Here is a 190,677-nt window from a genome sequence, read left to right as displayed (position 1 = left end):
ACGGCAGACGACTGAAAGCCACACCCAGCGCCCCTGGGTGAACCAACCCTACGAATGGCTCGCTCATCCCGATCAACAAGGTAGGGACGACTGAGGAAATGCTGCCGTACAAATTGAGCGGGCTCCGAGCGGGCGACAACTTCCCTGCCCGGAGCCCGAGTTCACCCGGGTGTTGCTGAAACGGCAACAGACATCGCGTGGACCGGGTCGACCCCTGCATGCTCGTCGTCCATGCCCCCGCTCCGGGAAGGGCCCATGCCGCAGACCCCTGTCGCCACCCCCACCCACCGCCTGGTCCCCTCACCGGCCGGTCGCACCCACCTCGTCGAGCAGGGCAGCGGGCCCCTCGTGCTGCTCCTGCACGGCTTCCCTGAGTCCTGGTACTCCTGGCGCCACCAACTGCCCGCGCTGGCCGCCTCCGGTCACCGCGCCGTGGCCGTCGACGTCCGCGGCTACGGCCGCTCCTCGAAACCCGGGGACGTGGCCGCGTACCGCATGCTCGAACTCGTCGAGGACAACCTCGCCGTGGTGGACGCACTCGGCGAGCGTTCGGCGGTGATCGTCGGGCACGACTGGGGCGCGACCATCGCGGCAACTTCCGCCTTGCTGAGGCCGGATGTGTTCCGCGCGGTCGGGCTGCTGAGCGTGCCCTACACCCCGCCCGGCGGCCCCCGGCCCAGCGAGGTCTTCGCACAGATGAGTGGCGAGGAGGAGTTCTACGTCTCCTACTTCCAGCAACCCGGCCGCGCCGAGGCGGAGATCGAACCCGATGTGCGCGGCTGGCTCGCGGGCTTCTACGCTGCCCTGTCGGCCGAGACCATGCCCCGACCCGGCGCTCCCACCCCGCACTTCGTCGCCCGGGGCGGGAGGATGCGTGACCGATTCCCGGCGGGACGTCTGCCGTCCTGGCTCGGCGAGCACGAACTCGACGTCTACGCCGGGGAGTTCGAGCGCACCGGCATGACAGGTGCCCTCAACCGGTACCGCAGCATGGACCGGGACTGGGCGGACCTGGCCGACCACCATGGCGCCCCGATCCGCCGGCCGTCATTCTTCGCCGGTGGAGCCCTCGACCCCTCAACCGTCTGGCTGGCCGACGCCATCGAGGCCTACCCCACCACGCTTCCCGGCCTGACCTCCTCCCACGTCCTCGACGGCTGCGGCCACTGGATCCAGCAGGAACGCCCCGAGGAGGTCAACCGGCTCCTGATCGACTGGCTCGCCTCCCTCGATCTCTGAGCCCGGCGCGTCTCAGCGCGCCCCGGTCCAGTTGTGGGCCACGTCCACGACCACGTGGCCGTCCACCCGCAGGACCCGGAACGGCAGCCGGGCCCGGACGCCGAGCCCGAGCTGGGTGTCGCCTTCGAAACTGCCGGCGAACCGGGTGTCCCGGAAGGTGCGGTACCCGGTGAGGTCGACGCCCGGCAGCGGGCGGCCGGCCCGTGCGCGATAAGACGGTGCCCCGGTCTCGGGGTCGTAGCTCGGTGCCGTCACCCGCACCTCGAGGACGGCTCCGCCGCCGACGGGTATGAGGCGACCGGATCCGTCCTGGTAGAGGTGTTTGACGTACCTGACGGAGTAGCCGAGGTGGCTCTTGCCCGCGCCGGGGATGTCGACGACCATCCGGTCGTAGCAGGCGTGTCGGCCGGTCCTGACATTCGTCACCGGCGTCGTCGTACTGGCTGTGTAGGTCTTGGTGAGGCTGCCCCAGCCGGTGGGGCAGGCGGTGGTTTGCGTTGCTGCTACCGGCGCGGCGTCGGCCGGGAGTGCGGTCACTCCCAGTGCGGTTGCCATGACCGTGAGCGCTGCCCATAGTGTTCTGCTTCGTCTCATCACGTCCCCCGAAGCGTGTTTGGTGCTGATATTGGATGAGACATGGGAGATGGCTGAAAGGTTGCGGTTTCTGGCCGAATATCTCCAGGGTGCGCTCACGCGGCATCCGCCGGCTACCAGGTCGGAATGAATCCGCCGTCGACCCGCACGTCGGTACCGACCGTGTTCGCGGCACGGGCACCGGCGAGGAACAGGACGGCCTCCGCGACCTCGGCGGGCTGCGAGAACCGGCCGGTGACCATCGCCTTCGCGGCGCCCGCCTTCACCGTCGAAGGATCGGCGCCGGTCGCCCGGCTCACCGTGGCCGCCACGCCGTCGTCGGCCAGCCACAGATCGGTGGCGACCGGACCGGGGCTGACCGTGTTGACGCGGATCCCGCGGGCGCCCACCTCCTTCGACAGGCCCTTGGAGAAGGCGAGGAGCGCTGCCTTGGCCGCGCTGTAGTCGAGCACCAGGGGATCGGGCAGCGCGGCGTTCACCGAGGCGATGTTCACGATGCTGCCGCGGCCCTGCGCGAGCATGACGGGCAGCGCCGCGCGGGTCGTCCGGATCGCCGCCAGCAGGTTGAGGGTGAGCGAGGTCAGCCAGTCCTCGTCGGTGATGCTCAGAAACCCTTCGGGCCGGACAGGGGCGGCACCGACGTTGTTGACCAGGATGTCGACGCGATCGCCCGCCCGCTCGACCAGGCGGGCCGGACCCGACTCCGTGGCGAGGTCGACCTCGACGACCTCGACGGCACCGCTCTTGGCCAACTCGTCCAGCTCGCCCGACGAGTGACGGGCACCCGCGACCACCCGAGCCCCCTCACCCGCCAGCGCCTGTACGACGGCGAGGCCGATGCCGCGGCTTGCTCCGGTGACGACGGCGACCTGACCGTCGAGTTCATGGTCCATGACCTGCTCCTTGACGTGTCCGCGAGGGATCCTGGGCGCTCGCCGCCCACCGAGCCGACCGTACGGGAAGGCCGAGGAGTGGGCTTGGGTCATGCGACTGTTCGGTCGATGCGCCCACCTGTTTTCCGCCGATGCACGCACCAGCCGGCACTCCCTCGCCGTGCGGCACACGTACCGCACGAACCGGGTGCCACAGGATGTGCGGAAAGTTCACGACCTGAGACGCGCAACTCCGAACTCTCGCCGAGCTGATCGAACGGCTCCCCGAGGGCGGCGGCGCGCTGGTCATCGCGGGTGAGGCGGGCATCGGCAAGTCGTTGCTGCTGTGTGCCGCGGGGCTGCACCAGCTTCTACGGCCCCTCGTCGACGCCGCCGAGGCGCGCTGCAAGGTCACGCTCAAGCAGCACCGGCACTCGACGGCGGTCACCGATCTACCGAGGCCACACCTACGACACCCTGAGCACGACCTTCCCCCGGCGGTGCTCCCGCTCCAGGGCCGCATAGGCCGCCGCAGCGTCCGACAGCGGCACCACCCGGTCGATGCGCGGCGTCAGCCTGCCGGACTCGAACAGCCGGGCCAGCTCGGTGAGCCCGGCTCGGTCCGGTTCGACCACGAAGAACACGCCACGCGCCTCGCCCGCCCGGCTGGTGTCGGGCGGGGCGACGATGCTGACGAGCACACCCCCGGGCCGCAGCACCCGCCAGGAGCGGGTCTGGCTGTCTCCGCCGACCGTGTCGAAGACCAGGTCGACATCCTTGACCTGGTCCTCGAACCGCTCGCTCGCGTAGTCGACGACGTGCTCCGCGCCCAGCTCACGCACGAATTCCGCGTCTTCGGCCGAAGCCGTGGCGGTGACCGAGGCTTCCAGGGCCGCGGCGATCTGCACCACGAAGGAACCCACCCCGCCCGCCCCGCCGTGCACCAGAACCCGCCCGCCCGCGGTGAGGCCGCCGTGGCGAACAAGGCCCTGCCAGGCCGTCAGCCCGGCCAGCGTCAACGCGGCCGCGCCGTCGTGGGACAGCGCCGGGGGTTTGACGGCGAGCACCTGTGCCGGGACGGCGGTGAACTCGGCCGCCGCACCGTCCCGCGTGAAGGGGATCAGCCCGAACACCTCGTCACCGACCGACAACTCCGAGACCTGCGCGCCCAGTTCGGCGACCTGCCCCGAGACCTCCTTGGCGGGGACGATCGGCACGCGGGAGCTGCCGGTGCCGTCGAGACTGTCCGTCCAGGTCGCGTCCCAGGTCAGTTCCCCCGAAGTGATCGAGGCCGACCGCACGGCGACGAGCACCTCGTCCGGCCCGGGCACCGGCCGGGGCGCCACCTCGTAGACGAGCTGTTCCGGCCCGCCGCGCCGGTGGCCGCGGACTGCGTGCATGGTGGCCGTGGTGTTCATGAGAGGTCCCTTCGCCGGGCGCATGCCGATGGGGCGCACACGCGACCATGCCGATCGCCGTACCTGACCATGGTGATCCTCGCGCCTCGGCCCGGCTTGAGTCGGATGACTGAGCCAGTTGCCCGACACCTGCTGATCAGGCTGGATTGCAAGAGCCCAAAAAAATCCGACGGCGATGTCGAGAACCCGTGCCCGGCTCCGTCCCCGAGGTGAACGCGACCACAATGGGTCGCACCACCACCGAGGAGAAGCCCGATGGCCAAGTACCTGCTGCTGAAGCACTACCGCGGCGCTCCGGCTGCCGTCAACGACGTGCCCATGGACCAGTGGACGCCGGAGGAGATCTCGGCGCACATCCAGTACATGAACGACTTCGCCGCCCGGCTCGAGAAGACCGGCGAGTTCGTCGACAGCCAGGCACTCGCGCCCGAGGGGAAGTGGGTCCGCTACGACGGTGAGGGGCGCCCGCCGGTCACCGACGGCCCGTTCGCCGAGACCAAGGACGTCATCGCCGGCTGGATGATCATCGACGTCGACAGCTACGAGCGCGCCGTCGAGCTGGCCGGTGAGCTGTCGGCCGCCCCCGGGGCGGGCGGAAAGCCGATCCACGAGTGGCTGGAACTGCGCCCGTTCCTGCACGCGGCACCCACCATCACGGAGTGCCTCGTCCATGGATGAGGCCCTGCTCAGGAGCCTCACACCGAACGTGCTCGCCGTCCTCGTCCGCCGCGGAGCCGACTTCGCGGCGGCCGAGGACGCCGTGCAGGACGCGCTCATCGAGGCACTGCGCGTCTGGCCGGCCGACCCTCCGCGGGATGCGAAGGGCTGGCTGGTCACCGTGGCCTGGCGCAAGTTCCTCGACGCGACCAGGTCGGACGCCGCTCGCCGCCGGCGTGAGGACCGCGTGGAGGAGGAGCCGGGGCCCGGCCCCGCGCCCGCCGTGGACGACACGCTTCAGCTCTACTTCCTCTGCGCCCATCCGTCGCTGACCCCGTCGTCCGCGGTCGCGCTCACGCTGCGCGCCGTCGGCGGGCTCACCACCCGGCAGATCGCCCAGGCCTATCTGGTGCCCGAGGCGACCATGGCACAGCGGATCAGCCGGGCCAAGCGCACCGTCTCCGACGTGCGGCTCGACCAGCCCGGCGACGTCGCCACCGTGCTGCGCGTCCTCTACCTGGTCTTCAACGAGGGCTACTCCGGCGACGTCGACCTCGCCGCCGAGGCGATCCGCCTCACCCGGCAGCTCGCTGCCGTGATCGATCACCCCGAGGTGTCGGGACTGCTCGCCCTCATGCTGCTCCACCACGCCCGGCGCGCCGCCCGGACCGCGCCCGACGGGAGCCTGGTGCCGCTCGCCGAGCAGGACCGCGGGCGGTGGGACACCGTGTCGATCGCCGAGGGCGTCGAGATCCTGCAGTCGGCCCTCGCCCGTGACCGGCTGGGCGAGTTCCAGGCCCAGGCCGCCATCGCGGCCCTCCACGCCGACGCACCCACCGTCGAGGAGACCGACTGGGTGCAGATCGTCGAGTGGTACGACGAGCTCGCGCGACTGACCGACAGCCCGGTCGTCCGGCTCAACCGCGCGGTCGCGGTCGGCGAGGCCGACGGACCACGCGCCGGCCTGGCGGAACTCGCGAAGCTGGACGACTCACTGCCCCGCCACACCGCGGTGGCGGCCTACCTCCACGAACGCGACGGCGACCTGGCGACAGCGGCACAGCTGTACGCCGAGGCGGCCCAAAAGGCACCCAACCTCGCCGAACGCGACCACTTGACCCGCCAGGCCGCCCGTCTCAACGCCCGCCGTCGTCGTTGATCTGCGGCAGAGTCCTGGGCCCGTCACGGACCGGGCACCAACTAGGTCCCGGCGGATGGCGTCCGTCTGACTACTCAGACGGCCCGGGCGAACGCGGTTCACCCGCCGGATCCCCTCATCGACGCTCTCCGACTCGACCCGGTAGCGCGACTCCTCGGGCGGGCAAGTCTGCCGTAGGGGGTGAGGCCTCTTGTGCCAAGATCGCGCCGACCTGTAGGAGTGTCGCGTACAGGACATGAAGAAACGGGGCATGATGAGGCGCGCCATACTGCGAACTGCAGTTCCTCTCAAGACGTCACTGTGTCTTGCGGCCGCGGTGATGCTCACCGGGGCGTGCAGTTCAGGTGGGTCGGCGCTCGATCGCCGCGTCCAGGTGCCGTGGATAGAGGGCCGCCTGCACCCGCACATCCAGTGGTGAACTCGCCCCGCGGCGGCTCCAGTCGGCGACGTTGTCCGAGAAGTGGAAGTCGATGACAAGGACGGCGACTCACACCCACGCGTCACCGGCCGTCATCAGCACCCCGGCCCGTGCGTACAGCCGGAGGATGACCACTTGGTCGCGGCCCAACTCCCGCAACCTGCGGTCCAGTCGGGTCCGGGCGAGCGCGCTGTACGTCCGTTGTCACCTTGGTTGACCGGGAGCGCCGTTCGCCGTCAATAGGGACCGTGCGTCCACCGCCCGCCCAGCATCGTGGCGTGCACCGCCATCTCCCGCAGCGTGGGCGCGTCGGCCTCCAGCGGATCGAAGTCCACCACCACCAGGTCGGCCGCGTCACCGACCCGGATCTCCGCACGCCCCCGTGCCGACGCCGCGAGCGCCGCGCGTACCGGGACGCGCTGTTCGGGATGCCAGGCCGGCCGCTCGTCGCCCGTCCGGTGCACGGCGGCGGCGATGCCCAGCCACGGGTCGAGCGGCGAGACCGGGGCATCCGAACCGAACTCCAGCCGGGCACCGGCCGCCAGCAGCTCGGCGTAGGCGAAGGCGCGCCCGGTGCGCCCGGCCCAGTGCCGGTCTGCCACATCGCGGTCGTCGGTGGCGTGCGCGGGCTGCACACTCGCCGTGACCTCCAACTCCGCGAATCGCCCGATGTCGGCGGCCGTCAGCAACTGCGCGTGCTCGATGCGGCCCGGGCGGCCGACGGCCGCGAACGCGTCGAGGGCAAGCGTGTTGGCCCGGTCGCCGATGGCGTGCACCGCGGGTTCGATGCCGTGCACGACGGCGCGCCGCATCAGCCGTACGAGCTCCTCGTACGGCGTCTCCTCGATGCCGTACGCCTCCTGCGTGCCCTCCAGGCCGGGATACGGGTCGCAGCACAGCGCGGTCCGTGTGTTGAGGGAGCCGTCCGTGAAAAGCTTGAGCGGGCCGACCTGCAGCAGGCCGCCGGTTCCGGGCAGGACGTCACCCGTCCGGAGCCCGCGCTCGATCGCCGCGTCCAGGTGCCGTGGATAGAGGGCCGCCTGCACCCGCACATCCAGTGGTGAACTCGCCCCGCGGCGGCTCCAGTCGGCGATGTTGTCCGAGAAGTGGAAGTCGATGACGCCCGTGACTCCGCGCGCGGCCGCGTCCCGGCAGGCCTCCGCCACCCACCGGTCCAGGACCTCGGCCGGAACCTCGGGCAGTGCCTGGAGTGCCTCGAAGGCCTCGTGCTCGCGCAGGAGGCCCGTCGCGTGGTCGCCCCGGCCGACCAGCTTCAGACACGCCGAGTTCAGCCACGCGGCGTGCAGATCGGCGCTGATCAGCGCGACCGGCCGGTCCGGGCACACCCGGTCGAGCAGCGCCTTGTGCGGAACGTCGGGCCACAGTCCGTCACGGAACCCCTGCCCCATGAGCACCTCGCCCGCGGGCAGGCCCACCGAGTGCAGCCGTACTGCCTCGGCGACCTCCCGCGCGGAGTCCATGCCGGCCAGATCCACCCGGTGACGGTTGCCGGCCCACTGCGCGGCGTGCACATGCGCGTCCCACAGACCCGGCAGTACGGTGCGACCGTCCAGGTCGAGCACCGGGCCCTCGAGCTCAACCTCCGCGGCGACGGCGACGACCTTGCCCTCGGCGATGCGCACACTGCCCAGCGGCCCACCCGCACCCAGCCGCACCCGGGAGAGCGTCAGCGCGGACGGCGTGTCGAGTTCGTCCGCGGAGGGGCCGGGTATGCCGTCGAGGCTCGTCATCAGGGCTCCAGTGATGAGGTCACGTGCGGTCGGGCGGGACAGCTGGTCGCTGTCCCGCCCACTGGATGATCTGCTGCTGAGGCTACGCGGCGACCGAGTGGCGCACGCGCGTCGAGCTGCGATAGGTGGAGATTCCCACGGCCAGCAGCCAGTAGCTGAGGATCGCCCCCATCGAGGCGGTCGTGCCCCAGCCGTTCGCCGCGTAGAAGTGCGCGGGCGTGTTGCCGAAGAACAGGGACGGCACGAAGGCCAGGTTGATCGCGGCGAGGACGTAGGCCGAGCGGCTGATCCAGCGTGGCAGCACGTCGGTGCGCGAGACGATGTAGCCGACCGCGGTCAGGAACAGCGCCAGCATCAGCCGGGAGATCGACCCGTAGAGGATGTATGTGCCGTTGACTGTGATGGTCGGATCGATCGGATGGTCGGTGGCGATCACCGCGCCTGCCTCCAGCCCCATGGAGACCAGGGTGATGGTCGCGTAGACCAGCCCTGTGGCGAAGGCAAGCGAACCCGCCCACTCGTAGTCCGGACGCGTGCGCTTGACCAGTTCGCGGAAGGCCGTCACGAACACGACCAGGCAGGCGAGGGCGACGATTCCGAGAAGCAGCCTCGTGAGCACGTTCGCGTCCGGCGGCGGGCCCGAGTAGACGAAGTACAGGGGCACTTCGACGATGAGCGCGGCCGCGGCAGCGATGCCGGCGACGCCCGTCAGGCGCCGGGCGAAGGTTTCGTTCATGGGTGTTCCCCCGAGTCCGTGAGATGGATTCCGAGTCGGTCCGTTTGCCGACGTCATGAATCCTTCCGGCCGCGGGGCCCCTCGTCCCTGGGCCTGGGCGGCGGATGCGGGGTGGATCTACCGACACCCGTGTCGGTGGACCCAGTTGTCAGCCGAGGGCCTTGTCCAGGTTGAAGGCCGCGCTGATGAGCGCGAGATGGGTGAACGCCTGGGGGAAATTGCCCTGTTGCTCGCCGGTGTGGCTGATCTCCTCGGCGTACAGGCCGAGATGGTTGGCGTAGGTGAGCATCTTCTCGAAGGCGAGGCGGGCCTCGTCGATGCGGCCGGCGTGGACCATGGCCTCGACGTACCAGAACGAGCAGATGGAGAAGGTGCCTTCGTCGCCGCGCAGCCCGTCGGGGCTGGCCATCGGGTCGTAGCGGTAGACGAGGGAGTCGGACACCAGGTCGTGGGTGAGCGCGTCCAGCGTGGACAGCCACTTGGGGTCGGTGGGCGCGATGAACTTCGTCAGCGGCATCATCAGGACGGCCGCGTCCAGCACGTCGCCGTCCTCGTGCTGGACGAACGCCTGACGGGTCTCCGACCAGCCCCGCTTCATGATCCGCCGGTAGATCGTGTCGCGGCACTCGCGCCAGTGCAGCAGGTCGCCGGGCAGACCGCGCCGCGTGGCCATGCGGATGGCCCGTTCGATCGCCACCCAGCACATCAGGCGGGAGTAGAGGAAGTTCTTGCGGCCGCCGCGGGTCTCCCAGATGCCCTCGTCGGGCTGGTCCCAGTTCTCGCAGACCCACTCCACCAGCGCGCACACGTCGTCCCACTGGTCGCTGGAGATGGGCTTGGCCCACTTGTCGTAGAGGTAGATCGAGTCGATCAGCGCGCCGTAGATGTCGAGTTGGAGCTGTTCGGCGGCGGCGTTGCCGACCCGCACCGGCGCGGAGCCCTGATGTCCTTCCAGGTGGTCGAGTTCGGCCTCGGTGAGGTCGGTGCGGCCGTCGATGCCGTACATGATCTGCAGGGGACCGGAGGGTTTGCCGTCGCCCGGACTGACGTGCCGGGTCACGAATTTCATGAACGCCTCGGCCTCTTCGGTGAAGCCGAGCCGCAGCAGCGCGTACACGCAGAAGGCGGCGTCGCGCACCCACACGTACCGGTAGTCCCAGTTGCGCTCGCCGCCCAGTTGCTCGGGCAGGCTCGTGGTCGGCGCGGCCACGATCGCTCCGGTGGGCGCGTAGGTGAGCAGCTTCAGGGTGAGGGCGGAGCGGTGCACCATCTCCCGCCAGCGGCCTCGGTACTTGGAGGCGGACAGCCAGCGCCGCCAGTACGCCACCGTGGTGGCGAACTGCTCCTCCGCCTCGACCCGCGCGCAACGGCGCGGCTCCACGTCGCCGCCGACCTGGTCCAGCGCGAACACCGCCGACTCGCCCTCGGACAGCTTGAACTCGGCCCGCGCGTCCAGCCCTTGGGCCTCCAGCGGCACCGTCGCCGTCAGTGCCAGCGACAGCCCGTCGGACTCGAAGACCGCCACCTCACCGGCCAGACGCACGGTGTGCGGGCGAGCGCCGTAGTCGAACCGCGGGGCGACCCGCGTACGGAACGGGATCGAGCCGCGCACGCACACCACCCGCCGGATCAGCCGGTGCCGTTCGGCCTCCACCGCGCCGCCGTTGACCGGCATGAAGTCCTGCACCTCACCGACGCCGTCCTCGGTGAAGAAGCGGGTGATCAGTACGTTGGTGTCGGGGAAGTAGAACTGCTTCGTCTTCGCCGGCACGGACGCCGCCAGCTCGAAGGCCCCGCCGCGCTCCGCGTCCAGGATCGCCGCGAAGACACTCGGCGCGTCGAAGGCCGGGCAGCAGTACCAGTCGATGGTGCCGTCGGTCCCGACCAGGGCCACGCTGCGCAGATCACCGATCAGCCCGTGCTCGGCGATCGGCAGATAACGAGGCCCCGCCCCCGGGACGTCCTCGTCGCTCGCCACTGAGCCCATCGCAGCCTCCCTGCCCCGATACGCATCCCGCACCCCAGCCTAGGCCGGATGGGGCCTGCGAGCGCGAGGATCGCAGTGGTCGGAGGGTGCCGTCCCGGATCAGACCGCGACCACCGTGATGCCCGCCTCCTCGAAGCGACGCACCGCCTCCGCGCTCGCCGCCGTGTCCGTGACCAGGGTGTCCACGACCTCGGCCGCGCAGATCCGGGCGAACGCCCGCTGCCCCAGCTTGCTGGAGTCGGCGGCGACGATCACCCGCTCGGCACGCTCGCACAGCAGCCGGTTGATCGCGGCCTCCGCCTCGTCGTGCGCGGCGGCGCCGTGCGTGACGTCGAAGGCGACCACGCCGAGCACCGCCACATCGATCGTGATCTGACCGAGCACACCGTCCGCGAGCGGCCCGATGAGCTCGTACGACTGCGGGCGGGCGACCCCGCCGGTCACCACGATCTTGAACTGGGGGCGCACGGCAAGCTCGTTGGCGATGTTGAGCGCGTTGGTGACGACGGTGAGCGCGGGCGTGCCGGAGGTGAGATCGCTGCGTACGGCGAGGGCGCGGGCCACCTCGGTGGTGGTCGTGCCGCCCGTCAGACCGACCGCCTCGCCGGGCGCGATCAGATCCGCCACCGCCTTCGCGATCCGCTGCTTCTCGGAGGCGTGCCGGGCCGTCTTGTAGCGCAGCGGCAGCTCGTACGACACCCCGTGCACGACCGCGCCGCCCCGGGTGCGCACCAGCATCTGCTGCTCGGCGAGCTGGTCGAAGTCGCGCCGGATCGTCGCGGCCGACACCTCCAGCTCGACGGCCGCCTCCTCGACGTCCAGCCGGCCGCGCTCGACGAGCAGCTCCAACAGCGCCTTCCAGCGGGCGTCCCGCGACATGCCCCGCCTCCGTTCCTCGATCTCCCGGCGACCCTAGCGCACCCCACATCCAGCGGCATGCTTGATTGTGCTCGAAAGTTGGCTATATCTTGCAAGAACATGCAAGCGGGAGAGGGGTACGTCATGACCCACGTCGAGGACGAGCTGACCAGCCAGCCCGAGTGCTGGACACGCGCCGCCGCCGAGGCGGAGCGGCACCGCGGGACGCTCCCGGCGCCGGGGGAGCGGGTCGCGATCGTCGGCTGCGGCACCTCGTACTTCATGGCACAGGCGGTGGCGGCGCTGCGCGAGGGCGCCGGCCTCGGCGAGACGGACGCCTACGCCGCCTCCGAATTCCCGCACGGCCGCTCCTACGACCGGGTCCTCGCCCTCACCCGCTCCGGCACCACCACCGAAGTCCTCGAACTCCTCGGCGAGTTGAAGGGGCGCACGCGCACGACCGCGATCACCGCCGACCCGCACACCCCCGTGATGCAGGCGGCCGATGACGTCGTCGTACTGGACTTCGCGGACGAACGGTCCGTCGTGCAGACGCGGTTCGCGACCACCGCGCTGACCCTGCTCCGGGCGCACCTGGGCCTGCACACGGACGCCGTCGTGGCCGACGCCCGCGCCGCGCTCTCGACCCCGCTGCCCGAAGGCCTCGTCGCCTGCACGCAGTTCACCTTCCTCGGCCGTGGCTGGACGGTCGGCCTGGCCAACGAGGCCGGGCTGAAGATGCGCGAGGCCTCGCTCGCCTGGACCGAGGCCTACCCGGCGATGGAGTACCGGCACGGCCCCATCAGCATCACCACCCGCGGCACGGCGACCTGGATGCTCGGCGACGCCCCCGACGGCCTGGCCGAACAGGTGCGCGCCACCGGCGGGTTGTGGATCGCCGGCGACCTCGACCCGCTCGCCGAACTGGTCCGCGCCCAGCGCCTCGCGGTCGCCGTCGCCGCGGCCCGCGACCTCGACCCGGACCGCCCCCGCCACCTCACCCGCTCGGTGATCCTCACGCCCTGACGCGTCCGCCGAAGTCCTCCGACACATCCGTCGAAGATCTCCGACGCGCCCCTTCGAAGGGAGAAGCCGTGCCCCTCGTCACCACCGGCGAACTCGTCACCCGCGCCGCCGCCGAGCACTCCGCCGTCGCCGCCTTCAACATCATCACCCTCGAACACGTCGAGGCCGTCATCGCCGGCGCCGAGTCGGCCGACGCACCCGTCGTCCTCCAAGTCAGCGAGAACGCCGTCAAGTTCCGCTACGGCCGCCTCCTCCCGCTCGCCCGCGCCGCCGTCACCGCCGCCGAACGCGCCGCCGTACCCGTGGCGTTGCACCTCGACCACATCCAGAGCGACGACCTGCTGCGGCAGGCGGCGGACGCCGGATTCAGCTCCGTGATGTACGACGCGGCCCGCCTGCCCTACGAGCAGAACCTCGCCGCGACCCGGGCCGCCGTCGACTGGGCGCACGCCCAAGGGCTGTGGATCGAGGCCGAGTTGGGGCAGGTCGGGGGCAAGGCGGGCGAGCCGCCGCTGGACGCCCATGCGCCCGGCGCGCGCACCGATCCCGCCGAGGCGCGTGCCTTCGTCGCCGACTCCGGCGTGGACGCCCTCGCCGTCGCCATCGGCAGCGTGCACGCCATGACGACCCGCACCGCCACCCTCGATCACGACCTGCTCAAACGGCTGTCCGCAGCCCTGGACGTGCCGCTCGTCCTGCATGGCTCCTCCGGCGTCCCGGACGACGAACTGGCCGCGGCGGTCGCGGGCGGCATCGCCAAGGTGAACGTCGGCACCGCCCTCAACATGGCGATGACGGGCGCGATCCGCGAGTTCCTCGCCACCCACCCCGAGGCGGTCGACTCGCGCAAGTACCTGAGTGTGGGCAGGGAGGCGATGGTGCGGGCGGTGACCGGGATCATCCGGACGCTCGCCCGGTCGTGACTATCTCTTGACGGCCTTCAAAACCACGAACTTCGGGTCGCTGGCCACCAGTTGACTGTTGCCGAACACCTTGCGCAGCCTCACGTGGTAGCCCAGGTGCCGGTTTCCGATCACCCACAGCTCGCCGCCGGGCCGCAGCACGCGCCGCGCCCCGGTGAACATCCGCCACGCCGCGGTGTCGGTCGTCGCCTGGTGCGAGTGGAACGGCGGATTGTTGAGCACCAGGTCCACACTGTCGGCCGGCAGCCCCGCCAGCCCGTCCCCGACCCGGAACTCGGCGTGCCCCGGCACCCCGTTCGCCTTGTACGTCGCCTCCGCCGAGGCCACGGCCTGGAACGACTCGTCCACGAACAGCACCTCGGCCGCCGGATCGGCGACCGCCACCGCCGTACCGACAACTCCGTTGCCACACCCGAGATCCACGACCCTCCGGGCCCCGGGCCCGCTCGGCAGATGCTGCAGGAAGAACCGGGTGCCGATGTCGAGCCGGTCGGCGCAGAACACCCCCGCGTGGTTGACGACGGTCCGCCCCGACACCGCACCGACCCCCTCGGGCAGCGCGTAGCTGTACGGCCACGGGTTGGCGGGCCGCTCCAGCGCCGGATCCGGCGTGCAGAAGATCAGCCGGGCCTTCTTCTCGGCGAGCGAGGTGCGGGTCGGCCCGAGGATGCGCTCGAACAACTGCAGCGTGGAGGTGTGAATCTCCTTGACCATCCCCGTCCCGACGACGACCGTCCCCTCGTGCACCGAGGGCGCCAGCCGCGACAACTGGTCTTCCAGCAGCGCGAGACTCTTCGGCACCCTGACCAGTAGAACGTCGATACGCTCCGGCGGCGCATCCTGGCTGGTCAGCAGCCCTACGGCACCGGTCTCGACGCCCGCCCGGGCCAGGTTCGCCCGGGTCGCCTCCTGCGTGAGGAAGGAGTCGGTGATCTGCACGGGCCGGTGCTCCGCGAGCGCGGTGACCAGGGCACCCCAGCGGTCCCCGAGGACCACGACCGTGCCGGACAGCGGGACCTTCTCACCGGCGAGATGCCTGAGCAGATACTCGTCGGAGGCGTCCCAGGCACGCAGCCTGTCGCGCGGATCCTCGGGAAAACGGGCCAGCTCGAGCTCGCCCCACGGCGTCGTCATACGGTCGTTCATCGTGCGTCAAGGCTAGCCGAGCCCCAGCTCAGCCCCGGTCGGGCGGCCCCGTCGGGCAGGATGGGGAGCATGGATGCCGAGCTGTTCCCCAGGGCTCGCACGGAGGTCGCACCGGGCGCGGTGCACGTGCCGGACTGGCTGGACGCGGGACGGCAGCGGGAGCTGCTGGAGGCGTGCCGGGAATGGGCCCGACCCCCGGCCGGCCTGCGCACCGTCCGCACACCCGGTGGCGGCACGATGACCTCCCGCCAGGTCTGCCTGGGCTGGCACTGGCACCCGTACGCCTATGCGCGAACGGTCGTGGACGGTGACGGCGCTCCCGTGAAACCGTTTCCCACGTGGCTGGACGAGCTGGGGCGGCGAGCGGTCGTGGATGCCCTGGGGACGGGGCCAGTGGCGTGTGACATGGCACCGAGCAAGGTGCCGTATGACATAGCACTGATCAATTTCTACGACGCCGACGCCCGCATGGGCATGCACCGCGACAGCGACGAGAAGGCGGACGCACCAGTGGTGTCGCTGAGCCTCGGCGACACGTGCGTCTTCCGCTTCGGGAACACCGAGACCCGGGCCAAGCCGTACACGGACGTCGAGCTGCGCAGCGGGGACCTCTTCGTGTTCGGCGGGCCGTCGCGGCTCGCGTATCACGGGGTGCCCCGGGTGTACGCGGGCACCGGGCCGCCGGAGTTGGGGCTGTCCGGACGTCTGAACATCACGCTTCGGGTCAGTGGCCTGTAGGCCGACACAACTGCGGATCATGGGAGACTCGCCCTCATGAGCGGCAACGCGGACCCCCGGCCGGCGGGGGAAGGGACCACCTCGAGGGCGCGGTTGGACCGGGGGCGCGGTGCGCTCGGGCCCGCGTTGGAGCTCGTGCACACCGGACGTGCGCCGACCCGCGCCGTGCTCACCGCCGAGCTCGGGGTGACGCGGGCGACGGCCGGCGCGGTCGCCGCCGAACTGGAGGCCCTCGGGCTGATCCGGGTCGACGCCCGGCCCGGCGCGGCGGCCGGCTCGCAGGGCAGGCCCTCGCACCGGCTCGCGGTCGCCGAGGACGGCCCGGTCGTGCTTGCCGCGCAGGTGCACGCCGACGGGTTCCGGGCCGCGCTGGTCGGCCTGGGCGGCCGCATCGTCGCCACCGCACCCGGCTGCGAGACCGTCGACGCCGACCCGGCGAAGGTCCTCGGCTCGGTCGTCGAGGCGGGCGCCGAGCTGCTGCGTTCGACGGGGCGGCGCTGCGTCGGCGCCGGCCTCGCCGTACCGTCCGCGGTCGCCGAGCCCGACGGCCTGGCCCTCAACCCCCTGCACCTGGCATGGCCGGCGGGCGCACCCGTCCGCCGTATCTTCGCGGAGTGTGTACGCGCGGCCGGCCTCACCGGCCCGGCGTTCACGGGCAACGACGTCAACCTCGCCGCCCTCGCCGAGCACCGGCACGGTGCGGGCCGCGGCTCCCGGGACCTGCTGTGCGTGGCCACCGGCCACCGGGGCGTGGGCGGCGCGCTGGTCCTCGACGGCCGCCTGCACACCGGGAGTTCGGGCCTCGCCCTGGAGGTCGGCCACCTCACCGTCAACCCCGAGGGCCGTCCCTGCCACTGCGGCAGCCGCGGCTGCCTCGACGTCGAGGCCGACCCGCTGGCCCTGCTCACGGCGGCCAGCCGCGACCCCGGCCCCGAGGTCTCCCTCCTCCAACAGGCCATCGACCTGATCCGCAACCACTACGACGATCCGTCCATCCGTACGGCCACCGAGGCCCTCATCGACCGCCTCGGCCTCGGCCTCGCGGGCCTGGTCAACATCCTCAACCCCGACCGCATCATCCTCGGCGGCCTGCACCGCACCCTCCTCGACGCCGACCCCGACCGCCTGCGCGCCGTCGTCGCCGACCGCAGCCTGTGGGGCCAGAGCGGCGGCGTCCCCATCCTCGCCTGCACCCTCGACCACAACAGCCTTGTCGGAGCGGCGGAGTTGGCGTGGCAGCCGGTGCTGGACGATCCGCTGGGAGCGCTCGCCTGACGGTCACCCCTCCTCGGCGGTCTCCAGAATCCGCGTCCGCGGCGTGCCGGCCAGGGCGGGCGCGTTCTCGGCCGAGGACCACACCCGCGCCCTGAGGAAACCCAGGAACCGCTCGGCCCCGGCCACATCGTCAAAATCCAGATCCACGACGACGTACGCGGCATCGTCGACCGGCCGCTGGACCCTATGGCGCCGCACGCCCGCACCCGCGCGCGCCTCGGCGAAGCGGTCGAATGCGGCCTTCCAGGCGGCGAAGTCCGTGATCGGATGCTCGATGTGCAGGGTCGGCATGACTCCTCCTCGGGCCGTTTTCGCCGGTCACCTTCATGCTGGGCGGCAGGCCGGGCCGCCGTACATCCCAGACATGTGGGGGGAGTCGCGGCACGGTCCCGGAACACCCGGAGATCCGGGGCCGCGGCGTACGCTCGGATCATGGCCGACCAGGACCGGCTCGCGGCCCGCTACGACCGCATCGTCCGGCTGTGCGAGGCCGGTGGCGATGCCCGGGAGCTGCGTCTGCGGCTCCTCGACGAGGTGCGGGCCGCCGTCGGGTTCGACGCATACGCGTTCCTGCTGACCGACCCGGAGACGGCGGTCGGCTGCGCGCCCGTCGCCGATGTGCCGTGTCTGCCGGAGCTGCCCCGGCTGATCCGCCTCAAGTACCTGACCCGGGCCAACCGTTGGACCGCGGTGCGCGATGTCGCCCTGCTGAGCGACCGTCCTGAGGGCGACCGTGGGCCCCTGTGGCGCGACCTGCTGCAGGCCCACCGCATCCGGGACGTCGCCTCCATGGCCTTCCGGGACCGCCACGGCAGCTGGGGCTTCCTCGACCTCTGGCGGGCCGGCCGCGACTTCAGCCCTGCCGAGGCCGCCCACCTGGCCCGCCTCACCGCACCGATCACCGCCGCGCTGCGCCGCAGCCAGGCCGCCACCTTCGTCGTACGGCAGCGGGAGGCGCCCCGGCCCGGGCCACTGGTGCTGCTGCTCTCGCCCGAGCTCCAGGTCCTCGGGCAGACCCCCGACACGCATGCCTACCTGCGCGTACTCGTCCCGCCGGAGCAGGGGCGTCCGCCCGTGCCGGCCGGCGCGTACAACGTGGCCGCGCAGCTTCTGGCGGTGGAGGCGGGCGTGGACCCGCATCCGCCACGCGCGCGCGTGCACCTCACCGACGGGCTGTGGCTGACACTGCGCGCGGCCAGGCTGGGGGAGGAGGGGCCGACGGAGCGGCGCACCATCGCCGTCACCATCGAGGAGACCTCACCGGGCGAGCGGCTCGCCGTCTACGCCCGCGCCTTCGCCCTCACCCCACGGGAGAGCGAACTGCTCGGCCTGCTCGCCACGGGAGCCGACAGCCATACCGTGGCCGGCAGCATGTACGTCTCGGAGCACACCGTGCAGGACCACCTGAAGTCGGTGTTCGCGAAGACCGGCACCCACAACCGCCGCGACCTGCTCGCCCGCGCGCTGGGAGGCTAGGCTCCGAGCATGCGGATCTCGGTCTCCTCGGACATGGACGAACCCGTGGCGCGCACGCTCGTCACGGAGCTGCGGCGACGCGGCCACGACGTAGTGACCCACGGGGCGCTCAGCCCCGGCGACGACCCGCAATGGGCCGCCTGCTCGGAGGCCGCCGCGCGCGAGGTCGCCGAGGGGGCCTCGGACCAGGCGGTCGTGTGCTGCTGGACCGGCACCGGCGCGTCCATCGCCGCGAACAAGGTGCCGGGCGTACGGGCCGCCCTGTGCACCGACGCCTACACGGCGGACGGCGCCCGCCGCTGGAACGACGCCAACGTACTTGCGCTCAGCCTCCGCCTGACCTCCGAGCCACTGCTGAAGGAGATCCTCGACGCCTGGTTCGCGGGCGAGGCCAGCGAGGACGCCGAGGACCGGGGGAACGTGGAGCGCATCGAGCGGCTCGACCTCGGCATGACTGCTTCCTGACCGCCCGAGCTCCGACCCGCCACGTCCCGAGCCACCCGTCGTGATGCACAGGCCGACTCACTGACACAGGCTCCACAGCGCCGCCACCAACGGCCGCCGCAGATCGGCCCGCCGTACGCACAACCCGATCTCGAACCGCTCCGGCGCCGGATCGGCCGGAATCACCGCCAGCCGGTCGCGCACCGCGCTGTGCTCCAGCACGAGGCGGGGGACCACGCCCGTGCCGCAGCCCAGGGCGACCAGCGTCAGCAGCCCTTCGTGGCCGTCCGGCTCGCAGGCCACCTCGGGTGTCGTGCCCCGGGTACGGAACCAGCGGTCGGCGGCCTCGCGCACCAGCCCGCGGTGGGGGAGGACGAAGGGTCCGTCGAGACCGGGGTCCGGGCGATCCCGTGCCGTGACCAGGACCAGCTCGGTAACCGCCACCGTGCGGCCGACCAGCCCCTCCGGCAGCCGCGCCGGGATCCCCGCGACGGCCACGTCCACCTCCCCCTCGTCCAGCCGGGCCAGCGCGGCCGCCGCGTCACCGGTGCGCAGGTCGAGGAGGACCTGGGGATGGGCGGTGCGGAAGGGAGCCAACAGGTCGGGCAGCAGCGCCTGGCAGGCGGTTACGGTGGCGAACAGCGCCAGACGGCCGGTGAGTTGGGCCGGATCGGGATGCTCCTCGCGGTAGGAGCGCCACAACTCCAGCGCCTGGACGGCGTATTCACGAAACCGGTGCCCCTCCGCAGTCAGCGACACCCCGCGCGGCCCGCGCTCGAACAGCAGATGCCCGAGATCCGTCTCCAGCCGCTGCACCGTACGCGTGAGTGTCGCCGGGCTGACATGGCAGTCGAGGCTCGTCCGCCCGAAGTTCAGCGTCTGCGCCAGATGCAGAAAGAGCCGCAGCTCCCGATGGTCGTCGCGCATCCGCTCACCTGGCCCTTTCGCTTCCCGCAACACTCCGCTGCAGATGTTGCGCTTGCTGCAATGCTCTGCCGGAGCCTACAACTCGACCATGACCTCGACCACGACGTACTCCTCCCGCGTCTTCCCCCTCGAAACCATGGCCGTGCCCGGCGGCACCGAGACCATCCTCCGCGGCGGCCGGCACCTCTTCCCGCTGCTGCCGCAGGCCTTCGCCGGCGTGCAGCGCATCGGCGTGCTCGGCTGGGGCCCCCAGGGCCGCGCCCAGGCCCTCAACCTGCGGGACTCGCTGGCCGGCACGGACATCCACGTGGCCGTCGGTCTGCGCCCGAACTCCGCCTCGGCCGCCGACGCCCGCGCCCACGGCTTCACCGAGGAGGACGGCACGCTCGGCGACTGGCTCGCCGTCACCGCCGACAGCGACCTGGTGATCCTCCTGATCGCGGACGCCGCACTCGCCACCCACCACCAGGAGATCTTCGCGGCTCTCGAGCCGGGCGCGGTCATCGGCCTCTCGCACGGCTTCCTGCTCGGCCATCTCCGGGAAACCGGCGGGGAGTTCCCGCCCGGGCACGGGGTGATCGCCGTGTGCCCCAAGGGCATGGGTGACTCCGTGCGCCGCCTCTACCAGCAGGGCGAGGAGATCAACGGCGCCGGAATCAACAGCAGTTACGCCGTCCACGCCGACCCCGACGGCCGGGCCACCGACCTCGCACTCGGCTGGTCGGTCGCGCTCGGATCGCCGTACACCTTCCGCACCACGCTCGACAGCGAGTACCTCTCCGACATCGTCGGCGAACGCGCCATCCTGCTCGGGGCGGTCCACGGCATCGTCGAGAGCCTCCACACCCGTTTTCGCCTCGCCGGGGCCGACGAGGTGACCGCCTACGAGCGGTCCTGCGAGAACATCACCGGCCCGATCGCCCGCACCATCTCGCACACCGGCCTGCGCGCCGTGCGCGAGGGCCTCGACCCGGCCGGCCGGGAGGTCTTCGACCGCGCGTACACGGCCACGTACGGACCGGCCCGCGAGATCGTCGCCGAGATCTACGACGAGGTCGTCGACGGCACCGAACTGCGTAGCGTGATCCTCGCCGAACGGCGCCTGGGCAACCGGCCGATGAGCGAGATCGGTGGCTCCCCGATGTGGGCGGTCAGCGACGAGGTGCACGCCCGCCGCGGTGAACACGCCCTGCCCGTCGACCCGTTCACCGCCGGCGTGTTCGTCGCCACCATGACCGCCCAGATCGACGAGTTCGCCGAACGCGGCCACCCTTGGTCGGAGATCGTCAACGAGTCCGTGATCGAGGCGGTCGACTCCCTGCTGCCGTACATGCACGCGCGGAACGTGGCGTACATGGTCGACAACTGCTCCCGCACGGCCCGCCTCGGCGCCCGCCGCTGGGGCCCGCGCTTCCAGGCGGCGTACGAGCAGATCGCCTACCCGGCCGCCGAACACCCGGCGGACGAGGCCCTGTTGGCGGTCTTCGACAGCCACCCGGTGCACGAGGCGCTGGCCGCGGCGGCGAAGCTGCGGCCGTCGGTGGACATCTCGGTGGCGTAGGGCCGTTGTCAGTGGCAGCGGCTAGCCTGCGTGCATGATCGAGACGAGACACGACGACCGCAGCTTTCCGCCTGCCCTCGTCGACGTGGCCCGGGTGGAGTTCGACTACGACGAGGGCGAGGGCGTCGACTTCGAGCCGTACGACGCCTTCGACTCCGCCGAGGAGACCACCGACTGGCTGCGCCACTGGACCGGCAACCACGAGCTGGTCGGCGACGCCTACCGGGTCTTCGGCCAGGACGGCACGGGCGGTCTGGCTGCCCTGTGGTGCGTGCGGCCGGGGCGGCCCCTCGCCGACCAGCCCGTGGTGTTCCTGGGTTCGGAGGGCGAGCGCGGAGTGGTGGCGGCGAACCTGTCCGACTTCCTGTGGGTCCTGGCCGACGGCCTGGGCCCGATGGAGATCGTGGAGTACGAACAGTACGAGGCACGCCCCAATACCGCACTGACCGAGCTCGCCGAGCGGCATGCGACCACCCCGCGCCGAACCACCCGCGAGATCGTCACCGCCGCCCGGGCCGAGTTCCCGACCTTCTCCGACGACATCGACGAACTCTGCCGGTGAGCCGGCTCAGCCAGACCGGTCCTCGACGTCCTGCTCCTGGCGGACCGTGGGGCGCAGCAGGACAGAGCCCCGTTCCGCTCAGCGCCACTCCACGGCGAACGCCCGGCCGGGGTTCGCCGTGAGGACGCGGTCCGTAAGCTCCGCACCCAGCTCCCGCGCCAGCCGCGGCCGCACCCTGCGCAGCAGATTCGGCATCCCGGGCCCGCCGTCGACCGACCGCGCCCCGGCGACCACGGTGTCCCCGCCGAGCAGCAGCCGATGCCCGAAACCGGCCTCGGCCAGGGCCCGTACGGCGTCCGGCATTCGCCAGTCGGTGGCGTGATGGGCGCGGGAGGGGCCGTCGAACGCCAGCCAGCAGCCCGACTCGGCCGCCTGCCGCTGGACCACGAAGTCGGGGGAGCGGTTCAGATGACCGAGGATCACCCGGCGCGGCGGCACCCCCAACTCCCCGCACAGCACGTCCAGTACGTCCAGCGCTCCCGTACCCAGCTCCAGGTGGACGGCGATCGGCGCGCCCGTCGCGTGATGCGCCTCGGCCGCTGCGGTCATACTCCAGCGTGCATGCGCGTCCAGGGCGTGGAAGCCGCCCGCGACCTTGATGAGCCCGGCCCGGACGCCCGACGTGCCGATGCCCTCGGTCAGTTCGCCGACGAAGACCTCGGCGAGCTTGCCGCGCAGCTCTTCGAGTAACTCCGGTGCGTAGTGCGCCGCTTGGTGCAGTCCCGTCGCGCAGACCACGTGCACACCGGCCGCCCGGGACAGCAACGGCAGGTCGGCGGCGCGCCGCCCCATCCCGTACGGGGTCCACTGGACGACGCTCGCCCCGCCGGCCGCTCGGAACGCCTCCAGTTCGGCCCGCGCGGCGGTGGCGTCGTTGAGTTCCCGGCCGGGCAGTTGCGGGCTGCGGATGAAGAGATGGTCGTGCGCGTCGCACACGCCCAGGTCCTCGGGCCGCACATCCCCCAGCACCGTACGGACGCTGCTCACCACTGCCGACCCCGCGGCAACCGCCCCCGCCCCGGCGTCGACAGATGCAGCACCTGGAACATGTCGCCGTCGGCCTTCGGCGCGTCGTGCTCCCAGAGCGAGAAGTGGACCAGCTCCCAGCGGCTCGCATCCACGGCGGCCGCGGCCAGCACCGCACCGTCGGCACCGGCCAGCCGCTGCGTCTCGCTCACCGCGTCCGCCATCACCTCCGCCAACTCAACGCCCTCCGGCATGAGTTGGCGCCTGCGCACCGCGAACCGCGCCGCAGAGCCGACGCTGCCGCCGTCCTCGTACGCCAGTCCGGACCACTGACGGACCGACGGCCGCCCGAAGTCATTGCTGAGCCCCTGAAAAGCCCCGCCCCACAGGAACGCGTTCATGCCCTCCACGGTGTTCCACAGGTAGAACGGCGCGTACTGGTTGACCGGCGAGCCGTGCTGCCCGCGCTCGCGCAGCAGATACGCCTTGAAACCGAGGCCGTCCCACTCGTCCAGCAGATGCCCGATGCGGGCGACGCGGGCGCGGATGACGGCGGTGTCGTAGTCGGCGGGCAGGGTCAGCTCGTACTGCATGGCGTGCATCGGATGCCTCCTCAGGCCGAGTTGTGCCGGGAATCGCCAACTGGGTAGTCCGCCGGACCGACATGCACGTCCCACTCCGTGGTCGTGCCGTCCTCCGCGGCCTCTACGACGGCGAGATGGGTCATGAAGGTGCGCGGCCCGGCACCGTGCCAGTGCCACTCGCCCGGCTCGATCCACACCGTGTCGCCCGCGCGGATCGCTTCCACGTCACCACCCTTGCGCTGCACCAGCCCCTCGCCCTCCAGGACGTGCAGGACCTGACCGTGCGGATGGCGGTGCCAGGCGGTGTGCGCGCCGGGCGTGAAATGGACGTTGAACATGCGCAGTCGGGACGGCGCCGCGGGCGTGGCTATCTCGTCGAGCCAGACTGAGCCGGTGAAGTTCTCTGCCGGGCCCTGCTGGGTGTCGGGGCGCTTCCTGGTGATGTGCACGTACGGGTACTCCTATCGCTGGGCGAGCAAGGAGAGCAGACCTCGGACACCGGCATCGAAGGCGGCGGAGGAGCCGGAGGCACGCGCCAGGACATACCCGCCCTGCACCGTCGCCAGGACGGTCGCGGCGATCTCCTCACCGTCCAGCGACGGCGCGAACTGCCCCTGCTCCTTGCCCTCTTCGACGATCCCGGCGATCAACTCGCGAATCGCGTCGAGGGTTTCGTCGACCGGCGCACGCAATTCGTCGCTGGCAATGACGTCCGGATCCATGGTCAGCCGCCCGACGGGACAGCCGCGCAACACGTCACGCTCGCGCCGCAGATACGCCTCGATGCGCTCGTACGGCGTCCCCGGCCCGCGGAGTACTCCCTCGGCGGTAGCCCGCAACTCCTCGGCGGTCCGCCGGATCGCCGCCAGCGCGAGATCCGGCTTCCCCTTGAAGTGGTGGTACATGCTGCCCTGTCCGGCGCCCGCGCGCTCCAGGATCGCCCTGGGGCTGGTGCCCACGTATCCGCGCTCCCACAGCAGCTCACGGGTGGACTCGATCAGTCGGTCCGAGGTGCTCATACTCTCACTGTACATACTAGTAGTTACAGAGGTCGAGGTCGTTTCACCCGGCTCCGAGCCCCCGGCGGAGCAGCGGGAACAAGCCCGCGTACTCCCCGGGAGGTACACACACTGCCGCTGGCCGTACGACGACCCGGACCCCTCCCCGGCGCGAGTCTCAAGGCATCAACCACAAGACCCACCCGGGAGATGACTCGAGATGCAGACCCTTGCGAACTGGGACGGCGGCCCCGGCCCGTGGATCCTGTTCTTCCCGCTGATCTGGGCGGCCGTCGTGATCGGCGTCGTCACCCTGCTGCGCCGCACCGTCTGGCGCGGCCGGCGCGGACCCTGGCGCGCGATGGACGACCCCCGCCCGTCCGGCGACTCGCCCCTCGCAGTGCTCGGCCGCCGCTTCGCCTCCGGCGAGATCGACGAGGACGAGTACTGGCGCCGGCTGTCCGTGCTGGACGAGCAGTTCGGCCGCACGAAGGGCGGTGCGGCGTGACCACCACGACCGCCATGCGCACGGCCGCCCGGGTCGTCGACGCCGTCAAGGTGTACGGCCGCGGCGACACCGAGGTGAGGGCCCTGGACGGGGTGAGCGTCGACTTCCCGGTCGGCCGTTTCACCGCGATCATGGGGCCCTCGGGCTCCGGCAAGTCCACCCTGATGCACTGCGCGGCCGGCCTCGACACGCTCAGCTCAGGCACCGCCTACATCGGCGACACGGACCTGGGCGGCCTCGACGACCGCCGTCTGACCCTCCTGCGCCGCGACCGCGTCGGCTTCGTCTTCCAGGCGTTCAACCTGGTCCCGACGCTGACCGTCGCCGAGAACATCACGCTGCCGCTGGACCTCGCGGGCGGCAATGGCGACCCGGAGTGGATCGACGCGCTGATCGATGTCGTAGGCCTGCGCGACCGCCTCCACCACCGGCCCTCCGAACTCTCCGGCGGCCAGCAGCAACGCGTCGCCGTGGCAAGGGCGTTCGCCGGACAGCCGGACGTCGTCTTCGCCGACGAGCCCACCGGCAACCTCGACTCCCGCTCCGGCGAGGAGGTCCTCGGCCTGCTCGGCCGCGCCGCGCGCCAGACCTCCCGCACGGTCGTCATGGTCACTCACGACCCGGTGGCCGCAGCCCACGCCGACGAGGTCGTCTTCCTCGCCGACGGCCGCCTGGTCGACCGCATGGAATCCCCGACCCCCGACAAGGTCCTGGACCGCATGAAAGCCTTCGAGGTGCCGTCATGAACGCCGCCGTACGCCTGAGCGTGTCCTCCCTGCGCGCCCACAAGCGGCGCTTCGCCGGCACCTTCCTCGCCGTGTTCCTCGGCGTCGCCTTCCTCGCCGGCACCCTCGTCATGGGCGACACGCTGCGCGCCAGTTTCGACACCATGTTCGGCAACGCGACCAGCGGCACGGACGCCGTCGTCCGCAGCGCCGACGCCATCACCACACCCGGCGAGAGCCAGGGCGTCCGCCAGCCCGTCGACACCGCGCTGGTGAGCACTCTCGAGAGGGTGCCGGGCGTCGCGGCCGCCGCGCCCGACATCGAGGGCGCCGGCCAACTGGTCGGCAAGAACGGCAAGCCCATCGGCGGCCAGGGACCGCCCACCCTCGCCGGCAACTGGATCACCGACCCGAAGCTCAACCCGTACCAACTCGCCGAAGGCCGCGCCCCGCAGAAGTCCGGCGAGGTCGTCGTCAACCGCGGCGCCGCCAAGAAGGGCGACCTCGAGATCGGCGACACCACCACCCTCCGCACCCCGGACCCGGTCAAGGTGACGATCGTCGGCCTCGCGACCTTCGGCGGCGAGGACGGCATGGCACAGGTGACCTTCACCGGCATGACCCGCGCCGACGCCGAGAAGTACCTGACGGCCCGCCCCGGCGAAGCGGCGAGCATCAAGGTGCGAGCTGGCCCCGGCGTCAGCGAGAAGGGACTCGTGGACCGCCTGACTCCCGCCCTTCCCAAGGGAGTTGAGGCCATCACGGGTCAGGAGTCGGCCCAGGAGAACACGGACATGATCTCCAGCCAGTTCCTGACCATCTTCACGACCTTCCTCCTTGTCTTCTCCGGCATCGCCCTGCTCGTCGCCACCTTCTCCATCCACAACACCTTCGCGATCGTCGTGGCCCAACGCACCCGCGAGAACGCCCTGTTGCGTGCCCTCGGCGCCTCCCGCCGCCAGGTCACCGCGACCACCCTCGTAGAGGCCACCGTCGTCGCCGTCACCGCCTCGGTCGCCGGCCTCGCAGGCGGCATCGGCATCGCAGCCGGCCTCCAAGCGCTCTTCCCGGCGATCGGATTCCCCTTCCCCGACGGCAACCTGGTCATCAGTGCCCTGTCCATGACCCTCCCGCTGGCGGTCGGCATCGTGGTCTGCCTGGGCTCCGCCCTCCTGCCCGCGGCCCGCGCCGGCCGCACCGCCCCGCTGGCGGCCCTGCGCGAGACGGCCGTCGACGCCTCCGGCGCCTCCCGCACCCGCGCAGTCACCGGCATGGGCCTCGCCGCCCTCGCCGTGGCCGCCACGCTCAGTGGCGTCCTGGTCTCGCCGTCCCTGTGGATGGCAGGACTTGGCGCCGTACTCGCCCTGGCCGCATTCGTCGTCCTCGGACCGGTCGCCTCGACGACGGCCGTACGAATTCTCGGCGGCCCCCTCGACAAACTCCGCGGCGTCACCGGCGGCCTCGCCCGCCGCAACGCCCTGCGCAGCCCCAAGCGCACGGCCGCCACCGCCAGCGCCCTGATGATCGGCGTCGCCGTGGTCTCCCTCTTCACCGTCTTCGGCGCCTCGCTCAAGGCGACCATGGACCAGACCGTCTCCCGCTCCTTCGCGGGCGACGTCGCCGTGAGCACTCCGTCCTTCGGCGCCGGCGGCAGCGGCCTGAGCCCCCGCCTCGCGGGCGCGATCCAGCAACTGCCCGAGGTCGACACGGCCGTAGGACTGGGCCGCGGAGTCGCCCAGGTCGACGGCAAGGGACGGGCACTGACCGTCACCGACCCCCTCGCCCTGGAGCGCACCTTCGACCTCGGCAAGGTGGAAGGCTCCCTGCGCGCCCTCGGCACCGACGGCATCGCCATCACCCGCACCGAGGCGGACAAACAACACCTCACCACCGGCGACCAGGCCCAACTCACCTTCACCGACGGCAAGAAGCAGACCTTCACGGTCCGCGCCGTCTACGGCCAGTCCGAACTCGCCGGCGACTACGTCATCACCCGCGCCGCCTGGGCCCCGCACCGCACCCAGGACTCCGACACCCTCGTCGCCGTCTCCTTCAAGGACGGCGTGAGCACGGCCGCGGGCAAGACCGCAGTCGAGAAGGCCGCCGCCCAGTACGGCAACCCCGAGGTGCAGACCCGCGACGAGTACGCACAGTCCTCGGCAGGCGGTATCGACATGATGCTCACGCTCGTGTACGCGCTGCTGGCCCTCGCGGTTCTGATCGCACTCCTCGGCATCGCCAACACCCTCACCCTGGCCATCCACGAACGCACCCGCGAACTGGGCCTGCTGAGGGCCGTCGGCCAGACCCGCCCCCAGCTACGCGCCATGGTCCGCTGGGAGTCGATCCTGGTAGCAGCCTTCGGCACGGTCGGCGGCCTCGGCCTCGGCGCCTTCCTCGGCTGGGTCCTGGTAAAGGCCTCGGACGGCGCGAGCGACAGCGCCTTCGCCTTCGCGGTCCCACCGGTACAACTGCTCGTCGTGGCCCTGGTCGGCCTGACCGCCGGCGCCCTGGCAGGCCTGCGCCCGGCCCGACGCGCGGCGCGCCTGGACGTACTGCGCGCCATCGCCACCGAGTGATCTCGGGCCCACCTCAACGGCTACAACCAATCACCGCCCGATCAACCGGCAACGGTCGACCGGGCGGGAGCATGTCCGGCCCTGTGGCCGTCGACCGCGTGCTCGACCTCCGCGAACCGGTGGGCGGGCTTGTCCGCCGTACGCCGCGGACGGCGCGCCGGCGCGGTGACCGGGGCCGGCGCGGTGGGCAGCGTGAACCACACGACCTTGCCCGACTCGCCGTCGGGGCGCACGCCCCAGCTCTCGCTGACGGCGGCCACCATGGCGAGCCCGCGCCCGCTGGTGGCGGAGGGTTCCACGTCCCGTACCTCGGGCAGGCGGGGGTCGTGGTCGTGCACGGAGACCGTGAGCCGGTCCAGCAGCAGCTCTATCTCCACGGTGCACAGCTTGTCGGGCTGGGCATGACGGTGGACGTTGGTCAACAGCTCCGTCACACCGAGCGCGGCCCGGTCGATGAGTGGGTCCAGATGCCAGTAGCGCAACTGCGCAGAGACGATTCTGCGGACCTGGCCGATCCGCGACGGCAGGGCTTGGAGCTCCACCGTGCAGTGCCTGCTTGGGTGACTGATCACGGCTGCGACTCCCCGACTGAGAGGTCCGGAAGAACACGGAAGACGGATCCAGCAGAGTGCCTGAGGGAGCCACCACCTGCTGTCGTGCCCGGCGGGCTGGTTCGCAGCGTTATCGCCGGTAAACCCAGAGTGACGTGAGACCAGCGTGGCCCAGGGTGTGCGGGACCGCAACTCGCGGCCCGCCGCCGCCCTCTGGTTGCTGCCTGTCAGCCGCCGCGCCCGGCGGCCTTCCGTACAGCCTCGATGAACCGGCGGGCCGCGGGCGGCCCCGGCTCGCCCGGTGCGGGATCGTGATCGCCCAGGGTCAGCAGGTACCGCTTGCCGTTGAGGTCCGCCAGCGCCCGGTCCTCCGCGGCGAACCAGGGCTTGGACGCGCGCACCGCCTGCACCGGCGCGCTGTCGATCTCGGTGCCGTAACTGGTGAGCAACGCAAGCCTGCCCTCGCTGATCCGGACCTGCCCGGCCCGGGTGAGCGAACGCAGCCGTTTCCCGATCCGCACGCCCGTCGCCGTGAACTCCGGCTCCGCCATGCCGCCCGCCCCCTCGTACGCGTCCGGTGCGCCGGCCCGTACTCCCGCGTGGGTCCTGGTCCGGCGCGTGTCGTGATCCAGTGTGCGTCCCCGTTTGGTGCAGTCTGCCCGCACCCGGCGTCGAGCACCAGTACGCACGGGTCCCGCGCACCGAGTGCCCGGAGCACTCGCCGAATGCGCCCCCACACCCCGGCGCACCTCTGCCCCAGGCCGTTCTTTGAGCAGCTCAAAGTGGTGTTTATGCAGGTGAGAAGCGTGCGGAAGGTGCTTATGATCGGTGCGTCGGCAGCGCGACATGCCGTCGGCGAAAAGCCCTAAGGAGCACCGCCGTGAGTACGACCCAGCCCGCCCGGACCGGCGAAACCCTCGACGTCGACCACAGCGACGCTGCCTACCGCGCCTGGCTGAAAGAAGCCGTCCGCAAGGTCCAGGCCGACGCCAACCGCTCGGCCGACACGCACCTGCTGCGCTTCCCGCTGCCCGAGAAGTGGGGCATCGACCTGTACCTGAAGGACGAGTCGACCCACCCGACCGGCAGCCTCAAGCACCGGCTCGCCCGCTCCCTCTTCCTCTACGGCCTGTGCAACGGCTGGATCCGGCCGGGCCGCCCGGTGATCGAGGCGTCCAGCGGCTCGACGGCCGTCTCCGAGGCGTACTTCGCGAAGCTGATCGGCGTGCCCTTCATCGCCGTCATGCCACGCACGACGAGCGCCGAGAAGGTCCGCCTGATCGAGTTCCACGGCGCGCAGTGCCACTTCGTGGACGACTCCCGCAAGATGTACGAGGAGTCGGCCCGCCTCGCGGTGGAGACCGGCGGCCACTACATGGACCAGTTCACCTACGCGGAACGGGCCACGGACTGGCGCGGGAACAACAACATCGCCGAATCCATCTTCCGCCAGCTGGAGTTGGAGCGGTTCCCGGAGCCCGCGTGGATCGTCGCCACGGCCGGCACCGGCGGCACCTCCGCGACCCTCGCGCGCTACGTCCACTACACCCAGCGCGACGCCCGTATCTGCGTCGCCGACCCCGAGAATTCCTGTTTCTTCGAGGGCTGGACCACCGGCGATCCGGACGTCGCCTGCGATCGCGGTTCCCGTATCGAGGGGATCGGCCGCCCCCGGATGGAGCCGAGCTTCGTGCCAGGGGCGATCGACCGGATGATGAAGGTGCCCGACGCGGCCAGCGTCGCCGCCGTACGGGCCCTGGAGCGGGCCATCGGCCGCAGAGCGGGCGGCTCGACCGGCACCGGGCTGTGGAGCGCGCTGAAGATCGTCGCCGAGATGGTGGCCGAGGGACGGCAGGGGAGCGTGGTGACGCTGCTGTGCGACCCGGGCGACCGCTACCTGGACAAGTACTACTCGAACGCGTGGCTGGCCGAGCAGGGACTGGACATCGAGCCGTACACGGCGGCGATCGACACGCTGCTGGAGACGGGCGTCTGGCCCTGCTGAGCCCTAACCCTGGCGCGTGAGCCGCCGGTCCAGCGAGACCACCGCGTCCCGGAAAGCCCGCCCGAGCCCCGCCCGCGCCGCCTTCACCACCAGCCGGAAGGCTGCCGTCCCGTCCGCGGCGAAGGTCCACTGCACGCGCGTGCCGGTCCCGGTCGGAATGAGCCGCCACTCCTCGGCGAGGGCCCGGGCGCCCGGCGCGTTGGTGACGTCGACCCGGTATGCGTACACCTCGGCCTCCTTCGCCGCGATGACCGTCTCCCGGAAGCGCCCGCCGCCCTTCAGCCGGATGTCACGCCCCGCACCGTCGTCGACCGACCGCGCATGTGTCACGGCTGCGAACCACTCCGCCCACCCCGGCACGTCGTCGTTGAGGGCATGGAAGACCGCCTCCGGCGTCGCGGAGATCTCCTGGGCGAAGACCAGACGTACGGGGGCGGTCTCGACGAACTCGAGCCCGACGGGGCGCAGACGGTGGGCCATGGACGCGAACCTCCTTGGCGGAGAAGGTTGGTTGACCGGGGCAACGTCACGATAGCTGGCGGCCCGTCAGATGTCAGCACCGCCTCCTGAAGGGGGTCAGGCCTCCGCCTTGCCCGCCACCAACAGCTGCCGCAGATGCTCGGAGATCTCCTCGCGCGCCTCGCCCGGCAGCCCGGCGTCCGTCACCAGCGTGTCGACCTGCTCCAGCGCCGCGAACGAACTCAGGCCCACCACGCCCCACTTGGTGTGGTCGGCGACGACCACGACGCGCCGCGCCGACTGCACCAGGCGCCGGTTGGTCTCGGCCTCGGCGAGGTTCGGCGTCGACAGGCCGGCCTCGACCGATATGCCGTGCACCCCGAGGAACAGCATGTCGAAGTGGAGCGCCGCGATCGCCTGGTCGGCCACGGGGCCCACCAGCGAGTCGGACGGGGTGCGCACCCCGCCGGTCAGCACCACGGTGGCCGCGCCCTGCCGGGGGCCCGTGGTCCGCTGTGCCGCGTGGAAGACGTCGGCCACCCGCACCGAGTTCGTCACGACCGTCAGATCGGGCACGTCGATCAGCTGGTGGGCCAGCGCGTACGTCGTCGTACCGCCCGACAGCGCGATCGCGGTGCCCGGCGCGACCAGCTGGGCCGCCGAGCGCGCGATGTCCTCCTTGGCCGTCAGCTCCAGGCCCGACTTGGCCTCGAAGCCCGGCTCGTGCGTACTCGCCTCGACCACCGGCACCGCACCGCCGTGCACCTTCTCCAGCACGCCCTGCCGGGCCAGCGCGTCCAGATCGCGGCGCACGGTCATGTCCGACACGCCGAGCTTGCGCGTCAGCTCATTGACACGTACCCCGCCCCGGCGCCGCACCTCGTCCAGGATCAGGGCGCGCCGCTGCTCCGCGAGGAGGTTCTGATTCTCACTCACGTACGCTCCGGTCCTTTCGCCTACAGCCGTCCGACACGCCCTGCGCACCTGCTCCGACAAGGACATTCTCCCCGCTCCGGTGCGCGGACCTCCCATACTCTACGGGTCGGCGTCCGCGGCGCCAGCGACCACCCGACGCGCACATGTCACCAACGCCTCATCTTTTCGCCGCATGTCACCCGGATCGGGGAGATTCCGTGGCTTGAGGTGTGCGCCCCAGGCCGAGCGGAGATCCTGTTGCCCGCACGGACACAAGCCGACGGCGCGTCACGGGGGAAGGGCGAACAGTGGAGCGTGCGCAGGAACGTGCCTCGACCGAAGGCGCCGCCCAGGGGCCCGAGGAATCAGCGACCGCCCTGGAACTCCTGGTCCACGGGGTGGGCGGCACCACACCGCAGGAGATGCTCGATGATCCGCGCACGGTGCGGATCACCGGCGACGACACCGCGGCCGTCTTCCGGCGCGCCGAGGACGCCGACGCGGAGCGCAGACCCGAGGACTACCGCGACAGACCGGTCCCGGAGGCCTACGTCTGGTGCAACCTCACCTCCGGCAACAGCGCCCGCGCCCTGTGGCTCCTGCTGCTGCCGTTCATGGTCGTCAACCTCGCCCACTGGATGCGCCCGACCGCCCGGGGTCGCAGACGGACGGTCCGTTTCTACGGGCTGCTGGTGCGGCTGGCGGGCCTGACCCTGACGGTGCTGCTGGTCGCGGCCGCCTGCGAGGTCGCCCTGGACCTGGCGGCCTGGCAGTGCGCGGGCACACGCGCGTGCGCGGAGCGTCACTCCTGGCTGGGCTTCCTGTCACCGGACGTGTCGGACGACGGCTGGTGGAGCAGGCCCGGACGGCGCCTGGCCGTCGCCGCCCTGGTGCCCGCCTTACTCACCGGCCTGCTCTGGTACCTGTCCCACCGCACCTGGAGCGCGTACGAGTCCCAGCAGCCGATCTCCCGCAGCCCCGAACCCGACGAGGACACCGGCCGCACCGCCCTGGGCCGCCCCGGCTTCTGGTACGGCCGCCGCCTGGTCGCCCGGCTGCGCGCCGCGCACACCGCGGCGGGCCTGGTGACCGTCGCCGCCGCGCTGGCCTCTGCCGCGGCCCGCTTCGACCGCGGGCCGGGCGGCCCCGCCCTGCTCGATTCCGTGGGCCTGCTCCTCGACGCGGCGCTCGTGATCACCGCCGCCGTCGTGGTCTGGGTGGTCTGCCGCCGGGGACGCAGCGAGAACCGCCTCGACGAGGAGCTCGACGAGCATCTGGTACGACGTCTGCCACTGGCCGCCCTGGCCCTGCTGCTGTGCGCCGCGGTGTACGCCGGATGGGAGCGCCCCGGCTGGCACTCCACCGGCCGGCTGCTCGGCGGCGGCACCACCTTCGGCGGCCTCGCCCTGGCCCAGGGCGCCCTCGTGATCGCCCTCGCCGTCGTCGCCCGCCTGCTCCATCGCACCCATCCCGACCCGCGCGCCGCGATGCACGGCCTGGCCGGACCCGCCGTGGCGATGCTGGCCTGCGCCCTGGGCGGAGTGATGTCCGGCGGCGTCTCCCAGCGGGTGTCGGACTGGCTGGACGGCACCGGAACCTCCATCGACGGCCCGCCGGTCCTGCTGACCTGGCAGGCGTCCGTGATCCCCGTACTGCTCCTGGTGCTGCTCGTGCTCTGCGGCTGGCTCGGCCGGCGCGCCTGGCAGCTGCGCCGCACCGAACTGGGCGAGGTCGAGCTCGACTACCCCGGCGAACCCAAGGACACCGCGCGAACCCGCCGTATTGCCACCACGCGTGCCCTGGCCACGCTCACCGACCGCGGCCCGCTCATCGTCGCCGTCACCTCCACCACAACCCTGATCCTCGGCGCCGGAGCCCTTCTCGGCGCGTGGGCCACCGACAAGGCGCCCGGCCAGGCTGCTCAGCACGCCTATGCCTTCGTACAGGGCGCCGCGGAGACCGCCCAGGCCCTGGGCTCCTGGCTGATCGGATTCGGCTTCATACTCTTCGTCACCTGGGGCCGGCGCGCCTACAAGGACGCCTCTGCCCGGCGCACCATCGGCATCCTGTGGGACGTCGGCACCTTCTGGCCGCGCGCCGCCCACCCCTTCGCCCCGCCCTGCTACGCCGAGCGCGCGGTGCCCGACCTGACGTGGCGGATGGCGACCTGGACCCGCGCCACGGGCGGCCGACTGGTGCTCTCCGGCCACTCCCAGGGCAGCGTGCTCGCCGCGGCGGCGGCCTGGCAACTCAAGCCCTCCGTCCGCAAACGGGTCGCCCTGCTGACCTACGGCTCCCCGCTCGAGCGCCTCTACGGCCGCTGGTTCCCGGCCCACTTCGGACCGGCCGCGCTGACCGCGCTGCACCACGAGGTCGACTGCTGGCGCAACCTCCACCGCCTCACCGACCCCATCGGCGGCCCGGTCCGGCTGCCCGGCGACTGCGGGCCCGAGGTGGACCGGGCCCCGCTGAAGGACCCGCTCGCTTACGGCCGCACCGCCCAACACCCGCTGCCCGCCCAGATCCTGGGCCACAGCGACTACCAGGCGGACCCGGCCTTCGCACACGAGCGCAAGCGGCTGTTGGCCCGGCTCAAGCCGGACCTGCCGGGACAGCGCCCTCAGGCGGAGTCGGGCAGGTCCTCGGCGTAGAGCAGGGTCAGGTCGTCCGTGCTCGGTTCCGCGAGCTGGGCGACCCGGCCGGCGTGCCGCTCCACCATCGCCTCGAAGGTCTGCCGGGCGGTGCGGCCGTTGCCGAACGCCGGGCCCTTCGGGATCGCCGTGAAGTACTTCAGCAGCGCCTCCGCGGTCCCCTCCGCCAGCCGGTACTCGTGCTCGTCGGCCTGCTGCTCGACGATCCGCAGGAGTTCGTCGGGGTTGTAGTCGCTGAAGGTGATGGTGCGTGAGAAACGGGATGCCACACCAGGGTTGATGGAAAGGAAGCGTTCCATCTCGGCCGTGTACCCGGCGACGATCACCACCACAGCGTCCCGGTGGTCCTCCATCAGCTTCACCAGCGTGTCGATGGCCTCCTTGCCGAAGTCGCGGCCCGAGTCCTCCGGCGACAGCGCGTACGCCTCGTCGATGAACAGGACACCGCCACGCGCCCGGTCGAAGGCCTCCTGGGTGCGGATCGCCGTCGAGCCGATGTGCTCGCCGACCAGGTCCACCCGGGACACCTCGACGAGATGACCCTTCTCCAGCACCCCGAGGGAGGCGAGGATCTCGCCGTACAGGCGCGCGACCGTCGTCTTGCCGGTGCCGGGGGAGCCGGTGAAGACCAGATGGCGCTTGACCGAGGCAGCCTTCAGGCCCGCCTGCTGCCGGCGCCGGCCCACCTCGATCATGTCGGTCAGCGCCCGCACCTCGCGCTTGACGCTCTCCAGGCCCACCAGCGCGTCGAGTTCACCGAGCATGGCCTTCGACGTCCGCGTCGGCTTCTGTGGCTGCGTGACGGCGACCAAGGGCTCCTGCTCGGTGCTGCGCTGCCCGGGGATGGCGCCCAGCAGGCCGGGGGAATGGCCCGCCGTCTGTACGGCGGTCTCGCGGGCCGTCGGCGGCTTGGGGCCGGCGCTCTCGTCGCTGGTGCAGTCCTCGACGACGGGGCCCGTGCCGGAGGCTGCGTCGGCGCCCTCGGCGAACTCGTACCCACCGCGCGCGCACCGCTCCGTACGGCACTTCGTCAGCGTCGTACGGCAGCCGTCGATCACATGGAAGCCGTAGCCGCCGCTGCCGGTCACCCGGCAGTTGAGGAAGCTGCCGCGGCCGCCCGCCGAGACATAGAAGCCGGCTTCGGCGGGGGAGTCGACGGTGCAGCGCTCGATGGTGGGATCGGCGCCCTTGGTGACGATCACGCCGGTCTGGGTGGCGTCGATGGTGCAGTTGTTGAGGGTGCCGCCGCTGCCGTGGTCGCGGAACCAGGCGCCGGTCGCGGCGTCCCGGATACGGCAGTCGTCGAGCTGCGCGGTGGCGCCGTCGCTCACCGACACGGCCGTGTTGCGCACCTGAGACAGGTCGCTGTCGACCACGTCCGCGCGCGAACCACGGTCGAGCACGAACAAGGCGTCCGGCACATCGTGCACCCGGCATGAATCGAGCACGGCGGTGGCGCCGTCGCTGACCCACACGGCCGGGTAGTCGCCCGTGCTGTCGAAGATCTCGCACTGGTTGGCGTCCACGCGCGTACCCGGATCCCACACCGACAGGCCGTTGCGCCCGAACTGACGCACCGTCGTCCGCGTCAGCGTGAGCACCGAGCGCGAGCGCAGGTCGACCGCGTTCTCCGGGATGTCATGGATACGGCAGTCGGCCAGGGTGAGCACCGCGTCGGTGTCGAGCGTGACACCGTCCGCCGTGGTGCGGTGCACATCGCAGTCGGTGAGGTGGGCGGTGGCGCGGGCGGTGACCTGGACGCCGCTGCCGCGGACCTCGTAGACCTCGCAACCCACCGCCTCCAGCGCGGAGTTCTCCCCGGTCGCCGACAGACCGGAGCCCGAGGCGTGATGGATGCGGCAGCGCTCCAGACGCGGGTGCGCCCCGCCGCGCACCGAGACCCCGGCCTGGCCGGCCGCCACGACCTCGCACTCCTCGAACACCCCGCCCGCGCCGTCGACCACGGCCAGACCGATCCCGGCCGGATTGTCGACGGTGCACCGCCGCACGGTCGGACGCGCACCGCCGCGCACCTCGATGCCGGCCGCGGACCGCGTGACGATCCTGAGGTCCAGCAGCTCCGGCGTGCCCTCCTCGACGAGCAGCGCGGGCGCCGCCGCGTCCTGGCCCTCCACATGCAGGTCCTGCACCACCGCCGAGGCCCGCACGGTGAGCGGCACCCCGTCCGTGGGCGCGATCCGCACCGAACCGGGGGAGCCCTCCGGGCCACGCAGCGTCACCGACCGCTGGACGACGAGGTTTTCCCGGTAGGTGCCGGGCGCGACGGTGAGGACGTCCCCGTCCGCGGCGGCCTCCAGGGCGGCGGCGAGCGATGCGTACTCACCCGTGCGGCGCCGCCACCTCGATGTGCCGGTGTGCGTCACCTGGACCGTGCCCTGTGCCATGGCGTTGCTGTGCCCCCACCTCGTAGTACGCGGGTTTGTGCTGCCGAAGAACCTCGGCCGGTCCACCGTAGCGTGCGCGCGGGTGGTGGGTTGACCAGAGCCGGAAGGCCGTCAGCTGCCGGTGCCGGTCCTGCCCCAGTCCGGGCCCGCCCGGTCCCAGGCCTGGTCCCAACGGGCGTACCGGCGACGGACCATGCGCCACAGGATCAGCCGCCGTCCGCCCTCGACGGCGCCCGCGGTGAGCATGGCGGCACCGAACCCGGCGAGCACCGCGTGCGTCGTCGCCGTCGCGGGGTCCAGCGGCTGGGCCACGATGCTGCCGTGGGCGTCCGTCCATATCTTGAAGTGGTCCCCGTGGTGGGGGGACTTGAGGCCGGCAAGCGCCGTGCCGTGGTGGCCGGTGCCGTCCGGTGCGGTCCAGTCGGCGACGACCCGGCTGCGCAGGTCCCGCGACGTGGACGTTTCTGGATCCGTGTCCAGCGGGGAGCGGTCCAGCTTGCGCACCACGGTGGCGGTCACCAGATGGCGGGAGGCGTGCTGGTCGCGGACCGACTGCTGCAGGGCGTCCTGCGCGATGCCGCCGACGAGGGAACCGATCACGGGCGCGACGACCAGGATCAGCAGCAGCGCCACCAGGGCCAGCCAGGCCTCGACCAGATCGCTCGTGCGCCGCAGCGGATTGTGCCGCCAGCGCCAGAGTCCTCCGATTGCTCGCAACGTCCCGCACCCCCTTCCCGCTCCGTGATAACCCCTGCCGGAGCCGTTCACGCGCGGGCCCGGTCGAAGAGAGAGCGAAATCACCTGCGACCGGGGCCTCTCATGAACTTCTCACGAATACTCAACGCCCGGGCCCCCGGCCGGGGTTCCCGACCAGCGGATCTTGTCCGGATCCTTCTCCGAAGGCCCCGGCGGAGGTCTACTCGAGGACGGTCACTGCGTCGCCGACCCGGATCGTGCCGGGGGACACGGGCACCAGGTTCTGCCCGAAAGCCAGCTTGCCGTCGAGGCGGCGGTGGCGCCCCAGTGTGTGCAGAGGCTCCTTGCCCCGCACGGCGGTGCCCTGGTCGGTGGTGGTCACGACACAGCGCCCGCACACCTTGGCGACGCGGAAGGTGACCTCGCCGATTCTCAGGGCGGACCAGTCGTCCTCGGCCCAGGCGGTCGTGCCGGACACGACCACGTTCGGCCGGAACCGGTTCATCGGCAGCGGTCCCTCGGCCCCGTGGTTGCCCTGTGCGATCAGGGAGTTGAGGGCGTCGAGGGAGGCGGTCGTGGTGAGCAGCAGCGGGTAGCCGTCGGCGAAGGACACCGTCTCGCCGGGCCGCGCGTACTCCGGATCGACGGGCCGGCGCGTGGCCGGATCGTCCATGTGCACCAGGCGCACTTCGGCGCCGAGATAGTCGCTGCACCAGGCGTGCGCGGTCTCGTCCTCGGCGAGGACCCCCTCGACCTTGTCGCGGAAGATCTCCACCGGGACCGTGCCCACCGGCCGTGGCACCGGCACCGTCAGCGGGGTTTTGCCGGGTGCCGACAGACGCACACCGCCGCCGGGCAGGAGCTCGGCGGCGGCCAGCGCGAGGCGCGGCTGCTGACGTTGCGTGACGACCTTTCCCCCGTCGTCGATCAGCACCCAGCGCCGGTCTCCGGACAGCCCCCAGGGCTCCACGACGGCTTCCCGGGGCGCGAGACCCCGGAACGCCTTGACCGGATGGACGTGAATCGAGTGCAGCAGCGCGTTCCCCATGCAGCCATCGTGCCAGGTGGCACAGACAACCGGGGACGGCGGCTCAGTAGCCGCGGTACTGCTGCTGGTTGTTGTACGGATCCTGGTAGGGGGCCGCCGGGGCGGGCCGGGGAGCCGCGGGGCGCATCGCCTCGTAGCCCGTGCCGGACGCCATCGGCCGCTGCGGCTGCTGTTGCGGACCGGGGTACCCGCGCGGCGCGGTGGCCTGTTGCGGGATGTATGCCGCGGGCGCCTGCTGCAGCGGAGCCGGCTGCTGCGCCTGCGGGTAGCCGTAGGAGGGCTGGGACGGACCCGCCGGAAGGGCGGGCAGGGCCGACGGCAGCGCCGGCAGGTAGCTGCCCGGCGCGTCGTACGCGGCGGGGACCCGGATCGGAGCGATCTGCGGGGTGCCCCGCTCGGCGACGAGCCTGTCGTAGATCGGGGTGTCCGGGAAGGCGGAGTAGTAGCCGCCGCCGAAGGTGGAGCGGGGGGAGGTCATGGCACATAAGTTAAGCCCACGATGTGCTGGTTGGGGAGACCGATAAGAGGGTTGTTTTCTGCGTCGGCAGTGACGCGGGATCCCCAATGCGAGCGAACTTGCCAAAATAGGGCGGCGATCAGGGGGCGGATCCTGTAAATGCCGAGTTCCGGGAGGGTTACCGGCGGGTTGGACACCGGTCCGTCCGTGCTCCTCATGGGAGTTCTCTGTCGGGGGGAATAGGTTGTGCGTGTAGACAACCCGAAGGGCTGCCGGGACGCGGCACGGTGACACGTGATGGGGGCGGACATGTCAATGCCGAAAGGATCGAATACGCCGGTGCCGACTACGGCACTGCGGGTGGAATTGGGCTGGCGATCCGGACCGGGCGTACCCGACGCGGACGCCTCGGCCCTTCTGCTCGTGGGCGGCAAGGTCCGCTCCGACGGCGACTTCGTCTTCTACAACCAGCCGGTGCACTCGTCCGGCGCGGTCCGCCACGAGGGCAAGCGGGACGTCGGCGGCCGTACCGTCGACACACTTCTGGTCGACCTCGCGCGCGTGGAGCCCGCGATCGAGACCGTCGTCCTGGTCGCCTCCGCGGACGGCGGCACGTTCGGACAGGTTCCGGACCTCTACATCGAGGTCCGGGACGCGGCCCAGGGCGGCGTGGTCGCCCGCTTCGACAGCACGGGCGCGAGTGTCGAAACCGCTTTCGTCCTCGGCGAGTTCTACCGCCGCCAGGGTGCGTGGAAGTTCCGCGCCGTCGGCCAGGGCTACGACAGCGGACTCGAGGGCCTGGCCACCGACTTCGGCATCACGGTGGACGAACCACAACACACTCCACCACCCGCCGCCCCCGCACCCCCGCCGCCCACGATGACCATGCCCCCGCCCCCCGCACCGCCCGTGACCATGCCGCCACCCGTCGCACCCCCGGTGACCATGCCCCCGCCGGTCGCGCCGCCGGCCGCCGTCCAGCCGCCCCCGCCGCCGGCGCCTCCCACGCAGCCGGTGCGCCTGAGCAAGGTGACGCTGACCAAGGCCGCTCCCGCGGTCTCGCTGGCCAAGCAGGGCGGCACGTCGGGCGCCATGCGCGTGAACCTCAACTGGGAGGTGCGCAAGCAGTTCTCGGGCTGGGGCAGCAAGCGCGGCCGTGCGGTCGCCATGCACGCCGATCTCGACCTCGACCTGTGCGCCCTGTACGAACTCACCGACGGCCGCAAGGGCGTCGTCCAAGCCCTCGGCAACGCCTTCGGAGCCCTGCACCAGCCGCCGTACATCCACCTCGACGGCGACGACCGCACCGGCGCCGTCGCGAGCGGCGAGAACCTCACCGTCAACCTCGACCACAAGCAGGACTTCCGGCGGATCCTCGTCTTCGTGACCATCTACGAAGGCGCGCGGTCCTTCGCCGACCTGCACGCCACGGTCACCCTCCAGCCGCAGTACGGCGCCCAGATCGACTTCTCGCTCGACGAGTGCACGGTCCCCTCAACGGTCTGCGCCCTTGCGCTGATCACCAACACCGGCAATGACCTGGTCGTCCAGCGCGAGGCCCGCTACCTGGTACCCGAGCGTGGGGTGAGTCCCCAGCGGACCGTCGACTACGCCTACGGATGGGGCATGAACTGGACGCCCGGCAGGAAGTGAGGCGTCCTACAGCGGGTGCTCGTCCGTGACGGCGTCCGGGCGCGCGTAGGTGCGGCCCTTCCAGGCCGCACCGCGCCCCCGGTAGTGCTGCACCGCGGAATCGACCGTCATCAGGAGATAGAGGAACGCGGTGAACGGCAGCAGAGGCGCGAGCCACAGCGGCTGGCGGTAGTAGCGCAGCATCGGCGCGTACGTCCCCGTCATCACCAGCCACGCGAGCCCGCCGCCGACCGTGGCCGCCGTATCCGCACCGGCCAGCCCCCAGACCAGGGCCACGGGCGGCACCAGATAGACGAGCGCCAGCCCCAGGACCGTCCCGAGCAGCAGCAGCGGATGGTGCCGCAACTGGGCGTACGCACTGCGCGACACCATCCGCCACAGATCGTGCAGTCGCGGATACGGGCGCACGCTGTCCACTCGCTCGGCCAGCCCCAGCCAGATGTGCCCGCCGCTGCCTTTGACCGCCCGGGCGAGGGCCACGTCGTCGATGACCGCGTGCCGGATGGCGTCCGGGATCCGGGCATGCTCAGCCGTCTCGGTGCGCAGCAGCACGCAGCCGCCCGCCGCGGCTGCCGTCCGCGTCCCCTTCCTGCCGATGCGGCGGAACGGATACAGCTGCGCGAAGAAATAGACGAAGGCCGGCACGACGAGCCGCTCCCACAGGCTCTCCACCCGCAGCCGGGCCATCTGCGAGACGACGTCGAAACCGCCGGTGCGTGCCGCCGCGACCAACTCCCGCAGACTGTCGGGCGCATGCGCGATGTCGGCGTCCGTCAGCAACAGATACTCGGGCCCACGCGCGCGTGCCAGCCCGATGCCGTGCCGCACGGCCCACAGCTTGCCCGTCCAGCCGGCCGGCGGTTCACCGGGGGAGGCGACGGTCAGCGGCAGTCCGCCGTGGCTGTGTGCCAGTTCGCGGGCCAGCTCCCCGGTGCCGTCCGAGCTGCCGTCGTCGACGAGGAAGATCTCCGCCCGCCCCGGATAGTCCTGCGCGAGCAGCGAGGGCAGGCTCGCGGGCAGTACGGCGGCCTCGTCACGCGCGGGGACGACCACGCAGACCGGTGGCCAGTCGCCGGGGTCCGCGCGGCGCGGCAGTCTGATGTCCGTGCGCCAGAAGAAGCCCTGGCAGAGCAGCAGCCACAGCCATGCGGCGAGGGACAGGGCGGCAATCCACGCGATGGCGCTCACTCGCGCAGTGTGCCCCACCCGGGCGGCCCGCAGGGGCCCATCGTCTATCGTGGCCGGGTGAAGATCGCGCTCATGGACTCCGGAATCGGTCTGCTCCCCGCCGCTGCCGCAGTACGGCGCCTGCGGCCCGACGCCGATCTCGTACTCTCCTGGGACCCCGACGGGATGCCCTGGGGGCCGCGGACTCCCGAGGACATCACCCAGCGCGCTCTGGACGTGGCCGGGGCTGCCGCCGCGCACGGCCCCGACGTGTTGATCGTCGCCTGCAACACCGCGTCCGTGCACTCGCTGCCCCAGCTGCGGGCCCGCTTCGAGCCGGACCTGCCCATCATCGGCACGGTCCCGGCCATCAAGCCGGCCGCGGCGGGCGGCGGCCCGGTGGCCATCTGGGCGACGCCCGCCACCACCGGGAGCCCCTACCAGCGGAATCTGATCGCGGAGTTCGCCGACGGCGTGGCCGTCACCGAGGTGCCGTGCCCCGGCCTCGCCGACGCGGTGCACCACGCCGACGAGGCCGCGATCAAGGCCGCCATCGCCGCGGCGGCCGCGCTCACCCCGGACGACGTGTCGACCGTCGTGCTCGGCTGCACCAACTACGAGCTGGTCGCCGAGCCCATCAGGGCGGCGCTGCAGAAGCCGGGCCGTCCGCCGCTCATCCTGCACGGATCCGCGGGAGCGGTCGCCGCCCAGTCGCTGCGCAGGATCGGCGCGCAGCCGGCCCCGGAGGCCCGGGCCGACACCACGCTCACGGTGCTGCTCAGCGGACGCCAGGCCGAGCTGCCCGCGACCGCCCTCTCCTACGCGGAGGGCCGCCTTCTCCAGGCGGTCAGCCCCGCCCGCTGACCGAAGGCCACCACCCGGACCGGGCTCCGTACGGCCCGGTCGGTGCAGTCACGCTGTGCGACTCGGTACCACCGCAGCGAAACATGAGTAATCTCATTGGTATGAGGGACCACCCCCACGGCGAGAGCGCCAAGCATCCCGATGTCTGGACCGGACGCGCCACCAACCGGGTCCAGTGGCTGCTGGCGCTCGGCGGCGCGGCCTTCATGGCGCTCGGTATCGAGCTGGCCGTCGACTCCGCCTGGACGTCCGGCACCGCCCCGCTCGTCATGTCCGTCGTCGGCTGCATCGCCGCCGGACTGCTGGTCCTCTTCGGCACGCTCGCCTTCGTGCACGTCGATCTGAAGCTCGACAAGGAGTCCCTCGAGGTGCGCTGCGGCCACATCGGACTGCCGCGCCGCCGCATCCCCCTCTCGCACGTCGCCGGCGCCGAGTTCGACCCGCACGTCACGCCCCGCCACTGGGGCGGCTGGGGCTACCGCTGGCGGCCCGAGAAGGGCACCGCGGTCGTCGTACGCCGCGGCGAGGGCGTCGTTCTGCAGCTGTGGGACGGCCATACGTTCACGATCACCGTGGACAACGCCGAGACCGCCGTACGGGTCATCAGGGCCCGGCTGCGGTCGGCCGCGCCCGGCGCCACCCACTGAGCACCGGCGTCACGGCGTCAGCCGGTCGCGCGAACGCGCGCCCATCTCGGGCTGCGGTGACTCGTCCACCAGCGGCCTGGCCGTGGCCAGACCCGCCAGCAGCCCCGCGCCGACCGACACCGCGGTGAAACTCAGCGCGTTGCCGACCGCGGCGATCGCAGCCAGCGCCGTGAGGGCCGCCCCGGCGGTGAGCACCACCGGCGTGGGCCGCGTGGAGCGCCACAGCGCGTACAGCATCCAGCCGAACGACGCGGCCAGCAGCACGACCCCGACCACGCCCTGTTCCGCCGCCTGCTGCAGCAGCGCCGAATGTGGCTTGCCGTCCGAAAGCAACGTCCGGGTCGCCGTCGTGCTCAGCTCCCCGAACCTTTCCGGGCCCACGCCCAGGGCGGCGTTGTGGTGCGCCAGGTGCAGGGCGTCCTGCCACAGCTGGATCCGGTGCTCGGTGAACTGTCCTTCCAGGGAGGCGGTGAGCCCGTCCGGCAGGGCGTTGGCGGCGACCGCCCAGGTCAGGCCCGTCGCCAGGGTCGCGGCCAGCGCGAGCCCGGCGATGCCCAGGCCGCGGCGCTGCATCCGGCCGGCGGCGAGCGAGCACAGCAGTACGGCGGTGCAGGTTACGAAGCCGCTGGTCGAGCCCAAGACGGCGGCGGTCACCGTGATGCCGGCCGCCAGCGCCCCCAGGGCCAGCCGCAGGGCCGGTGCCTCGGTGGCCCAGGCGGCGCAGCACGCGGCGCCGGCGCACAGCGTCAGCAGGGCGGCGGTGGCACCTGCATGGCCGAGCGGCGCGACGGCCTGGGGCCCGGGCGCGAGATGCGGCACGGCCACCGCCAGCCCGAGTCCGGCCAGTGCCCCGGCACACGGAGCGGCCACCGGTAGCAGCGCCCCGCAGATCCGGCCCGCGGCATAGCCCGCGGCCACCGCCAGCACCGCCAGCAGCACACCCTCCGGGCGACCCTCCTGCACGGTCGCCGTGATCAGCGCCCAGGTGGCGCAGGCCCCGAGCACCACCACGCCCGCTCCGTCAGAAACGTTTCGTCTCTCGCCGTCCTCCCCAGGACCGGCCAGAGACGTCATCCCCGTGGAACCCACCCCGCCCCCCGAACCCGACCGAGGCCCCCCGACCTCGCATGACCCTCGCTGTCGAGGCCGTGACCGGCCCGACGACTGACGCTGGGCACACCGTAACTGCTGATGGGCGTTTTGTGGATGAGTTGGACCGAGTTACGCAGGAACGCTGCGGCGACTGCGGCGACTGCGGCGACTGCTGCGGGCTGCGCCCCGTGCTGCCATGCGGACCGCGCTGTCCGCGTCAAGGTCACCCGCCGTACACTCCCGGAGTGACCGTCACCGCAACCTCCGTGGACGAGTCGGACCAGTTGCAGCCGCAGGTCGCGCCCGCATCGCGCGCGGCGCGCCTCGTGCGCCTGGTACCGGCCCTCGCCGCGGCGCTCTCCGGAGTGCTGCTCTACGTCAGTTTCCCGCCGCGCACCCTGTGGTGGCTGGCCCTGCCGGCCTTCGCCGGCTTCGGCTGGGTGTTGCGCGGGCGCAGCTGGAAGGCGGGCCTCGGCCTCGGCTACCTCTTCGGCCTTGGCTTCCTGCTGCCGCTGCTGGTGTGGACCGGCGTGGAGGTCGGCTCCGGACCCTGGCTCGCCCTGGTGGCGATCGAGGCGATCTTCATCGCGCTGGTCGGCGCGGGCGTCGCCGCAGTGTCGAAGCTGCCCGCCTGGCCGGTATGGGCGGCCGCGGTGTGGATCGCGGGCGAGGCGGCACGCGCGCGTGTGCCGTTCCACGGCTTCCCCTGGGGCAAGGTCGCCTTCGGCCAGGCCGACGGCGTCTTCCTGCCGCTGGCCGCGGTGGGCGGCACCCCGGTGCTCGGCTTCGCGGTCGTCCTGTGCGGATTCGGCCTCTACGAGGTCGTACGTCTGGCCCTGGATGCGCGGCGCACCCGCGAGATACGACGATCGGCCGCGGCCGTGGCCCTGCTCAGCGTGACCGTCCCGGTGGCGGGCGCGGTGGCCGCCAATTCGCTGGTCAGCGACAAGGCGGAGGACGGCTACGCGACCGTCGCGGTCATCCAGGGCAACGTGCCCCGCTCCGGGCTGGAGTTCAACGAGCAGCGGCGCGCCGTCCTCGACTACCACGCGCGGGAGACCAAGCGCCTGGCCGCCGAGGTCAAGGCCGGCAAGACCCCCAAGCCCGACTTCGTGCTGTGGCCGGAGAACTCCTCCGACGTCGACCCCTTCGCCAACGCCGACGCGTACGCAGTCATCGACAGCGCGGCCAAGGCGATCGGCGTGCCCATCTCGGTCGGCGGTGTCGTCGAGCGGGACGGCAAGCTGTGGAACGAGCAGATCCTGTGGGACCCCAAGAAGGGCCCCACGGACACCTACGACAAGCGGCAGATCCAGCCGTTCGGCGAATACCTTCCGCTGCGTTCGCTCATCGGCGCGATCAACAGCAACTGGACCTCGATGGTCCGACAGGACTTCAGTCGGGGCACCAAGCCGGGCGTGTTCACCATGGACCACGCCAAGGTCGGCCTGGTCACCTGCTACGAGGCCGCCTTCGACTGGGCCGTGCGCTCCGAGGTCACCGACGGCGCGCAGATGATCTCCGTGCCGAGCAACAACGCGACCTTCGACCGCAGCGAGATGACCTACCAGCAGCTCGCCATGTCCCGCGTGCGCGCCGTCGAGCACAGCCGGACCGTCACCGTGCCGGTCACCAGTGGCGTCAGCGCGATCATCATGCCGGACGGGAAGATCACGCAGAAGACCGGCATGTTCGTCCCGGCTCACCTGGTGCAGAAGGTGCCGCTGCGCTCCTCCGAGACACCGGCCACCCGGCTCGGCATCCTGCCCGAGATCGCCCTGGTACTGGTCGCCGCGGGCGGGCTGGGCTGGGCGATCGGCGCCGGACTACGCGGGCGGCGCGCCGGTGACGTGTAGTCGTACGCCGGGCGTGCGACTCGGGGAGTGCGCCGGTGGGAGGGCGTGGGCGTCGTAGGGTCGGGATCATGCCAACTCCTGACTTCATCCACGAGATCCGGGCCGCCGCCGGCCACCAACTGCTCTGGCTGCCCGGCGTCAGCGCCGTCGTTTTCGACGACGAGGGCAGAGTCTTGCTGGGGCAGCGCGCGGACAACCACAAGTGGGCGTTGATCTCCGGCATCCCGGACCCGGGCGAGCAGCCCGCCGTCGCCATCGCGCGCGAGGTGGAGGAGGAGACGGGCGTCCGGGTCGCCGTCGAGCGGCTCGTCGCGGTGCGCTCCGGACGGCAGGTCACGTATCCCAACGGGGACGTGTGCCAGTTCATGGACATCTGCTTCCGCTGCCGCGCGCTCGGTGGCGAGGCCCGGGTGAACGACGACGAGTCCTTGGCCGTCGGCTGGTTCGCGCTGGACGAGCTGCCCGAGATGACCGACTACCACCACTTCCGGATCAAGCAGGCCCTGTCCGACGAACCCACGTGGTTCGAGCCCATGAGTTCTGACTGAAGTATGGGCGGTGACCATATGTGGGCGGGTGCGGGTGCTGCCTAGGGTCGTTGTATGACCCCGCCCAGCAGCGCTCCGGCCCCCCACCCCGCCTCCCTCGACCTCGGCGGCCGCACCGCCCTCGTCACCGGCGCCGCCGGTGGCATCGGCCGCGCCTGTGCGCTGCGGCTCGCGGCCGCCGGGGCCAAGGTGAGAGCGGTGGACCGGGACGCCGTGGGACTGGAGGCCCTCACCGAGCACGCCCGGGGCCTGGCCGGCACCGTCGAATCGCACGTCCTCGACCTCACCGACCTCGACGCCGCCGAGCTCGTCGCCGCGGGCACCGACGTCCTCGTCAACAACGCCGGACTGCAACTGGTGCGTCCCATCGAGGAGTTCCCGCCCGAGGTCTTCCACACCGTGCTCACCGTGATGCTGGAGGCACCGTTCCGGCTCATTCGCGGCGCCCTGCCGCACATGTACGGCCAGGGGTGGGGCCGCATCGTCAACATCTCCTCCGTCCACGGCCTGCGTGCCTCGGCCTACAAGTCGGCCTATGTGGCCGCCAAACACGGTCTGGAGGGCCTGTCCAAGACCGCTGCCCTCGAAGGCGCCCCCCACGGCGTCACCTCCAACTGTGTGAACCCCGCCTATGTGCGCACCCCCCTGGTCGAGAAGCAGCTCGCCGATCAGGCACAGGCGCACGGCATCCCCGAAGAGCACGTCCTGGCGGACGTGCTGCTGCAGGACAGCGCCGTCAAGCGGCTCATCGAACCGGAGGAGGTCGCCGAGGCCGTGGCCTATCTGTGCAGCCCGCAGGCCTCCTTCGTGACCGGCACATCGCTCGTCCTCGACGGCGGCTGGACCGCCCACTGACCAGGCCGGTACCCGTGTCACGACGAGTTGTCCACAGGGCTGACGGGGCGGCCGTGGGATGGGGAATCCTGTGAGCATGTCCCGCGATCACGTGCAGTCCGCCGAGCGCCACGACGCTGCAGCCCCTGCGCTCACCGGCGCAGAGTCGCCGTTTCTGGAGCTGCTGGCCAGGGGCGCGTCCGTCGACGCCTACGAGCAGCCGGTGCTGCTGGCCCGCGCCGAGGGACGGCCGGCCGAGACGATCGCCGCGCTCGAGCACGCCAAGCTGCTCGCCCTGCGGGTGCGCGCGGAGCTGGAGGGCCGGCGCCGGCGGGAAGCCGAGCTGTCCGCACTGTTCGAGACCGCCCACGACCTGGCGGGCCTGCGGGACCTGGACGCCGTACTGCAGGCGATCGTGCAGCGCGCCCGCTCCCTGCTCGGCACCGACGTCGCCTACCTCAGCCTGAACGACCCGGTCCGCGGCGATACCTACATGCGGGTGACCGAGGGCTCGGTCGCCGCCCGCTTCCAGCAACTGCGACTCGGTATGGGAGAGGGACTCGGCGGTCTCGTCGCCCAGACGGCCCGCCCCTATGTCACCGACGACTACTTCAAGGACGACCGCTTCCAGCACACCCACGCCATCGACGCGGGCGTGCACGACGAAGGACTGGTAGCCATCCTCGGCGTGCCCCTGATGCTGGGCCACCACGTCATCGGGGTCCTCTTCGCGGCCGACCGGCGCGCCCGGGTCTTCGAGCGGGAACAGATCGCGCTGCTCGGCTCGTTCGCCGCGCTGGCCGCGGCCGCCATCGACACCGCGAACCTGCTCACCGAGACCCGCTCGGCCCTCGCCGGCCTGGAGCGGGCCAACGAGATCATCCAGGACCGCAGCGGCGTCATCGAACGTGCCTCCGACGTCCACGACCGGCTCGCCGAACTCGTCCTGCGCGGCGGCGGAGTCCACGACGTGGCCGCCGCCGTATCCCAAGTCCTCGACCACACCGTCGAGTTCACCGAGGCCGCCGGCACGCCGACGGCGGCCCTTGAGGCGTCCCGCGCCGAAGGACACGCCGTACGGCACGAGGACGACTGGATCGCCGCCGTGGCCGCCGGCGGCGAACTGCTCGGCGCGCTCGTCCTGCGCGGCCACCCCGGCCTCGACCCCGTCGACCAGCGCACTCTGGAGCGCGCGGCGATGGTCACCTCGCTGCTCCTGCTCGCCAGACGCTCCGCCGCCGAGGCCGAACAGCGCGTCCGCGGCGAGCTCCTGGACGACCTCCTCGACGTACGTAACCGCGACTCGCGCCTGCTGCGCGAGCGGGCCTCCCGGCTGCACGCCGACCTCGACGCCACCCACGTGGTGCTCGCCGCCCGCCTGGACGGCGCCGCCGCGGATGCGGACCAGGAGGCGGCCGCCCGCCGTCGCCTGTGGTCCGCGGCCTCCCACCTCGCCGCGACCCGGCACGGCCTGGCCGCCGCGCGCGACGGCGGCACCGTCCTGCTGCTGCCGCTGGCTTCCGGCGACACCGCGACCGAGGTGGCCCGCCGCACCGCCCGCCACCTCGGCACGGCGGTGCACGAGGCAGTGACCGTCGGCGCCTCCGCCCCCGTCCAGGACCTGGCCGCCCACCCCGACGCGGTGGCCGCCGCCTACGCCGAGGGCCGCCGCTGCCTGGACGCCCTGCGTCTGCTCGGCCGCTCCGGCGACGGCGCCGCCGCCGAGGACTTCGGCTTCCTCGGCCTGCTGCTCGCCGGGGACCGGGACATCGCCGGCTTCGTCGACCGCACCATCGGCCAGGTCGTCGCCTACGACGAACGCCGGGGCACCGACCTCGTGCGCACCCTCGACGCCTACTTCACCTGCGGCATGAGCCCGGCCCGCACCAAGGACGAGCTGCACGTCCACGTCAACACCGTCGCCCAGCGCCTGGAACGCGTCGGCCGCCTCCTCGGCGACGACTGGCAGGAGCCCGCCCGCGCCCTGGAGATCCAACTCGCCCTGCGGCTGCACCGGTTGTCGGCACCCGCACAGCACTGACCCCCGCACGCGAGGCGTACGGGGGCCGGCTCCCACAGGTCACACAGTGCGCGCGTCCGCCTTCGGGGCCGTCGCACGGTCCGCCTCGCCGGACGGATCGACCTCGGCCAGGTCCCGGTGGCGCGTCTCCTTTGCCACGCCCACGGCCAGGACGGTCAGGACGGCCGCGGCGATGACGTACAGGGCGATCGGGGTGGAGCTGTCGTAGTCGGCCAGCAGCGCCGTGGCGATCAGCGGCGCCGGAGCACCCGCGGCGACCGAGGCGAACTGGGCGCCGATGGAGGCACCGGAGTAGCGCATCCGGGTCGCGAACATCTCGGAGAAGAAGGCGGCCTGGGGCGCGTACATCGCTCCGTGCAGCACCAGGCCCACGGTCACGGCGAGGATCAGGTTGCCGAAGCCGCCGGTGTCGATGAGGGAGAAGAACGGGAACATCCACAGCCCGACCCCGACCGCGCCGAGCAGATACACCGGACGGCGCCCGATACGGTCCGACAGCGCGCCCCAGGCCGGGATGACGGCGAAGTGCACGGCCGACGCGATCAGTACGGCGTTGAGGGCGGTCTGCTTGGAGACGCCCGCCGAGGTGGTCGCGTAGACGAGGATGAACGCGGTGATGACGTAGTAGCTGATGTTCTCGGCCATGCGTGCACCCATCGCGACCAGCACGTCCCGCCAGTGATGCCGCAGCACGGAGACGAGCGGCGTCTTCTCGGCGTCCGCGGTCCGGTCGGCCTTGCGGGCCTCGGCCTGAGCCAACGCCTGCTGGAAGACCGGCGATTCATCGACAGACAGACGAATCCACAAACCGACGATCACCAGCACACCCGACAGCAGGAACGGGATGCGCCAACCCCACGACCCGAAGGCGTCGTCGGACAGGACCGCGGTCAGCAGGGACAGCACGCCGGTCGCGAGCAACTGCCCCGCGGGCGCCCCGGTCTGCGGCCACGAGGCCCAGAAGCCGCGCCGCCGAGCGTCCCCGTGCTCGGACACCAGCAACACGGCCCCGCCCCACTCGCCGCCGAGCGCAAAGCCCTGGACCAGCCGCAGCGTGGTGAGCAGCACCGGAGCGGCGGATCCGACCGTCGCGTGCGTGGGCAGCAAGCCGATCGCGAACGTCGCCCCGCCCATCAGCAGCAGGCTCAGCACCAGCAGCTTCTTGCGCCCGATCCGGTCGCCGTAGTGCCCGAAGACCAGGGCGCCCAGCGGACGGGCGGCGAATCCGACGGCGTACGTCAGGAACGACAGCAGCGTGCCGACCAGCGGGTCCGAGTCCGGGAAGAACAGCTTGTTGAAGACGAGCGCGGCGGCGGAACCGTACAGGAAGAAGTCGTACCACTCGATGGTGGTGCCGATGAGGCTGGCGGCGACTATGCGCTTCAGGTTGGTCGGCGTCGGTGGAGCGGTTGCTGCGGAGGCCATGATCGCCACTTCCTCGTGTGCGGTGGGGACGGGTACGTGTCGGCACACCGTAGGAAGAGGCAGGTCAGGCGGACATGTGGTGGGACTACATAGTTCGGGGGTGGAGTGTGCGTGCGCCCCCTATGTGGCCGGCCTTTGTTCAGGCGTCGTACGTGTAGAAGCCTCGGCCGTTCTTGCGGCCGAGGTGGCCTGCGGCGACCATGCGGCGCAGTAGTGCCGGCGGGGCGTACAGCGGTTCCTTGAACTCCTCGTACATCGACTCGGCGACGGCTTGGGCGGTGTCCAGGCCGATGAGGTCGAGCAGGCGTAGCGGGCCCATGGGGTGGGCGCAGCCGAGTTCCATGCCCTGGTCGATGTCCTCGGGGCGGGCGCCGCCGGACTCCACCATCCGGACCGCGCTGAGCAGGTAGGGCACGAGGAGGGCGTTGACGACGAAGCCGGAGCGGTCGGGCGCCTGGATGGGCTGCTTGCCGAGTTGCGTGGCCAGGTCGCGGGTGCGCTGCACGGTGTCCGCGCTGGTGGTGAGGGCGGGAACGAGCTCGACCAACTTCTGTACCGGAACGGGGTTGAAGAAGTGCATGCCGATGACCTGGCCGGGACGGTCGGTGACGACGGCGAGATCCACGATGGGGATGGAGGAGGTGTTGGTGGCCAGGATCGCCGCGGGGTCTTCGACCGCCTTGTCCAGCGTGCGCAGGACGTCGGTCTTGATCTCGCGGTTCTCGGCGACGGCCTCGACGACGAACTGACGGTCGGCCAGATCGCTGAGGTCGTGGGTGAACGAGAGCCGGGCGAGGGCCTGGTCGCGCTGTTGCTCGGTGAGCTTGCCGCGCTTCACGCCTCGGTCGAGGGAGGCGGTGAGCCGGCGGCGGCCGGCCTCGAGTGCGTCGGGGGTGGCTTCGGCGACACGGACGTCGAGGCCGTTGCGGGCGGCGACTTCGGCGATGCCGGAGCCCATGAGGCCGCAGCCGACGACGCCGAGACGGGTGACGGAGTCCATGTGATGTCCCATCCGGTCAGTGGTTGTGGTCAGACGTTGCGGCGGTATTGGCCGCCGACCTCGAAGAAGGCGTCGGTGATCTGCTGCAGCGAGCAGACCCGGGCGGCATCCATGAGGACGGCGAACACGTTGCTGCCCTCCACCGCCGACTCTTTGAGGGCGGCCAGGGCGGCGTGGGCCTGCTCCTGGTGGCGGGCCTGGAAGTCCTGCACGCGCGCCAGTTGGGAGTGCTTCTCCTCCTCGGTGGCGCGGGCAAGTTCGATGACGCCGGGCTCGGCGATGTCCGCGTGGGGGATGCGGAAGGTGTTGACGCCGATGAGGGGCAGGGTGCCGTCGTGCTTGCGCTGTTCGTAGAGCATCGACTCGTCCTGGATACGGCCGCGCTGGTAGCCGGTCTCCATCGCGCCGAGCACACCGCCGCGTTCGCTGATCCGCTCGAACTCCTTCAGGACGGCCTCCTCGACCAGGTCGGTGAGTTCGTCGATGATGAACGACCCCTGCAGGGGGTTCTCGTTCATCGCCAGGCCCCACTCCCGGTTGATGATCAGCTGGATGGCCAGGGCGCGGCGGACGGACTCCTCGGTGGGGGTGGTGACGGCCTCGTCGTAGGCGTTGGTGTGCAGGCTGTTGCAGTTGTCGTAGATCGCGATGAGCGCCTGCAGGGTGGTGCGGATGTCGTTGAAGTCCATCTCCTGGGCGTGCAGGGAACGTCCGGAGGTCTGGACGTGGTACTTCAGCTTCTGGCTGCGCTCGCCCGCGCCGTACTTCTCCTTCATCGCGACGGCCCAGATACGGCGGGCCACGCGGCCGAGCACGGAGTACTCGGGGTCCATGCCGTTGGAGAAGAAGAACGACAGGTTCGGGGCGAAGTCGTCGATGTGCATGCCCCGGGCGAGATAGGCCTCGACGTAGGTGAAGCCGTTGGCGAGAGTGAAGGCGAGCTGGCTGATGGGGTTCGCGCCGGCCTCGGCGATGTGGTAGCCGGAGATGGACACCGAGTAGAAGTTGCGGACCTGCTGCTCGATGAACCACTCCTGGATGTCGGCCATCATCCGCAAGGAGAACTCGGTGGAGAACAGGCAGGTGTTCTGGCCCTGGTCCTCCTTGAGGATGTCGGCCTGCACCGTGCCGCGCACGTTCGCCAGCGCGTGCGCCCGCAGCTCGGCCGCCTCCTCGGGCGACGGGTCGCGGCCCTCGGTGGCCCGGAAGCGGTCGAGTTGCTGGTCGACGGCGGTGTTGAGGAAGAACGCCAGGATGGTCGGCGCGGGCCCGTTGATCGTCATCGACACCGACGTCGTCGGCGCGACCAGGTCGAAGCCGTCGTAGAGCGCCTTCATGTCCTCCAGCGTGGCCACCGAGACGCCGGAGGTGCCGACCTTGCCGTAGATGTCGGGGCGTTCGTCCGGGTCGCGGCCGTAGAGGGTGACCGAGTCGAAGGCGGTGGACAGGCGGGTGGCGGGCTGGCCCTCGGAGAGCAGCTTGAAGCGCCGGTTGGTACGGAACGGGTCGCCCTCGCCGGCGAACATCCGCGCAGGGTCCTCACCGTCACGCTTGAAGGGGAACACCCCGGCGGTGAACGGGAACTGGCCGGGCAGGTTCTCCCCGCGCCAGAACCGCACCAGCTCGCCGTGGTCGGTGAAGCGGGGCAGGGCGACGCGGGGGATGCTGTTGCCGGACAGCGACTCGCGGGTCAGCTTGGTGCGGATCTCCTTGTCGCGGATCTTCACGACCTGCTCGTCGCCGGAGTAGGCGGCGATGACGGCGGGCCAGTTCTCGATCTGCTCGCTGATGCCGTGCGGGAGCCGCTTGCGGGCCTCGTCGAGCAGCGACTGCACGTTCTCGGCGTCGGAGCCGGCCTCGACGAGCTCGCCCCGGACCGCGTCCAGGCGCTGCACCCGCCGTGCCGCCTCGGCCAGTTGGGCGGTCTCGCCGTGGTAGCCGCGGACGATGTCGGTGATCTCGGCGAGGTAGCGCACCCGGTCCGCGGGAACCACCTGCCGGATGCCGGAGGAGTGGCGAATGCCGACCGGCGCCAACGCGCCCTCCGACAGCGGCAGTCCCTTCTCGGCCAGGGCGGCCTTCAGGTGCTGGTGCAGTGCGGTGACGCCGTCGTCGTTGAACGTGGCCGCCGAGGTGCCGTACACCGGCATGTCCTCGGGCCGCATCCCGAACGCCTCGCGGTTGCGGACGAGTTGGCGGCCCACGTCGCGCAGTGCGTCCTTGGCACCGCGCCGCTCGAACTTGTTGATCGCCACCACGTCGGCGAAGTCGAGCATGTCGATCTTCTCGAGCTGCGAGGCGGCGCCGAACTCCGGCGTCATCACATACATCGAGGTGTCGACGAACGGCACGATCGCCGCGTCTCCCTGGCCGATGCCCGGTGTCTCCACGATCACCAGGTCGAAGCCGGCGGCCTTGACGACGTCGATCACGTCGGACAGATGCTCGGGCAGCTCGCGGCTGCCGCGGGTGGCCAGGCTGCGGAAGAAGACCCGGCTGCCGTCCAGGGAGTTCATCCGGATCCGGTCACCGAGCAGGGCGCCACCGCCGCGGCGACGGGTCGGGTCGACCGCGATCACCGCGATCCGCAGCTTGTCCTGCTGGTCGACCCGGAACCGGCGCACCAACTCGTCGGTCAGCGACGACTTCCCCGAACCACCGGTGCCGGTGATGCCGAGCACCGGAACCGACCCGGCGGCAGCCGTGGCACGCAGTTGTGCGAGGAACTCCGGGGGCAGTTTGCCGAGTTCCGCACCGGTGATGGCACGGGCGATCGCGAACCGGTCACCGGCCAGTACGGCGGCCGCGTCGGCCGGCTTGCCGTCCCAGAGGTCGAAGTCGCAGTCCCGCACCACCGAGTTGACCATCCCGGCCAGGCCCATTCGCTGGCCGTCCTCCGGGGAGAAGATGGTCACCCCGCTGTTGCGCAGCCGGGCTATCTCGTCGGGCACGATGACGCCCCCTCCGCCGCCCACCACGCGGATGTGGTCGGCGCCCTGCGCACGCAGCGACTCGACCAGGTACTCGAAGTACTCGACGTGCCCGCCCTGGTAGGAGGAGACGGCCACGCCGTGTGCGTCCTCCTCCAGCGCGGCGTCCACGACCTCCCGCACCGAGCGGTTGTGCCCCAGGTGGATCACCTCCGCCCCCTGGGACTGGAAGATCCGCCGCATGATGTTGATCGACGCGTCGTGCCCGTCGAACAGAGCTGAAGCGGTGACCAGGCGAACAGGGTGCACGGGCCGGTGCAGATCGCTCATGAGGGCCTTCCCGGACGGAGCGGGGTACTGCTGACTCCAAAGATACTAGGACGTCCTAGTAAATTGCTGGGGGTGATCGCCGTCACAGGTCGAGGACCAGGCGCGGCCCGCACGAGCGGGAGACGCAGATGAGCATGGTGTCGCCGGCGGCCCGCTCGTCTTCGGTCAGCAGCGAGTCGCGATGGTCGGGCTTGCCGTCCAGTACGTCCGTCTCACAGGTGCCGCACGTGCCTTCCCGGCACGAGAAGTCCACCGCGACCCCGGCCTCCTCGACCGTTTCGAGTACCGAGCGGTTCGGCGGCACGGTGAGGGTGAGCCCGGAACGAGCGAGCTCCAGCTCGAAGGCCTCGGTCGGGCCCGACTCCGTTGTCTGCGCCGGGGCGAACCGCTCCACGCCCAGCGTGCCGGGGGGCCAGCCCGCGCATTGCTCCTGCACCGCCCGCAGCAGGGGTTCGGGCCCGCAGGCGTGCACCAGGGTGCCCTCTTCGGGTACGCCGAGGTGGTCGGCGAGGTCCAGCAGGCCGTACTCGTCCTGCGGACGGACGAGGACGCGGTCCCCGTGCGGGGCGAGGCGGTCGAGGAACGCCATGGAGGCGCGGGTGCGGCCGCCGTACAGCAGAAGCCAGTCGGCTCCCGCGGCCTCGGCGGCCTCCACCATGGGAAGGATGGGCGTGATACCGACGCCGCCGGCGATGAACAGATGGCGTGCGGCGGGCCGCAACGGGAAGGTGTTCCGCGGTCCGCGGACCCGCACGGTGGAGCCTTCGCGCAGATGGTCGTGAACGTATGCGGAGCCGCCGCGGCCCCGCGGCTCGCGCAGCACGGCGATCTGCCAGGCCGCACGGTCGCCCGGGTGCCCGCACAGGGAGTACTGACGGATCAGGTCACCGTCGTCGCCGTCCAGGAGTACGTCGATGTGGGCGCCCGGCGTCCAGGCGGGGAGCGCACCGCCGTCGGGGCGGCGCAGGGTGAGGGAGACGACGCCGTCGGCGGCGGGAGCGCGGGTCTCCACGGTGAGGGTCGTCCAGGCGGGCAGTTGGTCGTTCATGGTGGGTCAGCTCCGGGGTTCAGGCCAGCGTGGGCACATGAAGCAGCAGCGCGTCGCCCTGGCCGCCGCCCCCGCACAGGGCCGCCGCTCCGCTGCCGCCTCCGCGCCGTCGCAGTTCGGTCGCGAGGGCCAGCACCAGCCGGGCTCCGGTCATGCCGACCGGGTGCCCGAGCGCGATCGCGCCGCCGTTGACGTTCACCTTGTCCAGAGGGATGTCCAGCTCCCGTACGGAAGCCAGGGCCACTGAGGCGAACGCCTCGTTGATCTCGAACAGGTCCAGATCGGCGCACTTCAGCCGGCCGTCCCGGGACAGGGCGTCGCGGACCGCGCCGGCCGGCTGGACGAGCAGTGAGGGGTCGGGGCCCGCGACCGTGCCGTAGGTGCCGATCTCGGCGAGCGGGGTCAGGCCCTCCCGCCGGGCGCGCTCCGCGCTCATCACGACGACGGCCGCGGCGCCGTCGGAGAGCTGTGACGAGTTGCCCGCGGTGATGGTGCCCGCGCCGGAGAAGGCCAGCTTCAGCCGCCCCAGGCTGTCTGCGGTGCTCCCCGGCCGTACGCCCTCGTCGGTGTCGACCGCCGTCTCGCCCCGGCGTCCGGTCACGGTGACGGGGACGATCTCCTCGCGCAGCGCACCCGACTCCTGCGCCTGGGCAGCCCGTTGATGGGACAGCGCGCTGTATGCGTCCTGCTCCTCGCGCGTCATGGCGTACGGCTGCTGGTACCGCTCGGTGGCCGCTCCCATGGACACGCCGTCGAAGGCGCAGACGAGGGCGTCACGGTCGAGGGCGTCCTCCACCGCGGTCGAGCCGTACTTCCAGCCGGTGCGTGATCCGCGCAGCAGGTGCGGGGTGCCCGACATGGACTCCATGCCGCCGGCGACGACCACCTCGTGACGGCCGGAGGCGATCATGAGGTCGGCCAGGGCGATGGCGTGCAGACCGGATAGACAGAGCTTGTTGACGGTGCTCGCGGGGACGGAGAACGGAATGCCGGCGCGGATCGCGGCCTGCCGTGCCGAGTTGGGGCCGGTCCCGGCCTGCACGACGTGACCCATGACGACGGCTTCCACGGCTGCCGGGTCCAGGTGCACGGCGGCCAGCGCCGCGCCGATGGCGTGAGCGCCGAGGTCGACCGCGGGCACCGTGCTCAGGGCGCCCATGAGTCTGCCGATGGGCGTCCTTGCTCCGGCGACGATGACGGATCCGGGCATGGCCGGGACCTCCTGGGGTGTGGGGCGGGGTCAGGCGGCCGCGTCGACGGCACGTCGGGCGATCATGTGGGCCGTCTCGTTCACCGAGTGCAGAACGATCCGGCCGCCGGGCATGCGCCGCACCCGGCTGACGGACGTGTAGCCGGGATGGAACCAGAACATCGTGGGCAGGCCGAGCACCGTCGCCAGGTAGGTGTTGGTGATCCCGCCGTGGCACACGACCGCGACCCGCCCGCCGGGATGGGCGTCGAAGATGGTGTCCATGGCCCGTACGGCACGCGCACGGAAGGCATCCCAGTCCAGGTCGGGCACGAAGTCCTCGTAGCGTCCCTCGGCGAGCGCCGCCGCGCGGGGATCCTCCGCGCCAATCTGCTCCGGTGGCATGTAGGGGTGGGAGACGTCGGTGTCCCACTCGCGCAGGTCGTCGAGGACGGTGGCGGTCATGCCGGTGAGGCGTTCCAGGGGAGCCACCGTCTCGCGGGCACGCTGGAACGGGCTGGTGTACAGGGCGTCGACGTCCTCGTGCACGAGCCAGGCGGCGAGACGCTCCGCCTGGGCGCTGCCCTCCGGCGACAGCCCCGGGTCGAACACGCCCGCCAGGGGGAGGCCGTGCCGGACGAGGAGGAGTTCGGTCATGGGTGATCCTTCGTACGGGTGAGGGGTGGGCGGGTCGGCTCAGCCGGCGATGGTCCGTTCCGAGCGCCAATAGGGGCGGCGCATCGCACGCTTGTCGAGCTTGCCCATCGCGTTGCGCAGCAGCTCGGGGACGAACTCGTACGACTTCGGGCACTTGTAGGCGGCAAGGCGGTCGTGGCAGAACCGGTCCAGCTCATCGGCCGGCGGCGCGTCCGCCGCGGCCACGACCAGCGCCCGCAGCGACTCGCCGAAGTCCGGGTCGGGCACGCCGATGACCGCGATCTCGGCGACCGCCGGGTGCTGCCGCAGGACCGCCTCGCTCTCGGCCGGGTACAGGTTCACGCCGCCGGAGACCACGACGTCCGCGGCCCGGTCGGTGATGAAGATGTAGCCGTTCGCGTCGACGTAGCCGATGTCGCCGAGCGTGAAGACGCCGGGGGAGAGATAGGCGGACCTGGTCTTGTCCGGGTCCGCGTGGTAGCGGACGCCCTGGTCCTCCGGAGCTCGGAAGGCCAGCAGTCCGCGTTCGCCGGGCGGCAGTTGCCGGCCGTCGTCGTCGGTGACCAGTACCTCGAACGGGGGCCGGACACGCCCGACCGAGCCCGGGTGCGCCAGCCACTCGGCGCTGCTGATGCGGGCGACGGTTCCCGCTTCGCTGGCGCCGTACGACTCGGTCAGCACCGGGCCGAACCAGTCGATCATGGCTCGCTTCACGTCCGGCGGACACGCGGAGCCGGTGTGCGAGACCTGCCGCAGGCTGGAGACGTCGTAGCGGGCGCGGACCTCTTCCGGGAGGGCGAGCAGCCGTTGGAAGTGGGTGGGCACCATCACGGTCGAGGAGACCCGCCACTTCTGTACACGGCTGAGGAACGTCTTCGCGTCGTACCTGCCGAGGACGACCACCGGCTGACCGGCCGCCAGGTGCCGAAGTGAGGTCAGCGGCGCGTTGTGCTGCAGCGGGCCGCACACCAGGTGCGGCCCTGGCGGGAACCCGGGCCGGGCGGCCATCGCCGCGAGGTAGGCGGAGCTGTCGGAGACCGGGCCGCTCACCCAGCGCACCTCGGTGCCGCGCGCCCGTCCGGTGGTTCCCGAGGTGTAGACGAGCGGAGGCCGGGCGGGCCGGTCCGTAGGGTCGGTGCGCCCGGCGGGGGCGGCTGCGAGCCACGGGTCCCAGTCGAAGGCGTGCCCCACCGCCGGGGTTCCGTGCATCACGACCGGCAGGCCCAGTTCCCGGGCCGCGTCGAGGGCGGCACCCGCGCCGACCGGTCCGGTGATGATTCCGGTCACGCCCGCGTCGATGATCTGGTCGACGAGTTCGCCCGACGTGAGATTCCGGGACGTGGCCACGGTCCCCACTCCGGCGCGCAGGCCTGCCAGATGGGCCACCAGCGTCGGGATCGCGTTGTCGCCGAGGACGGCGATCCGGTCGTCGGGGCCGGGCGCGAGCTCCAGCAGCCGTGCCGTCGCCCGTGCCACCTGGTCGGCGAGGCCCGACCAGGACAGCACGCCCAGGTCGTCCGCCAGGGCGGGCTCGTCGGGTGTCTCCTGGGCGCGACGGTCGAGTGGCAGCAGCGACATGGCTCCTCCGGCGGCTCCTGGGCCTCTCCCGATTCGAGGGGAGAGGGGATGCGGAGACTGTAGCGTTTATCAAGAAAGTGCGGAACACTCTGGTCCCAGACGGAGTCATTCCCCCAAGGTTCGGCGGTCTGGGTGGTGCACTCCCGATCATCGTTACTGAAACTGTCGTCTGGTAAGTACCCGAGGAGGAGCCATGTCCCAGCCCGGTCCGGACGCATGGCGCACACAGGTCCGGCAGTGGCTGGCCGGCGTGCTCGAACCGGCGAGGGCGCCGCAGTCCACCGAAGGGGCAGCCGACCTCGCCGTGTTCCACAACCTCCCGGAGGACGAGGAGCGCCTGCTGCTGGAGCGCTGCCGCGTCTACCAGCGGGCCCGCTTCGACGCCGGCTACCAGGCGCTGACCCTCCCCGAGGACAAGGGCGGCGCGGGCCTGACCGCCGCCCACGCGGCGGCCTTCGCCGAGGAGGAGTCCGCCTTCGAGGTGCCGCCGTCCACCGAGCTGATCAGCGTCACCGTGCGCCTGGTCGCGATGGCCGTCTCCCTGTTCGGGACGGCCGAGCAGCGTGACACGTACGCGCGCGCTTTCCTGCGCACCGACCTGCTGGCCTGCCAGCTCTTCAGCGAACCCGGTGCCGGATCCGACCTCGCGGCCCTGCGCACGCGTGCCCGCCAAGAAGGCGACGAGTGGGTGATCGACGGTCAGAAGGTGTGGACCTCGGGCGCCCAGTTCGCCGACTACGGTCTGCTGCTCGCCCGCACCGACCCGGACGTGGTCAAACAGGCCGGCATCACCGCCTTCCTGGTCCCGATGGACGCCACCGGCGTGGAGGTGCGACCCATCCGTCAGATGAGCGGCGGCGCCTCCTTCAACGAGGTCTTCCTCAGTGGCGTCCGTGTTCCGGACCGGCTGCGGATCGGGCGACCGGGCCAGGGATGGGAGGTCGCCACCACCACCCTCGCCTTCGAGCGGACCGCCTCCGGCGGCGGCAACCGTCGCAAGGGCGGCACGTTCGCGGACGTTCTCGCACTCGCCCGCTCCCTCGGCCGCTCCGGAGATCCGCTGGTCCGCCAGCGCCTCGCCGACCTGTACGTACGCGCCGCCCTGCGTGCGGCCACCGTGGACCGCGTCGCCAGGACGAGCGCCGCCGGCGGCCGGCCGGGCCCGGAGGCGTCGCTGACCAAACTCATGGCCTCCGACCTGCTCACCCGCACGGGACAGGTCGCCGCCAAGCTGATGGGCGCGCGGATCAGCGCAGACACCGGGGAGGCGGGCACCTTCGCCTGGGCGCAGCACCTGCTCGGCGCCCCCGGCTACCGGCTGGCCGGGGGCACCGACCAGATCCAGCGCAACCTGATCGGCGAACGGGTGCTGAAGCTGCCGCCGGAGCCGCGGGTGGACCGCATGCCGTTCTCGCAGCTTCCCGGCAACTGAGGCACCGGGGGACCTTCTCGGCAGTCGCAATTCGGCAGTCGCATTCGGCAATCACAAGGGAGTGACATCGATGGATCTGGGACTGACAGGCGCGAAGGCGCTGGTGACCGGCGCGAGCCGGGGCATCGGGCGGGCGATCGCCACCACCCTGGCGGCCGAGGGCTGCGCGCTGGCGTTGTGCGCCCGCGGCGAGGAAGGCTTGGCCAAGACCGCAGCCGAACTGCGCGGCGAGGGGGCCACGGTGTTCGCGGAACCGGTCGACGTCACCGACCCGGCCGCGCTCGCGGGCTTCGTGGAGCGCGCGGCCGGTGAACTCGGCGGCCTGGACCTGCTGGTGTCCAACGTGTCGGCGGGCAATGTGAAGGGCCCCGAGTCCTGGGAGGCCAGCCTGCGGGGCGACCTGATCCCGTTCGCGGGACTCGTCGAGGCGGCCCTTCCGTACCTGGAGGCCTCCGACCGGGCCGCCGTCGTCGCCATCGGCACCACCAACGCCTCCGACACCGCGCGCCCGGCCGGAGCGAACTCGTACTCCGCGCTCAAGGCAGCCGTGGTCCAGCACGCCTCGGCGCTCGCGCACGCCCTCGCGCCGAAGGGCATCCGCGTCAACACCGTCTCGCCCGGCCCGATCGACTTCCCCGGCGGCGCCTGGGAGACCATCCGCACCAGCCGCCCGGAGGTGTACGAGGAGGTGCTCGCCAAGCTCCCGATCGGCCGTTACGGCACCGCGGAGGACGTGGCCGCGGCGGTGGCGTTCCTGCTCGGGCGGACCGGCTCCTTCTGCGTCGGGGTCAACCTCGTGGTGGACGGCGGGCTGCTCACCCGCGTCCAGTACTGAGCCGTGGCAGGCCCGGCCGGCCGCCTGGACGCCGTACTGGTCTGCGGCGGCCGCTGGCACGACTTCGACCACGCGCGGCTTCGGCTGCTGGAGCTGCTCGGTGAACATCCACGGGTGCGCACCACCGTGTATCAGGACTACGACTGCGTGGCCGCGCTCGAGAAGGCCGACCTGCTGGTCACCTACACCTGTGACGTCCGGCCCCGCCCGGCACAGCGGGCCGCGCTGTCCCGGTTCGTCGAGCGGGGCGGGCGCTGGCTCGCCCTGCACGGCACCAACTCGGTGATCGAGCCGTCGGCGAGTGATGGACCGCGGGTGTTCACGACCCCGCGGCTCCTGGGGGAACTGGCGCCGGTGCTCGGCAGCCAGTTCCTGGCCCATCCGCCGATCGAGCCGTACGAGGTGCGGGTGACCCGGCCCGAGCATCCGCTGGTCGCCGGGGTCGGCCCGTTCACGGTCACCGACGAGCTGTACGTGTGCGAGCTGCACGGGGAGTTGGAGGTGCTGCTGCATGCCGAGTACACGGGGCCGTGCCGCGGTTTCGCCGAAGGGGACACGGCGGCCCTCGACGCCGCGCCCCGACCGGTGCTGTATCTCAAGCGGCACGGTCTCGGCGAGGTCTGCTACTTCACTCTCGGGCACTGCAGGGGCCGTTACGACGTACAGGACCTGGGCGTTGACGACACCGGCCGGGTGGACCGGGGGCCGTGGGAAACGCCGGAGTTCATGACGGTGCTGCGGCGGTGCGTGGAGCGGACGGTGAGTGGGCGAAACCCGGCAGAGGAGCGGGCCGGCACCTGAGCGAGGCTCGGGCGCCGGCCCTGCACGGGTCGCGGCTCAACCGTGCGGCAGTACCACCGCACGGCCGTTGATGTCGCCGGCGTGCAGACGCTCGTAGGCCGTCGGCGCCTCGTCGAGGGTGAATGTCTCGACGTGGGAGGAGACCAGCCCCTGTCGCGCCAGCTCGACGACCTCCATGAGTTCCGGGCGAGTGCCCCAGTAGGGGAACGAGGCGGAGACCTCGAACGGCAGCCCGCCGCCGAAGCCGACCGCCAGGGTGCCGCCGCCGATGCCGACGATCGTCACGTCGCCCGCCACCGCCACCGACGCCGCGGCCACCGCGAGCGTCGCCTCGGCTCCCACGAAGTCCAGCACCACCTCCGCTCCCGTCCCGCCGGTGAGCTCCCGCACCCCTGCGGCCGCCGCGCCGTCGGAGAGGAGCGTCTCGTGGGCGCCGACGGTGTGTGCCAGCTCGAGTTTTTCCTTGCTCACGTCGAGGGCGACCACCCTGGCCGGTGTCAGGGCGCGGAGCAGCTGTACGGCGAGGTGACCCAGGCCGCCCACCCCGATCACCACCGCCGTGCTGCCCGGGACCAGCTTGGGCAGTGACTTCCTGATCGCGTGATAGGGCGTCAGCCCCGCGTCGGTGAGCGGGGCGGCCTGCACCGGGTCCAGTCCGTTCAGCGGCACCAGGTGGCGGGGCGAGTCCACCAGCATGTACTCGGCGAGCGCACCGGGGGAGCCGAGTCCCGGCGGCAGGATCCCGAGCCCGGCGGCGCGCGGGCAGCAGTTCTCCTTGCCCTGGGCGCAGTTGTGGCAGTGCCCGCAGCCCCACGGGCCGTACACCGCCACGTCGTCGCCTTCCGCCACTGCCGTGACACCGCTGCCCACGGCCGCGACCGTGCCGACACCCTCGTGGCCGAGCGTCATCGGCAGCGGGTAGGGGAACTGCTCTTCGGGCCAGCCCATGACCGCCAGGTCGGAGTGGCACAGCCCCGCCGCCGTCACCTTCAACAGGACCTGGCCCGGGCCCGGTTCGGGCACGGGAACCTCGACGATCTCGGGGGTGTGTCCCACCCTTCGGTACTGCACAGCCTTCATTGTCAGGTCTCCTTGCTGGTGGCAGGCAGGGTGCCGCTCTCCGTGGGAGTCTCGGCGCCGGCACTCGAGGGGATTCCCTTCCTACGGCGCAGCACGGCAGGCAGGGCGATCCGGCCACCCGTGAGGACCAGCGCCACGATGAGGACCGAACCGGTGAACAGGCTCGCGGCCCACTGCGCGCTGGTGGCGAGCCCGAGTCCGGTGATGCCCGTGCCGAGCAGCAGGACCGCGAGCACCGTGCCCCATGCGTTGAAGCGGCCCGCGCGCAGCTGGGTCGCCCCGACGAAGGCGGCGGCGTACGCCGACAGCAGATACGGGGTGCCCGCGGTCGGCGAGCCGGATCCGACCGAGGACGCGAAGACGATGCCGGCGAAACCGGAGAGCAGCGCGGAGGTCACCAGGGTCAGAAAGCGCAGCCGGTCGGTACGCACGCCCTGCAGCCGGGCCGCGTCGGCGTTGAAGCCGGTCGCGTACAACCGGCGCCCGGTGGCGGTGTGTTCCAGCAGGAACCAGATGGCGAGCGCGGCGATCAGCAGATACAGCACCGGCAGGGTGATGCCGCCCGCGTCCAGCTGGGCGATGCTCGCGAACGGCTTGGCGAGGAGCTGCACACCGGTGATGGAGCTGTCGTTGGTGACCATGGTGATCAGTGACTGGATCAGCGCGCCGGTGGCCAGCGTGGCGATGAACGAGTCGACGCGCAGGACCACCACCACGATCCCGTTGACGACTCCGATCAGCAGCGCGGCGGTCATCGCCAGGGTGATCGCCGCGCCGGGACCGAGTCCGGCGGAGACCAGGAAGCGGGCGGTCAGCACGCTGGTGAGCGACATGGTGTAGGCGACCGAGAGGTCGAAGACACGTGCGGCCAGTGGCGGTACGACGCTGAGGGCCACCAGGCCGGCCACGGCGTTGCCGTTCAGTACCTGCTTGACCGTGGTGGTGGTCGGGAACGTGTCCGGCGCCCATACGGAGAAGAGCACGACGATGACCAGCCACACGTATACGGCGCCGATGTTCCGGAACGACAGGGCGGTCACCGCCCGTCGGCCAAGCGCCCCGGGGACGAACACCGCGGATCTTTGCGGTGCGGACGGCGGTAGCTCCGCCGCCCGGGTCGGTGTGGATGTCATGACAGAGGGTCCCTTCCAAGGCACATGTCACTCGGTTCCTTCCATGGCCTGCACGAGCGCGGACTCGGTGACGTCCCGGCCGCTGATCTCCCGTGCGATCCGGCCGTCGCGCACCACCAGGACGCGGGTGCACAGCGCGAGCAGGTCCTGCGTGTCGGAGGAGCACACGATGACGCCCATGCCCTCGTCGGCCTGACGCTCTATCAGGTCGTACAGCTGCAGGCGGGTGGCGACGTCCACGCCCGCCGTGGGTTCGCACAGCGCCAGCACGGGCGGGCGCTGTGCCAGGCAGCGGGCCATGACGACCTTCTGCTGGTTGCCGCCGCTCAGGGTGGTGATCCGGGCCCCGGGTCCGGCCGTGCGCACCCCGACCCGCCTGATCCAGTCCTCCGCCAGGGCGGACTCGCCGCGCCGGTGCAGCCGCCCGGCCCGGGCGCGCAGTCGGTGCAGGAGCGGGAGGGTGAGGTTCTCGCCGACCGAGAAGTCGCCGATCACTCCCTCGCCCGCCCGGTCCGCCGGGACCAGGGGAAGGCCCAGGGCGCCTGCGTCACGCGCCTCGGTCCACCGCTCGGAGCGTTCCGGCAGCCGCAGCCTGCCGCTCACCGGTCCGGCATGGGCCCCGCACACCGCGTACGGCACGATCTCGTGGCCGGAGCCGACCAGACCGGTGATGCCCAGACGCTCACCCCTGGCCAGGTCGAGGTCGACCCCCCGCAGGGGCCCGGCCCACAGGTCACGGACCTCCAGCACGGGGTCGGCGGGACCGGCGGAGGGCGCCGGGCGGTGGTCGGTCTCCGTCTCCTCGCCCGCCATGAGTTCCGCCAGCGAGCGCGGAGTGAGCTCGGCGACCCGGCGTGTGGCGATCCGGCGTCCGCCGCGGATGACGGTGACCCGGTCGGCGAGCGCGAAGATCTCGTCCATCCGGTGCGAGACGTACAGGACACCGGCGCCGGCGTCGCGGACCTCCCGCACGATGTCGAAAAGGCGGGCCACCTCGCCGGGCGGCAGCACGGCGGTGGGCTCGTCGAGCACCAGGACACCGCGGCCGCCCTCCCAGCCCTGCAGCGCGGCGGCGATGGCCACCACCACGCGCTGCACCGGGGTCGCCGTCACCAGGGGACGGCGTACGTCGATGCCGAGACCGAACCGTTCGACCAGGGCGGTCGTCCGTCTCTCCATCTCCGGCCAGCGGATGTTGCCGAACGCCGTGCGGGCGAAGCCGTGGCTGAGCGCCAGGTTGTCGATGGCGCTCAGCTCGCCCACCAGCCCCAGCTCCTGGTGGACGAAGCGGAGCCGGTCGTGGCGGGAGGCCGTGACATGGCCGAGGTCGAAGGGCTCGCCGTCGAGTTCGGCCACCGCACCCGGCTCCGCATGGTGGAAGCCGGCGAGGATCTTGATGAGGGTGGACTTGCCGGAGCCGTTGGGCCCGATGAGGGCGTGGATCTCGCCGGGCGCGACCTCGAGATCCACGTCCCTCAGTGCCTGGGTGGCGCCGAATCTCTTCGACAGGGCGGCCACCCGCAGTACCGGCCCGGTCAACTCAGGCCCCAGAGCGCCTTGAACTGCTTCTGGTAGCTCTCGACGATCGGGAAGTCGCCGTCGGCGGAAGGCAGGTTGTCCTTGGTGACGAGCATGTTGGGCAGCGCCGCCTTCTGGTCCACAGCCATGGACTGGCCGGTGAAGTGCCGGGCCAGCGCGTCGACCTGGAGCCAGGCCGTCTCATGGGAGTTCAGCGCCATCGCGCCGTCGGTGAGACCGCTCTGGATGTACTGGTAGTTCTGCGCGTCACCGACGTTGACCACGATGTGCTTGCCGGTGAGGCCGGCGGTCTTCAGCGCGGCCGGTACGCCCACGTTGAGCAGGCCCAGGGAGAAGACGACATGGGTCACCTTCGGGTGTGAGCGGAGATACGACACCACGCGGTCCGGCATGTCCTTGCCCACCGCGGTGATCGGCACGTCGACGTTGTCCAGCGCACAACCGGCGCACCATTCCTTGTAGTTGGCCGCGAAGGAGTCCTTGACGGGCTTGAGGATCGTGTACGCCGGCAGATCGAAGTACACGGTGTTCGCCTGGGCGCCGCTGTTCGACACCACCCACGAGGCGAGCATCCGGCCCTGGACGCCGACGTCCTTCGGCCCGTTCTTCAGCAGGGAGATGCCGTCGCCCACCACGTCGTCGGCGTTCGACTGGATGACGGGGATACCGGCCGCCTTCAGCTGTGCCAGCTGCTTGGCGTAGACGGCACGTGGGAAACCGGAGGCGACGACGGCGTCCGGCTTGTCGCGTACGGCCTGTTCGTAGGCGGCCTGGACGGACTCCGGCGTGCCCTGGGTGGCGATCTGCTTGACCTTCCAGCCGAGTTGCCCCGCGGCGCCGGTGAAGAAGTCGGCGAGGTCCTTGCAGGACTGGACGCCGCACAGGATGAAGTCGATCTTCTTGCCCTTGGGAATCTTCTTGCCGACCGGCTGGGTGACGGAGATCGCGGCCGGGCGCTGCGCATACGTCTTCAGAGCCGCACGGGCCGCCGTCAGGCCGGGCGATCCGGGCGCCGCCGCCTGCGAGGAGTCGGCGGCCGGGGTCGTGCCGCTGCCGCACGCCGTCAGGGTGAGCAGGGCAGTGACGGGGACGATCGCGGTGAGGGCGCGGCGGACCGCGCGACCGGGTCTGGAACTCATCGTTGAGAACTCCCGTGGTGTGGCGCACGCAAGAGGTGCTGGGGAAGGCAGGGCTGCGTGGATCGCCGGCGTGGGGTACGGCGCGGGCCACCGGGGTGAGAGCCCGGGGCGCTGGGGCCGGGACGGGCAGAAGACCGTTCCGGAACGGAGAAACTTATGAGGCACTACAGCCTCAAGTGGGTCGGAGTGTGACATGCCCCGGCGTGCTTGGGGAGAGGGTCGCCGCAAGAAATTCCAGGATCTCAGGCTCATTTCGCGATGACCTCGGCAGATGCGGGCTCGTTCACCGTCGCGAGTGTTGCTCCCGACCGCAACCGGTAACTACACTCACTCTAAAGTTTCTGCTGGAGGAGAGATGATGGACGAAACATCGGAGCTGGGCACGGCGCGGTGCCCCGGGCCCAGCGTCCAGGACTACCTCGACCAGGACAGCCGCCCTGTTCCCCCCGCGCTGAGGTACGAGCGGAACGACCACCTCGGCAGCGAGGACATCGACACCGCCCGCTTCACCTCCCGCGAATGGGCCGAACGCGAGATGCGGCAGGTGTGGCGCCGCGTCTGGCAGTTCGCCTGCCTGGAGAGCGAGATTCCCGAGGTCGGCGACCACGAGGTCTACGAGATCGGCGACGACTCGCTCATCGTCGTGCGCACGGCCCCCGACGAGATCCGCGCCTTCGTCAACGTCTGCCTGCACCGCGGACGCAAACTGCGCACCGGCGGCGGCAACGTCAGCGAGTTCCGCTGCTCCTTCCACGGCTTCGCCTGGAACCTCGACGGCACGATGCAGACCCCGCCCTGCGCCTGGGACTTCCCGCACGTCACTCCGGAGAAGTTCGCTCTTCCCGAGGCTCAGGTGGCCACCTGGCGCGGCTTCGTCTTCATCAACATGGACCCGTACGCGGAGTCCTTCGACTCCTACCGCGGCACCTTCGACGACTACTACATCTGGCCACTGGAGAAGCGCTACAAGTCGCTGCACATCGCCAAGGTGCTGCCCTGCAACTGGAAGATCGCGCAGGACGCCTTCATCGAGTCCTTCCACGTGATCGCCACCCACCCGCAGATGCTGCCGTGGCTCGCCGACGCCAACTCCCAGTACGACGTCATGGCGGACCAGCCGAACTGGAACCGGATGATCAACATCCAGGGCGCGCCCAGCCCGCACGTGGCGGAGTCCGTCACGGAGGAGGACGTCCTCGAGACGTTCTACGACTCGCGCTCGTTCTACGCCGCGGCCCAGGGCCGTGACCTGGTGATGCAGGAGGGCGACGAAATGCCGGCGATCCCACCGGGCGGCACCGCCCGCCAGGTCCTCGCCGAGCGGATGCGCGCGCAACTGGCGGCCACCTCGCAGCAGGACTTCTCGCAGACCGCCGACACCGAACTGCTGGACGCCATCAACTACTTGCTGTTCCCCAACTTCAACCCCTGGGGCGGCGCCAAGTCCAACATCATCTACCGGTTCCGGCCCAACGGCCTCGACCCGGACTCCTGCACCGCGGAGATCATCTTCATGTCCTCCCCGAAGCAGCCCGGCGAGATGCCGCCCCCGGTGAAGATCCGCTGGGTGCCGGAGGACATGCTCTTCGCCGACATCCCCGAACTCGGCGTGCTCGGCCCCGTCTTCGACCAGGACTGCGAAAACCTCCCCTACGTCCAGCAGGGCCTCAAGGCGATGCGCAAGCCGGGCATCACCCTGGCCAACTACCAGGAGAGCCGCATCCGCCACTTCAACCGGACGCTCGACCAGTGGATGGACCAGTGACCCACCGCGTGGCGGTCAGACCCCTGGGCGTCGAGCTCGAAGTCCTCGACGGCGAGGACCTGTTCACCGCCGCCCAGCGGCTCGGCTACCGCTGGCCCACCGTCTGCGGCGGCAAGGGCACCTGCCGTACCTGCTTCGTCCAGGTGGAGGACGGCGCCGAGAACTGTTCCCCCGTGGGCCCGTTGGAGCGCGAGGGCATCGAGGCCCTGCGCAGGCCGGTGGACGGCCTGACCCGGCTCGCCTGCCGGCTCCGGGTCGAGGGCCCGGTGACCGTGACCAAGCGCGGCGTGCGCCGCCGAGTGCAGTAGTGAGGCCCCATGTCCAAGCAAGTGATCCACCCGCTGACCGGGCATGTGTACCGGCTCACCGAGGACGGACTCGTCGAGGTGACCGACCCCAGGACCGGGGCACAGGGCGTCTTCGACTTCCAGGCCCGGTGGCAGTCGGGCGAACTGCGCCACGCCGACCTCCAGATGGCCGGCTGGGTCGGCCGCCTCGCACAGCGGCGCATCGCGCCCCAGCCGGAGGGATGACCCCGTGTCCCCGCGCACCACCCGGGTGGTCTGTCTGGTACGCCGCCCCGAAAGAGAGCCGGCCCCCGGTGACTTCGCCGTCGAGGAACGCCCCCTGCCGCCCCTCGGTGAGGGCCAACTCCTGGTCCGCAACCTCTACATGAGCGTCGACCCGTCCATGCGCGGGCGGCTGGAGAGCACCGAGAAGCACTACACGCACAACTTCACCCCCGGATCACCGCTCGACGGCCGGGCCCTGGGTGTCGTGGAGGAGAGCCGCTGTCCCGGCGTGCCGCCCGGTGCCTACGTCCGCCACCAACTCGGCTGGCGGGAGCGGGCCGTGCTGGACGCGGCGGACACCGACGGAGCGGATCGCATCGACCCGCAACTCGCCCCGCTGCCCACCTGGTTGGGTCTGCTCGGCCAGACCGGATTCACCGCGTACGTGGGCCTGACCCGGATCGCGGAGCTGCGCCCCGGCGACACCGTCTTCGTGTCGGCCGCGGCCGGGGCCGTCGGCACCGCCGCCGGCCAGTTCGCGCGCCTGCTGGGCGCGGACCGAGTCGTCGGTACCGCAGGCGGACCGGACAAGTGCGCCCTGCTGGTCAAGGAGTTCGGTTACGGCGACGCCGCGGACTACCGTGCCGAGCCGGTGCGCGACGCCCTGGCCCGGATGGCACCCGACGGCATCGACGTGTACTTCGACAACGTCGGCGGAGAGCAGCTCGCCGCCGCCCTGCACGCGCTGCGGACCGGTGGCCGGGTCGCTCTGTGCGGCATGATGTCGCAGTTCGGCGGCGCCCGACGGACCGTGGACATCAACCATTTGATCCAGGCGGTCCTCAAACGGCTGACGCTGTGCGGTTTCATCGTCCGCGACCACGACGACCTGCGGCCGGAGTTCGAGCAGCGGGTCGCGGGGTGGCTCGCCGAGGGCCGGATCACCGCGCGCGAGACGGTCGTGGACGGCCTGGAGAACGCCGCGGGGGCGCTGCTGTCCCTGCTCGGCGGCGGAAACGTCGGCAAGATGCTGGTTCGCCTGGGCGATTCCGGCTGAAACGGCCCCGTCCGGCAGGCCGAAACGGCGCCCCCGCCCGGGGGCGCCGTTTCAGCGCATGGGGTGTGACGCGGCGACGGTGTGGGCCGTCAGGGAGACCCCGACTCGGGTCAGCCCCGCCACGGCCGCCCGGAAGTCCTTGATGTGCGCGGTGGAGAAGTGCTCGTCGAGGGCCTGCCGGGAGGTCCAGTGCTCGTACACCCGGATACGCCGCTCGTCGACGGGATCGGCGGTCATGGCGTAGTCCAGACAGCCGGGTTCCTGCTCGCGGGTATGCCGGCCCAGCTCGACGAGGGCTCTCAGCATGGCGTCGCGGTCGGCGGGCTCGTAGTCCATCCAGCCGGCGACGATGATTTCCTCGGCCACGGGATTCCTTTCGCGGTCGTGCCCGCGGGCCCGTCGCCCCGGTGCAGGGGAGCGACGGGCCCGCGGTGCTTCAGATGCCGAGCGGCGCCGGGACGCTGTCCACGGTGACGGTGCCCTGGTCACCGTCGACCGTGATCACCATCCCGTCCCGAAGGCGCTGTGTCCCGCCCTCGACGGAGATGACGGCCGGGATGCCCAGTTCGCGGCAGACCACCACGGCGTGGCTGTTGAGCGCGCCCACGTCCACCACGGCCGCTCCGGCGACCAGGAACAGCGGTGTCCAGGCGGCGTCCGTGATCGGCGCGACCAGCACCTCCCCGGGCTCCAGCGCCTCGCACGAGGCCGGGTCGGTGACCACCCGGACCCGGCCCGTGTAGGTGCCGTGGCTGCCGCCGACACCGCCGAGGACATCACCCTCGACGGCCGCCTGCGTCCGCTCCTCGGCGCGCCGCGGCCAGGTGCCGATGTCGGTCTGCGCGTCCTCCGCGACGAAGAATGGCGGTTCCAGTTCGTGCAGGGCGGCGTACTCCTCGAGCCGCCGCGCGATGACGGGGCCGAAGGACTCCGGGGCTGCGACGTAGTCGTCGAGCTCGGTGTCCAGCAGCATCATCACGTCCTCGGGCCGGGCGAAGAGCCCTGCCTCGACGCCGCGCCGACCGAGCTCCCGTACGGCCATGCGGATCTCGTTGACGACGGTGACGCAGTTCGCCTTGGTGCGCTCGCGGGCCGGGATCCACACCTGCGAGGCGTGCGTGCCGGCGTCGAACATGGGCTGTGTCTCCTCGGGCAGCGCGGCCCGGATCTCCTGCGCCGTCCGCTCGCGCCGTTCGGTCAGCCGTGTCCGGCGGGCGGCGGGGGAGTCGTCGTCGGGACTGTGGCGGATCCGGTCGACCAGGGCCAGCGCCTGGACGGGCGCCGCCTCCCAGGACAGTGCGTGGATGTCCCACTCGTTGGGGCCGCGGTCGCCGGACTCGGCCAGGAACTCCTCGAAGGCGTCGCGGAACGTCTTCACGTCGCCGGTCGCCCCGTCGAGGGCCTGCTCCACGGCGGCCGGACCCTGGTCGAACAGCGCGCTCAGCTCGGCCGAGGCCGCCACCTGGCGGGACAGTGCCCACAGCCCGGTCGAGGGGGAGGCGGAGTCGACGTCGCCGAGACCGCCGATGAGATCGAGCATGGCGCCGGGGCGGTCCACGCTCGCGCACAGCGGGCCGAGGATCGCCGGTCCGACGGACGCGGGCAGCGAGGACTCGACGTGCCGCTGGAAGGTCGTCTCCACCTCGTCCAGCAACGACCGTGCGTACGCGACCAGTTCGGCCTCGGACAGCCGCGTCAGGTCGGGCCGGGAGCGGCGCAGTACGCGCAAGCGCTGCCGGTCGGCGTCGGCCTCCGGGAAGCCGCTCTGGCCGAGCATCCGCTGAAGCGTCCCGCCCGCCTTGGCGGTCAGCTCCTCGTCCTGGTCGTCCGGGTGCGCCAGGTACACCGGAGTGTCGGAACGCTGTCCGACGAAGGCCGCGTCGATCTGGTCCGCCGTCTGGCCCATACGGATGCCGAACAGCCGCATGTGGGACAGGTTCAGGTAGAAGTGGCCGCCGAACATGCCGACGAACGGCGGTCGGGGGCCGGCCACCTCCTCCTCGCGGTAGATGCCGAACCCGACGAAGCCGCGACGCCAGCCCTGCAGGCCCTGCCCCCACACCAGGGTCCAGCCCAGCGGGCTGGCGGGTTCCGGCAGGGTCTCGCCCGCGTTGGCGCGGGTGTAGTGCGGCAGCCGCTCACTGCGCTGCCAGTCCGTGATCCAGCTCTTCATGACCGAGGTCTCCCGCTGTCCGTACCCGCGCCTACCACTGCGCCGTTCCGCCGTCGACACTGATCAGTGCGCCGGTGATTCCTGTGCCGGCCTCGCTCGCGAGCAGCGAGGCGACGGCCGCGATCTGCTCCACCGTGGTGATCTTCTTGGTGGCGGCGTGCTCGGCGAAGCGGCTCAGCCACTCCTCGTAGCTGATGCCTTCGGCCTCGGCCGCGGCCGGCCCCGCGGCGCGCATCAGGTCGGTGTCGACGGCGCCGGGGCAGATGGCGTTGCAGGTGATGCCCTGGGTGCCGTACTCGAAGGCGGTCGCCTTGGTGAGGCCGTGGATCGCGTGCTTGTTGGTGATGTAGTGGCTGATGCCCGGCTTGTTGGCCTGCTTGCCCTCGACGGAGGAGATGTTGATGATGCGGCCCCAGCCGTGCTCCAGCATCTTCGGCAGCGCCCGGCGGGTGCCGTAGAAGTAGCCGTTGACGTTCAGCTTGAGGGCGTCGTGCCACGCCTCGTCGCTGAGCTGGTGGATGGGCGCGAAGCCGGAGCTGCCGCCGACGTTGTTGACCCAGATGTCGAGCCGGCCGAAGCGCTCGGCGGCGAAGTCGGCGAGGCCCTCGATGTCCTCCTGGCTGTTGGCGTCGCAGGGGTGGAAGACGGCCCGGTCCCCCGCGCCCATCTCCTCCAGGGCCTGCTTGCCCTTGATCTCGGAACGGCCGCTGATGACGACCGTGGCGCCGTCGGCCACGAAGGCCTCGGCGATGGCGCGGCCGATGCTGCGCGTGCTGCCCGTGATCACCGCGACACGTCCGTCGAGGCTGCCCGTAGCCACCATGCTGTTCTCCCGCGAGTGTTGTTGGTTCGTCACCTGGTGGCTCTGGCGGCCTGGGCGCCGTCTTCCAGGTGTTGGTAGATCGTGCGGTGGAGGTGCTGGAGTCCGGGCTCGTTGCGTCCGAAGACGAAATCGGTCCCGTCGAGGGCCTTGAGACCCTGCTGGACTCCGTAGGTGGTCGCGTAGTCCTCGTCGCGGACCACCTCGTGGAACCACTCGCCGAATTGGTCGGCGGCCTGGCGCTCCTCCTCGGTGACCGCCGGTTCCCGCAGCAGGATGATCTGCTGGGTCACCGACTCGGTGGCCGTCCGCGGCAGTACCAGGGAGACGGCGATCTTCTGGCGCCATCCGCCGGCGATCGCGAGGCCCGGGAAGAGCCAGTAGATGGGCCCGACGCAGTCGCCGGGATCGCGCTGGTCCGGGGGCAGTTCGACCGCCTGCGCGATGGGGCGCAGGGCCGGTGCGATGCGCTGGTGGGGGCCCCAGGTGTCGTGGGCCATCATGTTGGAGAGGTTCGTCTCGAACACCGTCTTCGGGTGCAGCGAGGCGAAGTGGTACGTCTCCAGATATCCGTCGAGGGTGACCTTCCAGTTGGGACTGGTCAGCTCGCTGGTGGCGTAGTGGTGGCACTCCGCCAGCCGCATACCCTCGAGGAGCGGCTGCAGATCGCCCAGCCAGGCGTCCAGGTCGGGCTCGGCCGCCGGGTCCAGCGAGACGAAGACGATCCCCGCCCGCTCCCCGGCCGGAAGCCTGACCAGGCTGCGGCCCTCGCGCGGAACGTCGCCGAAGGTCTTCTCGGCGTAGACACCCCGCAGTTCGCCGGACAGGTCGTACGACCACGAGTGGTACGGGCAGGTGAGCCGCCTCGACACCCCGCAGCCGGGTTCGAGGAGCTTGGCCCCCCGGTGCCGGCACGCGTTGATCATCGCGTGTACGGCGCCCTGGCGGTCCCGGGTGATCAGCACGGGGATGCCGAGCACGTCGATCGCCTTGTAGGTGTTCGGACCGGGCAGCTCGCAGGACATGGCGAGCGGCAGCGGGACGCTCCGGTGGACGGCGTCCGTCTCGCGTTGCCAGCGGTCGGCGTCGAGGTAGTTGGCGACGGGTTCAGTCCACTGGCCGTCCGCCTCGTGCGTCGTGTTGGCGCGGTAGTGCGCCATCACGCGCTCGACGAGTTCGGCGGCCTCCCGCCGCATCGTCAGGGATGCGGCGTCGGTGGACCGGTCCTGGCTGATCCACGAGGAGTATTCGGGGGCCGAGGGCGGGTTGCGGTCGGCGTCTGTCTCCCGGATCTCCGGCGAACTGGTCTGGACCACGATGTCCTCACAATCCTCCCAGCCGCGAGCCGGTGACCGGCTTCGGAATGCGACAGCTGGGCTGTGTCCGAAACTGCAACAGGACTTAGTGTGGTCTGTCAATAGAAAGTGGCGAAGTTGCGGCTCGGTCTCCCGTAGGGGTGGGTGCGATGGTCATGGTCCGACCGTTCGAGGTGGGCCTGGTGGTACGGGACTTGGGGCGGATGGAGCGCTTCTACCGCGACGTGATCGGCTGTCGCGCCGTGCACCACTCGCGCGTACCGGTGGCCGTCGGCGGCCCGGCCGGACTGGGCGCCGAGCTGGTCGTCGTCTGGCTGCAGGTGCCCTCCGGGGGATGCGTCAAGCTGATTCTTCCCTCGTCGCCCGCGGTGCCGGCCCGCGCGGCGCATCCATTGGCCGGACGTCAGGGGCTGTCGTATCTCACCTTCTACGTCGACGACGTGGACCCCGTGGTGGCCGCGCTGAGGGCCGCGGGCGCCAAGCCCCTGTCGGACCCGGTCGTCGTCCGCGCGCACGGTCGGCGGATCACCTTCTGGACGGATCCGGAGGGCAACGCTGTGGAGCTGGTGGACGACCGGGGCGAGGAGTCGGGTCCGGGGCGTAGTAATTAGAGAACCTGTTCAGTAAGGTGCGTGGTGCTGGTTACTGTAGACAGACACTAGAAAGTCCACTTCCGTGGCACACCTCCCTCGGGCGAAGGGGCGGACGATGGCTCAGAAGAAGTCGGCCGATACGGCCGCGCACCAGACATCCGCGCAGGTCATCAGGGATCTGCACGAGCGCATGGTGCGCATCCGGCTGTTCGAGACCGAGGCGGGCAAACTCATGGAGGCCGGCAAACTGCCCGGCTTCCTGCATCTGTATGTCGGCCAGGAAGCAGTGGCCGCCGGCGTCATGGCGGCCCTGCGCGACGACGACCAGATCACCTCCACCCACCGGGGCCACGGGCACGCCGTGGCCAAGGGCGTCGGCCTCCGCGAGATGTACGCCGAGCTGTACGGGCGCGTCACCGGCGCCTGCCTCGGCCGCGGCGGCAGCATGCACATCAACGACCTCACCCGCGGCATGCTCGGCGCCAACGGCATCGTCGGGGCGGGCGTCCCGATCGCCGTGGGTGCCGCCTTCGCCGCCCGGTACAAGGGCGAGGACAGCGTCGCCGTCACCTTCTTCGGCGACGGCGCCACCAACATCGGCGCCTTCCACGAGGGCGCCAACATGGCTGCGATCCTCGGCCTGCCCGTCGTCTTCGTCTGCGAGAACAACGGCTACGCCGAATTCACGCCACAGTCCGGGCACATGCTGCTCACCGACGTGGCCGACCGGGCCGCCGCCTACGGCATGCCCAGCGTGATCGTCGACGGCATGGACGCGCTCGCCGTCCACCGCGCCGCCGCCGACGCCGTCGAACGGGCCCGGTCGGGCGGGGGCCCGATGATGATCGAGGCCAAGACCTACCGCTTCTTCGACCACCAGGGCGTCAAGGGCCTGCGGCACCCCTACCGCTCGGACGAGGAGGTCGCCGAGTGGAAGGCCCGCGACCCCATCGACCTGCTGGAGACCCGGGCCGTCGCCGACGGCGCCGCGACCCGCGCGGACCTGGACGACGTATGGCAGCGCACCCGCGACGAGATCGCCGAGGCCATCGCGTACGCCGAGACGAGCCCGCTGCCCGACCCCGCCGATCTGCTGCTCAACGTCTACTCAGGGTGACCGCCATGACCACCACCACCGAAGCACCGGCCGTCGTCCCGAACGCCGCGGCCCGCAAACTGACCTACGTCAAGGCCTTCAACGAAGGACTCGCCCAGGCCATGCGCGAGGACGAGAACGTCTTCGTCGCCGGCGAGGACGTGGCCGGATACGGCGGCGTCTTCCGCATGTTCGACAACCTGCTCGACGAGTTCGGCCCCCGCCGCATGATCGACACCCCGATCTCCGAAGCCGCCCTCGTCGGCCTCGGGGTGGGCGCCGCCGCCCGGGGCCTGCGTCCCGTCGTCGATCTCATGTTCATGGATTTCATCGGCGTCTGTCTCGACCAGATCGTCAACCAGGCAGCCAAGATGAAGTACATGTTCGGCGGCGCGCTGTCCGTGCCGCTCACCATCACCACCGCCTCCGGAGCCGGCCTCGGCGCCGCGGCCCAGCACAGCCAGAGCCTGGAGGCCTGGCTGGCCCACGTGCCCGGCCTCAAGGTCGTCATGCCGTGCGACGCGTACACCGCCAAGGGCCTGACCGTCTCGGCCATCCGGGACGACAACCCGGTCGTCGTCATGCTCAACAAGGTCCTGCTCGGCAGCACCAGCGAGGTGCCCGAGGAGATCTACGGCATCCCGCTGGGCCAGGCGCACACCGCGCGCCAGGGCAGCGACGTCACCGTGATCGCCCTGGGCCGCATGGTGGGGGAGGCCCTCGCGGCGGCCGACGAACTCGCGGCCGAGGGCGTCGAGATCGAGGTGATCGACCCACGCACCGTGCAACCCCTGGACACCGAGACGATGTTCGCCTCCGTCCGCCGCACCAACCGGGCACTCGTGGTGCACGAGGCCGTCACGTTCGGCGGGCTCGGCGCGGAGATCGCCGCCCAGATCCAGGACGCTGCCTTCGACCACCTGGACGCACCGGTCCTGCGCATCGGCGCCCCCTTCTCACCTGTCCCCTTCTCCCCGGTCCTGGAGAAGGCCTACGTGCCCGATCGCACCCGGATCGCCCAGGGCTGCCGGCGTCTCCTCGAAAGGTCGTGACCGACGTGGCGGTCGAGGTTCTGCTGCCGAAGATCGGCCTGACCATGCAGGAAGGCACGATCGACGAATGGCTCGTGCCCACCGGCGCCGCCGTCGCGGAGGGCGACGCCCTGCTGCGGCTGGCCACCGACAAGGTCGACGTGGACGTCGAGGCGGAGGCCGGGGGACTGTTCCACCCGGTGGTCGCGGCGGGGGCCACCGTCCCGGCCGGGGCCCTCATCGGCTGGCTGCTGGCCGAGGGCGAACAGCCACCGGAGTCGGCGGGCACGCACACGCCGGTCGGGTCCGGGACCACTGCGCCTGTTCCTGACCCCGGCGCGGCGCCTGCTGTGAACGGCACGGGTGAGAGGGGCATCGGGGACCGGCTTCTGTCGTCACCGAACGCCCGGAGGGTCGCCGCGGCCGCCGACGTCGACCTCACCGCCGTACGCGGCACCGGGCCCGGCGGACGGATAGTCTCCGAGGACGTGGAGGAGTTCCTCGCGGCTCTCCCCGGCGACCGTGTCACGCCCGTCCCAGCGGGCGGTACCCCCGCCTCACCGCTGGTCCGCAAGCTGGCGAAGGAGCGGGGCATCGATCTCTCCGAGGTGAACGGCACCGGGCCCGGCGGCCGCATCCGCAGGGCGGATCTGGATGGCGTCACTCCGGCACCCGAAGCCACTCCCGCTCGTCCCAGTGAGGTCATCCCGCTCACCGGGATGCGCGGCACCATCGCCCGCAGGATGCACGCCAGCCTCCAGGAGATGGCGCAGCTGACGCACGGCTACGAGGTGCGGATGGACGCCGTGGTGTCCCTGCGGGACCGGCTCAAGGAGGAGTGGGCCGGCAGCGATCTGCCGGTGCCCAGCATCAACGACTTCCTGCTGAAGGCCGCGGCCCTGGCGCTGCGCGAGCACCCGCTGCTCAACGCGACGGTGCGGGAGGACGGCATCCATCTGCTCGACGAGGTTCACCTGGGCTTCGCGGTGGCCGTTCCGGGCGGCCTGATGGTCCCCGTGATCGAGGACGCCGTGGCGCTGCCGCTGCCCGAGGTCGCCCGCCGGTCGAGATCCCTGGCCCAGGCCGCACGCGAAGGGCGGATATCCCCCGCGCAGCTGGAAGGGGCCACCTTCACGGTCACTTCGCTCGGCGGATACGGCGTCGACTTCTTCACCCCCGTGATCAACCCCGGCAACGTCGCGATCCTCGGTGTGGGCCGGCTCAGGGACGGCGTCGAGTGGGTGGACGACCGACCGCTGCGCACGCGGGTGCTCACCCTCAGCCTCACCTTCGACCACCGTGCCGTCGACGGGGCACCCGCGGCCGAATATCTGCGCTCCGTAGGTGAGTTGCTGAGCAAGCCCCTTCGCCTGCTGGTGTGATCCGAGGCCTATGTGGCCGGGTCGGCGATCCGCTCCGCGAGGTTGCCGACCTCGCGGACGAAGGAGCGGTGCCCCAGCGACCGGTAGACGTCGTCACCCCGGACCTGCGAGATCGCCGCGGTCTCCAGCAGTGCCAGCAGGCCCAGGCCGATCACCGCCGCCTCGGCGTCGGAGACCGGACTGCGGGCTTTGCGGATCAGCCGCACCAGTTCGTCGAGCAGTTCGGTACGGCTCTCCTGGCGCAGTGCCTCCGCGTCCTGGCTCATGCCGGCCGACGACACGAAGAAGACGGTGGCGGCGGACCGGTGTTCGCCCAGCCAGGCCAGCAGCGAGGTGATCGCCGTGCCGATGTCCGAGCCGGGTTCGTGAGCCTGAGTGAGTGCCTGCAACTGCTCGCGCAGCGCGGCGGCGAACACCCGCATACCCTCCGCCAGGACCTGGTCCTTGGAGGAGAAGTGGTAGTACACCGCTGCCGAGGTCATCTCCGCACGCGCGGCGATGTCGGCCACCGTCACCTCGTCCGGCGGCTGGGTGGCGAACAGCTCCGTGGCTGCGTCGATGACCCACTGCTTGCGCGACGGACGATGAGCGGCGCGGGTTCCGGATGTCGTCATGGTGTCAAGTATGCCGGGAGCCCGGTGCTCCGGAGGTGCTTGTGTAGCAGGAATTATGCCGTCGGGCGGGAGTAGTAACTGGATACAATGGTCAGTACGCAGGGCCCACGGACGCGGGTTCACGGCAGTCGGCAGGGAGCATGATGGCCACCACGAAGAACGGCAAGCAGCCCGCCCACCGGCCCTCGCGGCGGCAGCACATCATCTCCGCCGCCGTGCGGGTGTTCGGCCGCAACGGATTCGCGGAGACCAGCATCCAGGACATCGCGGACGAGGCACAGGTGGTGCCCACCGCCGTCTACTACCACTTCGACGGCAAAGAGGAGTTGCTCGAACTCGCGATGCGACGGGTCTTCGACCAGCTGAACGCGGTCGTGGAGGCGGCGCGTCCGGAGTCCGAGCCGGGTGATGCGGAAAGCCTGGTCCGCGTCATCGACGCGGTGTGGGACTGGGTGGAGCAGAACCCGGACGAGGCCCGTCTCTACCAGGTCCAGGTCGCCTCCGCCAACGGCAGTGTCAAGGTGCTGCGGGACGAGTTCGAGCAGCGGCACATCCAGCGTGGCTACGACTATCTGCCCGAGGGCACGACTCGCAGCCCCCGGGCGGCGAAGGCCCGGCACGCGGGGCAGGCGCTCGCGGTCCGCACACTGATCAGCACGACCATGCTCGTCACGGCGCTGCGGGCGGAGGGCGGACCGCTGTCCCAGCTGCCCTCCCGGTCCGTGCTGGAAGCGGTCAGGGCGCTGGCGCTGCGCATCGTCGGCGCCGAGGAGAAGCCGGCCCCGTCCCGGACCTGAGGCGGTTCACCAGGGCAGCGGCCTGCGGTCGGCGAACAGCCCGCCCGTCGTCTCGTCACCTTCGGGAAGGGTCGCCAGCCAGACCGGCGTGTCCGCCCCTTCCGCCGGACCGCGCGGAGCGGACGGCCCGCCCATGCCGCTGCGGGTCCAGCCGGGGTCGGCGGCGTTGACCAGGACGCCCGTGCCGGACAGCTCGGCGGCGAGCATACGGGTCAGGGCGTTGAGCGCCGTCTTGGAGATCCGGTAGGCGGGGTGCCTGCCGGAGTCCATCAGCGCCAGCGAGCCGTAGGAGCTGGTGACGTTCACGACCCGTCCGTAGCCGGCTTCCACCATGCCCGGGACGACGGCCTCCGCCACCCGCCAGGCGCCGGTGAGGTTCGTGTCCAGGGTCGCCCGCAGAATGTCCTCATCGAAGTACGGGGGCCGCAGTTCCCGGTCCAGGGACACGCCCGCGTTGTTCACCAGCACGTCGATCCCACCGGTCAGCTCCGTTGCCTCCCGCACCGCTTCCCTGACGCTCTTCGCGGACGTCACGTCCAGGGCCAGCGGCAGTGCCGCCGGGCCGATGGCGCGGCACGCCTCCTCGGCGGCCTCCCGTCCTCGCGCCCCGACCAGGACCCGCAGCCCCTGGTCCGCGAGCTGTCGGCACATCTCCAGGCCGATCCCGCGTGCCCCGCCGGTCACCAGTGCCGTCTTCTCTCCGTGCCGCATGGGTCGCTCGCCGCCTTTCACACCGTCAGAACCGAGCACGCGCTGATCCCGGGCGCTCCGTATACATGGGTGAAGCCCACCCGGGGAGCGCCCGGCACCTGCACACCGGGCGCCCGGCCCTGCAACTGCCGTACGACTTCGTGGAACTGCCGCAGCCCGGAGGCGCCGACGGGCTCTCCGCCGGCCAGGCAGCCGCCGTCGGTGTTGACCGGTATCCGGCCCGTCGGATCGGTCTCCCCGGCGGACAGCAGCTCCTCCTGCCCGCCGTGACCGCACAGCCCGGTCTCCGCCAGGTGGATCAGCTCCGAGCCGCTGTCGGTGTCCTGCAACTGGGCGACCTGTACGTCCGCGGGCCGCACCCCTGCCGCGCGGAAGGCCGCCTCCGCGGCGTCGACGCTGGGGCTGTGGTGCGGTCCTGGCGGCAGCCAGGGCGAGAACACCTCGAAAGAACCGAACCGCCGGGTGCGGAAGGCCAACGACGCCAGCCTGACCGGTTGTTCACACAGGTCGAAGGCGCGATCGCCGCGCGCCAGCACCAGCGCCGCCGCCCCCTGACCGGGGGAACAGAACATGTACTGGGTGAGCGGGGGACTGACCTCGGCCGAGTCCAGGATCTCCTGCTCCGTCAGCGGCTTGCGTCGCCACGCCAGCGGGTGGTGCGAGCCGTTGCGGAAGGCCCGCGCGGCGACCATCGCCAGCGCCCGCTCCGAGATCCCGTGCTCGTACAGATACCGCCGGGTCTTGAGGGCGAAGAACTGGGTCGTGAGCATCATGCCGGTCTCGGCGTACCAGTCGCCCAGACCGTAGCGCGCCGCGGAGACGTGGAACGCGCCCCGCTCGTGCTTGTCGAACCCGACCGCCAGTCCAAGGGAGGCCTCGCCCGCGCGCAGCGCGTTGGCCACCGCGAGCACGGTGGAGGCACCGGTCGCGCAGCCGTTCTGCACATTGACGAAGGGCACACCGGTCAGGCCAAGACGGCCCACCAGCGTGTCGGGCTTGCCGGACACGTCGGAGCCGCCGGCCGCGTAGCCGATGTCCTCCCAGGCGACACCGGCGTCGGCCAGCGCGTCGCGTATCGCACGTTCGGCCATGTCCATGCCGGTGACGCTCTCGTCGCGGCCGAAGGGATGCATCCCGCACCCGACCACGTACACGTCGTCGGTCCGGCTCATCGCTCCCCGTCCGGGTCCGGACGGAACGCGAAGGTCACAACCTCGGTTCCGTCCTCGTCCTGGTACGTGGGCACCATGGTGAGCCGGACCGGCAGACCGATCCGTATCTCCGCGCGGGGAACCGCCAGCAGCGCCTCGACCAGCACCTCACCGAGATCCACATAGCCCAGGTGGTAGGGCCGGTGGCCGCCGGACGGCGGGCGGTACGGCGGCTTCGGCGCAAAGGCCTGGAGCGTCCACGACCACACGCGCCCGCTCACCGGCAGGACATGCGTGGACATGGCCCCGTCCGCGCACTTGGGGCACGAGTCCTGTCGGGGGAAGACCACGGTGGTACACGCGGAGCAGCGCGCGCCCGCGAGACGAGGTGGGTCTCCGTCGTCGAACAACGCCTCGTCGATGAGTCTGGTGGTCATGCCGTTCCGCCTTCCACGTCACCAGCCCAGCAGTCCGGCCAGCCGTTCCCGATGGTGTGCGGCGCCGCCCAGCAGGACGGCGTCGGACTGGGCGCGCCGGAAGTACAGGTGTGCGTCGTGCTCCCAGGTGAAGCCCATGCCGCCGTGCAGCTGCACGCACTCGGCGGCGACGGACACGAACGCCTCCCCGCACCACGCCTGTGCCACCGCCGCCGCCTCGGCCAGCGCCTCGGGCGAGCCGGCCGCCCGCACCGCCCGCACCACGGCCGACCGTGCGGCCTCGACCTGGAGCAGCATGTCGGCACAGGTGTGCTTGACCGCCTGGAATCCGCCGATCGCCCTGCCGAACTGGGTACGGTCGCGCACATGGGCCACCGTCATGTCCAACGCGGCCTGTGCTCCGCCCAGTTGCTCCGCGGCCAGAGCCACCAGCGCCACGTCCAGGGCGCGGGAGACGACGTCCGCCCCCTCGCCGCCGGCGGTCAGTGCCCGGACCCGGGCACCGGAGAAGGTGACCACCGCCTGGCCCCGGCTGAGGTCCAGGGTCGGCACCCGGCGCACCGTGACCCCCGGCTCGCGCGGGTCGGCGAGGAACAGGTCCACGCCGTCGGCACCGGCCGCGGCCACCACCAGCGTTTCGGCGTCGGCGCCGTCGAGGACGAACGGCGCGGTGCCGTCGAGCAACGGCACGCTGCCCTGCCAGGAGACGGCCACCGGCACGGCGTCGGAACGCCACGCTCCGTCGGGGGCCGCCACCGCCAGGGCGTGCACCGTGCCCTCGGCCAATTCGGCCAGTGCCCTGTCGGCGGTGCCGCAGCCGGCCAGCACCTGGCCGGCCAGCACGGTCGAGGACAGCAGCGGTACCGGCGCCAGCGTCCTGCCCAACTCCTCGCAGACCACGGCGATCTCGGCGAGCCCGCCCATGCCGCCGGCCGGCTCGGGCAGACCGAGGGACGCGAGTCCGACCTGCCGGCCGAGGGTGTCCCACAACCCGGCGTCGACGCCGGGGGAGTGCTCGGACATGCGGCGTACCGCGGCGGTCCCGCCGGCGTCCGCGCACACCGACCGAACGGTCTCGCGCAGGTCGTCCAGTTCGGTCTCCGACAGGGCGGCGCCGTCCGTCACGGTGCTCGTCATCGTGTGCTCCCGCTCTCGTCGCACCGCTCCCGCAGGGCACTGTGCGCGGCTGCCATCCGGGCCACCGGCACGCGGTGCGCGGAACACGAGACGTAGTCGAGGCCCAGGTCGTCGCAGAACGCGATCGACTCCGCGTCACCGCCGTGCTCGCCGCACACGCCCAGCTTGATGGCGGGCCGTACGCTCCGTGCCCGCTGTGCCGCCAGGTCGATCAGGGCGCCCACTCCGTGCCGGTCGAGCCGGGCGAACGGGCTGGCGGTCAGGAAGCCGCGCTCCTGGTAGTTGGCGAGCACCTGGCGCTCGACGTCGTCCCGGGAGAATCCGTAGGTGAGCTGAGTGAGGTCGTTGGTGCCGAAGGAGAAGAACTCGGCGTGCTCGGCCAGTTCGCCGGCCAGCAGCGCGGCCCGCGGGGTCTCGATCATCGTGCCCAGCCGGTACGGGACCTCCACTCCGGTCCGGGCGGCGACCGCGTCGGCGGCACCGCGTACGTACGCGGCCGCGGCGGCCAGTTCCTCCGGCAGGCTGACGAGCGGGATCATCACCTCGAGCTCCGGGCGGACTCCGGTGGCGGCGACATCGGCCCAGGCGGTGAAGAGCGCCTCGGCCTGCGCCGGGTAGAGCCGCTCGTGCAGCAGCGCCAGCCGCACTCCGCGCAGTCCGAGCATCGGGTTGGCCTCGCGCAGCGCGGCGGCCCGCTGCTCCTCGGCCGCGTCCAGGGCCTGTCCGGGGGCGGGCAGGAACTCGTGCAGCGGGGCGTCCAGCAGGCGCACGGTCACCGGGCGGTTTCCGACCGCCGCCAGTAGGGCCCTGAAGTCCTCGTGCTGGGCGTGCTCCAGCGCCAGCAGCGCCTCGTCGCGGGCCGTCGGGTCGGCGGCCAGGATCACCCGGCGGATCAGCGGCAGGCGCTCGCCGAGGAACTGATGCTCCGTACGGCACAGGCCGACACCCTCCGCGCCCAGGGCGACGGCGGTGCTCACCTCCGCGGCCGTGTCGGCGTTGACCCGCACGCCCAGCCGGCGCATGCCGTCCGCCCACTCCAGCAGGGTGGACAGTTCGGGCGGCGGTCCGGCGACACTGACGCTCAGCGTCCCCGCGTAGACGGCGCCGGTGCGGCCGTCCAGAGAGACGGGGTCTCCCTCGCTCAGCACCCGGTCCCCGATCCGCACCGTCCCGGCGGCCCGGTCCACGCGCAGCCCTTCGGCGCCGCACACCGCGGGCTTTCCGGCGCCCCGCGCCACCACGGCGGCGTGCGAGGCGATGCCGCCGCTGCCGGTCAGCACGGCGACGGAGGCGAGCATCCCGGGGACGTCCGCCGGGTTCGTCTCGGCAGCCACGAGCACGACCCGAGTGCCGTCCGCGGCCAGTTCGAGGGCACGCTCGCTGGACAGCGCGACCGCTCCGGTCGCCGCCCCCGGGGATGCGGGCAGCCCCCTCACCAGGAGTTCCTCCCCGCCGGTCAGCCGGAGCTGGGGGTGCAGCAGTTCCTGCACCTGCGCGGGGGTGATGCGCCGTACAGCCTCCTCGCGGCCGAGCGCCCCGTCCCGGGCCAGGTCCGCGGCCAGACACACCGACGCCCGAAGCGGCGGGCGCAGTTGCGCCGAGGCGGCGAGCAGAGAGATCTCGTCGTCGCGTACCTCGAAGTCGACGGACACCGGCGCGTGCAGATGACGTTCCAGGGTGAGCAGGGAGTGCTCCAGCAGGGCGGTTCCCCCCGCGAGCCGCTCCAGCGGTTCACCGGTGTGGGGCGGCGGGGCGCTGCGGCGCACCCCACGGAAGAAGGAGCCCTGGGGGGAGAGGCGCCCGGTCTCGGGGTGGCGGCTGACCGCCGTGCCGTGGCCCGAGTGGTCCGCCGGTCCGATGCGCAGGGCCTGCACGTGCAGGGCGACGGGGAGATCGGCGGGGAGTCGCTGGGCCCGGCGGGACCTTCTCGCACGTGGCGAGTCCCATCGGCCGAGGAGGGCGCGGGCGGCCAGTGCGAGTTGCTCTGCCGGGTCGTCGGGGAAGGGCGCGGAGCCGTGCTGCGCCACCAGCGACAGCAGTGCTTCGACCCGTGCCCGCGGCTCGGGCGTGTCGAGGAGGGCGTCATCGAGCACCGCACCCGGGACGTCGAGGGCGTACTCGGCGATCATCCGCACGGTGGCGGCCCACACCTCGTGCAGCGCCTCCGCGCGTCCGATGACGGCGCACAGGTCGCCCGCATTTCCGGGAGTCACGCCGAGACAGGCCAGGTCGGGCGGCAGTCCGGCGATCTCGGTCGGCGCGCTCGCCGACAGGCGCAGCAGCAGCGGCCGGGTCGCGTCTCCGATCCGCCGTCCCGAGAGCTGTTCGACCAGATCGACGGCGGACCGTGCGGTGTCGGGGTCGCACAGCGACGCGGAGGCGCCGGCCGGCACGGTGAGGCCCGGCACCACCGGCAGCCCGAGGGCCACCAGCCGGTCCATCGCCGCACCGTGCGCGCCCAGTTCAGCGGCGTCGAGGCCTCGGATCCGTCCCTGCCCGTACGGCACCAGGCTCCGGCCGGGGGTCTCGGAAGGTGTGCGAGAGGCCTCGGACTGTGCGGGCGGGCCCGCCTCGCGGTCGGTGACGCTCAACCCCGGCTCCTTGTGACCAGCTCTTCTTCGAGGGCCTCGTCCTGGGCCCTGCTGATGCCGAGCACCAGCAGTAGTTCCTGGTGCAGCCGCATCCACACGGTGTGGTACGAGTCGCACAGCGGCGAGGCCAGCCACGCCGGCTCGCCCTCGTCGAAGTGGTCGAGGGCTTCCTCGAGGGCCGTGAGGTAGCGTCCGCTGCCCGTGAGCACCCGCTCCAGCCTGCGCAGCACGGGCTGGATGGCCTCGTGCACGTCTTCCAGCGATTCGCGCACCTCGGCGTCGTAGCCGCTGTCGGAGTGGTCGTTGGCGGTGCCGTCGGGGCGGCACTGCCATGCCGTGCACACGTCGCGGATCTTCCGGTTGACCGGCAGGAAGGCCTCGTACGCCGCGGTGATCCGCTCCTCCTGCTCGGATCCCGCGGCAACCCGCAGGATCCGCGAGGCGGCGGCCTTGGCACGCTCGGTCGGCAGCACCACCGGACCCTTCACCATCGCCAGCCCCGCCTCGACCAGGGCGCGGTGCTCGGACTCGGGCCGGCCGCGCCACATGCCACGCAGAACGAGGTCGACGACGGCTTCGGTGAGGGTCTCGTCGGGAGCGTCCGGAAGGTCCACGGCAGCAGATTGCATCGCCACACCTTTTCCCCGGTTCAGTGGTGACCGGTTCCTCGGTTCTGTGTTGCCCGGAGGTTACGCTCCGGGCGGGGTGTTAGTGAAGAGGGATTCAAGAAACACTTTCGGGTTCCCTGGCCCCGGTCCCGCTGTCGCCCGCCTTCGATCGGCCCCGGGCGGCGAGGAACGACGCCATGCGGTCCTGTGCCTCCCCGCCGTCCGCCAGCAAGGCGATCAGCCGCGCCTCTTCGGCGAGGTGACGGCGCAGCTCCTCCCCGGCTCCGGCGCGCAGCAGACCCTTCGCGGCGCGCAGCGCATCACCGGCGCCGGCGGCCAGACCGGCGGCGGTCCGGTACGCAGCGTCTTCCAGTTCCTCGTCGTCCACGGACCGGGAGGCCAGGCCGCACCGTTCGGCGTCGTCGCCGGTCAGGACCCGGTTGGTGAGGATCAGGTCCGCTGCCATACGGGGGCCCACCAGGCGCGGCAGGAACCATGAGGCCCCGCAGTCCGGGGTGAGCCCGATCGCCGTGTACGCGAGCCGGAAGCGCGCGGACCGCGCCGCCAGGACGATGTCACCCACGAGGGCGAGACCGATCCCGCCGCCCGCGGCCGCGCCGCGCACGGCGGTCACCACGGGCACCGGCAGGTCGTGCAGAGCCTGTATCGCGGCGTGCGCGGCGGTCGCCACGGCGTGCACATAGGCGCCGGTCTCCGTGTCGCGACCGGCGAAAGCGCGCAGGTCACCGCCCACGCAGAAGCTGCCGCCCGCCGAGCGCAGCAAGACTGCGCCCCCCGGGTCCGCCGCCACCTCGGCGGTCGAATCCCGCAGTGCCTCCGCGGTCCTGAGGTCCAGGGCGTTGCCCCGCCCGGGATCGTCCAGCCTCACCTCGACGACACCGTCGGGGTGGCGCACGATCCGGACCGGCTCGGCGCTCGCGGGGAGGCTCATGGCTTTCTCCTGTCGTCTTCCCGTCGCCGGGTGCCTCCCGGCAAGATACTGAAGACGCTGTACAGTTTCTAGGACGCGACGGGCGCCGATGCCCGTACGCCCGTCGGCGGGAGGTCCCGTGCCCATCCAGTTCGATGTCGATCCGCCTGTTGCCCAACTCGCCGCGTCCACCGCCGAGTTCGTACGCGAGGTGGTGATCCCGGCCGAGCGCGAGTGCGGCGGGTCCGTGCACGATGCTCCCGAGGCCCTGCGGGAAGCCCTGCAGAAAGGTGCGCGTGAGGCGGGTGTGTTCGCTCCCCATGTGCCGACGCGGTGGGGCGGCCACGGGCTCGACGTGCGCGGACAGGCGGTGGTGTTCGAAGCCGCGGGCTACTCGCTGCTCGGACCACTGGCGCTGAACTGCGCGGCCCCGGACGAGGGCAACATGCACCTGCTGGAGAAGGTGGCCACCGAAGAGCAGAAGCAGAAGTACCTGCGTCCGCTCGCCGCGGGCGAGACAAGGTCCTGCTTCGCCATGACCGAACCGGCTCCCGGGGCGGGCGCCGATCCCCGCTCCCTGCGGACCACCGCGACCCGGGTTCCCGGTGGCTGGCGCATCGACGGGCGCAAGTGGTTCATCACCGGGGCCGACGGGGCCGGCTTCGCCATCGTCATGGCCCGTACCTCCGGCAGTCCCGGCGACCCGGGTGGCGCCACCATGTTCCTGGTCGACGCCGGCACCCCCGGCATGCGCATCGTCCGGACCATCGAGACGCTGGACGAGTCGCTCTTCGCGGGGCACAGCGAGATCGTCTTCGAGGAGTGCGTGGTGGGGGAGGAGCAGGTGCTCGGCGCGGTGGACCGCGGTTTCGACGGCGCCCAGGTCCGGCTCGGTCCCGCCCGGCTGACCCACTGCATGCGCTGGCTGGGAGCCGCCCGCCGCGCCCAGGACGTCGCATTGGAGAGGGCGGGCAGCCGGACGGCGTTCGGCTCGGTGCTGGGAGACCTCGGCATGGTCCAGCAGATGCTGGCCGACTCGGAGATCGACATCGAGGCGAGCCGCGCGCTGATCCTGCGTACCGCCTGGGAGTTGGACACCGGCTCCGCCGCCGCCTCGCAACTCACCTCCGTGTCCAAGACCTTCGTGGCGGAGGCGGTGAACCGGGTGGTCGACCGGGCGGTGCAGATCTGCGGAGCGCTCGGCATCTCGGCCGCCGACGCCCCGCTGGCCCGTCTGCTCAGGGAGGTACGGCCGTTCCGGATCTACGACGGCCCTTCTGAGACGCACCGTTTCGCCATTGCACGCCGAGCGGTGCGGCCCTACCGACAGCCGCGAACAGGTGCCGCCGACGGCTCATGACGGCATCGCTGTCGGCGGCGTTCCGGGCCCGTCTCGCCCGAGATCCCCGGATCAGGCGATGTCCCGCTATGACTGCCCTGCGCGACGTGATCCAAGGGACGCCCCGTCAGCCGAGACTCAGAAGGTCGGCTTTGACGACGGCGCGGCCGAAGGCGCTCGCGAGTTCGGCGAGACGCTCACAGCCGGCGTCACCCAGGGCGGCGTAGGCGGGAAGGGCCAGGCGGTCCGTGCGGTCCTCGATGTGCCGGCGCAGGACCATGCCTTCCGGGCTGAGGGAGTCGCCGTCGAGGAGACCTCGCTTGCGTAGGCGCTCTTGGGTGCCGTCCCAGTCCTCCTCGGGCCATGCGCGGCTGGCCTTGAGGAAGTCGACGGGAACCTCGCCGGTCGCAGCGTGCAGAATCAGGGCCTCCAAGCCTCCGACGCCCTCGCTCAGCAGGCACGCGACATGGCCGTCTCCGCGGAACTCCCGGAGCAGCGTCTGGGCATGCCACAGTTGCAATACCGGCTCCTCCGGCCAAGGCAGTGCGACATGCGCGGCGAACAGGGGGCGGCCCTGCGCGTGTTCGCAGGCCGCCTCGGCGGCCCGGCGAGTCAGCGCCAGCACCTCGTCCAAGTCGGGCAACTCGTGGATTCCCGCCCGTCGCAGGGCTTCGCCCGCCGCGGCGTACCGCGCGTCCAACACCTGCTGCGGCGTCGTTGCGTCCCAGACCCCGTCGACCGCCTGCCGTACGACATCGGGGTTGAAGTTGTAGAAGGTCGAGATGACCAGCTCGGCGGATGCTCGGCCGAACGCGGCGCTTCGCGAGGTGAAGTACCCGGCGCGTCGGCTCAGGCCGAGGTCCGCGTACCGCCGCCTTGCCTCGGGGACGAAGTAGATCATGCCGTGTACCGGCTCGAGGCCGCGCCAGGCACCGCGCGCGCTGTCTTCATGGAGGACACCTCTTCGGAGAGTCGACGAACGGGGTACTCGCTGCCGGTTCAGTACTCGCCGTGCACTCGCAGATGTTCGAGCAGTAGGCGGCTCAGCGTTTCCGGCGCCTCCTCGGGCACCCAGTGGCTGACGCCCTGGAGGGTCTCGAACCGGTACGGTCCGTTGACCCACCGCGCGGTTTCCTGTGCGGCTGCCGGGCCGAACGCGCTGTCCCGCGTGCTCCAGACGTACAGCGTGGGCACGTCGATGACACCGATCGCGCCGTCGGGGCGGCCCGCCCGGTACCAGTTCAGCGCCGCGGTGAGAGCGCCCGGCTGGGACAGGTGGCGCACGTAGGCGTCCGCACTGGCCTGCGGGACCTTTCCGGCGTAGACATCGCGAAGCTCTTGGGCATCGTGGGCGAGCATGCGCTCCTCGGTCGCGGGGGTCTCGCGCCAGTCGATCATGTATTGGGAGCGATTGCGCTGATCCTGGTCGGTGCGCAGGGCGGTGGCCAGAGCGCCCGGGTGCGGGGTCGAAACAACCGTCAGGGTGCGTACGCGGCCGGGATGGGCATGAGCGGTCCACCAGGCCACCGCGCCTCCCCAGTCGTGGCCGACCAGGTCGAATGCGGCCCAGCCGAGTTCCTCACTGATCGCGACCACGTCGTCGACGAGGATGCCGATGCGATAGTCCTCGGGCCGCCGGGGGCGTGCGCCGGGGGAGTACCCACGCTGGTCGGGTGCCACCACCCGGTAGCCGTGCGCGGCCAGCGTCTCCATCTGCCGTTGCCACACCAGTCCCGTCTGCGGGAAGCCGTGCAGCAGCAGCACCGGGCGGCCCTCGGGCGGACCTGCCACGATCGCGTCGAACACGCCCCCACCCGTGGAGATGCTCAGCTCGGTCACGATCCACTCCCTCGTACCAACTGGTCGGTACGATTCAGGGGTGGGGGCGGGCTGTCAAGACCCTGCGGCTGGTTGAACCTGACGCCGAATTCAACTATAACCGGTCGGAAGGCAGACTCCCGTCGCCCTGCGGCCGTGACACGTCATCGGTCACCCGAGGGCGCCGTCAATGAGCCCTCTCCGCGCCGCAGTTGGCGTTCGGCACCCCCCTACCGGCATTCGAGCTCGGCTCGCGGCGTCCGGAGTCCCGCCCGATGCGGCCCCCGGACGAACCGGACCAACAGGAAACAGTGAGGCGACATGAGGGAAGCAGTCATCGTTTCGACGGCACGGACGCCGATCGGAAAGGCTTACCGCGGCGCGTTCAACGACACCCAGGCGCAGGAACTCGCCGCCCATGCCCTTTCGCACGCGGTGCGACGCGCCGGGCTCGAAGGAGGTGAGGTCGAGGACGTGATCTTCGGCTGCGCCGTGCAGCAGGGGTCCGCGGGTTTCAACATCGCGCGTCAGGCCGTGCTCCGCGCCGGACTTCCAGACACCGTGTCGGGAATGACGATCGACCGGCAGTGCTCCTCGGGCCTGATGGCCATTACGACGGCCGCCAAGCAGATAGTCGCGGACGGAATGCAGGTCGCTGTCGGCGGCGGTGTCGAGTCGATCTCCTTGGTGCAGAACGACCACATGAACACCCACCGCATGGCTGATCCCTGGCTGGTCGAGCACAAGCCGAGCATCTACCTGCCGATGCTGCACACGGCGGAGATCGTCGCCGAACGCTACGGCGTGAGCCGGGAACGTCAGGACGAGTTCGCGCTGGTGTCGCAGCAGCGCACCGCTGCGGCGCAGGAGGCCGGCCGGTTCGACCAGGAGATCGTCGCGCTCGACAGCGTCAGGAAGGTCCTGGACAAGCAGTCCGGGGAGGTTCGGGACGAGACCGTGACCCTGACCCGGGACGAGGGCAACCGCGCGTCGACGACGCTCGAGGGCCTGGCCGGGTTGGCGCCGGTGCTGCCGGACGGTCAGGCGAGTGCGCATTCCAGCGTCACGGCGGGCAACTCCTCGCAGTTGTCGGACGGGGCTTCGGCGTCGGTCTTGATGGAGTCGAAGGAGGCCGAGCGCCGCGGCCTGGAACCGCTGGGTGTCTACCGGGGTATGACCGTTGCCGGTTGCGGGCCGGACGAGATGGGCATCGGCCCGGTGTTCGCCATTCCGAAACTGCTGAAGCAGCACGACCTCACCATTGACGACATCGGCCTGTGGGAACTCAACGAGGCGTTCGCTTCCCAGGCGCTGTACTGCCGGGACGAACTGCACATCGACCCGGAGCGGTTCAACGTCAATGGCGGCGCCATCTCGGTCGGCCATCCGTACGGAATGACCGGTGCCCGGCTGGTAGGGCATGCCCTCATCGAGGGCAGGCGCCGGGGTGTCCGGTACGTGGTGATCTCGATGTGCGTCGGGGGCGGCATGGGCGCAGCCGGACTGTTCGAGGTCGTCTGAGTATGGACACCTTGTCGAACGGGGTGGAAAAGACCCGAACCACGGTCCTGGTGGACTTCGGCGGTGTCATCACCTCAAGTGTGTTGCGGGCTTTCACCGACTTCGGCGCCTCGCTCGGCGGCGACCCACGCCTGCCGCTGGACCTCCTCGGCCGGGACGAGGCATCACGCACCCTCCTGGCCGATCATGAGTGCGGCCGTATCGACGCCGAAGCCTTCGAGCGCGGATTCGCCGAACGGCTCCGCGCCCACGGCGCTGACGTATCGGCCGAGGGGCTCACGGCCCGGATGCAGGCGGGAATGTCGATCGACCACGAAATGCTCGCGCTGCTCGGTGATCTCCGGGCCGCCGGCCGTTCCGTTGCGCTCGTATCCAATTCGTTCGGTACCGGAACCTACGACGGCGTCGAACTCGCCGATGTCGCCGATGCGATCGTCATCTCCTCCGAGGTTGGCATCCGCAAGCCCTCCCGGCGGATCTACGCGATCGCATGTGAACGCCTCGGTATCGACCCCGAGGAAGCAGTCATGATCGACGATCTGCAGCAGAACCTCGACGGAGCGGCACGGATCGGAATCGCGGGCGTACTGCACACCAGCGCCGCCGACACCCGCCGCCAACTCGCCGAACGCTTCGGGATCACCACCTGACGATCCACCGACCGGGCGCAGTGAGCATCCAGCCCTGACCAAGAGTGAGCATGGTGTCGGATTCAAGTAGAGTTTGCGGGATGGACACCACTGCGCCCGAGGAGTTGGACGGCGACAAGGCACCGCCCATGGCGCCTCTGTCGCACCTTCGCGAGCCACCTGCGACGAAGCGCGGAGCGCGGACACGGGCCGCTTTGGTGAAAGCCGCACGGAAGGTGTTCGAACGGGACGGCTACCTCGACACCCGCCTGACCGACATCACCAAAGAGGCGCAGTGCGCGGCGGGCTCCTTCTACACCTACTTCGCCGGCAAGGAAGAGGTGCTTGCCGCCGTCCTCCTGGAGGCGCAGGAGGACATGTTGCACCCTGGTATGGGCCGGGTGCAGGACGCCGACGATCCCTATGCGGTGCTCGAAGCGAGCAATCGCGCGTATCTCGAGGCGTACAAACGGAATGCGAAGCTGATGGCCCTGCTCGAGCAGGTCGCACAAGTGGAGCCGGAGTTCCGTGAGTTCCGAAGCCGGCGTGGCGATGCGTTCATCCGCCGCAATGCCCGCGGCATCGCCGACCTTCAGGCGCGGGGTGTCGCAGACCGTGAGGTCGATCCGATGATGGCCTCGCGTGCGCTGTCGGGCATGGTCAGCTTCATGGCCTACAACGCCTTCGTGCTCGGCGAAGGGCAAGAAGAAGGTACGGCTGTGGACTTCGAGGAGCTCGTGTCCACGGTCACCCGGCTCTGGGCGAACGCCCTGCGGTTCCCCGGCCACAGCTGAGCGGCAGCCTGACCGCCTGCTTCATCACACCCGGTATCGCCGGGTGCTTCTCTCCTTCTGGTCCCCTCCACGGACGTGACGATCACGCCAGATGCATGGCTGTTTCCCGGGGCTGACTTGCGGGGTGCCGTGCACCCCTTGACATGAAGTTGACGTCAGATTCATATTCAAATGTACAGGTCGGCAAGAACACGGTCACACCATCTCCGGGAGAAGGTTCGCTGTGAACGTTGCAGGAAGGGTCGCCGTCGTCACTGGTGGTGGCGGAGGCATCGGCGGCGCGCTCGTCGCACGGCTCGCTCGCGAGGGCGCCCGCGTCGTCGTCGCGGATCTCGACGCGGACAGCGCGCGGGAGGTGTCGGAGCGAGTCAACGCCGGTCTTCCGGGAAGCACCGTCAGCGCCGGCGCGGACGTGTCGGACACCGGCCAGATCCAGCAGTTGGTCGCCCTGGCGGAGAGCGCCTTCGGCCCGGTCGATCTCTACTTCGCGAACGCGGGCATCGCCGGGGCCCCCGGCCTCGACGCGAGCGAGCAGGACTGGGACCTCTCGATCGACGTCAACCTACGAGCCCACATCCGTGCGGCAAGGCTGCTGGTACCGCGGTGGCTCGAGCGCGGTGAGGGCTACTTCGTCAGCACGGCCTCGGCGGCCGGGCTGCTCACTCAGATCGGCTCCGCCACGTACGCCGTCACCAAGCACGCGGCCGTCGCCTTCTCCGAATGGCTGAGTGTCACTTACGGCGATCGCGGGGTCCGAGTCAGCTGTCTGTGCCCGATGGGGGTGAACACCAAGCTGCTGTCCTCCGGGGAGGACTCCGGGGACGCGCTGGGAAGAGCCGCGACGCGGGCTGTCACGTCCGCGGGTGACGTCCTGGAGCCGGCCGAAGTCGCCGACGCCGTCCTGGCCGCCATCGAGGACGAGCGCTTCCTCGTCCTGCCGCACGAAGACGTCATTGAGATGTACCGGCAGAAGGGCTCGGACTACGACCGGTGGCTGCGCGGGATGCGCCGGTACCAGCGCTCTCTGCTGACGCAGCCATGACGTCGAAAGCACCTGTACGTCCCTCACTACCTGTCAGGAGTTCAGATGTCCCTTTTCGAGATGTCGGAGCGCGCCAAGAAATACCAGGCGGATCTGCTCGAGTTCATGGAGTCGCACGTCTACCCCGCTGAGGCGGTGTACCACGAACAGATGCGCGCGTCGGGTGACCCGCACTTCCACCCGCCGATCATCGAGGAACTCAAGGCGGAAGCGCGGCGGCGCGGACTGTGGAACCTGTTCCACCCGCACCCGGAGTGGGGCCCCGGGCTGACGAACCTCGAGTACGCGCCGATGGCGGAGATCATGGGGCGCAGTCACATCGCGTCCGAAGCGTGCAACTGCAACGCTCCCGACACCGGCAACATGGAGGTGCTCACGCTGTTCGGCAGCGATGAGCACAAGGAGAAGTACCTCAAGCCCCTGCTCGACGGGACGATGGCCTCGGCCTTCGCGATGACCGAGCCGCGTGTCGCCAGCTCCGACGCCACCAACATCGAGTTGAGGATGGAGCGCGACGGCGACGAGTACGTGCTGAACGGCCGCAAGTGGTTCGCCTCCAACGCCCTGCACCGCAACTGCAAGGTGCTCATCGTCATGGGGAAGACGGACCCCACCGCTGCTCCACACCGGCAGCAATCGATGATGGTCGTCCCGATCGACGCCCCCGGTGTCACGGTGATGCGCGGCCTGCCGGTGTTCGGCTACCAGGACCGTGAGGGTCACGCCGAGATCGACTTCACCGACGTACGGGTGCCTGCCAAGGACGTGCTCAAGGGTGAGGGAGAGGGCTTCGCGATCAGCCAGGCCCGGCTCGGGCCCGGTCGTATCCACCACTGCATGCGGGCCATCGGCGCGGCCGAACGGGCGCTGGAGCTGATGTGCCGACGCGCGCAGTCACGCGTGACATTCGGTAGTCCGGTCGCCGAACGGTCCAACATCCAGGACTGGATCGCGGAGGCGCGTATCGACATCGAGATGATCCGCCTGCTCACGCTCAAGGCCGCGTATCTGATGGACACGGTCGGGAACAAGGAAGCGCGCACCGAGATCGCGGCCATCAAGGTGGCCGCCCCGAACATCGCGTTGAAGATCGTCGACCGCGCGATCCAGGTGCACGGAGGAGCAGGAGTCACCGACGACTTCCCGTTGGCGATGATGTACGCGCAGCTGCGGACGCTGCGGCTGGCGGACGGTCCCGACGAGGTCCACAAGAGGGCCATCGCCAAACAGGAACTGCGGCAGTACCGCGACGTGGCGACGGCGGCGGTGCGCTGAGATGGCAGGAGTGGATCTCACCGGACGCACCGCCGTCGTCACGGGCGCCTCGCGCGGTATCGGGCTGGCGATCGCCCAGGCCATCGCCGCCGCCGGCGGAAACGTCGTCCTCACATCCCGGTCCCAGGAGGCGGCGGACGCCGCGGCGGCCCAGGTCGGGGGCACGGCCGTCGGCGTCGGTGCGCACGCGATCGTCGAAGAAGCGGCCCAGCGCTGTGTCGATCTGACCCTTGAGCGCTTCGGAAGTCTGGACATCCTCGTCAACAACGCGGGGACCAACCCGGCCTTCGGGCCCGTGATCGACCAGGACCACGGCCGGTTCGCCAAGACGTTCGACGTGAACCTGTGGGCTCCTGTCCTGTGGACGTCTCTGGCCACACGAGCCTGGATGGGCGAGCACGGCGGCGCCGTCGTCAACACCGCGTCGGTCGGGAGCATGGCCTTCGAGGCGAACATCGGGTTGTACAACGCATCGAAGGCCGCACTGATCCACCTCACGAAGCAACTGGCCCTGGAACTCTCGCCCAAGGTCCGCGTCAACGCGGTGGCACCGGGTGTGGTGCGCACAAAGCTGGCCGAGGCTCTGTGGAAGGACCACGAGCAGGCCGTGTCCGCCGCGACGGCACTCGGGCGCATCGGGGAGCCCGCCGACATCGCCTCGGCGGTCGCCTTTCTCGTCTCGGACGCCGCGAGTTGGATCACCGGCGAGACGATGGTGATCGACGGCGGCCAGCTTCTCGGTGACGCGCTCTCCTTCAGGCGAGGAGCCGGCGTCGGTGTCTAGTGCGGTGTCGTCGGGCTGTGGCCGGGTCCTCAACGCCCCGCCACGCGCCGGGCGTTCAGCTGGGAGGTGCCGTCAGATGGATCAGGATGCCGCACACCTCGTCCACGATCTCCAGGGCTTCCGTCTCGTCCCCGCAGTCGCCGAGCTCGCGTGCCGCTCCGCCGATCACGGTGGTGAGCACTCTCACCCGAACCCGGCCGGCACGTTGCTTCTCGTCCACCTCCAGGAGCCGGGCGTTGCGCCGTACCCAGGCACGGTCCCACTGGCGGCGCAGCGCGTCGAAGCCCGCGGGGCCGTCATCCTCCGCGAGGAGTCTGCCGAGGTGCCGGTTGTCCCAGGCGCCCTCCAGGTAGGCCCTGGCTCCCGCCACGAAGAGGGCGATGGGGTCGTCCACGCCACGGTTGCGCTCGGCGGTCACCGTGGCCGCGGTCCGGCGCTCCTGTTCCTCCCGGAACTCCTCCCAAAGCGCGAGGTAGAGCCCCCGCTTTCCGCCGTAGTGCTGGAAGAGGCTGCCCACCGGGATGCCTGAGCGTGCCGCGATCTCGGTGAGGCCGGCGTCGGTGTAACCGCGCTCGGTGAACACTTCCAGCGCGGCGTCCAGAAACGCATTCCGGACCGTTCGGTTCTGCCCGGTGGGTGCTTCCGGAAGAGCCATGCCCTCCTGCTCGTCCGGCAGTTGGCGTGCCGCCCCGGCCCCGGCAGACTCCATGGTGCCGCTCACTGGTGATCCCCACCTTCCCCGGCCCCGTCGCGTATGGCGAGGGCGACCAGCAGTTCCAGGAGGTCGGCGATCCGGCGCGGATTGCGCCCGGTGCGTTCCTCGATCCGGCGCAACCGGTAGTGCGCTGTGTTGTGGTGCACCCGCAGCCGGTCGGCGGCCAGGCGCAGGTTGAGGTCGGCCTCCGCGAAGGCCCGTATGGTGGCCGCCAGCGTGTCGCCACGTCTGCGGTCCTCCTCCAGCAGCGCACGCACGCGGGGATCGACCAGTTGGCGGGCCAGGTCGTCGGCGCGCAGCGCCAGGTAGTCGAAGGGGGAAAGGCGCGGCAGTGCCGCCACCCCGCCCCCGCTCGGCACGAGGTCGAGGGCGGCCCGTGCCCCCTCGTAGGCGCGCGGCAGCTCGCCGGCGCCCCCGGCGACCGTGCTGATGCCCATGGAGAGCATGGTTCCCTCTCGCGCGAGCCGTTGCTGCACCGCCTCGAAGTGGGCACAGATGTCCTCCGCGTCCATGCCGGTGCGAACCACGGGCACGGCCACCACCTCGCCGTGGCGTACGACGACCAGGGTTCGGCCGGCCCAGGGCCCGGCGATGCCGATGGACGCGCTGGTCGCGTAGCCGTGCTCGGCCGAGGTGAGGTCGCCGGTGCGGGTGTCGCCGACGCACACCGCCACGACCGCCATCATCGGCGAGCGCGGTCCGATGCCGTACGCCTGCGCCGCGGCGAGCAGCGGACCGCGCGTCGGCGCCACGCCGGCCAGGAGCTGGTCCAGGAGATCCCGGCGCTCCCGGTCCGCGTCGGCGACCACGTGCTGCTCGTACTCGACATAGGCCTGCGCGGCATGGGTGCTGGCGTAGTCGACGTACCGCATCAACGGTGTGACGAGGGACAGCGCGGCCTGCTGTGCCTCGGCGGACGTGCCCGCGCAGTCCAACAGTTCGTCCCACAACACCTGCCGGCCCACCCGGAAGGCACTGATCCAGTCCTCGAGGGCGAACCCCGCGCGTGCTCTGCGCATGGCCGCCGCGCGGCTGAAGACCAGGTCTTCGGGGGCCATGTCCCGGTCGCCGGCCAGCGCCGCCAGTTGCATCCGGTAGTGCGTGAGGACCTGGTCCCGTACGTCGTCGAAGAACCGTTCGTCCTGCAGTGCATACGACGGGATCTCCGTGCGCATCACCGCGACGGCGGTCGTCGCCACGTCCTCGAGCCGGTCCTGGACGGAGTGCAGGATCCGGTGCCGCTCCCGGTTGATCGGGTCGGAGCGTGTGGGGACGCCCAGGGCGGGTCCGCGAGGCATGGCGCCGATCGTCGCTGGCCACCTCGTGTTCCGTCAACAGGCTCGGCGGGCGAGATGCCGGGGGAGTTGGGCGTGGCGCACAAGTCGGAGGACGCGAAGTTGGGTGCTCGCACCCAATGTGCGCTCGGAAGGCCCACACCTACTGTGACGCTCGCCCACCCCCCAGCACCTCGGAAGGGGCGTCACTCATGCTCGCGGTCGACGGTATCAGCGTGCGCTTCGGCGGGATCACGGCACTGGACGGTGTCGCGTTCACGGTCGAGCCGGGCACCGCCGTGGGGCTCATCGGACCGAACGGAGCCGGCAAGACCACCTTGTTCAACTGCCTCACCAGGCGCTGCACCCCTGATGCGGGGACGGTGCGGTTCGAGGACGAGGACCTGCTCGCCCTTCCGCCGCACTCCGTGGCCGGGCGCGGCATCGCCCGCACCTTCCAGAACCTGGGTCTGTTCCCACGGCTCACGGTCCGGGAGAACGTCATGGTCGGTGCCCACAGCCGGGGGCGCACGGGACACCTCGCTGCGGCGCTCCGGCTGCCCCGCGTCCGGCGGGACGAGAGGGAACTGCGTGACCAGGCGGACGACCTGCTTCGGCGGCTCGACCTGGCGGATGTCGCCGACCACCCCGCGTCCGGGCTGCCGTTCGGCACGCTCAAACGCGTCGAACTCGCCCGGGCGCTCGCGGTACGGCCCCGGCTGCTGTTGCTCGACGAACCCGTCAACGGGCTCAGCCACGGCGAGGTCGACCAATTCGCGGATCTGGTCCGGTCGGTGCGCCAGGAGTTCGACCTCACGCTCGTGGTGGTCGAACACCACATGGGGTTCGTGATGGGCCTGTGCGACAAGGTCGTGTGTCTCGACTTCGGGCGCAGGATCGCCGAGGGCTCGCCGGAGGAGATCCAGCGCGACCCGGCGGTCGTTGAGGCGTACCTGGGGGTGGCGGCATGACGGAACCCACCTCCGACAGCACCGAGGCCGAGCAGGCGAATGCGGAGCCGGACTTCCTGAAGGTCGCCGGCCTGCATGCCGGATACGGCCAGGCCCGCGTGCTCCAGGGGCTCGACTTCTGCGTCGCACGCGGTGAGGTGTGCGCGATCCTCGGACCCAACGGCGCGGGCAAGACAACGACCCTGCGGGCCCTGTGCGGCATGGTCCGCGGACGCGGCTCGGTGACGTTGAACGGTACGGAGCTGCTGGGCCGCTCGCCCGAACAGACCGCCCGCCTCGGCGTGGCGCACGTACCCGAGGGCCGGGGCACCTTCAACGACCTGACCGTCGAGGAGAACCTGCGCATCGGCGCCCACTCGCGCGCCCGCCGGTGGCGGCGGGGCCGCGCCGAGCGCGCGGCCGTCGCGGCCGACCTGGAACGGATCTACGGCTACTTCCCCAAGCTGCGCCAGCGGTCCCGCCAGGCCGCGGGCAGCCTCAGCGGCGGCGAACAGCAGATGCTCGCCATCGGCAGGGCCTTGATGCTGCGGCCCTCGCTGCTGCTCCTGGACGAGCCGTCGCTGGGGCTCGCGCCGCTGGTCACTCGCGAGCTGTTCGAGATCGTCCGTGCCGTCAACGAGGAGGAACGCACCACCGTGGTCGTCGTCGAGCAGAACGCCCAACTCGCGCTGGATGTGGCGCACCGGGCGCACGTACTGGAGGCCGGCCGCCTGGTGCTGTCCGGGCCGTCCCGGGAGATCCGCGAGGACGGGCAGGTCGCCGAGGTGTACCTCGGTGTCTCCGTCCGCTCCGGAAAGGGCGGGTGAGCGCCGTGACCGAACTGCTCCAGCAAGTGGTGGAAGGCGTCGGCTCCGGCGCGGTCTATGCCAGCCTTGCGCTGGCCCTGGTGCTGATCCACCGGTTCACCGGAATCGTCAACTTCGCGCAGGGTGAGCTCGCCATGATCTCCACGTACGTGGCGTGGCAGCTCGTGGCGTCCGGGATGTCGTTCTGGCTGGCGCTGCCGGTGACCCTGGCGGCGTCGTTCGTCGGCGGCATGCTGGTCGAACGGATCGTCATCCGGCCTGTGCAGAGCGCACCCGAGCTGACGATGGTCATCGTCACGGTCGGCCTGTTCATCTTCGTCAACGCAGTGGCCGGTCTGATCTGGTCGTTCACCGTGAAGGACTTCCCGCAGCCCTTCCCCGACGGCGGGATCGACCTGGGCGGGGTCCGCGTGGACTGGTCGACCTTCGGGATCATCGCGGTGGTGGCCGTCGTGATGGGCCTGCTCTATCTGTTGTTCCAGCACACCTCCGTCGGCCTGGTGATGAGGGCGGTCGCCTGCAACCCCGCCTCCGCCCGGCTGTCGGGCATCAGGGTCGGCCGCGTGCTGATGCTCGGCTGGGGGCTCGCCGCGACAGTCGGCGCGGTGTCGGGCGTGCTCGTCGCCCCGGTGCTGTTCCTCGAGCCCAACATGATGGGCGGAGTGCTGATCTACGCGTTCGCCGCGGCCACCCTCGGTGGCTTCGACAGCCCGGTCGGTGCGGTCGTCGGCGGCCTGTTCGTGGGCGTGGCCGAGACGCTGGCCGGGGCGTACGTGGACGTGATCGGTGCCGATCTGAAGGTGGGCGTTCCCCTGGTGATCATTCTGGCGGTGCTGCTGATGCGGCCCCAGGGCCTGTTCGGACGGGCGGCGGTGGAGCGCGCATGAGCACGATCGTCGCAACACTCGGCGCCGACCGCGCCCGCCGCCTGCGGGTCGTGCTCGCCGCGCTGCTCGCCGCGGGCGTCGCCGTCGGCGCACCGTTCTACTTCGCCCCCTTCCAGGTCTTCCAGCTGACCATGGTGCTGGTGTACGCCGTGGCGCTGGCCGGCCTGAACCTACTGGTCGGATTCGGCGGGCAGATCTCCCTCGGGCACGGGGCGTTCTTCGCGGCAGGGGCCTACACGGCGGCAGTCATGCTCGACCGCTACGACACCGGGCACCTGGCCACGTTGCCGGTCGCGGCCGGCGGATGTTTCCTGCTGGGCCTCGGTTTCGGTGTGCCCGCCCTGCGGCTGCGCGGACTGTACCTGGCCCTGGTCACCCTCTCGTTCGCCGTGTTCCTGCCGCCGCTCCTCAAGCGGCTCGAACCGGTCACGGGCGGTTCCATGGGCCTGACGGTGGACAAGCTGCAGCCGCCCGTGTGGAGCGGACTGGCCGAGGACCAGTGGATGTACTTCGTGGTCCTCGCCGTCACCGCGGTGGCTCTGCTGCTCGCCCGCAACCTGCTGCGGTCCCGGGTCGGCCGGGCACTGCTCGCCGTGCGGGACAACGAGAGTGCCGCCGAGGTCATGGGCGTACGGCTCTCGCTGCACAAGACCCTCGCCTTCGCGTGGAGCGCGCTGTTCGCGGGTGTCTCCGGGTGCGTCTACACCTGGGTGATCGGCTTCGTCTCACCCGACTCGTTCAGCTTCGTCCTGTCCATCACGCTGCTGGCCGGCCTGGTGGTCGGAGGGCTCGCCTCGCTGTACGGACCCCTGCTGGGGGCGGCCTTCGTCGTGTACGTGCCGAGCGTGGCCCAGGACATCAGCGAGGCGGCGCCCGGTGTGGTGTTCGGCCTGCTGATCATCGCGGTGATGTTCGTGGCGCCGACGGGACTGGCCGGTCTGGCGGTCCGTGCCCGGGGCGCTGCCGCCGGCCGCCTCAACCGCTCCGCCTCCGGCGACCTGACGCCCGACCCCTCCGCACCCCTCACCCCGGCGGATCCCGCACCTGTCGATGCCGAACCCGTGGGCGCATCGCCCCGCACGGAAAAGGAATGAATCACATGCGCAAGACGACCACTCTGCGGGCTGCCGCAGCCGTGTCCGCCGCCCTGCTCCTCGCCACCGCCTGCAACAGCCAGCGCGGGCAGGACGACAAGGACGCCGCCGCCGACGGTGCGTGCAAGGGCCAGCAGACCACCGGCATCACGGACAAGACCATCAAACTGGGCGGCATCTACCCACTGTCGGGACCGGCCTCCGCGTACGGCACGATCAGCAAAGGCGTGAGCGCCTACTTCAAGCACGTCAACGCCAACGGCGGCATCGACGGCCGCACGGTGGAGTTCACCGTCCGGGACGACGGCTACCAGCCGCCCAAGGCGGTCGAGGAGGCCCGCAGACTCGTCGAGCAGGAGAAGGTCTTCGCCGTCTTCCAGACCCTGGGCACCCCGTCCACGGCCGCCGTGTGGGACTACCTGAACAAGCAGAAGGTGCCGCAGCCGTTCGTCGCCACCGGCGCCTCCGTCTGGGGTACGGACGACAACCACCCGTGGACCACCGGCTGGCAGCCCAACTACGTCGCCGAGGCACGGGTGTACGCCAAGTACCTCAAGGAGGAGAAGCCGAAGGCCAGGGTCGCCGTCCTCCACCAGAACGACGACTTCGGCAAGGATCTGCTCGGCGGGTTCAAGGCAGCCGTCGCCGGCAGCGGCATCAAGGTGGTCGCCGAGGAGAGCTACGAGGTCACCGACCCCTCCGTCTCGGCACAGATGACAAGCCTCGCCCGGTCCAAGGCGGATGTGCTGCTCAGCATCACCACGCCGAAGTTCGGCAGCCAGGCCCTCGCCGCCGATGCCAAGAACACCAAGTGGAACCCGCTGCACATCGTGAACAACGTGTCCTCGTCCACCACCGTGCTCAAGCCCGTCGGGTTCAAGAACGTGCAGGGTGTGGTTTCGGCGACCTACTTCAAGGACCCCGCCGATCCGCAGTGGGCCGACGACGCGGAGATGAAGACGTACCGGGACGCGCTGCGCAAGTACGCGCCCGGCTCCGACCCGGCCAACCAGTTCAACGCCTACGGCTGGGCCGCTGCCTCCAGCCTGCACAAGGCCCTGGACGGGATGAAGTGCCCGACCAGGGAGGGCTTGCGGGACGCGGTGCGCAACCTCAAGGACGTCAAGGTGGGCATGTTGCTGCCCGGTGTCACCCTGACCACCGGAACCGATGACGCCTTCCCGATCGAGACGATGCAGCTGATGCGGTTCAAGGGTGAGCGGTGGCAGCTGTTCGGTAAGCCGGTGGACACCCGCAAGGAGTTCGGCCCGCTGGCGAAGTGAGCCGGCGGGGGCGGTCCCGGTCGATGCCCTGACCCCTGGGGGCCGCCCCCGCCCCGTCACTGGAGGCCGCAGTGGATCCACTGCCCCTCGCGACCTCCAGTGCCGTCATCGGCCTGTTCGTCGGACCCGGTGGCCGGAGCGTGCAGGAAGGTGACGGCTTCGGGGTGTCGATCAGGCCCGGGGCGACCCGGTGGCGCGGATTTCACGCGGCGCACCCTCCTTCGCGACACGGCGACACGGCGACACGGCGACACGGCGGCATGCGGCGGGCAAGGCCGCGGCCTTCGCCGGATTTCAATAGGCTTACATGGTCAGCAGGCCAACGTGCATTCGGGAACGCCGAACAACCGCCGCGGACGCCGTCATGCCGGTCACCGGCCGTGGTCAGGACCCGCGGCAGACCATCGGTGACCGAGTACACGGTCGTGTCCAGCGGTGGAGAAGCGGATGAAGGAGCTCAGCGAAAGCCACGAGGATCCGTTCGCCCTGCACCTCGGCGCCTTCGCGGTGCTCGACGACCGGGGAGTCGTGGTCGGATGGAACCGGCGGGCTCAGGAACTGCTCGGCTATCCGGACACCGCCGTGATCGGTCGTCCGGCGTTCGAGGTCCTTGTCGATCCTCGTGATCTGCCGGCTGTCACCGAGGCCGCGGCGAGCTGCAGGCGAGCCGGCGGCTGGTTCGGTGTGCTGGCATTGCGGCACCGCGACGGGCGGCTCGTGGAGCTGGGGCTCAGGGCCCATGAGCTGTCACGCGATGGCCGGGTCCGTGAGTGGTTTCTTGCGGGGGCACCCGCGAGTGACGTCCTGGAGTGGCAGAGGGACCGCGCGGTTCTCGACGGGTTGTACCGCCAGTGCCCGATCGGCTTGGTCGTCCACGGCCCCGACCTGAGGATTCTCCGCGTCAACCGAGCCATCGAACGGTTCAGCGGCGTACCGGCAGATGACTTTCGCGGGCTGCCAACCGGCCGGCTGCTCCTTCCCGACGACGAGCGCAGGGCCGTGGACCGGGTGCGCCAGGTGATGGAGACCGGACGGCCCCTGGTCTACTCCGAGCAGTTCGCTCGCCTGGAGCAGGATCCGGCACGAGAGCGGGTCGCGTTGGTGTCGTCCTTCCGGATGGAGGACCCCTCCGGCCGCATCCTGGGTGTGGCCGAGATGATCGAGGACATCACCGAACGCCATCGGGCCCAGCGTCGGCTCGCGCTCCTCGACCAGGTCGGCAGCCGTATCGGAACCACCCTCGACGTGGCGGAGACCGCCCGGGAACTCGCCGAGGTGATGGTGCCTCACCTCGCCGACCACGCGTCGGTGGACCTGCTCCAACCGGTGACGCGCGGTGAGGAACCGACGCGCGCTCTGGCAGGGCCCGTGGTGCGACTGGGGACCTGCGGCGTCGGTGCCCAGCAACCCGGCCCGCCCCACCCCCACGGCGAGCCCGTGGAGTTCGGGTCCGACACACCGCAGGCCGGATGCCTGGCCGAGGGACGGCCTGTCCTGGAACCGGTTCTCCCGCCCGACTGGTTCTCGGCGGAAGGCCGCCAGGGGGCCAACGCTCCGGACCTGGGCGCCCACTCCCTGATCGTGGTACCTCTTGCCGCGCGTGGCCTCGTGCTCGGCGTCATGACCTTGTGGCGCTCGCGCCGTCCCGATGCCTTCGAGGCGGACGATCTGACCCTCGCTCAGGAACTCGGCTCGCGCGCCGCCGTCGCCATCGACAACGCCAGGCGCTTCACCCAGCAGCAGCAGACCGCGTTCACCTTGCAGAGCAGCCTTCTGCCCCGGGCCGTTCCGGACCAGTCGGCGGTCGAAGTGGCCCTGCGGTACCTGCCGGCCAGCGCGGCCCCGGGCCTGGGCGGCGACTGGTTCGACATCATTCCCCTGTCCGGGGCCAGGGTCGCCCTCGTCGTCGGCGACGTGGTGGGACGCGGCATCCACGCTGCCGCCACCATGGGCCGGCTGCGCACTGCCGTGCATACGCTCGCCAGCCTCGACCTGGAACCGGACGAAGTCCTCTCCCGCCTGGACGACCTGGTCAACCTGCTGGCGGCCGAACGGGAAGCAGCCGGCGAACGGCCCGTGGATGAGCAGGTCGTCGGCGCCACCTGCCTGTACGCCGTGTACGACCCGGTCTCCGGACGCTGCTCCGTGGCACGCGCCGGTCACCCGCTGCCGGTGGTGACCGCTCCGGATGGACAGGTGGCTTTGCTCGACCTGCCCGCCGGCCCACCGCTCGGCCTGGGCGGCCTGCCGTTCGAGGCCCGGGACATCGAACTGGCCCCGGGAAGCCTGCTGTGCCTGTACACCAACGGCATCATCGGCGAACGCCACATCGATGCCGACATCGGCCTGACGAAGCTGCGTGCGGCGCTCAGCCGCCCAGCGGACCCGCTGGAACGCACATGCCAGGCGGTCGTCGACTCGCTCGTGCCCTCGCGCCCCAGCGACGACGTCGTTCTGCTGATCGCCCGCACCCGCCTGCTGCCACCGGAAAACGTCGCTTCCTGGCGTCTGCCGCCGGAGCCCACCAGTGCCGCCCGGGCCAGGGCATTGACCTCGGCCAAGCTGACCGAGTGGGGTCTGGAGCACCTGGCGTTCACCACTGAGCTGATCGCCAGCGAACTGGTCACCAACGTCTACCGCTACGCCGACGGTCCCGCGACCCTACGGCTGATCCGTGAACGGCGTCTGGTGTGCGAGGTCAGCGACACCAGCCACACCTCACCCCACCTGCGCCGCGCCCGTACGACCGACGAGGGCGGGCGCGGCCTGTTCCTGGTGGCCCAGATGACCGAGCGCTGGGGCACCCGCTACACCCGCGAGGGCAAGACCGTGTGGACCGAACAGCCACTGACCGGCACGTCCGTCTGATGACCGGAACGTCCGTCTGACCGTCTCAGGCCGCGGCCGGCGCGGCGGAGGCCGCCCGGAGCCGGCCTCCCCCCGCCGCCGTGGTCATTCGGCTGCGGCGAGCAGCCGTTCCTCGCTCTCGTCGTACAGGCGCCGTTGCTCGCGGCTGTCTGCGGCACGGCGCCGGTGGTCCAGACGGCTGCCCAGCCAACCCGCCAGGTAGCCGAACGGAATGGAGACCAGTCCGGTGGACTGCATGGGGAAGAGGGCGAAGTCGGCGTCCGGGAAGAGGGCGGACGGCGTGCCCGAAACGGCCTTGGAGAAGACCATGAGCAGGATGGCGCAGGCCGCGCCGCCGTAGAGAGTGGCGAGCAGTCCGGTGCGCGTGAACCCTCGCCAGAACAAGGAGTAGGTGAGCGCGGGTGCCACCGCCGATGCTCCTACGCAGATGGCCAGCGTGGTCAACACGCCGACGTCCCAGTTCTGCACCATGGTGGCGAGCCCGATGGCCACGACTCCCACGGCCACGCTCGTCCACGCCGCCACCGTCATCTCGGTACGCGGCTCGGCCTGTCCCCGCCGCAACGTATGGGCGAACAGGTCGTGGGCGAGTGACGAGGCCGCGGCCAGGGTCATCCCGGCGACCGACGACAGCAGGGTGATGAACACCATGCCCGCCACGGCCGAGTAGAGGATCGTCGCGCCTGCGGAGGAGGGACCCCCGCCGAGCACCTGCGACAGCATGAGCATCGACGTTCTGCCGTGCGGGTCGGCTGTGGTGATGTACTGCGACCCCACCAGGGCCGCCGCACCCGTACCCATGATGATCACGAGCAAGCAGAAGGTGGTGACCGTGCCGACGGCCCATGACATGGAGCGACGCACGGCCGGCACGTCCTGAGCGGAGTACAGACGCATCGTGATGTGGGGCAGGCAGGCCACGCCGAGGACCACGGTGATCTGGAGACTGACGAAGTCCAGCCGGTCAACGGCCGAGGTGCCCAACTGAAGGCCCTGCTGGAGGTAGGCGGGGCCCGCGCCGCTGCCGTGCTGGGCGGCTCTGAGCACGTCGCCGGGGTTCCAGTCGAAGCGGTTGAGTACGAGAGCGGCGACGACGATGCTGGTGCCGAGCAGGAGCACGATCTTGATCATCTGGATGAGAGCGGTGCCCCTCATACCGCCGATCGCCGCATAAATGATCATCAGGCTGCCGACGATGACGATGCACGCCGTCCTGACGCCCGCCACGTGCGGGATGTTCAGGATGAAGGTGAGCAGCGACCCGGCTCCGGAGAGCTGGACGACCAGGAAGGGCAGGGTCGCCGAAAGCGTCACCACGCAGGCCGCCACACGCACGGCCCGTCCGGACATGTTGCGGGCCAGGACGTCGCCCATGGTGAACCTGCCGGCGTTGCGCAGGGGTTCGGCCAGCAGGAACATCAGCAGAACCAGGGACAGGGCGGTGCTGACCGCGAGGACGTAGCCGTCGTATCCGGCGAGCGCGATGATGCCGGTGGTGCTCAGCACGGTGGCCGCGGAGATGTAGTCGCCCGCGATCGCCAGGCCGTTCTTGAGCGGGGTGAGCGACAGGTAGCCGGTGTAGAAGTTCGTCAGGTCGTCGCGGTCCGGGCCTGCCATGACGCACATCATCAGCGTGACGGTGACCAGCGTGGTGAAGAGAACCATGACGATGGCCTGTGTCCCGGAACTGAAGTCGTTCATCTCGCCATTCCCGCGTCCCGGCCGGCGGGGACCGCCCGCTCCCTGACTGCGCGGGCCAACGGATCCACCGAGCGTTGTGCGCTGCGTCCGTACCAGAAGACGGCCGCGAAGGTGACGACGAGTTGGAGGACGCCCAGGGCCATGCCCAGGCTCAGCTCTCCGGTGATCTTGGATCCCATCAGGCCGGGCGCATAGCAGGACAGCACGACATACACCACGAAGGAGCCGAGCGCGGTGAGCGTGGAGATCCTGCGGAGCAGGCGGTAGGCGGAGCGGAGGGCGGCAAGGTCGACGTCGTGCCGATGAGTCTCGTGCGTGTAGGAGGCGTCCCAAGGGGCTTGGCGCACGTACGAGTCGTAACGCGGGGCGTCGTGCCCGTACGGCTCCGGCCACGGGTTCTGCCCGTACGCATCGTGTCGAGGGGGGACCCCGTGGGGCTGGGGGTGCGGCTGCGCCCATCCCGTAGGCGCTGATGGTGGGTATCGGTTCTCGTCGGCGTATGTCATCGCCTGGCCTTCCACTGCGGCTCGGATCCTCGAGGTGAACGGGGAAGAGTGGTCAGGCCGCGCACCATACCGACTGGTTGGGATGTCTTGTAAGTCTGTCGTGGGTCACGTTTCGGGGTTGATGTCGACCTGCGGATACCCGAGCTGTGGAAGGGCTCGTTCTTCCCGGATCGCCTGTCCGAAAAGTCGGCCAGCCGATGCGGCGCCCTCGACGTGGTTGCTCTCGTCGGCGTGTGATTCATCACAACCAGTTATGTTGTGCACAATTTAATTGCTGACTAGCGTCTGGAGTCAACGGCACCATCACAGGGAGGCAGCACCATGAATCCCGTCCGATACGAGGACTACCGCCCCGCCGAACGTCCGACCTATCAAGAGGAGTTGGAGGCAGTGGTCGCACAGGTGGCGCGGCGCACCGGTGCCTCGGTCGAGCGCGAAGCCGTCGGCCGCGCCGTCCGCACCGCCCATGGAAAGACCTACGGCCTGCTCAAGGCCACCGTCACGGTCGGTGACAACCAGGGCTTCCACGGCCAGGGCATCTTCGCCCGGCCCACCGTGTACGACGCCGTCGTCCGCTACTCCAACGGTCTGGGCCACCAGCGTCCCGACCACCAGCTGGGCGCGGCGTGCGGGATGGGCATCAAGCTGTTCGGGGTCCCCGGCCCCTCACTGCTGGCTGACGAACCGGACACCGGTACCTTCGACCTCAACCTGATCAACAACGAGGTCTTCTTCGCGAACACCGCCTCCGACTACATGGTCATCGAGGACCTGTTTGCGGAGTTGCCCGAGGCCCTGGTGAATCCGGCCCGCCGCAAGACCTGGATGGCCGAGTTCCTGACCCGCCGGGGCACGCTCACCGATCCCGACGGCTGGTTGTGGGACGAACTGTTCGCCATGCTGTCGTTCACCCGCGTCCCGCGCAGGAACCTGCTGTCGTACACCTACAACAGCATGGGCGCCTTCCGGTACGGCGATCACATCGCCAAGATCCGCACCGTGCCGACGGCCGAGTCCCTGGCCGCCCTCACGCACCAGATCGTGGACGTGCGCGCGGACAACGAGGCATTCCGCCGCACCCTGGTTGCCGAGGTGGCGGAGCGGGAACACTCCTTCGAGCTCCAGGTGCAGCTCAACACCGATCTGGCTCGCATGCCGGTGGACAACACCTCCGTGAAGTGGTCCGAAGAGCTGGCCCCCTGGGTGACCGTCGCGCGTGTGGACCTCCCGCGTCAGGACATCGGCGGGGACGACAACCTGGCGGCCGCCGACGCCACGTCGATCACTCCGTGGCGCTCACGAGAGGAGCACCGGCCCATCGGCGAGATCCAGCGGGTGCGGCAGGAGGTGTACCGGCGCTCGTCCATCGAGCGGCACCGCATCAATGGGCAGCAGCGGTGCGAACCGGTCAGCAGTGCGCAGCTGCTCGGCTGAGCCGGCCAAGCCGCGTCCCGCCGCGTGCGCTGACCGCAGCGGGACTGCGGCCGCGCGCAACAAGCGAGCCGCCGGCGGAATTCTCGCCTCTGCCCACGTGCCCTTCCCGGAGTAGTGAGGCGGCGGCTCCTCCTATGAACAGGGTCAGCGGGCGGGGTCGAGAAGGATCTTGCGGACGCCGTCGGAACGGTCTGCGAACAGTTCGTACGCCGACGGGCCTTCGGAGAGGGGGAAGCGGTGCGAGACGACCGCCTCCGGCTTGATCCGGCCCGCACGGGTCAGGGCGATCAGGGGAGGGAGCTCGTAGTGCACCGAGCACAGCCCGATGGCGAACTCCAGTTCCTTGACCTGCGCCAGCCCCATGTGGAAGGGGAACGCCTTGCTCTGGCTGACCCCGATGACGCTGACTCGGCCGGCTTGCCGGACGGCCTTGAGAGCGAGCTCGATGGTGGCGTCCGAGCCAACGGCTTCGACCACGGCGTCCGGCCCGCGTCCGCCGGTCATGTCCCGGATGGCCGTCCGCGCGTCCTCGCCCTCGACCGGCTCGACCCCCAGGGTGGCGGCGAAGGCGCGGCGCTCCGCGACCAGGTCCGCGCCCAGTACCCGTGCGGCGCCCATCGCGAAGGCGGACTGGGCGGCCATGAGGCCGACCGGACCGAGGCCGATGACCAGGACGGTCTCACCGGGCTGGATGCGGGCACGGCGGCAGCCGTACCAGGCCGTGGGGGCGTTGTCCGTCAGGACGACGGCGGCTTCGTCGGAGATGTCCTCGGGCACGTGCACCAGATTGACATCGGCGTACGGCACCGAGAGGGCCTGGGCCTGGCTGCCCTGAAGCTGTGGGCTGACTCCGTAGCAGAGCTCCGTGCTGGACTTGGCGCGCTCGCACCGGGCGGTGAACCCGGCCGCGCACGACCGGCACAGGGCGCAGCCGACCGATGCGGGCACCAGGACCCGGTCGCCGGGCTTGAAACGGGTGACCCGGTCGCCGGTCTCGACCACCACACCGACGCACTCGTGTCCCGGCGTGTAGCCCAGTTCCGGACTGAACGGGTTGCCTTGGTAGATGTGCAGGTCGCTGCCGCAGATGCCGGCCGTGGTGACCTGGACGACCGCATCGGTGGGGTTGGTGACGGCCGGGTCGGGGGCGTCCCCATAGCGGATGTCGTGGCGGCCGTGGTAGCTCAGTGCTTTCACCGGATTTCTCCCTCCCTCTGCCCGGTCAGTCCGCGATCTTCAGCACGAGCTTGCCGCGGTTCTCACCGCGGAACAGCCGCATGAGGGTGTCGGGGAATGCCGCCACTGGGCCCGATACCACGTCCTCCAGAGACTTCAGCCGGCCCTCCGCCTGCCACGTGGCCAGTTGGGCGATGCCCTCGGCGTACCGGTCGGCGTAGTCGAACACCACCATGCCGGTCATGGAGGCGCGGTTCACCAGCAACGACAGGTAGTTGCTGGGGCCTTGTGGCTTGGTGCTGTTGTACTGGGAGATCGCGCCGCAGACGACGATGCGGGCACCGCGCGCCAGCCGCAGCAGCACGGCGTCCAGAACGTCACCGCCGACGTTGTCGAAGTACACGTCGACACCGTCGGGGGCGTGCTCGCGCAGGGCCTTGCGGACGTCCTCCTTCTGGTAGTCGATCGCGGCGTCGAACCCGAGCTCGTCGACCACGAGCCGGCACTTGGACTCACCGCCTGCGATGCCGATGACCCGGCAGCCCAGGATCTTGGCGATCTGACCGACGACACTGCCGACCGCCCCCGCCGCTCCGGAGACGACGACGGTCTGACCGGGCTCGGGCCGCCCGATGTCGATCAGGCCGAAGTAGGCCGTCAGGCCCGACATGCCGAGAGCGCCGAGATACGTCGGCAAAGGGGCGGCCGCCGGGTCGACCTTGGTCACGTCGCGGCCGTCCGACACGCAGTACTCCTGCACGCCGAACGAGCCGGACACATGGTCGCCGACCGCGAACCCGGAGTGCCGGGAGCCGACCACCCTTCCCACCGCGCCGGCGCGCATCACCTCGCCGATCTCCACCGGCCGGATGTAGGACCTGCCCGCGTTCATCCAGCCGCGCATCGCCGGGTCGATCGACAGACAGAGCACCTGCACCAGGAATTCCCCGTCGCCCGGCTGCCCGGTCGGCTCCTCGACGTGCTCCCAGTCGGTGGGCCGCGGCTCTCCCACGGGACGTGCGGCCAGGCGCACCTGGTGGTTGATTCTGCTCATCTCGGGCGGCCCCTTCGACGGTCGCGTGGGATCGGCGGTCGGTGCAGCCGGGCAGGCCGCCGCCGTCACTTACCGATGCGTCTGCCAGGCATACCATCCAGTCGGTATGGGCGGAGAGCGTACGGTGCCGTCCTCGTCGGAGGCAAGAGGGAGCCTGGTGCGGCGTACGGCGCAAGCGTGCGACCCGGGGCCATTCGCCGGCCCCGCGGTTGGGGATCCCCGGTCGGTGAGCATGTGCTTGACCTTCTGCGCGATCTCCGTCTCTGCCTCCGGGCAGACCCGGGAGGCAAGGGCGGCCACGCTCACCGCGGCGACCGCCTGCTTGTTCTCGTCACGGATCGGCGCGGCGATGCCGGCCGGTGTGAAGCGGCGCAGCTCGGCGGGCTGAAGCAGTCTGCGGGCCTCGTCGTCCGGGCTCCAGGCCGGCAGGACGAGGGCGGAGGCACCGGCGTTGACGGGAAGGGCGCTGCCGCGCTCGTAGGAGATGCGTATCGCGCAGGTGCTCTCCGCGCGGTACACGCACACCACCAGGCCGAGCCGGAAGCCGCCGCCGGGGGCTTCTTCGAGGTGGCCGATCGGACCGCTACGGGAGCCGTCAGGAACGTCGACTGCGGCCCGGACCGCCGCCCGCGCGGCTCCCCGCGAAGTGGGAAGGCGGCGTGCCGAAGACGCGGGTGAACGCCGCCGTGAACGCGGCGGGGGAGGCGTAGCCCAGAAGGCCGGAGACGTCGCTGACCGACGCGGTGCGCAGCAGCGGGACGGCGGCGAGCAGGCGGGCGCGGGACCGCCACACGGCCGGGCTGTCGCCGGTCTCCGCGCGGAAACGGCGCGTGAAGGCCCGTTCGCTCATGGCTGTCCGCGTGGCCCAGACGGTGTTGGTGGTGCCGGTGTCCGGGGCGGCCAGGTATTCGCGACACAGCGTGGCGAGGTCGGGAGAGGCGGGAATCCCGACATGGAAGGGGAGCGGGGCACGCGCGGCGATCTCGTGCAGGAGGAGCGCGGCGATGGCGCCCTCCCGGCCGGACAGGCCGTAGTCGGGCTCGAACCCGGCACTGGCCAGGAGCAGTTCGCGCAGCAGCGGCGGTACGTCCACCACTGTGCAGACCGCGGGCCACCAGGGGACGGCGCTCGGCTCGACGTACAGGCTCCGGGTGCTCACCCCCAGCATGCGGACCCGGTGCCGGGTGGCGGGCGGGATCAGGACGGCGCGCTCGGGCGGAACGGTCCAGGTGCCCTCGGCGGTGTCGACGACCATGACGCCGGTGGCGCCGTAGAGGAACTGCGCGCGCCGGTGCTCGTGCCAGTCCAGCACGTGGCCGGGCGGGTAGTCGGTGCCGATCGGCAGGACGGCCCGGTCGATGTGGTCGACGTCGGCCAGGGGGATGTTGCGCACCGGGTGACTGTACTGGCCGAGACTCGAAGGAATCGTGCCGGGCTTCGCATGCGGGACGACCCGTGGGGCTGATGGGGTGGCCTCATGGATCTTGTGGCGTTGGTCGGGATCGGGCTCCTCACCGGGATCACCACGGTGCTGTTCGGGTTCGGCGGCGGGTTCGTCGCGGTGCCGGTCGTGGTGTGGGCCGATGCGACACTCGGCGCGGACGCCCTGCGGGTCGCGACGGCCACCTCGGCCCTGGTGATGGTGGTGAACGCGGGGTTCGCGACGGCCGTCACACCGCGGCGGGTGCTGGCCTGCCTTCGAGGCAGCCGCATGCTGCTCGCCCTACTGGCGCTCGGCGCCTCGGCCGGTGCGCTCGCCACCCGGATCGCCCCGCCAGGCCTGGCCCGTTGGGCGTTCGTCGGATACGTCGTGATCACCATCGCCGACCTGCTCCTGCGCCCCGGCTTCCTGCGTCCGCACGCGCCGACGGAGGCGGGATCCGCCGGACCGCGGCCGCTAACGCCCCTCCTCGGTGCGCCGGTCGGAGCGGTCGCCGCCTTCCTCGGCGTGGGCGGCAGCGTCATGACCGTCCCCGCGATGCGGCGGGCCGGACACACCATGCACGCAGCGACCGCGCTGGCCAACCCGCTCACCCTCGCCATCGCGCTCCCGGCCGCCGTGATCTCCCTGGGGGGCTCTGGGCTGGCGACCGCCTTGGCCACGCACCTGCACCTGGTGGGCCTCGTCGATCCGGGCGCCGCCGCGGCGCTGCTCCTCGGGGCGTTGCCGGTGATCACGGTCCTGCGGCGGCACCCGCCACGGATCCCGGACCGGGCCCACTCCTGGGCGTACATCGGCCTGCTCGCCCTGGTGGTCGCCGCGATGCTGCCGTCGGCTTGGGCGTAGAGCAGCGACCTCGAGCCCGGGGCGCCTCGAACCCGCTGCCGGAGCGCGGCTAGCGCACAGCGGCTGCGGGAATGCCCAGGTCCCCCTCGACGTACTGGGCCCGGCCGAAGCCGAACGACCAGTCCGCCGGGGTGTTCTCGACGTATCCGATGAAGACGTCCTCCCCGGCCACGCCCACCTTCGCCAGCCAGGCGGCGACGGCGGCGTAGAGCTGCTGCTTGACCGCGGTCGAGCGGCCGGTCTGGGTGAAGATCTGAATCATCACCGTGTCGTTGCTGCGCTCGAAGCCCAGGCCGGCGTCGAGCGCGATGACCCGGCTCGCCTCGTGCTCGGTGATGATCTGGAAGCGGTCGCGCTCGGGTACGGCCAGCACCTCGACGACGGCCGCGTGGACGGCGTCGGCGACGGCGCGGACCTGGGCGTCGCTGCGGCCCTTGACGAGATCGATGCGGACCAGAGGCATGACGGGACTCCTTGCTCGTGTCGGAGCGACTCGACTGTGGATGTGTCACCAGCCTGCTGCCGCATTCTTCATAGGTCAAAGACCTAGGTCTTCCTCCAGCTATAAGGAGTGGGAATACAGTGATGTCATGGAGGTGCGCACGCTGCAGTACTTCCTCGCTGTCGCCGAGGAACAGTCCTTCACGCGGGCCGCGGCCCGCTGCCATGTCGCCCAGCCCGCCATCAGCCAGCAGATCCGTTCCTTGGAGCGGGAACTGGGCGAGGCGCTCTTCGAGCGCGACTCCCGTACGGTCCGGCTGACCGCCGCGGGCGAGGCGCTGATGCCGCATGCCCGTACGGTGTCGGCGGCCGTCGCCGCCGCGAAGGCCGAGTTCGCCGCGCGCTCCGGTCTGCTCACCGGGGCCCTTGCGCTCGGAGTGGCCGACGGGGTGGAGAGCAGCAGCCTCCCGGCGCTGCTCGGCACCTTCCACCTGCTGTATCCCGGCGTCACCGTGAATCTCCACGAGGGAGTCAGCGCCGGCCTGATTCCCCAGGTACGGCAGGGCTCCCTGGACGCGGTGTTCGTCGCCGTCCCGCCGGAGGGGCTCGACCCGGGGTTCGGGCACCGGGTCCTCGTCCGCGACGAGATCGTGGCCCTGGTCGCCGCCGACCGGCCGCAGGCCCGACAGTCGGAACTGTCCCTGCGCGAGGTCTCCGCCGCCCCGTTGATCACATACGGCTCGGACAGCGGCCTGTACGTCCGTCTGCGTACGGCCTTCGAAGCGGCCGACGTCCCTTTCCGGCCCGCGTACGCCACCAACCACGTCGCACTGCAGCTGGAACTCGTCGCCGCGGGTGTCGGCATCGCTCTCGCGGCAGGCGGTGCCCGGGGCATCGCAGGGGATCCGCGGGTCACCGTGGTGCCGGTGACGCCCCGCATCCCGTACGCCAAGGCGTTGGTCTGGCGCGCCGGCCCGCACTCGTCGGCCCCGCTGCGGGCCCTGCTGGACCTGCCGCACTCGGCCGCCGAGCCCTAGTCCCTGTAGTCAGGGGCGATGCGTTCGACGAGCCGGAGCAGTGCCGACCAGGCGAGGTCGTACGCCTTGTCGTCCTGGAGGTCGGAGCCGTGGTCCGCGCCGGACAGCTGGCGTGCGGTGAGTTCGCAGGTCTCGGGGTCGGGGAGGACGAGTTTCGCGCCGCCGGCCGCGGCCGTGGTCTGGATCTCGCAGGCCTTGTCCAGGTAGTACATGCGCAGGAACGCCTGGGCGGGGGTCTCGCCGACGGTCAGCAGGCCGTGGTTGCGCAGGATCATCGCCGGATGGTCGCCGAGGTCGGCGACGAGCCGCCGCTGTTCGGCGAGGTTGAGGGCGACGCCCTCGTAGTCGTGGTAGCCGAGCCTGCCGTAGAACTCCATGGAGATCTGGTTGAGCGGGAGCAGGCCCTCCTCCTGGCTCGCGACCGCGCAGCCCGCCCGGGTGTGGGTGTGCAGGACGCAGTGGGCGTCGGGCCGGGCGGCGTGGATCGCGCTGTGGATGACGAAGCCGGCGGGGTTGACGGGGTGCGGGGTCTCCTCGACGGGGTTGCCGCCGAGGTCGATCTTGACCAGGTTCGAGGCGGTGATCTCCTCGAAGAGCAGCCCGTAGGGGTTGATCAGGAAGTGGTGATCCGGCCCGGGGAGCCGTGCCGAGATGTGCGTGAAGATCAGGTCGGTCATCCGGAAGTGCGCCACCAGCCGGTAGACCGCGGCGAGTTCACGACGCAGGCGGAGTTCTTCCGGGGCGAGGGTGGGGGAGGGCATCGGAGCCTTTCAGGAGTACGGGCACGTGCGGGTGCGGGTGGGTGCGTACGGGGCGTGGGTCAGGCCGCGCTGAGTTCCGGGGCCGTGGCCGCGGTCGGCGCCTGCTCGCCCGCCAGGCGGCGGCGCCAGGCCTCGACGATCGCGTCCTCGGTGGGCCTGGTCAGGAGGCTGACGACGACGTACGCGACGAGGCTGGCGAGCAGCCCGTAGTAGATCGGCTCGTTGGCGAGGAGGCCGTCGGTCACCATCAGGGTGATCACCGTCGCACCGCCCGCGACCATGGCGGTCAGGGCGCCCTGCAGGTTTCCGCGCCGCCAGACCAGGCCGCCGAGGATCGGGACCAGCAGGCCGCCGACGAGCAGGTTGTAGGCGACGGTGAGCGCCTCGATGACGTCCCCGAGGACGCAGGCGATCGCCATGGAGACGACGCCGAGTACGGCGATGGCGAGCCGGTTCGAGCCGACCTCGTCGTGGTCCTTCGATGCCGTACGGCGGCGCAGCCGGGCCCAGATGTCGTTGTTGGCAACGGTGGCGGAGGCGATCAGGGCACCACTCGCGGTGGACATCATCGCGGACAGGGCGGCGGCGAGGACCAGACCGCGGACGCCGGTCGGCAGAGTGTGCTTGACGATGGTGGCGAACGCCTGGTCCGCGGCGGCCAGGTTCGGATACAGCGTCTTCGTCGCCATGCCGATGAACGCGCCCGCCAGGGCGTAGACCAGGCAGTAGACGCCGGCGACGGTGCCGCCCCAGGCGGCGACCTTGTCGCTGCGCGCGGTGAAGACCCGCTGCCAGATGTCCTGCCCGATCAGCATGCCGAAGGTGTAGATCAGCACGAAGGTGACGATGGTCTGGCCGCCGATGGAGGTGGGGGAGAAGTAGCCGTGCGGGAGCCGGTCGGCCATGGCGCCGAACCCGCCCGCCTTCACCACCGCGATCGGCAGCAGCAGGACGAGCACGCCCAGGCTTTTCACGACGAACTGCACCATGTCGGTGAGCGTGATGGACCACATGCCGCCGAGCGCCGAGTAGCCGACGACGATCGTGCCGCCGACGACCACCGCGACCCAGCGCGGCACGTCGAACAGGACGTCGAAGACACTGGCGTACGCGATCGTCGAGGTCACCGCCAGCATGAGGGTGTAGACCCACATGACGAGGCCGGAGATCACGCTGGCGGCGTCGCCGTAGCGCAGGGAGAGCATCTCGGCGACCGTGTAGACGCGCAGCCTGGCGATCCGGGCGGAGAAGAAGACGCTCAGCGCCAGCAGCCCGAGGCCGATGGCGAAGACCATGGCGGCGCCCGAGATGCCGTAGGTGTAGCCGAGGCGGACGCCGCCGATCGTGGAGGCGCCGCCGAGGACGACGGCGGCCATGGTGCCGCTGTACATGAGGGGGCCGAGCCGGCGGCCGGCGACCAGGAAGTCGCTCTTGGAGGCGGCACGCCGTTTGCCCCACCAGCCCACGCCGATGATGCCCAACAGGTATACGGCCATGACGAGGTAATCGACGGTCATGTGGGTGCTCCGGGGAGGGGAGAGGGAGAGCGGGGAGGGGTGGGGGGTGACATGACCGTAGCCACCGGGTGTACTGGGTCTGAAGTGCAGCTTCTGTCCAATATGGAGACGCCCGTTGGATGAATCCGCCAACGCCGAGCAGCCGTCCGTACGGCTCGGTGTGCTGCTCGCCGACCCGGAGCTGGGCCTCACCCAGGTCGCCGGACCGACCGAGGACCGCCTGGTCAGCACGGTCGGGACCACGGAGATCGAGGACCCCACGCCGTACCTCGTGGGCGGCGAACTCCTCCTCACCGCGGGGGTGCGCCTACCCGACGACGCGGACGGCGTCGACATGTACGTGCGCCGGGTCGTCGCCGCCGGAGTCGCCGCGCTCGGTTTCGGCGTCGCTCCCGTGCACCCGGAGGTGCCGTCCGAACTCGTCCGGGCCTGCGACCGGCACGGGCTGCCGCTGCTGCGCCTGCCGCCGGCCACCCCCTTCGTCGCCGTCGGGCAGGCCACGTACGCGGCGATCGCCGAGACCCGCAACCGCGAGCTGCGGGAGATCTCCCGGGCGCAGTCGGCACTGGCCTCGGCCGCCGCCCGCCCGGACGCCCTGCGCGCCGTCCTCGGCCAGCTCGCCGCCCACACCGGGTCCTGGTCGGTCCTCTACGACGCCCAGGGCACCGAACTGTTCAGCGCGGGCTCCCGCCCCTCGCCGCCCGCACCACAGCTCCTCCACGACCTCGCCGTACGCACACTGCAGCGGGCCGGCGGACCGACAGCGGCAGCGGCCCACCACGCCCAAGGGGTCCACCTGACCGCCCACACCCTGCCCGGCGCGGACGGCAGCACCACGGCGCTGGCCCTCGGCCAGGCCGCCACCACGGCCCCGACCGTCGTGCACCGCCAGGTCACCAGTACGGCGACGGTCCTGCTCGCCCTGCTCACCAGCCCGCGGCACGCCCTGAGCACCGACACCCACAGCGTCGGCGCTCTGGTGCGGCTCATGCTCGGGGCCACGCCCGCCGAGGTGGCGCCCGCCCTCGTGCCCGGCGACGGGACGAGAGGTGATCACTGGACGGTGGTGCACGGCCGACACCGGCCGGCACGGGACGCCACGGCACCGCGCACCGCCGACGACCCGGCTCAACTCGCAGCCCTGGCCGCCCTGTTGGGCACTCCCTACGTCCACATGGACGGCCCCTGTCTGAAGGCGCTGATCCCCAGCGCCCCCGACACCAGGCCGAGCGTCCCCGCTCAGGCCGCCGACCTGGGGTGGGTCCTCGGCTTCAGCGCCCCCGTGTCCGCACCCGACCTGCCGCACGCCGACACCCAGGCCGAACGCGCCCTGCAACGCGCGATCGCCGCCGAGGCACCCGCCATCATCCACACCCCGGACGCGCTCACCGTCCACGCGCTCGTCTCCCCGGCCGACGGCCGCGAACTCGCCCGCACCCGCTTCGCCCCGCTGGACCGCGTCGGCGCACCTGGGGCCCCGGTCCTCCTCGAAACCCTGCGCACCTGGCTGACCCTCCACGGCAGCTGGGACCGCACCGCGGCGACCTTGCAGGTCCACCGCAACACCGTGCGCCACCGCCTGGCACGGGTGGCCGACCTCCTCGGCGTGGACCTTCAGGATCCCGGCGTCCGGATGGAACTCTGGTTCGCTTTGCAATGGCTGCCCGGCGAGCCGACCGACATGGGGTCCTGAATCAGAGCCGTTCCCTTGGCACGGGAGGCCGGTCGGTGCCTCGTCTCAGCCCACCGGCTCGTGCTCGGGTGAGGGCGACGGCGCGCCGGCCCATCGGCGCAGGGTGGCTTCGAGGTCGGTGACGGCGGCGGTGTCGGCGGTGTCGCAGGCCCAGGCGACCACGCCGTCCGGGCGTACCAACACGCCGGTTGGCGTTGCGCGGTCGTCGGTCACGGTGCTCACTCGCCCGTTCCAGGGCGTGGCGAGGCGGGCGAACGTGCCGTCCGGAGTGCGGTCGAGTAGCAGGAACCCGCCGCCGTGACCGTGGTCGACCAGACGGGAGCCGTCCCTCAGCCACAGATCGGGGACGTACCTCCCGACCAGCGGATGGTCGCCGGGTAGATCGACGCGCTGCGTCACGCCGGAGATCTTCTTGACCGCGTAGGTCGTGCCTGCCCGGGTGCTCAGCAGATCGGCGACGACCTCTCGCAGCGCTGCCGACTTCGCGTCCCCGCGCATCACCCCGATCTGGGCCCGCGTCCAGTCCAGCACCCAGGCGCCAAGGGGACGACGCTCGGCATCGTACGTGTCGAGCAGCCCCTCGGGTGCCCACCCGGCGATCACGGCACCGAGCTTCCAGCCGAGGTTCATTGCGTCGCCGACCCCGAGATTGAGCCCCTGACCGCCGAACGGCGAGTGCACATGCGCGGCGTCGCCGGCCAGCAGCACCCGCTCCGCCCGATAGGCGGCGGCCTGGCGGGCGTTGTCGGTCCAGCGGGTCGCGCGACCGCGCAGCGCGGTCAGCGTGACGTCGGTGCCCGAGACCCGGCGCAGACTGGTCTGCAACTCCTCGAGGGTCACCGGCGCCATGGGGGTCCCCCCGCGCGAGCGAAGCCGAGCGTGGGGGAGGTCGCCGGTTGCGTCGTCGAACTCCACGGTGACCACCCGCCCGGGCTGCGGTCCGTAGCGGTACGCCCCCCGGGCCGACCACACCCATCCGTTCGCGAGCTTCTCCGGGTCGGCGATGTCGGCGACCGCCAGGTGTCCGGAGAGTTCGGGGTCGGTGCCGGGGAAGTCGATGCCCGCGAGACGGCGTACGGTGCTGCGCCCGCCGTCGCACCCGACCAGCCACCCGGTGCGCACCGTGCCGGCCGTGGTGCCGACGAGCACACCGTCGCTGGTGTCTTCGAGCGCGTTGACCTCCACCCCGCGGCGCACCGGTACGCCGAGTCGCGCGACGTGCTCGGCCAGCAGCTGCTCCAGCTCACGCTGTGGCACCATCCGTGCTCCGTCGGCCGCGGTGTGCGCGGCGAGGTCGGCATCGGACCAGTCCACGAGGTCGGCGTCGAGGACCATTCCGGCGAAGTGCCCGGTGAAGCGCGACTCGCGTGCTCGCCGGTCGCCGCCGGGCTGTCGGTCGTCGGCCTTGGGGGCGAACGACCCCACCCGCTCGAGGATCTCTCGCTGCACCTGTTCGGCGGCAGGCAGCAGGCCTCGGCGGTCGAGTGCCTCGGCCGTCGGAATGTTGATCGACCCCGCCTTCATCCCCTCGTCCGGCTCGGCCAGCCGCTCGAGTACCTGCACCGTCGCCCCGGAGAGCGCCAGCTCCGCGGCGAGCACGAGGCCCACCGGCCCGGCTCCGACCACGGTCACGTCCACGTCTTGGTTCACGTTCATCGTCACGAACACTGTTCTACGAACGAACAGTGTTCGTGTCAAGTTATAGTGGTCGGGTGAACCCGAGAGAGCGACGCGCGGCCCGTCACCAGCCGCCGAACCCCGGTGCCGAAGCCGCTCCCAGGCCGCGGCGCCGCACGGCTCCGATCACCGTTGAGCAGGTCATCGACACCGCGCTGGGTGTCGTCGCCGGCGAGGGCTACGAGGCGCTGACGATGCGTCGGCTGGCCGGCGCGCTCGACACCGGACCCGCCTCGCTCTACGCCCATGTGGTCAACAAGGCCGACCTCGACGAGCTGCTCATCGGGCGGCTGTGCGGCGAGCTCGCGCTGCCCGAGCCGGATCCCGCGGCCTGGCGTGAACAGATCCGCGGTGTCTGCATCCAGGTGCGCGACCAGTACATGAAATACCCCGGCATCTCCCGCGCCGCGCTCGCCATGGCCCCCACCGACCTCGAGACTCTGCGCGTCAGCGAGGGAATGCTGGCGATCCTGCTCGCAGGCGGCGTCGCCCCGCAGGCGGCCGCCTGGGCCATCGACGCGCTCTTGCTGTACGTCGCCGCCTACTGCCTGGAGATCTCGATCGTGCAGCAGCGCAAGGTCCACAACGAGGCGGACTGGGTCGTCGACACCGACGAGCTCCAGCGCCGACTGACCGCGCTGCCTGCCGAGACCTTCCCTCACACCACCCGCCACGCGGCCGAGCTCACGGCCGGCGAGGGCCACGACCGCTTCGACTTCACGCTCACCCTGATGATCGACGGCCTCGCGCGCCCCTAGCCAGACGTGGCACTGAGGGGGGAGTGGGGCCTCGGGCGGCCCGGCGTTGTCGACATCCCGGTGCGGCCCTTCCGAATTACTAGGTAGACTGACCTACCTAGTAGCAGGAAGGTGCGCAATGAGTGACACCCCCACCCCCGCAGCGCGGCCCGGTAAGAAGCGGGGAAGTGCCCGTACGCGGCTGCTCGACGCCGCAGCGCGTCGCTTCTACGCGGACGGCGTGTCGGCCACAGGCATCGACACGATCACTGCCGAGGCGGGCGTGGCGAAGATGAGCCTGTACAACAACTTCTCCTCCAAGGCCGACCTGGTCATGGCCTACCTCGATGAACGGCACGAGGAGTGGCTGGGCCTGTACCGGCGGCGGCTGGCAGAGGTCCAGGACGGACGCGGCGGCGTACTGGCCGTCTTCGACGCGTACGGCGATCACGCCGCCTTCGCCTACGAACACGGCTTTCGGGGATGCGGGTTGCTGAACGCGGCTGCCGAACTGCCCGCCGGGCACGAGGGGCGGGACGTGGTGCGCCGGCACAAGGAGGAGGTCGAGTCGCTGCTCGCCACGCACCTCGAGGAACTGCTGCCCGACCGGCCCGAAGAGGCCCGCGCGGTGGCCGAGCATCTGTCGTTCCTGCTGGAAGGAGCGATGGCACGCGCCGGCCTGGAGGGCGCGGGTACGCGTCTGGAGCATGCGCGGAGCATGGCGGCGAACTTGCTGGACCGACTGTGACGCGGCCCGCCGGTCCGGCCCGCTCGGTGGGAATGGGCTCCCTGTGCGTTCTCGTGGCGTCGGTTCTGTGGGGCACCACGGGAACCGCCGCGACGTTCGCCCCGGCCGTCGGGCCCCTCGCGATCGGAGCCGCCGCCATGGGCCTGGGCGGACTGCTCCAGGCTCTTGTGGCCGCTCCCCGTATCGCCCGGGAAACGTCCGGGCTGCGCGCGCAGCGTGGCGTGGTAGTGCTCGGTGCACTGTCGGTGGGGGCCTACCCGCTGGCGTTCTACAGCTCCATGCACCTGGCGGGAGTCGCCGCCGGAACAGTGGTGTCGATCGGCTCCGCCCCGCTCGCCTCGGCCGTGATCGAGCGCGTGGTCGACAAACGCAGTCTCACGCGGCGCTGGATGACAGGTGCCGCCCTGGGTCTGTCGGGAACCGTTCTGCTGTGCCTGGCCGAGGCGGCCGGGGCGGAGTCCGGGTCCGGGGCCCATTCCGCGCGGACGGTCGTGCTCGGTGTGGGGCTGGGCCTGGTGGCCGGCTTCACCTACGCCCTGTACTCCTGGGCGGCCCATCGACTGATCAGCCGCGGTGTCACTTCCGGCGCTGCCATGGGCACCGTCTTCGGGCTGGGCGGTCTGCTGCTCCTACCCGTGCTGCTGGCGACCGGCGCGCCACTTCTCGACTCCTGGTCCAACGCGGCCGTCGGCGCCTACATGGCCCTGGTGCCGATGTTCATCGGCTACGTCCTCTTCGGCTGGGGCCTGGCACATGTCCCGGCGAGCACTGCGACCACGCTCTCGCTGCTGGAGCCGGCCGTCGCGGCCGTACTCGCCGTACTCGTGGTGGGCGAACGCCTGCCGCTGCTCGGCTGGTCGGGCATCGCTCTCGTCGTCGGCTGCCTCGCAGTACTCACCACGCCGAGCCGCACTGCTGCGAAGGCCCGGGCGAACACCGGCGCCCGGGAAGACAGCCAAGCTCAACCGCACCGCGCTCCGGCCGTGGACACCGCAACGGTCGTGGCTGCAAGCGAGCCGGGCGAAGCCTAGTCCTCGGTCCACCCGTGGTTCTTGCCGAACTGCAGGAGCCCGCGGCGGATTTGGAGGATCTGCTCGCCGCTCACGGAGGGGGCCGTGGCGAGCAGGACTTCGGTGACCTCGTGGAGGAACTCGTCCGAGGTGAGGACGTCGCAGAGCGAGTCGTCGCCGTCCACCGGTCTGGAGGTGCCCGGGAAGGACGTCCTCACATGTGCGAGTGGCCTTCCGTCGGCCGTCGAAGCCAGCTTCACGGACGAGGCCTTGAGGCCGCGGTCCCCCTCCTCGACGTCGAACTCGACCGCGAGCCCCGGGCGCAACTGCTGCTCGGGAATGAGCAAGTCGTTCACGTGCAGAAAGACGTCGTCGGTGCCGTCGTCGGGAGCGATGAACCCATAGCCCCGGGCCCCGTCGAACCGCACAACACGACCAGCAACCATGCCACCAACCCCCAAAGAAACCGGCCCCCATGTACCGGGCCAACGCCAGCGCAGGAGGCTACGCCAACAAGACTCACAAGGCGAGCAACCCCGGCGCTCACTCGGTGTCGTCGCGGACCGGGCTGCCTCCGCCGGCGAGGATCGCCTCCTCGTCGTAGTCGATGCACTCGTAGTAACCGTCGTAGGGGACGGGCGAGAAGATCACGCCGTCACGTACGGTCCAGCCGGCTTCGATGACCATGGCGACCGGGGCGACGTCCATGTAGTCCCAGGGGCCGGCGTCGGGGGCGTAGGCGTCTTCGACCGCGATGGCGACGCACGCACCGAGGTTCTCGACGAAGACGTACCAGGGGGCCAGTTCGTCCGGCAGCGGAATGGGGCTGGGGCGTCCGGGGACGACCCTCTCGCTCTGGCACGCCGCGGTCATCAGGGTGGCCGCCAGTACGTCGGGCAGACCGGTCTCGCCCGGCGGCCGGTGCACCGGGATGGTGGCGCGGGCGTGTGCGGCCCCTTCACGGACCCAGCGCTGGTAGTCGTCCCGCGCGGCCAGTGCCTTGCGGGCCTTGTCGAGTTCCCAGCCGAGTTCGGATGCGGCCCGCTCTGCGCCTTCCGGGCCGGTGCCGAACTGTTCCTGAAGCATGCGGGAGCGCAGTGCGGTGGCCCGGGCGAGTTCTGCCCGCGCCGGGATGAGGAGCTCGCGGTTCAGTTCCAGTTCGGCCGCACGGGGTCCGAATGCCTCGCTCAGAGGCGAGAGACCGGACAGCCAGACGGCTTCCAACTCGGCCAGTACCGCGAGGTCGCGCTCCTCGCGGCCCGCCTCCAGGGCGTACTCCTTCGTCGATCCGGGGCGGGTCAGCCGGTCCAGGACATCGGCAAGTGCCTCGCGCAGCCAGCGCATCGCATCCCACGGGTCGTCGCGGTCAACGGCCCAGTACATGTGGTTGCCCTTGCCCTTGCGCCACAGCCGGTAGACATCCGACACGCCGAGTCCGGGTTCGGTCATCCACAGCCGCTCGCCCGGACCGCCGATCTCGCTGTTGATGGCGGTCAGCTCCACGACGCGGAGCTGTCCCTCCACGAGGTCGACCAAGTCGTCGTACTGGAAACGCGGTTCGCGGTGAATCGTAGGCATGCTGTGGTCTGTTCCCCTGCTGCAGGCGATGGGCTCCGCTCGACCTGCCGTACTGGACCGGCGCGAGCCGTCACGGGCCGATCTTCGCATCTGGCGCCCGGCGAGAACACCCTCCTCGGACAGGACGGCAGGTCCGTGGCTGCGGGTGCGGTATCGGATCGCCCGCGGGGGGCGTCAACTGGCACGCTGCCCCCATGGATCGTGCGGAAGTGCTGCTCATCGGTGGGCGGGCCGGGGTGGGCAAGACGACGGTGGGGTGGGAGGTTTCGGCGCTGCTGCGTGCCGCGGCCGTGCCGCACGCGGTCATCGACGGGGACTTCATGGGGCAGGTGCATCCGGCGCCGCAGGGGGATCCCGACCGCTCGGAAATCACCGAGAGCAATCTGACGGCCGTGTGGGCGAACTTCGCCCGACGCGGATACCGCCGCCTGATCTACACGAACACCGCGAGCGTGCTCCCTGAAGCGGCGGGCATGTTCGAGCGCGCCATGGGGGCCGGGGTGCGGATCGTACGGGTGCTGCTCACCGCCTCCGATGCCACCGCTCGACAGCGGCTGGTGGGGCGGGAACTCGGCTCGGAGCTGGAGACGGAACTGCAGGCCAGTATGCGCAAGGCACGTCTCCTGGATGAGCGGGCTCCTGAGGACGCGGTACGGGTGGTGACCGACGGGCGGCTTGTGGTGGACATTGCGCGGGAGGTGGCTGCCGCCACTGGCTGGACCGCCAACTCGGCGTTTCATAGCGGTGGTTGACGGTGGCTTGATTGACTGGCAGGGCGGGCCGGCCCCTGACCACCCTGCTGTTCACCATCGTCCGCTTCCCGCAGGTCGCTACGACGTCCTCAACATCAGCGGCGACAACATCGAGACCGACGGACAGGTCATCAGCTTCACCCTGTGACCCGTCCGTCGGCCCGCTCGCTCAACACAGCGCCTACGGCGTCCACTTGATGTTCGGGTTCACCTGGCCGGTCCAGTTGAAGGTGGCCATGTTGTCCCAGCCGTCGCCGCTGTTGTTGATGTCGGCCGGATCCCATCCGTTGCCGGGGACCGCGTACCAGGTCGGCTCCCAGTAGAAGACGCCGATCGCCCCGGCACTGCGGGCCGTGTCCTGTACGGCGGTGAAGTTGGCGGCCTGGCCCTGCCAGGTGAGCGGATAGCCCGAGCAGCCGGACGTGACCGAGTTGCTCGTGCTGTCCGCGTTCGCCGAGGTGAACGGGTAGGCCGTCTCGGCGATGATCACATCCTTGCCGTACCGGGACTTCATGTCGGACACGACACTGCCCATGTTGGCCAGCGTGCCGTGCCACATGCAGTAGTACGACAGCCCGGTGATGTCCCAGTTGACGCCCTTCGCCTTGATGCCGTCGTAGAACCAGCGGGCATGTGCGTCACTGTCCGCGTCGGCCGTGTGGACGACCACCTTCGTGCCGCTGTTGCACGCCTTGGTCGCGTTGTAGCCCGACTTGAGGAGCAGGCTCAGATTGGTGAAGTCGTTGTTGATCACTTTGCCGTCGTCCCAGAGCATGCCGACGTTGATCTCGTTGCCGATCTGCACGCTGTCCGGGGTGGTGCCCTGCGACTTGAGACTGTTGCAGACGTCGTAGGTGTAGTTGTAGACGTCCGTCTGGAGCTGGCTTATGCCATGGCTTGCCCACGCCGCGGGCTTGTACTGCTTGCCCGGGTCCGCCCACGTGTCCGAGTAGTGGAAGTCGACCAGCAGTTTCAGGCCCCTGGCCCTGACCTGCTTGGCGTACGCCAGCACCTTCGCCTCGTTGTTGTATCCGCTGGCCGGGTTGTTCCAGACCCGCAGACGGACGTAGTTCACGCCCAGGCCCTTGAGGATGTCGAGCGGGTCCTTGGCGGTGCCGCTCGCGTCGTAGTACTTGGCGCCGAGGTCGAGGGCTCGTTGAGCGGTCGAGACGTCCGCGCCGAGCATGCTGAGCGAGTTCGCGGCAGAGGCGCTCGTGGGCGTGGTGAGCAGGGACGCGGGCAGGGCGGCCGCCGCAATGAGCAGGGCGGCCTTCACTGTTCGGCTCGAACCGTTCGCGGGCATCCCATCTCCTTTGATGGATGTGATCGTCACCTGGCATGTGCATGAAAGACTGTCCGGGAACGTTCACAGTAGGAGTGGGTCTAGTGCACTGTAAATACGTGCGCTGAGGATTGTGTACGTGCACAGATGACGAAGCCGGAAACGCAAAGTGGCCCCGTTCCCGACCGTCGGGAACGGGACCACACAGGCGGTAGGTCAGAGCGCGGCCGCGGCGCTGTGCAGGTTCTTGGCGGCCAGGGCGAGCCCCTCGGTCTGGGAGTAGGCGGCGTCCTCGTGCTCGATGTTCACCGCGATGTCCGGGTCGATCTCGGCGAGGGCGCGCAGGAACTCGGTCCAGAACGCGACGTCGTTGCCGAGACCCACGGCGACGAACTTCCACGCCGGGTTCTCCGGCCAGGCGTTGCACCAGAAGCCGTAGCCGGTGGGCACCTTGCCGGGGGCGTCGGCCGGCACGCGCGTGAACGACGTGTCCAGTACGCCGCGGATGTCGGCGCCCGGGCAGAGCGTCGCGTCCTTCGCGGCGGCGTGGAAGACCAGCGGACCGAGCCACTTGATGGAGGCGATGACGTCCATGCCCTGCCACATCAGGTGGGAGGGGTCCATCTCGGCGCCGACGTTCGTGAGGCCACCCTCGTCGACCAGCCGCTTCAGGGTGACCGGCGAGAAGACGAGGTTGTGCGGGTGCATCTCGATGGCGACCCGGACGTCGTTCTCCCGGGCCAGGGCGTCGATCTCCTGCCAGAATTCGACGGCCACACCCCACTGGTAGTCCAGGACGTCCATGTAGACGCCGTCCCACGGATTCACCACCCAGGAGGGGTACTTGGCGTCCGGGTCCGAGCCCGGCGTACCGGACATGGTGACCACGTGCCTGACACCCAGCAGGCCCGCGAGGCGGATCGTGCGGCGCAGGTCGTCGGCATGCTTCGGGCCGACACCCGGGAGCGGGTTGAGCGGGTTGCCGTTGCAGTTGAGACCGGTCAGCTCCATCCCGCGGTCGGCGAACGTCGCCAGGTATTCCTCGCGCGCCGTGGCCGAGGACAGCAGCAGGTCGACCGGGCAGTGCGGGGAGGGGATGAAGCCGCCGGTGTTGACCTCCACCGACGTCAGACCGTTCTCCTTGAGGATGTCGAGGGCCTCGGTGAGAGTGCGGTCGTGCAGACAGGCGGTGTAGGCGCCGAGCTTGAGGGCCATGTGTCTAATCCTTCTCTACGAGCGCTATCGGCTCTACGGGCTCTACGGCTGGTCAGGCGACGGGCGGAACCGGGACGGCGGCACCGTCGTTGCGGGAGGACTCGACTACGGCCTGGATGATCTCCATGGTCCGCAGCGCGTCGGCGAAGGTGGCGCAGGCCGGCAGCGGCTCGGCGACGCCCGCGACCTGGTCCAGGAAGGCCCGGGTCTGGTAGGTGAAGTTGTCGGCGTTGCTGGCGCCCACACCCGGCGCCTCCATCGGGACACCGCCCGCGAAGTACGGCAGGTTCGGACCGGCGATGATCTGCCGGGCGCCGCGCGTACGGGCGTCGGGCTGTGCGTCGTCGAAGAGGTACTCCGCGGGGCGGTGCTGGTCGAAAGCGGCCCGGCCGCCGACGCCCAGCACGTCGAAGAAGAGGCCGTTGGGCAGACCGAAACCGGTGCGCGTCACCGAGAAGGTGCCGACGAGACCGGACTCGAAGCGTGCGGTGAAGGACGCGGTGTCCTCGTTCTCGACCTCGCCGAACTCGTCCGAGACGGGAGCCGCGTTGTGCCCGACGACCGCGCCCAGCGGCAGCGGCCGCTTGGCGATCTGCGTCGACAGCGAGGCACCCGAGACCGAGGCGATGGGCCCCACGACGTACTCGGCGGCGTCGATGACGTGCGAGCCGATGTCCCCCAGTGCGCCGGAACCGGGACCGCCCTTGAACCGCCAGCTCAGCGGACCGTTCGGGTCGGTCGCGTAGTCGCACCAGTAGCGGCCGCTGAACAGCGTCAGGTCACCCAGCTCACCGCGCTGCACGTGCTCGCGGATCGCGGAGATGCCGGGGGAGCGGCGGAAGGTGTAGCCGACGGCGGTCACGACCTCGGCGGTGCGCTCCAACTCGGCCATCGCACGGGCGTCTTCCATCGACCCGGCCAGCGGCTTCTCGCACAGCACATGCTTGCCGGCGGCGACCAGCGCCTCCGCGATCGGCCGGTGCAGCGCGTTGCCCACGACGATGCTGACGGCGTCGATCGTCGGGTCCTCGACCACGGCCTCCCAGCTTGGGAGAGCCTTCTCGAAGCCGTAGCGACGCGCGGCGTCCTCGCCGAGGGCGACGTTGGCGTCGGCGATCGCGGCCAGGCGCACCGGCGGCAGGCCGGCCCCGAAGACCGTGTTGACGTTGCGGTATCCGGCGGCGTGGCTGCGGCCGGCCATACCGGCTCCGATCACCGCGACGGACAGTGGTTTGGCGGAGGTGGTCATGGCGGTGCCTTTCGGAAGTCTCAGGAGAGATACGGGGATTCGGGAGGGGATGAGGGGTGGTGGTCAGGCGGCGAACTGCCGTCGGAAGTGGGACTCGATGGCCTCCATCGAGCGCCCACGGGTCTCGGGAATCGTGCGGAGGTAGAAGACGAACGTCGCGACGTTGACCGCGGCGAAGATGAGGAACGTGGTTCCGCCGACCGCGTCGATCAGCGGCGGGAACGCCAGCGTGACCACGAAGTTGGCCATCCAGGTGCCGAACACCGCCGTGCCCATCGCAAAGCCGCGCAGGCGCAGCGGGAAGATCTCCGAGAGCATCAGCCAGAACACGGTCGCGATGCAGCCCTGCATGAACAGCAGGAAGGTCAGCATGGACGCCAACACGAGATAGCTGCGTACGGCCGACTCCGGCAGGAGCAGGAAGCAGAGGGCGATCAACACCAGCGAGAGGGTCACGCCGACCTGCCCGGTCAGCAGCATCGGACGTCGGCCGAACCGGCCCAGCAGCCACATGCCGGTCGACACCGCGACCACCGCCACAACGCCGTTGGCGATGGTGGCCGTCAGCGCGGCCTGCGTGCCAAGTCCCGTGTCCAGCAGGATCGTCGGCGCGAAGTACATGATCGAGTTGACGCCGGTCAGCTGCGACAGCACGGCCAGCCCGAGCCCGACCGTCACGATGCGTCGCACCCACGGCGTGCCCAAGTCCCGCCAGCCTGCCCGTGGTTGGTCGGCATCGGCCGTGACTCGACGCCTGATCTCGTCCAACTCCGCGTCCACGGCCCCCGCGTCACGAATGAGGCTCAGCGTGCGGGCGGTGTCGTCGAATCGTCCACGGGAGGCCAGCCACCGCGGCGACTCGGGCACGAACAGCATCCCGATCCACAGCAGCACGGCCGGGACCGTGGCGATCGCGAGCATCCAGCGCCACACGCCACCCTCGCCCACGGTCCTGGCGATGACCGCGTTCGAGGTGTACGCCAGCAACTGCCCGGTCACGATCATCAGTTCGTTCTGCGTCACCAGGCGACCGCGCAGCTCGGCCGGGGCCAACTCGGCGATGAACACCGGAACCGTCGCGGACGCACCGCCCACCGCCAGCCCGAGCAGCACCCGGAACAGCACCATCACCTCGAGCCCCGGCGCCAGCGCGGTATCCAGCGCACCGACGAGGAACAGCACGGCGAGCCCGAGGATCGTCCGCCTGCGCCCGTGCCGATCGGCGAGCCGCCCGCCGTACAGCGCCCCGAACGCCGCGCCGAGCACGAGCGACGAAGCGACGATCCCCTCGGTCAGCGGGGTGAGTCCCAGCCCGCCCTTCTCGGGCGAGAGGGACATGAAGGGCAGCGCACCGGAGATCACGCCGGTGTCGTAGCCGAAAAGCAGTCCACCGAAGGTCGCGATGACGGTGATGAGCCGCAGCCTGCGGTAGACCTCCGGAGAGGCCTTGTCCTTCGCGCTACTGCTTGGTGTGAGGGCCTGGGTCGTGTCGTCCCTGACGTCCATGGCCACCTCCTACCGGTCGATGTGGGGACGGGCGGAATCTCAGTTGGAGGTGGGGAAGTTGAAGCCGGCGGTGATGTGGTGGGTCTGGTGCGGCCAGCGGGTGGTGACGACCTTGGGGCGGGTGTAGAAGCGGATGCCTTCGGGGCCGTGGATGGGGGAGTCGCCGATGAGGGAGTCCTTCCAGCCGCCGAAGGAGTAGTAGGACATCGGGACCGGGACGGGGACGTTGATGCCGATCATGCCGATGTTGATGTGGCGCTGGAATCGGCGGGCGGCTTCGCCGGAGGCGGTGAACAGGGCGGTGCCGTTGCCGTAGGGGTTGGCGTTGATGAGGCTGATGGCGTCGTCGAGGGTGGTCACGCGGACGATGGCGAGGACGGGGCCGAAGAGTTCTTCCTGGTAGGCGTCCATGGCGGCCGTCACGTGGTCGAGGAGGGAGGGGCCGGTGAAGAAGCCCTCTTCATGCCCGTCGACCTTGAGGCCGCGGCCGTCGACGACGACGGTGGCGCCCTGGGTGGCGGCGGTACCGACGGCGTTCTCGACGCGTTCCTGGGCGGCCTTGGTGACCAGGGGGCCCATGTCGGTGCCGGGCTGGTTGCCGGGGCCGACCGTGATTTCGCGGGCCTTGCGCTCGAGGATCTCGACGAGTCCGTCGGCGGCGTCGCCGACGGCGACGGCGACGGATACGGCCATGCAGCGTTCGCCGGCGGAGCCGTAGGCGCCGGCGGTGATGTGGTTGGCGGCGAATTCGAGGTCGGCGTCGGGCAGGACGACGGCGTGGTTCTTGGCGCCGCCGAGGGCCTGGACGCGCTTGCCGTGCGCGGTGGCCTGCTCGTGGACGTACTTGGCGATCGGAGTCGACCCGACGAAGGAGACCGCCTGGATGCCGGGGTGGGTGAGGATCGCGTCGACCGCGTCCTTGCCGCCGTGCACGACGTTGAAGACACCGTCGGGCAGGCCGGCCTTCTTGTACAGCTCGGCGACGAAGTTCGCGGCGGACGGGTCGCGTTCGCTGGGCTTGAGGATGAAGGTGTTGCCGGTGGCGATGGCCATGGGGTGCATCCACAGCGGGACCATCGCGGGGAAGTTGAACGGGGTGATGCCGGCGACGACGCCGAGGGGCTGGCGGAAGTTGTGCACGTCGATGCCGCGGGAGACCTGGTCGGAGAAGGAGCCCTTGAGGATGTCGCCCAACCCGCAGGCGAACTCGACGACCTCGCGGCCCCGGGTGATCTCGCCGCGGGCGTCGTCGACGGTCTTGCCGTGCTCGGCGGAGATGATCCGGCCCAGCTCCTCCTCGTGCTCGAGGAGCAGCTGGCGGAAGGCGAACATCACCTGCGTGCGCTGGGTGAGCGACGATTCCGACCAGGTCTCGAAGGCGGCAGAGGCAGCCTGGACGGCGGCGTCCACGTCGGCCGCGCCGCCGAGGACGACCTGGGCCTGTGCGGCGCCGGTGGCCGGATTGAAGACCGGCTGGGTGGCGGTGGCGGCGCCCTGGACGGGAGCGCCGTTGATCCAGTGCGGGATGGTGGTCACGGTGCGGGTTTCCTTTGCGGGGACGGAAGTTACAGGTAGTGCCGTTGGGCGCGCTTGTTCGCGGCGTAGGTCTCGTGGGCGGTGCGGGTGGTCTCCAGGGCGGAGACTTCGCTGACCGGGACGTCCCACCAGCCGTGGCCGGGCGGGTTGGGCCCGTAGAGATCGGTCTCGACGTGGACGACGGTGGTGCCGGTGGCGGCCTTGGCCTTCTCCATCGCCGCCCGGAACTCCTCCACCGTGGTGGCGTGCAGGACGTCGGCGCCGAGGGAGGAGGCGTTGGCGGCGAGGTCGACGGGCAGCACGTCGCCGTCGAGCTGTCCCGAATCGCCGTTGCGGTAGCGGTACTTGGTGCCGAAGCGCTGCGAGCCCAGTGACTCTGAGAGGGCGCCGATGGAGGCGAAGCCGTGGTTCTGGACCAGGACGATGATGACCTTGAGGCCTTCGGAGACCATGGTCACGATCTCCTGGGCCATCATCAGATACGAGCCGTCGCCGACGAGGACGACGACCTCGCGGGTGGGGTCGGCCATCTTGGCCCCCACGCCGGCGGCGACCTCGTAGCCCATGCAGGAGTAGGCGTACTCCACGTGGTAGGCCTTCGCATCCCTGGCCCGCCACAGCTGCTGCAGGTCACCGGGCATCGACCCCGCGGCGTTGATGACCACGGCGCGGTCATCGAGGCTCTCGTTGAGGGCGCCGAGGATCTGCGTCTGGGCGGGCAGATCACCGGTGTTGCGGTCGGGGGCGAAGCACTCCTCCTCTATCTCCCGGGTCCGGGCGATGAGCTGACGCGTACGGTCCCGGTACTCCGGCTCCACTTCCCAGTCCGTGAGGGCTCCGGCGAGGGCCTGGATGCCGAGGCGGGCGTCGGCGACCAGGGGTTCGGCGGAGTGCTTGACGGCGTCCAGGCGGGCCACGTTGAGGTTGACGAACGTGACGTCGGGGTTGCCGAAGACGGTGTGGCTGGCGGTGGTGAAGTCCGAGTACCGCGTGCCGATACCCACGACGACGTCAGCCTCACGCGCCAGTTCGTTCGCCGCGTACGACCCCGTCGATCCGATGCCGCCGGCGGCGTAGGGGTGGTCCCAGGGGACGGCGCCCTTGCCGGCGTGGGTGTCGGCGACCGGGATTCCGGTGGCTTCGGCGAACGCGCGCAGCACGGTCTCCGCGCCGGAGTAGACGGCGCCGCCGCCGGCCACGATCAGCGGCTTCTTCGCGGTGCGCAGCAGGCGGGCGGCGCGTTCGACGGCGGCCGGCTCGGGGACGGGGCGGCCGACGTGCCACACCCGCCGCCGGAAGAACGACACCGGCCAGTCGTACGCCTCGGCCTGCACGTCCTGCGGCAGCGCGAGGGTGACGGCACCTGTCTCGACCGGGTCGGTCAGCACTCGCATCGCCGCAAGGGCGGCCGGGATGAGCTGCTCGGGGCGTTGGATGCGGTCGAAGTATTTGGATACGGCGCGGAAGGCGTCGTTGACGGTGACGTCGCCGCCGCGGGTGTCCTCCAGCTGTTGCAGGACGGGGTCGGCGGCGCGGGTGGCGAACATGTCGGAGGGCAGCAGCAGGACCGGGATCCGGTTGGTGGTGGCGAGGGCGGCGCCGGTGATCATGTTGGTGGAGCCGGGGCCGGTGGAGGCGGTGCAGGCGAAGGTGGCCAGCCGGTCGCGCATCTTGGCGTAGGCGACGGAGGCGTGGACCATGCCCTGTTCGTTGCGGGCGAGGTAGTAGGGCAGGTCGGCCTCGCCGGTCGTGGCGGCCTGGAGGAGGGCCTGGCCGATGCCGGCCACGTTGCCGTGGCCGAAGATGCCCCACACGCCGGGGATGAGGCGTTGTTCCTGGCCGTCGCGCTCGCTGTACTGGTTGGCCAGGAAACGCACCAGGGCCTGGGCGGTGGTGAGCCTGATCGTTTGCATTAGTCGGTCTCCTCGGCCGCGAACGGCAGCCGGTCGTCGATGTCCTGGGTGTCCCAGGTCGAACGCACCCAGCCGTGGGCGGGGTCGTCGCAGATCAGCCAGGCGCGGTCCTGGCCGGGGCCGGCCATGACGTTGAGGTAGTACAGGTCGTAGCCGGGCGCGGCGATGGACGGGCCGTGCCAGCCGTGCGGGATCAGCACCGTGTCCCCGGAACGCACCTCGGCCAGCACGTCGATCGGCCGCTCGGCGGTCCCGTAGACCCGCTGGTAGCCAAAACCCTGAGCGCCGCCGGAGACCTCGAAGTAGTAGATCTCCTCCAGCTCCGACTCCTGTCCGGGCCGGGCCTGGTCGTGCTTGTGCGGCGGATACGACGACCAGTTGCCGCCGGGTGTGAGGACCTCGCAGACCAGCAGTTGCTCGGCCTCGAAGGTGCCCGGCAGGCAGTAGTTGTTGACCTGGCGTGAGCAGGCCCCGGCACCGCGCAGCTCGACGGGCACGTTCTCCTTGGACCCGTACCGGGCGGAGAGTGAGCTCCGCCCGGTACGGGCGCTGGGCAGTGCGAACCGGCCGCCGGCCGCACTGCTGATCAGGGCCTCCGACTCGCGGGGGAGGTAGGCGAAGTCGGTGACCGAGGCGAACACGCCTGTCCGACCGGTGAGTTCGAAGGCCGTGCCGTCCGTGGTGACGGTGCAGGAGCCCGTCAGCGGCAGGACCAGGAACTCGGAGTCTTCGGTGGACAGGGCGTGTGCCTCGCCCGGCTTGAGGGTCAGGATCCTCAGGCCGGAGTATCCCCAGCCCGCCGATTCCGGCGTGACCAGGAGGTCATAGCCGTCGGCGGCTGAACTGCCCTTCGGCAGGTAGTACTTGCTGGCCCCGGTCACAGCAGGCTCACCGCCCGGTCCACGGCCCCGGCGACGTCGCCGCTGGAGGGGTAGAGCAGGGAGCGTCCGACGACCAGGCCCTGGGCGGTGGGTTGCTTGAGGGCCTTGCCCCAGGATGCGAAGGCCTTGTCCGGGTCCTTGACCTCGCCGCCCAGCAGCAGCGCGGGCAGGGTGGAGGAGGCCAGGACGCGCTCCATGTCGTCGACGACGGGCAGCTTCAGCCAGGTGTAGGCGGTGCGCCGGCCCAGTCCGGAGGCGATGGTGATGGACTTGATGACGGCGTCGGTGGACAGGTCGTTGCGGATCTTCCCGTCCTGCCAGGTGGACAGGAACGGCTCGACCATCGCGATGAGTTGACGGTCATTCAGCTCATTGACGGCCCGTGCCGTCTCGGTCAGCACGGAGGGGGTGGCGGGGTCGTCGAGGGCGATGCGGGTGAGCATCTTGCCGCCGTCGAAGCCCATCGCGGCGATCGTGTGGGCGTCGTAGCCGGTGAACCGGTCGTCGATCTCGAACACCGACCCGGCCAGGCCGGCCCGGTTCATGGAGCCGAAGACGCTCTTGCCGTCCAGGACGCCGAGCAGCAGCAGGTCCTCGAGGATGTCGGCGGTGGCCAGCACACCCGTCACGCCCGGCCGGTCCAGGGCGGTGCACAGGCGGTCCAGGAGGCGGGCGCGGTCGGCCATGGCGGTGGGGTCGGTGCCGATGCCGTTGGCGCCGCGGGCGGGATGGTCGGCGGCGATGATCATGGCTTTGCCGTGCTCGCCGAGCAGCGAGGTCGCCTTCACCCGGCGGGTGGCGGCGGCCGCGATGGCGCCGGGATCGGTCACCCGGGCGGCCACGATCCGGCTCAGGTTGTCGGACAGCACGGCGTCACGCCTTTCCATCGAGGGGTGCTTCGGTGGCGGGGGAGGCCTGGCGCAGCTTTTCCTCCACCTCGGTCTGGGTGGGCATGGCGTCGGAGCAGGCCAGCCGGCCCGCGACGATCGCCCCGGCGGCGTTGGCGAAGGCCACGGTCCGGCGGGTGTCCCAGCCGGCCAGCAGGCCGTGGCACAGTGCCCCGCCGAACGCGTCCCCCGCACCCAGCCCGTTGACCACATCGACCGGCACCGGCGGCACCTCGGCGACCGCACCGTCCCGGTCCATGGCCAGCACCCCGCGGGGGCCCTGCTTGACCACGGCCAGCTGCACCCCGGCGGCCAGCAGCGCCTTGGCGGCCGCGTACGGCTCGCGCTCGCCGGTGGCGACCTCGCACTCGTCGAGGTTGCCGACCGCCACCGTCGTATGGCGCAGGGCCTCGGCGTAGTACGACCGGGCCCGGTCCGGGCCGTCGGCCCAGAACATCGGCCGCCAGTCCAGGTCGAAGACCGTCGTGCCCGCCTCGGCCCGGTGCGCCAGCGCCGCCAGGGTGGCCGAGCGGCTCGGCTCCTCGCTCAGCCCGGTGCCCGTGAACCAGAAGATCGCCGCGTCCCGCACCGCGTCCAGGTCCAGCTCGCCCGCGCTGATGTCCAGGTCGGGCGCCTTCGGCAGGCGGTAGAAGTAGAGCGGGAAGTCGTCCGGCGGGAAGATCTCACAGAACGTCACCGGCGTCGGCGCGACATCCGACACGCCCACGAACCGGGCATCGACCTTGTAGCCCGCCAGCGCGGACCGGACGAAGTCACCGAACGGGTCCCGGCCCGTCTTGGTGATCACGGCCGCGGAATGCCCGTAGCGGGCGGCGGCCACCGCCACGTTCGTCGGGCTGCCGCCCAGGTACCTGCCGAACGAGGTGACCTCCGCCAGCCCCACACCCGTCTGGAGCGGATACACGTCCACCCCCACACGGCCGATGGTCAGCACTTCGAACGGCATAACGCTGGTTTCCCTTCGTTCCAGAGACTCCGGCTCGGAGTGGGACTTAAAGCGCTTTAAAAGCGCTTCGCGAAGAACGATGCCTCGCGCTCAAATGTCATGTCAATAGGTTGTTACCGCGGGATTGCGCGGACTCTTCCGTGCCAGGTCGGGCCGCATGGCATGCGAGGCCGGAGCAAGGGCGCAACAAGGCCCTGAGACAGGCCGCAACGCCCCGGTGAGGTGCGTACGGGGCGGTCGCGGCCCGTCGGTAATGAGACAGCGGCGTCAGCCGGCCAGATACTCGGAGATCTTCTCCCGCATGAACACCGACGACTCCTTCGCCCGCTCTTCCCAGGCGAACACGCAGGCGGTGAGCGTGCCGTCGAAGCGGCTCGCGCGCAGCTCACGGAAGAGCTCGTCGAAGTCGACCTCGCCCTCGCCGATGTCCAGGTGCTGGTGGATACGGGCGGGCGTGCCCGGCGGGTTGAGGATGTAGCGGTTGCCGGAGGACGCCGTGTGGTCGAACGCGTCGGCCAGGTGGACGTGGGTGAGCAGGTCGCCCGCGTACTTGATGATGCCGGGGGCGTCGTTGCCGATGTGGAACGTGTGCGGGGCGCAGTACAGGAACGTGACGTTGGGGTGGTTGATGCCCCGGATCAGGTTGATCGCGTCGTAGCCGTTCTCGATGAAGTCGTCCGGATGCGGCTCCAGTGCGAGCTTGATGCCCTCTCGCTCGAACACCGGCAGCAACTCGTCCAGCGACTTCCAGAATTGTGCCTCGCTGCGGTCGGGATCCTCCGGCCGACCGTTGAACTCGGAGATCATGCTGTCCACTCCGAGATCCGCGGCGATCTGGATCGACCGCTTCCAGTACCGTACGGCGGCCTGACGTGCGTCCTCATCGGGGCCGGACCAGCGGAACAGCGGCAGCAGCGAGGAGATTCCGACACCCGCCGAGTCCAGCGCCTTGCGGAACTTGCGGACCGTCGCGTCGTCGACGCGCGGGTGGCGGAAGAACGGGATGAAGTCCTCCCGGGGGGACAGCTCGATCCACTCGTATCCCAACTCGGCCACCACGGAGGGGAGTTCGAGCAGCGGGACGTTGCGGATCATGTATGGATCGAGGGCGATCTTCATGAAGGGTGCCTTCTGGTGGGTGGGGACAGTTGTGCTTTGGATCCGGACGTCCTCGTGGTCAAGGCGTCCTCGTGAGGTGGTCAGAACGTCCTCGTCGTCAGGACACCCCCGTCGTCAGGAGGCCCCTTCCGAGCTCGCCGCGACGGGTGCGGTGAGGTCGGCCTCTTCGGGGAGTTCCTCGACGTCGACGCCGCGGACCTGCGACAACTCGTGCTTGAGCGCGGCGAGTTCGGCGCCGCCGGCCATGTGGTTGGTCAGCTCCTCGAGCGTGATCTGGCTGCGCTCGGCGGAGAGTTCCATGGTGCCCAGGCGCAGCACGCTGAAGTGGTCGCCGACCATGTAGGCGTGGTGCGGGTTGTGCGTGATGAAGATGACGCCCAGACCGCGGTCACGGGCGGCGGCGATGTACTTCAGCACCACACCCGACTGCTTCACACCCAGCGCCGCGGTCGGCTCGTCCAGGATCAGCACGCGGGCGCCGAAGTAGACCGCGCGGGCGATCGCCACGCACTGGCGCTGGCCGCCCGACAGGGTGCCGATGGGCTGCTCCAGGTTGTCCAGGATGATGCCCATCTCGCGCAGCTCTTCGTCCGCGGTCTTCTTCATCTTCTCGATGTCGAGGCGGCGCACGGGCCAGGGGCCCTTGGTCATCTCGGAGCCGAGGAAGAAGTTGCGCCACACCGGCATCAGCGGGACGGTGGCCAGGTCCTGGTAGACGGTGGCGATGCCCTTGTCGAGCGCGTCGCGCGGGGTGGAGAAGCGTACGGGCGCGTTGTCGACGAGGAACTCGCCCTCGGTGTGCTGGTGCAACCCCGAAATAATCTTGATCAGCGTCGACTTGCCGGCGCCGTTGTCGCCGAGCACGCAGGTGACCTGGCTCGGGCGGACCTGGAGGCTCACCCCGTGCAGGGCGCGGACGTTGCCATAGGACTTGCCCGTGTTCTTCAACTCGACGACAGGCTTGCCGTCTTGAGGTGCGGCCACGGTGCCGTCGGACGTGGTTTCGTTGGTGGTTGTCATGGGTGCGGTCACCTCCGGGTCATGGTGCGCTGGACCCACAGATTGATCAGGACGGCGCCGAGCAGCATCACGCCCAGGAAGGCCTTGAACCAGTCGGGGTTCCAGCCGGCGTAGACGATGCCCTGCTGCACCATGCCGAACATGAAGGCGCCGAAGACCGGGCCGATCGCCGAGCCGTAGCCGCCGGTCAGCAGGCAGCCGCCGATCACGGCGCCGGAGATGTAGATCAGCTCGATGCCGACGCCCTCGCCGGACTGCACGGTGTTGAACGAGAACAGCTGGTGCATGCCGACGAACCAGGCGCCGAAGCCGACCAGCATGAACAGGGAGATCTTCGTGAAGGCCACCGGCACACCGACGGCCCGGGCGCTGTCCTTGTTGCCGCCGACCGCGAAGGTCCAGTTGCCGTACTTGGTGCGCATGAGCACCCAGGTGGCGATCGCCGCGAACAGCAGCCACCAGAACACGGTGATCTTCACCTGCACGCCACCGATGTCGAAGGACGAGGCGAAGACCTTCCTGGCCTGGTCGAAGCCGTCCATGTTGCTGATGTCATCGGTAGCGACGTTCCCGGTCACCAGCTTGGTCACCGCGAGGTTGACGCCCTGCAGGATCAGGAACGTGCCCAACGTGACCAGGAAGCTGGGCAGTCCGGTCTTGACCACCATCCAGCCGTTGAAGAAGCCGATCGCCAGCGACACGATCAGCGCGGCGAACACACCGACCCACACGTTCATGGTGAGTTGGTAGCTGATCATGCTTGCGGTGAGCGCCGAGGTGATCACTCCGACACCGGCCGACAGGTCGAACTCGCCGCCGATCATCAGCAGCGCGACCGGGATGGTCACGATGCCGAGGGTCGAGGACTGGTAGAGGATGTTCGCCATCGAGCTGGCGTCGCGCACCGGCGGCGCCGCGATCAGGAAGAACACGTAGACCGCTACGGCACCGAGGAAGACGCCGACTTCGGGCCGGGCCAACCACCTGATGACCAGGGAGCGTTCGGCCGTACGGCCGTCCTTCTGGTTCGGTCCGGGGGCCGGCGGCGCGGTCACCGCCGGCTCGGCATGCTGGGTCATGCTCATCACCGAGTGCCCTTCGCGGCGAACTTGGCGACGGACTCGACGTTGGACTTGTCCACGAAGGCCGGGCCCGTCAGCACGGGCTGCTCACCGCCACCGCTGAAGTTGCCGTTGGTCTTGTAGAGCCAGAGGGAGTCGACCGCCAAGTAGCCCTGGAGGTACGGCTGCTGGTCGACGGCGAACTGGATCGTGCCCTTCTGGATCGCGGAGACGAGGTCCTTGTTGAGGTCGAACGTGGCGACCTTCGCCTTGCTGCTGCCCTCGGACACGGCCTGGACGGCGGTCAGGGCGATCGGGGCGCCGAGCGTGACCACCTCGTCGATGGAGGAGTCCTGCTTGAGCTTGGCGGTGATGGTGGACTTCACCGAGGGCATGTCGGTGCCGTTGACGTAGAGGATGTCGGTCTTGCCGCTGAAGGTCTTCTTCACGCCGGCGCAGCGCTCTTCGAGGTTGACGTCGCCCTGGGCCTGGATCACGCACAGGGCGTGCTTGGCGCCGGTGCCGTTGAGCTTGCTGCCGAGGGCCTGGCCGGAGACGGCCTCGTCCTGCCCGAAGAACGACAGCAGGCCCTGCTGCTTCCAGACGCTCAGGCCCGCGTTGAGGCCGACGACCGGGATGCCGGCCTTCTCCGCCTTGGCGACCACGGACTTCAGCGCGTCCGGCTTCGCCAGGGTGACCGCGATGCCGTCGACCTTCTGGTCGATCGCGTTCTGCACCAGGTTGGCCTGGTCGCCGGCGTTCTCGTCGTTGGAGTAGATCAGCTTGATGTTGTCCTTGGCCGCGGCGGCCTCGGCACCCTTGCGAATGGTGTCCCAGAAGGTGTCGCCGGAAGGCGCATGGGTGACCATCGCGATGGTCATGCGGGGGGTGTTCGCCTTGCCCGCGGAGACGTTGCCCGCCTCCTCCTCGGCCTTCTTGCCGCCGGAGCTGCTGGAACAGCCCGCGAGGGTCAGGGCGGCCGCGGCGGCCACGGCCACGACGGGGACGATTCTGCGGGAGTGGGGAAGCGCTGTGCGGTTCATGCGTGCACCTCACTGTGCAACTGGGAGGGGAGAGTGGATCACCGGCCACCGCTCGCCCGCCGGGTGGGCCGGGGTGGAGGCGGCGACCCCGGTTAGGAGCGCGCTCCGGGAGGAGTGATGGGGCCGATTGCGGCTCGGCCGGTCAGGGGCGGGGTGGCGCCTGGAGTGGGATGACGGACGATGCGCGGGCAGTGTGGGTGGCCGCCGGGCGTTCGTTATGGGTTCGTTGGAACATCAGGACAATTTAAAGCGCTTTAAGTTCTGGTACTATCGGCCTTGTTTCGTGAGCGTGTCAAGGGTGTTGCTCGAGGAGATTTCCCGGGGAGGCGCAGGTGGACGAGGGCGGTTCCGTCAGTCACCGGAACGGCGCGCACAAGCGCCCCCGGCTGGAGGACGTCGCTGCGCGCGTGGGCGTGTCCACGGCGTCGGTGTCCCTCGTGCTGCGCGGCGTGGCCGGTCCCAGTGAGCGGACCCGGCAGCGTGTGCTGAAGGCCGCCGCCGACCTCGGCTACCAGGTGGACCGCACCGCCAGCACACTGGCCAGCAGGCGCAGCCGGCTGCTCGGGGTCATGGTCGACATCCACAGCCCGTTCCACGCCGAACTGGTCGAGCATCTGCACACCGCGGCCGAGGAGGTCGGCTACGACCTGGTCCTCAGCACTCTGACCCGCACCCGTGACGAGCAGACGGCCGTGGACACGCTCCTGGCCTTCCGCAGCGAGGCCCTGATCCTGCTCGGCCCCACGGCCGCCGCCGACACGCTCTCGGCCCTGGACAACAAGGCGCCCGTCATCGCGGTCGGCCGCCGGATCGCCGACGCCGGCCTGGACGTCGTGCGCACCGCGGACGACGACGGAGTCGGCCAGATCGTCGACCACCTGGTCGGACTCGGCCACCGGGAGATCGTCTACGTCGACGGCGGCAAGGGCGTCATCGCCACCGACCGGCGCCGCGGCTACCGCACGGCCATGCGCCGCCACGGACTCGGCGAGTGCATCCGGGTGCTGGGCGGCGACAACACCGAGGCGGCCGGGGAGCGTGCCGCCCGGCATCTCCTGGACGGCGACGCACTGCCCACCGCCGTCGTCGCGTTCAACGACCAGTGCGCCATCGGCGTCCTGGCCGCCCTCTCCCGCGCGGGCATCTCCGTCCCGGGGCAGGTCTCCGTGGCCGGCTACGACGACGACACGCTCTCCCGGCTGAGCTGCTTCAACTTGACCACCGTCAGCCAGGGCGCCCTGGAGCAGGCCCGGCACGCGGTGACCGCCGCCGTCGAGCGACTTGACCAGGACCGCACCGAACCCCGCGAGGTCGTGCTCGCCCCGCACCTGGTCGTCCGCGGTACCACGGCAGCACCCGCCTGACGTGCGCCCTGGATGGTCCTGCGAGCGTCAGGCCGCCGGCCGTACCAGACCGGATTCGTAGGCGAAGGCGACCGCTTGGACGCGGGCGCGGACGCCGATCTTGGCGAGGATGTGGCTGACGTGCGACTTGACCGTGGTCGGGGCGATGGACAGCCGGACGGCGATCTCGGTGTTGGACCAGCCGGAGGCCACGGCCGTGAGGACGTCGCGTTCGCGTTCGGTGAGGATGGACAGCCCGGCCTCCCGTGCGAGGGGGCGGACGGCCGGCTGTGTGCGGACGGCGTCGATGAGCGCGCGGGTCAGGGCCGGGGTGATGACGGCGTCTCCGGCGGCCACGACGCGGATGGCCGCGGTCAGTTCCTCCGGGGCGGCGTCCGTGAGGAGGAATCCGCCGGCTCCGGCGCGCAGCGCGGCGTGCGCGTGCCTGTCGTCGGTGCTCGAGGTCAGCACCAGTACGCGGGGCGGGGAGCCCGCGGCCATGGGGGACTCGGAGGCCGACAACAGGCGCGGGGGTCGTGCGATGCGCCGGATGGCATCGATGTCGTCCGGTTCGGCGAGGCGGCTGTCCATCAGGACGACGTCCGGACGGAGTGCGGCGCTCATGCGGACCGCATCGACCCCGCTCGCGGCTTCGCCGACGACGCTCAGGTCGGGCTCGGCGGCCAGGAGCATGCGCAGGCCGACGCGTTGCAGGGACTGGTCGTTGACGATGAGTACGGAGACCACGTCCGTCCTCCCTCATCCTCTAAACGAAACTGTTTCGTTCACTTGCTGCTCAGGATAGCCCCCGCCGCTATCGAAACGGCATCGTTTTTCATCGTGGGCTGGATCACATCTCGGATCATGCGGATCGGGGCGCGGAACGGGCGCCTCAGCTCCTGGTGACAAACGCTTCACCAGGAGCTGAGTCTTTGTGAGCACTGCCCGATGGCGCGGTCCGCGCAGTCCTACGGTCCGGGCCATGGACACGAGTCGCAGTAGAGGAACAACCGCGAAGACCCTGCGCAGTGCTGCGCTGGCGGTGCTGCTGACCGCCGGGGCGATCACCGTGACCGCCCCGGACGCCCGAGGGGAGAGTGCGCGGACCGAGACGCCCGTGGCCTCGACGAGTGCGGTCGCCGGAGTGAGTGAGTCGGTGGTGCGGGTGAAGGTCCCGCTGCCGGCGTCCTTCGGCGACCGTCCGGCGGCGTGCGACTGGCTGTCGTATCTGCGCTACCGCTCCTCCGACGGGCCGGCGGCCTCGGCCGACGCCGACCGGATCCTCGTCGCCCAGCCGGGCATCCTCGAGGGGGCCGGGGCCTTCGACAGCGTCGCCCGCAACACCGTGGCGGGTGCCGCCGAGCAGGGACGGCACATCGAGTTCTGGGCGATCGACCGGCGCTCCAACTGCCTGGAGGACCACACCGGCATCGACTCCGGCGACCAGCACACAGCCGTCGACTACTACTACCGCGGCAAGCAGGTCGACGGCCGCACCTTCGCCGGTTTCGTCGGCAACGACCGGCTGGGGTGGATGGCGAAGCTCGGCATCGAGCAGACGGTGCGCGACCAATACGACCTGCTCGCCGCCGAGTTGCCCGACCAGGGGCTGCGCAAGCGCAAGGTGCTGTGCGGCGGACACTCGCTCGGCGGCGTGGTCACCGGCTACTTCGCGGCCGCCGACTTCGACGGCAACCCGGCCACCACCACCGACGCCGGATACAACCAGTGCGCCGGCTACTTCGCCCTCGACACCACCGTCTCCACCTCGCTCGGCGACCTGAGCGGCAGCATGCCCGACGACACCAACCTGCCCGACGTGGGCCTGGGTTACGGCGCCGTGCAGGCCGGACTCGACAGCGGGGTGCTGCCGCGCTCGCTGTCCGCGCCGGTCCTGCTCAACCCCGAGACCATGACCCTGCTGGCCATCGCCGGGGTCGGCGCCGTACAGGATCCGGGCGGTGAGGCTGACCTGCCGAGCTATCTGCCCTCCAACACCAACATCGAGGCCACCAACCGCTTCCTGTTCTCCAAGGACACCGCCACGTTCCTCACCGGCTCTCCCGCGGTGAAGGACTTCCGGCTCACCAACGCTGCGGTGCTCGGAGCGCTGCTGGACGACAACTCCGTACCGCTGGCCTTCCTGCAGAGCAGCGTGGGCTTTTTCGACGGGGGACCGATCACCGACAAGAACTTCCCTGCAGCCAACGGCAGTTCGCAGCAGCCGGGACTGTTCGGCGTCGATTACAAGGCCATTCCGGCTCAGCCGCACGGACCGCTCTACACATGGCGCAATTACGACCGTGTCGGCGCCGCCGACGACCCCGGCTACAAGTCGGCCGACGGCACGCCGTTCACCAGTGCCGGCAAAGAGGTCACCGACATAGGGGAGTTGGCCCGCAGCCTGGCCCGGCAGCCGCTCGACTTCACCGAGCAGTACTTCCCCACCAAGCTGGTCACCGACCTGGAACTGGCCACCTCCCCACAGGTGAAGCAGCTGGTCGTGCACCCCCAGGGGCTCACCGCCAACCCGACGCTCACCGTGCTCGCCGGGGACGGGCTGCTCGCCGGCCGCGTCCCAGCCGGCCTCGACCCGGTGGTCGCCGACGGCTACCAGCACCTCGACGTGCTCACCGCGGCGCCCGTGCAGAACAACGGGCGGCCCGAGCCGGTGTCCACCAACCTCGCGCAATTCGCCATGGAGCCCCACTAGCTTCGATCTTGCACTGGCTCCGGTTGCCGACCGCCAGGCCGCAGGTTGCAATGAGGCTGTGGCCCGACGGTCGCAGCCAGCGGCGTGGGGTCGTCCCGCCCCGCCGCTGGGCACCGCCCGAGCCGGGAGGCAGTGATGACGTTCCCTGATCCCGGGGCCCGTCCCGCGGGGCACACCCGGTGGAAGCGGCTCGGCCTGGTGATGGTGCCGACGCTGCTGGTGTCCGCGGTACTCCTGGCAGCGATCGGAACCGGCACTCTCCCTGTCTCGCTCGCGGTCTCCGCACAGTCCATGGTGATTTCGGGACAGAACCTCAAGATCTCCGCCGACCGGCTGCAGGGCACCGGTTTCACCCAGTACGTCGGGATGGACCGGTCGAAGACCAAGGCGTACCCGGAAGCCATCGCCGGCATCGACTCGGCCGACCTGTACAACCTGTGCCAGTCGATGGTCATCCGCCTCCCTGTCGTCGGCGAGACCACGCTGCGGATCAGCGCCGGCGGAGGCGGCAAGCCCGCGCACGCGGACCATCTCGTCGTCCATACCGACGACCTCGGCGGCGACGCAGTGTTCCGCAACATCACCATCGGACAGGATGCCTCGACCTTCAACGACGGTTCCGGTGCCCTGGCGGGAGTCTTCGGACAGCGGGCCGACACCGTACGCATCGATCACCTGCGGCAGTCGACCCGAGAAGTGACTGCGGCGACCTTCCGGCTCACGGGCCTGCACCTGAGTGTGAAGGCCGGAGCCAAGCCCTGTTACTGAACGGCCTTCCCCTCTCTGCGGTCCAAGCGGGTGAAAACGTCCGTCCATTGGGGTCCCCGGCTGCTCCTCGGAGTCACCAGCGGATCCCACCGGAGTTGGCGAGACGTACCACCCGAGACTCGGGTGTCGGGGTTTCTGAGCCCTCTGGTGGGCCGGCCCCGATCGTCTGACGGGGAGAGGGATGACGAGCAACGTCGACAGTGCCACCCAGACCACCGTGCGCACACGTCTCACGGGCCACACCCGATGGAGGCGTCTGGCCGTGGCCATGGTGCCCACCCTGCTGGCGTCCGCAGCGCTGTGCACAGCGATGGCGCGCGGCGCCCTGGCCGCGTCCTTCGGGGTGTCACCCAACTCGTTCACGGTTTCCGGCGAGAGCTTCCAGATCGGAGCCAGCACGCTCGCAGGGCGCGGGTTCGTGCAGTTCGGTGTGCTGGACCGCGGTGCTCACGCCTCGTACCCGGAGGCGCTGTCCGGCATCCGGTCCGCCGACCTGTACGACCTGTGCCAGTCCGTCGTACAGGACGTGCCCGTCCTCGGGCCCGTCACCCTGCGGCTGACCTCGGGCAGCGGCGGGGAACCCGCGCACGCCGACCGGCTCGTCGCGGACAGTCACGACCTGCAGGGCGACGCGGTCTTCCACAACATCAACATCGGCCAGGATGCCGCCACCGTGCAGGGTGTGCCCGGTGTGCACGGCGAGCCCGGCGGCTTCGGCGAGCAGGCCGACACCGTACGCATCGATGATCTGCGGCAGCAGACGCGTTCGGTCAGTGCGGCGACGTTCCGGCTGCCGGGACTCCACCTGAGCGTGCAGGTCGGCGATCACTCATGTTTTCTGACGCCGGGTCACGAAGGCCACCACACTCGGGGAGATCGACGTGAGTAGTGCGCGGCTGCGCGCGGGACGTCAGCGGAAGGCGGAGGCTGACGGGCGGCGGCTCGGATGGTGGAACGCCTTCCACGACTGGCGGCGCAGCCGCCCGTTCTGGGCCGGGGTGTGGACGCTGCTGGCCGGGGTCGAGATCCTCTCCATCCCGTTCGCGCCGTTGCCGATCATGATGCATGAGGGCATCGCCGGCGTGGCGGGGTCACTCATGGGGATCTTCATGGCGGTCCTTGCGCTCAGCATGTGGCTGGCGCCGGGGCACCGGGTGTTCGCGGGCATCGCGACGCTGGTGTTCGCCGTCGCCTCACTCGTGCTCTCCAATTTCGGCGGCTTCCTGATCGGTTTTCTGCTGGGCATCACCGGCGGCGCGATGGCGGTGAGCTGGGTGCCGTATGCGCGGCCGGAACGGCCACGGATCCGGCCGGACTGGGGTCGCGGGAGCGGATCGGACGGCCCCGGAGGATCGGGCAGCCCGGAGGGGCCGGACAGTCCGGGCGGCTCTGGTGGTTCGGGTGGTTCCGGCGGTTCCGGTGGGGCCGGTGACCATGGTGATTCGGGCGGTCTCGGTTGGCCCGGTGGCCCCGGCGGTTTCCGTGAACCGGGCAGCGGGGGAGGCGGCGCCGGAGGCCGTGCGGTCGGTGGCGGACAAACCGGCAGCAGCCCGCGCATGAACCGTCTGACCTCGCGCACAAACCGTATGCGGGCACTCGGTGTGCTTCCGATCGGGGCACTGCTGACCGGCGGGCTGCAACCAGCCCCGGTGCACGTCCCCAGGATGGTGCCGAGGCTCGACGATCCACCCAGCGTGCTCGCGGGCGCTGCCGCCGCCGACACCCGACCGAGCCTGACCGTCTGCTCTCTGCTCGACGGACTGCTGGCCGGGGCAGTACCCGGCGCCCGCGGCACCGGAAGCCGCGTCCCGGTGGACGGCTCGCCGGGCCCGCACACGTCCCTAGGCCCTCGTCTGCCGAACCCGCGTACCGAGGTATACGACAAACACAGGCCCAGTCGCAGGCCCGACTCCGTCGCGCCTGCGCCCGCTCCCACCCACTCATCCGGAGCGGGCCTTCTCGGCTCGGTCGCCGACCTGCTCGGCCTGCACGATGCACACGACGAACACGACAACGGCCCGGCTGCCCGGCACGATCGTGCGACGCCGAGCCCGACCCGCCCCACCGGCCCGTCGCAGCGCGGTAAGCCCGAGCACACCGCCGGGCCGGGTACGTCGGACAAGCAGCCGAGCCGGTCCGGCGTCGCCGCCGGCAACTCCGTCCCGCCATCCGTTCTGCGCTTGAACATCCCGCCACTGCCTGCCGACGGACGGATGGCCGGGCCGTTGTCGTTGCTGCCCCTGCACATCGAACTGGGCGCCCACTCCGGCCGGGACGAGCACTCGCAATGGTGTCTTCCGCAGCCCTTGATCTCTCTCCGCCTCGGTGTCGATGCCGCCGCGTACGGCGTACGCACCGCCGCCCAGCCGTTCCGGGTCCTCAGCCCGCTGATGGTGCTGAGCGGCCTGACCTATCACGGCATCACCGAGGTGCCAACGGCGTCCGGTTCCGAGGAGGTCCTGGTCTTCACCGTGTCCCGGGTCGACATTGCGAGCCTGCGCGAGACCGCACCTCTCCTTGCCCCCTCGTGCGGCCGCAACCAGCCACCGCCACCCGAGCCGCCCTTCCAAGGCCTGCCCGGCCTCCGGCTGCCCCTGCTCGACATGGGCATTCCCGGTATCGGCCGCGTGGACCCGTCCGCTCCAGGCCCCTGGTATCCCTGCCAGGGGACGTTGGAGACGGACGGCACCGCCGGTACGACGGTTGCCACCGGTCAGCCCGTGGTCCTGCTGACCAAGATCCTCAGCGGGAACCTCCTCGGCCTGCTCCCCGTCACGTTCACCCCGAGCATGCCGCCCCCGCTTCCGCCGGGGCTCACCCTTCCGATCCCGATCTTCTTCACGAACGTCACTGCGTACAACCAGTACCTCGGCGCTGACGAATTGGACGTCCCCGGTCTCCACCAGACGGCGTCCCGCTGACTCTTTGAACCACGGAACAGATGGCCCGAACTTGTCGGCCCGCAGCAGGCCGGGGTGAGCTCGAAGCAGCGCAACTGCGCAGCCGTCGGGCCCGGGAGGAGCTCCTCCCGGGCCCGATGCTTGTTGCCTGCCGTGCTCAGACCTTGCCCGCGGCGAAGGCGGCTGCCGCGTCGGCGTTCGCGGTGTAGCCGAGGTGTGCGAGGACGTCGTTGCCGCCGTTCTCGCAGATGGGGTCGCCCTTGGCGCAGAAGTCGATGGTGCGGCTCTGGTAGGTGCCGGTGACGCTCTTGCCGAGGGCCCGGATCGGGTTGCCGAACAGCAGCACCGCGGCGACCCGCGGTTCGAGCGCGGCGGGAATGGTCGCCACGATGGGACTGCCGACCACCGCGCCGTCGCTGCTGATTCCGATGGAGTTGTCGACGACGTTCGCTCCCTGCGAATAGCCGACGAGAATGAAACGCTGATTCGGACAGGACGCGACCTGGCTGTTGACGCGGTTCACCAGGTCCGCGTTTCCCTGTGCGGCCGAGGTGAGGGAAAGGTCCGCGGGATAGTTCACCTTGTAGCTGGTGAGGTTTTTGCCCGTCAGCTTCTTCTGCAGGGCGGAATACACCGGGTCGCCGACGATTGCGCCGAGCGTGCCCGGCTCGAAGGTGCCGCGGGCCGCGACGACGTCGATGTCCGAGCAGGCGGCGGCCGATGCGGTGGATGTCGAGACGGTGGCCAGTCCGGCCCCGCCGGCCATGGAGAGCGCGGCGAGGCACAAGCGAATACGCATGGGAATCCTTTGAGGGTCGGGCGCGTTGAGCGCGCCTGCGGAAAAGGACGTCCCGAACGTATTCGCTCTGTCTGACGGGGTGTTATGTATGGGAATTCAGAAGTTCTACGATTTCTTGAGCTGAGGTGAGCCGGGGGAAATTCCTTGCGCGGAAGGCGTTTCCTGGTCCGCCCGCAGTTCCTCGGCGCGCAGGGCCAGAATGAGGTCCAGACGGGTGCCGGGGTCGTGCAGGGCGTCGCCGAAAAGCTTCTCCAGCTGGCGCAGGCGGTAGCGGACCGTCTGCGGGTGGATGTGCAGACGGGCGGCGACATCGGGCACGTTGCTGCCGCTGAGCAGCCAGGCCAGCAACGTCTCGGCGAGCCGGGCCCGTTGCCCCTCGGAGGCCGTCTCCAGCGGGGCCAGGGCACGCGTCTCCAACTGGGCGAGCAACGGCTCGTCCCCGTGCAGCAGCAGCGTCGACAGGTGGTCGGCGCAACGCACCACGCCCTGCCGGGGCAGGATCCCGCGACCCATCAGTCCCAGCGCCCGGGCGGCCCAGCGCAGCGACTGCGCGGCCTCGGTCAGCGGCACGGTCGGTCCGATCGCGGCCGGGCGGCCGCGCAGCGCGAGGGTGAACGCCCGCCCGCCGAAGCGGCCCGAACCGTCCGGATCGGGCACCAGCATCCGCGGCGGCCGGGACTCCATGTCCACCAGGGCCCCGGCGGCCGCCAGCGGCCGCTCCTCCTCGCGCTGGTCCGGGCAGACCGCGAGCGCGACGACCGCGACCTGCCGCGGCACCGACCACCTGGCGCCGTGCGCCAGATCCTGCACCGCCTCCAAAGACACCGGCCCGTCGCCCAGCAGCAGTTCGAGCAGGCGCCTGCGCCGCCGCTCCAGCTCGTCCGTGCTGCGCAGCCGTCCCTCCGCGTAACCGGCCGCGGCCGCCTCGGCCACCTCGTGGACGGTCTGGAACGCCAGCTCGCCCAGCGCGGCCACCACCGCCGAGTCCAGCCCGAGCTCCTCCGCGGTACGGCCCATCAGCCGCCAGGCGTGCATCCCGCCGATCCGCAGCGCGGACTGCAGCGCGTCCAGGCTGCGGTCCTCCAGGGCCACACCGCGCCCGAGTTCGTAGTACGTGGACGCGATCGCGTCGCTCCGGCGGCGCGGGTCGGCGATGTGGTCGACGAACAGGGTCAGGGCCTGGACCACACCGGCCCGCAGGTTCCTGGCGTACATCCCGTCCGGGGGGCCCGCGTACTCGGGGACCTGCCTGCGGACCTCGTCCTCGACCTCGTCGGCCACTGCCTCGAGTTGGGCCCGGAGTGGTTCGGCGAGGTCGGGCGGCACCGAGGGGGATGCCGGACCGGCCGGCCCGCCGTGCGGGGTGGGGACGGCCATCGCGGACACTCCTTTCAACCGGAGCAGGCTCACCCGCGGGCTGTTCCCCGTGGGACGAGGGGCAAGTCCTGTGTTGGACGGACGTCCCCTGCGCTCCGTTCCGTGCCCCGACGGCACCGACATCACTCCGGCAGTCCCAGTGCACCGGCGAGCATCGGCCAGGACGCGGCGAACTCCGGTTTCCAGTACGCCCAGCTGTGTCCTCCTCCTGAGTAGAAATGAGTGGTGACCGCGATGCCCAGCCGTTCGAGGGTGCTGGTGAAGCTGTGAGCGGAGGGCCACAGCGCACTCTCCAGCGCCTCGGGCAGCCAGTCGCCGGTCCCGCCGACCACTCCGCTGCCGCTGGAGACGTACAACGGAGTGCCGCGCAGCCCCTCGGCGCGGGCCCTCGGATTGAAGTCACGCCAGGTCAGCACGTTCAGTATCGGGTTGCCCCACAGGGAGGAGGGTGACAGGTTCTCGCGGGCCACGATGGCGTCGACGAGGGTGGGCACGCCGGGCGCGGTGGTGTCGAGGATGCCGCTGTAGGACGCCGCGGCCGTGAACGCGCCCGGATGGCGGGCCGCGTGCGCCATGGCGCCGTAACCGCCGGTGGAGACCCCGGCGACCGCCCGCACCCGCGAGGCCCGGTAGTCGCGCGCGAGCATCGCCGGGACCTCGGTGAGCTGGAAGGTCTCGTAGTCGGGGCCGCTCTTCCAGGTGGTGGGGATGCCGGTGGGACCCCCGTCCGGCATGGCCACGATCAGATCCCGGCCCTCGGTGAAGGCTTCGATGTCGGTCTCCCGGGTCCAGGACGTGTAGTCGTCATGGGCGCCGTGCAGCAGATACAGCACGGGGTAGGTCCGGCCCGTCTCCGACTCGAAGCCGGACGGCAGGATCAGCCGCAGCGGGGCGCTGCGGCCCAGCGCGGCGGAGCCCACGGACACGTCGAAGGTGCGCGCCCCGACCTGGGTCGCGGCCCGCGCGGTACCGGCGGCGGCGCCGAACAGTGCGGCCAAACCGGTGGCTGTCGCGGCCTTGGTGACGGTGCGTCGGGAGATGGCGGTGGTGCGGTGACGGTGGGACATGGCGGCTCCTCGAAAATCCGGTTCAGCGGGTCTGCGCGGCGAGCTCCCGCCGCAGATGGGCGGCGATCTCCTCGACGTGCGGCGGGTCGAGGAGCGACAGATGGTGACCGCCGACCCGCATCACCGACAGCCGCGGGCACACCTCGTCCCAGCCGAGCGCCTCGTCGTCCCGCTCGTACGCCGGGTCGCGCACGGTGTGCGGGGCGGCCTCCGTGGCTCGATACAGCACCACGGGCCCGTCGTAACGGCCCGGCCGGTGGGCCTCGCCGATCCTCAAGTCCAGGTAGGAGGAACGCTGATGCTCCAGAACGGCGGCAGGCACGTGGGTGGCCTCACGCAGAGCTCGCAGCACGGCGTCGATGCGCGCGCCATCGTCTTCCATCGCCACGAGTTCGTCGTACGGCAACTCCAGCCGGACCTGGTAGGTGTCGGCGACGTGCCGGGCGAAACCCGTGAAATGCGCGCGGATCCGGTCCTCCGGCGACTGCCCGGGCCGGGGCAGGGGCCGTACGGAGTCGATGAGCGCGACCAGCTCCACCTCCCGCCCGGCTGCGGTGAGTTGGCGCGCGGCCTCCAGGGCGACGAAGCCGCCGAAGGACCAACCACCCAGTAGGCAGGGCCCGTTGGGGTGGGTGGCGGTGATGGCCTCGGCATAGCGGCGCGCCTTCTCGGTCACCGTGCCCGCCTCTTCGATCCGCTCCAGCCCGTACACCGGCCGGTCCTCCCCGAGCCGGTCCGCCAGCGCCCGGTACACGTCGGTCGTTCCGCCGGCGGCGTGCACGAGGAAGAGCGGCGGGCGGGAGCCGGTGGCGCGCAGGGTGCGCAGAGGTGAGCCGCCGTCGGCCGGGAGTGCTTGCCCGATGCGCTCGGCGAGTTGCTCGACCGTGGGGGTGCCGAGCAGATCGCGCAGGTGCAGTTCGATGCCGAACTCGCGCTCCAGGGCGGTGCGGATGCGTACGGCCATCAGGGAGTCCAGTCCGAGGCCGGCCAGTGCGGTGGCGGGGGTGATACGGGTCGGCGCGTGGCCGGTGACGGTGGCGATGTGGTGGCACAGGCGTGCGGTGACGGAGGTGTCCGGCGGTGCGGCGACCGGTTCCGCCGGTGCGGCGGTGGGCGTAGTACGCCCGTCCGTCCACCAGTGCCGCACGTGCCGCCAGCGCGGTGCGGGCAGGTCGATGACGCGCCCGGACGGCACCGGCAGCCGCAGCCCCGCGGCATACAGGGCACCCAACTCGCCGAGGAACGCCGCCAAGTCGTCGCCGTCGCGGCGCAGCGTGCCGATGGCGAGGGCGCCAGGGGCGGTGTCGGCGACGGCCCGCAGCAGCACCGGGTGGGGCGAGATCTCGACGAACGCGGTGTGGCCGTCGGCCGCGGCGGCCGCGACCGCCCGCTCCAGGTGCACGGGCCGACGCAGGTTCGCGGCCCAGTGGCCGGCGTCGAAGGCGGAGTCGCCGCGGGGGTCGTCCAGGACGGTGGAGTAGACGGGGACGTGCGGCCGTCCGCCCTCGACGTCGGCCAATGCCTCGGTCAACTCCGGTAACAGCGGGTCGACTTGTGGTGAGTGCCCGGCGCCGACGACGCGCATGACGCGGGCGGTCCGCCCTTCTTCCTCGAGCCCTCGCACCAACCGGGCCACCGTCGGCTCGTCGCCGGTGACCACCTTCTGCCCGGGGGAGGAGTGGACGGCGACATGGGCACCGGGGAACTCCCGTTGCAGGGCGGCGAGTTCGGTGTCGTCGACGTCGACGACCGCCATGGCGCCGCCCCGCAGCCGAGCGAGCAGCCGGGCCCGTACGGCGATCACCCGCGCCGCGTCCGGCACATCAAGGGCGCCCGCGCACACCGCGGCGGCGACCTCGCCCATCGAGTGGCCGATGACGGCGGCCGGTTCGACGCCGTAGGAGCGCCACAGCTCGGCGAGCGCGACCTGCAGGCCGAAGAGGACGGGCTGGGCGACCTCGAGTCGGTCGAGGCCGTCGCCGGAGGCCAGGTGGTCGTACAGGGACAGCCCGCACTCCGGGGCGAGTTGGGCGTCGAGCTTCTCGACGGCGGAGACGAAGGCGGGCTCCTCGGCCAACAGGCGGCGGCCCATTCCGACCCATTGGCTGCCGTATCCGGAGAAGACCCACACCGGGCCGCGCCGGACGAGATCGCGCTCACCGGTCAGGACTCGTACATGCGGGTCGGCCTGCGCCAACGCGCTCAGGGCGTCGGTGAGTTCGGCGCGATCGCGGGCGGCGACGGCGGCACGCACAGACCCACGGCCGGAGCGCCCGGCGAGCGTGCGGGCCACGTCGGCAGGGCGCGCCGCGCCACCCCCCGGCGTACGCAGCCAGTCCGCGAGCCGGGCCGCGGTGTCCCGCAGGCGTTCGCCGTCGACGTCGGAGAGCAGATGGAGGCGGGCAGCCGGTTCCTCGGCTGGCGGCTGGGACAGGACAGCGGGCCGCCATTCCTCCAGTACCGCATGAGCGTTGGTGCCGCCGAAGCCGAACCCGGAGACCCCGGCGGTGGCCGTGCCGCCATAGCGCGGCCACGGCTCGGGCTCGGTCACCACCCGCTGCCGTACGTCGTCCAGGGCGCTGCCCTCCGTGCAGTGCAGGGACGGCGGAACCACGTCGTGGTGCAGCGCCAGCACCGTCTTCACCAGTCCGGCGATGCCCGCGGCCGACTCCAGATGACCGAGGTTGCCCTTGACCGAGCCCAGCAGCAGCGGCTGGTCGGGATCCCGGTCCGCACCGAGGATCGCGCCGAGCGCGCCCGCCTCGATCGGGTCGCCGAGCGGGGTGCCGGTGCCGTGCGCCTCGACGTAGTCGATGCCGGCCGGGTCGAGTCCGGCCCGTGCGTACGCGGTCGCCAGCAGGGCTTGCTGGCTTGCGGGGTTGGGTGCCAGGAGGCCGTTGGAGCGGCCGTCGGAGTTGACGGCCGTAGCGCGGATGGTGGCCAGGATCCGGTCGCCGTCGCGTTCGGCGTCGGACAGCCGTTTCAGCAGCGCCACCGCGCAGCCCTCGCCGCGGCCGATGCCGTCGGCCGCCGCCGAGAACGGCTTGCACCGCCCGTCCGGCGCGAGCGCCCCGGCCCGCCCGAACGCGACCCCGATCGTGGGGGAGAGCAGCAGGTTGACCCCGGCGGCGATCGCCAGGTCGCTCTCACCCGTGCGCAGGCTCACGCACGCGTGATGAACCGCCACCAGCGAGGAGGAACACGCCGTGTCGACGGCCATGCTCGGCCCACGGGTGTCCAGCACATACGCCACCCGGCCCGCGGCGACACTCAGCGCCGCACCGGCCGGGGCCCAGGGATCGACAACACCCGCGTCGGCGCCGGTGAGTTGACCGTACTCGGGGGCCGAGACACCGACGAAGACGCCGGTGCTGCTGCCGGCCAACGACGCGGCCGCGACCGCGGCATGGTCGAGCGCCTCGTGGACGACCTCCAGGAGGATGCGCTGTTGCGGGTCCATCACCGCGGCCTCGCGCGGGGTGATCCGGAAGAACTCCGCGTCGAATCCCGCGATGTCGTCGAGATAGCCGCCGTACGAAGGTGCATCGGCGGGCGGAAACGCGGTGAAGTCCCGCCACCGGTCCTCCGGAACGCGACGAATCGCGTCGACGCCCTCGCTGAGCAGCCGCCAGTAGTCGCCCGGCCCATGCACGCCCCCGGGCAGCCGGCAGCCGACCCCGATGACGGCGACGGGCTCACCGAAGTCCGCCGAGGCAGGGGCCGGGAGCGTGGCCGATGTGGGCTCCGGCGCGCCTCGGCACAGGCGCGTCACCAGCGCATCGCCGGTCGGCGCCTCCCACAGCAGCGTCGCCGGCAGCTCACGCCCCGTCAGGGTGGACAGCTCCCCGGCCAGAATCACCGCATCCCGCGAGGACATCCCCAGGTCGGCCAGCGGCCGGTCCATGGGGACCGCCTCGGCCGCCGACCCGCTCCACGCGGCCACCCGCTCCAGGATCAGCCGACGCATCGCGCCCTCGTCGACCGCTCTCACCGCGCACTCCCCGCCGCGTACGCGCCCGCCAGATACCGCTCCCGGGCCAGCGCCCGGGACACTTTGCCGCTGGACGTGCGGGGCACTGTGCCCGGCGTGACGAGGACGACCTCGGCCAGCCGCAGCCCGTGTCGGCCGGAAACGGCGGCACGCACGGCCCGTACGACGGCCGGTACATCGATCTCGGCGAGGTGCATGGCCCGCACGTGCTCGGCCACGACGACCACCCGCTCACCCGCGCCGCCCGGCACGCCGAAGGCGGCCAGCCGGTCGCGCCGCACCGCCGGATGCGCGTCCTGGGCCGTGGCCTCCACGTCCTGCGGATAGTGGTTGCGCCCGTCGACGACGATGAGGTCCTTGAGCCGACCCGTGACGATCAACTGCCCGTCCAGCACCGTCCCGAGATCACCGGTGCGCAGCCAGCCGCCCGGCCCGGCATCCGACTCGGCGCCGAAGACGAGCCGGGTCTGCCGCTCCCGACTCCAGTAGCCGCGGCCGACGTTGGGCCCCTGCACCCAGATCTCCCCGACCTCGCCCTCCGAGAGGGCGGCCCCGGACACCGGGTCGACGATGCGCACCCGCTGGCCCGCCGGGGTACCGCAGCCCGCCAGCAGTACGGCCCGGGGATCGTCCGGCCGCGCGGGCAGCGCCTTCCCCGCGGCAAGGGCGTCACGGTCGAGCGCGAACCGGCACAGCGGATGCCCCGGCCGGGCCGCGCTGACGAAGACGGTGGCCTCGGCCAGCCCGTACGACGGACAGTGCGCCTCCGGCGACAACCCCTGCGCGGCGAACGCGGCATGGAAGCGGTCGACCGTGCCGGGACGGACCGGCTCGCTGCCGTTGATCAGCGCGGCGACCTGGTCCAGCCGCAGATCCGCCTTCTGCGCGTCGGTGACGGCCGAAGTGCAGTAGTCGTACGCGAAGTTGGGCGCGGCCGTCAGCGCGCGCGGATGCGCTGCGAGCAGCCGCAGCCAGCGCACGGGCTCGTGCAGAAACGCGACCGGATCCATCAGCACCGACAGCAGCCCCCGCACCACCGGGGCCGCGACACTCAGCACGAGCCCCATGTCGTGGTACAGCGGCAGCCAGCCCACACAGGTCACCGGGTGGGCGTCGGCACCGTAGGCGGTCAGCGCCTGACGGGCGTTGGCGACGACGTTCCCGTGGGTGATCTCCACGCCCGCCGGGGTGCGGGTCGAGCCGGAGGTGTACTGCAGATAGGCGATCGCCGCCGGATCCGGCGCGACGGGCTGCCACTGTCCGGCGGCGGCGTCGGGCACCTGGTCGGCGGCGAGGAGCCGTACCGACGTGCCGCCGCAGAAGTCCCGCACCTCTTCCAGGGCTCGGCTCGTGGTCACCACGACCGCCGGGCGCGCATCGGCGAACACGGCCGTGAGCCGGTCACCGTGCCCCGGCAGACCGGGCGGATACAGCGGTACGGCGACCAGGCCCGCCGCCAGCGTCGCCAGGAACGCGGTGACGTACTCCGTCCCCTGCGGACACAGCAGCGCCACCCGCGATCCGGGTTCGGCCTCCTGCGCGAGCCGCGCGGCCAGCGCCCGCACCCGCAGGTCCAGGCGCCGCCACGTCAGGGTGCGGTGGACGCCGCGCGAGCCCGGCGCCGGATGGTCGACGAAGGTGAACGCCCGCCGGTCGGGGGTGACTTGGGCCCAGTGGCGTACATACTCCGGCAGGCTCGGGTGGACGGGCGCGAGCGGGGGGCGGCGGCTCTCCATCGGGCATGGCTCCTCACGTCACGTAATCGGCTTGCGGGGCGCAGCAGTTGGAGCAGTCGGCAGATCAGAGCGGGATGTTGCCGTGCCGGCGCTCCGGCATCGGGGCACGCTTGCCGCGCAGCGCACGCAGCGCACGGCAGACCTGGGCGCGCGTGTCGCGCGGGGCGATGACGTCGTCGACGTAGCCGCGCTCGGCGGCCAGATAGGGCGTGCCGTGGGTGCGCTCGTACGCGGCGACCAGACCGGCCCGCAACGCCTCGGGGTCGGCGGCGGCCGCGAGCTCGCGCCGGTGCAGCACACCCACCGCGCCCTCGGCGCCCATCACGGCGATACGCGCGGTGGGCCAGGCGAGGTTGATGTCGGCGCCCAGATGCTTGGAACCCATCACCGCGTACCCGCCGCCGTACGCCTTGCGCACCACCACGGTGACCTTCGGGACGGTCGCCTCGGCGTAGGCGTACAGCAGTTTGGCGCCGCGCCGGATGATCCCGGCCTGCTCCTGGCGGACCCCGGAGAGATAGCCCGGCACGTCGGCGAACGTGAGCAGCGGGATGCCGAACGCGTCGCAGAACCGCACGAACCGCGCCGCCTTCTCGGAGGCGTCGATGTCGAGGACCCCGGCGAAGTGCAGCGGCTGGTTGGCGACGACACCGACCGACCGGCCCTCGACCCGGGCCAGCGCACAGATGATGTTGGGCGCGAACAGCTCCTGCACTTCGAGGAGTTCACCGTCGTCGACGACCGCGCGCAGGACGTCCCGCATGTCGTAGGCCTGCCCCGACCGGTCCGGCACGACCTCGTCCAGCCACGCCCCGCCGGGCACGTCCCCCGGTGCGTACTCCGGCGGCCGCTCCAGGTTGTTCGCGGGCAGATACGACAGCAGATCTCGTACGGTGTCGAAGGCGTCCTGCTCGTCGGCGGCAAGGAAGTGCGCGTTGCCGTTGACGGAGTTGCTGGTGCGGGCGCCGCCCAGGTCCTCGGCGCTGGTGCGCTCGCCGGTGACCGCCTCGATGACGTCGGGCCCGGTGACGAACATGTGCGAGGCGCCGTCCACCATCACGGTGAAGTCGGTGATGGCGGGGGAGTAGGCGGCCCCGCCGGCGCACGGCCCGAGGACGACCGAGATCTGCGGGATCACCCCGGACGCCTGCACGTTGCGGCGCACCAGCTCGGCGTAGAGGGCGAGCGAGGCGACGCCCTCCTGGATGCGGGCGCCGCCCCCGTCGTTGAGCCCGATGACCGGACGGCCGGTCTTCAGGGCGAGGTCCATCAGCGCGACGGTCTTCTCGCCGAAGGCCTCGCCCATGCTGCCGCCGAAGACCGCGGAGTCCTGCGCGAACACACAGACGTCACGGCCGTCCACCGTGCCGTGTCCGGTCACCACCCCGTCGCCGTACGGGCGTTGGGCACCGGCCCCGGCGGACCGGGCCCGCACGAACACGCCGGTCTCGGTGAAGGAACCCGCGTCCAGCAGCCGTTCGATCCGCTCCCGGGCCCCGAACTCCCCACGCCTCCTCGGCCCGCCCGACGCCACCGCCTGCGCCCGACGGTCCTCCAGCTCGGCGATGCGCCCGGCGGTGCGGTCGGTGGAGCGGTCGGTAGGGCGCGTCGCCGTCTCCCGGGCACGGGATGTTGTCGCCTCTCGCGTCACAGCCACCTCCGAAGTGGCTTTCGAATATGGCAGCGACGCAGAGGCGAAATGGGGGAATCACTGTTCTATTTGCGGGAGATGAGTCCCGCGGGCCCGCTGTTAGTCCGGCCGTGACAACGGCTCGGTGGAACCGGGCGGCAGCACGACAGGAACCGCTATGCGGCGAGTTCCTTGGTGATGCGGTCGAGCATGAAGGCGGAGGATTCGCGGGCGCGTTCCTCCCAGGCGAAGACGCAGGCGGTGGCGACGCCGTCGAAGTTCAGCTCGCGCAGGGTGGTGAAGAAGGTGTCCCAGTCGACCTCGCCCTGGCCGATGTCGAGGTGCTGGTGGATGCGGGCGGGGGTGCCGGGCGGGTTGAGGATGTAGCGCAGGCCGGAGGAGCCCTTGTGGTTGAAGGAGTCGGCGATGTGGACGTGCTGGAGTTTGTCGCCGGCGTAGCGGAGCATCGCGGCGATGTCCGCGGTCGGGTCGGTGCCGGAGAGGTGGAAGGAGTGGGGTGCGCAGTAGAGGTAGTTGACCCAGGGCTGGTTGATGGCGCGGACGAGGTCGACGGCGGGGGTGTTCTCCTCGCAGAAGTCGTCGGGGTGGGCTTCCAGGTTGAGTGCGATGCCCTCGCGTTCGAAGAGCGGCAGCAGTTCCTCCAGGGAGCGCCAGAAGGCGGCCTCGCTCTCGGCGGCGTGTTCCGGGCGGCCGTTGAACTCGGAGTTCATCAGGGGGCATTCGAGGTCCGCGGTGATTTCGATCATGCGTTTCCAGTAGCGGACGGCGGCCTGGCGTTCGGTCTCGTCGGGGGAGGACCATTTGTACAGCGGCAGCACGGAGGAGAGCTGGATGCCGTGGGTGCGCAGGGCGTTCTTGAGCTGGGTGATGCGTTCGTCGTCGGCGCGGGGGTGGAGGAAGAACGGCATGAAGTCCTCGCGCGGTGACAACTCGATGTGCTGGTAGCCGAGTTCGGCGACGGTGCGGACCATGTCGTCGATGGGCAGGGCGCGGAACATGTACGGGTCGAGGGCGATCTTCATGCGGCACCTCCGTAGAAGGCGGGACGGGGCTTCATGTCCGTGCTGACGATGCGGCCCGAGTTGAGGGCCTGGACGGTGGCGCTGGTGATGACGGTGGCGGCGTAGCCGTCCCAGGCGGAGGGGCCGACGGGCTCGTTGCCCGCCGCGAGGTTCGCGATCCACTCGCGGAACTCGGTGTCGAAGGCGTCGGCGAAGCGGCCCACCCAGTCGGTGAGCACGGTGGTGCTGTGCCGGCCCGCGGTGCGCACGGCGACCGAGGACGGATCGGGCAGCCGCACCAGGCCCTCCTCGCCGACGGTCTCGCACTGGATGTCGTAGCCGTACTGGCAGTTGACGAACACCTCGAGGTCGATGCGGACGCCCTTCGCGGTCTCGAAGAGCATGATCTGCGGGTCCTTGAGGTGCTCGAACCGCTTGCTCGTGGCGCGCGGCGTGACGACCTGGGCCGAGACGATCTCGTCGTCGAGCAGCCAGCGCAGCACGTCGACCTCGTGCACCGCCGTGTCGAGAGCGGCCATCTCCGAGGTGTAGGACTCGGGGACGGTGGGGTTGCGGTGGGCGCAGTGCACGATGAGCGGCTCGCCGATCCGGCCGGAGGCGATGACCTCCTTCATCTGCCGGTAGCCCGCGTCGTAACGGCGCATGAAGCCGACCTGGACCAGCCGGCGGCCGTGCGCCCGCTCGGCCTCGACGATCTTCAGGCAGTCCTCGGCCGATGTGGCCAGGGGCTTCTCGCAGAACACCGGCTTGCCGGCGGCGATCGCGTTCAGCACGTGCTCGGCGTGCGTCGGCCCCCACGAGGTGACCAGCACCGCGTCGACCTCGTCCGCCGCGATCAGCTCGGCGCCGCTCGCGTACACCCGGGCGCCGACCCGGGCCGCCGCCTCGTCGGCGCGCTCGGCGTCGATGTCGGTGACCGCGGTGACCGCGGCGCCGGTGACGACATCGGTGAGGCGTCGTATGTGTTCCTGGCCGATCCAGCCGGCGCCGATGACACCTACACGTACGGTCATGCTCGAGTCCTTGGGGGAGAGGAGGGAGGGCGGCTTTCGAGGAGCTGGTGAAGCGCTCTACTAGCGCGCTCTAGCTCAAGTACGATGACCCCAGTCCAAATGTCATGTCAATAGCCTGTTGCCACGAGATTTCGAGATCGTCGGCAGGCCCTGGCATGACCGGCGTCGGAGGGTGGGTGCACTGGTGGATGCGGCGGGCAGGCAGCGGCCGACGATGGCGGATGTGGCCGCGCGGGCGGGGGTCTCGCGGGCGCTGGTGTCGATCGTGTTCCGCAATCAGCAGGGAGCGAGCGAGGAGACCCGCAGGCGGGTGCTGCGGGTGGCGGACGAGATCGGCTACCGGCCCGACAGTGCGGCCCGGCTCCTGGCCCGCGGGCGCAGCCGGACGCTGGGGGTGATGTTCGCGGTGCACCAGACCTTCCACACCAATCTGATCGAGGCCATCTATCCGGAGGCCGAGCGGCTGGGCTACGACGTGCTGTTGTCCGCGGCGGCACCCGGCCGCAGCGAGGCCAAGGCCGTCGAGGCGCTGCTCAGCCACCGCTGCGAGGCACTGATCGTGCTGGGCTCGGAGGCGGAGGCGGCGGACCTGGATGCGCTGGGGCGGCGGGCGGTGACGGTGTCGGTCAGCCGCCGGGTGCGCGGGGCGCGGGTGGACTTCGTGCACAGTGCCGAGGGCAAGGGTGTGCGGCAGGCCATGGATCACCTGGTGGAGCTGGGCCACCGGCGGATCGTGCACCTCGACGGCGGGAGCGGGCCGGGCTCGGCGGAGCGGCGGCGCGCCTATCGTGCGGCGATGCGCCGACATGGCCTGGAGGGCGAGGAGCGAGTGATCGGCGGCGACCACACGGAGCGCTCCGGCATCGACGCCGGCCAACTGCTGCTGGCCGAGCGGGAGCAGGGCCGTCCGCTGCCGACGGCCGTCCTGGCCGGTAATGACCGCAGTGCGATGGGCATCCTGATGTCGCTGGGCCGGGCCGGGGTGGAGGTGCCGCAGGACGTGTCGGTGGTCGGCTACGACGACAGCCACCTGTCGCATCTAATGCCGATCGGCCTGACCACCGTGCGGCAGGACGCGGCCCTGATGGCCGAGTACGCGGTGCGGTTCGCGGTGGAGCGGCTGGAGGATCCGGGGCTGGAGCCGCGCGAGGCGGTCCTGGAGCCGAAGCTGGTCGTACGCGGGACCAGCGGACCGGCCCGGGAACTCCCGGACTGATCCGCCGGCCCTCTGCGCTACCGCGCCCCCTGCGCGATCACGTCACCGGGTTCCCTTGGCGGCGAACTTGGCGACCTGGTCGACGTTGTCCTTGGTGATGAAGGCGGGGCCGGTCAGGACGGGGGCGGTGGAGCCGCCGCTGAAGTTGCCGTTGGTCTTGTACAGCCACAGGGCGTCGACGGCGAGGTAGCCCTGGAGGTAGGGCTGCTGGTCGACGGCGAACTCGACGCTGCCGTTCTGGACGGCCTTGACCAGGTCCTTGTTGAGGTCGAAGGTGGCGACCTTGGCCTTGGAGCCGGCGTCGGCGAGGGACTGCACGGCGGTCAGGGCGATGGGGGCGCCGAGGGTGACGACCTGGTCGATGGAGGAGTCCTGCTTGAGTTTGGCGGTGATGGTGGACTTCACGCTGGGCATGTCGGTGCCGTTGACGTAGAGGATGTCGGTCTTGCCGGTGAAGCCCTTCTTGAGGCCGGCGCAGCGGGATTCGAGGGCGACCTGGCCCTGTTCCTGGATGACGCACAGGGCGTGCTTGGCGCCGAGCTGGTTGAGGCGTTGGCCGAAGGCCTGGCCGGCGATGTTCTCGTCCTGGCCGAAGTATTCGAGCATGCCGAGTTTCTGCCAGTCGCCGACGCCGGAGTTGAAGCCGACGACGGGGATGCCGGCGGCCTTGGCCTTGGCGATGACGTCCTTCATGGCGGTGGGTTTGGCGGCGGTCAGGGCGATGCCGTCGACCTTCTGGTCGATGGCGTTTTGGACCAGGTTGGCCTGGTTGCCGGCGTTGGGGTCGGAGGAGTAGACGAGTTTGATGTTGTCCTTGGCGGCGGCGGCCGTCGCGCCCTTGCGGATGAGGTCCCAGAAGGTGTCGCCGGGGGAGGCGTGGGTGACCATGGCGACGGTCATGCGGGGGGTGGTGGCCTTGCCGGCGGAGGCGGCGGCGTCCCCCTCCTCGGACTTCTTGCCGCCGGAGCTGCTGGAGCAGGCGGTGGCGAGCAGGGCGCCGGTCAGGGCGACGGCGGTGAACGCGGCGGCTCGGTGGTGTCTGTGCATAGTCCCTTGCACCTCGCTGTGCGGTCGGGCGGATCGTGTGGGCAGCGCGGAAACCCAGGTGTGGTGGCGCGGGGGAGCGGTCTGCAGCGGTCATCGGTGGGGACCGACTGCTTCGCCGTCGCTAGAGCGCTTCATTAGCGCGCTCTAGTAGCACGCACTATGGAGCGCCCTCAGAGGGATGTCAACAGGTATGTCAGGACGTACCAACAAAAGGCCCCGCGAGGTACCGAAAGGCCCTGTGGGACGGTCGGCTCGAGCCGCCGCGCGGTGTGTGCCGGCGGGGCACCGTCAGGGTTCGCGGTGCTCGTGCGCCGCCTGTTCCAGCGCCTCCGCCTCGGCCTCGGCGATCCGCTGCTCGGTGTCCACGTCGATGGAACGGGTCAGCAGCCAGTACAGCACCGCGGCGACCGGCAGCCCGACGAACAGCGAGATGTCGGCGCCGTCCAGCGCGTCGGCGACAGGGCCGACGTACAGCGTGCCGACGGAGAAGAAGGGGATCATGACGCCGAAGCCGACCAGATACGCGATGATGCCGTGCCATCCCCAACGGCCGTAGATCCCACGGGGGTTGAAGATCTCCGCGATGGCGTAGTGCCCGCGGCGCACCACGTAGTAGTCCATCAGGTTCACCGCGGTCCACGGGATGAACAGGTAGAGCACCAGCAGCAGGAAGTTGTTGAAGTTCTCCAGGAAGTTGGAGGTCGCCGCCAGCGCGCCGACCAGGGAGAGCGCCGCGGTCAGCCCGATGGTCACCAGCCGTACGCCGAGTGTCGGCCGTACCCGCTTGATCGAGTCGATGGCGCTGATGAGCGTGAGCGAACCGCCGTACATGTTCAGCGCGGTGACGGAGACCAGGCCGAGGACCGCGAAGAGCAGCACGATCGCGCCGAACCCGCTGAACACCTTGTCCCCGGCCGCGTTGATCGACTTGATGGTCTCGAAGTCCTTGCCCGCCCAGGCGGCCAGCAGCGCGCCGAGGACCATCAGCCAGATGCCGCCGAGGGCCGAGCCGAAGTACGTCCAGTAGAAGGTCTTGCGGACGGTCACGCCCGGCGGGAGATAGCGCGAGTAGTCGGAGACGTAGATGGCCCAGCTGATCTGGTAGCCGGCCACCACCCCGAACTGCGCCAGGAACGGTGTGGCCTTGAAGGCGCCGAGGTCGAAGGAGCCCGCCGGGTAGTGCAGCGTGACCAGGACGCCCACGGTGAAGATCCCGAAGACGACCAGGAAGGAGTACGTCAGGAACTGCTCGGCCTTGTGGATGACGTCGTAGCCCACCAGTGCGATGACCAGGGCGACGACGGTGACCACGGCCACCCACAGCTTGACGCCGCCGTGGACGGTGGTGTGCATGGCCTCGCCGGCGAGGATGGTGTTGAAGACGTTGAAGCCCGCGTACTGGACGTAGGCGAACAGCCACACCAACAGGGCGCCGACGTAGCCGAACTGGGGCCGCGACTGGATCATCTGCGGCAGGCCCAGCTGCGGGCCCTGGGCCGAGTGAAAGGCCATGAAGAAGGTGCCGAGGACGGTGCCCGACACGATCGCGATCAGCGACCAGATGAGGTTGCCGCCCTCGGTGATGCTGATCAGGCCCACCGCGAGCGTGGCGATCTGGGCGTTCGACATGAACCACAGCGGGCCCAGGTGCCAGAGCTTGCCGTGGCGCTCGTCCAGCGGGACGTAGTCGATGGAGCGGATCTCCAGGCCCGACACTCGTGGCTCCGACGACGTGGTCATGGCACCTCCTGGGTGATGATCCGCACCTGTGGCCGAATTCATTCCCCCCAGGCGCCCGGCCAAGCGGTCATTGCCGACCCTTGACCGGGCGATGGGCCGTCGTCAGACCGCCGGGCTCGGGAAGGTCGGGTACTCCACCCCGGAGACGTGCTGGACGACGCGGATGACCTGGCAGGAGTAGCCGAACTCGTTGTCGTACCAGAGGTAGAGGATCGCGTTGTCGCCGTCGACCTTGGTGGCGCCGGCATCGACGATCGAGGCGTGCCGCGAGCCGATGAAGTCGCTGGAGACCGCGTCGGGGGCGGTGGTGAAGTCGATCTGGCGCCGCAGCGGCGAGGTCAGCGACACCTCGCGGAGGTAGTCGAGGACCTCCTCGCGGTCGGTCTCACGCCCGAGCCGCAGGCTCAGGATGGCGATCGAGACGTCCGGCACCGGCACACGGATCGAGCTGCCGGTGATGGGCGCCTTGAGGTCGGGCAGCGCCTTCGCCACGGCGGAGGCGGCACCGGTCTCGGTGATCACCATGTTGAGCGGCGCGGAACGGCCGCGGCGGTCGGCCTTGTGGTAATTGTCCAGCAGGTTCTGGTCGTTGGTGAACGAGTGGACCGTCTCCACGTGGCCGCGCAGCACACCGAACTCGTCGTCCATCGCCTTCAGCGGCGGCACGATCGCGTTGGTGGTGCAGGACGCGCAGGACAGGATCTGCTCGTCCGGCTTGATCTTGTCGTGGTTGACGCCGTGCACGATGTTCGGGACGTCGCCCTTGCCCGGCGCGGTCAGCACGACCTTGTCGATGCCGGGGCGCAGGTGCTGGGAGAGGCCCTCGCGGTCGCGCCACTTGCCGGTGTTGTCGATGAGGATGGCGTTGCTGATGCCGTACGCCGTGTAGTCGACCTCGGACGGGTCGTTGGCGTAGATCACCTTGATCGCGTTGCCGTTGGCGAAGATCGTGCTGTTCGTCTCGTCGACGGTGATCGTGCCCTGGAACTGGCCGTGGATCGAGTCCCGGCGCAAAAGCGAGGCGCGCTTGACGATGTCCTGGTCGCCGCCGCCGCGCACCACGATCGCGCGCAGCCGCAGACCGTTGCCGGAGCCGGCCTTCTCGATCAGCAGCCGGGCCACGAGCCGGCCGATGCGGCCGAAGCCGTACAGGACGACATCCCGGCCCTCGCCGCGCTCGATCTTGTTGGCGCCCGTGGCACCCGCGACGGCCTCGGCGGTGAACGCCTCCACCGACAGCCCGCGGTCGTCACTCTTGTAGCTCGCGGCGAGCCTGCCGATGTCGATCTGGGACGGGCCCAGGTCCAGCGCGGTCAGCGCCTGCAGGAACGGCAGGGTCTCGGTGACCGACAGCTCCTCGCCGGCGATCTGCCGGGCGAACCGGTGCGTCTTGAGAATGCTGACCACCGACTTGTTCACCAAGGAGCGGCTGTGCAGCAGGACGGTGACGTCCCGCTCGCGGTGCAGCTTCCCGATGATCGGGATCATCGACTCCGCGGTCTCCTCGCGGGTCTTCCAGTTGGTGAACGAGTCGTCGTTGACAGTCACAGATCCATCTTTCGAGCTAGGCAGCGCTCAGATGATAAACCCCTGGTGTTTCGTTTGATCGATCGGGGTCGTCGGAGTGGTGAACGCCACCTGAATCGAGACGATCCGGCCGCCCGTCCGTACCTCACGGTCATGGGGCCGCCCCGCCCCGCCACCGCCAACGCACCGATCGAGGGACGAACACCATGAACGCAACCGCAGCCATCGGCGTGACCGGCCTGGGTGTGATGGGCCGCAACCTGGCGCGCAACTTCGCCCGCCGCGGCTACACCGTCGCCGTCCACAACCGCACGGTGGGCCGCACGCGCGCGCTCATGGAGGTGTACGGCGACGAGGGCACCTTCGTCCCCGCCGAGACGCCCGAGGAGTTCGTGGCCGCCCTCGCCCGCCCCCGCCGCCTCATGATCATGGTGCAGGCGGGCGCCGCCACCGACGCGGTCATCGACGAGTTCGCCCAGTTCCTCGAACCCGGCGACATGATCATCGACGGCGGCAACGCCCACTTCGCCGACACCCGCCGCCGCGAGGCCGCCCTGCGCGAGCGCGGCATCCACTTCGTCGGCACCGGGGTCTCCGGGGGCGAGGAGGGCGCGCTCGAGGGACCGTCCATCATGGTCGGCGGCTCCGCGGAGTCGTACGACGTCCTCGGCCCGATGTTCGAAACCATCAGCGCCAAGGTCGACGGTGAGCCCTGCGCCGCCCACATCGGCAGCGACGGCGCCGGGCACTTCGTCAAGATGGTCCACAACGGCATCGAGTACGCCGACATGCAACTCATCGCCGAGGCCTACGACCTGCTGCGCCAGGTCGCCGGCTACCAGCCGGCCGAGATCGCCGACATCTTCCACCGGTGGAACGAGGGCCGGCTCGGCTCCTACCTGATCGAGATCACCGCCGAGGTACTGGCCCACACCGACCCCGAGACCGGGCAGCCGTTCGTCGACATCGTCCAGGACGCCGCCGGCCAGAAGGGCACCGGCCGCTGGACCGTGCAGACCGCACTCGACCTGGCCTCGCCGGTCACCGCCATCGCCCAGGCCACCTTCGCCCGCGCCGCGTCCGGCCAGAGCGAACTGCGCGCCGCCTACTCCGGACTGCCCGGCGGCACCCGACCCCAGCTCAGCCGCACCGAGGCCGACCGCTTCGCCTCCCAGGTCGAGCACGCCCTGTACGCGTCCAAGGTCATCGCCTACGACCAGGGCTGGAAGATGATCCAGGACGCGGCCGCCGAGTACGGCTGGAAGATCGACCTCGGCACCGTCGCCCGGATCTGGCGCGGCGGCTGCATCATCCGCGCCTCCTTCCTCGACCGCATCCGCGCCGCCTACGCCGCCGACCGCGACCTGGTCAGCCTGCTCGGCGAGATGGAGTTCGCGATGGAGATCACCGACGCGCAGGTGCCCTGGCGGGAGATCGTCGCCTCCGCCGCCCGCCGCGGCATCCCCGTCCCCGCCTTCTCCGCCGCCCTCGCCCACTACGACACCCTGCGCGCCGACCGGCTACCCGCAGCCCTTCTGCAGGGCCAGCGCGACTTCTTCGGCGCCCACACCTACCGGCGCACCGACCGCCCCGGCACCTTCCACACCCACTGGTCCGCCCCCGAACGCCACGAAACCACGGCCTGACCAGCACCGTCCGGACGGACGCGGCGCCGTGACCATCCCCGGGGACCCCTCGTTCCCGACTGCATGATCCACATCAAGCGCGGACTCGTCACGGCCGCCGTCGCATTCGCCGGCCTCGCGGGCCTGACCGCTCCCGCCGCCCACGCAACCGACAACGTCCCCTGCCACAACCCCACCAGGAAGGACCTCACCGATCCCCGCACCGGCCGTGCGTGGCCGGGAACGGAGGTCAGGTACTGCAACCTCACCCAGGGCCACGTCCCGGTGTACGCCACGCGCTCACCGGGCGCTCCCGTCGTCGGGTATCTCGAACAGGGCGGCGCAGCCAACTGGTTCGTCACCGAGATGAAGGGCCAGACCTTCCGCGCCGGGGCCGCCGAGAACTTCTGGTGGGGCAGCACCAAGGCGGACAACGGCCGCTGGGGCTGGGTGCCCGAGGTCTACTTCGCGGGCGGCGCCAACAACGAGGACGACGCAGGTCTGTTGATGCCCGGCGGCTACACCTGCGCCAACGTCTGCCCGCCGCTGCCGTTCTGGGCGCGCTGAGGCTCGGCTTCCGGACCCTTGCCGAGGTAGAGCCATGCCAGGCCGCCCAGGACCGGGGCCCAGAGCAGGGCGAGCACCCAGAACGTCTTCGGCAGGAAGCGCGTCCGGGCGGGCGGGGTCCTGACGCAGTCCACGAGCGTGTGCAGGTACAGCGCGATCGCCAAGGCGTAGAGGGCGCAGACGGCAACGGCCGACATGGGCTGGTTCCTTCCTGATGGGCCCGGCGCCTTCAACGGGCGCCGGGCTCTTGCCTGTTCGCCCCTTCATCGGACGAGGCCGCCCGATCGGTTCACGACGGATGCGGACGCGTCCGTCCCATTGATCATTGACGCCCGACCGGCCCCCACTTAGCCTCCAGCAAACACACCAGGACAGGCAGGTCGACGATGGCAGACACCCCCGACGGCAGAGCGGTGGCGACCCGGCAGCTCCAGGTCGAGACGCACGGCCTCGACGTCATCAAGGACGCCGAGCACAAGGGCACTCCGCGGACGTTGTTCTGGCCCTGGTTCGGTGCCAACGTCTCGGTCCTGGGCCTGAGTTACGGCGCCTTCGCCCTCGGTTTCGGGATCTCCTTCTGGCAGGCGCTGATCGCCGGCGTGATCGGCATCGTCTTCTCGTTCCTGCTGTGCGGTTTCGTGGCGGTGGCCGGCAAGCGCGGCTCGGCACCGACGATGGTCCTCAGCCGCGCCGCGTACGGCGTCCGGGGCAACCGTCTGCCCTCGGTGATCTCCTGGGTCCTCACCGTCGGCTGGGAGACCGTGCTGTGCGCGCTCGCCACCATGGCCACCGCCACCGTCTTCGACCGGCTCGGCTGGGGCGGCGGCACCGCGACCAAGGTGGTCGCACTCGTCGTGGTCGGCGCGCTGACCGTCGTCGGCGGCGTGATGGGCTTCGACCTGATCATGCGGCTGCAGACCGTGATCACCGTTGTGACGGGCGTGCTGACCGTGGTCTACATCGGCCTCGTTGCCGACCACATCCACTGGAGCACCGTCAGTGCCCTCCCGGCGGGTTCCGCCCAGGAGTTCATCGGCGCGCTGGTCTTCATGATGACCGGCTTCGGTCTCGGCTGGGTCAACGCCGCCGCCGACTACTCCCGCTATCTGCCGCGCAGTTCGTCCAGTCGCGGCGTGATCGGCTGGACCACCTTCGGCGCCTCCGTGGCCCCGCTGCTCCTGCTGGTCTTCGGCCTGCTGCTGGCCGGCTCCTCCAGCAAGCTGAACGCGGCCGTCGCCGCCGACCCCATCGGCGCGCTCACCACCATCCTGCCCACCTGGTTCCTGGTCCCCTTCGCCGTCGTCGCCGTGCTCGGCCTGGTCGGCGGCGCGGTCCTCGACATCTACTCCTCCGGCCTGGCCCTGCTGTCGGCGGGCATCCGCATTCCCCGCTACGTGGCCGCGTTCGTCGACGGCGTGCTGATGATCGCGGGCTCGATCTACATCGTCTTCTTCGCCGACGACTTCCTCGGCCAGTTCATGGGCTTCCTCACCACCCTCGGCGTCCCCATCGCCGCCTGGTGCGGAATCATGCTCGCCGACCTGGCGCTGCGCCGCCGCGACTACGACGACGGCGACCTCTACCGCCCCATCGGCCGCTACGGCGACGTACCACTCACCCCCCTGCTGCTCACCGTCGCCGCGACCGCCCTCGGCTGGGGCCTGGTCACCAACTCCGCGGCCAGCTGGCTCACTTGGCAGGGCTACCTCCTCAAGCCGTTCGGCCTCGGCGGCAAGTCCGGCGCCTGGGCCTACGCCAACCTCGGCGTCCTCGCCGCCCTGGCCCTCGGCTTCCTCGGCACCCTGGCCCTGACCCGCAGGCGCGTCCGTACCCAGGAGGCGCAGACCCCGAGTCCGGCGGACGAAGGAGCAGCCGTATGACCACGGGCCTGCTCGCGGTCATCGACATGCAGCGTGTCTTCGCCGAGCCCGACAGCCCTTGGGCCACCCCCCGCTTCACCGAGGCCGCGGCAGGGATACGACGCCTGCTGCCGGCCTTTGGCGACCGCGTGGCCTTCACCCGCTTCGTGGCCCCCGTGAAACCCGAGGGCGCCTGGCGCGCCTACTACGACCGGTGGTCCTTCGCGCTCCAGCCGCCGGATGCCCAACTCTGGGACCTGACCGACGAGTTCGCGCAACACCCAGAGCATGTCGTGGACGCCACGACCTTCGGCAAGTGGACCCCGGAACTCGCCCGGCTCGTCGGCCCCGAGGGCCGCCTGGTCCTGGCCGGCGTCAGCACCGACTGCTGCGTCCTGTCCACCGCGCTCGCCGCCGCCGACGCCGGCATCGAGGTGCTGGTCGCCGCCGACGCCTGCGCGGGCGCGGACGACGACACGCACGCCAAGGCGCTGCAGGTCATGGACCTGTACCGGCCGCTGGTCCGCGTGACCGGCGTGGCGGAACTGCTGGGGGAGCCGGAGTGAGCGGAGCCCGCCGCAAGGCGTGAGGGCTACCGGCGCGGCGCTACAACAGGCCGATGTTGGTGAGCGGGAAGTTCCAGTCGTTGCTCTCGACGTTGCCGCGGCCGTCGTGAGCCGCGGCCGGTACGGAGAACAACATCAGCCCGGCGAGGGCAGCGGCCAGGGCGGCGACGACACGACGCTTCACGATTCCTCCTCGACGAGAGCCTCGACCACCCTGCCTCCGAGCCGGCCGCCCCGCTCTCCCGGACACGCCGCCCGGCCTGCGGATTCAGTCGCTTGGTGGCGATTTCCCATTGCGAGCGCAGCTCACGCCACGGCAGGGTTCCGAGACACCCAGTCTTTTCAGGAGGCGCTCCAGTGTCCGCTGCTGCCGTACAACACCGACTGGCCCTCCTCGGCGGAGGCTTCAGCCTCGACGACGACGGGGTACTGGACGACTGGGTGCTCCGCCACGCGCGCACCGCACGCCCGCGCGTCTGCTTTCTGCCCACCGCCAGCGGCGACGCCGTCGCGTACGTCGAGAGATTCTTCGCCGCGTTCCGGGCGCGCGAGGACTGCGACGCATCTGTACTTCCCTTGTTCCAAAGGGAGTTGAACGACGAAGGCCTGCGCTCGTTCCTGCTGGCGCAGGACGTCGCGTACGTGGGCGGCGGCAACACAGCGAACATGCTGGCCGTGTGGCGGGTGCACGGCGTGGACCGTCTGCTGCGCGAGGCCTACGACCGCGGCACCCTGCTGTGCGGCATCAGCGCCGGCGCCAACTGCTGGGCCGAGGGCTCGCACACCGACTCCTTCGGCCCCCTCACCTTCCTCCCGGACGGCCTGGGCCTGCTCCCGGGCTCGGTCTGCCCCCACTACGACAGCGAACCGGGCCGCCGTCCCTCCTACCGGGCGGCAGTGGCTGACGGTTCGCTGCCCGCCGGGTGGGCACTGGACGACGGGGTGGGGGCGCTGTTCACGGACGGCCGGCTGACGGAGACGGTGAGCAGGGTGCCGGGTGCCCAGGTGTACCGGGTGGAGCCGGACGGGCGGGGCGGGGTCGACGAACGGAGCGTGCCGGGGCGAAGGCTCGTCCGGGACACCGGGGCTGGTCTCTCCACGCCTTCACCACCCTTGCGCACATCCACTGCGTCCGAGGGCAGGTGACCAGAAAAAACCGTATCGCCTTGCGTCGATGGCTCTATTGCCCGGCCCGGAAGCAGCCCCCAGGCTGGAAAAGCGGCGCTGCGGCGACGGCGTGAAACGGGGGCGGGGGCCATGGCACGGAAGACGAACGACGCCTCTCCGCTTGCTTCGCCCGCCATCGGCACCGCCGCGCACGACTTGATTTCACCTTGTCACGAGCGGCTCCTGAGAGCGGCCGATCCTGCGGGGCCGCCGACCGCGCTCCCTCTGGCTCTCGCATTCTCGGGCGGGGGTTTCCGCGCGACGCTGGCCGCGCTAGGGGTGTTGCGGTTCCTGGCCCAGACCGGTCTGCTGAGCGATGTCAGGTACGTTTCGTCGGTCTCGGGCGGCTCTGTGGCGGGCGGGCTGTTCGCCCACCACTACGGGCAGTTGGAGGAGCACGGTTTCTCGCGGGACGCGGTGGACGACATCCTCGTCCGGCCCTTCGTCGGGCGGATCAGTACAGATTCCCTGACCTGGGCCGTGGTGCGCCGCCTGTGGCGGGCGGCCGGCCCCCGGACAACCCGGACGGACCTCCTCGCCGACGTCTTCGACGACTGGTTCTTCCGGCAACTGCGGCTCGAGAAGCTCTCACCCGCGTGCAGGTTCGTCTTCAACGCCGCCAACCTCACCACGGGAGTCCGCTTCGCCTTCGAGCGCGACCGGATCGGCGACTGGGTCTGCGGCTGGGCCCGCACCGCCGGGAGCATCCGCCTCGCCCAGGCGGCCGCCGCCTCGGCAGCCGTACCCGGTGCGTTCGCGCCGTTCACCGTGCGCGGCGTCACGTTCCCCTGCGCCGGGGGCCAAGCCCCGCGGTTGCTCGACGGAGGCGCGTACGACAACTCCGCGCTGGAGGCCGTCGACGATCTCGACGGCACGCTGCTGATCGCGCTGAACGCCGGCGGCATCTTCCAGACCGGGCCCTACGGCCACATCCCCGTCGTGCGGGAACTCGCCCGGGCCAACGCCCTGCTCTACCGACAGACCACGAGCCTGCGCATGCGCGAGATGGTGGACAGGTTCAAGGCATGGGAGGAGGCTGCCCGGAACCATGTGCCCTCCCCGCCCTGGGGACGGCAAGGGGTCCTGTTCGGACTTGCGACCACGTTCCCACCCGGCAGGCTCCCGCCCGAGTGGACAGACCAGGCGGGCCGGCCGGAGCACCCCGACTGGCGGGTACCGATGGCCCAGTACAGGACCTCCTTCGGGCGCTTCCCGCCCGAGGTCTGCCGGCGGCTGATCTACCGGGGCTGGTGGCTGACGGGCGCGTCACTCGCCGCATACCACCCCGGCGCAGTGACGGGGAAAGCGCCCGACTGGATCGATTTCTGACCCGGAACGGGGGATGCGATGGAGTTCAGCGACCGCAGGGGAGGGCCTGCCGACCCGGCGGAGCAGCACCGACAGCTGGAGGACCTCATCTTCCGCAAGGCGCCGCTGCGCCGCTTCACCCAGGACTCTCCCGTCCTGCCCGACGTCTGGTTCGCCTACGGCCAGAGCCCGCACGACAAGGTCGACCTCCTGCTGACTCCCATGCGGGGGACGAACCCGGGTGAAGTCTTCCGGGCCGTGCACCAACGGCTCGCCGCGGAACGGGAGTCGGATCACTGGAGAACCGAGCACGGCCAGGATCGGGAGTCCGTGCAGCTGGCGTACAGCCAGTCGACGGTGGCCGTCCGGCTCTGGTTCGACGAACTGGTGCGGGTGGTGCTGCCGTTGTCCGCATGGCAGGCCGAGTACCGGGAGCTGACCGACAGGCTTGCGCCCCGAGCGGACTCGGAGTCCGAGGCCGACCGCGCCCTCGCCGAGGCCGTCGAGCGGCTGGAGGCCGGCCATGAGCACGCGGACCCGCGGGACAACGCCGTCTGGATGGTCTCCATGATCGGCACCATCGAGCTGCGCCGGACCACCGCGGACACCGGCCGCACAGCGCAGGACGCGTCCGCCAAGGTCAGGGCCGCCCGACGGCTGCTGGACGGGGCGGGGCCGCTCGGCACGAAGGAGCGCCCGCTCATCTTTTCCGTGGGCCGCAACCGCGGCGCGTCCGCCACCGTCTGGCGGTCGTCCCAGGCGGTGAAGGCCGACGCGGCCCGCAGGGTGTTCGAGTTACGCTGCGACGCTCTGCGCTGGGCCGTCCTGGACAGCGGGATCGACGCCACGCATCCGGCCTTTCGCATGCGTGATGCCACCGGTGCCCCACACCCGACGCCGTTCGGCAGCCGGGGTGGAGATGCGAACCGTACGCGTGTGCTCGCCACGTACGACTTCACACAGGTCAGAACGCTGCTGGACCCCGATTCCATGACGTCCGAAGCGCTGACGACCAGTCAGCGCCGGAGGCTGCGGGAATCCGGCCAGCGCATATCCCAACTACGCCGCCATCTCTACAGCGGACGCCAGATCGACTGGGACCTGTTCGCCCCGCTCCTGGAAATCGACCACCGCACTGGCGCCTACCGCCCGCCCGTCCATCCGCACGGCACGCATGTCGCCGGCATCCTGGCCGGCGACTGGCGCAGGACCGACGGCGGCCCCGGCGCTGCCTCGCTGGAGCACGACCTGATCGGGCTCTGTCCCGACCTGCCGCTGTACGACATCCGCGTGCTGGACGACCAGGGCCAGGGCGACGAGTTCTCCATCATCGCCGCGCTGCAGTTCGTCCGGCACCTGAACGCACACCAGGACCACGTCGTGGTCCACGGCGCCAACCTCAGCCTGTCCATTCCGCACGACGTCGCCAACTACGCGTGCGGCCGTACACCGGTGTGCGAGGAGTGCGAGCGCCTTGTCGACACGGGCGTGATCGTGGTGACGCCGGCCGGCAACGAGGGCTACGCGCAGCAGGACGGTAGCCGGGGCATCGCCGGCGAGGGATACCGGAGCGTCAGCATCACCGACCCTGGCAACGCACAGGGCGTGATCACGGTCGGAGCGACCCATCGGTACCGCCCGCACACTTACGGGGTCAGCTACTTCTCCAGCCGGGGACCCACGGGCGACGGCCGCGCCAAACCCGACCTGGTGGCCCCCGGCGAGAAGATCTGGTCCGCGGTGCCGGGGGAGGACATCCGCTCCCTGGACGGCACCAGCATGGCGGCGCCCCATGTGAGCGGCAGCGCCGCGCTGCTGCTGGCGCGGCACCACGAACTGATCGGCGAGCCCGAGCGCGTCAAGGACATCCTGTGCCGTACGGCCACGGATCTCGGCCGGGAGCCCTACTTCCAGGGCAAGGGCATGGTCGACGTGCTGCGCGCCATCCAGTCCGTCTGACAGTCCGTCCGAACCCTGTTCGACCCACAAGAGGCGGTGGTCCCCGTGACCTTCACCGTGGAAGCGCTCAACGCCCGCCACGGCGATTGTCTGCTGCTCCACTACGGCCCTGCGGACGCACCGGGACTGATGCTCGTCGACGGCGGTCCGGCCGGCGTGTATCGCAGAACGCTGCGCCCCAGGCTCCGTGCACTCGCCGAGCAGCGGAACGTCGACGAACTGCCCATCGACATGGTGCTGGTAAGCCACATCGACGACGATCACATCCGCGGGATCATGGACCTCATGGACGAACTGGTCGAGGCCACCGACGAGTTGAGGCCGGTGCCGTTCATCCCGGAACGTCTTTGGCACAACAGCTTCGACGACGTCATCGGCAACCTCGACCCTGGTCTGGCGGCACTGCGGGGTGAATCCACGGAGCGGACTCGTGCTGTCGCGGCGAGTGTCGACCAGGGCCGCAGGCTCCGCCGACAGGCCGACAGGCTGGCCGTACCGGTCAACCGGCCGTTCCCCGGCATCATCGCCCGCGGCGCGCCCGGAGGCCCGTCGGTCCGGCTGCCGGGAGAACTGACCCTGACGGTGCTGGCACCGGCACCGGAACGCCTGGAACAGCTGCAGCGGGAGTGGGACGAGGAGCTCCGCCGACTGCAACGGCGGTCAGCGGGTGCAGCGGCGGAGGCCGCGGCGTTGCTGGACCGCACGGCAACCAACCTGTCCAGCTTGGTGATTCTCGCCGAACACGACGGCCACACGGTCCTTCTCACCGGCGACGCACGCGGCGACGACGTGACCGAAGGTGTCAGCGAGGCGGGGCTGCTCGTGGACGGCCGTGTCCACGTGGACGTGCTGAAGGTCCCTCACCACGGCAGCGCACGCTCTCTCGACGAGGACTTCTTCCGCACGGTGACCGCCGACCACTATGTGATCTCGGCGGACGGCCGCCATGGCAACCCCGATCTGGAGTCCCTGCACATGCTGGCTGCGGCACGTCAGGACGACGCGTTCACGCTCCACTTGACCAACCGGGAGGAACGCCTCACGTCGTTCGCCGAGGAACAGCGGGCAGCGGGACGTTCCTTCGCGGTGCGGTTCCGGAAACCGGACGATTTGTCGATTGCGGTGCAGGTGGGGGCGGTTACTCGATCGTGAGGCCGAACAGGTCGGCGATGCGCAGGAGTTCGGGACAATCCCTGGGGACGTCCTTCCTGTCGTCGATCTCCTGCACGATCTCGTCGACGGACTCCTCGAACTCCGTACGATGGAACAGCGCCCAGCATGCCCAGTTCTTGCCGTGCCTTGAGATATAGCGAATCCCCGTATAGAGGGGATTGCCGTCCGCGTCGACCGCGCCCGCCGCCCACTTGGCGATGGCATGCGTGACTTTGCGGTTGGGGCTCATCACCCGGCCGAGGTCCAGGTAGGGGATGCCCAGATCCGCCAACTCCGGGCGGAGGATGTCGCTCAGGGCAGCGAGGGTTGCCGCGTCGGCGATGTCGAGGAAACCCTCCTGGCGCTTGGGGTGCACGTGGACGATGCTGCGGCCTTCACGCCATGTGGTGCCGATGACACCGGCCCGCTTGAGGTTCTTCTGCTCTCTCTCATCCGACAGGGCATCTTCCTTGAGAGCCGCCGAGACGCGGAATGTGGCCAGTGTTTCCGCGAAGCACCCTTCCAGGTCGCTGGAGAAGTACAACGTGCCGTGCTGCCGACCGTCGTACCGGCCCGGCTCCCGGATCCGGCCATTGCCGTCGAACTGAATATCGCCGCTGGGATCGAGCCGGCTGGGGCGGAGCGGATTCGTCTTGCGCCCGACGCGCCAGAGACCGTCACTCGGAGTGGAGACCGGCGCCAGCGGCACCTCAGCCACCGAAGTCATGAAACCTCGCTGGATCGCGATATGCGGGGACGCGTGCGGGGAACGCCGTCCATGGAATCTGTGTCTTCACAGTGGAAGAGCGTGGGGCGGCGCACCGCCGCCGACAGGGATACGGTTCAGCCGCAATCGCTGTACACGCGCGCCGCGGCTACGACGTCTTCGCAGTCGCCCTGCGCTATCGCTTCCACGGGCGAGAGGTCATCCATCCACGGGTTCATGCCGATCATCCAGGCACGGGCCATGGAGGGACCCTCCGCTGCCTCGATCATCTCGAACGCGTTGTAGGCGGCGACCAGCTTCCGAGCCGTCACAGGTGCCAGCTCGGTGAGCTCTTCGGTCCAGGCGTCTTCCACGTGGAGATGCCTCACGCCCATCATCCGGGCGGTCATCTTGATCCCCAGCTTGTTCTGCAGGGACTGCACCATATCGGCGGGCTTCACACCCACTGACGGATTGTGGCGTACGCCGAGAAGTTGGTAGACGTCGAGACTTCGGTCCGCTTGTGCTGTCGCCATGACAGTCCCCCCGTTGTAGAGGCTATAGACGCTACCCTATACCACACCTAAATACCACCCCCCCCGGTCACTCGCCCTCGACATACAGTCGCGCGGCGATCACCGCATCCTTCATGCGGCCCGCGGCGATCGCCTCGGCCGGGGAGTCGTCGTCGAGTTCGGGATTCATGCCGATCATCCAGGCGCGAGCGGTGTGTACGCCTTCCACTTCCTGGATCAGCTGGAAGACCTGATGGGCCGCCCGCAGGCGCTGTTCGGCCTCGAGTCGTGGGGTGTGCTCGCCCTTTGCCCAGCGCCCGACCTGCTTGACGTCCTTGGTCTCGGCGATGAAAGCCGTCAGTCGCTGCCCCAGGTTCTCCTGCAGGAATCGCGCGATCTCCTCGACGGAAGTCTGGACGGTAAGTCGATGCACCTTCGCCGCGTTGTCTGTCGAAGTCCTGCCGTTGCCCGTCATGTCGGTCGCCTCCACCTGGCGTGTAGGACCCCCCACACGCTTTGTCTACCACAAACCACACCGAATATATGCCATGAGGTGCGGCTTTGAGACAACGCAAAGCTACTGGCGGGTCACGGTGGGAAGCCGCCGTCGCCGCGGGCGCCGCTTCAGTACACCCGAATCCCGTGTATGCCTGCTGCTCTCCGTAACTCCGGGGCCTCGCAGAGGATCTGGTGTCGGCTGACCTCGACCACGTCGAGCGGCTCGAAGAGCTGCCAGCACTCCCATGCGGCCCAGCGGGAGTAGTAGCGGAGGCCGGAGAAGGCCCGGCCCCCGTGGTCGGCCCTCGCGGTCCGCCCCCAGTGCGCCATGGCGCGTGGAAGCTTCTCGTCCCCAGGGTTCAACCCGAGGTGGCCGGCCAGTACCTCGCGCGTCCACGCCGACTCCACGTCCAGGAAACAGGCCGGCGCCCACTGCGCTCGGACGTCGAGTCGTACGGCGACGCGCTTCGTGCGCCACTCCGCCGCGACCGTGCCGATCCTCATGAACTTGCAGGACCGGCTCCATTCGTCACCGATGATCCCATGGGCCATGTCCGAGACCCGGAACACTGCAAGGGCCTCGACCAGACAGCCTTCCAGGACCGAAGAGCAGCGGAGCCTTCCCAGCGGGTCGCCGTCCGCTCGGCAGGGTTTGAGCGGGCGACCGGCTCGTCCCACCCGCCACACGCCTTCAGCGGGAAACGGAGCCCCGTGGACCGATAACCCATCACCCCACACCGTGACCACCTGCACCACCCCCATCCGTGTCGCACACACAGTGCAGATGCAGCCACATTCGCAACTCAGCGTAATAATGCTCCTCGCTTGCCGGACGTGCCACGGATTCGGGCAAAAAGGGCTCACACCCAAAAGGCGCACAGCTCACGGAAGTTGGCAGTCGCGTTCAGGAGCCCCGTGGGAGCTGCCGGTCGAGGCGGTTGGCCACGTCACATCGCGTGACAAGCCTGCTCGAAGTGCATTGGCGCTATCCGGTCGGTACCGCAAGGCACTTGCCGTGTTCAATCACTCGTATCGCGTCACGAAACCGACGGCCCTACCCGTCAGGAGGCACCGTGCTCGCCGATCCCGAACCCGCCCTCACCGAAAGCGAGATCATCGAGCGCGCCGTAGCGCTCAGGCCCGTGCTGCTCGAACGGCAGCCGGAGACCGAACAGTTGACGCACTACCCCAAGGACACCCACGACGACTTCCTCAGGGCCGGCTTCTACCGGATGCTCCAGCCGCGGCGCTACGGCGGCCACGAGTTCGGGCTGCCGGTCTTCTACCGCGTGGTCACCGAGATCGCCCGCGGCTGCCCCTCCACCGGCTGGGCGCTCTCGCTCACCGCCGCCCATGTGCTCCAGGTCGCCACGCTCTTCGACGAGAAGGCCCAGGACGAGATCTTCGGCACCGACGGCGACTTCCGGGCCGCGTCCACCGTCGTGCCGGTCGGGGTGGCACAACGCGACGGCGACGGTCATGTCGTGCTGGACGGCACCTGGCCGTACTCCTCGGGCGCGCCGTACTCCACCCACTACGTCGGCCAGACCCTGCGCGCCCCCGCCACCCCCGGCGACCCGCCGGGGCCGCCCGTGCTGTTCGTCGCGCCGCGCTCGGTGTGGACGGTGCTCGACGACTGGCACGGCGTCCTCGGGTTGCGCGGCAGCGGCTCCAACAGCATCCACGTGACTCCTCCCCCTCGTAAAACGAGGGGGCTTGTCGCTATGCCGGGTTGGCGTCGCGACGGACCAGCCCGGCCCGTAGAACGTTCAGGGCGCCCACCGTGTCCGCGTGTGCCGAGTGGCCGCACGAGACGCAGTGGAACTTCTCCTGGGTGGGCCGGTTCTCCGCTGAGGCGTGCCCGCATTCGGGGCAGGTCCGGGAGGTGTTGCGGGGGTCCACGGCGATCACTTCCCGTCCGGCGCTTTCAGCCTTGGCGTGCAGGATCGTCAGGAACACCCCCCATCCGGCATCCGAAATTGAGTGGTTGAGTCCGGCCTTCGCAGCGGCCCCGTTCGGCAGGAAGCTGCCCGGCTGATCGGGGTCGGGCTTGGGCTTGGGGGCCTTGACCATGTTGCGGATCTTGAGGTCTTCGTGCGCGATGACGTCGTGTTCCCGCACGAGGTCAAGAGCGGTCTTGTGGGCGTGGTCGAGCCGCTGGCGGCGGACCTTGCGGTGCAGGTCGGCAACCTTGTCAACGGCCCGCCGGTGGTTGGCGGTGCGCTTATCGCGGTGCACGCGCGGGAAACGGGACAGGGCCTGCTGCGCGGCTTCGAGCTGGGCGGCGGCCTTCCGGCCGTGACGCGGGCTGGGCACGAACTCGCCGCCTGAGTCGGCGAGGAAGTTGGCTATGCCCAGGTCGATGCCGACCACGCTGCCCGTCTTGGGCAGCGGCTCGGTCTGTGCCTGCCCGGCGGTCAGTACGACGTACCAGCGGCGGCTTTCGCGCTTGACCGACACGGTCTTGACCTTGCCGACCACGGGCCGGTGCTGGTGGACCTTGACGTGCCCGACGCCTTGGAAGCGGACGCGGGTGACCCGGTCGTGCGGGGTGGCATCCCAGCGGCAGCCGTCGCCGTCCTTGGGGAAGTCCACCGTGTCGAACCAGTTCACCCCGCGAAAGCGGGGATAGCCCGGCGTCTCGCCGGCCTTGACCCGGCGGAAGAACGCGGCGAACGCCTTGTCCAGACGACGCAAGGTTGCCTGCTGCGAGCTGAACGACCAGCGGCCCTGACGTTCGCGATCGAAGCCGCGGATGTCCTTGAGCTGTGCGGACTGCTGCCCGTACTTGATGCTCGTCTTCGAGGCGTGCCGGTATGCGTCGCGGCGTTCTTGCAACGCGCCGTTGTAGAGCGAGCAGTGATCGGCCAGCATCGCGGCGAGCGCAGCGGCCTGGCGGACGGTGGGCCGCATGAGGAACTTGTACGCACGGATCATCCGGCCCACCCCCTTCCACGTCCGTTCGCTTGATCATACTACACTTGGTGTATGTCACCTCGCTGGGCATCAAACCCCGATATCCGCACCGGTCGCCACGTCGCCTACCATCTCCACGCTCATTTGGTGTTCGTTACGAAGTACCGGCGTGACGTCTTCGATGACGACATGCTGAGGCGGTGCGAGGAGATCATGCGGGAGGTGTGCGCCGGCTTCGAAGTGGAGCTGCGGGAGTTCAACGGCGAGGCCGACCACGTGCACCTGCTGGTGCACTACCCGCCGAAGGTTGCCCTGTCGAAGCTGATCAACTCCCTCAAGGGCGTCAGCTCTCGGTATCTGCGGGCCGAGTACACCGGCCGGATCAACCGCATCGGGATGGACTCGGTGTTCTGGTCCCGCTCCTATTTCGCGGGTTCCTGCGGCGGAGCGCCGCTGACCGTGATCCGTCAGTACATCGAGGGACAAAAGCGCCCCCTCTGACCGTCACCCCACAGGCGCAGAGAACTCCGGCGCTTCGCGCCTCCGGGTCGAGGATGCGTTTCCCTCCCCGGCTGAAGCCGGGGATACCCACGCAAGATCAGGGATGGAACAGGCCCGCATTCCCGAGCACTTCCCCCGGGAGGCCTTCCTGCTGGATCTCCCCGTCGAGGGCGGCAGCGTCGGCTCGAAGCTGCACGGCAACCCGATGTACGCCGGACGGGCGCCGAGCTTCTTCCACGGCGAGCTGGCCGCCATCATGATCGGTACCGCTTACGCCGCCGCCGACGAGTACGCCCGGGCCGTCGCCGCCCGCCCGCTCGCCCTGGAACCCGACCGCACCCGCGCCGACCTGCACGACTACCAGCGGCACCTCGGGGAAGCGCTCGGCCTGCTCGACATGGCCGAGGCGGCGCTGCGCCGGACCGCGCAGGACTGGATGGAGGCGTGCCGGCGCAACGCGGCCGGCGAGGCCCCGTTCACCGCCGTGGAGGACAACCGGCTCGCGCTGATGTTCCTCAACGCCGGGCGCACGGCGTGGGACGTACTGCAGGGCACCCTCTTCCGTACCGCAGGCTCCCGGCACGCCCGCGACGGCGAGCGGATGCAGCGCTACTTCCGGGACGCGGCCATGTACTGGACCCATGTGGGCGCGGGCATGTACGAACCGCTGACCCGGCGGGTCGGCTGCGACCGCCTCGGCCTGCCCTCGGACCACATACCGCTGATCCCCTGCGCACCGATTCCCCGACGAACGGGGGAATGGCCTGGTCCGGATCGGGTACGCGAGCAGGACCGCGCCCGAGGCCGATCTTGCCCCGGGCGGGCCGTACGACCGCCGCTACCAGGGGATCTGCCATGGAGACACCTGCCAACGACCACACCACCACACCGGCCCGGCAGGCGCTGGACGCGCTGGCCGTGAACACCGAGGACGAGAGCGCGCTGGACACGCTCGCCCTGAGCGAGGTGCTGGTGCCCGTGCCCGACGACGCCGGTACGGAGGACGGCGACCCGGGCGCGGTGGCCCTGCCGGTCCTGGAGCAGCCGGGCGGCGACCCGGTGGTGCCCGTGTTCACCTCGGAGGGGGAGATGGCCGAGCTGCTGCCGTTCGTCTCCCGCTACCGCCTGGTGCCACTGGGCGCGCTGGCCTCGCAGTGGCCGGCCGATGATCTCTCGCTCACCATAGACGCCGGCTCCGAGCACCCGCTGACGCTCACCTCCGAAGGCGTACGGACGCTGCTGTCCCGGCCGTAGGACGGCCCGGGAAGGGGGCGGGCGTCTCCCGCCCCCTTCCCGCACCCGGGCTCCCGCGCGGCCCGCAGATGAACGGCGCCGACCCCGCTCACGTTCGGCGCCTGCGGTCGCCGTGCCAGACGATACGACCGCCGCGACCGCCGCGCCGCTCCCGGATACGCGCCGCCTGTCCGCAGAACACGGCGGATCGTGGCATTTCCGCGTCCCGCACACAGAGATCGCCCGTACGCAGAGAGTCGCCGGCGCCCTCAGAGACTCTTGCCGGGGTTGAGGATCCCCCGCGGGTCGAACACGTTCTTCAGCCGCCGCTGCAGCGCGTGCGCGGCGGGCCCGAGTTCGTCGGCGACCCACTGCCGCTTCAGCACTCCCACGCCGTGCTCGCCGGTCAGGGTGCCGCCGAGCCGCAACGCCAGCGCGAAGATCTCGCCCGCCGCTTCCCAGGCCGCGTCCGGCAGCCGGTCCAGGGACGGGTCGACCACGATGATCGGGTGCAGATTGCCGTCCGCCGCATGCGCGATGGTGAAGACGGGCACGCCGTGGCGCGCGGAGATGCCCCGGATCTCCCGCACCGCCTCGGCCAGCCGGGAGCGCGGCACCGCGATGTCCTCGATCAGCGGCCGGCCCAGCCGCTCCAGCGCGGGCAGCGCGAGCCGGCGCGCGGCCAGCAGCCGCTCGGCCTCCGCCGGGTCCTCCGTGGTCTCCAGGGCCGAGGCCAGCGGCGTCAGCACCCTCGCGAGGGCCGCCGCCTCGGCCGCCGCCCCGGCGCCGTCGCACTGCACCACCAGCAGCGCCGCGCCCCGTTTCCGCAGCGCCGGGTCGATCGCTTGCAGCACCGGCCCGTCGACCAGCTCGGCCAGCGCGGGCACGACGCCGGCGCGCGCGATGGCGTACGACGCCTCGGCCGCCGCCTCGAACGAGTCGAACCAGGCCGCGAGCGTCGCCGTCGCCACCGGAACCGGCCGCAGCCGCAAGGTCGCCGAGGTGATCACGGCGAGGGTGCCCTCCGAACCGGTGAGCAGCGCCGTGAGGTCGTAGCCGGTGACGCCCTTGACGGTCCGGCGGCCGGTGGTGATCACCGTGCCGTCGGCGAGGACGGCCTCGAGCCCGAGCACGCTGTCCCGCGTCACCCCGTACTTCGCGCAGCGCAGCCCGCCCGCGTTGGTCGCGATGTTCCCGCCGATCGTGGACAGGGCCGCACTCGCCGGATCGGGCGCGTACCGCAGGCCGTGCGCGGCGGCCGCCCGGTCCAACTCGGCGGTGATCACGCCCGGTTCGACGACCGCGAGCTGGTCCTCCGCCGACAGCTCGAGGATGCGGTTCATCCCGGACAGGTCGAGTACGAGCGCGCCCTCGCCCGCCGTGGCCCCGCCCGACAGGCCGGTGCCGGCGCCGCGCGGTACGACCGGCACACCGAGCGTGTGCGCGTGCCGGAGGGTGACGGTCACGTCCTCGGTGCGCCGGGCGTGGACGACGGCGAGGGGCTCGCCGCCCGCCCGGGTGCCGGAGCGGTCGGTGGCGTGCGCGGCGAGCGCGGCCGGGTCGGTGCTCAGCCGGTCGGGCGGCAGATCGCGGGCGAGCAGGCCCAGGAACTGCGCGGTCACGGTGGTTTCCGGTGCTGCTGTCACGGGTTCAGGGCCTTCGTTCCGATCACGAGCAGGGAGATGTCCTCCTGGGGCGCGTGCACGGGCGCGCACTGGATGTCGCGGAAGTGCCGCTCCAGCGGGTTGGCGCGGGCCAGCCCCGGATTGCCGAGCAGCCGCACGGCCAGCTCCACTGCCCGCACCCCGTGACGGTCGGCCAACACCCGTGCGCCGAGGGCCTGTTCGGGCGTGTACGAGGCGTCGCCGGCGTCGAGCTTCGCCGCGCCGTCGAACACCAGCTGCTCGGTGCCGGCGAGCAGTACCTCGATCTCCCCGGCGGTCCGCCGGAAGCGTTCCGTACGGGCCACCGGATGACCGAGGTTGGCGGGCACGCGCTCGTGCGCGAAGGCGTGGAAGAAGGACTGCGCGGCCCGGGCCACGCCCAAGTAGAGCGCCGCCAGCGGAAGATGGAGCGCGGCACCCGCCCGGTTGTCCTGCTCGGCCGCCGGGCCGTACGGGCCGATCCCGATGACATGCTCGTACGGGACCTCCACGTCCCGGAACGTCACGTCGTGACTCCCACTCGCCCGCAGCCCCAACTGGTCCCAGCGGCCGGTGACTTCGATGCCGGGTGAACCGCCTGGCACCAGGAAGGTGCCCACCCGCGGCTCCGTCTCATCCGTGGTCGCCCACACCAGGAACCAGTCGAGCCCGTCGGCCCCGGTCACGAATCGCTTGGTGCCGCTGAGCGCCCAGCCGTCGGCCGTGCGCCGCGCCCGCGTGGCGGGCAGCCCGCCACGGGCGGGGGAGCCCAACTCGGGCTCCACGCGCGCGTGATTGATCAGGACCGGGCGCTCGAACGACTCCTTGACCACCCGCGCGTACAGCTCCTCCGGCCAGTGCGGCTGGGCGGCCTGGCGGGCGTGGGTGTTCAGCGTCATCGCCGCGATCAGTGCGACCGACGGGTCGAGCCGACCCAGTGAGTGCAGGATCCGGGCGCTCTCCTCGACGCCACCGCCCCGGCCGCCGTACCGCTCGCCGATCGTCGTGGTGAGCAGGCCGGCCTCGTGCGCAATCCGCAGGGACTCGGCGGGGAACGTGCCCGAACGGTCGTACTCGACGGCCAGTTCGGCGATGCTGTCGATCACGTCGCGGTCGGTCACAGGGCCTTCTTCAGGTCGGCGTTCAGGTCGGTGGTCCAGAACGACTTCACGTCCAAGTGCTCTTTGAGGGCGCCGAGTCGGGTGAAAGCGTCGGCGACCTTCTGCTGTGAGGCGATGGTGTCGTCGCCGACCGTCCGGGCCTTGGTCGGGCGCTGCGCCTGGGCCTCGATGAGGTCCTTCTTCGCCTGGGCGAGGGGCTGGTGGGTGGCCTCGGCGGTGATCTTCGCGAAGCCGTCCTCGTGGCCGTCGCGGACGTACGCGTACGCCTTGGTGATCCGTGCGATCAGATCGGCGGCGGCCGCCTTCTGCGCCGGGCTCTTCAGCACGCTGTCCCGTGCCGACCAGAGGAAGTTGCCGGACAGGATGTCCTTGCCGGAGCCGACCGTGGTCGCGCCCTGCTGGTGAGCGGTGATGATCGACGTGCCGTAGGAGGCGAAGGCGTCGATGCCGCCGCCGTTGAGGGCGGCGAGGCCGTCGTTGGGCAGGAGCGGCTTGGCGTCGATGTCGGACCAGTTCAGGCCCGCCTGCTTCAGCAGCTCGTACAGGAAGTAGTGGGCGGTGGTGTTCTGGACGTAGCCGACCTTCTTGCTCTTCAGGCCGGCGATGTCGGTCACCTTCGAGCCCTTGGGGACGACCACCTCCTGGTTGAGGGTGGCGCCGCGCTGCACGGCGACGACCTTGAAGTTGGGCCTGCCGTCGGCGGCGGCGAAGACCGGCGGGATCTCGCTGGAGGAGGCGAGGTCCAGCGCCCCGGCCCGGATGGCCTGGAGCTGCTGGTCACCGCCCTGGAACAGGCTCCACTTGACCTTGTACGGGGTGTCGTCGAGGCCGGCGTACTTCAGTACGGCCTCCTCGACCTTCCAGCCGGTGGCACCGACCCGCAGGGTCACGGTCGAGACGTCGGAGGAGGACTCGGCCTTGGCGTTGCCTCCGCAGGCGGCCGCGAAGGGCAGCAGCAGGGCCAGGGCGGCGGCGGACGTGCGCAGGGTGCGGCGGAACAACACGGAAGCTCCATGAGGGTGTTCGCAATCAGAAGGGGGAAGGGGTCAGGCGGCCTGGGAGGTCGCCGTGCGGTGGGCGAGCTCCTGCCTCACCAGCGGCAGCACGTAACGGGCGTAGTCGATCGCGTCGTTGAGCGGGTCGTAGCCGCGGATCGACAGCAGGTCGCAGCCGATGTCGACGTAGTCCAGCAGCGCCTTGGCGACCGTCTCGGGGGAGCCGACCAAGGCGGTCGAGGCTCCGGCGGCGTTGGTGGCGACCGCGGGTGCGGTCCACAGGCAGCGGTCGTGGACCTCGCCGCGCTCGGCGATGTCGAGGAGGCGCTGGGAGCCGACGTTGGCCGGGCGGCCGGTGGTGCGGTAGTGGCGCAGCAACTCGGTGTTCTTCGCCTGGTCCTGGAGCACCCCCAGCGTGCGGTGCGCCTTCTCCCAGGCCAGTTCGTCGGTGGGCGCGATGATCGGGCGGAACGACACCCAGATCCGGGGTCGGGGGCGCCCCGCGGCATCGGCGACCGCGTTCACCGCGGCGATCTGCTCGGCGGTCTCCTTCAGCGGCTCGCCCCACAGCCCGAAGATGTCGCCCTGCTGCCCGCCGACCCGGTACGCGTCCTGCGAGGAGCCGCCCACCGAGATCGGGATCAGCCCGTTCACGGGCTTCACGTCGGAGTGGTAGCCCTCGAACCTGAAGTAC

The 190,677-nt window shown here is 70.7% G+C and carries 173 protein-coding genes and 1 pseudogene (1 of these 174 running past the window's edge); 74 read left to right on the top strand and 100 right to left on the bottom strand.

Annotation, left to right across the window (positions count from 1 at the left end; translation table 11 throughout):
* Nucleotides 1-255: 255 nt before the first annotated feature.
* Nucleotides 256-1,239: an alpha/beta fold hydrolase gene (locus tag ACFY1L_RS30170; RefSeq protein WP_388831069.1), complete on the top strand. Its 984-nt coding sequence runs from the start codon at nt 256-258 to the stop codon at nt 1,237-1,239.
* Between the two features lie 12 nt (nt 1,240-1,251).
* Here the strand turns inward: ACFY1L_RS30170 and ACFY1L_RS30165 are convergent, their stop codons facing one another.
* From ACFY1L_RS30165 to ACFY1L_RS30155, 3 genes are all read right to left on the bottom strand, one after another.
* On the bottom strand, nt 1,252-1,794 hold the full coding sequence (locus ACFY1L_RS30165) for a hypothetical protein (protein WP_388831067.1): 543 nt from the start codon (nt 1,792-1,794) through the stop codon (nt 1,252-1,254).
* A 152-nt stretch (nt 1,795-1,946) separates the two neighbouring features.
* A complete protein-coding gene (locus ACFY1L_RS30160; RefSeq protein ID WP_388831065.1) occupies nt 1,947-2,726 on the bottom strand; it encodes an SDR family oxidoreductase in 780 nt (259 codons plus the stop codon).
* Between the two features lie 446 nt (nt 2,727-3,172).
* The gene (locus ACFY1L_RS30155; RefSeq protein WP_388831063.1) at nt 3,173-4,123 is read right to left on the bottom strand and encodes an NADP-dependent oxidoreductase; all 951 of its coding nucleotides are present in this window, start codon (nt 4,121-4,123) and stop codon (nt 3,173-3,175) included.
* Nucleotides 4,124-4,378: 255 nt separating this feature from the next.
* Between ACFY1L_RS30155 and ACFY1L_RS30150 the strand changes: the two genes are divergently transcribed.
* Together ACFY1L_RS30150 and ACFY1L_RS30145 are read left to right on the top strand one after the other, a co-directional pair.
* Nucleotides 4,379-4,801 carry a YciI family protein gene (locus ACFY1L_RS30150; RefSeq protein ID WP_388831061.1) on the top strand — a complete coding sequence of 141 codons (423 nt, stop codon included), beginning with the start codon at nt 4,379-4,381 and terminating at the stop codon, nt 4,799-4,801.
* Nucleotides 4,794-5,939 (top strand): RNA polymerase sigma factor, encoded by a 1,146-nt coding sequence (locus ACFY1L_RS30145; RefSeq protein ID WP_388831059.1) that lies wholly within the window; start codon nt 4,794-4,796, stop codon nt 5,937-5,939. Before ACFY1L_RS30150 ends, ACFY1L_RS30145 begins: the two co-directional genes overlap by 8 nt.
* 654 nt (nt 5,940-6,593) lie before the next feature.
* On the opposite strand, the gene ACFY1L_RS30140 is transcribed toward ACFY1L_RS30145, so the two are convergent.
* From ACFY1L_RS30140 to ACFY1L_RS30125, 4 genes are all read right to left on the bottom strand, one after another.
* Nucleotides 6,594-8,108, bottom strand: a complete 1,515-nt coding sequence (locus ACFY1L_RS30140) for an amidohydrolase (protein ID WP_388831057.1) — start codon at nt 8,106-8,108, stop codon at nt 6,594-6,596.
* An 82-nt stretch (nt 8,109-8,190) separates the two neighbouring features.
* On the bottom strand, nt 8,191-8,844 hold the full coding sequence (locus tag ACFY1L_RS30135; RefSeq protein WP_388831055.1) for a hypothetical protein: 654 nt from the start codon (nt 8,842-8,844) through the stop codon (nt 8,191-8,193).
* A gap of 148 nt (nt 8,845-8,992) precedes the next feature.
* Nucleotides 8,993-10,831, bottom strand: a complete 1,839-nt coding sequence (locus ACFY1L_RS30130) for a glycoside hydrolase family 15 protein (protein ID WP_388831053.1) — start codon at nt 10,829-10,831, stop codon at nt 8,993-8,995.
* A gap of 99 nt (nt 10,832-10,930) precedes the next feature.
* Entirely contained in the window at nt 10,931-11,710 is a 780-nt protein-coding gene (locus ACFY1L_RS30125) for a DeoR/GlpR family DNA-binding transcription regulator (RefSeq protein ID WP_388831051.1), read from the bottom strand.
* Nucleotides 11,711-11,833: 123 nt separating this feature from the next.
* Between ACFY1L_RS30125 and ACFY1L_RS30120 the strand changes: the two genes are divergently transcribed.
* The gene (locus ACFY1L_RS30120) at nt 11,834-12,715 is read left to right on the top strand and encodes an SIS domain-containing protein (RefSeq protein ID WP_388831049.1); all 882 of its coding nucleotides are present in this window, start codon (nt 11,834-11,836) and stop codon (nt 12,713-12,715) included.
* Between the two features lie 68 nt (nt 12,716-12,783).
* Nucleotides 12,784-13,638, top strand: coding sequence for a ketose-bisphosphate aldolase (locus ACFY1L_RS30115; protein WP_388831047.1), 855 nt, complete (start codon nt 12,784-12,786; stop codon nt 13,636-13,638).
* Here the strand turns inward: ACFY1L_RS30115 and ACFY1L_RS30110 are convergent, their stop codons facing one another.
* Nucleotides 13,639-14,772 carry a methyltransferase gene (locus ACFY1L_RS30110; RefSeq protein WP_388831045.1) on the bottom strand — a complete coding sequence of 378 codons (1,134 nt, stop codon included), beginning with the start codon at nt 14,770-14,772 and terminating at the stop codon, nt 13,639-13,641.
* Between the two features lie 81 nt (nt 14,773-14,853).
* Between ACFY1L_RS30110 and ACFY1L_RS30105 the strand changes: the two genes are divergently transcribed.
* A complete protein-coding gene (locus tag ACFY1L_RS30105) occupies nt 14,854-15,522 on the top strand; it encodes an alpha-ketoglutarate-dependent dioxygenase AlkB family protein (RefSeq protein ID WP_388831043.1) in 669 nt (222 codons plus the stop codon).
* A 36-nt stretch (nt 15,523-15,558) separates the two neighbouring features.
* The gene (locus ACFY1L_RS30100; RefSeq protein WP_388831041.1) at nt 15,559-16,797 is read left to right on the top strand and encodes an ROK family protein; all 1,239 of its coding nucleotides are present in this window, start codon (nt 15,559-15,561) and stop codon (nt 16,795-16,797) included.
* Nucleotides 16,798-16,800: 3 nt separating this feature from the next.
* On the opposite strand, the gene ACFY1L_RS30095 is transcribed toward ACFY1L_RS30100, so the two are convergent.
* A complete protein-coding gene (locus ACFY1L_RS30095) occupies nt 16,801-17,088 on the bottom strand; it encodes a hypothetical protein (protein ID WP_388831039.1) in 288 nt (95 codons plus the stop codon).
* 141 nt (nt 17,089-17,229) lie between these two features.
* Between ACFY1L_RS30095 and ACFY1L_RS30090 the strand changes: the two genes are divergently transcribed.
* Nucleotides 17,230-18,273 (top strand): LuxR C-terminal-related transcriptional regulator, encoded by a 1,044-nt coding sequence (locus ACFY1L_RS30090; protein ID WP_388831037.1) that lies wholly within the window; start codon nt 17,230-17,232, stop codon nt 18,271-18,273.
* Between the two features lie 9 nt (nt 18,274-18,282).
* Nucleotides 18,283-18,738 (top strand): RpiB/LacA/LacB family sugar-phosphate isomerase, encoded by a 456-nt coding sequence (locus ACFY1L_RS30085; RefSeq protein ID WP_388831035.1) that lies wholly within the window; start codon nt 18,283-18,285, stop codon nt 18,736-18,738.
* A 57-nt stretch (nt 18,739-18,795) separates the two neighbouring features.
* On the opposite strand, the gene ilvY is transcribed toward ACFY1L_RS30085, so the two are convergent.
* Nucleotides 18,796-19,644, bottom strand: coding sequence for an HTH-type transcriptional activator IlvY (gene ilvY, locus ACFY1L_RS30080; protein WP_388831033.1), 849 nt, complete (start codon nt 19,642-19,644; stop codon nt 18,796-18,798).
* 88 nt (nt 19,645-19,732) lie between these two features.
* Here ilvY and ACFY1L_RS30075 point away from each other — a divergent pair, with 88 nt between their 5' ends.
* Both ACFY1L_RS30075 and ACFY1L_RS30070 read left to right on the top strand, forming a co-directional pair.
* The gene (locus tag ACFY1L_RS30075) at nt 19,733-21,205 is read left to right on the top strand and encodes a ketol-acid reductoisomerase (protein WP_388831031.1); all 1,473 of its coding nucleotides are present in this window, start codon (nt 19,733-19,735) and stop codon (nt 21,203-21,205) included.
* Nucleotides 21,206-21,239: 34 nt separating this feature from the next.
* Nucleotides 21,240-21,767 (top strand): SMI1/KNR4 family protein, encoded by a 528-nt coding sequence (locus ACFY1L_RS30070; RefSeq protein ID WP_388831029.1) that lies wholly within the window; start codon nt 21,240-21,242, stop codon nt 21,765-21,767.
* Between the two features lie 78 nt (nt 21,768-21,845).
* Here ACFY1L_RS30070 and ACFY1L_RS30065 read toward each other — a convergent pair whose 3' ends face one another.
* Genes ACFY1L_RS30065 through ACFY1L_RS30050 form a run of 4 tightly spaced genes read right to left on the bottom strand, consistent with a single transcriptional unit; the run spans nt 21,846 to nt 24,351 of the window.
* Complete coding sequence (locus ACFY1L_RS30065; protein ID WP_388831027.1) at nt 21,846-22,757, bottom strand: phosphotriesterase; 912 nt, start codon at nt 22,755-22,757, stop codon at nt 21,846-21,848.
* Nucleotides 22,751-23,335, bottom strand: a complete 585-nt coding sequence (locus ACFY1L_RS30060; RefSeq protein ID WP_388831025.1) for a DUF4865 family protein — start codon at nt 23,333-23,335, stop codon at nt 22,751-22,753. The genes ACFY1L_RS30065 and ACFY1L_RS30060 overlap by 7 nt, the downstream gene beginning before the upstream one ends.
* A gap of 11 nt (nt 23,336-23,346) precedes the next feature.
* Nucleotides 23,347-23,766 (bottom strand): cupin domain-containing protein, encoded by a 420-nt coding sequence (locus ACFY1L_RS30055; RefSeq protein WP_388831023.1) that lies wholly within the window; start codon nt 23,764-23,766, stop codon nt 23,347-23,349.
* A gap of 12 nt (nt 23,767-23,778) precedes the next feature.
* The gene (locus ACFY1L_RS30050) at nt 23,779-24,351 is read right to left on the bottom strand and encodes a TetR/AcrR family transcriptional regulator (RefSeq protein ID WP_388831021.1); all 573 of its coding nucleotides are present in this window, start codon (nt 24,349-24,351) and stop codon (nt 23,779-23,781) included.
* Between the two features lie 184 nt (nt 24,352-24,535).
* Here ACFY1L_RS30050 and ACFY1L_RS30045 point away from each other — a divergent pair, with 184 nt between their 5' ends.
* The 3 genes from ACFY1L_RS30045 to ACFY1L_RS30035 are packed head-to-tail and all read left to right on the top strand — an operon-like array spanning nt 24,536 to nt 28,127.
* Nucleotides 24,536-24,823, top strand: a complete 288-nt coding sequence (locus ACFY1L_RS30045) for an SHOCT domain-containing protein (protein ID WP_388831019.1) — start codon at nt 24,536-24,538, stop codon at nt 24,821-24,823.
* Complete coding sequence (locus ACFY1L_RS30040) at nt 24,820-25,569, top strand: ABC transporter ATP-binding protein (protein ID WP_388831017.1); 750 nt, start codon at nt 24,820-24,822, stop codon at nt 25,567-25,569. Before ACFY1L_RS30045 ends, ACFY1L_RS30040 begins: the two co-directional genes overlap by 4 nt.
* Nucleotides 25,566-28,127, top strand: coding sequence for an ABC transporter permease (locus tag ACFY1L_RS30035; RefSeq protein ID WP_388831015.1), 2,562 nt, complete (start codon nt 25,566-25,568; stop codon nt 28,125-28,127). Before ACFY1L_RS30040 ends, ACFY1L_RS30035 begins: the two co-directional genes overlap by 4 nt.
* 41 nt (nt 28,128-28,168) lie before the next feature.
* Here ACFY1L_RS30035 and ACFY1L_RS30030 read toward each other — a convergent pair whose 3' ends face one another.
* Both ACFY1L_RS30030 and ACFY1L_RS30025 read right to left on the bottom strand, forming a co-directional pair.
* Nucleotides 28,169-28,699, bottom strand: coding sequence for an ATP-binding protein (locus ACFY1L_RS30030; RefSeq protein ID WP_388831013.1), 531 nt, complete (start codon nt 28,697-28,699; stop codon nt 28,169-28,171).
* A gap of 206 nt (nt 28,700-28,905) precedes the next feature.
* Nucleotides 28,906-29,229, bottom strand: a complete 324-nt coding sequence (locus ACFY1L_RS30025; protein ID WP_388831011.1) for a hypothetical protein — start codon at nt 29,227-29,229, stop codon at nt 28,906-28,908.
* Between the two features lie 329 nt (nt 29,230-29,558).
* Between ACFY1L_RS30025 and ACFY1L_RS30020 the strand changes: the two genes are divergently transcribed.
* The gene (locus tag ACFY1L_RS30020; protein ID WP_388831009.1) at nt 29,559-30,683 is read left to right on the top strand and encodes a PLP-dependent cysteine synthase family protein; all 1,125 of its coding nucleotides are present in this window, start codon (nt 29,559-29,561) and stop codon (nt 30,681-30,683) included.
* 3 nt (nt 30,684-30,686) lie between these two features.
* On the opposite strand, the gene ACFY1L_RS30015 is transcribed toward ACFY1L_RS30020, so the two are convergent.
* On the bottom strand, nt 30,687-31,163 hold the full coding sequence (locus tag ACFY1L_RS30015) for an SRPBCC family protein (protein WP_388831007.1): 477 nt from the start codon (nt 31,161-31,163) through the stop codon (nt 30,687-30,689).
* 96 nt (nt 31,164-31,259) lie between these two features.
* A complete protein-coding gene (locus tag ACFY1L_RS30010) occupies nt 31,260-32,078 on the bottom strand; it encodes a DeoR/GlpR family DNA-binding transcription regulator (protein WP_388831005.1) in 819 nt (272 codons plus the stop codon).
* 287 nt (nt 32,079-32,365) lie between these two features.
* Here ACFY1L_RS30010 and ACFY1L_RS30005 point away from each other — a divergent pair, with 287 nt between their 5' ends.
* Complete coding sequence (locus tag ACFY1L_RS30005; RefSeq protein ID WP_388831003.1) at nt 32,366-34,708, top strand: hypothetical protein; 2,343 nt, start codon at nt 32,366-32,368, stop codon at nt 34,706-34,708.
* Here ACFY1L_RS30005 and ACFY1L_RS30000 read toward each other — a convergent pair.
* The 4 genes from ACFY1L_RS30000 to ACFY1L_RS29985 all read right to left on the bottom strand — a co-directional run bounded on the left by ACFY1L_RS30000 (nt 34,678) and on the right by ACFY1L_RS29985 (nt 39,335).
* Nucleotides 34,678-37,113: a right-handed parallel beta-helix repeat-containing protein gene (locus tag ACFY1L_RS30000; protein ID WP_388831001.1), complete on the bottom strand. Its 2,436-nt coding sequence runs from the start codon at nt 37,111-37,113 to the stop codon at nt 34,678-34,680. The two genes, ACFY1L_RS30005 and ACFY1L_RS30000, sit on opposite strands and share 31 nt — an antisense overlap.
* A 111-nt stretch (nt 37,114-37,224) precedes the next feature.
* Complete coding sequence (locus ACFY1L_RS29995) at nt 37,225-37,830, bottom strand: hypothetical protein (RefSeq protein WP_388830999.1); 606 nt, start codon at nt 37,828-37,830, stop codon at nt 37,225-37,227.
* Between the two features lie 199 nt (nt 37,831-38,029).
* Nucleotides 38,030-38,857, bottom strand: coding sequence for an MOSC domain-containing protein (locus ACFY1L_RS29990; protein WP_388830997.1), 828 nt, complete (start codon nt 38,855-38,857; stop codon nt 38,030-38,032).
* 43 nt (nt 38,858-38,900) lie between these two features.
* On the bottom strand, nt 38,901-39,335 hold the full coding sequence (locus tag ACFY1L_RS29985) for a DUF6643 family protein (protein WP_388830995.1): 435 nt from the start codon (nt 39,333-39,335) through the stop codon (nt 38,901-38,903).
* Between the two features lie 294 nt (nt 39,336-39,629).
* Here ACFY1L_RS29985 and ACFY1L_RS29980 point away from each other — a divergent pair, with 294 nt between their 5' ends.
* A complete protein-coding gene (locus tag ACFY1L_RS29980) occupies nt 39,630-40,967 on the top strand; it encodes a TerD family protein (protein ID WP_388831103.1) in 1,338 nt (445 codons plus the stop codon).
* Between the two features lie 6 nt (nt 40,968-40,973).
* Here the strand turns inward: ACFY1L_RS29980 and ACFY1L_RS29975 are convergent, their stop codons facing one another.
* A complete protein-coding gene (locus ACFY1L_RS29975; protein WP_388830993.1) occupies nt 40,974-42,155 on the bottom strand; it encodes a glycosyltransferase in 1,182 nt (393 codons plus the stop codon).
* Nucleotides 42,156-42,212: 57 nt separating this feature from the next.
* On the opposite strand from ACFY1L_RS29975, the gene ACFY1L_RS29970 reads away from it, so the two are divergent.
* Together ACFY1L_RS29970 and ACFY1L_RS29965 are read left to right on the top strand one after the other, a co-directional pair.
* A complete protein-coding gene (locus ACFY1L_RS29970; protein ID WP_388830991.1) occupies nt 42,213-42,998 on the top strand; it encodes a glutamate racemase in 786 nt (261 codons plus the stop codon).
* Between the two features lie 101 nt (nt 42,999-43,099).
* Nucleotides 43,100-43,645, top strand: coding sequence for a hypothetical protein (locus tag ACFY1L_RS29965; protein ID WP_388830989.1), 546 nt, complete (start codon nt 43,100-43,102; stop codon nt 43,643-43,645).
* A 9-nt stretch (nt 43,646-43,654) separates the two neighbouring features.
* Here the strand turns inward: ACFY1L_RS29965 and ACFY1L_RS29960 are convergent, their stop codons facing one another.
* Nucleotides 43,655-44,719, bottom strand: coding sequence for an O-antigen ligase family protein (locus tag ACFY1L_RS29960; protein ID WP_388830987.1), 1,065 nt, complete (start codon nt 44,717-44,719; stop codon nt 43,655-43,657).
* A 263-nt stretch (nt 44,720-44,982) separates the two neighbouring features.
* Here ACFY1L_RS29960 and lnt point away from each other — a divergent pair, with 263 nt between their 5' ends.
* The 4 genes from lnt to ACFY1L_RS29940 all read left to right on the top strand — a co-directional run bounded on the left by lnt (nt 44,983) and on the right by ACFY1L_RS29940 (nt 50,016).
* A complete protein-coding gene (gene lnt, locus ACFY1L_RS29955; RefSeq protein WP_388830985.1) occupies nt 44,983-46,593 on the top strand; it encodes an apolipoprotein N-acyltransferase in 1,611 nt (536 codons plus the stop codon).
* A gap of 68 nt (nt 46,594-46,661) precedes the next feature.
* Nucleotides 46,662-47,141, top strand: coding sequence for an NUDIX domain-containing protein (locus ACFY1L_RS29950; RefSeq protein WP_388830983.1), 480 nt, complete (start codon nt 46,662-46,664; stop codon nt 47,139-47,141).
* Nucleotides 47,142-47,195: 54 nt separating this feature from the next.
* Nucleotides 47,196-47,996, top strand: coding sequence for a 3-hydroxybutyrate dehydrogenase (locus ACFY1L_RS29945; protein WP_388830981.1), 801 nt, complete (start codon nt 47,196-47,198; stop codon nt 47,994-47,996).
* Between the two features lie 76 nt (nt 47,997-48,072).
* A complete protein-coding gene (locus ACFY1L_RS29940; protein ID WP_388830979.1) occupies nt 48,073-50,016 on the top strand; it encodes a helix-turn-helix domain-containing protein in 1,944 nt (647 codons plus the stop codon).
* Between the two features lie 39 nt (nt 50,017-50,055).
* On the opposite strand, the gene ACFY1L_RS29935 is transcribed toward ACFY1L_RS29940, so the two are convergent.
* From ACFY1L_RS29935 to ACFY1L_RS29905, 7 genes are all read right to left on the bottom strand, one after another.
* Nucleotides 50,056-51,441: an MFS transporter gene (locus ACFY1L_RS29935; protein WP_388830977.1), complete on the bottom strand. Its 1,386-nt coding sequence runs from the start codon at nt 51,439-51,441 to the stop codon at nt 50,056-50,058.
* 139 nt (nt 51,442-51,580) lie between these two features.
* The gene (locus ACFY1L_RS29930; RefSeq protein WP_388830975.1) at nt 51,581-52,441 is read right to left on the bottom strand and encodes a 3-hydroxybutyryl-CoA dehydrogenase; all 861 of its coding nucleotides are present in this window, start codon (nt 52,439-52,441) and stop codon (nt 51,581-51,583) included.
* A gap of 29 nt (nt 52,442-52,470) precedes the next feature.
* Complete coding sequence (gene icmF, locus ACFY1L_RS29925) at nt 52,471-55,701, bottom strand: fused isobutyryl-CoA mutase/GTPase IcmF (RefSeq protein WP_388830973.1); 3,231 nt, start codon at nt 55,699-55,701, stop codon at nt 52,471-52,473.
* Between the two features lie 82 nt (nt 55,702-55,783).
* A complete protein-coding gene (locus tag ACFY1L_RS29920; protein WP_388830971.1) occupies nt 55,784-56,749 on the bottom strand; it encodes a PDR/VanB family oxidoreductase in 966 nt (321 codons plus the stop codon).
* Between the two features lie 19 nt (nt 56,750-56,768).
* Nucleotides 56,769-57,959, bottom strand: coding sequence for an acetyl-CoA C-acyltransferase (locus ACFY1L_RS29915; RefSeq protein ID WP_388830969.1), 1,191 nt, complete (start codon nt 57,957-57,959; stop codon nt 56,769-56,771).
* A 30-nt stretch (nt 57,960-57,989) separates the two neighbouring features.
* Entirely contained in the window at nt 57,990-58,595 is a 606-nt protein-coding gene (locus tag ACFY1L_RS29910) for a histidine phosphatase family protein (protein WP_388830967.1), read from the bottom strand.
* A gap of 39 nt (nt 58,596-58,634) precedes the next feature.
* Entirely contained in the window at nt 58,635-60,173 is a 1,539-nt protein-coding gene (locus tag ACFY1L_RS29905; RefSeq protein WP_388830965.1) for an AMP-binding protein, read from the bottom strand.
* Nucleotides 60,174-60,366: 193 nt separating this feature from the next.
* Here ACFY1L_RS29905 and ACFY1L_RS29900 point away from each other — a divergent pair, with 193 nt between their 5' ends.
* From ACFY1L_RS29900 to ACFY1L_RS29890, 3 genes are all read left to right on the top strand, one after another.
* The gene (locus ACFY1L_RS29900; RefSeq protein ID WP_388830963.1) at nt 60,367-61,605 is read left to right on the top strand and encodes an acyl-CoA dehydrogenase family protein; all 1,239 of its coding nucleotides are present in this window, start codon (nt 60,367-60,369) and stop codon (nt 61,603-61,605) included.
* 70 nt (nt 61,606-61,675) lie between these two features.
* Nucleotides 61,676-62,440: an SDR family NAD(P)-dependent oxidoreductase gene (locus tag ACFY1L_RS29895; RefSeq protein ID WP_388830960.1), complete on the top strand. Its 765-nt coding sequence runs from the start codon at nt 61,676-61,678 to the stop codon at nt 62,438-62,440.
* Nucleotides 62,441-62,443: 3 nt separating this feature from the next.
* Nucleotides 62,444-63,241 carry a ThuA domain-containing protein gene (locus tag ACFY1L_RS29890; protein WP_388830958.1) on the top strand — a complete coding sequence of 266 codons (798 nt, stop codon included), beginning with the start codon at nt 62,444-62,446 and terminating at the stop codon, nt 63,239-63,241.
* A gap of 36 nt (nt 63,242-63,277) precedes the next feature.
* Here the strand turns inward: ACFY1L_RS29890 and ACFY1L_RS29885 are convergent, their stop codons facing one another.
* From ACFY1L_RS29885 to ACFY1L_RS29870, 4 genes are all read right to left on the bottom strand, one after another.
* Nucleotides 63,278-64,321: an NAD(P)-dependent alcohol dehydrogenase gene (locus ACFY1L_RS29885; RefSeq protein WP_388830956.1), complete on the bottom strand. Its 1,044-nt coding sequence runs from the start codon at nt 64,319-64,321 to the stop codon at nt 63,278-63,280.
* 2 nt (nt 64,322-64,323) lie between these two features.
* A complete protein-coding gene (locus tag ACFY1L_RS29880; protein WP_388830954.1) occupies nt 64,324-65,394 on the bottom strand; it encodes an ABC transporter permease in 1,071 nt (356 codons plus the stop codon).
* Nucleotides 65,395-65,481: 87 nt separating this feature from the next.
* On the bottom strand, nt 65,482-66,993 hold the full coding sequence (locus ACFY1L_RS29875) for a sugar ABC transporter ATP-binding protein (protein ID WP_388830952.1): 1,512 nt from the start codon (nt 66,991-66,993) through the stop codon (nt 65,482-65,484).
* The gene (locus tag ACFY1L_RS29870) at nt 66,990-68,132 is read right to left on the bottom strand and encodes a sugar ABC transporter substrate-binding protein (protein WP_388830950.1); all 1,143 of its coding nucleotides are present in this window, start codon (nt 68,130-68,132) and stop codon (nt 66,990-66,992) included. Before ACFY1L_RS29870 ends, ACFY1L_RS29875 begins: the two co-directional genes overlap by 4 nt.
* 358 nt (nt 68,133-68,490) lie before the next feature.
* Here ACFY1L_RS29870 and ACFY1L_RS29865 point away from each other — a divergent pair, with 358 nt between their 5' ends.
* The 4 genes from ACFY1L_RS29865 to ACFY1L_RS29850 are packed head-to-tail and all read left to right on the top strand — an operon-like array spanning nt 68,491 to nt 71,466.
* Nucleotides 68,491-69,897 carry an SRPBCC family protein gene (locus ACFY1L_RS29865; protein WP_388830948.1) on the top strand — a complete coding sequence of 469 codons (1,407 nt, stop codon included), beginning with the start codon at nt 68,491-68,493 and terminating at the stop codon, nt 69,895-69,897.
* A gap of 8 nt (nt 69,898-69,905) precedes the next feature.
* A complete protein-coding gene (locus ACFY1L_RS29860; protein ID WP_388830946.1) occupies nt 69,906-70,205 on the top strand; it encodes a 2Fe-2S iron-sulfur cluster-binding protein in 300 nt (99 codons plus the stop codon).
* Between the two features lie 9 nt (nt 70,206-70,214).
* Entirely contained in the window at nt 70,215-70,430 is a 216-nt protein-coding gene (locus ACFY1L_RS29855) for a transposase (RefSeq protein ID WP_388830944.1), read from the top strand.
* Between the two features lie 4 nt (nt 70,431-70,434).
* Complete coding sequence (locus ACFY1L_RS29850; RefSeq protein ID WP_388830942.1) at nt 70,435-71,466, top strand: NADP-dependent oxidoreductase; 1,032 nt, start codon at nt 70,435-70,437, stop codon at nt 71,464-71,466.
* Between the two features lie 51 nt (nt 71,467-71,517).
* Here the strand turns inward: ACFY1L_RS29850 and ACFY1L_RS29845 are convergent, their stop codons facing one another.
* The 4 genes from ACFY1L_RS29845 to ACFY1L_RS29830 form a co-directional block, all read right to left on the bottom strand.
* Nucleotides 71,518-71,832, bottom strand: coding sequence for a putative quinol monooxygenase (locus ACFY1L_RS29845; RefSeq protein ID WP_388830940.1), 315 nt, complete (start codon nt 71,830-71,832; stop codon nt 71,518-71,520).
* A gap of 70 nt (nt 71,833-71,902) precedes the next feature.
* Nucleotides 71,903-73,639 (bottom strand): PEP-utilizing enzyme, encoded by a 1,737-nt coding sequence (locus tag ACFY1L_RS29840; RefSeq protein WP_388830938.1) that lies wholly within the window; start codon nt 73,637-73,639, stop codon nt 71,903-71,905.
* 31 nt (nt 73,640-73,670) lie between these two features.
* A complete protein-coding gene (locus tag ACFY1L_RS29835; RefSeq protein ID WP_351564154.1) occupies nt 73,671-74,462 on the bottom strand; it encodes an SDR family NAD(P)-dependent oxidoreductase in 792 nt (263 codons plus the stop codon).
* Nucleotides 74,463-74,491: 29 nt separating this feature from the next.
* Nucleotides 74,492-75,775: an aromatic ring-hydroxylating dioxygenase subunit alpha gene (locus tag ACFY1L_RS29830; RefSeq protein ID WP_388830936.1), complete on the bottom strand. Its 1,284-nt coding sequence runs from the start codon at nt 75,773-75,775 to the stop codon at nt 74,492-74,494.
* A 155-nt stretch (nt 75,776-75,930) separates the two neighbouring features.
* Between ACFY1L_RS29830 and ACFY1L_RS29825 the strand changes: the two genes are divergently transcribed.
* The 4 genes from ACFY1L_RS29825 (at nt 75,931) to ACFY1L_RS29810 (ending at nt 79,877) form a co-directional block, all read left to right on the top strand.
* A complete protein-coding gene (locus ACFY1L_RS29825; protein ID WP_388830934.1) occupies nt 75,931-76,386 on the top strand; it encodes a VOC family protein in 456 nt (151 codons plus the stop codon).
* A gap of 97 nt (nt 76,387-76,483) precedes the next feature.
* Nucleotides 76,484-77,485 carry a thiamine pyrophosphate-dependent dehydrogenase E1 component subunit alpha gene (locus ACFY1L_RS29820; protein WP_388830932.1) on the top strand — a complete coding sequence of 334 codons (1,002 nt, stop codon included), beginning with the start codon at nt 76,484-76,486 and terminating at the stop codon, nt 77,483-77,485.
* A 5-nt stretch (nt 77,486-77,490) separates the two neighbouring features.
* Nucleotides 77,491-78,516 (top strand): alpha-ketoacid dehydrogenase subunit beta, encoded by a 1,026-nt coding sequence (locus ACFY1L_RS29815; protein ID WP_388830930.1) that lies wholly within the window; start codon nt 77,491-77,493, stop codon nt 78,514-78,516.
* A complete protein-coding gene (locus tag ACFY1L_RS29810) occupies nt 78,513-79,877 on the top strand; it encodes a 2-oxo acid dehydrogenase subunit E2 (protein WP_388830928.1) in 1,365 nt (454 codons plus the stop codon). The genes ACFY1L_RS29815 and ACFY1L_RS29810 overlap by 4 nt, the downstream gene beginning before the upstream one ends.
* Before the next feature lie 8 nt (nt 79,878-79,885).
* On the opposite strand, the gene ACFY1L_RS29805 is transcribed toward ACFY1L_RS29810, so the two are convergent.
* Nucleotides 79,886-80,491, bottom strand: coding sequence for a TetR/AcrR family transcriptional regulator (locus ACFY1L_RS29805; protein WP_388830926.1), 606 nt, complete (start codon nt 80,489-80,491; stop codon nt 79,886-79,888).
* A 143-nt stretch (nt 80,492-80,634) separates the two neighbouring features.
* Here ACFY1L_RS29805 and ACFY1L_RS29800 point away from each other — a divergent pair, with 143 nt between their 5' ends.
* Nucleotides 80,635-81,288, top strand: a complete 654-nt coding sequence (locus tag ACFY1L_RS29800) for a TetR/AcrR family transcriptional regulator (RefSeq protein ID WP_388830924.1) — start codon at nt 80,635-80,637, stop codon at nt 81,286-81,288.
* Between the two features lie 6 nt (nt 81,289-81,294).
* On the opposite strand, the gene ACFY1L_RS29795 is transcribed toward ACFY1L_RS29800, so the two are convergent.
* The 7 genes from ACFY1L_RS29795 to ACFY1L_RS29765 all read right to left on the bottom strand — a co-directional run bounded on the left by ACFY1L_RS29795 (nt 81,295) and on the right by ACFY1L_RS29765 (nt 88,875).
* Nucleotides 81,295-81,999 (bottom strand): SDR family NAD(P)-dependent oxidoreductase, encoded by a 705-nt coding sequence (locus ACFY1L_RS29795; protein WP_388830922.1) that lies wholly within the window; start codon nt 81,997-81,999, stop codon nt 81,295-81,297.
* A gap of 17 nt (nt 82,000-82,016) precedes the next feature.
* Nucleotides 82,017-83,171 carry a thiolase family protein gene (locus tag ACFY1L_RS29790; RefSeq protein WP_388830920.1) on the bottom strand — a complete coding sequence of 385 codons (1,155 nt, stop codon included), beginning with the start codon at nt 83,169-83,171 and terminating at the stop codon, nt 82,017-82,019.
* A complete protein-coding gene (locus ACFY1L_RS29785) occupies nt 83,168-83,587 on the bottom strand; it encodes a Zn-ribbon domain-containing OB-fold protein (RefSeq protein ID WP_388830918.1) in 420 nt (139 codons plus the stop codon). The genes ACFY1L_RS29790 and ACFY1L_RS29785 overlap by 4 nt, the downstream gene beginning before the upstream one ends.
* Before the next feature lie 18 nt (nt 83,588-83,605).
* Nucleotides 83,606-84,724 carry an acyl-CoA dehydrogenase family protein gene (locus tag ACFY1L_RS29780; protein ID WP_388830916.1) on the bottom strand — a complete coding sequence of 373 codons (1,119 nt, stop codon included), beginning with the start codon at nt 84,722-84,724 and terminating at the stop codon, nt 83,606-83,608.
* On the bottom strand, nt 84,721-87,315 hold the full coding sequence (locus tag ACFY1L_RS29775) for a putative PEP-binding protein (protein WP_388830914.1): 2,595 nt from the start codon (nt 87,313-87,315) through the stop codon (nt 84,721-84,723). Before ACFY1L_RS29775 ends, ACFY1L_RS29780 begins: the two co-directional genes overlap by 4 nt.
* On the bottom strand, nt 87,312-87,944 hold the full coding sequence (locus ACFY1L_RS29770; RefSeq protein WP_388830912.1) for a hypothetical protein: 633 nt from the start codon (nt 87,942-87,944) through the stop codon (nt 87,312-87,314). The genes ACFY1L_RS29775 and ACFY1L_RS29770 overlap by 4 nt, the downstream gene beginning before the upstream one ends.
* A 94-nt stretch (nt 87,945-88,038) precedes the next feature.
* A complete protein-coding gene (locus ACFY1L_RS29765; RefSeq protein WP_388830910.1) occupies nt 88,039-88,875 on the bottom strand; it encodes an enoyl-CoA hydratase/isomerase family protein in 837 nt (278 codons plus the stop codon).
* A gap of 118 nt (nt 88,876-88,993) precedes the next feature.
* On the opposite strand from ACFY1L_RS29765, the gene ACFY1L_RS29760 reads away from it, so the two are divergent.
* Complete coding sequence (locus ACFY1L_RS29760) at nt 88,994-90,214, top strand: acyl-CoA dehydrogenase family protein (RefSeq protein ID WP_388830908.1); 1,221 nt, start codon at nt 88,994-88,996, stop codon at nt 90,212-90,214.
* A 106-nt stretch (nt 90,215-90,320) separates the two neighbouring features.
* Here ACFY1L_RS29760 and ACFY1L_RS29755 read toward each other — a convergent pair whose 3' ends face one another.
* A complete protein-coding gene (locus ACFY1L_RS29755) occupies nt 90,321-91,196 on the bottom strand; it encodes a hypothetical protein (RefSeq protein ID WP_388831101.1) in 876 nt (291 codons plus the stop codon).
* Nucleotides 91,193-92,032 carry an alpha/beta fold hydrolase gene (locus ACFY1L_RS29750; protein ID WP_388830906.1) on the bottom strand — a complete coding sequence of 280 codons (840 nt, stop codon included), beginning with the start codon at nt 92,030-92,032 and terminating at the stop codon, nt 91,193-91,195. The genes ACFY1L_RS29755 and ACFY1L_RS29750 overlap by 4 nt, the downstream gene beginning before the upstream one ends.
* A gap of 300 nt (nt 92,033-92,332) precedes the next feature.
* Here ACFY1L_RS29750 and ACFY1L_RS29745 point away from each other — a divergent pair, with 300 nt between their 5' ends.
* The 6 genes from ACFY1L_RS29745 to ACFY1L_RS29720 all read left to right on the top strand — a co-directional run bounded on the left by ACFY1L_RS29745 (nt 92,333) and on the right by ACFY1L_RS29720 (nt 98,056).
* A complete protein-coding gene (locus tag ACFY1L_RS29745; RefSeq protein WP_388830904.1) occupies nt 92,333-93,532 on the top strand; it encodes an acetyl-CoA C-acyltransferase in 1,200 nt (399 codons plus the stop codon).
* A 23-nt stretch (nt 93,533-93,555) separates the two neighbouring features.
* On the top strand, nt 93,556-94,182 hold the full coding sequence (locus ACFY1L_RS29740) for an HAD family hydrolase (RefSeq protein ID WP_388830902.1): 627 nt from the start codon (nt 93,556-93,558) through the stop codon (nt 94,180-94,182).
* A gap of 80 nt (nt 94,183-94,262) precedes the next feature.
* Nucleotides 94,263-94,955, top strand: a complete 693-nt coding sequence (locus ACFY1L_RS29735; protein ID WP_388830900.1) for a TetR/AcrR family transcriptional regulator — start codon at nt 94,263-94,265, stop codon at nt 94,953-94,955.
* A gap of 223 nt (nt 94,956-95,178) precedes the next feature.
* On the top strand, nt 95,179-95,997 hold the full coding sequence (locus ACFY1L_RS29730; RefSeq protein WP_388830898.1) for an SDR family oxidoreductase: 819 nt from the start codon (nt 95,179-95,181) through the stop codon (nt 95,995-95,997).
* 45 nt (nt 95,998-96,042) lie between these two features.
* A complete protein-coding gene (locus ACFY1L_RS29725; protein ID WP_388830896.1) occupies nt 96,043-97,272 on the top strand; it encodes an acyl-CoA dehydrogenase family protein in 1,230 nt (409 codons plus the stop codon).
* A gap of 1 nt (nt 97,273) precedes the next feature.
* Entirely contained in the window at nt 97,274-98,056 is a 783-nt protein-coding gene (locus tag ACFY1L_RS29720) for an SDR family oxidoreductase (protein WP_388830894.1), read from the top strand.
* A 55-nt stretch (nt 98,057-98,111) separates the two neighbouring features.
* Here the strand turns inward: ACFY1L_RS29720 and ACFY1L_RS29715 are convergent, their stop codons facing one another.
* The gene (locus ACFY1L_RS29715; protein ID WP_388830892.1) at nt 98,112-98,777 is read right to left on the bottom strand and encodes a TetR/AcrR family transcriptional regulator; all 666 of its coding nucleotides are present in this window, start codon (nt 98,775-98,777) and stop codon (nt 98,112-98,114) included.
* Nucleotides 98,774-100,069: a PucR family transcriptional regulator gene (locus ACFY1L_RS29710; protein WP_388830890.1), complete on the bottom strand. Its 1,296-nt coding sequence runs from the start codon at nt 100,067-100,069 to the stop codon at nt 98,774-98,776. The genes ACFY1L_RS29715 and ACFY1L_RS29710 overlap by 4 nt, the downstream gene beginning before the upstream one ends.
* Nucleotides 100,070-100,257: 188 nt before the next feature.
* Between ACFY1L_RS29710 and ACFY1L_RS29705 the strand changes: the two genes are divergently transcribed.
* The 6 genes from ACFY1L_RS29705 (at nt 100,258) to ACFY1L_RS29680 (ending at nt 107,954) form a co-directional block, all read left to right on the top strand.
* Nucleotides 100,258-101,016 (top strand): ABC transporter ATP-binding protein, encoded by a 759-nt coding sequence (locus ACFY1L_RS29705; protein ID WP_388830888.1) that lies wholly within the window; start codon nt 100,258-100,260, stop codon nt 101,014-101,016.
* Nucleotides 101,013-101,822 (top strand): ABC transporter ATP-binding protein, encoded by an 810-nt coding sequence (locus ACFY1L_RS29700; protein WP_388830886.1) that lies wholly within the window; start codon nt 101,013-101,015, stop codon nt 101,820-101,822. Before ACFY1L_RS29705 ends, ACFY1L_RS29700 begins: the two co-directional genes overlap by 4 nt.
* Before the next feature lie 5 nt (nt 101,823-101,827).
* The gene (locus tag ACFY1L_RS29695; protein WP_388830884.1) at nt 101,828-102,709 is read left to right on the top strand and encodes a branched-chain amino acid ABC transporter permease; all 882 of its coding nucleotides are present in this window, start codon (nt 101,828-101,830) and stop codon (nt 102,707-102,709) included.
* Nucleotides 102,706-103,803 (top strand): branched-chain amino acid ABC transporter permease, encoded by a 1,098-nt coding sequence (locus ACFY1L_RS29690; RefSeq protein ID WP_388830882.1) that lies wholly within the window; start codon nt 102,706-102,708, stop codon nt 103,801-103,803. The genes ACFY1L_RS29695 and ACFY1L_RS29690 overlap by 4 nt, the downstream gene beginning before the upstream one ends.
* Nucleotides 103,804-103,808: 5 nt before the next feature.
* On the top strand, nt 103,809-105,086 hold the full coding sequence (locus ACFY1L_RS29685; RefSeq protein ID WP_388830880.1) for an ABC transporter substrate-binding protein: 1,278 nt from the start codon (nt 103,809-103,811) through the stop codon (nt 105,084-105,086).
* Between the two features lie 447 nt (nt 105,087-105,533).
* A complete protein-coding gene (locus ACFY1L_RS29680; RefSeq protein WP_388830878.1) occupies nt 105,534-107,954 on the top strand; it encodes a SpoIIE family protein phosphatase in 2,421 nt (806 codons plus the stop codon).
* 84 nt (nt 107,955-108,038) lie between these two features.
* On the opposite strand, the gene ACFY1L_RS29675 is transcribed toward ACFY1L_RS29680, so the two are convergent.
* Entirely contained in the window at nt 108,039-109,655 is a 1,617-nt protein-coding gene (locus ACFY1L_RS29675) for a cation acetate symporter (RefSeq protein ID WP_388830876.1), read from the bottom strand.
* Complete coding sequence (locus tag ACFY1L_RS29670; protein ID WP_388830874.1) at nt 109,652-110,002, bottom strand: DUF485 domain-containing protein; 351 nt, start codon at nt 110,000-110,002, stop codon at nt 109,652-109,654. The genes ACFY1L_RS29675 and ACFY1L_RS29670 overlap by 4 nt, the downstream gene beginning before the upstream one ends.
* Before the next feature lie 480 nt (nt 110,003-110,482).
* On the opposite strand from ACFY1L_RS29670, the gene ACFY1L_RS29665 reads away from it, so the two are divergent.
* Nucleotides 110,483-111,595, top strand: a complete 1,113-nt coding sequence (locus tag ACFY1L_RS29665) for a catalase family protein (protein WP_388830872.1) — start codon at nt 110,483-110,485, stop codon at nt 111,593-111,595.
* Nucleotides 111,596-111,739: 144 nt separating this feature from the next.
* Here the strand turns inward: ACFY1L_RS29665 and ACFY1L_RS29660 are convergent, their stop codons facing one another.
* The 4 genes from ACFY1L_RS29660 to ACFY1L_RS29645 form a co-directional block, all read right to left on the bottom strand.
* Complete coding sequence (locus tag ACFY1L_RS29660; protein WP_388830870.1) at nt 111,740-112,792, bottom strand: alcohol dehydrogenase catalytic domain-containing protein; 1,053 nt, start codon at nt 112,790-112,792, stop codon at nt 111,740-111,742.
* A gap of 25 nt (nt 112,793-112,817) precedes the next feature.
* Complete coding sequence (locus tag ACFY1L_RS29655; protein ID WP_388830868.1) at nt 112,818-113,825, bottom strand: NADP-dependent oxidoreductase; 1,008 nt, start codon at nt 113,823-113,825, stop codon at nt 112,818-112,820.
* A 69-nt stretch (nt 113,826-113,894) separates the two neighbouring features.
* The gene (locus tag ACFY1L_RS29650; protein ID WP_388830866.1) at nt 113,895-114,344 is read right to left on the bottom strand and encodes an IclR family transcriptional regulator C-terminal domain-containing protein; all 450 of its coding nucleotides are present in this window, start codon (nt 114,342-114,344) and stop codon (nt 113,895-113,897) included.
* 76 nt (nt 114,345-114,420) lie between these two features.
* Entirely contained in the window at nt 114,421-115,218 is a 798-nt protein-coding gene (locus ACFY1L_RS29645; RefSeq protein WP_388830864.1) for an AraC family transcriptional regulator, read from the bottom strand.
* An 84-nt stretch (nt 115,219-115,302) separates the two neighbouring features.
* Between ACFY1L_RS29645 and ACFY1L_RS29640 the strand changes: the two genes are divergently transcribed.
* On the top strand, nt 115,303-116,112 hold the full coding sequence (locus ACFY1L_RS29640; RefSeq protein ID WP_388830862.1) for a sulfite exporter TauE/SafE family protein: 810 nt from the start codon (nt 115,303-115,305) through the stop codon (nt 116,110-116,112).
* A 49-nt stretch (nt 116,113-116,161) separates the two neighbouring features.
* On the opposite strand, the gene ACFY1L_RS29635 is transcribed toward ACFY1L_RS29640, so the two are convergent.
* A complete protein-coding gene (locus tag ACFY1L_RS29635; protein WP_388830860.1) occupies nt 116,162-116,575 on the bottom strand; it encodes a tautomerase family protein in 414 nt (137 codons plus the stop codon).
* Nucleotides 116,576-116,702: 127 nt separating this feature from the next.
* Here ACFY1L_RS29635 and ACFY1L_RS29630 point away from each other — a divergent pair, with 127 nt between their 5' ends.
* Nucleotides 116,703-117,590, top strand: coding sequence for a LysR substrate-binding domain-containing protein (locus ACFY1L_RS29630; protein WP_388830858.1), 888 nt, complete (start codon nt 116,703-116,705; stop codon nt 117,588-117,590).
* Here ACFY1L_RS29630 and ACFY1L_RS29625 read toward each other — a convergent pair.
* Nucleotides 117,587-118,351, bottom strand: a complete 765-nt coding sequence (locus ACFY1L_RS29625) for a class II aldolase/adducin family protein (protein WP_388830856.1) — start codon at nt 118,349-118,351, stop codon at nt 117,587-117,589. The two genes, ACFY1L_RS29630 and ACFY1L_RS29625, sit on opposite strands and share 4 nt — an antisense overlap.
* 59 nt (nt 118,352-118,410) lie before the next feature.
* Entirely contained in the window at nt 118,411-119,868 is a 1,458-nt protein-coding gene (locus ACFY1L_RS29620; RefSeq protein ID WP_388830854.1) for a sodium:solute symporter, read from the bottom strand.
* 115 nt (nt 119,869-119,983) lie between these two features.
* On the opposite strand from ACFY1L_RS29620, the gene ACFY1L_RS29615 reads away from it, so the two are divergent.
* Nucleotides 119,984-121,561 (top strand): PucR family transcriptional regulator, encoded by a 1,578-nt coding sequence (locus ACFY1L_RS29615; RefSeq protein ID WP_388830852.1) that lies wholly within the window; start codon nt 119,984-119,986, stop codon nt 121,559-121,561.
* 45 nt (nt 121,562-121,606) lie between these two features.
* Here ACFY1L_RS29615 and ACFY1L_RS29610 read toward each other — a convergent pair whose 3' ends face one another.
* A complete protein-coding gene (locus ACFY1L_RS29610; RefSeq protein WP_388830850.1) occupies nt 121,607-123,217 on the bottom strand; it encodes an FAD-dependent oxidoreductase in 1,611 nt (536 codons plus the stop codon).
* A 56-nt stretch (nt 123,218-123,273) separates the two neighbouring features.
* Between ACFY1L_RS29610 and ACFY1L_RS29605 the strand changes: the two genes are divergently transcribed.
* From ACFY1L_RS29605 to ACFY1L_RS29595, 3 genes are all read left to right on the top strand, one after another.
* Complete coding sequence (locus tag ACFY1L_RS29605; protein WP_388830848.1) at nt 123,274-123,996, top strand: TetR/AcrR family transcriptional regulator; 723 nt, start codon at nt 123,274-123,276, stop codon at nt 123,994-123,996.
* Nucleotides 123,997-124,114: 118 nt separating this feature from the next.
* Nucleotides 124,115-124,723 (top strand): TetR/AcrR family transcriptional regulator, encoded by a 609-nt coding sequence (locus ACFY1L_RS29600; protein ID WP_388830846.1) that lies wholly within the window; start codon nt 124,115-124,117, stop codon nt 124,721-124,723.
* Entirely contained in the window at nt 124,720-125,754 is a 1,035-nt protein-coding gene (locus ACFY1L_RS29595; RefSeq protein WP_388830844.1) for a DMT family transporter, read from the top strand. Before ACFY1L_RS29600 ends, ACFY1L_RS29595 begins: the two co-directional genes overlap by 4 nt.
* Here ACFY1L_RS29595 and ACFY1L_RS29590 read toward each other — a convergent pair.
* Together ACFY1L_RS29590 and ACFY1L_RS29585 are read right to left on the bottom strand one after the other, a co-directional pair.
* The gene (locus tag ACFY1L_RS29590; RefSeq protein WP_388830842.1) at nt 125,751-126,179 is read right to left on the bottom strand and encodes a cold-shock protein; all 429 of its coding nucleotides are present in this window, start codon (nt 126,177-126,179) and stop codon (nt 125,751-125,753) included. The genes ACFY1L_RS29595 and ACFY1L_RS29590 overlap by 4 nt on opposite strands.
* Nucleotides 126,180-126,276: 97 nt before the next feature.
* Nucleotides 126,277-127,311 (bottom strand): hypothetical protein, encoded by a 1,035-nt coding sequence (locus tag ACFY1L_RS29585; RefSeq protein WP_388830840.1) that lies wholly within the window; start codon nt 127,309-127,311, stop codon nt 126,277-126,279.
* A 194-nt stretch (nt 127,312-127,505) separates the two neighbouring features.
* Here ACFY1L_RS29585 and ACFY1L_RS29580 point away from each other — a divergent pair, with 194 nt between their 5' ends.
* Nucleotides 127,506-128,063: an AAA family ATPase gene (locus ACFY1L_RS29580; protein WP_388830838.1), complete on the top strand. Its 558-nt coding sequence runs from the start codon at nt 127,506-127,508 to the stop codon at nt 128,061-128,063.
* A gap of 181 nt (nt 128,064-128,244) precedes the next feature.
* Here ACFY1L_RS29580 and ACFY1L_RS29575 read toward each other — a convergent pair whose 3' ends face one another.
* From ACFY1L_RS29575 to ACFY1L_RS29515, 13 genes are all read right to left on the bottom strand, one after another.
* A complete protein-coding gene (locus ACFY1L_RS29575; RefSeq protein ID WP_388830836.1) occupies nt 128,245-129,366 on the bottom strand; it encodes an arabinogalactan endo-beta-1,4-galactanase in 1,122 nt (373 codons plus the stop codon).
* Nucleotides 129,367-129,561: 195 nt separating this feature from the next.
* Nucleotides 129,562-130,560, bottom strand: a complete 999-nt coding sequence (locus tag ACFY1L_RS29570) for a sugar phosphate isomerase/epimerase family protein (protein WP_388830834.1) — start codon at nt 130,558-130,560, stop codon at nt 129,562-129,564.
* Nucleotides 130,561-130,612: 52 nt separating this feature from the next.
* Nucleotides 130,613-131,809 carry a Gfo/Idh/MocA family protein gene (locus tag ACFY1L_RS29565; protein ID WP_388830829.1) on the bottom strand — a complete coding sequence of 399 codons (1,197 nt, stop codon included), beginning with the start codon at nt 131,807-131,809 and terminating at the stop codon, nt 130,613-130,615.
* A 63-nt stretch (nt 131,810-131,872) separates the two neighbouring features.
* Nucleotides 131,873-133,315, bottom strand: a complete 1,443-nt coding sequence (locus tag ACFY1L_RS29560; RefSeq protein ID WP_388830827.1) for a sugar porter family MFS transporter — start codon at nt 133,313-133,315, stop codon at nt 131,873-131,875.
* Between the two features lie 39 nt (nt 133,316-133,354).
* Nucleotides 133,355-134,851 carry a CoA-acylating methylmalonate-semialdehyde dehydrogenase gene (locus ACFY1L_RS29555; RefSeq protein ID WP_388830825.1) on the bottom strand — a complete coding sequence of 499 codons (1,497 nt, stop codon included), beginning with the start codon at nt 134,849-134,851 and terminating at the stop codon, nt 133,355-133,357.
* Between the two features lie 29 nt (nt 134,852-134,880).
* Nucleotides 134,881-136,764, bottom strand: coding sequence for a 3D-(3,5/4)-trihydroxycyclohexane-1,2-dione acylhydrolase (decyclizing) (gene iolD / locus ACFY1L_RS29550; RefSeq protein WP_388830823.1), 1,884 nt, complete (start codon nt 136,762-136,764; stop codon nt 134,881-134,883).
* On the bottom strand, nt 136,764-137,645 hold the full coding sequence (gene iolB, locus ACFY1L_RS29545; protein ID WP_388830821.1) for a 5-deoxy-glucuronate isomerase: 882 nt from the start codon (nt 137,643-137,645) through the stop codon (nt 136,764-136,766). Before iolB ends, iolD begins: the two co-directional genes overlap by 1 nt.
* On the bottom strand, nt 137,642-138,532 hold the full coding sequence (locus ACFY1L_RS29540; protein ID WP_388830819.1) for an aldolase: 891 nt from the start codon (nt 138,530-138,532) through the stop codon (nt 137,642-137,644). The genes iolB and ACFY1L_RS29540 overlap by 4 nt, the downstream gene beginning before the upstream one ends.
* Nucleotides 138,519-139,499, bottom strand: coding sequence for a 5-dehydro-2-deoxygluconokinase (iolC, locus tag ACFY1L_RS29535; protein ID WP_388830817.1), 981 nt, complete (start codon nt 139,497-139,499; stop codon nt 138,519-138,521). The genes ACFY1L_RS29540 and iolC overlap by 14 nt, the downstream gene beginning before the upstream one ends.
* A gap of 267 nt (nt 139,500-139,766) precedes the next feature.
* Complete coding sequence (locus ACFY1L_RS29530; RefSeq protein ID WP_388830815.1) at nt 139,767-140,618, bottom strand: sugar phosphate isomerase/epimerase family protein; 852 nt, start codon at nt 140,616-140,618, stop codon at nt 139,767-139,769.
* 114 nt (nt 140,619-140,732) lie between these two features.
* Nucleotides 140,733-141,638, bottom strand: coding sequence for an ATP-binding cassette domain-containing protein (locus ACFY1L_RS29525; RefSeq protein WP_388830813.1), 906 nt, complete (start codon nt 141,636-141,638; stop codon nt 140,733-140,735).
* Nucleotides 141,639-141,646: 8 nt separating this feature from the next.
* Complete coding sequence (locus tag ACFY1L_RS29520) at nt 141,647-142,723, bottom strand: ABC transporter permease (RefSeq protein ID WP_388830811.1); 1,077 nt, start codon at nt 142,721-142,723, stop codon at nt 141,647-141,649.
* A complete protein-coding gene (locus ACFY1L_RS29515; RefSeq protein WP_388830809.1) occupies nt 142,723-143,742 on the bottom strand; it encodes a sugar ABC transporter substrate-binding protein in 1,020 nt (339 codons plus the stop codon). The genes ACFY1L_RS29520 and ACFY1L_RS29515 overlap by 1 nt, the downstream gene beginning before the upstream one ends.
* A 332-nt stretch (nt 143,743-144,074) precedes the next feature.
* On the opposite strand from ACFY1L_RS29515, the gene ACFY1L_RS29510 reads away from it, so the two are divergent.
* Nucleotides 144,075-145,106 (top strand): LacI family DNA-binding transcriptional regulator, encoded by a 1,032-nt coding sequence (locus ACFY1L_RS29510; protein ID WP_388830807.1) that lies wholly within the window; start codon nt 144,075-144,077, stop codon nt 145,104-145,106.
* Between the two features lie 27 nt (nt 145,107-145,133).
* Here the strand turns inward: ACFY1L_RS29510 and ACFY1L_RS29505 are convergent, their stop codons facing one another.
* The gene (locus ACFY1L_RS29505; RefSeq protein WP_388830805.1) at nt 145,134-145,832 is read right to left on the bottom strand and encodes a LuxR C-terminal-related transcriptional regulator; all 699 of its coding nucleotides are present in this window, start codon (nt 145,830-145,832) and stop codon (nt 145,134-145,136) included.
* A gap of 235 nt (nt 145,833-146,067) precedes the next feature.
* On the opposite strand from ACFY1L_RS29505, the gene ACFY1L_RS29500 reads away from it, so the two are divergent.
* The 4 genes from ACFY1L_RS29500 to ACFY1L_RS29485 all read left to right on the top strand — a co-directional run bounded on the left by ACFY1L_RS29500 (nt 146,068) and on the right by ACFY1L_RS29485 (nt 151,487).
* Nucleotides 146,068-147,798 carry a hypothetical protein gene (locus ACFY1L_RS29500; RefSeq protein ID WP_388830803.1) on the top strand — a complete coding sequence of 577 codons (1,731 nt, stop codon included), beginning with the start codon at nt 146,068-146,070 and terminating at the stop codon, nt 147,796-147,798.
* Between the two features lie 135 nt (nt 147,799-147,933).
* Nucleotides 147,934-148,566 (top strand): DUF6230 family protein, encoded by a 633-nt coding sequence (locus ACFY1L_RS29495; RefSeq protein WP_388830801.1) that lies wholly within the window; start codon nt 147,934-147,936, stop codon nt 148,564-148,566.
* A 181-nt stretch (nt 148,567-148,747) separates the two neighbouring features.
* The gene (locus ACFY1L_RS29490; protein WP_388830799.1) at nt 148,748-149,455 is read left to right on the top strand and encodes a DUF6230 family protein; all 708 of its coding nucleotides are present in this window, start codon (nt 148,748-148,750) and stop codon (nt 149,453-149,455) included.
* The gene (locus ACFY1L_RS29485) at nt 149,448-151,487 is read left to right on the top strand and encodes a DUF6114 domain-containing protein (protein ID WP_388830797.1); all 2,040 of its coding nucleotides are present in this window, start codon (nt 149,448-149,450) and stop codon (nt 151,485-151,487) included. The genes ACFY1L_RS29490 and ACFY1L_RS29485 overlap by 8 nt, the downstream gene beginning before the upstream one ends.
* A 136-nt stretch (nt 151,488-151,623) precedes the next feature.
* Here the strand turns inward: ACFY1L_RS29485 and ACFY1L_RS29480 are convergent, their stop codons facing one another.
* The 8 genes from ACFY1L_RS29480 to ACFY1L_RS29445 form a co-directional block, all read right to left on the bottom strand.
* On the bottom strand, nt 151,624-152,265 hold the full coding sequence (locus ACFY1L_RS29480) for a cutinase family protein (RefSeq protein ID WP_388830795.1): 642 nt from the start codon (nt 152,263-152,265) through the stop codon (nt 151,624-151,626).
* 105 nt (nt 152,266-152,370) lie between these two features.
* Nucleotides 152,371-153,642 carry a helix-turn-helix domain-containing protein gene (locus ACFY1L_RS29475; RefSeq protein WP_388830793.1) on the bottom strand — a complete coding sequence of 424 codons (1,272 nt, stop codon included), beginning with the start codon at nt 153,640-153,642 and terminating at the stop codon, nt 152,371-152,373.
* Between the two features lie 122 nt (nt 153,643-153,764).
* Complete coding sequence (locus tag ACFY1L_RS29470; protein ID WP_388830791.1) at nt 153,765-154,709, bottom strand: alpha/beta hydrolase; 945 nt, start codon at nt 154,707-154,709, stop codon at nt 153,765-153,767.
* Between the two features lie 22 nt (nt 154,710-154,731).
* Nucleotides 154,732-158,700, bottom strand: coding sequence for a beta-ketoacyl synthase N-terminal-like domain-containing protein (locus tag ACFY1L_RS29465; RefSeq protein ID WP_388830790.1), 3,969 nt, complete (start codon nt 158,698-158,700; stop codon nt 154,732-154,734).
* A complete protein-coding gene (locus tag ACFY1L_RS29460; protein ID WP_388830788.1) occupies nt 158,697-160,436 on the bottom strand; it encodes a fatty acyl-AMP ligase in 1,740 nt (579 codons plus the stop codon). Before ACFY1L_RS29460 ends, ACFY1L_RS29465 begins: the two co-directional genes overlap by 4 nt.
* 64 nt (nt 160,437-160,500) lie before the next feature.
* Nucleotides 160,501-162,087 carry an acyl-CoA carboxylase subunit beta gene (locus ACFY1L_RS29455; protein WP_388831099.1) on the bottom strand — a complete coding sequence of 529 codons (1,587 nt, stop codon included), beginning with the start codon at nt 162,085-162,087 and terminating at the stop codon, nt 160,501-160,503.
* 155 nt (nt 162,088-162,242) lie between these two features.
* The gene (locus ACFY1L_RS29450) at nt 162,243-163,109 is read right to left on the bottom strand and encodes a sugar phosphate isomerase/epimerase family protein (protein WP_388830786.1); all 867 of its coding nucleotides are present in this window, start codon (nt 163,107-163,109) and stop codon (nt 162,243-162,245) included.
* Nucleotides 163,106-164,122: a Gfo/Idh/MocA family protein gene (locus ACFY1L_RS29445; protein WP_388830784.1), complete on the bottom strand. Its 1,017-nt coding sequence runs from the start codon at nt 164,120-164,122 to the stop codon at nt 163,106-163,108. Before ACFY1L_RS29445 ends, ACFY1L_RS29450 begins: the two co-directional genes overlap by 4 nt.
* A 214-nt stretch (nt 164,123-164,336) precedes the next feature.
* Between ACFY1L_RS29445 and ACFY1L_RS29440 the strand changes: the two genes are divergently transcribed.
* Nucleotides 164,337-165,338: a LacI family DNA-binding transcriptional regulator gene (locus ACFY1L_RS29440; RefSeq protein ID WP_388830782.1), complete on the top strand. Its 1,002-nt coding sequence runs from the start codon at nt 164,337-164,339 to the stop codon at nt 165,336-165,338.
* Nucleotides 165,339-165,380: 42 nt separating this feature from the next.
* On the opposite strand, the gene ACFY1L_RS29435 is transcribed toward ACFY1L_RS29440, so the two are convergent.
* The 3 genes from ACFY1L_RS29435 to ACFY1L_RS29425 all read right to left on the bottom strand — a co-directional run bounded on the left by ACFY1L_RS29435 (nt 165,381) and on the right by ACFY1L_RS29425 (nt 169,673).
* Nucleotides 165,381-166,385, bottom strand: a complete 1,005-nt coding sequence (locus tag ACFY1L_RS29435; protein WP_388830780.1) for a sugar ABC transporter substrate-binding protein — start codon at nt 166,383-166,385, stop codon at nt 165,381-165,383.
* A 288-nt stretch (nt 166,386-166,673) separates the two neighbouring features.
* Nucleotides 166,674-168,125: a purine-cytosine permease family protein gene (locus tag ACFY1L_RS29430; protein WP_388830778.1), complete on the bottom strand. Its 1,452-nt coding sequence runs from the start codon at nt 168,123-168,125 to the stop codon at nt 166,674-166,676.
* Between the two features lie 102 nt (nt 168,126-168,227).
* Nucleotides 168,228-169,673 carry a glyceraldehyde-3-phosphate dehydrogenase gene (locus tag ACFY1L_RS29425; protein WP_388830776.1) on the bottom strand — a complete coding sequence of 482 codons (1,446 nt, stop codon included), beginning with the start codon at nt 169,671-169,673 and terminating at the stop codon, nt 168,228-168,230.
* A 185-nt stretch (nt 169,674-169,858) separates the two neighbouring features.
* Here ACFY1L_RS29425 and gndA point away from each other — a divergent pair, with 185 nt between their 5' ends.
* Together gndA and ACFY1L_RS29415 are read left to right on the top strand one after the other, a co-directional pair.
* Nucleotides 169,859-171,298: an NADP-dependent phosphogluconate dehydrogenase gene (gndA, locus tag ACFY1L_RS29420; RefSeq protein WP_388830774.1), complete on the top strand. Its 1,440-nt coding sequence runs from the start codon at nt 169,859-169,861 to the stop codon at nt 171,296-171,298.
* A gap of 63 nt (nt 171,299-171,361) precedes the next feature.
* On the top strand, nt 171,362-171,844 hold the full coding sequence (locus ACFY1L_RS29415) for a hypothetical protein (protein ID WP_388830772.1): 483 nt from the start codon (nt 171,362-171,364) through the stop codon (nt 171,842-171,844).
* On the opposite strand, the gene ACFY1L_RS29410 is transcribed toward ACFY1L_RS29415, so the two are convergent.
* Nucleotides 171,796-172,041 carry a PLD nuclease N-terminal domain-containing protein gene (locus ACFY1L_RS29410; RefSeq protein ID WP_388830770.1) on the bottom strand — a complete coding sequence of 82 codons (246 nt, stop codon included), beginning with the start codon at nt 172,039-172,041 and terminating at the stop codon, nt 171,796-171,798. The two genes, ACFY1L_RS29415 and ACFY1L_RS29410, sit on opposite strands and share 49 nt — an antisense overlap.
* A gap of 189 nt (nt 172,042-172,230) precedes the next feature.
* Between ACFY1L_RS29410 and ACFY1L_RS29405 the strand changes: the two genes are divergently transcribed.
* Nucleotides 172,231-173,724, top strand: coding sequence for a purine-cytosine permease family protein (locus ACFY1L_RS29405; protein WP_388830768.1), 1,494 nt, complete (start codon nt 172,231-172,233; stop codon nt 173,722-173,724).
* On the top strand, nt 173,721-174,269 hold the full coding sequence (locus ACFY1L_RS29400) for a cysteine hydrolase family protein (RefSeq protein ID WP_388830766.1): 549 nt from the start codon (nt 173,721-173,723) through the stop codon (nt 174,267-174,269). Before ACFY1L_RS29405 ends, ACFY1L_RS29400 begins: the two co-directional genes overlap by 4 nt.
* A gap of 40 nt (nt 174,270-174,309) precedes the next feature.
* Here ACFY1L_RS29400 and ACFY1L_RS29395 read toward each other — a convergent pair whose 3' ends face one another.
* Nucleotides 174,310-174,453, bottom strand: a complete 144-nt coding sequence (locus tag ACFY1L_RS29395) for a hypothetical protein (protein WP_388830764.1) — start codon at nt 174,451-174,453, stop codon at nt 174,310-174,312.
* Between the two features lie 173 nt (nt 174,454-174,626).
* Between ACFY1L_RS29395 and ACFY1L_RS29390 the strand changes: the two genes are divergently transcribed.
* From ACFY1L_RS29390 to ACFY1L_RS29375, 4 genes are all read left to right on the top strand, one after another.
* The gene (locus tag ACFY1L_RS29390; RefSeq protein ID WP_388830762.1) at nt 174,627-175,415 is read left to right on the top strand and encodes a Type 1 glutamine amidotransferase-like domain-containing protein; all 789 of its coding nucleotides are present in this window, start codon (nt 174,627-174,629) and stop codon (nt 175,413-175,415) included.
* Nucleotides 175,416-175,526: 111 nt separating this feature from the next.
* Nucleotides 175,527-176,765, top strand: coding sequence for a patatin-like phospholipase family protein (locus ACFY1L_RS29385; RefSeq protein ID WP_388830760.1), 1,239 nt, complete (start codon nt 175,527-175,529; stop codon nt 176,763-176,765).
* A gap of 18 nt (nt 176,766-176,783) precedes the next feature.
* Nucleotides 176,784-178,703, top strand: a complete 1,920-nt coding sequence (locus ACFY1L_RS29380; RefSeq protein WP_388830758.1) for a S8 family peptidase — start codon at nt 176,784-176,786, stop codon at nt 178,701-178,703.
* A 45-nt stretch (nt 178,704-178,748) separates the two neighbouring features.
* A complete protein-coding gene (locus ACFY1L_RS29375) occupies nt 178,749-179,855 on the top strand; it encodes a ComEC/Rec2 family competence protein (RefSeq protein WP_388830756.1) in 1,107 nt (368 codons plus the stop codon).
* Here the strand turns inward: ACFY1L_RS29375 and ACFY1L_RS29370 are convergent.
* The 4 genes from ACFY1L_RS29370 to ACFY1L_RS29355 all read right to left on the bottom strand — a co-directional run bounded on the left by ACFY1L_RS29370 (nt 179,842) and on the right by ACFY1L_RS29355 (nt 182,126).
* Nucleotides 179,842-180,573 carry an RES family NAD+ phosphorylase gene (locus ACFY1L_RS29370; protein ID WP_388830754.1) on the bottom strand — a complete coding sequence of 244 codons (732 nt, stop codon included), beginning with the start codon at nt 180,571-180,573 and terminating at the stop codon, nt 179,842-179,844. The two genes, ACFY1L_RS29375 and ACFY1L_RS29370, sit on opposite strands and share 14 nt — an antisense overlap.
* A gap of 125 nt (nt 180,574-180,698) precedes the next feature.
* A complete protein-coding gene (locus ACFY1L_RS29365) occupies nt 180,699-181,097 on the bottom strand; it encodes an XRE family transcriptional regulator (RefSeq protein ID WP_388830752.1) in 399 nt (132 codons plus the stop codon).
* 67 nt (nt 181,098-181,164) lie between these two features.
* Complete coding sequence (locus ACFY1L_RS29360; RefSeq protein ID WP_388830750.1) at nt 181,165-181,551, bottom strand: XRE family transcriptional regulator; 387 nt, start codon at nt 181,549-181,551, stop codon at nt 181,165-181,167.
* Between the two features lie 149 nt (nt 181,552-181,700).
* Complete coding sequence (locus ACFY1L_RS29355; RefSeq protein WP_388830748.1) at nt 181,701-182,126, bottom strand: hypothetical protein; 426 nt, start codon at nt 182,124-182,126, stop codon at nt 181,701-181,703.
* A gap of 404 nt (nt 182,127-182,530) precedes the next feature.
* On the opposite strand from ACFY1L_RS29355, the pseudogene ACFY1L_RS29350 reads away from it, so the two are divergent.
* Nucleotides 182,531-182,872, top strand: a pseudogene (locus ACFY1L_RS29350) (hypothetical protein); the annotation flags it as partial.
* A 236-nt stretch (nt 182,873-183,108) separates the two neighbouring features.
* Here ACFY1L_RS29350 and ACFY1L_RS29345 read toward each other — a convergent pair.
* Nucleotides 183,109-183,255, bottom strand: a complete 147-nt coding sequence (locus ACFY1L_RS29345; protein WP_388831105.1) for a hypothetical protein — start codon at nt 183,253-183,255, stop codon at nt 183,109-183,111.
* Between the two features lie 41 nt (nt 183,256-183,296).
* A complete protein-coding gene (locus tag ACFY1L_RS29340) occupies nt 183,297-184,511 on the bottom strand; it encodes an RNA-guided endonuclease InsQ/TnpB family protein (RefSeq protein ID WP_388830746.1) in 1,215 nt (404 codons plus the stop codon).
* A gap of 51 nt (nt 184,512-184,562) precedes the next feature.
* Here ACFY1L_RS29340 and tnpA point away from each other — a divergent pair, with 51 nt between their 5' ends.
* From tnpA to ACFY1L_RS29325, 3 genes are all read left to right on the top strand, one after another.
* Entirely contained in the window at nt 184,563-184,991 is a 429-nt protein-coding gene (gene tnpA / locus ACFY1L_RS29335; RefSeq protein ID WP_388830744.1) for an IS200/IS605 family transposase, read from the top strand.
* 103 nt (nt 184,992-185,094) lie between these two features.
* The gene (locus ACFY1L_RS29330) at nt 185,095-185,913 is read left to right on the top strand and encodes a hypothetical protein (protein WP_388830743.1); all 819 of its coding nucleotides are present in this window, start codon (nt 185,095-185,097) and stop codon (nt 185,911-185,913) included.
* A complete protein-coding gene (locus ACFY1L_RS29325; protein ID WP_388830741.1) occupies nt 185,847-186,245 on the top strand; it encodes an SseB family protein in 399 nt (132 codons plus the stop codon). The genes ACFY1L_RS29330 and ACFY1L_RS29325 overlap by 67 nt, the downstream gene beginning before the upstream one ends.
* A 248-nt stretch (nt 186,246-186,493) precedes the next feature.
* Here the strand turns inward: ACFY1L_RS29325 and ACFY1L_RS29320 are convergent, their stop codons facing one another.
* The 4 genes in view from ACFY1L_RS29320 to ACFY1L_RS29305 are tightly spaced (at most 42 nt apart) and all read right to left on the bottom strand, a layout consistent with a single transcriptional unit that may run on beyond the window.
* The gene (locus ACFY1L_RS29320; protein ID WP_388830739.1) at nt 186,494-187,870 is read right to left on the bottom strand and encodes an FAD-binding oxidoreductase; all 1,377 of its coding nucleotides are present in this window, start codon (nt 187,868-187,870) and stop codon (nt 186,494-186,496) included.
* The gene (locus ACFY1L_RS29315; protein WP_388830737.1) at nt 187,867-188,988 is read right to left on the bottom strand and encodes an acyl-CoA dehydrogenase family protein; all 1,122 of its coding nucleotides are present in this window, start codon (nt 188,986-188,988) and stop codon (nt 187,867-187,869) included. Before ACFY1L_RS29315 ends, ACFY1L_RS29320 begins: the two co-directional genes overlap by 4 nt.
* Complete coding sequence (locus ACFY1L_RS29310; protein ID WP_388830735.1) at nt 188,985-189,992, bottom strand: PhnD/SsuA/transferrin family substrate-binding protein; 1,008 nt, start codon at nt 189,990-189,992, stop codon at nt 188,985-188,987. The genes ACFY1L_RS29315 and ACFY1L_RS29310 overlap by 4 nt, the downstream gene beginning before the upstream one ends.
* A gap of 42 nt (nt 189,993-190,034) precedes the next feature.
* Nucleotides 190,035-190,677, bottom strand: partial view of an LLM class flavin-dependent oxidoreductase gene (locus tag ACFY1L_RS29305; RefSeq protein ID WP_388830733.1) — the 3' portion only. Its footprint extends 458 nt past the window's final position; only the last 643 of its 1,101 coding nucleotides appear in the window; the start codon falls outside the window, past its right edge; the stop codon is at nt 190,035-190,037.

The sequence above is a fragment of the Streptomyces sp. NPDC001663 genome (assembly GCF_042893105.1).
Lineage (GTDB): Bacteria > Actinomycetota > Actinomycetes > Streptomycetales > Streptomycetaceae > Streptomyces.
Note: the sequence above shows the minus strand (reverse complement) of the source record. Positions and strands in the feature narration are given on the sequence as shown.

Bases quoted from the DNA above. Each gene is read 5' to 3' on its own strand.
- ACFY1L_RS30170 (WP_388831069.1), top strand. From the start codon at position 256: ATGCCGCAGACCCCTGTCGCCACCCCCACCCACCGCCTGGTCCCCTCA.
- ACFY1L_RS30165 (WP_388831067.1), bottom strand. From the start codon at position 1,794: ATGGCAACCGCACTGGGAGTGACCGCACTCCCGGCCGACGCCGCGCCG.
- ACFY1L_RS30160 (WP_388831065.1), bottom strand. From the start codon at position 2,726: ATGGACCATGAACTCGACGGTCAGGTCGCCGTCGTCACCGGAGCAAGC.
- ACFY1L_RS30155 (WP_388831063.1), bottom strand. From the start codon at position 4,123: ATGAACACCACGGCCACCATGCACGCAGTCCGCGGCCACCGGCGCGGC.
- ACFY1L_RS30150 (WP_388831061.1), top strand. From the start codon at position 4,379: ATGGCCAAGTACCTGCTGCTGAAGCACTACCGCGGCGCTCCGGCTGCC.
- ACFY1L_RS30145 (WP_388831059.1), top strand. From the start codon at position 4,794: ATGGATGAGGCCCTGCTCAGGAGCCTCACACCGAACGTGCTCGCCGTC.
- ACFY1L_RS30140 (WP_388831057.1), bottom strand. From the start codon at position 8,108: ATGACGAGCCTCGACGGCATACCCGGCCCCTCCGCGGACGAACTCGAC.
- ACFY1L_RS30135 (WP_388831055.1), bottom strand. From the start codon at position 8,844: ATGAACGAAACCTTCGCCCGGCGCCTGACGGGCGTCGCCGGCATCGCT.
- ACFY1L_RS30130 (WP_388831053.1), bottom strand. From the start codon at position 10,831: ATGGGCTCAGTGGCGAGCGACGAGGACGTCCCGGGGGCGGGGCCTCGT.
- ACFY1L_RS30125 (WP_388831051.1), bottom strand. From the start codon at position 11,710: ATGTCGCGGGACGCCCGCTGGAAGGCGCTGTTGGAGCTGCTCGTCGAG.
- ACFY1L_RS30120 (WP_388831049.1), top strand. From the start codon at position 11,834: ATGACCCACGTCGAGGACGAGCTGACCAGCCAGCCCGAGTGCTGGACA.
- ACFY1L_RS30110 (WP_388831045.1), bottom strand. From the start codon at position 14,772: ATGACGACGCCGTGGGGCGAGCTCGAGCTGGCCCGTTTTCCCGAGGAT.
- ACFY1L_RS30105 (WP_388831043.1), top strand. From the start codon at position 14,854: ATGGATGCCGAGCTGTTCCCCAGGGCTCGCACGGAGGTCGCACCGGGC.
- ACFY1L_RS30100 (WP_388831041.1), top strand. From the start codon at position 15,559: ATGAGCGGCAACGCGGACCCCCGGCCGGCGGGGGAAGGGACCACCTCG.
- ACFY1L_RS30095 (WP_388831039.1), bottom strand. From the start codon at position 17,088: ATGCCGACCCTGCACATCGAGCATCCGATCACGGACTTCGCCGCCTGG.
- ACFY1L_RS30090 (WP_388831037.1), top strand. From the start codon at position 17,230: ATGGCCGACCAGGACCGGCTCGCGGCCCGCTACGACCGCATCGTCCGG.
- ACFY1L_RS30085 (WP_388831035.1), top strand. From the start codon at position 18,283: ATGCGGATCTCGGTCTCCTCGGACATGGACGAACCCGTGGCGCGCACG.
- ilvY (WP_388831033.1), bottom strand. From the start codon at position 19,644: ATGCGCGACGACCATCGGGAGCTGCGGCTCTTTCTGCATCTGGCGCAG.
- ACFY1L_RS30075 (WP_388831031.1), top strand. From the start codon at position 19,733: ATGACCTCGACCACGACGTACTCCTCCCGCGTCTTCCCCCTCGAAACC.
- ACFY1L_RS30070 (WP_388831029.1), top strand. From the start codon at position 21,240: ATGATCGAGACGAGACACGACGACCGCAGCTTTCCGCCTGCCCTCGTC.
- ACFY1L_RS30060 (WP_388831025.1), bottom strand. From the start codon at position 23,335: ATGCACGCCATGCAGTACGAGCTGACCCTGCCCGCCGACTACGACACC.
- ACFY1L_RS30050 (WP_388831021.1), bottom strand. From the start codon at position 24,351: ATGTACAGTGAGAGTATGAGCACCTCGGACCGACTGATCGAGTCCACC.
- ACFY1L_RS30045 (WP_388831019.1), top strand. From the start codon at position 24,536: ATGCAGACCCTTGCGAACTGGGACGGCGGCCCCGGCCCGTGGATCCTG.
- ACFY1L_RS30035 (WP_388831015.1), top strand. From the start codon at position 25,566: ATGAACGCCGCCGTACGCCTGAGCGTGTCCTCCCTGCGCGCCCACAAG.
- ACFY1L_RS30025 (WP_388831011.1), bottom strand. From the start codon at position 29,229: ATGGCGGAGCCGGAGTTCACGGCGACGGGCGTGCGGATCGGGAAACGG.
- ACFY1L_RS30015 (WP_388831007.1), bottom strand. From the start codon at position 31,163: ATGGCCCACCGTCTGCGCCCCGTCGGGCTCGAGTTCGTCGAGACCGCC.
- ACFY1L_RS30000 (WP_388831001.1), bottom strand. From the start codon at position 37,113: ATGGCACAGGGCACGGTCCAGGTGACGCACACCGGCACATCGAGGTGG.
- ACFY1L_RS29990 (WP_388830997.1), bottom strand. From the start codon at position 38,857: ATGGGGAACGCGCTGCTGCACTCGATTCACGTCCATCCGGTCAAGGCG.
- ACFY1L_RS29985 (WP_388830995.1), bottom strand. From the start codon at position 39,335: ATGACCTCCCCCCGCTCCACCTTCGGCGGCGGCTACTACTCCGCCTTC.
- ACFY1L_RS29980 (WP_388831103.1), top strand. From the start codon at position 39,630: ATGCCGAAAGGATCGAATACGCCGGTGCCGACTACGGCACTGCGGGTG.
- ACFY1L_RS29965 (WP_388830989.1), top strand. From the start codon at position 43,100: ATGAGGGACCACCCCCACGGCGAGAGCGCCAAGCATCCCGATGTCTGG.
- ACFY1L_RS29960 (WP_388830987.1), bottom strand. From the start codon at position 44,719: ATGACGTCTCTGGCCGGTCCTGGGGAGGACGGCGAGAGACGAAACGTT.
- ACFY1L_RS29950 (WP_388830983.1), top strand. From the start codon at position 46,662: ATGCCAACTCCTGACTTCATCCACGAGATCCGGGCCGCCGCCGGCCAC.
- ACFY1L_RS29945 (WP_388830981.1), top strand. From the start codon at position 47,196: ATGACCCCGCCCAGCAGCGCTCCGGCCCCCCACCCCGCCTCCCTCGAC.
- ACFY1L_RS29940 (WP_388830979.1), top strand. From the start codon at position 48,073: ATGTCCCGCGATCACGTGCAGTCCGCCGAGCGCCACGACGCTGCAGCC.
- ACFY1L_RS29935 (WP_388830977.1), bottom strand. From the start codon at position 51,441: ATGGCCTCCGCAGCAACCGCTCCACCGACGCCGACCAACCTGAAGCGC.
- ACFY1L_RS29930 (WP_388830975.1), bottom strand. From the start codon at position 52,441: ATGGACTCCGTCACCCGTCTCGGCGTCGTCGGCTGCGGCCTCATGGGC.
- icmF (WP_388830973.1), bottom strand. From the start codon at position 55,701: ATGAGCGATCTGCACCGGCCCGTGCACCCTGTTCGCCTGGTCACCGCT.
- ACFY1L_RS29920 (WP_388830971.1), bottom strand. From the start codon at position 56,749: ATGAACGACCAACTGCCCGCCTGGACGACCCTCACCGTGGAGACCCGC.
- ACFY1L_RS29915 (WP_388830969.1), bottom strand. From the start codon at position 57,959: ATGCCCGGATCCGTCATCGTCGCCGGAGCAAGGACGCCCATCGGCAGA.
- ACFY1L_RS29910 (WP_388830967.1), bottom strand. From the start codon at position 58,595: ATGACCGAACTCCTCCTCGTCCGGCACGGCCTCCCCCTGGCGGGCGTG.
- ACFY1L_RS29905 (WP_388830965.1), bottom strand. From the start codon at position 60,173: ATGTCGCTGCTGCCACTCGACCGTCGCGCCCAGGAGACACCCGACGAG.
- ACFY1L_RS29900 (WP_388830963.1), top strand. From the start codon at position 60,367: ATGTCCCAGCCCGGTCCGGACGCATGGCGCACACAGGTCCGGCAGTGG.
- ACFY1L_RS29895 (WP_388830960.1), top strand. From the start codon at position 61,676: ATGGATCTGGGACTGACAGGCGCGAAGGCGCTGGTGACCGGCGCGAGC.
- ACFY1L_RS29885 (WP_388830956.1), bottom strand. From the start codon at position 64,321: ATGAAGGCTGTGCAGTACCGAAGGGTGGGACACACCCCCGAGATCGTC.
- ACFY1L_RS29870 (WP_388830950.1), bottom strand. From the start codon at position 68,132: ATGAGTTCCAGACCCGGTCGCGCGGTCCGCCGCGCCCTCACCGCGATC.
- ACFY1L_RS29865 (WP_388830948.1), top strand. From the start codon at position 68,491: ATGGACGAAACATCGGAGCTGGGCACGGCGCGGTGCCCCGGGCCCAGC.
- ACFY1L_RS29855 (WP_388830944.1), top strand. From the start codon at position 70,215: ATGTCCAAGCAAGTGATCCACCCGCTGACCGGGCATGTGTACCGGCTC.
- ACFY1L_RS29840 (WP_388830938.1), bottom strand. From the start codon at position 73,639: ATGAAGAGCTGGATCACGGACTGGCAGCGCAGTGAGCGGCTGCCGCAC.
- ACFY1L_RS29835 (WP_351564154.1), bottom strand. From the start codon at position 74,462: ATGGTGGCTACGGGCAGCCTCGACGGACGTGTCGCGGTGATCACGGGC.
- ACFY1L_RS29825 (WP_388830934.1), top strand. From the start codon at position 75,931: ATGGTCCGACCGTTCGAGGTGGGCCTGGTGGTACGGGACTTGGGGCGG.
- ACFY1L_RS29820 (WP_388830932.1), top strand. From the start codon at position 76,484: ATGGCTCAGAAGAAGTCGGCCGATACGGCCGCGCACCAGACATCCGCG.
- ACFY1L_RS29815 (WP_388830930.1), top strand. From the start codon at position 77,491: ATGACCACCACCACCGAAGCACCGGCCGTCGTCCCGAACGCCGCGGCC.
- ACFY1L_RS29805 (WP_388830926.1), bottom strand. From the start codon at position 80,491: ATGACGACATCCGGAACCCGCGCCGCTCATCGTCCGTCGCGCAAGCAG.
- ACFY1L_RS29800 (WP_388830924.1), top strand. From the start codon at position 80,635: ATGGCCACCACGAAGAACGGCAAGCAGCCCGCCCACCGGCCCTCGCGG.
- ACFY1L_RS29795 (WP_388830922.1), bottom strand. From the start codon at position 81,999: ATGCGGCACGGAGAGAAGACGGCACTGGTGACCGGCGGGGCACGCGGG.
- ACFY1L_RS29790 (WP_388830920.1), bottom strand. From the start codon at position 83,171: ATGAGCCGGACCGACGACGTGTACGTGGTCGGGTGCGGGATGCATCCC.
- ACFY1L_RS29785 (WP_388830918.1), bottom strand. From the start codon at position 83,587: ATGACCACCAGACTCATCGACGAGGCGTTGTTCGACGACGGAGACCCA.
- ACFY1L_RS29780 (WP_388830916.1), bottom strand. From the start codon at position 84,724: ATGACGAGCACCGTGACGGACGGCGCCGCCCTGTCGGAGACCGAACTG.
- ACFY1L_RS29770 (WP_388830912.1), bottom strand. From the start codon at position 87,944: ATGCAATCTGCTGCCGTGGACCTTCCGGACGCTCCCGACGAGACCCTC.
- ACFY1L_RS29765 (WP_388830910.1), bottom strand. From the start codon at position 88,875: ATGAGCCTCCCCGCGAGCGCCGAGCCGGTCCGGATCGTGCGCCACCCC.
- ACFY1L_RS29745 (WP_388830904.1), top strand. From the start codon at position 92,333: ATGAGGGAAGCAGTCATCGTTTCGACGGCACGGACGCCGATCGGAAAG.
- ACFY1L_RS29735 (WP_388830900.1), top strand. From the start codon at position 94,263: ATGGACACCACTGCGCCCGAGGAGTTGGACGGCGACAAGGCACCGCCC.
- ACFY1L_RS29725 (WP_388830896.1), top strand. From the start codon at position 96,043: ATGTCCCTTTTCGAGATGTCGGAGCGCGCCAAGAAATACCAGGCGGAT.
- ACFY1L_RS29720 (WP_388830894.1), top strand. From the start codon at position 97,274: ATGGCAGGAGTGGATCTCACCGGACGCACCGCCGTCGTCACGGGCGCC.
- ACFY1L_RS29710 (WP_388830890.1), bottom strand. From the start codon at position 100,069: ATGCCTCGCGGACCCGCCCTGGGCGTCCCCACACGCTCCGACCCGATC.
- ACFY1L_RS29705 (WP_388830888.1), top strand. From the start codon at position 100,258: ATGCTCGCGGTCGACGGTATCAGCGTGCGCTTCGGCGGGATCACGGCA.
- ACFY1L_RS29700 (WP_388830886.1), top strand. From the start codon at position 101,013: ATGACGGAACCCACCTCCGACAGCACCGAGGCCGAGCAGGCGAATGCG.
- ACFY1L_RS29690 (WP_388830882.1), top strand. From the start codon at position 102,706: ATGAGCACGATCGTCGCAACACTCGGCGCCGACCGCGCCCGCCGCCTG.
- ACFY1L_RS29685 (WP_388830880.1), top strand. From the start codon at position 103,809: ATGCGCAAGACGACCACTCTGCGGGCTGCCGCAGCCGTGTCCGCCGCC.
- ACFY1L_RS29680 (WP_388830878.1), top strand. From the start codon at position 105,534: ATGAAGGAGCTCAGCGAAAGCCACGAGGATCCGTTCGCCCTGCACCTC.
- ACFY1L_RS29675 (WP_388830876.1), bottom strand. From the start codon at position 109,655: ATGAACGACTTCAGTTCCGGGACACAGGCCATCGTCATGGTTCTCTTC.
- ACFY1L_RS29665 (WP_388830872.1), top strand. From the start codon at position 110,483: ATGAATCCCGTCCGATACGAGGACTACCGCCCCGCCGAACGTCCGACC.
- ACFY1L_RS29655 (WP_388830868.1), bottom strand. From the start codon at position 113,825: ATGAGCAGAATCAACCACCAGGTGCGCCTGGCCGCACGTCCCGTGGGA.
- ACFY1L_RS29640 (WP_388830862.1), top strand. From the start codon at position 115,303: ATGGATCTTGTGGCGTTGGTCGGGATCGGGCTCCTCACCGGGATCACC.
- ACFY1L_RS29635 (WP_388830860.1), bottom strand. From the start codon at position 116,575: ATGCCTCTGGTCCGCATCGATCTCGTCAAGGGCCGCAGCGACGCCCAG.
- ACFY1L_RS29630 (WP_388830858.1), top strand. From the start codon at position 116,703: ATGGAGGTGCGCACGCTGCAGTACTTCCTCGCTGTCGCCGAGGAACAG.
- ACFY1L_RS29625 (WP_388830856.1), bottom strand. From the start codon at position 118,351: ATGCCCTCCCCCACCCTCGCCCCGGAAGAACTCCGCCTGCGTCGTGAA.
- ACFY1L_RS29620 (WP_388830854.1), bottom strand. From the start codon at position 119,868: ATGACCGTCGATTACCTCGTCATGGCCGTATACCTGTTGGGCATCATC.
- ACFY1L_RS29610 (WP_388830850.1), bottom strand. From the start codon at position 123,217: ATGAACGTGAACCAAGACGTGGACGTGACCGTGGTCGGAGCCGGGCCG.
- ACFY1L_RS29600 (WP_388830846.1), top strand. From the start codon at position 124,115: ATGAGTGACACCCCCACCCCCGCAGCGCGGCCCGGTAAGAAGCGGGGA.
- ACFY1L_RS29590 (WP_388830842.1), bottom strand. From the start codon at position 126,179: ATGGTTGCTGGTCGTGTTGTGCGGTTCGACGGGGCCCGGGGCTATGGG.
- ACFY1L_RS29585 (WP_388830840.1), bottom strand. From the start codon at position 127,311: ATGCCTACGATTCACCGCGAACCGCGTTTCCAGTACGACGACTTGGTC.
- ACFY1L_RS29580 (WP_388830838.1), top strand. From the start codon at position 127,506: ATGGATCGTGCGGAAGTGCTGCTCATCGGTGGGCGGGCCGGGGTGGGC.
- ACFY1L_RS29575 (WP_388830836.1), bottom strand. From the start codon at position 129,366: ATGCCCGCGAACGGTTCGAGCCGAACAGTGAAGGCCGCCCTGCTCATT.
- ACFY1L_RS29570 (WP_388830834.1), bottom strand. From the start codon at position 130,560: ATGGCCCTCAAGCTCGGCGCCTACACCGCCTGTCTGCACGACCGCACT.
- ACFY1L_RS29565 (WP_388830829.1), bottom strand. From the start codon at position 131,809: ATGACCACCTCCGCCAAACCACTGTCCGTCGCGGTGATCGGAGCCGGT.
- ACFY1L_RS29560 (WP_388830827.1), bottom strand. From the start codon at position 133,315: ATGGACGTCAGGGACGACACGACCCAGGCCCTCACACCAAGCAGTAGC.
- iolD (WP_388830823.1), bottom strand. From the start codon at position 136,764: ATGCAAACGATCAGGCTCACCACCGCCCAGGCCCTGGTGCGTTTCCTG.
- ACFY1L_RS29540 (WP_388830819.1), bottom strand. From the start codon at position 138,532: ATGGAAAGGCGTGACGCCGTGCTGTCCGACAACCTGAGCCGGATCGTG.
- iolC (WP_388830817.1), bottom strand. From the start codon at position 139,499: ATGCCGTTCGAAGTGCTGACCATCGGCCGTGTGGGGGTGGACGTGTAT.
- ACFY1L_RS29530 (WP_388830815.1), bottom strand. From the start codon at position 140,618: ATGAAGATCGCCCTCGATCCATACATGATCCGCAACGTCCCGCTGCTC.
- ACFY1L_RS29525 (WP_388830813.1), bottom strand. From the start codon at position 141,638: ATGACAACCACCAACGAAACCACGTCCGACGGCACCGTGGCCGCACCT.
- ACFY1L_RS29520 (WP_388830811.1), bottom strand. From the start codon at position 142,723: ATGAGCATGACCCAGCATGCCGAGCCGGCGGTGACCGCGCCGCCGGCC.
- ACFY1L_RS29515 (WP_388830809.1), bottom strand. From the start codon at position 143,742: ATGAACCGCACAGCGCTTCCCCACTCCCGCAGAATCGTCCCCGTCGTG.
- ACFY1L_RS29500 (WP_388830803.1), top strand. From the start codon at position 146,068: ATGGACACGAGTCGCAGTAGAGGAACAACCGCGAAGACCCTGCGCAGT.
- ACFY1L_RS29495 (WP_388830801.1), top strand. From the start codon at position 147,934: ATGACGTTCCCTGATCCCGGGGCCCGTCCCGCGGGGCACACCCGGTGG.
- ACFY1L_RS29490 (WP_388830799.1), top strand. From the start codon at position 148,748: ATGACGAGCAACGTCGACAGTGCCACCCAGACCACCGTGCGCACACGT.
- ACFY1L_RS29480 (WP_388830795.1), bottom strand. From the start codon at position 152,265: ATGCGTATTCGCTTGTGCCTCGCCGCGCTCTCCATGGCCGGCGGGGCC.
- ACFY1L_RS29475 (WP_388830793.1), bottom strand. From the start codon at position 153,642: ATGGCCGTCCCCACCCCGCACGGCGGGCCGGCCGGTCCGGCATCCCCC.
- ACFY1L_RS29470 (WP_388830791.1), bottom strand. From the start codon at position 154,709: ATGTCCCACCGTCACCGCACCACCGCCATCTCCCGACGCACCGTCACC.
- ACFY1L_RS29460 (WP_388830788.1), bottom strand. From the start codon at position 160,436: ATGGAGAGCCGCCGCCCCCCGCTCGCGCCCGTCCACCCGAGCCTGCCG.
- ACFY1L_RS29450 (WP_388830786.1), bottom strand. From the start codon at position 163,109: ATGAAGATCGCCCTCGACCCGTACATGTTCCGCGCCCTGCCCATCGAC.
- ACFY1L_RS29445 (WP_388830784.1), bottom strand. From the start codon at position 164,122: ATGACCGTACGTGTAGGTGTCATCGGCGCCGGCTGGATCGGCCAGGAA.
- ACFY1L_RS29440 (WP_388830782.1), top strand. From the start codon at position 164,337: ATGGCGGATGTGGCCGCGCGGGCGGGGGTCTCGCGGGCGCTGGTGTCG.
- ACFY1L_RS29435 (WP_388830780.1), bottom strand. From the start codon at position 166,385: ATGCACAGACACCACCGAGCCGCCGCGTTCACCGCCGTCGCCCTGACC.
- ACFY1L_RS29430 (WP_388830778.1), bottom strand. From the start codon at position 168,125: ATGACCACGTCGTCGGAGCCACGAGTGTCGGGCCTGGAGATCCGCTCC.
- gndA (WP_388830774.1), top strand. From the start codon at position 169,859: ATGAACGCAACCGCAGCCATCGGCGTGACCGGCCTGGGTGTGATGGGC.
- ACFY1L_RS29415 (WP_388830772.1), top strand. From the start codon at position 171,362: ATGATCCACATCAAGCGCGGACTCGTCACGGCCGCCGTCGCATTCGCC.
- ACFY1L_RS29410 (WP_388830770.1), bottom strand. From the start codon at position 172,041: ATGTCGGCCGTTGCCGTCTGCGCCCTCTACGCCTTGGCGATCGCGCTG.
- ACFY1L_RS29405 (WP_388830768.1), top strand. From the start codon at position 172,231: ATGGCAGACACCCCCGACGGCAGAGCGGTGGCGACCCGGCAGCTCCAG.
- ACFY1L_RS29400 (WP_388830766.1), top strand. From the start codon at position 173,721: ATGACCACGGGCCTGCTCGCGGTCATCGACATGCAGCGTGTCTTCGCC.
- ACFY1L_RS29385 (WP_388830760.1), top strand. From the start codon at position 175,527: ATGGCACGGAAGACGAACGACGCCTCTCCGCTTGCTTCGCCCGCCATC.
- ACFY1L_RS29380 (WP_388830758.1), top strand. From the start codon at position 176,784: ATGGAGTTCAGCGACCGCAGGGGAGGGCCTGCCGACCCGGCGGAGCAG.
- ACFY1L_RS29365 (WP_388830752.1), bottom strand. From the start codon at position 181,097: ATGGCGACAGCACAAGCGGACCGAAGTCTCGACGTCTACCAACTTCTC.
- ACFY1L_RS29360 (WP_388830750.1), bottom strand. From the start codon at position 181,551: ATGACGGGCAACGGCAGGACTTCGACAGACAACGCGGCGAAGGTGCAT.
- ACFY1L_RS29355 (WP_388830748.1), bottom strand. From the start codon at position 182,126: ATGGCCCATGGGATCATCGGTGACGAATGGAGCCGGTCCTGCAAGTTC.
- ACFY1L_RS29345 (WP_388831105.1), bottom strand. From the start codon at position 183,255: ATGCTGTTGGAGCCGCTGCCGCGCAACCCGAGGACGCCGTGCCAGTCG.
- ACFY1L_RS29340 (WP_388830746.1), bottom strand. From the start codon at position 184,511: ATGATCCGTGCGTACAAGTTCCTCATGCGGCCCACCGTCCGCCAGGCC.
- tnpA (WP_388830744.1), top strand. From the start codon at position 184,563: ATGTCACCTCGCTGGGCATCAAACCCCGATATCCGCACCGGTCGCCAC.
- ACFY1L_RS29330 (WP_388830743.1), top strand. From the start codon at position 185,095: ATGGAACAGGCCCGCATTCCCGAGCACTTCCCCCGGGAGGCCTTCCTG.
- ACFY1L_RS29325 (WP_388830741.1), top strand. From the start codon at position 185,847: ATGGAGACACCTGCCAACGACCACACCACCACACCGGCCCGGCAGGCG.